This window comes from Micromonospora sagamiensis (assembly GCF_014680085.1).
GTDB classification, from domain to species: Bacteria; Actinomycetota; Actinomycetes; order Mycobacteriales; family Micromonosporaceae; genus Micromonospora; species Micromonospora inyonensis.
This window is the reverse complement of the sequence record NZ_AP023438.1, coordinates 864,433-1,095,118: the sequence shown is the minus strand read 5'-3', so window position 1 is coordinate 1,095,118 and position 230,686 is coordinate 864,433. Positions and strand designations below refer to the sequence as shown.

General features: G+C 73.3%; 202 protein-coding genes, 1 other RNA gene and 2 pseudogenes (2 of these 205 running past the window's edge). 119 read left to right on the top strand and 86 right to left on the bottom strand.

Annotation, left to right across the window (positions count from 1 at the left end; translation table 11 throughout):
- Together IGA62_RS04430 and IGA62_RS04425 are read left to right on the top strand one after the other, a co-directional pair.
- Positions 1 to 937 carry the end of a DEAD/DEAH box helicase gene (locus tag IGA62_RS04430; RefSeq protein ID WP_145816129.1) on the top strand. It extends 2,306 nt beyond the left edge of the window, so only the last 937 of its 3,243 coding nucleotides appear in the window; the start codon falls outside the window, past its left edge; it ends in the stop codon at positions 935 to 937.
- Positions 934 to 1,899 (top strand): SWIM zinc finger family protein, encoded by a 966-nt coding sequence (locus IGA62_RS04425; protein ID WP_145816130.1) that lies wholly within the window; start codon positions 934 to 936, stop codon positions 1,897 to 1,899. Before IGA62_RS04430 ends, IGA62_RS04425 begins: the two co-directional genes overlap by 4 nt.
- A gap of 28 nt (positions 1,900 to 1,927) precedes the next feature.
- On the opposite strand, the gene IGA62_RS04420 is transcribed toward IGA62_RS04425, so the two are convergent.
- Positions 1,928 to 2,185: a DUF3040 domain-containing protein gene (locus IGA62_RS04420; protein ID WP_145816131.1), complete on the bottom strand. Its 258-nt coding sequence runs from the start codon at positions 2,183 to 2,185 to the stop codon at positions 1,928 to 1,930.
- 491 nt (positions 2,186 to 2,676) lie between these two features.
- Between IGA62_RS04420 and IGA62_RS04415 the strand changes: the two genes are divergently transcribed.
- From IGA62_RS04415 to IGA62_RS04395, 5 genes are all read left to right on the top strand, one after another.
- Positions 2,677 to 4,803, top strand: a complete 2,127-nt coding sequence (locus IGA62_RS04415; RefSeq protein WP_145816132.1) for a DUF1800 domain-containing protein — start codon at positions 2,677 to 2,679, stop codon at positions 4,801 to 4,803.
- Positions 4,804 to 4,811: 8 nt separating this feature from the next.
- Positions 4,812 to 6,191, top strand: a complete 1,380-nt coding sequence (locus IGA62_RS04410) for a DUF1501 domain-containing protein (RefSeq protein WP_145816133.1) — start codon at positions 4,812 to 4,814, stop codon at positions 6,189 to 6,191.
- Positions 6,188 to 7,606: a ferredoxin reductase family protein gene (locus IGA62_RS04405; protein WP_145816134.1), complete on the top strand. Its 1,419-nt coding sequence runs from the start codon at positions 6,188 to 6,190 to the stop codon at positions 7,604 to 7,606. The genes IGA62_RS04410 and IGA62_RS04405 overlap by 4 nt, the downstream gene beginning before the upstream one ends.
- 12 nt (positions 7,607 to 7,618) lie before the next feature.
- Complete coding sequence (locus tag IGA62_RS04400) at positions 7,619 to 8,227, top strand: FMN-binding protein (protein ID WP_145816135.1); 609 nt, start codon at positions 7,619 to 7,621, stop codon at positions 8,225 to 8,227.
- 70 nt (positions 8,228 to 8,297) lie between these two features.
- Positions 8,298 to 9,017, top strand: a complete 720-nt coding sequence (locus tag IGA62_RS04395) for an FAD:protein FMN transferase (RefSeq protein ID WP_145821803.1) — start codon at positions 8,298 to 8,300, stop codon at positions 9,015 to 9,017.
- A gap of 397 nt (positions 9,018 to 9,414) precedes the next feature.
- Here the strand turns inward: IGA62_RS04395 and IGA62_RS04390 are convergent, their stop codons facing one another.
- Entirely contained in the window at positions 9,415 to 10,083 is a 669-nt protein-coding gene (locus IGA62_RS04390; RefSeq protein WP_091459634.1) for a bifunctional DNA primase/polymerase, read from the bottom strand.
- Between the two features lie 225 nt (positions 10,084 to 10,308).
- Here IGA62_RS04390 and IGA62_RS04385 point away from each other — a divergent pair, with 225 nt between their 5' ends.
- From IGA62_RS04385 to IGA62_RS04330, 12 genes are all read left to right on the top strand, one after another.
- Positions 10,309 to 11,538, top strand: coding sequence for a helix-turn-helix domain-containing protein (locus IGA62_RS04385; protein WP_145816136.1), 1,230 nt, complete (start codon positions 10,309 to 10,311; stop codon positions 11,536 to 11,538).
- The gene (locus IGA62_RS04380; protein WP_145816137.1) at positions 11,535 to 12,113 is read left to right on the top strand and encodes a flavoprotein; all 579 of its coding nucleotides are present in this window, start codon (positions 11,535 to 11,537) and stop codon (positions 12,111 to 12,113) included. Before IGA62_RS04385 ends, IGA62_RS04380 begins: the two co-directional genes overlap by 4 nt.
- Positions 12,114 to 12,293: 180 nt before the next feature.
- Positions 12,294 to 12,806, top strand: a complete 513-nt coding sequence (locus IGA62_RS30545; protein WP_198501200.1) for a M23 family metallopeptidase — start codon at positions 12,294 to 12,296, stop codon at positions 12,804 to 12,806.
- A 175-nt stretch (positions 12,807 to 12,981) separates the two neighbouring features.
- Complete coding sequence (locus IGA62_RS04370) at positions 12,982 to 13,968, top strand: Nif3-like dinuclear metal center hexameric protein (RefSeq protein WP_145816139.1); 987 nt, start codon at positions 12,982 to 12,984, stop codon at positions 13,966 to 13,968.
- Positions 13,965 to 14,702 carry a zinc ribbon domain-containing protein gene (locus tag IGA62_RS04365; protein WP_091459639.1) on the top strand — a complete coding sequence of 246 codons (738 nt, stop codon included), beginning with the start codon at positions 13,965 to 13,967 and terminating at the stop codon, positions 14,700 to 14,702. Before IGA62_RS04370 ends, IGA62_RS04365 begins: the two co-directional genes overlap by 4 nt.
- Positions 14,699 to 15,913: a bifunctional RNase H/acid phosphatase gene (locus IGA62_RS04360; RefSeq protein WP_145816140.1), complete on the top strand. Its 1,215-nt coding sequence runs from the start codon at positions 14,699 to 14,701 to the stop codon at positions 15,911 to 15,913. Before IGA62_RS04365 ends, IGA62_RS04360 begins: the two co-directional genes overlap by 4 nt.
- A gap of 228 nt (positions 15,914 to 16,141) precedes the next feature.
- Positions 16,142 to 16,402 carry a DUF3311 domain-containing protein gene (locus IGA62_RS04355; protein WP_145816141.1) on the top strand — a complete coding sequence of 87 codons (261 nt, stop codon included), beginning with the start codon at positions 16,142 to 16,144 and terminating at the stop codon, positions 16,400 to 16,402.
- Between the two features lie 58 nt (positions 16,403 to 16,460).
- Positions 16,461 to 18,116, top strand: coding sequence for a monocarboxylate uptake permease MctP (gene mctP, locus IGA62_RS04350; protein WP_145821804.1), 1,656 nt, complete (start codon positions 16,461 to 16,463; stop codon positions 18,114 to 18,116).
- A 142-nt stretch (positions 18,117 to 18,258) separates the two neighbouring features.
- Positions 18,259 to 19,710 (top strand): TIGR02710 family CRISPR-associated CARF protein, encoded by a 1,452-nt coding sequence (locus IGA62_RS04345; protein WP_145816142.1) that lies wholly within the window; start codon positions 18,259 to 18,261, stop codon positions 19,708 to 19,710.
- Positions 19,707 to 22,967 carry a DEAD/DEAH box helicase gene (locus IGA62_RS04340; protein ID WP_145816143.1) on the top strand — a complete coding sequence of 1,087 codons (3,261 nt, stop codon included), beginning with the start codon at positions 19,707 to 19,709 and terminating at the stop codon, positions 22,965 to 22,967. The genes IGA62_RS04345 and IGA62_RS04340 overlap by 4 nt, the downstream gene beginning before the upstream one ends.
- Positions 22,964 to 24,136 carry a hypothetical protein gene (locus IGA62_RS04335; RefSeq protein ID WP_145816144.1) on the top strand — a complete coding sequence of 391 codons (1,173 nt, stop codon included), beginning with the start codon at positions 22,964 to 22,966 and terminating at the stop codon, positions 24,134 to 24,136. Before IGA62_RS04340 ends, IGA62_RS04335 begins: the two co-directional genes overlap by 4 nt.
- Positions 24,129 to 25,631, top strand: coding sequence for a phospholipase D-like domain-containing protein (locus IGA62_RS04330; protein WP_145816145.1), 1,503 nt, complete (start codon positions 24,129 to 24,131; stop codon positions 25,629 to 25,631). The genes IGA62_RS04335 and IGA62_RS04330 overlap by 8 nt, the downstream gene beginning before the upstream one ends.
- A gap of 65 nt (positions 25,632 to 25,696) precedes the next feature.
- Here IGA62_RS04330 and IGA62_RS04325 read toward each other — a convergent pair whose 3' ends face one another.
- Positions 25,697 to 26,458: a sulfite exporter TauE/SafE family protein gene (locus tag IGA62_RS04325; protein WP_145816146.1), complete on the bottom strand. Its 762-nt coding sequence runs from the start codon at positions 26,456 to 26,458 to the stop codon at positions 25,697 to 25,699.
- A gap of 157 nt (positions 26,459 to 26,615) precedes the next feature.
- Between IGA62_RS04325 and IGA62_RS04320 the strand changes: the two genes are divergently transcribed.
- From IGA62_RS04320 to IGA62_RS04295, 6 genes are all read left to right on the top strand, one after another.
- Complete coding sequence (locus IGA62_RS04320) at positions 26,616 to 28,076, top strand: ArnT family glycosyltransferase (RefSeq protein WP_145816147.1); 1,461 nt, start codon at positions 26,616 to 26,618, stop codon at positions 28,074 to 28,076.
- A gap of 122 nt (positions 28,077 to 28,198) precedes the next feature.
- Positions 28,199 to 28,616: RNase P RNA component class A (gene rnpB / locus IGA62_RS04315), an RNA gene on the top strand.
- 250 nt (positions 28,617 to 28,866) lie between these two features.
- Entirely contained in the window at positions 28,867 to 29,082 is a 216-nt protein-coding gene (locus IGA62_RS04310) for a hypothetical protein (protein ID WP_232624872.1), read from the top strand.
- 223 nt (positions 29,083 to 29,305) lie between these two features.
- The gene (locus IGA62_RS04305; protein WP_145816149.1) at positions 29,306 to 30,196 is read left to right on the top strand and encodes a sulfotransferase domain-containing protein; all 891 of its coding nucleotides are present in this window, start codon (positions 29,306 to 29,308) and stop codon (positions 30,194 to 30,196) included.
- 129 nt (positions 30,197 to 30,325) lie between these two features.
- Positions 30,326 to 30,874: a nucleotidyltransferase family protein gene (locus IGA62_RS04300; RefSeq protein WP_232624871.1), complete on the top strand. Its 549-nt coding sequence runs from the start codon at positions 30,326 to 30,328 to the stop codon at positions 30,872 to 30,874.
- A gap of 117 nt (positions 30,875 to 30,991) precedes the next feature.
- Positions 30,992 to 31,522, top strand: coding sequence for a GNAT family N-acetyltransferase (locus IGA62_RS04295; RefSeq protein ID WP_145816151.1), 531 nt, complete (start codon positions 30,992 to 30,994; stop codon positions 31,520 to 31,522).
- A 104-nt stretch (positions 31,523 to 31,626) separates the two neighbouring features.
- On the opposite strand, the gene IGA62_RS04290 is transcribed toward IGA62_RS04295, so the two are convergent.
- Entirely contained in the window at positions 31,627 to 32,013 is a 387-nt protein-coding gene (locus tag IGA62_RS04290) for a tautomerase family protein (RefSeq protein ID WP_145816152.1), read from the bottom strand.
- Between the two features lie 114 nt (positions 32,014 to 32,127).
- On the opposite strand from IGA62_RS04290, the gene IGA62_RS04285 reads away from it, so the two are divergent.
- Entirely contained in the window at positions 32,128 to 32,553 is a 426-nt protein-coding gene (locus tag IGA62_RS04285; RefSeq protein WP_232625039.1) for a MarR family winged helix-turn-helix transcriptional regulator, read from the top strand.
- A 155-nt stretch (positions 32,554 to 32,708) separates the two neighbouring features.
- Here the strand turns inward: IGA62_RS04285 and IGA62_RS04280 are convergent, their stop codons facing one another.
- Complete coding sequence (locus IGA62_RS04280) at positions 32,709 to 33,143, bottom strand: VOC family protein (protein WP_145816154.1); 435 nt, start codon at positions 33,141 to 33,143, stop codon at positions 32,709 to 32,711.
- A 157-nt stretch (positions 33,144 to 33,300) separates the two neighbouring features.
- Between IGA62_RS04280 and IGA62_RS04275 the strand changes: the two are divergent.
- From IGA62_RS04275 to IGA62_RS04265, 3 genes and pseudogenes are all read left to right on the top strand, one after another.
- Positions 33,301 to 34,041 (top strand): annotated as a pseudogene (locus IGA62_RS04275) (class I SAM-dependent methyltransferase); the annotation flags it as partial.
- A 150-nt stretch (positions 34,042 to 34,191) separates the two neighbouring features.
- A complete protein-coding gene (locus IGA62_RS04270; RefSeq protein WP_145816156.1) occupies positions 34,192 to 34,650 on the top strand; it encodes a hypothetical protein in 459 nt (152 codons plus the stop codon).
- A gap of 149 nt (positions 34,651 to 34,799) precedes the next feature.
- Positions 34,800 to 35,273 (top strand): DUF6194 family protein, encoded by a 474-nt coding sequence (locus tag IGA62_RS04265; protein WP_145816157.1) that lies wholly within the window; start codon positions 34,800 to 34,802, stop codon positions 35,271 to 35,273.
- A gap of 24 nt (positions 35,274 to 35,297) precedes the next feature.
- Here the strand turns inward: IGA62_RS04265 and IGA62_RS04260 are convergent, their stop codons facing one another.
- From IGA62_RS04260 to IGA62_RS04250, 3 genes are read right to left on the bottom strand one after another with little or no spacing between them, the layout of a single operon-like run.
- On the bottom strand, positions 35,298 to 35,792 hold the full coding sequence (locus IGA62_RS04260; RefSeq protein ID WP_145816158.1) for an OsmC family protein: 495 nt from the start codon (positions 35,790 to 35,792) through the stop codon (positions 35,298 to 35,300).
- 37 nt (positions 35,793 to 35,829) lie between these two features.
- On the bottom strand, positions 35,830 to 36,315 hold the full coding sequence (locus IGA62_RS04255) for a roadblock/LC7 domain-containing protein (RefSeq protein ID WP_145816159.1): 486 nt from the start codon (positions 36,313 to 36,315) through the stop codon (positions 35,830 to 35,832).
- Positions 36,312 to 36,683: a hypothetical protein gene (locus IGA62_RS04250; protein ID WP_145816160.1), complete on the bottom strand. Its 372-nt coding sequence runs from the start codon at positions 36,681 to 36,683 to the stop codon at positions 36,312 to 36,314. The genes IGA62_RS04255 and IGA62_RS04250 overlap by 4 nt, the downstream gene beginning before the upstream one ends.
- 379 nt (positions 36,684 to 37,062) lie before the next feature.
- On the opposite strand from IGA62_RS04250, the gene IGA62_RS04245 reads away from it, so the two are divergent.
- The 4 genes from IGA62_RS04245 to npdG all read left to right on the top strand — a co-directional run bounded on the left by IGA62_RS04245 (position 37,063) and on the right by npdG (position 40,574).
- On the top strand, positions 37,063 to 37,263 hold the full coding sequence (locus IGA62_RS04245; protein ID WP_232624870.1) for a hypothetical protein: 201 nt from the start codon (positions 37,063 to 37,065) through the stop codon (positions 37,261 to 37,263).
- An 82-nt stretch (positions 37,264 to 37,345) separates the two neighbouring features.
- Positions 37,346 to 38,218, top strand: a complete 873-nt coding sequence (locus tag IGA62_RS04240) for a histone (protein ID WP_186499747.1) — start codon at positions 37,346 to 37,348, stop codon at positions 38,216 to 38,218.
- Between the two features lie 126 nt (positions 38,219 to 38,344).
- The gene (locus IGA62_RS04235; protein ID WP_145816162.1) at positions 38,345 to 39,769 is read left to right on the top strand and encodes an RNB domain-containing ribonuclease; all 1,425 of its coding nucleotides are present in this window, start codon (positions 38,345 to 38,347) and stop codon (positions 39,767 to 39,769) included.
- 106 nt (positions 39,770 to 39,875) lie between these two features.
- Positions 39,876 to 40,574, top strand: a complete 699-nt coding sequence (npdG, locus tag IGA62_RS04230) for an NADPH-dependent F420 reductase (protein ID WP_145816163.1) — start codon at positions 39,876 to 39,878, stop codon at positions 40,572 to 40,574.
- On the opposite strand, the gene IGA62_RS04225 is transcribed toward npdG, so the two are convergent.
- From IGA62_RS04225 to IGA62_RS04215, 3 genes are all read right to left on the bottom strand, one after another.
- Positions 40,561 to 41,088 (bottom strand): hypothetical protein, encoded by a 528-nt coding sequence (locus tag IGA62_RS04225; protein WP_145816164.1) that lies wholly within the window; start codon positions 41,086 to 41,088, stop codon positions 40,561 to 40,563. The two genes, npdG and IGA62_RS04225, sit on opposite strands and share 14 nt — an antisense overlap.
- A 102-nt stretch (positions 41,089 to 41,190) precedes the next feature.
- Positions 41,191 to 42,084 (bottom strand): 3-methyl-2-oxobutanoate hydroxymethyltransferase, encoded by an 894-nt coding sequence (gene panB, locus IGA62_RS04220; protein WP_145816165.1) that lies wholly within the window; start codon positions 42,082 to 42,084, stop codon positions 41,191 to 41,193.
- Between the two features lie 121 nt (positions 42,085 to 42,205).
- Entirely contained in the window at positions 42,206 to 43,969 is a 1,764-nt protein-coding gene (locus IGA62_RS04215; protein ID WP_145816166.1) for an NAD+ synthase, read from the bottom strand.
- A gap of 185 nt (positions 43,970 to 44,154) precedes the next feature.
- Between IGA62_RS04215 and glnA (IGA62_RS04210) the strand changes: the two genes are divergently transcribed.
- The 5 genes from glnA (IGA62_RS04210) (at position 44,155) to IGA62_RS04190 (ending at position 50,714) form a co-directional block, all read left to right on the top strand.
- Entirely contained in the window at positions 44,155 to 45,504 is a 1,350-nt protein-coding gene (glnA, locus tag IGA62_RS04210; RefSeq protein ID WP_145821805.1) for a type I glutamate--ammonia ligase, read from the top strand.
- A gap of 78 nt (positions 45,505 to 45,582) precedes the next feature.
- A complete protein-coding gene (locus IGA62_RS04205; RefSeq protein ID WP_145816167.1) occupies positions 45,583 to 46,008 on the top strand; it encodes a DUF350 domain-containing protein in 426 nt (141 codons plus the stop codon).
- A gap of 35 nt (positions 46,009 to 46,043) precedes the next feature.
- Positions 46,044 to 46,736: a helix-turn-helix transcriptional regulator gene (locus IGA62_RS04200; RefSeq protein ID WP_145816168.1), complete on the top strand. Its 693-nt coding sequence runs from the start codon at positions 46,044 to 46,046 to the stop codon at positions 46,734 to 46,736.
- 162 nt (positions 46,737 to 46,898) lie between these two features.
- Entirely contained in the window at positions 46,899 to 47,267 is a 369-nt protein-coding gene (locus tag IGA62_RS04195; RefSeq protein WP_145816169.1) for a VOC family protein, read from the top strand.
- Positions 47,268 to 47,408: 141 nt separating this feature from the next.
- The gene (locus IGA62_RS04190) at positions 47,409 to 50,714 is read left to right on the top strand and encodes an NACHT domain-containing protein (RefSeq protein WP_190289254.1); all 3,306 of its coding nucleotides are present in this window, start codon (positions 47,409 to 47,411) and stop codon (positions 50,712 to 50,714) included.
- A 36-nt stretch (positions 50,715 to 50,750) separates the two neighbouring features.
- On the opposite strand, the gene IGA62_RS04185 is transcribed toward IGA62_RS04190, so the two are convergent.
- Positions 50,751 to 51,191, bottom strand: coding sequence for a hypothetical protein (locus tag IGA62_RS04185; RefSeq protein WP_145821806.1), 441 nt, complete (start codon positions 51,189 to 51,191; stop codon positions 50,751 to 50,753).
- A 167-nt stretch (positions 51,192 to 51,358) separates the two neighbouring features.
- On the opposite strand from IGA62_RS04185, the gene IGA62_RS04180 reads away from it, so the two are divergent.
- Positions 51,359 to 52,246 (top strand): Vgb family protein, encoded by an 888-nt coding sequence (locus IGA62_RS04180; RefSeq protein ID WP_145816170.1) that lies wholly within the window; start codon positions 51,359 to 51,361, stop codon positions 52,244 to 52,246.
- Between the two features lie 51 nt (positions 52,247 to 52,297).
- Here the strand turns inward: IGA62_RS04180 and IGA62_RS04175 are convergent, their stop codons facing one another.
- The gene (locus IGA62_RS04175; RefSeq protein ID WP_145821807.1) at positions 52,298 to 53,173 is read right to left on the bottom strand and encodes a S66 peptidase family protein; all 876 of its coding nucleotides are present in this window, start codon (positions 53,171 to 53,173) and stop codon (positions 52,298 to 52,300) included.
- Positions 53,174 to 53,284: 111 nt separating this feature from the next.
- Between IGA62_RS04175 and IGA62_RS04170 the strand changes: the two genes are divergently transcribed.
- The 5 genes from IGA62_RS04170 (at position 53,285) to IGA62_RS04150 (ending at position 61,209) form a co-directional block, all read left to right on the top strand.
- Entirely contained in the window at positions 53,285 to 54,055 is a 771-nt protein-coding gene (locus IGA62_RS04170) for a type 1 glutamine amidotransferase (RefSeq protein ID WP_145816171.1), read from the top strand.
- Positions 54,056 to 54,060: 5 nt separating this feature from the next.
- On the top strand, positions 54,061 to 57,054 hold the full coding sequence (locus IGA62_RS04165) for a bifunctional [glutamine synthetase] adenylyltransferase/[glutamine synthetase]-adenylyl-L-tyrosine phosphorylase (protein WP_145816172.1): 2,994 nt from the start codon (positions 54,061 to 54,063) through the stop codon (positions 57,052 to 57,054).
- A gap of 202 nt (positions 57,055 to 57,256) precedes the next feature.
- Positions 57,257 to 58,810 (top strand): hypothetical protein, encoded by a 1,554-nt coding sequence (locus tag IGA62_RS04160; RefSeq protein WP_232625038.1) that lies wholly within the window; start codon positions 57,257 to 57,259, stop codon positions 58,808 to 58,810.
- Between the two features lies 1 nt (position 58,811).
- On the top strand, positions 58,812 to 60,368 hold the full coding sequence (gene mptB / locus IGA62_RS04155; RefSeq protein WP_145816173.1) for a polyprenol phosphomannose-dependent alpha 1,6 mannosyltransferase MptB: 1,557 nt from the start codon (positions 58,812 to 58,814) through the stop codon (positions 60,366 to 60,368).
- Between the two features lie 514 nt (positions 60,369 to 60,882).
- Positions 60,883 to 61,209 (top strand): hypothetical protein, encoded by a 327-nt coding sequence (locus IGA62_RS04150; RefSeq protein WP_186499749.1) that lies wholly within the window; start codon positions 60,883 to 60,885, stop codon positions 61,207 to 61,209.
- Between the two features lie 115 nt (positions 61,210 to 61,324).
- Here IGA62_RS04150 and IGA62_RS04145 read toward each other — a convergent pair whose 3' ends face one another.
- Positions 61,325 to 61,591, bottom strand: a complete 267-nt coding sequence (locus IGA62_RS04145) for a helix-turn-helix domain-containing protein (protein WP_145816174.1) — start codon at positions 61,589 to 61,591, stop codon at positions 61,325 to 61,327.
- 75 nt (positions 61,592 to 61,666) lie between these two features.
- Here IGA62_RS04145 and map point away from each other — a divergent pair, with 75 nt between their 5' ends.
- A complete protein-coding gene (gene map, locus IGA62_RS04140; RefSeq protein ID WP_145816175.1) occupies positions 61,667 to 62,485 on the top strand; it encodes a type I methionyl aminopeptidase in 819 nt (272 codons plus the stop codon).
- 118 nt (positions 62,486 to 62,603) lie between these two features.
- Here the strand turns inward: map and glnA (IGA62_RS04135) are convergent, their stop codons facing one another.
- Positions 62,604 to 64,028 (bottom strand): type I glutamate--ammonia ligase, encoded by a 1,425-nt coding sequence (gene glnA / locus IGA62_RS04135; protein WP_145816176.1) that lies wholly within the window; start codon positions 64,026 to 64,028, stop codon positions 62,604 to 62,606.
- A 342-nt stretch (positions 64,029 to 64,370) separates the two neighbouring features.
- On the opposite strand from glnA (IGA62_RS04135), the gene IGA62_RS04130 reads away from it, so the two are divergent.
- Positions 64,371 to 64,772, top strand: a complete 402-nt coding sequence (locus IGA62_RS04130; RefSeq protein WP_145816177.1) for an RDD family protein — start codon at positions 64,371 to 64,373, stop codon at positions 64,770 to 64,772.
- Here the strand turns inward: IGA62_RS04130 and IGA62_RS04125 are convergent.
- The 5 genes from IGA62_RS04125 to lipA all read right to left on the bottom strand — a co-directional run bounded on the left by IGA62_RS04125 (position 64,769) and on the right by lipA (position 70,076).
- Complete coding sequence (locus tag IGA62_RS04125) at positions 64,769 to 66,103, bottom strand: hypothetical protein (protein WP_145816178.1); 1,335 nt, start codon at positions 66,101 to 66,103, stop codon at positions 64,769 to 64,771. The genes IGA62_RS04130 and IGA62_RS04125 overlap by 4 nt on opposite strands.
- Positions 66,100 to 66,639 carry a SigE family RNA polymerase sigma factor gene (locus tag IGA62_RS04120; protein ID WP_145816179.1) on the bottom strand — a complete coding sequence of 180 codons (540 nt, stop codon included), beginning with the start codon at positions 66,637 to 66,639 and terminating at the stop codon, positions 66,100 to 66,102. Before IGA62_RS04120 ends, IGA62_RS04125 begins: the two co-directional genes overlap by 4 nt.
- A gap of 79 nt (positions 66,640 to 66,718) precedes the next feature.
- Positions 66,719 to 67,408 (bottom strand): DUF4191 domain-containing protein, encoded by a 690-nt coding sequence (locus tag IGA62_RS04115; protein WP_145816180.1) that lies wholly within the window; start codon positions 67,406 to 67,408, stop codon positions 66,719 to 66,721.
- Positions 67,409 to 67,465: 57 nt separating this feature from the next.
- Positions 67,466 to 68,941, bottom strand: coding sequence for an NAD(P)/FAD-dependent oxidoreductase (locus IGA62_RS04110; protein WP_145816181.1), 1,476 nt, complete (start codon positions 68,939 to 68,941; stop codon positions 67,466 to 67,468).
- 148 nt (positions 68,942 to 69,089) lie between these two features.
- Positions 69,090 to 70,076 carry a lipoyl synthase gene (gene lipA / locus IGA62_RS04105; protein WP_145816182.1) on the bottom strand — a complete coding sequence of 329 codons (987 nt, stop codon included), beginning with the start codon at positions 70,074 to 70,076 and terminating at the stop codon, positions 69,090 to 69,092.
- A 426-nt stretch (positions 70,077 to 70,502) separates the two neighbouring features.
- On the opposite strand from lipA, the gene aspS reads away from it, so the two are divergent.
- A complete protein-coding gene (gene aspS, locus IGA62_RS04100; protein WP_145816183.1) occupies positions 70,503 to 71,789 on the top strand; it encodes an aspartate--tRNA(Asn) ligase in 1,287 nt (428 codons plus the stop codon).
- A 250-nt stretch (positions 71,790 to 72,039) separates the two neighbouring features.
- Here the strand turns inward: aspS and lipB are convergent, their stop codons facing one another.
- A complete protein-coding gene (gene lipB / locus IGA62_RS04095) occupies positions 72,040 to 72,678 on the bottom strand; it encodes a lipoyl(octanoyl) transferase LipB (RefSeq protein WP_145816184.1) in 639 nt (212 codons plus the stop codon).
- 93 nt (positions 72,679 to 72,771) lie between these two features.
- Positions 72,772 to 74,595, bottom strand: coding sequence for a glycosyltransferase family protein (locus tag IGA62_RS04090; RefSeq protein WP_145816185.1), 1,824 nt, complete (start codon positions 74,593 to 74,595; stop codon positions 72,772 to 72,774).
- A 213-nt stretch (positions 74,596 to 74,808) separates the two neighbouring features.
- On the opposite strand from IGA62_RS04090, the gene IGA62_RS04085 reads away from it, so the two are divergent.
- Positions 74,809 to 76,008, top strand: a complete 1,200-nt coding sequence (locus IGA62_RS04085; RefSeq protein WP_145816186.1) for an extracellular catalytic domain type 1 short-chain-length polyhydroxyalkanoate depolymerase — start codon at positions 74,809 to 74,811, stop codon at positions 76,006 to 76,008.
- Between the two features lie 149 nt (positions 76,009 to 76,157).
- Here IGA62_RS04085 and IGA62_RS04080 read toward each other — a convergent pair whose 3' ends face one another.
- The 3 genes from IGA62_RS04080 to IGA62_RS04070 form a co-directional block, all read right to left on the bottom strand.
- Positions 76,158 to 77,075, bottom strand: coding sequence for a TIGR01777 family oxidoreductase (locus tag IGA62_RS04080; RefSeq protein ID WP_145816187.1), 918 nt, complete (start codon positions 77,073 to 77,075; stop codon positions 76,158 to 76,160).
- Positions 77,076 to 77,152: 77 nt separating this feature from the next.
- Positions 77,153 to 77,497, bottom strand: coding sequence for an antibiotic biosynthesis monooxygenase family protein (locus IGA62_RS04075; RefSeq protein ID WP_145816188.1), 345 nt, complete (start codon positions 77,495 to 77,497; stop codon positions 77,153 to 77,155).
- A gap of 12 nt (positions 77,498 to 77,509) precedes the next feature.
- Positions 77,510 to 77,650, bottom strand: a complete 141-nt coding sequence (locus tag IGA62_RS04070) for a hypothetical protein (RefSeq protein WP_186499750.1) — start codon at positions 77,648 to 77,650, stop codon at positions 77,510 to 77,512.
- Between the two features lie 350 nt (positions 77,651 to 78,000).
- Between IGA62_RS04070 and IGA62_RS04065 the strand changes: the two genes are divergently transcribed.
- Complete coding sequence (locus IGA62_RS04065) at positions 78,001 to 79,203, top strand: alpha/beta fold hydrolase (RefSeq protein ID WP_145816189.1); 1,203 nt, start codon at positions 78,001 to 78,003, stop codon at positions 79,201 to 79,203.
- Between the two features lie 33 nt (positions 79,204 to 79,236).
- On the opposite strand, the gene IGA62_RS04060 is transcribed toward IGA62_RS04065, so the two are convergent.
- The 3 genes from IGA62_RS04060 to lpdA all read right to left on the bottom strand — a co-directional run bounded on the left by IGA62_RS04060 (position 79,237) and on the right by lpdA (position 87,014).
- Positions 79,237 to 83,499: a Tc toxin subunit A-related protein gene (locus tag IGA62_RS04060; protein ID WP_145816190.1), complete on the bottom strand. Its 4,263-nt coding sequence runs from the start codon at positions 83,497 to 83,499 to the stop codon at positions 79,237 to 79,239.
- Between the two features lie 180 nt (positions 83,500 to 83,679).
- Positions 83,680 to 85,494 (bottom strand): 2-oxoglutarate dehydrogenase, E2 component, dihydrolipoamide succinyltransferase, encoded by a 1,815-nt coding sequence (gene sucB / locus IGA62_RS04055; protein ID WP_145816191.1) that lies wholly within the window; start codon positions 85,492 to 85,494, stop codon positions 83,680 to 83,682.
- Positions 85,495 to 85,568: 74 nt separating this feature from the next.
- Positions 85,569 to 87,014, bottom strand: coding sequence for a dihydrolipoyl dehydrogenase (gene lpdA / locus IGA62_RS04050; protein ID WP_186500208.1), 1,446 nt, complete (start codon positions 87,012 to 87,014; stop codon positions 85,569 to 85,571).
- 122 nt (positions 87,015 to 87,136) lie between these two features.
- Between lpdA and IGA62_RS04045 the strand changes: the two genes are divergently transcribed.
- Complete coding sequence (locus IGA62_RS04045) at positions 87,137 to 87,469, top strand: hypothetical protein (RefSeq protein WP_145816193.1); 333 nt, start codon at positions 87,137 to 87,139, stop codon at positions 87,467 to 87,469.
- Positions 87,470 to 87,578: 109 nt separating this feature from the next.
- Here the strand turns inward: IGA62_RS04045 and IGA62_RS04040 are convergent, their stop codons facing one another.
- Positions 87,579 to 89,150 carry a leucyl aminopeptidase gene (locus IGA62_RS04040; RefSeq protein WP_145816194.1) on the bottom strand — a complete coding sequence of 524 codons (1,572 nt, stop codon included), beginning with the start codon at positions 89,148 to 89,150 and terminating at the stop codon, positions 87,579 to 87,581.
- A 159-nt stretch (positions 89,151 to 89,309) separates the two neighbouring features.
- Between IGA62_RS04040 and gcvT the strand changes: the two genes are divergently transcribed.
- The gene (gcvT, locus tag IGA62_RS04035) at positions 89,310 to 90,440 is read left to right on the top strand and encodes a glycine cleavage system aminomethyltransferase GcvT (RefSeq protein WP_145816195.1); all 1,131 of its coding nucleotides are present in this window, start codon (positions 89,310 to 89,312) and stop codon (positions 90,438 to 90,440) included.
- A gap of 27 nt (positions 90,441 to 90,467) precedes the next feature.
- Here gcvT and IGA62_RS04030 read toward each other — a convergent pair whose 3' ends face one another.
- The 4 genes from IGA62_RS04030 to IGA62_RS04015 form a co-directional block, all read right to left on the bottom strand.
- A complete protein-coding gene (locus tag IGA62_RS04030) occupies positions 90,468 to 91,754 on the bottom strand; it encodes a DUF2314 domain-containing protein (protein WP_145821809.1) in 1,287 nt (428 codons plus the stop codon).
- A 64-nt stretch (positions 91,755 to 91,818) separates the two neighbouring features.
- The gene (cobS, locus tag IGA62_RS04025) at positions 91,819 to 92,592 is read right to left on the bottom strand and encodes an adenosylcobinamide-GDP ribazoletransferase (protein ID WP_145816196.1); all 774 of its coding nucleotides are present in this window, start codon (positions 92,590 to 92,592) and stop codon (positions 91,819 to 91,821) included.
- A gap of 68 nt (positions 92,593 to 92,660) precedes the next feature.
- Positions 92,661 to 94,559, bottom strand: coding sequence for a bifunctional adenosylcobinamide kinase/adenosylcobinamide-phosphate guanylyltransferase (locus tag IGA62_RS04020; protein WP_145816197.1), 1,899 nt, complete (start codon positions 94,557 to 94,559; stop codon positions 92,661 to 92,663).
- Between the two features lie 52 nt (positions 94,560 to 94,611).
- Entirely contained in the window at positions 94,612 to 96,456 is a 1,845-nt protein-coding gene (locus IGA62_RS04015) for an AMP-dependent synthetase/ligase (protein ID WP_145816198.1), read from the bottom strand.
- Positions 96,457 to 96,663: 207 nt separating this feature from the next.
- Here IGA62_RS04015 and IGA62_RS04010 point away from each other — a divergent pair, with 207 nt between their 5' ends.
- Entirely contained in the window at positions 96,664 to 96,864 is a 201-nt protein-coding gene (locus IGA62_RS04010) for a hypothetical protein (RefSeq protein WP_091459693.1), read from the top strand.
- Complete coding sequence (locus IGA62_RS04005) at positions 96,861 to 97,655, top strand: site-2 protease family protein (protein ID WP_145816199.1); 795 nt, start codon at positions 96,861 to 96,863, stop codon at positions 97,653 to 97,655. Before IGA62_RS04010 ends, IGA62_RS04005 begins: the two co-directional genes overlap by 4 nt.
- A 120-nt stretch (positions 97,656 to 97,775) precedes the next feature.
- Here the strand turns inward: IGA62_RS04005 and IGA62_RS04000 are convergent, their stop codons facing one another.
- Both IGA62_RS04000 and IGA62_RS29910 read right to left on the bottom strand, forming a co-directional pair.
- The gene (locus IGA62_RS04000) at positions 97,776 to 98,774 is read right to left on the bottom strand and encodes an aldo/keto reductase family protein (RefSeq protein ID WP_145816200.1); all 999 of its coding nucleotides are present in this window, start codon (positions 98,772 to 98,774) and stop codon (positions 97,776 to 97,778) included.
- A 61-nt stretch (positions 98,775 to 98,835) separates the two neighbouring features.
- Positions 98,836 to 103,488 (bottom strand): WG repeat-containing protein, encoded by a 4,653-nt coding sequence (locus IGA62_RS29910; protein WP_232624869.1) that lies wholly within the window; start codon positions 103,486 to 103,488, stop codon positions 98,836 to 98,838.
- A 162-nt stretch (positions 103,489 to 103,650) separates the two neighbouring features.
- Here IGA62_RS29910 and IGA62_RS03990 point away from each other — a divergent pair, with 162 nt between their 5' ends.
- Both IGA62_RS03990 and IGA62_RS03985 read left to right on the top strand, forming a co-directional pair.
- Positions 103,651 to 104,502, top strand: coding sequence for an ABC transporter permease (locus IGA62_RS03990; RefSeq protein ID WP_145816201.1), 852 nt, complete (start codon positions 103,651 to 103,653; stop codon positions 104,500 to 104,502).
- Positions 104,495 to 105,310 carry an ABC transporter permease gene (locus tag IGA62_RS03985; RefSeq protein ID WP_232624867.1) on the top strand — a complete coding sequence of 272 codons (816 nt, stop codon included), beginning with the start codon at positions 104,495 to 104,497 and terminating at the stop codon, positions 105,308 to 105,310. Before IGA62_RS03990 ends, IGA62_RS03985 begins: the two co-directional genes overlap by 8 nt.
- Here IGA62_RS03985 and IGA62_RS03980 read toward each other — a convergent pair.
- Entirely contained in the window at positions 105,307 to 106,110 is an 804-nt protein-coding gene (locus IGA62_RS03980) for an RNA-guided endonuclease InsQ/TnpB family protein (RefSeq protein ID WP_198501199.1), read from the bottom strand. The two genes, IGA62_RS03985 and IGA62_RS03980, sit on opposite strands and share 4 nt — an antisense overlap.
- 231 nt (positions 106,111 to 106,341) lie before the next feature.
- Here IGA62_RS03980 and tnpA point away from each other — a divergent pair, with 231 nt between their 5' ends.
- Complete coding sequence (gene tnpA, locus IGA62_RS03975) at positions 106,342 to 106,737, top strand: IS200/IS605 family transposase (RefSeq protein WP_145816202.1); 396 nt, start codon at positions 106,342 to 106,344, stop codon at positions 106,735 to 106,737.
- A 108-nt stretch (positions 106,738 to 106,845) separates the two neighbouring features.
- Complete coding sequence (locus tag IGA62_RS03970; protein WP_145816203.1) at positions 106,846 to 107,817, top strand: ABC transporter ATP-binding protein; 972 nt, start codon at positions 106,846 to 106,848, stop codon at positions 107,815 to 107,817.
- 92 nt (positions 107,818 to 107,909) lie between these two features.
- Here IGA62_RS03970 and IGA62_RS03965 read toward each other — a convergent pair whose 3' ends face one another.
- From IGA62_RS03965 to nadA, 3 genes are all read right to left on the bottom strand, one after another.
- Positions 107,910 to 108,548: a DUF3043 domain-containing protein gene (locus IGA62_RS03965; RefSeq protein WP_145816204.1), complete on the bottom strand. Its 639-nt coding sequence runs from the start codon at positions 108,546 to 108,548 to the stop codon at positions 107,910 to 107,912.
- 65 nt (positions 108,549 to 108,613) lie between these two features.
- A complete protein-coding gene (murA, locus tag IGA62_RS03960; protein ID WP_145816205.1) occupies positions 108,614 to 109,969 on the bottom strand; it encodes a UDP-N-acetylglucosamine 1-carboxyvinyltransferase in 1,356 nt (451 codons plus the stop codon).
- 213 nt (positions 109,970 to 110,182) lie between these two features.
- Entirely contained in the window at positions 110,183 to 111,358 is a 1,176-nt protein-coding gene (nadA, locus tag IGA62_RS03955; RefSeq protein WP_186499751.1) for a quinolinate synthase NadA, read from the bottom strand.
- A gap of 43 nt (positions 111,359 to 111,401) precedes the next feature.
- Between nadA and IGA62_RS03950 the strand changes: the two genes are divergently transcribed.
- The 3 genes from IGA62_RS03950 (at position 111,402) to IGA62_RS03940 (ending at position 114,332) form a co-directional block, all read left to right on the top strand.
- On the top strand, positions 111,402 to 112,562 hold the full coding sequence (locus tag IGA62_RS03950) for a glycerate kinase family protein (protein WP_186499752.1): 1,161 nt from the start codon (positions 111,402 to 111,404) through the stop codon (positions 112,560 to 112,562).
- A gap of 124 nt (positions 112,563 to 112,686) precedes the next feature.
- Positions 112,687 to 113,055, top strand: coding sequence for an iron-sulfur cluster insertion protein ErpA (erpA, locus tag IGA62_RS03945; RefSeq protein ID WP_145816206.1), 369 nt, complete (start codon positions 112,687 to 112,689; stop codon positions 113,053 to 113,055).
- Between the two features lie 299 nt (positions 113,056 to 113,354).
- A complete protein-coding gene (locus IGA62_RS03940) occupies positions 113,355 to 114,332 on the top strand; it encodes a carbohydrate kinase family protein (protein ID WP_145816207.1) in 978 nt (325 codons plus the stop codon).
- Between the two features lie 110 nt (positions 114,333 to 114,442).
- Here the strand turns inward: IGA62_RS03940 and IGA62_RS03935 are convergent, their stop codons facing one another.
- The 4 genes from IGA62_RS03935 to IGA62_RS03920 form a co-directional block, all read right to left on the bottom strand.
- Complete coding sequence (locus IGA62_RS03935) at positions 114,443 to 114,637, bottom strand: DUF397 domain-containing protein (RefSeq protein ID WP_145816208.1); 195 nt, start codon at positions 114,635 to 114,637, stop codon at positions 114,443 to 114,445.
- 14 nt (positions 114,638 to 114,651) lie between these two features.
- Positions 114,652 to 115,683, bottom strand: coding sequence for a helix-turn-helix domain-containing protein (locus IGA62_RS03930; protein ID WP_280526148.1), 1,032 nt, complete (start codon positions 115,681 to 115,683; stop codon positions 114,652 to 114,654).
- A 155-nt stretch (positions 115,684 to 115,838) separates the two neighbouring features.
- A complete protein-coding gene (locus tag IGA62_RS03925; protein WP_145821814.1) occupies positions 115,839 to 116,045 on the bottom strand; it encodes a sulfurtransferase TusA family protein in 207 nt (68 codons plus the stop codon).
- 83 nt (positions 116,046 to 116,128) lie between these two features.
- Positions 116,129 to 117,280, bottom strand: a complete 1,152-nt coding sequence (locus IGA62_RS03920; RefSeq protein ID WP_145816210.1) for a cysteine desulfurase family protein — start codon at positions 117,278 to 117,280, stop codon at positions 116,129 to 116,131.
- A 196-nt stretch (positions 117,281 to 117,476) separates the two neighbouring features.
- Here IGA62_RS03920 and ctaC point away from each other — a divergent pair, with 196 nt between their 5' ends.
- The gene (gene ctaC, locus IGA62_RS03915) at positions 117,477 to 118,451 is read left to right on the top strand and encodes an aa3-type cytochrome oxidase subunit II (protein ID WP_145816211.1); all 975 of its coding nucleotides are present in this window, start codon (positions 117,477 to 117,479) and stop codon (positions 118,449 to 118,451) included.
- 10 nt (positions 118,452 to 118,461) lie between these two features.
- The gene (locus tag IGA62_RS03910) at positions 118,462 to 118,887 is read left to right on the top strand and encodes a cytochrome c oxidase subunit 4 (protein ID WP_145816212.1); all 426 of its coding nucleotides are present in this window, start codon (positions 118,462 to 118,464) and stop codon (positions 118,885 to 118,887) included.
- Positions 118,888 to 119,004: 117 nt separating this feature from the next.
- Here the strand turns inward: IGA62_RS03910 and IGA62_RS03905 are convergent, their stop codons facing one another.
- From IGA62_RS03905 to IGA62_RS03890, 4 genes are all read right to left on the bottom strand, one after another.
- Positions 119,005 to 119,214: a hypothetical protein gene (locus tag IGA62_RS03905; protein WP_145816213.1), complete on the bottom strand. Its 210-nt coding sequence runs from the start codon at positions 119,212 to 119,214 to the stop codon at positions 119,005 to 119,007.
- A 274-nt stretch (positions 119,215 to 119,488) separates the two neighbouring features.
- Complete coding sequence (trpD, locus tag IGA62_RS03900) at positions 119,489 to 120,535, bottom strand: anthranilate phosphoribosyltransferase (RefSeq protein WP_145816214.1); 1,047 nt, start codon at positions 120,533 to 120,535, stop codon at positions 119,489 to 119,491.
- Positions 120,536 to 120,653: 118 nt separating this feature from the next.
- Positions 120,654 to 121,061, bottom strand: coding sequence for a response regulator (locus IGA62_RS03895; RefSeq protein WP_145816215.1), 408 nt, complete (start codon positions 121,059 to 121,061; stop codon positions 120,654 to 120,656).
- A gap of 95 nt (positions 121,062 to 121,156) precedes the next feature.
- A complete protein-coding gene (locus IGA62_RS03890; RefSeq protein ID WP_145821815.1) occupies positions 121,157 to 122,086 on the bottom strand; it encodes a cytochrome c oxidase assembly protein in 930 nt (309 codons plus the stop codon).
- A 129-nt stretch (positions 122,087 to 122,215) separates the two neighbouring features.
- On the opposite strand from IGA62_RS03890, the gene ctaE reads away from it, so the two are divergent.
- The 5 genes from ctaE (at position 122,216) to IGA62_RS03865 (ending at position 127,394) form a co-directional block, all read left to right on the top strand.
- Positions 122,216 to 122,815: an aa3-type cytochrome oxidase subunit III gene (gene ctaE, locus IGA62_RS03885; protein WP_091459740.1), complete on the top strand. Its 600-nt coding sequence runs from the start codon at positions 122,216 to 122,218 to the stop codon at positions 122,813 to 122,815.
- 60 nt (positions 122,816 to 122,875) lie between these two features.
- Positions 122,876 to 123,712, top strand: coding sequence for a cytochrome bc1 complex diheme cytochrome c subunit (qcrC, locus tag IGA62_RS03880; RefSeq protein ID WP_091459742.1), 837 nt, complete (start codon positions 122,876 to 122,878; stop codon positions 123,710 to 123,712).
- Positions 123,713 to 123,779: 67 nt separating this feature from the next.
- A complete protein-coding gene (gene qcrA, locus IGA62_RS03875) occupies positions 123,780 to 124,859 on the top strand; it encodes a cytochrome bc1 complex Rieske iron-sulfur subunit (protein ID WP_145816216.1) in 1,080 nt (359 codons plus the stop codon).
- On the top strand, positions 124,856 to 126,487 hold the full coding sequence (gene qcrB, locus IGA62_RS03870; RefSeq protein WP_091459747.1) for a cytochrome bc1 complex cytochrome b subunit: 1,632 nt from the start codon (positions 124,856 to 124,858) through the stop codon (positions 126,485 to 126,487). Before qcrA ends, qcrB begins: the two co-directional genes overlap by 4 nt.
- A 205-nt stretch (positions 126,488 to 126,692) precedes the next feature.
- The gene (locus IGA62_RS03865) at positions 126,693 to 127,394 is read left to right on the top strand and encodes a DUF4142 domain-containing protein (protein ID WP_145816217.1); all 702 of its coding nucleotides are present in this window, start codon (positions 126,693 to 126,695) and stop codon (positions 127,392 to 127,394) included.
- Between the two features lie 104 nt (positions 127,395 to 127,498).
- On the opposite strand, the gene IGA62_RS03860 is transcribed toward IGA62_RS03865, so the two are convergent.
- From IGA62_RS03860 to IGA62_RS03840, 5 genes are all read right to left on the bottom strand, one after another.
- On the bottom strand, positions 127,499 to 127,786 hold the full coding sequence (locus tag IGA62_RS03860) for an Lrp/AsnC family transcriptional regulator (protein WP_091459751.1): 288 nt from the start codon (positions 127,784 to 127,786) through the stop codon (positions 127,499 to 127,501).
- Between the two features lie 245 nt (positions 127,787 to 128,031).
- Positions 128,032 to 128,901 carry a nucleotidyltransferase family protein gene (locus IGA62_RS03855; protein WP_145821816.1) on the bottom strand — a complete coding sequence of 290 codons (870 nt, stop codon included), beginning with the start codon at positions 128,899 to 128,901 and terminating at the stop codon, positions 128,032 to 128,034.
- A 32-nt stretch (positions 128,902 to 128,933) separates the two neighbouring features.
- Positions 128,934 to 129,473, bottom strand: a complete 540-nt coding sequence (locus tag IGA62_RS03850; protein WP_145816218.1) for an NUDIX hydrolase — start codon at positions 129,471 to 129,473, stop codon at positions 128,934 to 128,936.
- Between the two features lie 55 nt (positions 129,474 to 129,528).
- Positions 129,529 to 131,313, bottom strand: coding sequence for a RelA/SpoT family protein (locus IGA62_RS03845; RefSeq protein WP_145821817.1), 1,785 nt, complete (start codon positions 131,311 to 131,313; stop codon positions 129,529 to 129,531).
- A 128-nt stretch (positions 131,314 to 131,441) separates the two neighbouring features.
- Positions 131,442 to 133,196: a DEDD exonuclease domain-containing protein gene (locus IGA62_RS03840; RefSeq protein ID WP_145816219.1), complete on the bottom strand. Its 1,755-nt coding sequence runs from the start codon at positions 133,194 to 133,196 to the stop codon at positions 131,442 to 131,444.
- Between the two features lie 127 nt (positions 133,197 to 133,323).
- Between IGA62_RS03840 and IGA62_RS03835 the strand changes: the two genes are divergently transcribed.
- The 6 genes from IGA62_RS03835 (at position 133,324) to IGA62_RS03810 (ending at position 139,011) form a co-directional block, all read left to right on the top strand.
- On the top strand, positions 133,324 to 134,763 hold the full coding sequence (locus IGA62_RS03835) for an NYN domain-containing protein (RefSeq protein ID WP_145816220.1): 1,440 nt from the start codon (positions 133,324 to 133,326) through the stop codon (positions 134,761 to 134,763).
- 127 nt (positions 134,764 to 134,890) lie between these two features.
- A complete protein-coding gene (locus IGA62_RS03830) occupies positions 134,891 to 135,127 on the top strand; it encodes a hypothetical protein (RefSeq protein WP_145816221.1) in 237 nt (78 codons plus the stop codon).
- 56 nt (positions 135,128 to 135,183) lie between these two features.
- Positions 135,184 to 135,723, top strand: a complete 540-nt coding sequence (locus tag IGA62_RS03825) for a VOC family protein (protein ID WP_145816222.1) — start codon at positions 135,184 to 135,186, stop codon at positions 135,721 to 135,723.
- Entirely contained in the window at positions 135,716 to 136,519 is an 804-nt protein-coding gene (locus IGA62_RS03820) for a MerR family transcriptional regulator (RefSeq protein WP_145816223.1), read from the top strand. The genes IGA62_RS03825 and IGA62_RS03820 overlap by 8 nt, the downstream gene beginning before the upstream one ends.
- 111 nt (positions 136,520 to 136,630) lie before the next feature.
- Entirely contained in the window at positions 136,631 to 137,890 is a 1,260-nt protein-coding gene (locus IGA62_RS03815) for a M48 family metallopeptidase (RefSeq protein WP_145816224.1), read from the top strand.
- On the top strand, positions 137,887 to 139,011 hold the full coding sequence (locus tag IGA62_RS03810) for a glycosyltransferase family 4 protein (protein WP_145816225.1): 1,125 nt from the start codon (positions 137,887 to 137,889) through the stop codon (positions 139,009 to 139,011). The genes IGA62_RS03815 and IGA62_RS03810 overlap by 4 nt, the downstream gene beginning before the upstream one ends.
- 15 nt (positions 139,012 to 139,026) lie before the next feature.
- Here the strand turns inward: IGA62_RS03810 and IGA62_RS03805 are convergent, their stop codons facing one another.
- The 5 genes from IGA62_RS03805 to IGA62_RS03785 form a co-directional block, all read right to left on the bottom strand.
- Positions 139,027 to 140,739 carry a putative bifunctional diguanylate cyclase/phosphodiesterase gene (locus tag IGA62_RS03805; protein ID WP_145821818.1) on the bottom strand — a complete coding sequence of 571 codons (1,713 nt, stop codon included), beginning with the start codon at positions 140,737 to 140,739 and terminating at the stop codon, positions 139,027 to 139,029.
- An 88-nt stretch (positions 140,740 to 140,827) separates the two neighbouring features.
- Complete coding sequence (locus IGA62_RS03800; protein ID WP_145821819.1) at positions 140,828 to 141,634, bottom strand: SAM-dependent methyltransferase; 807 nt, start codon at positions 141,632 to 141,634, stop codon at positions 140,828 to 140,830.
- A gap of 188 nt (positions 141,635 to 141,822) precedes the next feature.
- A complete protein-coding gene (locus IGA62_RS03795; RefSeq protein ID WP_088982832.1) occupies positions 141,823 to 142,491 on the bottom strand; it encodes a response regulator transcription factor in 669 nt (222 codons plus the stop codon).
- 7 nt (positions 142,492 to 142,498) lie between these two features.
- Positions 142,499 to 144,136 carry a sensor histidine kinase gene (locus IGA62_RS03790; RefSeq protein WP_377464421.1) on the bottom strand — a complete coding sequence of 546 codons (1,638 nt, stop codon included), beginning with the start codon at positions 144,134 to 144,136 and terminating at the stop codon, positions 142,499 to 142,501.
- Between the two features lie 77 nt (positions 144,137 to 144,213).
- Positions 144,214 to 146,025, bottom strand: coding sequence for an AMP-dependent synthetase/ligase (locus IGA62_RS03785; protein ID WP_145816226.1), 1,812 nt, complete (start codon positions 146,023 to 146,025; stop codon positions 144,214 to 144,216).
- 144 nt (positions 146,026 to 146,169) lie between these two features.
- Between IGA62_RS03785 and IGA62_RS03780 the strand changes: the two genes are divergently transcribed.
- The 6 genes from IGA62_RS03780 to IGA62_RS03755 all read left to right on the top strand — a co-directional run bounded on the left by IGA62_RS03780 (position 146,170) and on the right by IGA62_RS03755 (position 151,472).
- Complete coding sequence (locus IGA62_RS03780; RefSeq protein ID WP_145816227.1) at positions 146,170 to 146,625, top strand: SRPBCC family protein; 456 nt, start codon at positions 146,170 to 146,172, stop codon at positions 146,623 to 146,625.
- A 39-nt stretch (positions 146,626 to 146,664) separates the two neighbouring features.
- Positions 146,665 to 147,315 carry a hypothetical protein gene (locus IGA62_RS03775; protein WP_145816228.1) on the top strand — a complete coding sequence of 217 codons (651 nt, stop codon included), beginning with the start codon at positions 146,665 to 146,667 and terminating at the stop codon, positions 147,313 to 147,315.
- A 67-nt stretch (positions 147,316 to 147,382) separates the two neighbouring features.
- Positions 147,383 to 148,330 (top strand): ROK family glucokinase, encoded by a 948-nt coding sequence (locus IGA62_RS03770; RefSeq protein WP_091463353.1) that lies wholly within the window; start codon positions 147,383 to 147,385, stop codon positions 148,328 to 148,330.
- Positions 148,330 to 149,025, top strand: a complete 696-nt coding sequence (locus IGA62_RS03765; protein WP_145816229.1) for an endonuclease/exonuclease/phosphatase family protein — start codon at positions 148,330 to 148,332, stop codon at positions 149,023 to 149,025. The genes IGA62_RS03770 and IGA62_RS03765 overlap by 1 nt, the downstream gene beginning before the upstream one ends.
- Positions 149,026 to 149,123: 98 nt before the next feature.
- The gene (locus tag IGA62_RS03760; protein ID WP_145816230.1) at positions 149,124 to 150,533 is read left to right on the top strand and encodes a flavin-containing monooxygenase; all 1,410 of its coding nucleotides are present in this window, start codon (positions 149,124 to 149,126) and stop codon (positions 150,531 to 150,533) included.
- A gap of 108 nt (positions 150,534 to 150,641) precedes the next feature.
- Positions 150,642 to 151,472, top strand: coding sequence for an alpha/beta hydrolase (locus IGA62_RS03755; RefSeq protein WP_145816231.1), 831 nt, complete (start codon positions 150,642 to 150,644; stop codon positions 151,470 to 151,472).
- 18 nt (positions 151,473 to 151,490) lie between these two features.
- Here the strand turns inward: IGA62_RS03755 and IGA62_RS03750 are convergent, their stop codons facing one another.
- On the bottom strand, positions 151,491 to 152,906 hold the full coding sequence (locus IGA62_RS03750; protein ID WP_190289253.1) for an alpha,alpha-trehalose-phosphate synthase (UDP-forming): 1,416 nt from the start codon (positions 152,904 to 152,906) through the stop codon (positions 151,491 to 151,493).
- A 191-nt stretch (positions 152,907 to 153,097) separates the two neighbouring features.
- On the bottom strand, positions 153,098 to 153,931 hold the full coding sequence (locus IGA62_RS03745; RefSeq protein WP_145816232.1) for a DUF308 domain-containing protein: 834 nt from the start codon (positions 153,929 to 153,931) through the stop codon (positions 153,098 to 153,100).
- A 367-nt stretch (positions 153,932 to 154,298) separates the two neighbouring features.
- Here IGA62_RS03745 and IGA62_RS03740 point away from each other — a divergent pair, with 367 nt between their 5' ends.
- On the top strand, positions 154,299 to 154,991 hold the full coding sequence (locus IGA62_RS03740) for a lysophospholipid acyltransferase family protein (protein WP_145816233.1): 693 nt from the start codon (positions 154,299 to 154,301) through the stop codon (positions 154,989 to 154,991).
- Between the two features lie 30 nt (positions 154,992 to 155,021).
- Here the strand turns inward: IGA62_RS03740 and IGA62_RS03735 are convergent, their stop codons facing one another.
- Positions 155,022 to 158,765: an ATP-binding protein gene (locus IGA62_RS03735; RefSeq protein ID WP_232624866.1), complete on the bottom strand. Its 3,744-nt coding sequence runs from the start codon at positions 158,763 to 158,765 to the stop codon at positions 155,022 to 155,024.
- Between the two features lie 124 nt (positions 158,766 to 158,889).
- Between IGA62_RS03735 and IGA62_RS03730 the strand changes: the two genes are divergently transcribed.
- Positions 158,890 to 159,078, top strand: coding sequence for a hypothetical protein (locus IGA62_RS03730; protein WP_145816234.1), 189 nt, complete (start codon positions 158,890 to 158,892; stop codon positions 159,076 to 159,078).
- Positions 159,079 to 159,234: 156 nt separating this feature from the next.
- Here the strand turns inward: IGA62_RS03730 and IGA62_RS03725 are convergent, their stop codons facing one another.
- A complete protein-coding gene (locus IGA62_RS03725) occupies positions 159,235 to 159,927 on the bottom strand; it encodes a Crp/Fnr family transcriptional regulator (protein ID WP_091459794.1) in 693 nt (230 codons plus the stop codon).
- A 301-nt stretch (positions 159,928 to 160,228) separates the two neighbouring features.
- Between IGA62_RS03725 and IGA62_RS03720 the strand changes: the two genes are divergently transcribed.
- The 5 genes from IGA62_RS03720 (at position 160,229) to IGA62_RS03700 (ending at position 164,613) form a co-directional block, all read left to right on the top strand.
- Positions 160,229 to 160,726 (top strand): polyadenylate-specific 3'-exoribonuclease AS, encoded by a 498-nt coding sequence (locus IGA62_RS03720; protein WP_091459797.1) that lies wholly within the window; start codon positions 160,229 to 160,231, stop codon positions 160,724 to 160,726.
- Positions 160,727 to 160,926: 200 nt separating this feature from the next.
- Positions 160,927 to 161,430, top strand: a complete 504-nt coding sequence (locus IGA62_RS03715) for a pyridoxamine 5'-phosphate oxidase family protein (protein ID WP_145816235.1) — start codon at positions 160,927 to 160,929, stop codon at positions 161,428 to 161,430.
- Between the two features lie 182 nt (positions 161,431 to 161,612).
- Positions 161,613 to 162,641 (top strand): 6-phosphofructokinase, encoded by a 1,029-nt coding sequence (locus IGA62_RS03710; protein ID WP_145816236.1) that lies wholly within the window; start codon positions 161,613 to 161,615, stop codon positions 162,639 to 162,641.
- Positions 162,642 to 162,746: 105 nt separating this feature from the next.
- On the top strand, positions 162,747 to 163,565 hold the full coding sequence (proC, locus tag IGA62_RS03705; protein WP_145816237.1) for a pyrroline-5-carboxylate reductase: 819 nt from the start codon (positions 162,747 to 162,749) through the stop codon (positions 163,563 to 163,565).
- A gap of 610 nt (positions 163,566 to 164,175) precedes the next feature.
- On the top strand, positions 164,176 to 164,613 hold the full coding sequence (locus IGA62_RS03700; RefSeq protein WP_145816238.1) for a DoxX family protein: 438 nt from the start codon (positions 164,176 to 164,178) through the stop codon (positions 164,611 to 164,613).
- A 51-nt stretch (positions 164,614 to 164,664) separates the two neighbouring features.
- Here IGA62_RS03700 and IGA62_RS03695 read toward each other — a convergent pair whose 3' ends face one another.
- From IGA62_RS03695 to IGA62_RS03685, 3 genes are all read right to left on the bottom strand, one after another.
- Entirely contained in the window at positions 164,665 to 165,336 is a 672-nt protein-coding gene (locus tag IGA62_RS03695; RefSeq protein ID WP_145816239.1) for a hypothetical protein, read from the bottom strand.
- A complete protein-coding gene (locus tag IGA62_RS03690; protein ID WP_145816240.1) occupies positions 165,333 to 165,635 on the bottom strand; it encodes a hypothetical protein in 303 nt (100 codons plus the stop codon). Before IGA62_RS03690 ends, IGA62_RS03695 begins: the two co-directional genes overlap by 4 nt.
- A 229-nt stretch (positions 165,636 to 165,864) precedes the next feature.
- Positions 165,865 to 166,584 (bottom strand): exonuclease domain-containing protein, encoded by a 720-nt coding sequence (locus IGA62_RS03685; protein ID WP_186499754.1) that lies wholly within the window; start codon positions 166,582 to 166,584, stop codon positions 165,865 to 165,867.
- 596 nt (positions 166,585 to 167,180) lie between these two features.
- Here IGA62_RS03685 and IGA62_RS03680 point away from each other — a divergent pair.
- On the top strand, positions 167,181 to 167,984 hold the full coding sequence (locus tag IGA62_RS03680) for an SGNH/GDSL hydrolase family protein (protein ID WP_145816242.1): 804 nt from the start codon (positions 167,181 to 167,183) through the stop codon (positions 167,982 to 167,984).
- Between the two features lie 67 nt (positions 167,985 to 168,051).
- Here the strand turns inward: IGA62_RS03680 and IGA62_RS03675 are convergent, their stop codons facing one another.
- Both IGA62_RS03675 and IGA62_RS03670 read right to left on the bottom strand, forming a co-directional pair.
- Complete coding sequence (locus IGA62_RS03675; protein ID WP_145816243.1) at positions 168,052 to 168,486, bottom strand: MarR family winged helix-turn-helix transcriptional regulator; 435 nt, start codon at positions 168,484 to 168,486, stop codon at positions 168,052 to 168,054.
- Between the two features lie 104 nt (positions 168,487 to 168,590).
- Complete coding sequence (locus tag IGA62_RS03670; protein ID WP_145816244.1) at positions 168,591 to 169,085, bottom strand: glutathione peroxidase; 495 nt, start codon at positions 169,083 to 169,085, stop codon at positions 168,591 to 168,593.
- Between the two features lie 243 nt (positions 169,086 to 169,328).
- Here IGA62_RS03670 and IGA62_RS03665 point away from each other — a divergent pair, with 243 nt between their 5' ends.
- The 4 genes from IGA62_RS03665 to IGA62_RS03650 all read left to right on the top strand — a co-directional run bounded on the left by IGA62_RS03665 (position 169,329) and on the right by IGA62_RS03650 (position 174,632).
- Positions 169,329 to 170,936: a glycosyl hydrolase family 18 protein gene (locus IGA62_RS03665; protein WP_190289252.1), complete on the top strand. Its 1,608-nt coding sequence runs from the start codon at positions 169,329 to 169,331 to the stop codon at positions 170,934 to 170,936.
- Between the two features lie 481 nt (positions 170,937 to 171,417).
- Complete coding sequence (locus tag IGA62_RS03660) at positions 171,418 to 171,930, top strand: outer membrane protein assembly factor BamD (protein WP_145816245.1); 513 nt, start codon at positions 171,418 to 171,420, stop codon at positions 171,928 to 171,930.
- Positions 171,931 to 172,058: 128 nt separating this feature from the next.
- Positions 172,059 to 173,465, top strand: a complete 1,407-nt coding sequence (locus tag IGA62_RS03655) for a class II 3-deoxy-7-phosphoheptulonate synthase (RefSeq protein WP_091459825.1) — start codon at positions 172,059 to 172,061, stop codon at positions 173,463 to 173,465.
- Between the two features lie 147 nt (positions 173,466 to 173,612).
- A complete protein-coding gene (locus IGA62_RS03650) occupies positions 173,613 to 174,632 on the top strand; it encodes a threonine aldolase family protein (RefSeq protein ID WP_145821821.1) in 1,020 nt (339 codons plus the stop codon).
- Positions 174,633 to 174,789: 157 nt separating this feature from the next.
- Here IGA62_RS03650 and IGA62_RS03645 read toward each other — a convergent pair whose 3' ends face one another.
- Together IGA62_RS03645 and pknB are read right to left on the bottom strand one after the other, a co-directional pair.
- The gene (locus IGA62_RS03645; protein WP_145816246.1) at positions 174,790 to 175,656 is read right to left on the bottom strand and encodes a deoxyribonuclease IV; all 867 of its coding nucleotides are present in this window, start codon (positions 175,654 to 175,656) and stop codon (positions 174,790 to 174,792) included.
- A complete protein-coding gene (gene pknB, locus IGA62_RS03640; protein ID WP_145816247.1) occupies positions 175,657 to 177,663 on the bottom strand; it encodes a Stk1 family PASTA domain-containing Ser/Thr kinase in 2,007 nt (668 codons plus the stop codon).
- Positions 177,664 to 177,795: 132 nt separating this feature from the next.
- Here pknB and IGA62_RS03635 point away from each other — a divergent pair, with 132 nt between their 5' ends.
- The 3 genes from IGA62_RS03635 to IGA62_RS03625 are packed head-to-tail and all read left to right on the top strand — an operon-like array spanning position 177,796 to position 178,954.
- Positions 177,796 to 178,176 (top strand): Rv2175c family DNA-binding protein, encoded by a 381-nt coding sequence (locus tag IGA62_RS03635; protein WP_145816248.1) that lies wholly within the window; start codon positions 177,796 to 177,798, stop codon positions 178,174 to 178,176.
- 2 nt (positions 178,177 to 178,178) lie between these two features.
- The gene (locus IGA62_RS03630; protein ID WP_145816249.1) at positions 178,179 to 178,598 is read left to right on the top strand and encodes a lycopene cyclase domain-containing protein; all 420 of its coding nucleotides are present in this window, start codon (positions 178,179 to 178,181) and stop codon (positions 178,596 to 178,598) included.
- Positions 178,595 to 178,954 (top strand): lycopene cyclase domain-containing protein, encoded by a 360-nt coding sequence (locus IGA62_RS03625; protein ID WP_145816250.1) that lies wholly within the window; start codon positions 178,595 to 178,597, stop codon positions 178,952 to 178,954. The genes IGA62_RS03630 and IGA62_RS03625 overlap by 4 nt, the downstream gene beginning before the upstream one ends.
- A gap of 10 nt (positions 178,955 to 178,964) precedes the next feature.
- Here the strand turns inward: IGA62_RS03625 and IGA62_RS03620 are convergent, their stop codons facing one another.
- Together IGA62_RS03620 and IGA62_RS03615 are read right to left on the bottom strand one after the other, a co-directional pair.
- Entirely contained in the window at positions 178,965 to 180,047 is a 1,083-nt protein-coding gene (locus IGA62_RS03620; RefSeq protein WP_145816251.1) for a polyprenyl synthetase family protein, read from the bottom strand.
- Positions 180,044 to 181,417, bottom strand: coding sequence for a helix-turn-helix domain-containing protein (locus IGA62_RS03615; RefSeq protein ID WP_145816252.1), 1,374 nt, complete (start codon positions 181,415 to 181,417; stop codon positions 180,044 to 180,046). Before IGA62_RS03615 ends, IGA62_RS03620 begins: the two co-directional genes overlap by 4 nt.
- A 312-nt stretch (positions 181,418 to 181,729) precedes the next feature.
- Here IGA62_RS03615 and metF point away from each other — a divergent pair, with 312 nt between their 5' ends.
- Complete coding sequence (metF, locus tag IGA62_RS03610) at positions 181,730 to 182,647, top strand: methylenetetrahydrofolate reductase [NAD(P)H] (protein ID WP_145816253.1); 918 nt, start codon at positions 181,730 to 181,732, stop codon at positions 182,645 to 182,647.
- A gap of 80 nt (positions 182,648 to 182,727) precedes the next feature.
- Positions 182,728 to 183,441, top strand: a complete 714-nt coding sequence (locus IGA62_RS03605) for a CDP-alcohol phosphatidyltransferase family protein (RefSeq protein ID WP_145816254.1) — start codon at positions 182,728 to 182,730, stop codon at positions 183,439 to 183,441.
- A 191-nt stretch (positions 183,442 to 183,632) separates the two neighbouring features.
- On the opposite strand, the gene IGA62_RS03600 is transcribed toward IGA62_RS03605, so the two are convergent.
- The 7 genes from IGA62_RS03600 to IGA62_RS03570 form a co-directional block, all read right to left on the bottom strand.
- Positions 183,633 to 185,132 (bottom strand): phytoene desaturase family protein, encoded by a 1,500-nt coding sequence (locus tag IGA62_RS03600; RefSeq protein ID WP_145816255.1) that lies wholly within the window; start codon positions 185,130 to 185,132, stop codon positions 183,633 to 183,635.
- A 13-nt stretch (positions 185,133 to 185,145) separates the two neighbouring features.
- Positions 185,146 to 186,285: a glycosyltransferase gene (locus IGA62_RS03595; protein ID WP_145816256.1), complete on the bottom strand. Its 1,140-nt coding sequence runs from the start codon at positions 186,283 to 186,285 to the stop codon at positions 185,146 to 185,148.
- Positions 186,282 to 187,085, bottom strand: a complete 804-nt coding sequence (locus IGA62_RS03590; RefSeq protein ID WP_145821822.1) for a carotenoid biosynthesis protein — start codon at positions 187,083 to 187,085, stop codon at positions 186,282 to 186,284. The genes IGA62_RS03595 and IGA62_RS03590 overlap by 4 nt, the downstream gene beginning before the upstream one ends.
- 98 nt (positions 187,086 to 187,183) lie before the next feature.
- Positions 187,184 to 187,786, bottom strand: coding sequence for a GNAT family N-acetyltransferase (locus IGA62_RS03585; RefSeq protein ID WP_145816257.1), 603 nt, complete (start codon positions 187,784 to 187,786; stop codon positions 187,184 to 187,186).
- Complete coding sequence (locus IGA62_RS03580; RefSeq protein ID WP_190289292.1) at positions 187,783 to 188,514, bottom strand: monooxygenase; 732 nt, start codon at positions 188,512 to 188,514, stop codon at positions 187,783 to 187,785. Before IGA62_RS03580 ends, IGA62_RS03585 begins: the two co-directional genes overlap by 4 nt.
- 122 nt (positions 188,515 to 188,636) lie before the next feature.
- Positions 188,637 to 188,777: a hypothetical protein gene (locus tag IGA62_RS03575; protein WP_186499755.1), complete on the bottom strand. Its 141-nt coding sequence runs from the start codon at positions 188,775 to 188,777 to the stop codon at positions 188,637 to 188,639.
- A gap of 76 nt (positions 188,778 to 188,853) precedes the next feature.
- Positions 188,854 to 189,864, bottom strand: coding sequence for an EamA family transporter (locus IGA62_RS03570; RefSeq protein WP_198501198.1), 1,011 nt, complete (start codon positions 189,862 to 189,864; stop codon positions 188,854 to 188,856).
- A 459-nt stretch (positions 189,865 to 190,323) separates the two neighbouring features.
- Between IGA62_RS03570 and IGA62_RS03565 the strand changes: the two genes are divergently transcribed.
- From IGA62_RS03565 to gdhA, 5 genes are all read left to right on the top strand, one after another.
- Positions 190,324 to 190,773, top strand: coding sequence for an SAV_6107 family HEPN domain-containing protein (locus IGA62_RS03565; RefSeq protein ID WP_145816258.1), 450 nt, complete (start codon positions 190,324 to 190,326; stop codon positions 190,771 to 190,773).
- Positions 190,774 to 190,849: 76 nt separating this feature from the next.
- Complete coding sequence (locus IGA62_RS03560; protein WP_145816259.1) at positions 190,850 to 191,590, top strand: hypothetical protein; 741 nt, start codon at positions 190,850 to 190,852, stop codon at positions 191,588 to 191,590.
- Complete coding sequence (locus IGA62_RS03555; RefSeq protein ID WP_145816260.1) at positions 191,587 to 193,278, top strand: DNA polymerase Y family protein; 1,692 nt, start codon at positions 191,587 to 191,589, stop codon at positions 193,276 to 193,278. The genes IGA62_RS03560 and IGA62_RS03555 overlap by 4 nt, the downstream gene beginning before the upstream one ends.
- A gap of 15 nt (positions 193,279 to 193,293) precedes the next feature.
- On the top strand, positions 193,294 to 196,659 hold the full coding sequence (locus IGA62_RS03550; protein WP_145816261.1) for an error-prone DNA polymerase: 3,366 nt from the start codon (positions 193,294 to 193,296) through the stop codon (positions 196,657 to 196,659).
- 169 nt (positions 196,660 to 196,828) lie between these two features.
- Positions 196,829 to 198,172, top strand: coding sequence for an NADP-specific glutamate dehydrogenase (gene gdhA, locus IGA62_RS03545; protein ID WP_145816262.1), 1,344 nt, complete (start codon positions 196,829 to 196,831; stop codon positions 198,170 to 198,172).
- A gap of 36 nt (positions 198,173 to 198,208) precedes the next feature.
- On the opposite strand, the gene IGA62_RS03540 is transcribed toward gdhA, so the two are convergent.
- A complete protein-coding gene (locus IGA62_RS03540; protein WP_186499756.1) occupies positions 198,209 to 198,928 on the bottom strand; it encodes a sulfite exporter TauE/SafE family protein in 720 nt (239 codons plus the stop codon).
- Between the two features lie 172 nt (positions 198,929 to 199,100).
- On the opposite strand from IGA62_RS03540, the gene IGA62_RS03535 reads away from it, so the two are divergent.
- The 5 genes and pseudogenes from IGA62_RS03535 to IGA62_RS03515 all read left to right on the top strand — a co-directional run bounded on the left by IGA62_RS03535 (position 199,101) and on the right by IGA62_RS03515 (position 203,267).
- Entirely contained in the window at positions 199,101 to 199,280 is a 180-nt protein-coding gene (locus IGA62_RS03535; RefSeq protein ID WP_145816264.1) for a hypothetical protein, read from the top strand.
- Between the two features lie 174 nt (positions 199,281 to 199,454).
- A pseudogene (locus IGA62_RS03530) lies at positions 199,455 to 200,195 on the top strand (methyltransferase domain-containing protein); the annotation flags it as partial.
- 92 nt (positions 200,196 to 200,287) lie between these two features.
- The gene (locus tag IGA62_RS03525) at positions 200,288 to 201,463 is read left to right on the top strand and encodes an alkaline phosphatase family protein (protein ID WP_145821824.1); all 1,176 of its coding nucleotides are present in this window, start codon (positions 200,288 to 200,290) and stop codon (positions 201,461 to 201,463) included.
- Positions 201,464 to 201,493: 30 nt separating this feature from the next.
- Positions 201,494 to 202,753 (top strand): DNA polymerase IV, encoded by a 1,260-nt coding sequence (locus IGA62_RS03520; protein WP_145816266.1) that lies wholly within the window; start codon positions 201,494 to 201,496, stop codon positions 202,751 to 202,753.
- Positions 202,754 to 202,868: 115 nt separating this feature from the next.
- Positions 202,869 to 203,267, top strand: a complete 399-nt coding sequence (locus tag IGA62_RS03515; protein WP_091459879.1) for a DUF3040 domain-containing protein — start codon at positions 202,869 to 202,871, stop codon at positions 203,265 to 203,267.
- 266 nt (positions 203,268 to 203,533) lie between these two features.
- Here the strand turns inward: IGA62_RS03515 and IGA62_RS03510 are convergent, their stop codons facing one another.
- From IGA62_RS03510 to IGA62_RS03500, 3 genes are read right to left on the bottom strand one after another with little or no spacing between them, the layout of a single operon-like run.
- Complete coding sequence (locus IGA62_RS03510; protein ID WP_145816267.1) at positions 203,534 to 205,993, bottom strand: transglutaminase TgpA family protein; 2,460 nt, start codon at positions 205,991 to 205,993, stop codon at positions 203,534 to 203,536.
- 10 nt (positions 205,994 to 206,003) lie between these two features.
- Positions 206,004 to 207,302 carry a DUF58 domain-containing protein gene (locus IGA62_RS03505; protein ID WP_145821825.1) on the bottom strand — a complete coding sequence of 433 codons (1,299 nt, stop codon included), beginning with the start codon at positions 207,300 to 207,302 and terminating at the stop codon, positions 206,004 to 206,006.
- 2 nt (positions 207,303 to 207,304) lie between these two features.
- On the bottom strand, positions 207,305 to 208,357 hold the full coding sequence (locus IGA62_RS03500; RefSeq protein WP_145816268.1) for an AAA family ATPase: 1,053 nt from the start codon (positions 208,355 to 208,357) through the stop codon (positions 207,305 to 207,307).
- Between the two features lie 580 nt (positions 208,358 to 208,937).
- Here IGA62_RS03500 and leuS point away from each other — a divergent pair.
- Positions 208,938 to 211,772 carry a leucine--tRNA ligase gene (gene leuS, locus IGA62_RS03495; RefSeq protein WP_145816269.1) on the top strand — a complete coding sequence of 945 codons (2,835 nt, stop codon included), beginning with the start codon at positions 208,938 to 208,940 and terminating at the stop codon, positions 211,770 to 211,772.
- Positions 211,773 to 211,884: 112 nt separating this feature from the next.
- Here leuS and IGA62_RS03490 read toward each other — a convergent pair whose 3' ends face one another.
- Both IGA62_RS03490 and IGA62_RS03485 read right to left on the bottom strand, forming a co-directional pair.
- A complete protein-coding gene (locus tag IGA62_RS03490) occupies positions 211,885 to 212,829 on the bottom strand; it encodes an ABC transporter permease (protein ID WP_198501197.1) in 945 nt (314 codons plus the stop codon).
- On the bottom strand, positions 212,826 to 213,740 hold the full coding sequence (locus tag IGA62_RS03485; protein WP_186499758.1) for an ABC transporter ATP-binding protein: 915 nt from the start codon (positions 213,738 to 213,740) through the stop codon (positions 212,826 to 212,828). The genes IGA62_RS03490 and IGA62_RS03485 overlap by 4 nt, the downstream gene beginning before the upstream one ends.
- Before the next feature lie 133 nt (positions 213,741 to 213,873).
- On the opposite strand from IGA62_RS03485, the gene IGA62_RS03480 reads away from it, so the two are divergent.
- Both IGA62_RS03480 and IGA62_RS03475 read left to right on the top strand, forming a co-directional pair.
- The gene (locus tag IGA62_RS03480) at positions 213,874 to 215,055 is read left to right on the top strand and encodes a sensor histidine kinase (protein ID WP_145816270.1); all 1,182 of its coding nucleotides are present in this window, start codon (positions 213,874 to 213,876) and stop codon (positions 215,053 to 215,055) included.
- Positions 215,052 to 215,744, top strand: a complete 693-nt coding sequence (locus tag IGA62_RS03475) for a response regulator (RefSeq protein ID WP_232624865.1) — start codon at positions 215,052 to 215,054, stop codon at positions 215,742 to 215,744. The genes IGA62_RS03480 and IGA62_RS03475 overlap by 4 nt, the downstream gene beginning before the upstream one ends.
- On the opposite strand, the gene IGA62_RS03470 is transcribed toward IGA62_RS03475, so the two are convergent.
- Genes IGA62_RS03470 through IGA62_RS03460 form a run of 3 tightly spaced genes read right to left on the bottom strand, consistent with a single transcriptional unit; the run spans position 215,728 to position 218,379 of the window.
- Positions 215,728 to 216,480, bottom strand: a complete 753-nt coding sequence (locus tag IGA62_RS03470; RefSeq protein WP_377464425.1) for a TVP38/TMEM64 family protein — start codon at positions 216,478 to 216,480, stop codon at positions 215,728 to 215,730. The genes IGA62_RS03475 and IGA62_RS03470 overlap by 17 nt on opposite strands.
- Positions 216,423 to 217,142: a type 1 glutamine amidotransferase gene (locus tag IGA62_RS03465; protein ID WP_145816272.1), complete on the bottom strand. Its 720-nt coding sequence runs from the start codon at positions 217,140 to 217,142 to the stop codon at positions 216,423 to 216,425. Before IGA62_RS03465 ends, IGA62_RS03470 begins: the two co-directional genes overlap by 58 nt.
- Positions 217,132 to 218,379, bottom strand: a complete 1,248-nt coding sequence (locus tag IGA62_RS03460; protein WP_145821828.1) for a MurT ligase domain-containing protein — start codon at positions 218,377 to 218,379, stop codon at positions 217,132 to 217,134. Before IGA62_RS03460 ends, IGA62_RS03465 begins: the two co-directional genes overlap by 11 nt.
- 419 nt (positions 218,380 to 218,798) lie before the next feature.
- Here IGA62_RS03460 and mraZ point away from each other — a divergent pair, with 419 nt between their 5' ends.
- The 10 genes from mraZ to murC form a co-directional block, all read left to right on the top strand.
- Complete coding sequence (mraZ, locus tag IGA62_RS03455) at positions 218,799 to 219,230, top strand: division/cell wall cluster transcriptional repressor MraZ (protein ID WP_091459897.1); 432 nt, start codon at positions 218,799 to 218,801, stop codon at positions 219,228 to 219,230.
- Positions 219,231 to 219,437: 207 nt separating this feature from the next.
- Positions 219,438 to 220,550, top strand: coding sequence for a 16S rRNA (cytosine(1402)-N(4))-methyltransferase RsmH (gene rsmH, locus IGA62_RS03450; protein ID WP_145821830.1), 1,113 nt, complete (start codon positions 219,438 to 219,440; stop codon positions 220,548 to 220,550).
- Positions 220,547 to 221,155 carry a hypothetical protein gene (locus tag IGA62_RS03445; protein WP_145816274.1) on the top strand — a complete coding sequence of 203 codons (609 nt, stop codon included), beginning with the start codon at positions 220,547 to 220,549 and terminating at the stop codon, positions 221,153 to 221,155. The genes rsmH and IGA62_RS03445 overlap by 4 nt, the downstream gene beginning before the upstream one ends.
- A gap of 3 nt (positions 221,156 to 221,158) precedes the next feature.
- Positions 221,159 to 223,432, top strand: a complete 2,274-nt coding sequence (locus IGA62_RS03440) for a peptidoglycan D,D-transpeptidase FtsI family protein (RefSeq protein ID WP_145816275.1) — start codon at positions 221,159 to 221,161, stop codon at positions 223,430 to 223,432.
- 52 nt (positions 223,433 to 223,484) lie between these two features.
- Positions 223,485 to 225,056: a UDP-N-acetylmuramoyl-L-alanyl-D-glutamate--2,6-diaminopimelate ligase gene (locus IGA62_RS03435; RefSeq protein ID WP_145816276.1), complete on the top strand. Its 1,572-nt coding sequence runs from the start codon at positions 223,485 to 223,487 to the stop codon at positions 225,054 to 225,056.
- Positions 225,053 to 226,450: a UDP-N-acetylmuramoyl-tripeptide--D-alanyl-D-alanine ligase gene (locus IGA62_RS03430; protein WP_145816277.1), complete on the top strand. Its 1,398-nt coding sequence runs from the start codon at positions 225,053 to 225,055 to the stop codon at positions 226,448 to 226,450. Before IGA62_RS03435 ends, IGA62_RS03430 begins: the two co-directional genes overlap by 4 nt.
- The gene (gene mraY, locus IGA62_RS03425) at positions 226,447 to 227,571 is read left to right on the top strand and encodes a phospho-N-acetylmuramoyl-pentapeptide-transferase (protein WP_145816278.1); all 1,125 of its coding nucleotides are present in this window, start codon (positions 226,447 to 226,449) and stop codon (positions 227,569 to 227,571) included. Before IGA62_RS03430 ends, mraY begins: the two co-directional genes overlap by 4 nt.
- 250 nt (positions 227,572 to 227,821) lie before the next feature.
- Complete coding sequence (locus IGA62_RS03420) at positions 227,822 to 229,240, top strand: FtsW/RodA/SpoVE family cell cycle protein (protein WP_145821831.1); 1,419 nt, start codon at positions 227,822 to 227,824, stop codon at positions 229,238 to 229,240.
- Entirely contained in the window at positions 229,240 to 230,346 is a 1,107-nt protein-coding gene (murG, locus tag IGA62_RS03415; protein WP_145816279.1) for an undecaprenyldiphospho-muramoylpentapeptide beta-N-acetylglucosaminyltransferase, read from the top strand. Before IGA62_RS03420 ends, murG begins: the two co-directional genes overlap by 1 nt.
- 139 nt (positions 230,347 to 230,485) lie before the next feature.
- A protein-coding gene (gene murC / locus IGA62_RS03410) for a UDP-N-acetylmuramate--L-alanine ligase (protein ID WP_145816280.1) crosses the window boundary here: on the top strand, positions 230,486 to 230,686 show its beginning. Its footprint extends 1,380 nt past the window's final position; 201 of the gene's 1,581 nt are visible here — the first part of the coding sequence; the start codon lies at positions 230,486 to 230,488; its stop codon lies off the right edge, out of view.

Here is a 230,686-nt window from a genome sequence, read left to right as displayed (position 1 = left end):
CGACCTCTGGTCGATCATGCAGTTCGCCAACCCCGGCCTGCTCGGCCCGGCCGCCACCTTCCGCCGGCGCTACGCCGAGCCGATCGAGCGCCACGGCGACGAGGAGACCGCCGGCCGGCTGCGCCGGGTCACCGGACCGTTCGTGCTGCGGCGGCTCAAGACCGACTCGTCGATCATCTCGGACCTGCCGGAGAAGCTGGAGATGGAGGTGCTCTGCAACCTCACCGCCGAGCAGGCCGCGCTCTACCAGGCGGTGGTCGACGACATGCTGGCGAAGATCGAGTCCAGTGACGGCATCGAACGGCGCGGCCTGGTGCTGGCCACCATGACCAAGCTCAAGCAGGTCTGCAACCACCCGGCCCACCTGCTGCGCGACGGCTCGGCGCTGCCCGGCCGGTCGGGCAAGCTGGCCCGGCTGGAGGAGATCCTCGACGAGGTCCTCGCGGCGGGGGAGAAGGCGCTGCTGTTCAGCCAGTACGCCGAGTTCGGCGGCATGCTGCGCGGGCACCTGTCGGCCCGGTTCGGCCGGGAGGTGCTCTTCCTGCACGGCGGGGTCGGCAAGGCGGACCGGGACGAGATGGTCACCGGCTTCCAGTCCCCGGACGGCCCCGCGTTGTTCGTGCTCTCCCTCAAGGCCGGCGGCACCGGGCTCACCCTGACCGCCGCCAACCACGTGGTGCACGTGGACCGGTGGTGGAACCCGGCGGTGGAGGACCAGGCGACCGACCGGGCGTTCCGGATCGGGCAGCGCCGCCGCGTCCAGGTCCGCAAGTTCGTCTGCGCCGGCACCGTGGAGGAGAAGGTGGCTGCCATGATCACGGAGAAGCGTGGGCTGGCCGCCCGGGTCGTGGGCAGCGGCGAACAGTGGCTGACCGAACTGTCCACCGCCGACCTGCGCGACCTGTTCACCCTCGCCCCCCAGGCGGTGGTCGAGTGAGCCCCGCCGACCGGTTCGCCGACTACGGTCCGCCCCGCCGGGTCTCCGGTGGACTGCGCGCCCGCAGCAGCCGGGGCGCGATCGGACAGTCCTGGTGGTCCCGGCGGTTCCTGGAGGTGCTGGAGTCCTTCGCGCTGGGCACCCGGCTGACCCGGGGGCGCGCCTACGCCCGCGCCGGCCAGGTGCTCACCCTGGACGTCGCACCCGGCGCGGTCACCGCCGAGGTGCAGGGCTCCCGGCCGCGGCCGTACCAGGTCCGCATCGAGCTGGCCCGGTTTCCGGAACCGGTCTGGACGCGCCTGGAGGAGGCCCTGGCCGGGCAGGCGTTCTTCAGCGCCCGGCTGCTCGCCGGTGACCTTCCCGGGGAACTGGAGGAGCTCTTCGCCGCCGCCGGTGCGCCCCTGTTCCCGGCCGGTGTCGACGAGCTGGCCCAGCGCTGTTCCTGTCCCGACGTGGCGGTGCCCTGCAAGCACCTGGCGGCCACCTTCTACCTGCTGGCCGAGGCGTTCGACGCCGACCCGTTCCGGTTGCTGCACTGGCGCGGCCGGGGCCGCGACGAGCTGCTCGACCGGCTCCGCGCCCTACGGGGCGGGGCCCAGGGCCCGGCCACCACCGCGCCGGCCGGCACGTCGACGGGACCGGCCACCGGGCGGCCGGCCGCCACCTCCACGACCGGGTCGGCGGCACCCCGCGCGGCCGGTACGGCACGGGTGCTCGGCGACCTGCCCACCCCGGCCCTGGCCGACCAGGTGGACCGGTTCTGGCTGCCGCCGGTGCCCCTGCCCGACCGGCCGCCCACCCTGGTCACCGATGCGGAGCTGCTGCTGCGTCAACTCGGGCCGCCCGACAGCGACCTCGGCGGGCCGGGCCTGACCGAGCGGCTGCGCCGGGCGTACCGGCGTTTCGGTGCGACCGACCCCGGCCCGTCCGGTGCGGATGCTCCCGACGCCGACCGGGGGTGACGGCGGCCCCGGTGGTGCCGGCGGAACGTCACAGCCATCGCCGTCGGTAGCGCCACAACAGGGCGGAGTTGGCCAGGAGCACCACGGCGCAGATCGCACCGGCCACCCGGCCGGCGAGCACGGTCATCGCCGGCAGCGAGGCCCACAGCACGATCGTCAACAGCACCAGGTAGCGGCCCCGGTTCGCCCGCGCCCGTTGGTCCAGGCGGGCGAAGAACGCCGGGTCGCTCTCCCGGAGGTACCGGGTGATCTGCTCGAACCTGCGCTGATCCTCTTTGCTGAGCATGGCGGTGCCTTCCCCTCATGCGGTTCAGCGGTCCGGCGGCATACCCGCTGCGGTGGCGGCTCACGCCCCTCCTGCTGCTTCCTTTGCCAGGGGCGGGCCCGGACGGCGTGGGGCGTACCGACCCCGGGCGGCCCGGACCCGACGGATCGGGGCGCCTCAGCGTCGACTTAGTGGAACCTTAATTTTCACTGTGCCGCCGACCTGGGCGGTCCGCGCCCTGACCCGGGGAAACGTCGCGTTCGGGACGTCCGCGCCCGGGTCGGGCCTGCTCGGCACGGCTGCGACCGGACCGGCGGATATCCCACCCGCCCGAACCCTCCTGCAAGCCTGTCTTAAGTGGCCCTCGCGGCCGCGTTCGCGCACCTTGATGGCCCTCTACCGCTTGGTTACCTTGCCGTAGCAACCTCCTCCAGGCAGCAGCCGCCCAGCACCGTCGCACCGCAACCGACGCCGGTCCCGGGTGGCCATTCAGCAGAAAACAGGATTGGTACATGGCCGACCAGAACGTGCCACCACGCCGGCCGCGGGACGAGGGCCGCTGGGACGGACGACAGCACCCCACCCCGGACGCGTACCACGACCCGTACCCGGCCCCGCCGTACGCCCCGTCCGGTTCCGGGTCGACCGATCCGCACCACACGTACGCCGGACAACCGGGCGATCCCCGGGCGTCGTACGCCCCGTGGCCGGGCCAGGCGCAGCCGGCACCCGCCTCCTGGCCCGGTGCGGGTGCGTCGACCGCCCGCCGAGGGCCGCAGTGGATCGGCCCGGCCGGCCCCGGCGGACCGGGACCCGGTGGTGATCCCGGACTCCCCAACCTGGACGACGACGAGGCGGACGGTCGCCGTCGCAGCCGCCGCCGGGCCCTCGCCGCCCTCGGCGGGACCGCCGCGGTGGTCGCCGGTGGCGCCGCGCTGGCCATGACCCCGCAGGTACGCGGCCTCTTCGGTGACGACGCCCCGGCCGGCGACGCGACCGGCGCCAAGGTGACCGACGGCAACGTGAACCGCCCCAGCGGCCAGCAGCCGAGCACCGTGCGCACCTACACCGAGCAGAACGAGAGCTACATGGGCTCCCGGGCCGGTGCGGCGCTGAAGAAGAACACCCCGGCCGGGGGCCGTACGTTCGCCGGCCCGGCCGCCGCCTCCGCCGCCACCGAGGTCACCGTCAAGACGGTGCTGGCCAAGGACCCGGTCCGCCACCTCGCCACCCGGACCACCTTCGGCGCGACGCCCAAGGTGCTCGCCGACATCGAGCGGATGGGCATCGACGCCTGGCTGCGCTGGCAGCTCGACCCGGAGAAGATCGCCCCGACGAAGGCGGAGCTGAAGCTCAGCGAACTGCCCACCCTCCGGATGACCCCGAAGCAGCTCCGCGAGCAGCGCGAGCAGCTCAACGAGCGCGGCGCGCAGCCGGAGAAGGAGATGGTGGACGCCACCATCGCCCGGCAGATCTGGTCGGAGCGGCAGCTGTTCGAGGTGATGGTCGACTTCTGGAACGACTTCCTGCACGTCGCCGCCGACTTCGACGGGGGTGAGGTGTACCGGCACTCCTTCGACGTCGAGGTGGTCCGCAAGTACGCCCTGACCAGCTACCCGGAGATGCTGGTCGCCGCGAACAAGCACCCCGCGCTGCTGCTCTACCTCAACCAGAACGACTCCCGCGCCGACGCGGTCAACGAGAACCTCGCCCGGGAGAACCTGGAGCTGTACTCGGTCGGCGTCGACGGTGGCTACACCGAGTCCGACGTCCGGCAGGCGGCGATGCTCCAGACCGGACGCGGCGTCTCCGACGGGGAGTACGTCTTCCGCGAGGACCGGCACTACGTCGGCAAGGTCAAGATCCTCGGCTTCACCCACGCCAACAACTCCCGGGACCCGAAGAAGGCCGACGCGGCGATCGACGCGTACATCCGCTACCTCGCGCTGCACCCCTCCACCGCGCGGTACGTCGCGCAGAGCCTGGCCACCCGCTTCGTCTCGGACACCCCGCCGAAGACCCTCGTGGACCGGCTCGCCAAGACGTACACGGCGAACAAGGGCCTGATCAAGCCGGTGCTGATGACCCTGTTCAGCTCCTCGGAGTTCTGGGCGTCGGTGGGGCAGAAGGTCCGCCGTCCGATGGAGTACCTGATCGCCACGTACCGGGTGCTCGGCGTCTCGCCCGAGGAGTCCGCCGACTACAAGTCCGACGACAGCAAGCGCACCCCGTACGCCCGGGGACTGCGCCGGATCGCCGACAAGCTGCGGGAACTGGGCCACTACCCGATGGGCCAGCCCACCCCGGACGGGTACCCCGACGTCTACGTCGCCTGGACCTCGGCCGGCACGATGGTCAACGGCTGGAACGAGGTCGGTGACGTGATCCACGGCTACCGCCGGGAGTTCTCCTACGTGAAGCCGGAACGGCTGGTCGCGAAGCCGCCGACCACCGCCGGGGCGTACGTGGACGCGCTCGCCCAGCGCCTCGTGCACCAGAAGCTGACCGCCCGGGAGAAGGCACTCATCCTCGGCGTCGCCGGGGTGTCGGCCGGCACCAGGGTCGACGCGTCGTTCAACGGGGCTGTCACCGCCGTCGCGCGGGCGATCCTCGCGTCCCCCCAGCACCACCTCCGGTGAGGCACCCGATGGAGAAGACTGTGTACTCGTACCCCCTGCACCCCGAATGCCCGGACCTGCGGCGGCTGGCGGACGACCCGACCGAGGCGCTGCTGCGGGCGGAGGCCGACGTCGTGGCCGCCGAGAACGCCGCCGAGCGGGACCGCTACCTGCGGTTGGAGGCGGAGGAGGAGGCCCAGCAGGACGGCCGCGGGGTGACCCGGCGGACCTTCGTCGCCGGGGCCGCCGCCACCGCCACCGCGCTGGCCACCGCCCAGTTCGTCACCACCTCGGCGTCCTTCGCCGCGACCAAGACCGGCACCCTGATCCACGTCTTCCTCTACGGTGGACTGGACGGGCTGAGCCTGGTGGCCCCGGCCGAGGACCCGGTGCTCCGCAAGGCCCGCCCCGACCTGCTGCTCGCCGAGGACTCCCTCGCCCTGTCCCGTGGCTTCAAGCTCACCAGCGCGTTCAAGCCGCTGGAGAAGTGGCTGAGGGCCGGGCAGCTCGGCTTCGTCCCGGCCGTCTCCGACGAGCGGCTGTCGCGCAGCCACTTCCAGGCCGCGGACGCCTGCAACCTGGGCGGCCTGCCCGGCGAGACCGGCGGCCGGGGCTGGCTGGACAGCCTGGTCGACCACCTCGGCAAGGGCACCGCGTTCCGCAGCGTCGGCATCGGCAGCACCCTGCCCCGGTCGCTGGTCGGCAACAACGGCGCGCTCTCGCTGGGCAGCGTCGGCTCGCTGCGGCTCAACGGCGACGAGAAGTACCGGGCCGCCACCGAGAAGGCCATCAAGGGACTCTTCACCGGGATCAACCACCCGGTCGAGGAGGCCGTCCAGGACGGCCTCGGCGCGCTCGCCACCGCCCAGAAGCTCGCCGCGACGCCGTACCAGGCCGCCGAGGGGGTCGAGTACCAGGGCGTCGGCAACTCGTTCAAGCAGCTCGCCCAGCTCATCAAGGGTGGTGCGAACGTGCGCGTGGCCACCATCGGCATGGGCGGCTACGACACGCACGAGAACCAGGGCACCCGGGAGGGCGGTCAGCTCTGGCGTCGGCTCAACGAGCTGGCCGGGGCGATGGCCGCCTTCTTCACCGACCTCGGTGACCGGGCCGCCGACGTGACGGTCATGGTCTCCAGCGAGTTCGGCCGTCGGGTCGCCTCGAACAGCGGCGGCACCGACCACGGACACGGCGGGGTGGTGACCATCCTGTCCGGCCGTAAGCTCGCCGGCTCGCTGCTCGGCACCTGGCAGGGGCTCGACGACCTGGACAGCGGCGACGTGCCGGAGTACAACAACATGTTCAACGTCTACGGCTCGGTCGCGCAGGGCCGCTTCGGGCTGACCAACGCGGAGGTGGACAAGATCTTCCCCCGGATGAAGTACACCCCGATCAAGCTGTACGCGTGACGTATCCCCGTACGCACGCCGCCGGCCGTCGCGGCGGGACGATGTCCCGCTCCGGCGGCCGGTCGGCTGCGTCCGTACCACCGCGGGTGCCACCCCGGCGCGGGCCCGCCGGCCGCCGCGCGGTGCTCGCGGTGCTCTGGGCCGGGCTGGCCCTGGCCGTGCTGCCCTGGTGGTGGCAGACCCCGGACGACTCTCTGCGCACCACCACCGCCACGCTGACCGCCGCCGGGCGGATCACCGGTCTGGTCGCCGGATACCTGCTGCTGGTGCAGGTGCTGCTGATGAGCCGCCTGCCGGTGCTGGAACGTCACCTCGGCGGCGAGCAGATCGCCCGCTGGCACCGGGACATCGGGGTGACCCTGCTGACCGCGGTGCTCGCCCACGTGTCGCTGACCCTGACCGGCTACGCCCGGTTGCAGAAGCAGTCGGTGCTGGCCGAGGCCGGGGTGTTGCTGCGCGACTACGAGGACATGCTCGCCGCGTTCGCCGCCGCCGGCATCCTGGCCCTGCTCGGCTTCACCGGGATCCGGGCCGTCCGCACCGCCCTGCCCTACGAACTCTGGCACCACCTGCACCTGACCAGCTACCTGGTGCTGCTGCTCGGGTTCGGCCACCAGTTCGCCCACGGCCAGCAGCTCTTCCGCCCCGGGCCGGTCCGCACCGGCTGGATCGTGGCGTACGTGCTGGTGGCCGCCGCGCTGGCATGGGGCCGGGTGGTGGCGCCGCTGCGGTTCACCCTCCGGCACGACCTGCGGGTCGCCGACGTGGTCGCGGAGAACCCGGACACCGTCTCCATCTACCTGACCGGCCGCCGGCTGAACCTGCTCGACCTGCGCGGGGGGCAGTTCTTCCGGTGGCGTTTTCTGACCCCCGGCCGCTGGTGGCAGGCGCACCCGTTCTCCCCGTCGGCGGCCGGGAACGGCCGGTGGCTGCGCCTGACCGTCAAGGTGGTCGGTCGGCACACCGCCGGCCTGCGCGACCTGGCGCCGGGCACCCGGGTCTGGGCGGAGGGCCCCTCCGGCGTCTTCACCGCCGCGCACCGGACCCGGGACCGGGCCCTGCTGATCGCCGGTGGTAGCGGCATCACCCCGATCCGGGCGTTGCTGGAGGAACTGCCGCCGGGCGCGGCGCTGATCTACCGGGCCCGGACCCCGGCCGACGTACTGCTGCACCGCGAGCTGGACTGGCTCGCCGAGGCCCACGGCACCGACGTCTGGTACGTCATCGGCTCCCGCGACGACCCCGGTCCCCGGCGGATGATGAGCCCGCAGGGGCTGCGTCAGCTCGTGCCGGACCTCGCCGACCGGGACGTCTGGCTCTGCGGGCCGCCCGGCCTGGTCACCTCGACGGTGCGGGCGCTGCGCCGGGCCGGCGTGCCCCGCCGCCAGATCCACCTCGCCACGTTCGAGCTGTAGGAAGGTTCTCCCATGCGTCGCGCGTTCCTCGCCGTCACCGGCCTGGCCGCCGGCACGACCCTGCTGGTCGTGCTCAAGGGCGCGCCGGAGACCAGCCGGGTCGCCGAGATCGCCGCACCCGAACGTCCGCCGGTGGTCCCCGCGCCCGCCGGTCCGACGCCCACCGGCTCCGCGCCGGCCAGCCCCGGTCGGACCCCAGCGCCACGGGCCTCCACCGGCGCCGGGGCGTCGGACGAACCGTCCACGCCCGCGGCGGGCCGGAGCCCGCGCGCCCCGGGCAGCCGGACGACCAGCGCGGCGCCCACCCCGCGCCGGACCACCGCCCCGCCGTCGACGAGGCGTACGGTCAACGGTCCGGTGGTCGGCAACGAGTACGGCAACGTGCAGGTGCGGATCGTCCTCGCCGGTGACCGGATCGTCGACGTGGTCGCCCTGGAGCTGCCGGAGGAGACCGCCGAGTCCGACCGGCGCAGCTCGTCGGTGGACGACCGGTACAGCGGCGCCGACGGGGAGGTGGTGCGGCGGCAGGACGCCGACCTGGACACGGTCTCCGGGGCGACCGCGACCAGCGACGCGTACCAGCAGTCGTTGCAGGCCGCCATCGACGCCGCGCGGCGCTGAGATGGCCGCGTCCCGCACCGCCGCCGCCCCACCCGCGGTCCGTCCCGGCCTGCGCCGGGTCGAGCAGGTCATGGGTACGCCGATCAGCCTGGACCTCGCCGACGACCTGCCCCGGGCCACCCTCGACGACCTGGCCGACGAGGTGTTCGGCTGGTTGCGTGAGGTCGACGCCCGGTTCAGCACGTACCGGGCCGACAGCGAGGTGTCCCGCTTCGACCGGGGCGAGGTGCTGCTCTCCGAGGCGTCACCCGACCTGCGGCTGGTGCTGGAACGCTGCGCGGACCTCTGGGGGGCGACGGACGGCTGGTTCGACGCGTACGCCACCGGAGCCTTCGACCCGTCCGGCTACGTCAAGGGCTGGGCGGCGCAGGTCGCCTCGGACCGGCTGCTCGCCGCCGGGGCCGCCAACCACTGCCTGAACGCCGGTGGGGACGTCCGGGTACGCGGCCTCTCCCCGGCCGGCCGCCCCTGGCGGATCGGTATCCAGCATCCGTGGGACCGTACCGCCACCTTCCTCGTGCTGACCGGCACCGACCTGGCGGTCGCCACCTCCGGGGTCTACGAGCGGGGGCACCACGTGCTCGACCCGCGACGCGGTGAGCCGGCCCGGGGGCTGCGCTCGGTGACGGTGGTCGGCCCGGATCTCGGCGTGGCCGACGCCTACGCCACGGCGGCCGTCGCGATGGGTTCGGCCGGGGTGGGCTGGCTCGGTCGGCTGGCCGGGCACGAACACGCCGTGGTCACCGACACCGGACGGTGCCTGCGCTCACCGCGCCTGCCCGCCGCCTGACCGTCCCGTGCCGTGCCCGTTCCTGCGCCTGACCGTCCCGTGCCGTGCCCGTTCCCGTGGCTGACCGTTCCGTGCCCGCGCCCGCCGCCTGACCCTGCCGTGCCCGTCGCCGCCGGGGACCGTCGGACGGGACGCGCCGGACGGCTCGGGAGGCGGGTGGGCCTCAGCGGGGCGGGCGGCGGCTGCCGGCGGGACGGGTGCCGAACGGACGTGGGCGGCCGGGGCGGGAGCCGGCCGGTCTCGTGACGACCCGGCGGTACGCCCGCCGGTGCGGTGGTGGGTCGGCCCCCTCGGCTCGCCGGGCCGGATCGTCGATGGACATCGTTCCCCCGATCGGGGCGCGACCGCGCCCCCACCTGGACCAACGATGCGCCGCCCCGGCGGGACGTGGCGCGGGTCAGAAGCCGCGGCGGGGGAGAGGGAGCTGACCGGGGAGCAGGTCCGCGGTCAGGGCGATGCCGGTGGCCCGCAACGCGTCCACCATCACCTTCTGCACGAGGTAGGAGTCGGGCAGCCGCCAGCGGGCCTGTTCCGGGGCGAGGGCCCAGCGCACCGGTCCCTCCGGCAGCCGGGTCGGCGGGGCGGGGATCCACGAGCCGACCCCGTGCCGGACGACGTGGAAACAGTGGTCCAGTTCGGGCCGGAGCGGGTCGCCGGGGAGGACCAGGAACATCCACCGCCCGGTGGGGGTGACCGCGACCGGACCACGTGACCGGTCGGCGGGATGGTCGGAGATCGCGTCGAGCACGTGCTGGCCGAGGTACGAGGGCACCTCCAGCACGTCGAAGGCCCGTCCGGTGGGGAGCAGCACTCCGTGCGGACGGTTGTGCCACCAGGTCGCCACCCGGGCCGGATCGGTGCTGGCGGCGAGTTCCCAGTTCTCCAGGGCGGGGTGGCAGCCCACGGTCGGGCAGCCGGCCCGGCCACAGACGAAGCGGCTGCGGGCGAGGCAGGCGCCGGGGGTGACCTCCCAGCCGTGCATCGCGTACCGGACCGCGATCCGGCGCAGCCGCACCCGTTCCAGTGGCGACAGATGAACGACGCGCGGTCCGACGGTCCCCCACATGATGTGTGCTCCTCTCGGGTGTCACGTTCCGGTCACGTCGGGCGTCGAGCCCCGTCACTACCGTCACCGGTGCTCGTTGCGACAGGCGAATTGCAAGTTGCACGGAAGTTATGGGGTCCGGTCGGACGAGTGCCGCACAGACTGTGCGACCGGGACAAACCAGACCTGACGGATTGTCGCCTGTGGTGGAACTCCCGGAAGATGCCGGGCAGGAAGGGAGCGGAGATGGACGAGTTACCGATCGGGCGGCGGGTGGCCTACTGGCGTGGGCGACGCAAGATGTCGCAACAGGTGTTCGCCGATCGGTTGGGCAAGTCCAAGAGCTGGGTCGACAAGATCGAGCGCGGGGTCCGTCGGCTCGACAAGTTCTCCGTCCTCTACGAGATCGCCGACATCCTCGAGGTCGAGGTGCAACTGCTGGTCGGCAAGGACCCGGAGCGGCGCAGCGACGCGCTGAACTGCATCGACCAGGTCGAGGTCGACCAGATCCGGGCGGCCCTGGAGCGGTACGACGCGCTCAGTGCGTACTTCGACGCGGTGCCGTACCCGCCGATGCTCGGTGACATGCGCAAGGCGGTGACCCACGCCTGGCTCACCTACCAGTACGGCCGGTACGGCATGCTGACCCGGGCGCTGCCGAAGCTGCTGCGCGACGCGCAGGCCGCCGACGCCGCGTACGGCGGTGACGACCAGGGGCGCGAGGCGGCCCACCTGCTCGGGCAGATCTACCAGATCACCTCGTCGGTGCTGCGCAAGCTCGGCGAGTGCGAACTGGCCTGGCTCGCCGCCGACCGGGCGCTCGCGGTCTCCCAGCGCGCCGACGACCAGTTCCTCGCCGGCATCGCCACCACCCGGGTCGGCAACGCGTTGCTCGCCATGGGCCGGGCCCGCTCCGCGCTGGAGTTGAACGTACGCATCGCCAACCGGCTCGCCCCGGGCGGCGGCAACGAGGAGAGCCCGGAACGCCTCTCGGTCTACGGGATGCTGCTGCTCCAGGGAGCGATGGCGGCGGCCCGGAGCGGCGACTCGGCCACCGTGGAGGACCTGCTCGACGGCGCGCAGGAGGCCGCGAACCGGCTCGGCGGGGACCACAACCACTACTGGACCTGCTTCGGGCCGACCAACCTGAAGCTGCACCGGGCCGCCGCCGCCGTCGAGCTGGGTGACGGGGGACGGGCCGTGGAGACCCACCACACCATCGAGCTGCCGGCGTTCAACGCGCTGCTGCCGGAGCGGCGGGCCCACCACATGCTCGACATCGCCCGGGGCTTCGCCCAGATCGGCGATCTGGCCAGCGCCGGGGAGATGCTGCTGAAGGGTGACCGGCTCGCGCCGTCCGAGATCCGATGCCGTCCGATCGCCCACGAGGTGATGTCCGACATCCTGCGTCGCACACGGGGTGCGCCGTCTTCGCCGATCGCGGAGTTGGCTGAACACATGGGAGTCGGAATATGAACGCGGTCGTCCCCTCGGCGAACGACCGCCGCCCGGTGCTGTACGTGATCGTCTGTGGCTCGCCGCTGGCCGGCCGGGTCGGCCGGCTGGTCGAGCTGGCCCAGTCCGACGGCTGGGACGTCTGCCTGGTCACCACACCGGACGGAGCGAAGTTCGTCGACCCGGCGGCACTGGCCAGGTTGACCGGTCACCCGGTCCGTACCAACTACAAGAGCCCGGGCGACCCGGACGTCCTGCCAGCGGCGGACGCGATGGTGGTCTGTCCCGCCACCGTCAACACGGTCAACAAGTGGGCGGCCGGGATCACCGACACGCTCGCGCTCGGCCTGCTGGTGGAGGCGCAGGGACTCGGCGTGCCGATCGTGGCGGTGCCCTTCACCAACAACGCGATGGCGACCCATCCGGCCTTCCGGACGGCCCTGGACCGCCTACGGGAGTGGGGAGTCACGGTGCTCTTCGGCGACGACGTGTACCCCCTGCACGCACCCGGCACCGGTGAGCGCCACCTGCACACCTTCCCCTGGGAGCGGGCCCTGGGCGCGCTGCCCGCCCCGGCCTGCCCCACAGTCCGGTAGGCGTCGACCCCGGTCGCGCTAGGTAGCCCCTTCCTGGCTCAGCTGACATTGATCATTCTCGTGTCGCTTGCTTAGATGCCACGAGGGTTGTCGAACGACGGGGCTGAATCTCCGTCGGTTGCACAGGAGTGGGAGACCGTGAAGAGCGCATCGAAGGTTGTACGCAGGGTGGCCGCCGTGGTGAGCGCGGTGGTAACCGCCGCCGCGCTCACGCTCACCGGGGCCACGCCGGCCTCGGCCGCGAACTACTACTACGAACTGCCGTACCCCGCCGGCGAGTCGTACATGGTGACACAGGGGCCGGGGGGTTCGTTCTCGCACACCGACGCCTACAACCGGTACGCCTGGGACTTCGGTCTCCCGGCGAACTACGAGGTGTCGGCCTCGCAGGCCGGCACCATCGTCTACTCGGACTGGTCGCCGTACTGGCAGAACGGCATCGAGGTGATCATCCGGCACTCGAACGGCACGTGCACCCACTACGCGCACCTGAACCAGTCCTTCTACTGGCCGGGCGACTGGGTCCCGCAGGGCCGGATCGTGGGCTACTCGGGCAGCACCGGGGCGTCCACCGCACCGCACCTGCACTTCCAGGTGATCAACTGCAGCACCCGGGTGGGGATCTCGGCCGCCATCCAGGGCTGGGTCCCGTGGACCGGCACCTGGCCGGTCAGCGTCAACTACTACGCCTGATCCTCCTACCCGGGCCGGCCGGCCCGGGTGTGAGCAGGGGCCCCCTGTTACCGCTTTCTGTGTAGCAGGGGGCCCCTGCTCACACGGCGTCGGCGCGACCCGCCACGGCCCGGAAGCGACGTGTTGCGAGCCGGGTCGCGCCCAGCCCGGCCCGACGCCGGTAAGCTGGCCCGCCGTGAGCACAAGCGGATCCCCACCACCGACGGTCGCCGACGTGGTGGCCCTGCTGGAACGGCGCTACCCGCCGGCCTGGGCCGAGCAGTGGGACCGGGTGGGACTGGTGCTCGGTGAGCCCGCCGCCGTCGTCCGCCGGGTCGCCTGCGTGGTCGACGTGGTCCCGGAGACGGTCGCCGAGGCGCTCGCCGTCGGGGCGGACCTGATCGTCGCGCACCACCCGCTGCTGCTGCGCGGGGTCTCCTCGGTCGCGCCGACGACGTACAAGGGCCGGATCGTGCACCAGCTGATCCGCGCCGACGTGGCGCTCTACGTGGCGCACACCAACGCCGACGTGGCGAACCCGGGGGTCTCCGACGCGCTCGCCGCCCGGCTCGGCCTGACCGGGCTCCGCCCGCTGCACCCGCCCGCCCCGGGCAGCCCGGCGCACGGCGGGGGACGCGGCATCGGCCGGATCGGCGATCTGCCCCGTCCGATGACGCTCGCCGAACTGACCCGGCACGCCGCCACCGTGCTGCCGCCGACGACCTGGGGGGTGCGCGCCGCCGGGGACCCGGCCCGCGTGATCCGCACCGTCGCGGTCAGCGGCGGCGCGGGCGACGGGTTCCTCGCCGACGCGACCGCCGCCGGGGTGGACGCGTTCCTTACCGCCGACCTGCGCCACCACCCGGCCGGGGAACACCTGGCCGAGGGCGGTCCGGCGCTGCTGGACGCCGCGCACTGGGCCACCGAGCGCCCCTGGCTGGACGACCTGGCCGCGCACCTGCGGGCGGCGCTGGACGTCGAGACCTACGTGTCCGACCTGGACACCGACCCGTGGAGCGTGCACGCCGCGAGCCCGGTCCCGCCCACCGGGGCGGTGCCGGTGGCGACGCCGCAGGAGAACCACACCCCTGTCCCGGGCGCCACCGCGACCACCCGGGGCCGTACCGCACCCGACCAGGACGACCTCCACCCCGCCGTGGACGACAAGGAGCCCCGACCGTGAAGGCTGAACCGGCAGTCCAACGCCGCCTGCTCGACCTCCAGGCGATCGACACCGCCCTAGCCCAGCTCGCCCACCGTCGGCGCACCCTGCCCGAGCGCGCCGAACTGGAGGCCCTGGCCCGGGAGCTGTCCACCCTGGAGGACCAGCGGGTCCGCGCCCAGGTGGCGGTGGACGACCTCGACCGGGACATCGCCCGGCTGGAGAAGGACGTCGACCAGGTCCGTACCCGCAAGGGCCGTAACGAGGATCGGCTCGCCGCCGGCACCGGCCCGGCCCGGGAACTGGAGGCGCTCCAGCACGAGCTGACCTCGCTCAACCGGCGGCAGAGCGACCTGGAGGACGCCGAGCTGGAGCTGATGGAGCAGCGGGAGACCGCGCAGGCCGTCCTCGACGGGGTCGAGCAGCGCCTGGCGGAGGCGCGCGAGAAGCGCGCGGAGACCGAGCGGCGGCGCGACGAGAGCCTGGCCGAGATCGCCAAGGAGGAGGAGTTCCGGCGCTCCGCCCGGCAGCCGCTCGCTGCCGACCTGCCGGCCGAGCTGGTCACCCTCTACGACAAGATCCGCGAGTCGACCGGGCTGGGCGCGGCCCTGCTGCGCGGGGGCCGCTGCGGCGGCTGCCGCCTCGACCTCTCCGGAGCCGACCGGACCAGGATCGCCAAGGCCGCCCCGGACGAGGTGGTCCGCTGCGAGGAATGTCGTCGGATCATGGTCCGCACGAACGAATCCGGCCTGTGAGCCTGGCCGCGGTGGTCGTCGAGGCCGACGGGGGCTCCCGGGGCAACCCGGGCCCGGCCGGCTACGGCGCGGTGGTCCGCGACGCGACCACCGGTGAGGTGCTGACCGAACGCTCCGAGGCGATCGGCACCGCCACCAACAACGTGGCCGAGTACCGGGGCCTCATCGCCGGGCTGACCGCCGCCGCCGAGCTCGGCGCGACCCGGGTCGAGGCGCGGATGGACTCCAAGCTGGTCGTCGAGCAGATGTCCGGCCGTTGGCAGATCAAGAACCCGGGGTTGCGTCCGTTGGCCGCCGAGGCCGCCGTGCTGGTCCGCCGCTTCGCGGCGGTGACCTTCACCTGGATCCCCCGGGAACGCAACCGGCACGCCGACGCCCTGGCCAACGCCGCGATGGACGCCGCCGCCGGCCGGGCGCCGTCCGGTCCGACCGTCACGGCTCCCCGGATCGTCGAGCCGCCCCGCGAGGTGGCCGCCCCGGACTCGCCCGCCCGGGCCGCCGCGCGGGACGCCGCCGCCCGCGCCGGGGCGAAGGCCACCACGGGCACCGATCCGGCGACCGTACCCGCCTCGTGGGAGCCGCGCGGCACCAGCGAGGCGACCCGGCTGATCCTGGTCCGGCACGGTCAGACCGAGTGGACCGCGCAGCGCCGCTACTCCGGCCGGGGCGACGTGCCACTGTCGGAGCGGGGACGGGACCAGGCCCGGGCCACCGCCGTCCGGGTGGCCGCCCTCGCGCCGACCGTCGCGGCCGTGGTCAGCTCACCCCTGTCCCGCTGTACGGCCACCGCCCGACCGATCGCCGCCGCGCTCGGCAAGGTTCCGCTGCGCACCTCCGACGACCTGGTCGAGTGCGACTTCGGGGCCTGGGAGGGACGCACCTTCGCCGAGGTACGCCAGGAGTGGCCCGGAGAGCTGGACGCCTGGCTCGCTTCCACGGCGGTGGCCCCGCCGGACGGGGAGTCGTTCGCCGACGTCACCGTTCGGGTGCGCCGGGCGCTGGACGGGCTGCTCGCCGCGTACCCGGGGGAGACCGTGGTGGTGGTCTCGCACGTCTCCCCGATCAAGATCCTTCTTCGGGACGCGTTGGCTGCCGGGGACGCCTTCCTGCACCGGCTCTACCTCGACCCGGCCGGGGTGTCGGTGCTCGACGTCTGGGCCGACGGCGGGGTGGCCGTCCGCTCCGTCAACGACACCGCCCACCTCGGCTGAGCGGGTGATTGGCGGGGTGAGGTGGTAGCAGGGGTCCCCTGTTACCGCTTTTTGTCGAGCAGGGGTCCCCTGCAACCACCCGACCCGATGCGCGGTGGACGGGTGACGTGCCGCTCGGCGCAGCCGGGAGACCGCTGAGCGCAGTGTTCGGCGACAAAAGGTGACGGTAGTCACAGCATCGATAACCTCCGGGCCGTCTCTGCACTACGACCTCCCGGAGGTGCGCCCATGGCCGCGACCGACCCGGAGCCGCCGACCACGACCCGGCCGCCGACCACGGCACGTTCCCGGGCGAAGGACCACAGCCCCTGGAACTGGTTGCTCTTCGTCCCGATCGTGGTACCGCTGATCCCCGTGCTGTTCAACGGCGACTCGCCCCGGATTCTCGGGTTCCCGCGCTTCTACTGGCTCCAACTCACGTACATCCTGCTCGGCGTCGCCACCACCACGCTGGTTTACCAGACGACCAGGAAGCGGGGTGGCCGGTGAGCGCGAGGAGTGAGCCGGGCCGGCGAGCCCCGCAGTCGCGAACGAAGGTGGTGCCGTGATGTGGCGTGACCACCTCACCGAGATCATCGTGTTCTCGCTGCTGTTCCTGCTGGTCAGCGCGATGGGTTTCGTCGCGGCCCGGTGGCGGGCACCGAAGGACATGGCCCACCTGGACGAGTGGGGGCTGGGCGGGCGCAGCTTCGGCGGCTGGATCACCTGGTTCCTGGTCGGCGGTGACCTCTACACGGCGTACACCTTCGTCGCGGTGCCGGCGCTGATCTTCGGTGCCGGTGCGGCCGGGTTCTTCGCCGTGCCGTACACCATCGTCATCTATCCGATGGTGTTCCTGGTGCTGGTCCGGCTCTGGTCGGTGTCGCACCGGCACGGCTTCGTCACCCCGGCCGACTTCGTCCGCAGGCGCTTCGACTCACCGGTGCTGGCCCTGCTCGTCGCGATCACCGGGATCGTCGCCACCATGCCGTACATCGCGCTGCAACTGGTCGGCATCGAGGCGGTGCTCAAGACGATGGGCGTGAGCGGGGAGAGCGCGCTGGCCCGGCACCTGCCGATCATCGTGGCGTTCGCCATCCTCGCCGCCTACACCTACCAGTCCGGGCTGCGGGCACCCGCCCTGATCGCGTTCGTCAAGGACACCCTCATCTACATCGTCATTCTGGTGGCGGTGCTTTACCTGCCCTACAAGCTGGGCGGCTGGGGGGAGATCTTCGACGCGGCGGACGCGAAGTTCGCGGCCTCGGAGAACCCGAACGACGGCATCCTGCTGGGCGCCAACAACCAGCTCCAGTACGTCACCCTGGCGTTCGGCTCGGCACTGGCGCTGTTCCTCTACCCGCACAGCATCACCGGCGTGCTGGCCAGCCGGAACCGGGATGTGATCAAGCGGAACATGTCCGCGCTGCCCGCGTACAGTCTGCTGCTCGGGCTGATCGCGCTGCTGGGCTACATGGCCATCGCCGCCGGGGTGAAACCGCTGCCCGGCGCGAAGGAGGGCACGGTCGACAGCAACACCGTCGTGCCGGTCCTGTTCGACCAGGCGTTCCCGGACTGGTTCGCCGGTGTGGCGTACGCGGCCATCGGCATCGGTGCCCTGGTGCCGGCGGCGATCATGTCGATCGCGGCAGCCAACCTGTTCACCCGCAACATCTACAAGGAGTACCTGAAGCGGGACGCCACCCCGGCACAGGAGGCGCACGTCTCCAAGATCACTTCACTGGTGGTGAAGGTCGGCGCGGTCGCCTGCATCGTCTTCCTCGACCCGCAGTTCTCCATCGACCTGCAACTCATCGGCGGAGTGATCATCCTCCAGACACTGCCCGCCGTGGCGCTCGGCCTCTACACCCGCTGGTTCCACCGGGGCGCGCTGATCGCCGGCTGGGCCGCGGGCATGGGGCTCGGGATGTGGATGCTCTACCAGATCCCCAACGCGGCGACCGGTCGGAAGCACTTCGGCGGCTCGGCCTTCCCGCTGGCCGAGTTCGGCTTCGACACCAAGAAGACGATCTACGTCGGCATCGTGGCGGTACTGGTCAACCTGCTCGTCGCCGCCCTCGGCACGCTCCTGCTACGGGCCGCCAAGGTGGCCGAGGGCACCGACGGCACCACACCCGACGACTACTTCGCCGACGAGGGCGACCCCCGCGTCACCCCCGGCCCGACCGCCGACGCCGACGCCGCCCCGGAGCCCGTCGCCTGAGGTGCCTGCAGGGGCCCCCTCCTCATCAGAAAGCGGTAACAGGGGGCCCCTGCATCCACCTCCCACCCCGACCACCCGCGCGGCTGCGCCAGGTGGACGTTCGGTACTGGGCCGGGCACCCGGGGGTGGGTAGGGTGCCCCCATGGGCACGTCCTTTGTAGACCGCGTGGCGCAGATGTCCCGGATCCAACGCGGTGACGAGCGCTACGGCGAGGGCAGTGCCGCGCTCCAGGCCACCCGGTTCTATCTGGACCACCTCCTCGACGAGGCCGTCCGGCGGGCGCGCGCGGCGAGCGTGCTGCCGACCCGCCGGGTCGACCTGCTGATCAGTCTCTGCGGATTCGCCGCCACTCCCACCGTGCTGGCCTTCGAGCTGCTCCAGCCGCGTCGTCTGCTGGTGCTGCGTTCGAAGGACGCGGCGGAGAGCGTCAACCTGATCGGCGGGCACCTGGTGATGAGCGGCCGGCTCGACTTCGAGACCTTCCAGCACGAGACGGTCGACCCGAGTGACCCGCTCGACATGTACGCCAAGATCTCCAAGTGGCTCGGCGGGCGGGACGGCCGGGACGCGGTCATCGACATCACCGGTGGGCGGAAGGTGATGAGCGCGGCGGCGGCCCTGGCCGCCTGGCAGCTCAACCTCCGGTTGACGTACGTGGAGAACCGCTACGACCCGGTCACCCGCAGACCGCTGCCTGGCGAGGACCGCCTGATCACGCTGGACAACCCGACCACGCTCTTCGGTGACCAGGAGATGCAGCGGGCGTTGGAGACCTTCCGGTCCGGGGCGTACGAGGCGGCCCGGCAGCGCTACGCGGAGATCTGCGAGCGGGTGGCCGTGCCCGGGCGGGCGCGGCTGATGCGTTCCGTCGCCGAGCTCTACCGCACCTGGTGCGACCTGGACCTGCCCGCCCTGCCGGCGGCGGTGGCCGGGGTGCGCGACAGCCTGCCGGCCGTGCAGCGCGAGGTGTCACCGGCGTTGACCGGGACGTTGCACGCCCAGCTCGCCTTCGCCGAGCGGTTGGCCGCCGGCGAGCCGACCGCCTTCGTGGTCTGCTTCTACCTGCTGGGCCGGCACTACCAGCACGTGAGCCGGCACGACTTCGCCGCGCTGCTCTTCTACCGCACCATCGAGGCGTGCCTGACCAGCCGCCTGCGGGCGCGGTACCCCGGCTTCGACCCGGACAACTGCGACTACGGCCTGATCGACGCGCCCGACCGGTTGAGACGCCGCTACCAGGAACTCGGCCGGGCGTTGGGCAGCGGCCTGACCCAGGGGCCACCGGCGAAGCTGACGCTCTTCGCGGCGGCGCAGCTCCTGGTCGCCGAGGCGGACGACATGATGGCCGCCGCCGGCTTCACCGACGCGTCCGGGACGCCGGACCTGGGTCGGTTGCAGCGCCTCCAGGCCAGGACGAGGGCACGGAACAAGTCCGTCCTGGCGCACGGTACGGCCGCGATCTCCGCCTCGGACACCGACGACCTGCGCAAGGAGGCCGCCGAGCTGTTGACCGCGTACTGGGCCCGGCACGGCGACGGCGGTGACCTCGACAACCTCCTGGCCGAGCTGCGCTTCCTGCGAGTGGACCGGTGACGCTGGGGATCCCGTCGGAGTGGGTCGAGGAGCACAGCCGGACCAGCGACCCGGGGCTGTTCGACCCGGTCGGCCTGGAGCGCCACTCCGTCGTCCTGTCCTGGGCCGGGAACTTCCCCTGGGTGGGCACGGTCGACCGGGGCGACGTCGCCGCCGACCTGGCCGCCGGCCTCCGGGTGGAGGAGCGCGCCGGCCGGGACGGATCGAGGTACCACGTGATCTCCGGCTCCCGGTACCACGTCTTCGTGCAGGAGCGTCCGGGCCGTACGGAGGGCGAGCAGATCACGCTGGTCACCAACGTGAAGCCGGCCGGCGGGCTGAGCCGTTCGGTCACCGTACGGCCGGTGGAGGTGGTCTTCGCCCACGAGGACACCCGGACGCCCTGCTCGCCGGAGGGCCTGTTCCGGACGTACCGGGAGGCGCTTGCCGCAGCGCGACGGCGCCGGACCGCCGTCGACCGGGCCCGCAACGGTCTGCGGCAGGCGGTCGAGCAGCCCCGGTCGCACGCCGTCCTCCGGGCGCTGGCCCACCGTCGCTACCAGCCGCTGCGCCTGCTGCTGAAACTGCTGAGGCAACGCAGCGAGCTCGAGGAGAAGGTCGAGGGCGAGGGGACGGCCCGGGAGGTCGGTGACCACGGCGACAGCGCGGTCCTCTGGATCGACCTTCCGCACACCCGTGGCTTCCGGGAGGGCAGCGGGGTCGACGTCCGGGTCGCCGGCGCGGGTCCGGCGAAGCTACGGATCCAGAACGTCGAGGAACGGCAGCTCGCCGTCTCCGCGCCGTCGGGTGAGGTCCCGGCCGGCACACCCGTCCAGGTGCGTCAGGAGTCCCGCTTCGCCATGCGACGGCACGCCCGCGCGTTGCAGTCGTTCCTGGACGAGGACGTCGAGGGCGACTGGACGCACCTGGCCCAGCTGCTCTGCCAACCGGACGGGTTGCCGGTGGCGTCGGCACCGATGCTGTCGCGGTGGTTCGACGACGAGCTGGACACCGAGCAGCGGGCCGCCGTGGCCGGGGCCGTCGGGACGCCGCACACGTTCCTCATCCAGGGGCCACCGGGCACCGGCAAGACGAGGGTGATCACCGAGGTGGTCCGGCAGTGCGTCGCCCGGGGCGAGCGGGTCCTCCTGCTCGCGCCGATGCACGTCGCGGTCGACGAGGTGCTCCGCCGGGTGGGTGACCGGCCGGGAGTGCTCGCGATGCGGATCAGCTGGGACGCCGGCCGGGTGCGCGAGGACCTGCGCCGGTTCCTGCCCGAGCGGGTCGCCGACACGTACCTGCGCCGGGGCCGCCGGCCGGCCGCCTCCCGAGCGGCCCGGTGGCGGGCGGAGGCGGACGTGCTGCGCCGCCGGGCCGAGGCGGTCGGGGCGTACCTGACCGCCCGCAGGGGCCTGACCGGCGCCGAGGAGCGGCTGGCCGGGGCGGTGCGGCGGCACCGGGCGTGGCAGCAGGACATCACCGCCCGACTGGCCGACGCCGAGCAGAAGGTGGCCCGCGCCGACCGGAAGCTGGCCGGGATCGTCGCGGCCCTGCCGCAGGCCACCGCCGAGGTCGAGCGGCTGCGGACCGACGTCGACCGGATTCCGGTGCTGCTGGTGTTCTGGTACCGGCTGGTCGAGCTGTTCGGCGTCCACCACGCCCTGACCGGACTCCTGGCGGCGGCGGACGCGGCCGAGCGGGAACACCGGCGGCTGACCACCGGGCACCGGAAGTGGTCCGACAGGTCGACCCGGGCGCGGGCCGAGCTGGCGGGCCTGACGGGTGAGCGGGCCGGGGGCGAGCCGGCCCACCGGGCCGCCGTCGCCGAACACCGGGCCGCCCGGGAGAGCGCCGCCGCCGCGCTGACCGCCGCCACCGGCGCGCTGAGAACGGCGACCGAGTACGACCCGGAGCGCCTCGACGTCGCCGACCTGGAGCGACGGCACGCCGACCTGGTCGCCGGGGTGACCCGTTGCGAGCACCGCATCGCCCTGGAACGACGCTGGTTCGAACTCTCCGGGCTGACCGACGGCAGCGCCGACGGGCTGCTCGGGGAGTTCGGTGCCGAGGTGGTCCGCTCGGCGAACCTGGTCTGCTGCACCACCACCGGCCTGGGGCGCAGCCTCGACGACATCGACTTCGACACGCTCATCGTCGACGAGGCGAGCCGGGTCACCGACGGCGAGTTCCTGATCGGCGCGGTCCGGGCCCGTCGCTGGATCCTCGTCGGCGACGAGCACCAGCTGCCGCCCTACGTGGAATCCACCGACGAACACCACCTGCACGCCCTCGCCGTGCTCTCCGCCGTCGAGCGGAACGACCAACCGGACCTGGACGCGGCGGTGGGTCGTCTCGGCGACCTCTGGGTCGAGGACGAGGAACTGCACCAGTTCCGGACCGACAGCGTGCGACGCACCGCCGAACTGCTCCGCCGGCAGGGCACGTGGCGGGAGCACTACCGCGCCGACTTCCACGCGACGCGTCGACGCCTGCGCTCCGGCGGCGCGGACCCGGAGCGGACGCTGCTCACCGCGATGCGGGAACACCTGGTACGCAGCCTCTTCGAGCGGGCCGTCGGCCAGGTGCCACCGCAGCTGCGCCAGGCGCTGCGGACCCAACGCCGGATGATCGAGCCGATCGCCGAACTGGTCCGGGAACCGGTGTACGGCGGCGCGTACGTCACGCCCCGCCCGGCCGCCGTGACGCCGCTGCGGTACGGGCCGACCGGTACTCCGATCGTCTTCGCGGACACCTCCCCGTACGGGCAGCGGGCCCGGGACCGGCAGCAGGGCAACGGCTTCGTCAACGACCTCGAGGTGGAGACCGTGGTGAACATGTGCCGCTCCTGGGAGCAGCGGCTGCGCCGCTCCGGCGGTGAACCGGTCTCCACCAGCGTGCTGACCTTCTACCGCGCCCAGGCGGCAGCCGTCCGGGCCGCGCTCGGCGGCCCCCGCTACCCGGACTTCCGGCTGCTCCGGTTCCAGGTGGTCGACGCCATCGACAAGATCCAGGGGCAGGAGAGCGATCTGGTGTTCCTCTCCTTCGTCCGGACCCACCTGGGCCGGGGAACCCCGTCGTCCCGGTACGGCCGGTGGTTGCAGGACGTCCGCCGGCTCAACGTCGCGTGCACCCGGGCCCGACGCGGGCTGGTGCTGGTCGGCCACGCGCCCACCCTGCGCAGGCTCAACGGGGTGCCGCCGGCCGAGGCGTTCTACGCGAACCTGTTCGATCTGCTCGGCGGCGGCGCGGACGCCGAACTCGTCCGCAGCCCCCGGTGATCCGGTTCGAGGTGGCCGGGCACGCCGGCCGACGACGTCCCGGGGCGGGGCTGGAACTGCCCGAGGTGCTGCTGCCGCTGCGCTGGTGGCGTTCGGTGCCGCTGCTGCGGCGCACCGCCGTCGACATGACCCCGCTGGAGCGGTTCACGGCGGAACTCGCGCTCACCACCGGACGGGCGGACCCGGTCGAGTTCACCGAGATCACCGGCCTGCCCGGGACGCTCCTGCCGGCGGGCGCGCGCCGACTCGTCCAGTCCAACGCGCTGATCCCGGACGCCGACGGCTACGCGGTATGGCGGCCGATGGCCGAGCAACTCGTCGCCGAACGGGTGGTCCACGAGTACCGGACCGTCCGCTACGACCTCGTCCTGCTGCCCCGGACCGGTGACCTGCTCGCCTTGGACCCGAAGAACTCCTGGCTGGAGCAGGTGGAACAGGCGCGGGCCCGACCGGCCGGAAACGCCCCCGTCCCGGCGGAACTCCGCAACCGGGACCTCGCCGGGCTGCTCGAGGAGCGGCTGGCCGCCCGGACGGTCCACGGAGTCGGGCAGGACGTCCTCAGGCCGGCCGAGTCCGGCGACGGAACCACCCCGGTGGCGGTCGACGGTCTCTGCCCCGCGTACCGCTGTGCCGGCGCGCTGCGCCTGGACGGCGACCGCCCGGTGCCGGTGGTGTCCATCGTCGGGGAGCGTGGCGACCCGGTGGTGGCCGAACTGGACGGCGCGGACGGCCTCGCCCGGTACTGGACCGGGACCGTGGCCGACCTGACCGACCGGGACCTGCGGCTCCGCCTCTGGCGACAGGTGTCCGGCGCAGACCAGGGCCGGCTCCCGCACATCGAGCCGGTCGAGATCGGTCGATGGCGGTGCACGATCAGCGGCGCCGACGCCGCACTCCTCGCCGAGCGGGGCCGCAACCTGGCGCTTCCGCTGGCCGTCACGGCCACCGCGCCGGACCTGGTCGCCGAGCTGACTCTCGACCTCGCTCCCGGCGACAGCCGGGCGGAGAGCCTGGTCGCCCTCGACCGGTCACTCACCTCCGCCGCCGGGGGCGACGGCGACCCGGCGTCGCTGCCACGCACCCCGGCGGTCCGCGACCGGGCCTGGCGACTCGGCTTCCATCCGATGGTGTACGCCCTGCGGGAGGCGGAGGACTTCAGCTATGACTGAGCGCGACAGGGTCGACCTGGGCCGGGTCCGTACACCCTCGGGTTTCTTCCTGCCGGTGTCGGCGCCGGCCGAGCCCTTCGTCGCCGCCCCGCCCGCCGACGACCACTACCGGCACCACTTCACCTACCGGGGTTCCGCCGAGTCGATCCGGCAGGCGGCGGTCGACCTCATCCGGTCGGCCCGGCGGAAGATCTTCCTGGCCAGCTTCCGGATCGGGGACCGGCAGATCATCGACGCCCTGGTCGAGGCGGTACACCGGCTGCGTGGCGGGGTGTACGTGGTCACCTCGTGGAACGAGAGCACCCTGCGCCGAGGGCTGGCCGAACTCGACGACCTCGACGGCGACGACGTGGCCGTGCAGAAGAAGCAGTTCGACAGCCTCACCCGGCGCGGCATCGCGTTGCGCGGCCACGAGCAGTGCCACGCCAAGTTCCTCGTCGTCGACGACGAACGGGCCCTGGTCGGCAGCGCCAACCTGGAGACCAGCGCGCTGGCCGACCGGCCCGAGCGGGCGGCCACCGGGGAGAGCGGCGTGGTGCTCACCGACCCGGCCGAGGTGGGTCGGCTGGCCCGCTTCTTCACCCGGCTGTGGTTCGCCGGCTGCACCTGGGAGGTCACCCCCGGCACCGAGTACGCCCTGCGGCAGCGGGTCCCGGTCGACGCGCCGGTGACCGTCGCGTCGAGTACCGGGCCGCACGGGGTCGTCTGGACCGACGGCACCGAACACGGCATCCTCCACACCCTGCACGACGTGATCGGCCGGGCGCGTCACGAACTGCTGCTCGCCACGTTCGGGCTGGTCGGCGTCCGGGAACGACCGGAGATGCTGCTCGACCCGCTCCGCCGCGCGATGCGGGAACACGGCGTGGACGTCCGCCTGCTGGTGCGGGCCCGCAACAACATCCCCGACCACCGCCGCGACACCGCGGCACTCGCCGAGGCCGGCGTCCGCATCCACGCCGACGCGTACACCCACGCCAAGGCAGTGATCGCGGACGGCCGGCACGGTGCGTTGTTCTCGGCGAACCTGGACGCCTCGCACGGCCTCTACGACGGGGTGGAGGTCGGGGTACGACTCGACCACCGGCCGGTGCTCACCGAGGCCCGGCGGTACCTGCTGCACGCCATGGCGCACGCCGACCGGCGGTTCGAGCCGCAGCCCACCGGCCGGACCCTCGACGCCGGGCTGCGCGCCGCCTGGCAGACCCGGTGGCGGGGCGGTGGCCGGCTCACGGTGACCGCCTCCGACGCCGACTGGCGCACGCTGGTCGAAGCGGTCGAGTCCGGCCCGGTGCTCTGGACCGACGACGGCGTGCTGCGGCTGCACGCCGCCGACCGGGTCTTCACCCTGGCCGGCCCGGCCCGCCGGCTCAGCGTCACCCGCGCCGACGAACCGGCGCTGGACCGGATGGACCGCTGGTACGGCCAGTTCCGTTCCGAGGGCACCGCCAGCACCAGGCGAGGGATCTGCCCGGCGACCCTGGTCCGCGCCTGACCGGCCCCGCCGACCGGCCCGCCTCCGGGCCCGCCCGCGTGCACCGGCCGGCCCGCGCGCGCGGCTCAGCGGAGCGCGCGGTGGAGCAGGTAGCCGCCGATCACCGTGCCGAAGACCACGATCAGGGACTTCAGCACCACCGGTGGCAACCGGCGGACCAGCCGCGCGCCCGCGTACCCGCCGACCAGCGTCGCCGGGGCGACCACCGCCACCGCAGCCCAGTTCAGCGGCCCGAAGACGGCGAAGATCCCCACCGTGGTCAGCCCGACCACCGCCGAGATCAGGTTCTTCAACGCCGAGACCCGGGCCAGTGTCTCGTCCAGCACCAGGGCCAGCCCGGCGATCAGCATCACCCCGAGCGCGGCACCGAAGTAGCCCCCGTACACCGTGCCGAGCAGGACCATCGCCTGGAGCGTGACCACCCGGCGGCGCGCACCCAGGTCACGCGGATGGCCCACCAGCCGGCGCAGCGGATCCTGGAACGCCAGCACCGCCGTCGCCCCGAGCACCAGGAACGGTACGACCAGCTCGAACGCCCGGGCCGGCGTGTTCAGCAGCAGGAGCGCCCCGATCGTCGTACCGAGCACGGCGGTGGGCAGCAGCGCCGCCACCGTGCGCCGGGGCGGCAGGTCCCGCCAACTCCCCGCCACGCTCGCCAGGTAACCGGGGCACACGGCCACCGAGTTGCTCACGTTCGCCGCCACCGGCGGCAGGCCCACCGCGATCAACGCGGGGAAGGTGATCAGCGAACCCCCGCCGGCCACCGCGTTGACCGTGCCCGCGGCGAGACCGGCGACGAGCAGCAACGCGACGTCGTAGACATCCATGGCGAACCGAGGCTACCCAGGACGGCACGCGGGCGCACGCAGCAGCCCCACCGCCCACGTCCGGCGGCTGCGGGGCCTCGGGCGGGGAGGAGCCCGGGGAGGAGCGGCCGGTCGACGGGGCCGTGCTTGCGCGCCCGGGAAACGGGAAGAGCCGCACATGGCCCAGCCGCGACCACGGGAGACCCGCCGTGCCGCCGGTGCCATCCTGGCCTGCGCCGTTCTCGCCGCCCTGCTCCGGCTTCCCTTCGTCCGCACCGGGCTCTCCATGGACGAGGGCGGGTACGCCCACGTCGCCCGGGAATGGTCCCGGGGAGTGCCGCTGTACCGCGAGGCATGGCTCGACCGGCCGCAGGGACTGCTGCTGACGTACCGGTTGCTGCTCGGCCTCGACCACGACGGCGGTGCCATCCGGGTCGGCGCGGTGGCCGCCGGTGCGCTGATCACCGTGCTGGTCGGGTCGACCGGCTGGCTGCTCGCCGGCCGGCGTACCGGCACGATCGCGGCGGCGCTCTACGCGGTCGTGGGCGTGGCACCCCGGATCGAGGGCTTCACCCTCAACGGCGAACTGCTCGCCAGCGTCCCGGCCACCCTCGCGGTCACCGCCGCCCTGCTCTGGCGGCGGCACCGCACCCCGGCCTGGCTGGTCGTCGCCGGCATCGCCGCCGGGGGAGCGGTCACCATGAAACCCTCCGGGCTCGACGGCCTCACCGCCGCCCTGGCCGTCCTGGCGGTGACCACCGGGCGCCACCTGCGCGGGTACGCCGTCCTCCTGGCCGGGGCCGCCCTGCCGGTCGGGCTCTGCGCATGGCACGGCTGGACGGTCAGCGGCCCCCGGTACTGGCACGCGCTCGTCGGCTACCAGCTCGCCGCGCTCGGCGGCACGAGCACCGGCACCGACGACCGTGCGACCGCCCTGCTGCGCAGCCTCGGCACGGTCACCCCGGAACTCGCCGCCCTCGGCGTCGCGGCCGGCGTCGGCCTCTGGTCGGTACGCCGGCACCGGCCGGCCACCACCACCGTGGCCGCCTGGCTCGCCGGTGGCCTGGTCGGCGTCAACCTGGGCGGCTCGTACTGGCCGCACTACTGGGTCCAGCTCCTGCCCCCGCTGGCCGTGCTCGCCGCCGTCGCCGTCACCACCGTCGGCGCTCACCGCCCCGCCCTGCGTACCGTCGCCTTCGGGGCCGTCCTGCTGCCGCAGGTCGCCTGGCTGGCGGCGCTGGTCCCGGCCACCCCCGCGCAACGCCAGCGGGCCGTCCCGTACGCCGAGGCGGCCCGGCGCGACGCCCGGATCGCGGCGGCGATCCGCGCCGGCACCCGGCCCGAGGACGAGATCTTCGTGCTGGTCTCCCAGGCGGACATCTACTTCCTCGCCGGGCGGCGTACCGACTACCCGTACCTGTGGGGCAAACCGATCGAGAAGATCCCGGACGCGCTGCCCCGACTGCGGGCCATGCTCGACGGGCCGGACCGCCCCCGGGTGGTGGTGCTCAACCACGATCCGGCGCGGGTCGACCGCACCGGGCAGGTCGGACGGATCCTCGCCGAGCACTACCGACCCTGGCGGGAGGTCGACGGGGTGCCCCTGCTCCGCGCCGCCGAAGGCGGCCCGTCCCGCTGACGCGTGCCGTGGGCGCTGCCGGCCGGGTACGTTCCGCCCGTCCGGTCCGACCGGTTCGTACCCGGTGGAGCGGGCCGGCAATAGCCGGCGACGCCGCATCGTTAGGATGAGAGCGCGACGGACGAGTCGACCGGGCGGTCGCGTCGGCGGGCCGAGTGCCCGCCGCCGAGGAACGTCCGGACTCCACAGGGCAGGGTGGTTGTTAACGGCAACCCGGGGTGACCCGCGGGACAGTGCCACAGAAAACAGACCGCCGCGCCCATCGGGCGCGGTAAGGGTGAAACGGTGGGGTAAGAGCCCACCAGCATCCCGGGTGACCGGGATGGCTCGGTAAACCCCACCCGGAGCAAGGCCAAGAAGGGCCGCCGAACGCGAGGACGGCAGCCTGCGCAGACGCTTGAGGGCGGCCCGCCCGATGTCTGCGGGTAGGCCGCAGGAGCCTGCCGGCGACGGTAGGCCGAGATGGATGGCCGCCGCCGTCGCGGATCCCCCAGGGGTACGCGGCGCGCACAGAATCCGGCGTACAGGTCGACTCGTCCGTCGCCCACCAGCTCAGAGCCCTGATCAAGGCTCTGAGCTGGTTCTATTTCCGGGTGTCGATGGTCGTGCTCGGTCAACTTTGGTCGGCGTCTGACACCCTGACGACGCTCTGCCCCCTGAGACGCCCTGAGGGCGGGCTCAGTTGACCTTGCCTCGGAGCAGCCGGAAGCCCCGCCCTCGACGGTGGCCGGGGCGACGGCTTCCGTACCGGCCTCCGTGGTCCAATCCCCGGGTGGGGTGGGATGAGCGGGTGCCGGAGTTGCTGGCGCGCTTGGGGGAGCTGGGCCTCGTCGGGATCGTCAAGATTGACGGGGAGCGGGAGCATAAACCCTGGACGGTGGTGATCTCAGGCCAACGGCTCGGCGGGGCGTCGATCAGGTGCGACGGCAACAGCCTTGGCGATTGCCTGCGCAGTGCGGTCGTCTTGCTTCGTGAACGCTACCCGGACGAACTCGCCCTGGACTGATCTGCGTCCCGCGTCAGGGCGGTGTCCTGGCGGCTGTCGGTAGCTCACCGCCCCGGCGCCGTAGGCACCCGGGGCGGCTTGCCGCCGGCCGGGCTTGCCGCTCCGCACCGCGCGGAGCGCGGTGCCTTGATCGACGCGCCGCGGGGACCGTCACGATCTGTGACAGGGGCCGGTCCGGAAACGAAGAAGCGGACAGCTACATCGGTCCTCTAGGCTCGCTCGGATGACGACCCCGGTGCGGTATCGATCTTCGGAGGAAGACAGCAGCAGGTGGCTCGCTTTCCCGCTCCGGCGCGGCGACATCGTCATCAGCACCCGATCGAAGAGCGGCACCACCTGGATGCAGATGATCTGCGCGCTGCTGGTCTTCCAGACCGCCGACCTGCCGGCGCCGTTGGCGCAACTGTCCCCCTGGCTCGACTGGCTGACTGCTCCACAGCGGCAGGTGTGCGACCGTCTCGCCGCGCAGCAGCATCGGCGCTTCATCAAGACACACACGCCACTGGACGGGATACCGATCGAGCCCGACGTGTCGTACATCGTGGTGGCGCGGCACCCGCTGGACATGGCGGTGTCCTTGTACCACCAGAGCGACAACATCGACCGGGAACGAGTGCGCCAGCTCACCGGCGAACCGCAGTCCAGCATTGCACCGCCGGCGCGGCCTGACCTGCACTCCTGGTTGGTGCGGTGGACCGAACGCGATTGCGATCCGCAGGAGGCGTTGGACTCGCTGCCCGGTGTGCTCTGGCACCTGACTGATGCCTGGCGACGCCGGCGGGAGCCAAATGTGCTGCTGGTGCACTATGACGATCTCCTGGCCGACCTCGAAGGACAGATGCGGCGGATCGCCGCATGGCTAGGTATTGATGTGCCAGCCGAGCGGTGGGCGACGCTGGTGGAGGCCGCCACGTTCGCCGCGATGCGTGAGCGAGCCCAGGTCCTGGTGCCCGATGCCCTCGGCGTGCTGAAAGACCATCAAGCCTTCTTCCGGAAGGGCCGGTCGGGTGCTGGACAAGCGCTCCTGAGCACCGAGGAACTCAGCCGTTACCACCGGCGCGTGGCTGAGATGGCCCCAGCGGATCTGTTGGCCTGGCTGCACCGAGGACGTTAGTCCCTCTTCGCGTCACACATCAGCTGACGGATCACGACCCCGGCTTTCAGTCGGTCGTGTCACCGGAGATGCTAGCCCTGCCTCGCGAGCGGTGTGCACGTCCGCTGGTCTAGGGTCCCTGGGATGGTCATGAGCGCGCAGGACGTTGTGGGCGTCATCGAGTCTGACCCGGGAGCAATGAAAGTCCTTCGGGCTACGGCCGACCTTGGATTACCGGACTGGTGGATCGGTGCCGGCTTCGTACGCAATCGCGTGTGGGACGCGATCAGCAACCTCCCGGTCTCGCCGGAGCGCGACGTGGATGTCGCCTACTTCGACCCGGAGAAGCTGGACCCCCGCGAGGACGCCCGCGCCGAAGCCCGAGCCATGGCGGTCCTGCCCGGGGTGCCGTGGGAGATCCGTAATCAGGCACGGATGCATCTGCGCAATGGCGATGAGCCCTACACGTCCACCCTGGACGCGATGTCGCGCTGGCCCGAAACGGCAACGTGCGTCGCGGTCACTTTGCGGGGTGACGCTGTTCGCCTGGTGTCCTGCCATGGGCTGGCCGACCTTGTGGGAATGGTTGTTCGCCCCTCTCCAGCCTTCAACAACGCAGCGGGCCGCGCGAAGGTACAGCACCGCGTGGAGGTCAAGGGATGGCTGGACCGATGGGCCGGACTGCGGCTGGAAATCTAGCGCTCACGCCAAGCGAAGGGAGGGTAGCCCCGACAGGACGTCCTCTTTTCGGCTACAGACGCGTGCGAGGGAAATCGGCTCGGGGCGGGTTGCTCGGTGCTGGCTAGATTAGGTCGCATGCGCACCATCGCGAGCGACCGCCTCCTGCTGCGCCCCTGGTGTGATGAGGACGCCGACTTCCTTCTGGATCTCGAGTCGCGTTGGGAGGTCGTGCGATTCCTGGGCGCGCGGCCCAGGATCATGAACAACCGCGAGGATGCCCTCGCCTCGATCGCACGCCGATGCGCCGTCGACGATCCGATCCACGGGATCTGGGCCATCACCACGGCGGCGGACGGTCGGCTGGTGGGAAACCTCCTGCTCAAGCCGATTCCCCTGTCGGCCGGGGAACCGGCCGGCGGGCCGACCGATGTCGAGATCGGCTGGCACCTGCACCCGGACGCGTGGGGGCACGGCTACGCCACCGAAGCAGCGGCGGCGGTCCTGGACGACGCGTTCAGCCGGGGTCTGACGAGGGTCATCGCGGTCACGGACCCGGACAACCGTGCCTCCCAGGCCGTCTGCCGGCGGCTCGGCATGACGCACCTCGGCCGGACGACGAGGTACTACGACACGCCGAACGAACTCTTCGAGAAGCTGGCCAGCTGATCGGCATCTGTCCCACGTCAGATGGCGGAGCCGCGTCGCACATCAGGTGACGCGATCGAGTCCTGCTGGCTGCTCGTGGCCGGCTTCGGCACGTGACTGACCCGCTATGACGTGACGACAACTCCGCCGATTCCGGTACGCCCGGCCGGGGTGCCCACGAGATCGACCCGTAGGCCGGCGCGGGCGCGTTCCCCGAGGACGCCGACGATGGCGTCCGTGACCCCGGAAACGAGTCGGGCAACGATCTCGTCGGCGTCGGGTCGGCGGAACGCGGCTTCCTTGATGCCGAACGTGACGCTGGGTGAGGGTGCAGGTGCTGGCGTGCCGCCGATGCCCCATCGGTTGGGCGGTAGGCCGATCAACTGCACGACCGTGATGCTTCGGGCCCACTCGCCATAGACGGCGACGACCGCGTCGGTCAGGTTCTGGATCAGTGCGGTCTCGCGGCCGGCCAGGTCGCTCTCCAGCGCGTGGACGCTGAGGTGGGGCATACCATCCTCCATGCCGGTTTGGTCGCAAATCATCTTTGTAAACAAAGGTATTTCGGGGGTGGGTGGATGTCAAGGCGTGACGCCACGGACGACACGGTCCGGGAGTTGCTGCTGGTGATGCCAAGGCTGGTCGGCAGGGTCAAACGTCTGCCTCCGCCGGAACAGCTGAGGTCACTTGACCTGGCACCGAGGCACTTGTCGATGCTGTCCCTGCTCCTGCTGGACGGCCCGCTGACCGTCTCCCAACTGGCCGGGATGCTGGGTGTGGCCCCGACCACGGTGAGCCTGATCGTGAGCGACCTGAGCCGCAAAGGGATCCTGGTGCGCCGCGAGGACGACGCCGACCGTCGCCGCCGCATCGTCGACATCAGCCCGGAGAGCCGTCCCGCCATCGCCGAATGGCTGTCTCCGGGCGCCCAGGCATGGCGACGCGCCCTCGCGCCGCTGAGCCCGGCACAACAACGGACATTCGTCGATACCTTGCTCCGGTACGAGGCGGCCGTCTCGGGCCCAGCGCAGACTGCTCCGGGACGCGATTAGACCGTGCCAACAGTGCGGGCCCTCACCGGTGGGCGAGGGCCCGCACTGTTGGCAGGGGCGCGGTGGCCTGGCGCAGCGGTACCGGCCGATGGTCGACCTCGCGCGCGGGGTGCGGGCTGCGGCAGTGGGAGATCCTCGGGCTCGGCGGCGGCCACTCAGTCGAGGCAGAACTCGTTGCCCTCGACGTCCTGCATCACGAGGCACGACTCGTTCTCGTCATCGGCGAGCAGCAGCCGCACGCGGACCGCGCCGAGTGCGACGAGTCGTGCGCATTCGGCCTCGAGTACGGCCACGCGCTCCTCACCCACGAGCCCGGTCCCGACCCGCACGTCGAGATGCAGCCTGTTCTTGACGACCTTGCCTTCCGGAACGCGCTGGAAGAACAGTCGCGGGCCGACACCTGAGGGATCCATGCACGCGAAGGATGAACCCTGCCGCCCCGGCGGCAGCGTGCGATCGAAGTCGTCCCAGGTGGCGAAGCCCTGCGGTGGCGGCGGTACGACGTACCCCAGCACCTCGCACCAGAAACGAGCGACGCGCTCGGGTTCTGCGCAGTCGAAGGTGATCTGGACCTGCTTGACCGACGCCATTGGTCCACCATAGAAGCCGGGTCCTTCGTCGTCTCCACGGGTCCGCCCGCCGGGCGCTGTGGCGAGAGCCGGGGGACGCCAGGGCGAACAGGGCAGGGACACCAGGTCACCTGCGCGGTGCAGGGCTCACGACGGCCAGAGAGGCAGCGACATGTCCGGCGCGGAACTGTACGACAGCATCGGAGCCACGTACACCGTGACGCGGCGCACCGAGCCGCGCATCGCCGCAAGGACCTGGGCTGCGCTCGGCGATGCGCGGACGGTGTTGAACGTCGGAGCCGGCACCGGCTCCTACGAGCCCACCGACCGCTACGTCCTCGCGGTGGAACCGTCGGCGCTGATGCGTTCGCAGCGCCTACCAGGGGCAGCGCCGTGCCTGGTGGGCTCTGCCGAAAGCCTGCCGTTCGACGACCAGTCCTTCGACGCCGCGATGGCCTTTGCGACCGTCCATCACTGGCAGGACCCGATCGCGGGCCTGCGCGAGATGCGGCGCGTTGCCCGCCGCGTGGTGGTGTTCACGCACGACACGAGTGACGTCGGATGGCTTCGTCGGTTCTGGCTCACGCGTGACTACCTGCCTGAGGCCGCGGACCTCCTGGTCGACCGGCCTCCGCTGACCGAGCTGGCCGATGCGATCGGAGCCCGCACGGAGCCGGTGCCCGTTCCGTGGGACTGCGCTGACGGCTTCTTCGAGGCCTACTGGCGCCGACCCGAGGCATACCTGGACGAGAACGTCCGTCGCGGGATGTCCGTCTGGGCCAGAGTCGGGCCGGAGGCCGAGCAGCGGGCAGTGGACAGCCTTCGTGACGACCTCGCCTCGGGCCGGTGGGCAGAACGCAACCGGGAACTCGTCGATCTCGACGCCGCAGAGCTTGGCCTCCGTCTGCTTGTCGCCTGATCCCGCCCGCGACCGCCGGGCCAGGATCTACGAGGCTCGTCTGGCGGGCGCGGGGACGTGTTCGTGACGCCCGCAGAGATCGGGTATGCGACCGTAGGTGCGGATGAGCACATCGATGACGAGAACCGACCCGGACCATCGGATCCGGCGATGACCGGCGAGCCGTCGCGCCCCCGCCTGTCGGCCGGTGGGCGCGGGCCGCTGCGTCGACCGACCAGCATCGTCGCGAGCATGCTGCTGCTCGCGTCCTGGTGGGCGTACATGTTCGCGGTGAACGTCGTGCTGCTCGCCGAGGCGGGCGGCGCGGGGCAGTGGCTCGCCCTGGCCGGCTGCACGGTGGCGGTCGTCCTCGTCCTCCGTGGGCTCTGGCGCGGCGGACCGACCGCCTGGCGGGTGGTGCACCGGTTCGCCGCGCCGGTCGCGCTCGCGTTCCTGGGCGGGATCGGCGCGATGCTGGTCTTCGGTCCGCGTCTCGGCGCCCTGATCACGACCCCGGTCGCACCGGCCACCATCGCGGCGATGGCCGGTGGGCTGCTGGCGGTGCTGGCGCTGTTGGTCAGCGGGCTCCTGGTCCGCACCGCGCCGGCCCGTGCCTGGTGTCGTGGCTGACCATCGCCCGTGTCAGCCGCCGTGCCGCCAGTCGCGGGCGCCGGTAAGAAGTGTGCGGTCGGATCCCGGCGGTCACGACCTCCGGGGATCGCCGCTGACGGGCCGGAAACCGGTGCCGGCCCGGGCGGCCGTGCCGCGATACTGCGCTGATGACCGAAGAGGACATCGTCGAGTTCGTCACCAGCCTGCCGGGGGTCGACCTGCTCACGGCCAGCGCCGCCAACGGCGCCCCCGAGATGGCGTGGGGCGACCACTTCTTCTACTACGACCCGGACCGTGACCTGCCCGCCGATCGCCGGATGCCGTTCGCGACGATCGTCGGCCGGAACTACCCGGGCTTCGACACCGCCTCGGACCTGGACCGGGACGGAGTCTTCCGGGTGAACGTCGCCGTGGGCCGCCAGGTCTTCGAGGAGTTGTTCGGACACGCGCCGGCCGCGCACGGCGCGCACCACGACGAGTACGACCACGCGGCCCTCGACCGCTTCGTTCCCCACCCGCTGTACGCGACGCAGGGCTGGGCCTCGGTGCTGAACCCGGGGGAGGCGACCGCCGAACGTACCCGCGCCCTGCTGGCCGGGGCACACGCGCGCGCGGTGGCCCGGCACCGCCCGAAGACCTGAGTGGCGGGGCGACCCCGGGCACGGTCAGTCGACCTCGGGCGATCCCGCGGCGTCGTCGGCGGTCACCGTCGGCTCGTGGGTGACCGGAAAGTTGACCGAGCTGGCGATGAAGCAGCTGGCATGGGCGTCGTGGTGCAGGGCGGTCGCCTTCTCCACCATCGCCGCCGAGGCGACCCGGACGACCGGCCGGAGTACCACCGAGGTGAAGTGCCCTCCGTCGCCCTGCTGCGCCATGGTGCCGTGCGCCCGGTCGACGTACCCGGTGACGACCACGCCGTGCCGCGCGCAGAGTGCGAGGTACGACAGCATGTGGCACTGGGCGAGCGCGGCGACCAGCAACTGCTCCGGGTTCCACCGGGCCGGGTCGCCCCGGAACGCCGGATCGGAGCTGCCGGCGATGGCCGCCGGCCCCTCGGCGGTCACCTCGTGTTCCCGGCCGTACTCGCGGTAGCCGCTGGTGCCGGTGCCCCGGTTGCCGGTCCAGCTGACCACCGTCTCGTACTCGTGCAGCTTCGTCATACCGCGATCCTGCCGTCCCGGCCGACGCCCGGTGGGCTCAGGCGGTGCCGGCGGCCAGGAGAGCGGCGAGGCGCTCGGCCACGCCGGGGGCGTGCAGGTGCAGGCGTGCCACGTTGACCGTGTCCTCGCCGACCACGGCGAGCAGCGCCTGGCCGTTCACCGCGTAGACGCTCAGGTAGCCCGTGGCGTTGCGGACGGTGGACTGCCGGAACGGCCCCTGCCCGAGGCTGAGACCGACCTGCCGGCCGAGGCCGAAGGTGCTGGCGGCGAGCGCGGCCAGGTCGTCGGGGCTCGACCCGTCGGGCATGGTGTGGGTGATGAGCAGACCGTCGACCCCGCCCAGGACGCAACCGGTCACGCCCGGGATCTGGAGCCGCAGCTCGGCCAGTTCGGTGTCGATCGCCGCGTACGGCAGGGACCGGTTCCCGGCCAGCGACGGTGGGTGACGCTCCGGCGGCGGCGGGGTGCCGGCCTGCCGGACCCGCCGGGGAAGGGCCGTCTCACCCGGGACGAGCGCGCTCACAACTCCAGGTTCTCCTCGATGGTGCGCAGCTGGTGCCGGGCGAGGGCCAGGTTCGCGCGGCTCTTGCTCAGCATCAGGTAGAGGAAGAGACCCTTGCCGTGGCGACCGGTCAGCGGCCGGATCACGTGGTACTGCGTGCCGAGCGTGATGAGGATGTCCTCGATCTCGTCGTTGAGCTGGAGCATCTCGATGGTGCGCATCTTGGCGCGGACCACGTCGGTGTTGCCGGCGGCGGCGACCGTCAGGTCCAGTTCGGCGGTGCCCCCCGCGACGCCGAGCGTCATGCCGCTGGTGTAGTCCACCACCGCGACACCGATGGCCCCCTCGATCTGCATCGCGTTCTTCAGGGCGACGTCAAGGTTCGCCACGGACTTCCCCCAGTCAGCGGGACGGCGCTGCCGCCGGCAGGTACGGTGCCGGGAACGGTCGACCCCGGTCAGCGCAACGTCTTTTGGAACGTTGCAATTAGGGTTTCACATCGCCTGGGCCAGCGCACCTCGACAACGGCCCAACCGTTCGACCAGCCGGCCGGGAGTACCCCACTGACCAGGGACAACATGCCGTCCGGTGGATGGCTCCGGCTAGCGGCGTCTGTTAGGAGACCGTGGGGTGACCCGTTCGGGGCACCCCGTCGGCGTTCTTCGTCGATTCGGCCCCGGGCCGGCCGGAGCACGTCTACTGTGGATGACATCGGCGGCTACGCATGATCCGGTGGCGGCCGGTCGCGTCCGGGTGCACAGTGATCCCATGAGTGACAGCGGACGCGGAAGCTACTACTGGTGCCTGCGACACCACCGGGTCGAGACCGAGGCCGACAAGTGCCCGGCGAAGTTCGTGCTCGGTCCGTACCCTTCGACCGCCGACGCCCAGAGCGCCCTGGAGAGGGTGCAGGAGCGGAACGAGGCGTGGGAGGCCGAGGACGCCCGCTGGGCCGGGGAGGACAGATGAACGACGCGGGACACCCCGCGTCGAGGAACCCCGGGCTCCGGACGGAGCCCCGGGAGCGCATGTCCCCGAGGAGGGAGACGACATGGCCGACGCACGCAAGGCCACCACCCGCCCGGCCGCCACCCGTACCACCGCGAAGAAGACCGCCGCGGCGGAGCGGAACACCGGCGCCAGCAGGACCACCCCGGTCCGTAAGTCCACCACGGCGGCCCACCGGGGCCCGGCGGGCGGGGTGACGGCGACCAGTGCCACCACCGCCCGGCGGACCGGCCCGGTCGCCCGGCAGGCACCCACCGCGGGCACGACGAAGGCTGCCCCGGCCGCCCCGAAGACCACCACGACCGCGACGCGGGCCGCCGCGGGCGCGGCGAAGCGGACCACCACGACCGCGAAGCGGACCACGACGACGGCGAAGCGGACCGCCACGGGCGCGGCGAAGCGGACCGCCTCCGCCGCGGGCGACCGCACCGCCGAGACGGGCCGGAAGGCGACCACCGCGAAACGAACCGCCTCGACGACGGCGACGAAGGCTCCGGCAGCCGTCCGGAACACGACGGCCGCCCGGTCCGCCGCCGCGCAGACGACGGCAGCCGCCCGGAAGGCGACCACTGCGGCGCGGAAGACCGCCACGGCGACGCGCAAGGCGACGACGGCGACCCGTCCGGCGGTCCGGAAGGCGACCACGTCCACCGAGGCCCCGGTCCGCAAGAAGGCCACGTCCCGCCGGCCGGCGGGCACCGCGTCGGCGGCGGCGAAGCAGGCTCCGGCCCGGACCGCCGCCATCTCGGCCGCTGCCCGGCGGGAGGCCCGGACCAGCACGTCGACCGCCACCACGAAGCGGACCACCTCGGCCGGCAAGGCCGCCGGCCGGAAGGTGGTCGCGGGCCGTTCGACGGTCAAGCCCGCGACCCGCAGCGCCCCGGCCCGCGCCCGGAAGGCCAGCCCGGCCGACTGACCCGCGTCGGGGTTCCTCCGGCGCAACGGCGTACGCGCACCGGCACCGGCACCGGCCGCCGCGCCGGCCGGACCGCCGGCGATTCCTCCCGAGCGGAACCGCTGCCGCGCTGCCAGGATTGGTCCCGTGGTCATCCGACGCGTACTGGCACCCCGCATCGACTTCGGCGCGCTCCGGCGGGAACTGGGGCTGCCCGACCGGTTCCCACCCGAGGCGCAGCGGGAGGCGGACGAGGCGGCGGCGCGCCCCCTGCCGGCGTTCGCCGACCGGACCGACGTCCCACTGGTCACCCTCGACCCGGCCAGCTCCCGGGACCTGGACCAGGCGATGTGCCTGACCCGGCGACCGGGCGGCGGCTACCGGGTGCGGTACGCCATCGCCGACGTCGCCACCCACGTCCGCCCGGGTGGGGCGCTGGAGGCGGAGACCTGGCGGCGGGGGCAGACGGTCTACCTGCCCGACGGCAACGTACCGCTGCACCCGGAGACGCTCAGCGAGGGCGCGGCGAGCCTGCTGCCCGACGTCGACCGGGCGGCCGTGCTCTGGACCATCGACCTGGACGCCGACGCGGCCACCGTCGGCGTACACCTGGAACGGGCCCGGGTGCGTAGCCGCGCCAAGCTCGACTACCGGGGCGTGCAGGCCGACGCCGACGCCGGGCGGCTGGCCGAGCCGATCGCCCTCCTGCCCGAACTGGGTGCCCTGCTGACCGCGCGGGGGCTGCGACGCGGGGCGGTCAACCTGCCCCTGCCCGAGCAGGACGTCGAACCCGACGGCGACGGCTGGCGGCTGGTGCTGCGCGGGCCGGTGCCGATGGAGGACCACAACGCCCAGATCTCGCTGCTGACCGGGATGGCCGCCGCCGACCTCATGCTCGCCGGCCGGATCGGGCTGCTGCGGACGATGCCCGCCGCGAGACCGGAGGCGGTGGCCCGGCTGCGGGCCGCCGCCGCCCCGCTCGGCGTGGACTGGCCGGAGGGCATGTCCGTCGGCGAGGTGATCGCCCGGCTCGACCCGGCCCGGCCCCGGGCGGCGGCCTTCGTCGACCAGGCCGCCGAGCTGATGCGCGGGGCCGCGTACACGGCCTTCGACGCAGAGGTGCCGGCCGAGGCGGGACACGGCGGGGTGGCCGCCGCGTACGCGCACGTCACCGCGCCGTTGCGGCGTCTCGCCGACCGGTACGCCACCGAGGTCTGCCTCGCCCTCCACGAGGACCGGCCGGTGCCGGAGTGGGCGCGTGCGGCGCTGCCGCGACTGCCGGAGACGATGGCGACCACCGACCGGACCGCCTCGGCGGCCACCCGGGGCGCCATCGAACTGGCCGAGGCGGTGCTGCTCGCCGACCGGGTGGGGGAGACGTTCGAGGCGGCGGTGCTGGACGTGGACGCGCCCGCCACCCGGCCGGGCCGCCAGCCCGGCGGGACGGTGGCGTTGGACTCGCCGCCGGTGCGGGCCCGCTGCACCGGCGAGCTGCCGCTGGGGGAGCGGGTCACCGTCCGTCTGGTCACCGCCGATCCGACCACCCGCCGGGTGGCCTTCGCCCGCGCCTGACCGGGGCGGAGCGGCCCCCGGCGGACCGGGGTGGGGCGACCCGCTGCGGGGTTTCTCACCACCGGCGGCGCTGCCGTCCCGACGGGCCGTTTGCGAGGATGAGCGCATGGCATACGACGCGAGCGCGCTGCCCGACGTGTCCGGGCTGACCGTGGGCATCATCGGTGGCACCGGTGACCAGGGACGGGGGCTCGCCTACCGGTTCGCCCGGGCCGGGCAGACCGTGCTGATCGGCTCCCGGTCCGCCGAGCGCGCCGAGGAGGCCGCGCGGGAGATCGCGTCGCTGCCCGGGGTGGCCGCCGACGCCAGCGTCACCGGGGCCGGCAACGAGGAGGTGGCCCGACGCGGCGACGTCGTGATCGTGGCGGTGCCGTGGGACGGGCACGCCGCCACCGTCGCCGCCCTGGCCGAGCCGCTCGCCGGCAAGATCGTCGTCGACTGCGTGAATCCGCTCGGCTTCGACAAGCAGGGCCCGTACGCGCTGACCGTCGAGGAGGGCAGCGCCGTCCAGCAGGCCGCCGCCCTGCTGCCCGACTCCCGGGTGTGCGCCGCGTTCAACCACGTCAGCGCGCCCCTGCTGGCCGACCCGGAGATCGACCGGATTCAGCTCGACGTGCTCATCTGCACCGAGGACCGGGACGCCGCCGCGGTGGTCGCCGCGCTGGCCGCCCGGATCCCCGGCATGCGCGGCATCTACGCCGGCCGGCTGCGCAACGCGCACCAGATCGAGGCGTTCACCGCCAACCTGATCGCCATCAACAAGCGCTACAAGGCGCACGCCGGCATCCGGGTCACCGACCTGTGAGCCGGTGCCGCCGGTAGTCGGGCGGCAGCGGGCCGACGGAGAGGCCGTTCTCGTCGAGGGCGTTGAAGACGACCAGCACCGTGTCATCGAAGTCGAACCCGAGCGCCACGGTCCCGTTGGCCAGGTCGGCCGGGGCGCCGTGCCACTCCAGCAGCTCGACGTCGACCAGCGGCCGGCCGACCAGGCCGGCCAGCCCGGGTAGCGGCTCCGGACGCCAGGCGATCGGGGCGTCCTCCATGCCGAGCCACCGGACGTCGCGCGCCGGGTCGACGGTGTTCCAGGAGATCGCGATCTCGTCGAACTTCCAGTGGTTGACCTCGACCTGTTCACCGGCGAAGTCCAGCAGCACCGGGCAGTCGGCCCACCAGGAGTCGCCGGCCAGGTCCCAGGCCAGCCAGGCCCGGGTCAGCGTACGGCCGGTCAACCCGGCGAGCCGTGACCCGTGCGCGGTCGCCACGGCCGTCCGCCCGGTCAGCCACCGCGCCCGGTAGCCCGGGATCCCGAAGTCACCCACCCGCCGATTGTGGCCGCCGACCACCGTCACCGCGACGTCCGGTCGCCGGCTGACCGTTTCCGGCGGGTGTCGGGCCGGGCGGCACCCGGCCCGACAGCGGCCTCAGAACGTGTGCTCGGCGGCCGGGAACTCGCCGGCGCGGACCTCGTCGGCGAAGCGGCGCGTCGCGTCGGTCAGCGTGCCGGCCAGGTCGGCGTAGCGCTTGACGAAACGGGGGGCCCTACCGGTGCGCAGGCCGGCCATGTCCTGCCAGACCAGCACCTGAGCGTCGGTGTCCGGACCGGCGCCGATGCCGACGGTCGGGATGGTCAGCGCACCGGTCACCCGCTTGGCGACCTCACCGGGCACCATCTCCAGCACCACCGCGAAGGCTCCCGCCCCGGCCACCGCCTGCGCGTCGGCCAGCACCTCCTCGGCGGCCTCGCCGCGTCCCTGCACCCGGTACCCGCCGATGACGTGCTCCCGCTGCGGGGTGAAGCCGACGTGCGCCATCACCGGGATCCCCGCCCCGGTGATCGCCTCGATCTGCGGCGCGTAGCGCCGGCCGCCCTCCAGCTTCACCGCGTGGCAGCCGCCCTCCTTCATGAACCGCACCGCCGTGCGCAGTGCCTGCGTCGGCCCCTCCTCGTACGAGCCGAAGGGCAGGTCGGCCACGACCAGGGTGTGCCGGGTGGCCCGGACCACCGCCCGGACCAGGGACAGCATCTCCTCGACGGTCACCGGCAGCGTCGTCTCGTGCCCGAAGACGTTGTTCGCCGCCGAGTCGCCGACCAGCAGCACCGGAATGCCCGCCTGGTCGAAGATCGCGGCGGTGTACTGGTCGTACGCGGTCAGCATCGGCCACCGCTCGCCGCGCTCCTTGGCGGCGAGCAGGTCCCGGGTGCGTACCCGCCGGGTCGCCGGCCCGCCGTAGAGCGCCGTCACCTCGGCCGGCGGGTCCGCCGACGGGCCGCCGGTCGGCCCGGTGGGCGCGGCACCGCTCACTACATCGGACATGTCCGCTCCTCTCGCCTCGAGGCCGCCCTCGCGGTCCCCGGGTCACCCCGCATCGTCGCACCGCCCGAGGGCGGCCCGGCAGAGCGCAGTGGAGGAATTCACAGCCCGTGGGCGCCGTGCCTCAGCCGTGCTCGCGCCACCGGTTGGTGATCGGCAGCCGCCGATCCCGGCCGAACGCCTTCATGGAGATCTTCGTGCCCGGGGCGGACTGCCGGCGCTTGTACTCGGCGGTATCCACCATCCGCAGCACCCGGTCGATCACCGCCGCGTCGTGACCCGCCTCGACCAGCCCGTCCCGGCCCAGGTCGCCGTCGACGTAACCGATCAGGATCGGGTCGAGCACCGTGTAGTCGGGCAGGGTGTCGCTGTCGAGCTGGCCGGGGCTCAGCTCGGCGCTCGGCGGCTTGCCGATCGAGTTCTCCGGGATCGGCGGCGTCTCGCCCCGGCTGGCCGCGTCGGCGTTGCGCCACTTCGCCAGTCGCCAGACCAGCGTCTTCCAGACGTCCTTGACCGGGTTGTAGCCGCCGACCGAGTCGCCGTACAGGGTGGAGTAGCCGACCGCCAGCTCGCTCTTGTTGCCGGTGGTGAGGACGAGGTGCCCCTCCTGGTTCGACAGCGCCATCAGGATCACGCCCCGGACCCGGGCCTGGAGGTTCTCCACGCTCACGCCGGACAGCGACATGTTCGCCAGGAAGGTGTCCACCATCGGCTGGATCGGCTCGACGCGGTAGTCCAGCCCGGTCCGCTCGGCCAGCTCCGCGGCGTCGGAGCGGGAGTGTTCGGAGGAGTGCTGGCTGGGCAGCGAGACCCCGACCACCCGCTGCGGGCCGAGCGCGTCGACCGCGAGGGCCGCCACCACCGCCGAGTCGATGCCGCCGGAGAGGCCGAGCACCACCGAGGGGAACCGGTTCTTGTCGACGTAGTCGCGCAGCCCCAGCACCAGGGCCTGCCACACCTCGGCCTCGTCGGCGACCGGCTCGAAGATCCCCCCGGCGGCCGGCGGTCCGGCCGGTGCGGCCCCGGCCTCGCTGATCCGGGTGCGGCTGATCCGCATCCCGTCGGCCAGCTCGCCGGAATCCGGGGTGCCGGACTCCGGGGCGGCCGGCAGGTCCAGGTCGTGCACCATCAGGTGATCGACGAACTGCGGGGCGCGGGCGAGCAGCGTGCCGTCGGCGGCCACCACCATCGAGTCGCCCTCGAAGACCAGCTCGTCCTGGCCGCCGACCATGTTGACGTACGCGATGGCGGCTCCGGCCTCGACGGCCCGGCGGCCGACCAGCGGGAGTCGGATGTCGTCCTTGTTCAGCTCGTACGGCGAGCCGTTGATGGTGACCACCAGCCCCACCCCGGCCTGCCGGGCCACCGCGAACGGCCCACCGACCTGCCAGAGGTCCTCGCAGATGGTCAGCGCGACGTCCACGCCGTCGACCCGCACCACGGTCAGCGTGTCGCCGGGCACGAAGTAGCGGTCCTCGTCGAAGACGCCGTAGTTGGGCAGGTGGTGCTTGAAGTAGGTGGCCACCACGGTGCCGCCGTGCAGCACCGCCGCGGCGTTGCGCGCCCCCCGGCCCGGTTCGGCGTCGACGCTGACCTGCGGCGGCCCGTCGGCGTCCAGGTAGCCGACCACGACCGGCAGGTCACCGAGGCCGTCGGCGGCCAGGTCGGCGGCGAGGGAGTGCAGCGCCGACCGGGACGCGGCCACGAACGAGCGACGGAAGACCAGGTCCTCGACGGGGTAGCCGGTCAGCACCATCTCCGGGAAGGCGACCAGCCGGGCACCGGCGTCCGCCGCCCGGCGGGTCCACCGGCGGACCAGCTCGGCGTTGCCGGCCAGATCGCCGACCGTCGGGTTGACCTGGGCGAGAGCGAGGCGCAGGGTGGGCATGTCCTCATCTTGCCCCAGCCGGTCGGGGCCGGCGCGGCGGGCGGCCCCGCCCGGAGCCGGCGCGGGTCCGGCGCATGGCCGGGCGGCGGTCGCGTAACGTCGGCGTAACGAGGCCGGTGGAGACTGGTCGGTCAGGCCGTCCCGGGGTGTTCCGGCGGCGGGCGTGCGACGTGCGAGGGGTGGAAGTGGACCGTCAGCAGGAGTTCGTCCTCCGTACGCTGGAAGAGCGGGACATCCGGTTCGTCCGGTTGTGGTTCACCGACGTGCTCGGCACGCTCAAGAGCGTCTCCGTCGCACCCGCCGAACTGGAGGCCGCCTTCGAGGAGGGCATCGGGTTCGACGGCTCGGCGATCGAGGGCTTCGCCCGGGTCTTCGAGTCCGACATGGTGGCCATGCCCGACCCGACCACCTTCCAGGTCTTCCCCTTCGAGGGCGGGGTCAGCGGCGAGAGCGCCCGGATGTTCTGCGACATCCTCCTGCCCGACGGCAGCCCGTCCTGGGCCGACCCCCGGCACGTGCTGCGCCGGGCGCTGTCCCGGGCGGCGGACAAGGGCTTCACCTTCTACACCCACCCCGAGATCGAGTTCTTCCTGCTGGAGAATGGCCCGCAGGACGGTTCGGTGCCGCTCCCGGTGGACACCGGCGGCTACTTCGAGCACACCACCCACGCGGTGGCCCGGGACTTCCGCCGGCAGGCGGTGCTCGCCCTGGAGCGCATCGGCATCTCGGTCGAGTTCAGCCACCACGAGGTCGCCCCCGGCCAGCAGGAGATCGACCTGCGCTACGCCGACGCGCTGACCACCGCCGACAACATCATGACCTTCCGGCACGTGGTGAAGGAGGTCGCGCTCTCCACCGGCGTGCAGGCCAGCTTCATGCCGAAGCCCTTCACCGACCAGCCGGGCAGCGGCATGCACACCCACCTCTCGCTGTTCGAGGGGGAGCGCAACGCGTTCCACGACGCCGAAGACCCGATGAAGCTCTCCAAGGTGGCGAAGTCCTTCATCGCGGGCCTGCTGACGCACGCCCGGGAGTACACCGCGGTGACCAACCAGTGGGTCAACTCGTACAAGCGGCTCTTCCCGCTGGCGCTGCCGGACCGGATCACCGAGAGCCCGGCGTACGTCTGCTGGGGTCACCTCAACCGGTCCGCGCTGGTCCGCGTCCCCGCCTACGGCAAGCCGAACTCGGCCCGGGTGGAGGTGCGCTCGCTGGACTCGGCGGCCAACCCGTACCTCGCCTTCGCGGTCATGCTCGGCGCCGGGCTCAAGGGCATCGAGGAGGGCTACGAGCTGCCGCCGGGCGCCGAGGACGACGTCTGGTCGCTGTCCAGCGCCGAGCGCAAGGCGATGGGGTACGAGGCCCTGCCGGAGAACCTGGCCGAGGCGATCGACGTGATGTCCGGCTCCGAGCTGGTCGCCGAGGTGCTCGGTGAGCACGTCTTCGACTTCTTCCTCCGCAACAAGCGCGCCGAGTGGGAGCAGTACCGCCGCGAGGTCACCCCCTACGAGCGGCAACGCTACCTCTCCCTCTGACCTGGTTGCGGCCTGCCGCTATCGTGTGCCACCACGTGCCGGCATCCCCTGACCGGCACCCCCTGTGGGAGGCAGTCGGTGCTGGAGGACCTGCTCACCGGAGCGATGCAGAGCGTCGTCTACGGAATCGTCGGTGTCGTGCTGATGGCGGCCGGCTTCGGCCTGGTCGACGTGCTCACCCCCGGCAAGCTCCGGGATCTCATCTGGGTGCAGCGCAACGGCAACGCCGCGTTGCTGCTCGCCGCCAACCAGCTCGGCATCGCCGCGATCGTGTTCACCGCGATCTTCACCAGCTACGACGACTTCGCCAAGGGGCTCGCCTCGACGGCGGTCTTCGGGCTGGTCGGCCTGCTGATCATGGCGCTGGCGTTCTTCGCGCTCGACCTGCTCACCCCGGGCCGGCTGGGCGCGATCATCTGCGCCGACGAGCCGCACCCGGCGGCCCGGGTCAGCGCGGCCACCCACTTCGGGGCCGCGTTGATCGTCTGCGCCTGCATCGCCTGACCCGCCCTGTCGTACCCGGAGGCTAGCGTCCGGGCGTGAACCGGACGGACCGTCTCTACGCCCTGGTGGAGGAGCTGCGGGCGGTCTCGCCCCGGCCGCGCAGCGCACGCTGGCTCGCGCAGCGCTTCGAGGTCAGCGCGCGCACCATCGAGCGCGACATCGGCGCGTTGCAGCAGGCCGGCGTGCCGATCTGGGCCGAGCCGGGCCGCACCGGCGGGTATGTCGTCGACCGGGCGCACACGCTGCCACCGGTCAACCTCACCGCCGTCGAGGCGGTGGCGATGGCCGTCGCGTTGCACCGCCTCGGCGGCGGCCCGTTCGCCGAGGCGGGCGCTTCGGCGTTGCGCAAGCTGCTCGCGGTGCTGCCGCCGGCCGACGCCGCCGAGGCCCGCCGGCTGGCCGGGCGGGTGCACCTCGTCGGTGGTGGACCGGCCGAGCCCGTCCCGGCCGCCGTCGCCGGTGCGGTCATCGCCCGTCGGGTCCTGCGCATCGGGTACGCCGACCGGGCCGGCGTCGCCACCGAGCGGGTCGTCGAGCCGCTGGGCTTCCTCGGCAACCCCTGGCACTGGTACCTGCTGGCCTGGTGCCGACTGCGCGACGGCCCGCGGGCCTTCCGGACCGACCGGATCGTCACGGTGACCGCGCTGCCCGAGCCGGTCACCCGGGAGCTGCGTCCCGACGACCTGGATATCCCGCAGCAGGTGGTCCGCCAACTCTCCCTGGTCTGAATTCCCGTCCGCCTGGTCTGAATCCCCGCGGTTTCCCCGCCGGGCTCCGTCCGGTTCGCGAAACTGCGGGGGAAACACCGACAGGACGGTGTCGCAGTGCGGGTCGAGGCTGACCGTGGACAGCGCCGGTCGACCGGCCGGCGCGACGTACGGGAGGCAGACATGACCACGACCAACGTCGTGAACTGGTTCGAGATCGGCAGCGACCGCCCCGAGGAGGCGGAACGCTTCTACGGCGAGCTGTTCGGCTGGACCTTCGAGGAGCAGGGTGCGCCGGGCCGGTCGTACCGGGTGACCGAGGGCGGCACGGGTGACGGGATCGGCGGTGCGATCCGCGCGACCGACGGCACCCCGAACTACGCGATCTTCTACGTGCAGGTGGCCGACGTGGCCGACACCTGCCGGCGGGCCGAGGCGGCCGGCGGCCGGGTGCTGGTGCCGCTGACCACCACCCCGAGCGGGCTCACCTTCGCCAACCTGATCGACCCGACGGGAAACCACATCGGCGTCTTCACCCCGCCCGCCTCCTGACCCTCCGCCCCGGTCACCTGCGACCTTGGACAGTTGGCGTCGTGTGTGGACGGCAACTGTCCAAGGTCGCCCGGCCGGTGGACGACCGGGTGCGCGGGTCCGGCATGCTGACTCCGGGGAGTCGTGGGAGGGAAGCGGACCGTGCCGGACGAACTCAGTTACGCCGACGCCGTACGCCTGCTCGGAGGGGAGCGCAGCCGGTTCGTCGAGACGTTCGACCGGCTGGCCGGCTGGGCGCTGCTCGCCGGGGCGGTACCGGTGCCCGCTCTGCTGGGCATCTTCGACGCCAAGGGGGAGTTCGTCCGGCTCGGCCGGGACCTGCTGCGGCACCTCACCGAACAGCGCTCCGGGCTGTCCCGGTACGGCCGGACCGAACGGTTGGAGGCGGCGCACGCGGTCATCGCGGTCACCGCCTTCTTCGAGGTGCTGCACGAGGTCGACCTGCCGTTCGCCTTCGCCGACCTGGAGATCGGGAAGACCGAGCAACTCGCCGTCGCCGGCGGTGGGCCGGCCGACCCGAGGGCGGTCACCCGGAGCATGTTCGCGCTGCCCGCCCCGGTGCCCGGCCCGCACCTGCCCCCGGCCCGGCTCGGTGAGGCCCTCGACCGGTACTACCGCACCATCGCCGAGCAGCTCGCCGTGCACGTGACCGGGCTGGCCGCCTGGGAACGGCTCGACACCACCCGGCAGCGGGCGTTCCGGGAGGCGCTGGCGGCCGTCCCGCGCCTGGCCGTGCGCCGGTACCGGGACCTGAGCCTCGCGCTGGCGGTGGAGTTCCCCGAGGTGGCGTACTGGTCGGGGCGGCACGAGCACGAGGCCACCCGCCAGGAGGTGCACCGCGTCGCCCTCGGCCTCGCCGAGCTGCGTCGGGTGCTCACCGACGTCTCCACCGGACGACCGCCGCAGGGGTGGCCGGCCGCGCTGGCCCGCGCGTACACCGCGGCACTGGACCGGCCGATCGTCGAGGCGGGAGAGGTGCCGGCCGGGATGGAGGTGCCCACCCTCGGTGAGGCGTACGTCCCGCCGCTGTGCCGGGTCGCGGCCCTCGACGGGCAGGCCCGCCCCAGCGACGAGGTGTGGTGGCGGGGACAGCCGGTCCGGCACGACCTGCCCGACCTGCTCGCCTGGTACCTCACCTCGGCGATGGCCACCCGGGCGCCGCTGCTGGTGCTCGGCCAACCCGGCTCGGGCAAGTCCGTCCTCACCCGGGTCCTGGCGGCCCAGCTGCCGGCCGCCGACTTCCTGGTCGTCCGGGTGGTGCTCCGCGAGGTCCGCGTCGAGACGGACCTCCAGGAGCAGATCGAACAGAGCGTCCGGTACGCCACCGGGGAACGGCTGGACTGGCCGGCGCTGGTGCGCTCGGCCGGCGACGCGCTGCCCGTGGTGCTCCTCGACGGCTTCGACGAGCTGCTCCAGGCCACCGGGGTGACCCAGACCGACTACCTGCTGCGGGTCGCCGCGTTCCAGCGCCGGGAAGCCGACCAGGGACGACCGGTGGCGGTGCTGGTCACCAGCCGGACCAGCGTCGCCGACCGGGCCAAGCCCCCACCCGGGGCGGTGGCGTTGCGGCTCGAACCGTTCGACCGGGCCCGGGTGGGACGCTGGGTGCAGGTGTGGAACGCGGTCAACGTGCACCACTTCGCCCGGCTCGGGGTCCGACCGTTGGACCCGGAGGCGGTGCTGGCCCACCGGGAACTGGCCGAGCAGCCGCTGCTGCTGCTGATGCTCGCCCTGTACGCCGCCGCCGGCAACGACCTCGCCGCCGCCGGTGAGCTGCGCCGCAGCGAGCTGTACGAACGGCTGCTGCGCAGCTTCGCCCGCCGCGAGGTCGGCAAGCACCGCCCCGACCTGCCCGAACGGGAGCTGGCGCGGGCCGCCGAAGAGGAACTGCGACGGCTGGCGGTGGTCGCGTACGCGATGTTCAACCGGGGCGTCCAGTGGGTCACCGAGGAGGACCTCGAAACGGACCTCGCCGCCCTGCCCTTCCTCGCCGCACCGCCGGCCAGCCGGTCCGGCAACGACCTGCGGGTCCCGTTGCGTCCCGCCGGGATGCTGCTCGGGCGGTTCTTCTTCGTGCACCGCTCGCAGGCGAACCGGGACGACGACCGGCGTGCGACGTACGAGTTCCTGCACGCCACCTTCGGCGAGTTCCTGGTCGCCCGGACGGCCGCCCTGGTCCTCGGCGAGATGGCCGCCGTCGCCGCGGCGGTCAGCCTGCGCCGCGACGTGGACGACGACCCGCTGCACGCGCTGCTCTCCTCGGCCACCCTGACCGGCCGGGCCCCGGTGGTCACCTTCCTCACCGAGATCCTCCGGTCGTGGCCCGCCGAGCGACGTGACGACGCCGCCGAGGTGCTGCTCCGCCTCTTCCACGGCGTGCACGACGACCGGCCGCCCCGGCGTTTCGCGGCGTACCGGCCCCGGGCGCTGCCGGTCCCGGCCCGGCACGCCGCGTACAGCGCGAACCTGCTGGTGCTGCTGGTCTGCCTGGCCGGCGACGTCTCCGGTCGGCAGCTCTATCCCGGGGACGGGGACGTGCGGTCGTCGTGGACCCGGCAGGCGCTGCTCTGGCGCTCCCAGCTCACCGACGACGAGTACCGCGGCCTGGTCAACGCGGTCGCGCTGGACCGGCTCGGCGACGGTGGCCGCCGCGACGTCCGGCTCCGCCTCGCCGACGGGACCTGGCAGCCGCCGCCGGTCGACCCGGAGTGGACGTACGCCCCGGCGGAGCGTGTGGAGTCGGGGACGATCCACGTGCTGCCGAACCGGGGCGCGCCGGTGCTGCGGCGGACGGCGCACTTCGAGTGCGACCCGCAGGGCGACGCGGTGACGCACGCCCTGGAACCCCTGCTGACCCGCCTGCCGTCGGCGTTGGACTCGCTGGTGCCGTCGACGGGCCACCGGTCGGTGGCGCACCACCTGCTCGCGATGCTGCTGCTGCCCCTCCAGAGTGCCGACGCGGCCGGACGGGCCCGCGTGTACGGCGCGGTGGCGCGGATGATCGGGCACCTCGACCGGGAGCGGTCGCCCTTCGAGGAGTCGGATCTGGCGACCCTGCTCTTCGACCGGCTCGCCGTGGACCACGCGGTGCCGCCCGCGCTCGGCACGGAGCTGCTCGGCGGGATCCACGGGATGAGCCGCTGGGAGGTGCGGGCGCTCTCCGCGTACGTCCGGGCCACCCTGGCCGTCGTCGAGCGCGGCGCCGACGTGGACGACGGGCTGGCCGCCCAGATCGTGCACGCGGTGTCCGAACTCTCCGACCGGTCGGGCCGGGACGATCGGGACCTGGTCGGCCACGCCCTGGGCCGGCTCGCCGACCTCGGCCTGCTCGACGACGGCGTGCTGGCGGCGAGCACGGCGAACCGCCTGGTGGCGGTGCTGGCCCGGCACCGACCGGACCTGCTCCCGTCGCCGCGCCCCCCGAGCCCCGACGACCGGAACGGCTGACCGTCCCGGTCGTCGGAGGGCGGACGACGCCGGCGGTCACTTCCCGGCTTCACCGCCGAAGCGGTGCCAGCCGCCGCCGGGGAACACCCCGGCCTCGACCGCCGCGGTGATCGCGTCGGCCTGCGCCTGGGTGAGCTTGCCGTCCTTGACAGCCTGGGCCAGCCGCTCCTTCAGCGCGGCCTGCCGGTCGGCGGCGTCGCCACCACCGCGCCAGCCGCCCCGCTCCGGGCGGTCACCCTTGCGCTCCTCGCGCAGCTTCTCCAGGGCAGCGGTCACCTTGTCGGCCGGTACGTCCAGTTCCTCGGCGAGCGCCTCGGCGAAGGCGCTCTGCCGTGCGGTCCGGTCGGTGCTCTCGCTGGTGCTGGGACTGGGGCTGGCCGTCTCGCCGCTCCCGGCGAAGGCAACCGCCGGCGCGGCGATCCCCAGCCCGAGTGCGCCGGCCGCCACGAGCCCGGCGATCAGGTGCTTCCTGGCCATGGTTCCTCCTGCTGATCGGTGTGCCGTTGACCCGACGACGGTGCCCGCGACAACTGGGGGCCACCCGTGGTGAGCCTGTCATTCCGCTGGGAATCTCGGGCACAAATCAGATGCAAACCGGACGCCCAGTCGGAAAGATGACCTCCGGTCCGATTCAGGGAGGCAGGATGATCGAGGAGATCCGGGTCGCTGACCCGGGCGACGGGCCCTACGGCATCACCGTGGGCCCGGACGGGGCGCTCTGGTTCACCCTCGTCCACGCCGGCCGGATCGGTCGGCTGGCGGTGACCGGGGAGGGCGACCCCGCGCTCACCTCGTACCCGCTGGATTCGGCCGACTGCGGCCCGTCGGTGATCACCACCGGCCCGGACGGCGCGCTCTGGTTCACCCGCTCCCGCGACGACCGGATCGGCCGGATCACCGTTGCCGGGGAGGCCAGCGCGTTCCCGCTGCCGTCGGGCACCGCGCCGTTCGGCATCGCGGTCGGCCCGGACGACGCGCTCTGGTTCACCGGGATGAGCAGCGACACCATCGGCCGGCTCACCGTCGACGGGGAGCTGACCACGTTCCCGGTACCGGCGGCCGGCGGATTCCCGTCGATGATCACCGCTGGGCCGGACGGGGCGCTCTGGTTCACCCTGAACCGGGCCAACGCGATCGGCCGGATCGAGGTGGGCGGCGCGGTCGCCCTGCATCCGCTGCCCACCCCGGACGCCGCTCCGGTCGGTGTCACCCGCGGTGCCGACGCGCTCTGGTTCGTCGAGATCGGGGCCGGTCAGGTCGGCCGGATCACCCCGGACGGGACGGTCACCGAGTTCCCGCTGCCGGACCGTGCCGCCCGTCCGCACGCGATCGTCGCCGACCCGGCCGGCGGCTGCTGGCTCACCGAGTGGGCCGCCAACCGCCTCGCCCACGTCGACCCGGCCGGCCGGATCGAGGAGTACCCGCTCCCCACCCCCGACGCCGAACCCCACGGCCTCGCCGTCACGGGCGCCGGCACCGTCTGGGTCGCCCTGGAAACCGGCGCCCTGGCCCACCTGCGTCCCACCCGCTGACCCCGGGGCCCACGAGCACCGGAGCCCGCCGGCGGGAGAGCAGCCGCCGGGTCAGCGGACGGCGGGGGAGACGGTCAGCGTGCCGGCGTCGGTGTCGAGGGTGGCGGGGGTGCCCACCGGCACGGTGAGCTGACCGGGGCCGTGCCCGACGGGTAGGCCCCCCAGCACCGGGACGCCCAGGTCGCCGAGGCGGTCGAGCAGCACGTCGACGACGGTCGTCTCCCAGCCGTCGGCGCAGCCGGTGAACTGGCCGACCGCCACCCCGGCGACGCCGTCCAGCGCCCCGGCCCGGCGGAGCTGGGTGAGCATCCGGTCCACCTTGTACGGCGGCTCCTGCACGTCCTCGACCAGCAGGATCGCCCCGGTCAGGTCCGGCATGTCCCGGGTGCCGAGCGAGGCGACGATCAGGCAGAGGTTCCCGCCGAGCAGCGTCCCGGTGGCCCGTCCCGGCACGCGTACCGGAAAGGTCCCCTCGGCCGGGTCGGCGGCCACGGTGACCGGTTCGGTGGTGGTCAGCGCGGCGTGCAGCGACTCCGCCGAGCGCAGTGGGGTCCGTTCGTCCCGCCAGGCGGCACCCGGCCCGTGCACGCTGGCCAGCCGGGCGCCCCGCCAGAGCGCGAACTGGAGGGCGGTGATGTCGGAGAACCCGGCCACCACCTTCGGGTCCCGGCGTACGGCGGCCATGTCGACCGCGTCCACCACGCGCTGTGCGCCGTACCCGCCCCGGGTGCAGACGATCCCGCGCACGTCGGGGTCGGCGAACGCGGTGTTCAGGTCGGCGGCGCGCAGCTCGTCGGTGCCGGCCAGGTAGCCGTGTCGGGCGTAGGCGTTCGGGGCCGGCACCGGGCGCAGTCCCCAACCGGTGAGCAGTTCGACGCCCCGGGCGAGCCGCTCCGGCCGGATCGGCCCGGACGGTGACACCAGCATGACCGTGTCGCCGGGGCGCAGGGCGGGCGGACGGACCACGTCGTCGGGGGCACGGCTCACAGCGGCAGAGCCTATCCGGCCCGCCGAGGGCCACCGGATAGCCTCGACGTCGTGGCAACCGCGCTGGTGATCGAGAACGACCCGACCGACGACCCCCGACGCCTGGGGGAGTGGCTGACCGAGGCTGGGCTCACGCTGCGGGTCCTGCGCCCGTACGCCGGTGACGACCTCCCCGCCGACCTCGACGGGTACGCCGCCCTGGTGGTGCTCGGCGGCGAACAGCAGCCGTACCCGCAGCCGGACGGCACCCCCGGCGCGCCGTGGTTCCCGGCCCTGGAGGGGCTGCTGCGCAAGGCGGTGCGCCACCGGGTGCCCACCCTCGGGATCTGCCTCGGCGGTCAGCTCCTCGCCACCGCGCACGCCGGCGAGGTGGTGCGCAGCCCGTCCGGTCCCGAGGTCGGCCCGTGCGTCGTCGGCAAGCGGGACGCCGCCGAGACCGATCCCCTCTTCCGGTACGTGCCGCTGATCCCCGACGTGATCCAGTGGCACGTGGACGAGATCACCGAACTGCCCCGGGGCGCCACGCTGCTCGCCGCCTCCACCCGCTATCCGCACCAGGCGTTCCGCCTCGGCGACCGGGCCTGGGGCTTCCAGTTCCACATCGAGTGCGACACCGCCATGATCGCCACCTGGGCCACCGACTCCCGGCTCCTGGCCCGGCTCGGCTACGACCCGGACGTGGTGGTGGCCGCCTGCGACGCGGTGATGGCCGACATCGAGGAGGTCTGGCAGCCCTTCGCCGCCCGGTTCGCCGCGCTCGCCCTCGGCGAGCTGGACGACGACCGCACGCCCCGGCCCACCCTGCCCCTGCTCGGGCACTGAGCGGCATGACCAGATCCACCAGGACCAACCGCCTCGCCCGGTACGGGTTCGGGGTCGGCGACGACGGGGGCGTGCGCGCCGCCGACCTGCTCGGCCCGGACGGGCTCGGCCTGTGGCGGCCCGAGTCGCAGGAACCGGTCGACGAGCCGGCCGCCGAGCTGCTGACCGCGCTCTCCCGCGCCGCCGACCCGGACCTGGCCCTGCGCCAGCTGCACCGGATCGTCGAGGCGGAACGCCGCACCGCGCCCCGGGCCGACGAAGGCTCCGTCCTGTTGGCCGCGGTGCACGCCGACCCGGGGCTGCGCCGCCGGCTGGTCGCGGTGCTGGGCGCGTCCTCGGCGCTCGGCGACCACCTGGTGGCCAATCCGGAGCACTGGCGGGTGCTCGCCACCGCCCCGGACGGGCTCGCCCCCACCGCCGTCGGGCGGCTCGGCCCGCTCGGGGAGGGCAAGCCGATCCCGGCGCTGCGCGCGGCGTACCGGTTGGCGCTGCTGGGGATCGCGGCGGCCGACCTGACCGGCGGGCGCGCCCTGGAGCAGTCCATGGCGGCGCTCTCCGCGCTGGCCGACGCCACCCTGTCCGCCGCGTACGACATCGCGGTCGGTGAACTGCCCGAGGGCACGCCGGTGCCCCGGCTGGCCGTGGTGGCGATGGGCAAGTGCGGCGGCGGTGAACTGAACTACGTCTCCGACGTCGACGTGATCTTCGTGGCCGACGACGACGCCGACCTGGCCGTGGCCACCACCATCGCCACCCGGCTGATCCACGTCTGCGGGCTGGTCGCCTGGCCGGTGGACGCCGCGCTGCGTCCCGAGGGCAACCGGGGGCCGCTGGTCCGCACCCTCACCAGCCACCTCGCCTACTACCGCCGCTGGGCGCGCACCTGGGAGTTCCAGGCCCTGCTCAAGGCCCGTCCCGCCGCCGGTGACCTGGCTCTGGCGAGCGAGTGGATCGAGCAGCTCGCCCCGCTGCTGTGGCGGGCCGCCGAGCGCCCCGAGGCCGTCTCCGACGTCCGTTCGATGCGCCGGAAGATCATCGAGAACATCCCGCCGAAGGAGCTGGAGCGCGAGATCAAGCGCGGTCCGGGTGGCCTGCGTGACATCGAGTTCGCCGTGCAGCTGCTGCAACTGGTGCACGGCCGGGGCGACGAGTCGTTGCGTGAACCCGGCACCATCCCGGCGCTGCGCGCGCTGGTCGCCGGTGGCTACGTCGGCCGCGCCGACGGGGAGGGGCTGCTGCGCGGGTACCGCTTCCTGCGCGGCGTCGAGCACCGCCTCCAGCTCCAGGGTCTGCGCCGCACCCACACCGTGCCGGCCGAGCCGGCCGGGCTGCGCTGGCTCGCCGCCGCGCTCGGCTACACCGCCACACCGGGTCGCAGCGCCGTCGAGGCGTTCCGCGCCGACTGGGTCACCCACGCCACCGAGGTACGCCGGCTGCACGCCAAACTGCTCTACCGGCCACTGCTGGAGTCGGTGGCCCGGGTGCCCGCCGACGGGCTGCGGCTGACCCCCGAGGCCGCCCGGAACCGGCTGGAGATCCTCGGCTTCGCCGACCCGGCCGGGGCGCTGCGGCACCTCCAGGCCCTCACCGGCGGGGTGAGCCGTACCGCCGCCATCCAGCGCACCCTGCTGCCGGTGCTGCTCAGCGAGTTCGCCGACGCCCCGGAACCGGACCGGGGCCTGCTCAACTACCGGCAGGTGTCCGACAAACTCGGCAGCACCCCCTGGTACCTGCGCCTGCTGCGCGACGAGGGCCCGGTGGCCCGTCGGCTGGCCCGGGTGCTGTCGCTGTCCCGGTACGCCACCGACCTGCTCTCCCGGGAGCCGGAGGCGCTGCGGCTGCTGGCCGAGGAGAGCGAGCTGACCCCGCGCCCCCGCGAGGTGCTCTGCGAGGGGTTCACCGCGGCGGCGGCCCGGCACACCGACCCGGTGCAGGCCACCCGCGCGGTCCGCGCGCTGCGCCGCCGCGAGCTGGTCCGGCTCGCCTGTGCCGACGTGCTCAGCCGGGCCGGCTCACTCGCCCCACGGGCCGCCCGGGAGACCCCGCCGGACGTCAGCGCCGTCGGCGCGGCCCTGGCCGCGGTCACCGACGCCACCCTCACCGCCGCGCTGCGCACCGCCCGGGCCGCCCGCCCGGACGTGCCCGGCCTGAGGTTCGCGGTGATCGGCATGGGCCGCCTCGGCGGCTACGAGTCGAACTACCTCTCCGACGCCGACGTGCTCTTCGTCTACGACGCTCCACCGGAGGTCCAGGAGAGCGCCGCCAGCGCCGCCGCGCACGGCATCGCCGAGGAACTGCGGCGGCTGCTCGGCATGCCCGCCCCGGACCCGGCCCTCGGGGTGGACGCCGACCTGCGCCCGGAGGGCCGGCAGGGCCCGCTGGTGCGCAGCCTCGCCGCCTACGCCCAGTACTACGCCCGCTGGTCCAGGGTCTGGGAGGCGCAGGCCCTGCTGCGGGCCCGCTTCGTCTGCGGCGACGCCGACCTCGGCACCGAGTTCGAGGCGATGATCGAGCCGGTGCGCTACCCGGCCGACGGGCTCACCCGGGAACAGGTCGTCGAGATCCGACGGATCAAGGCCCGGGTGGAGACCGAACGCCTGCCCCGGGGCGCGGACCCGGCCACGCACACCAAACTCGGCCGGGGCGGGCTCGCCGACGTCGAGTGGGCGGTGCAACTGCTCCAGCTCCGGTATGCCGGTCGGCACCCGGAACTACGCGGCACGCGTACCCTCGGGGCGCTGGCCGCCGCCCGCGACGCCGGACTGGTCGACCCGGCCGACGCCGCCGCGATGGCCGCCGGCTGGACGACGGCCGCGCAGGTCCGCAACGCGCTGATGCTGGTCCGTGGCCGGGACGGCGACCAGCTCCCCCGGCACGGCGTGGAGCTGGCCGGGGTGGTCCAGCTGTTCGGGGCGGACGACCCGGGCGAGTTCCTCGACGAGTACCTGCGCACCGCCCGGCGCTGCCGTACCGCCATGGAACACGTCCTCGATGCCTGAGTCGGTGCCCCGCGCGGCGGCCCCAGCCGCTGCCCTCCGGTCCGCCGGCCCCGCCGCCGGCCCCGAGTCCGTCACCACCAGCGTCGGTGCCGCCGCCACCCGGCCGGTCGCCGGAGCGGCGTCCGGTCGGCGTCGGGGTGTCCCGCTGCTGGTCACCGGGGCGGCGCTGGTGCTGGCGGCGGCGTTCCTGCTCGCCCCGCCGATGGGCACCGACCTGGCCGCCCAGGTCGCCCGTGCCGACTTCGTCGACCGGCACGGCACCACCCCGGTCGACCTCGGCTGGTACGGCGGGGTCCACCAGTACGGCTACAGCCTGCTCACCGCCGGCCTGGGCGCCCTGCTCGGGGTACGGGTCGTCGGCGCGGTCGCCGCGGTGCTCTCCGCCGCCGCGCTGGGCTGGCTGTTCGTCCGGCACCGCGCCCGGCGACCGCTGCTGGCCGGGCTGCTCGGCGCGGTGGTGCTGGTCGGCAACCTGGCCAGCGGCCGGATCACCTTCGCCGTCGGGCTGGCCCTCGGGCTGGCCGCCCTGGTCGCGGTCTCCGCCGAGCGGCCGTCGCGCCCGCTGCGGCTCACCCTGGCCGCGCTGCTCGCCGCGTTCGCCACCTGGGCCAGCCCGGTCGCCGGACTCTTCACCGGTCTGGCCGGCGCGGCGCTGCTGCTGGCCAGCCTGCGACCGGGGACCGGTCCGAACGTCGACGGCCCGCACACCGCGGCGGGTAGGGGCCGGCCGCTGCCCGGCGGCTGGCGGTTCGACCGGCCGCTGGCGGAGAGCCTGACCCTCTGCGTCGCACCGGCGATCGCGCTCGCCCCGATGGCGGTGCTCTTCGGCAACGGCGGCACCCAGCCCTACACCGCCGAGTCGATGCGGATCAACGTGGCGCTGGCCGTGCTGGTCCTGTTCGTGCTGCCCCGGCGGCGCCGGGTGCTGCGCACCGGGGCCGCGCTGGCCGTGCTGCTGCTGGTCGCCGCCCACTACGTGCCCTCCCCGATCGGGTCGAACGCGCTGCGACTGCCGATGCTCTTCGCGCTGCCGGTGCTGGCCGGGTACGCGCCGCTGCCGGTCCGGTGGCTGGCCGCGCTGCTCGCCGCCGCCGTCTGGTGGCAGTCCCCGGTGATGACCTCCGACCTCGGCCGGGCCGGCTCGGCGGAGACGTCCGCCGCCTTCCACCGGCCGCTCGCCGACGAACTGGCCCGCCGCGCCCCGGTCGGGCGGGTCGAGGTGGTGCCGCTGCGCGACCACTGGGAGTCGGCGTACCTGCCGTCGACCGTGCCGCTGGCCCGGGGCTGGGAACGGCAGGTCGACACCGACCGCAACGGGCTCTTCTACCGCACCGGCCTGGACGCCGACACCTACGCCGACTGGCTGCGCCGCAACGCCGTGCAGTACGTCGCTCTCGCCCCGGACAGCGTGCCCGACCGCTGGGCCCGGGAGGAGGCCGCGCTGGTCGCCGGTGGCTTGCCGTACCTGCGCGAGGTGTGGCGCGACGACACCTGGCGGCTCTACGCGGTCGCCGACCCGACGCCGCTGGTGGCCGCCCCCGGTCGGCTGGTCGCCGCCGACCCGGGTCAGGTGCGGTTCACCGCCCCGGCGGACGCCGGTGACCTGCTGGTCCGCGTCCGGTGGTCCCGGTGGCTCAGCCTGGAGGGGCCGGGCGGCTGCCTCACCCGGGGCCCGGACGACTGGATCACCGTCCGGGTCGACCGTGCGGGGGAGTACCGGCTGACCAGTTCACTGCGCCCCCGGGGAGGATGCTGAGGTGACCCGGACGACCGAGGGCGCGTCATCCGCCGGTCACGGGACGGTCCCGGCCGGCGCGGCTCGGCTGCGGCTGGTCCGCTGGGGTGGGCTGGCCGGTGCGGTGCTGCTCGCCGTCGCCTCCTGGCTCGGCGGGGTCTTCCCCGAGTTCCGGCCCGGGGTCACCCCGCTGGGCATCTGGCGGGGCGAACACGGGCCGCTGCTGCTCACCGCCTGGCTGGTCGGCACCGCCGGGCTGGTCGTGGCGTGGTGGACGGCCCGGCACCACGTCCCGTCGACACGCTGGGCGTACCTCACCGCCGGGCTGTGGACACTGCCGCTGCTGGCCAGCGTGCCGACCGGCAGTCGCGACGTCTACTCGTACGCCTGCCAGGGCTGGGTGTACGCCTCCGGTGGTGACCCGTACGCCGGAGGGGTGGCCGCCGCCGGGTGCCCCTGGGTGGACGCGATCTCCCCGATCTGGCGGGACACCGCAGCCCCGTACGGCCCGGTCTTCGTGCTCCTCGCCGGGGCCGCCGCCGCGCTCGGCGGCTCATTGCTCGGCACCGTCGCGCTGCTGCGGGTGGTCGCCGTGCTCGGGGTGCTCCTCACCGCCGCCTGCCTGCCGGCGCTGGCCCGCGCCGCCGGGGTGCCCGCCCAGCGGGCCGTCTGGCTGGTGCTGGCCTGCCCGCTGGTCGGGGTGCACCTGGTCGCCGGGGCGCACAACGACGCGGTGATGGTCGGCCTGCTCCTCGCCGGTCTGCTGCTGGTGGTCCGCCACCCCGGGCAGCGCCCCCGGCTGCTGGCCGGCGGGGCGCTGCTCGGGCTGGCCGTGGCGGTGAAGGTCACCGCGCTGGTGGTGCTGCCCTTCGCGGCCCTGGCCGCGGTGGCGGGCATCGTCACCGTCCGGGCGCTGCTGCGCGACGGGCTCTGGGTGGTCGCCGGGGCGGTGGCCGCCCTGCTGGCCAGCTCGGCGGCCTCCGGGCTCGGGTTCGGCTGGATCGGCGGGCTGACCCGCAGCGGCGACTCCGAGCAGTGGACCTCACCGGCGACCGCCGTGGGGTTCACCGTCGACTACGCCGGCCGGCTGCTCGGCCGGGACCCGAACGCGGTGCCGGTCGTCCGGGCGGTCGCGGTCGTGCTGCTGGCGGTGCTGCTGGTCGCGCTCTGGTTCCGGGCCTGGCACGGGCTGCGCCGGCTCAGCGGCGTCCGGCAGCGGGTGGCCCGGCTGGCCGCCGCGCGGCCCCGCGCGGCGCTGACCGGGGCCGGGCTGGCGCTGGCCGCCACGGTCGCCCTCGCCCCGGTCTTCCACCCCTGGTACGCCGTCTGGCCGCTCGCGGTGCTGGCGGTGGCCGCCACCCGGACCACCTGGTTCCTGGTGCCCTGCGCGGTGGCGTCCTTCCTGACCCTCCCCGACGGCACCAACCTGGCCCGGTTCACCAAGGCCCCCGGTGCCCTCCTGATGACCGCCCTGGTGATCTGGCTCGGGGTGTCGGCCGTCCGCTCCGGTGGTAGCAGGGGCCCCCTGCGGTCGTCTGGTGATGAGCAGGGGTCCCCTGCTACCACCCGGCACCGGTGAGGGTGGTCGAGCCGGTGCCGGTCGACGCCACGGGGCGCGGCAGCTGCGCCCGCACCTTTGCGGAGCCGGAGGCCGTACTCACGATCGAGCCACGGGTGCCCGTCGCCGTGTCGTAGTCGCGGGCCACGGTCCCCGGATTGGCCGGCGCGCCTCTCCGCCGGGCGGTGCCAGGGTGGGGCGGCCGGCGGCTGCGCCGGGCCACGTCGCCGGACCACCCGCGAGGAGACGCATCCGTGACGCGGGGTGACCCCCGCCGCGCTCGCCGCCGACTGGACCGCCGCGCTTCTCGACCAGGTCGCGTCCTTCCAGGTGTCCTCCCGGTTCGCCGCCGAGACCGAGACCATCGCGCTGACCTGGCTGCGGGAGCTGTTCGGGCTGCCGGAGGCATTCGGCGGCGCGCTCGTCGCCAGCGCCACGTTCGCGAACCTGACCGGGCTGGCCGTCGCGACGCACTGGTGGGGGGAGCGGCACGACATCGCCGAACGCCGCGTACGGCCGGCAGGGGTACCGCGCGATGGTCGAGCGCCACCTCGATCTGGCGCAGCACCTGGCCCGACTGGTCGACGCGGCACCCCGGTTGGAACGGCTCGCCGAGGTGCCACTGAGCATCGTCTGCTTCCGCGCCCGCCCGGCCGGTGTGCCGGAGGAGAAGCTGGACGACCTCAACCGTCGGCTCGGTGCCGCACTGCTGGCCGACGGCCGGGTCTACGTCGGCACCACCGTCTACGGCGGCCGGGTGGCGCTGCGTCCGGCGATCGTCAACTGGCGGACCACCGAGGCGGACGTCGACCTGCTCGTCGACGTGGTGCACGACGTGCTCACCCGCGTGCTCGCCGAGTGAGTCGGGCCGGCGCACGCACCCGAGCCGGCAACACCCCCCGACGCGGTGAGGGCCGGCTCCGCGTGGTGCGGAGCCGGCCCTCACCGCTACGGCGGAGCGCGTGGGTGGCTGGTCGCTAGGACGCCTGGCGGATGGGCATGTCGGCCAGCCAGACGTCGGCCAGGTCGCTGAGGGGGACGTCGAGGGCCTGGCTGAGGCAGACCACGGTGCCGAACGCCGGTGCGGGAAGGCGGCCTGCCTCGATCTTGCGCAGCGTCTCGGGGGAGATGCCGGCTGTCAGGGCCACCTCGACGAGGCTGCGGCCGGCGCGCGCGACCCGGAGGGCGGCTCCGAGGCGCTGGCCCGCTGCGATCTGTTCGGGGGTGAGTGGTTGGCGAACCATGCCAGCAGGATAGCCCTCCGGAGCGTCCCCGACTGACGTGGTATAAAAATACCGCATACGGAGAGGGAGGCTGTCGTGATCGAGCTCAAGTCCGCTGAGGAGATCGGCCGGATGGCGGTGGCCGGCCAGTTCGTCGGCGAGCTGCTCGCCGAGCTGAGCGGTGTCGCCGCGGTCGGCGTCAACCTGCTGGACCTCGAACACCTCGCCCGCCGCCGGATCTCCGAACGCGGTGCCGAGTCCTGCTACTGGGACTACGCTCCTTCGTTCGGCCGGGGCCCGTTCCGCAACGTGCTGTGCCTGTCGGTCAACGACGCGGTGCTGCACGGCCTGCCGCACGACTATGTCCTGCGCGACGGTGACCTGCTCAGCATCGACATGGCGGTCGGCATCGACGGCTGGGTCGCCGACTCGGCGCTCTCCGTCGTCGTCGGCACCCCCGACCCGGCCGACCTGAGGCTGATCGAGGCCACCGAGGTCGCACTGGAGGCCGCCATCGCCGCCGCCCAGCCCGGAGGTCGCCTCGGCGACATCTCCGCCGCGATCGGCGAGGTCGCCCACTCCTACGGCTACGGCGTCAACGCCGAGTTCGGCGGGCACGGCATCGGCCGCACCATGCACGAGGCCCCGCACGTCTCCAACAACGGTCGCGCGCGCCGTGGCATGAAACTCGCCCCCGGCCTCACCATCGCCATCGAGCCCTGGTTCTGCCGCTCCACCGACAGGATCAGGTTCGACAACGACGGCTGGACGATCCGCTCCGCCGACGGCTCCCGCACCGCCCACTCCGAACACACGGTCGCCATCACGGATTCCGGCCCCCAGGTCCTGACCCGCCGCCCCACTCACGGCACCACCCCGGTCGATCCCACCAGGAAGCCCGCCACGGCCTCCTGACCCACGGCCCGCCTCGGGGCGTGGCCCAGGGCGTTCCGGGAGGGACCCTCCGCAGCTTCCCGGTAGAGCACGAAGAAGCCCCCGGGATCAGCTTCCCGGGGGCTTCCTCTACGAGCTTCTAGCAGTCGAAGTACATCGCGAACTCGTGCGGGGTCGGGCGCAGGCGCACCGGGTCGACCTCGTTGGCCCGCTTCCAGTCCACCCAGGTGGAGATCAGGTCCGGGGTGAAGACACCGCCGTCGAGCAGGTAGTCGTGGTCGGCCTCGAGCGCGTCGAGCACCTCGGGCAGTGAGCCCGGGACCTGCTTGACGTCGCCCCACTCCTCCGGCGGCAGGTCGTACAGGTCCTTGTCGATCGGCGCCGGCGGCTCGATCTTGCTCTTGATGCCGTCCAGACCGGCCATCATCATCGCCGAGAAGGCGAGGTAGACGTTGGCCGACGGGTCCGGCACGCGGAACTCGACCCGCTTGGCCTTCGGGTTGCTGCCGGTGACCGGGATCCGGGTGCAGGCGGAGCGGTTGCGCTGCGAGTAGACCAGGTTGACCGGCGCCTCGAAGCCCGGCACCAGCCGGCGGTACGAGTTGACCGTCGGGTTGGTGAAGGCCAGCAGCGACGGGGCGTGGTGCAGCAGACCGCCGATGTACCAGCGGGCCATGTCGGACAGGCCGGCGTAACCGGTCTCGTCGTAGAACAGCGGCTCGCCGTTGAGCCAGAGGCTCTGGTGGGTGTGCATGCCGGAGCCGTTGTCGCCGAAGAGCGGCTTGGGCATGAAGGTGGCGGTCTTGCCGTTGGCCCACGTCTCGTTCTTCACGATGTACTTGAAGAGCTGGAGCTGGTCGGCGGCGTGCAGCAGGGTGGAGAACCGGTAGTTGATCTCGGACTGACCGGCGGTGCCCACCTCGTGGTGCGAGCGCTCCACGGTGAAACCGGCGTCGACCAGCCGGCGCACGATGCTGTCGCGCAGGTCGGCGTAGTGGTCGACCGGCGGCACCGGGAAGTAGCCGCCCTTGTACGGGGTCTTGTAGCCGCGGTTGCCGCCCGGCTCCTCACGGCCGCTGTTCCACGCGCCCTCGATCGAGTCGATGTAGTAGAACGACTGGTGCGCGGAGGTCTCGTGGCGGATCGAGTCGAAGATGTAGAACTCCGCCTCGGCGCCGAAGTACGCGGTGTCGGCGATGCCGCTGGCCGCGAGGTACGCCTCGGCCTTCTTCGCCACGTTGCGCGGGTCCCGGGAGTACGCCTCACGGGTGAACGGGTCGTGGATGAAGAAGTTCAGCGCGATGGTCTTCTGCGCGCGGAAGGGATCGATGAAGGCGGTCGCGACGTCCGGGAGCAGGAGCATGTCCGACTCGTGGATCGCCTGGAAGCCCCGGATCGACGACCCGTCGAAGGCGAGGCCCTCGGTGAAGAAGGCGTCGTCCACGGACTCGACCGGCAGGTTGAAGTGCTGCATCACGCCGGGCAGGTCACAGAACCGTACGTCGACGAACTTCACGTCCTCGTTCTTGAGGTATCGCAGGAGTTCCTCGGGATTGGCGAACACACGTCCTCCTGGCACGTCCACGGTTGGCTGACTGCTTGGCGACGCTATGGCCGTGGGGTTGCTCGGCCATGTCCTTACTGTTTCTGCCGTGTTAAGACCCGCTCTGGCTGCTCTTTTGTGCCGGTGAAGGCGGGTGGGGCGCCCTGCGGAGGCGGGTGGGGCACGCCGTCGGGCCGTCCCCGGCCCCCGTTCGGACGATACCCGCCCGGGCCGGCCGGCACCGCCGATCGCCGCCCGGGGCGGTCTCACCCGGGGCCGGAAGCCCGGTCCGGACCGGGCTGATCCGGTGCCGGAAACCCCGGCGACCCGGCGGGGTACGCGTCCCGACTAGCCTTGGCGGCTGTGAGCCTGCCCCATCGCCCGGTGCCGCCCGCCACCGACCCCGACTTCACCGCGCCCAGCCTGGGCCGCCGATTCGGCGCGCTGGTGGTCGACTGGGTGCTCTGCCTGCTGGTGTCGAACTTCTTCGCCGACCCGCTGACCGATGGGTGGGCGCCGGTGCTGGTGCTGGTCGTCGAGTACGGCTTCTTCCTCGGCCTCTTCGCCCAGACCCCGGGCATGTACGTCACCCGGATCCGCTGCCTCTCCTGGGCCGACGGGGGCCGGATCGGCGTCGGCCGTGCGCTGCTGCGCGGTGTGCTGCTCGCCCTGGTCGTCCCCGCTCTGGTGATGGACGAGCACCGGCGCGGCGTACACGACCGGCTGGCCGGCTCGGTGATCGCCGCGGCCCCGCGGTCGACCTAGCCGAGCCGGACGGTGACCGTACCCACCCGGACCTGCGTCGTCCCGGCGGGCAGCAACGCCGCGTCCCGGCCGGCCGGTTGCCACTCGCCGCGCCCGTCGGACCAGCTCAGCGTGGCCCCCGGCTGCGCGACCAGCCACCCCCGCCCGTCCGGTAGGCGGACGACCACCGGCAGGTAGGCCGCCGGGTCCACCACCGGGCCCACCACCACCAACGGAGCCTTGCCGGGCCGGTGCAGGCGGACCAGGGTACGCACCGGATCGGTGCCCATCCGCAGGTCACCGGCGACGATAATCTCACCGGACGGGGCCCGGCCCACCGCGATCCAGTCCATCCCCAACCAGGGTGGGCTCTGCGGTTCGACGTCACCGACCGGCGCCTCCGCCAGCGCCCGGCGTCCCTCGGTGACGTCCGGCAGGCCGCCCGTCGTCTCGCTCCCTCCGAGCACGAGGTACGCCGGCCGGGCGGCCGGGTGGTCCGCGTCCGCCGGTCGGCGCCACCCCAGCCAGCCCCGCTCCGGGGCGGTGCCCGCCGGGTCGGTCAGGTTCCCGATGCCGAGGTACGCGCCGGCGCGCTGCCGGACCGCCACCGTCCAGCGGTCCCGTTGCGGTCCGATGGTGATCAGGGCGGCACCGTCGACGGGCGGCGGCACCGGTTGCCAGTCGTCGCGGGTCACCGCGTCGGCCGTGTACGTGCGGCCCATCGAGTACTCCACCTCGATCCCCACGTCGGGCACCACCAGCGTCGACCGTTCCCGCCCGGTCAGGAACGCCACACTCCGCCAACCGGTACGGTCACCGGAACCGTAGAAGTCGGCCCCCACCTTCTCCGGCCGGCCGTCCACGCCGGTGCCGACGAAGGTCACCAGCACCACCTGGCCCCCCTCGGCCAGCCGCATCCGCTGGGCGACCACCGCCGCCCGCCCGGACTGGGTCGTCCCGGCCCAGGTGACGTGGGCCGGACCGGCCGGCTTCCGGGTGACCCCCAGCCCGCGCAGCGGGGAGTCGTCCCGGGCACGTTCGTGCAGGTCGGTCACCGCACGCAGGTAGTCGCCGTGGCGGGCGAGGTCGCCCCGGGTGGGCCCCGCCAGCAGCCGTTCGCCGATGGCCGCCGCGAGCGTCGTCACCGTGGGCGGTCGGCTCGCGTACCCGGCGGCGGAGAGACCACCGGCCAGGAGTACGACCGCCACGGCCCCGGCCACCGTACGGTGCCGGCGCAGCCGGCGTTGCCCGGCGCGGCGGGCCCGGTCCAGCAGGTCGGCGGGGGGACGGACCGCCCCGGCGGTCAGCGCCAGGGCCTGCCGTACGGCGTCCCGGTCAGGGTCGTTCGTCATCGCGTACTCCTGATCGTCTGGGTGGAGGGGGAACCGGTGTCCGGCAGCGCGTCCCGCAGCTTGGCCAGCCCGCGTGCGGTGTGGCTCTTCACCGCGCCCACCGAGCAGCGCATGATGGCGGCGGTGTCGGCTTCGGAGAGGTCGTCGAGGTAGCGCAACACCACTGCGGCACGTTGCCGGGGCGGCAGCGACCGCAGCGCGGTGAGCACGGCCTGCCGGACCGTGACCTCCTCGGCGTGGTCGCCGACGACCGGCCCCGCCACGTCCGCGAGGGCCGCCTCCCGGCGCCGGCCGCGCCACCGCCAGCGGTCGATGGCCCGGTTGACCAGGATCCGCCGGGCGTACGCGTCCGGCGCCTGCCGGGCCCGCCGCCATCGGGCGTAGAGGCGCTCCAACACCTCCTGGAGCAGGTCCTCCGCGGCGTGCCGGTCGGTGGTCAGCAGGTACGCCGAGCGCAGCAGCGCGGGCGAGCGGGTACGGACGAACTCGTCGAACGAGTCCGTGTCAGCCGGGGTGACAGCGTCGAGGTCTTCCATCACCGGTAATGACGACGGCGCCCCGCCGAGGGTTTACCTCGTGGCGGGGCGCCGTCGGTGGATCGTGCCGGAAGCGGGCTCAGCGGCCCCGCATCTGGCGGAACTGGCCCTTGCTGGGCCGCATGTTCTTCGGGATGGCACCCTTCGGCAACTGCGGCCGGGCGGTGAGCGCCTTGAGCCGCTTGTCCAGGGCGTTGACGTCCTTGCCGCTGAGGTTGCGGGGCAGCCGCATCAGCGTCATGCGCAGCTTGCGGATCGGCAGTTCGCCCTCGTCGTTGCCGATCATGTAGTCGTACAGCGGAGCGCTGCCGATCACCTTGGACAGGCGTCGCTTCTCCTGGCCGAGCAGGCCGCGCACCCGCTGCGGGTGGCCCTCGGCGAGGAGGATCACCCCGGGCCGGCCGATGACCAGGTGCACCATGTCCATCTGCGTGGTGGAGCTGACCGCCGGGGTGACCCGCCAGTCACCACGCATGTTCTCCATGATCGAGGCCGCTGCGCCCGGCTGCCCCTCGGCGGAGTTCATCATCGCCCGGTTGGACCGCAGGTTGAGCACGATCAGCACGGCGAGCAGGGTGAACAGGATGCCCAGCGGCAGCCAGAGCCAGCCCCAGTTCAGCACCGCGACCACGGTCAGCGCGAGCGGGATCAGCACCGCGCCGGCGACCAGTGGGGCGAACCAGCGGTCCTGCTTGGCGGTGAAACTGAACACCATCCCGATCTGCTTCAGCCGCTGGCCGAACGAGACCTTCTCCTGGGGCTTTGCCATGGCGCAAAGTGTAGTGGTCGCCGCACGGGCCGATCACCACGGCCGGCAGCCCGCCGGTCAGCCGGCGGCGGGGCGGGGGAACACCGGTGCCGCCCGGCCGGTCCCGTGCTGGCCGGTGGCCTTCTCCTCGTGGTATTCCTCCTCGACGTTGACCGCCCAGATGTCGTGGCCGGCGTCGTCGAGGATGTTCTCCGCCGTGAGCATCGCGGTGAGCATCGAGTGGTCCTGGTTGTTGTAGCGGTGCATGCCGTTGCGTCCGACCGGGTGCACGTTCGGCACCGCCTCGGCCAGCCACCGGCGGATCGTGTCGACGGCCTGTTCGTACCCCTCGTCGTAGACCGGGTAGGCCTTCGGCATCCGGACCACGTACCCGGTCCGGACCGCGCCCGGCCGGACCAGGCCGAGCCGCTCCAGCTCGGCGGTGCCGAGCGCGACGAGATCCTCGTCGGTCGACGTCCACAGGTCGTCGCCGGCGTTGACGAAGTACTCCAGACCCAGGCAGGTCGTCCCGTCCTGCACCAGGTACGGCGACCAGGAGCCGAAGTTCTGGATCCGGCCGACCCGTACCCCCGGGGTGTGCACGTAGATCCAGTTGTCCGGGAAGCCGGCCTCGGCCGGCACCACCAGGGCCACGGTGAGGAAGTCCCGGTGGCGCAGCGCGTCGGCGGCCGCCCGCACCGGCTCCGGGGCGGGCGGATCCATCGCCCGGACCAGGTCCGAGATCGGCATGCTGGAGACGACGTGGTCGACCTCGATCCGGCGGTGGCCGTCCGGGTCGGCGACGGTCACCGCCACCGCGCGCCCGTCGGCCCGGTGCACGGTACGCGCCCAGGTGTTCATGGTGACCGTGCCGCCGGCCTTGGCGACCAGCTCGGCGCAGCGTTCCCACATCATCCCCGGTCCGTACTTCGGGTACTGGAACTCCTCGATCAGGCTGGTGATGTCCGTCTGGTTGCGTTTCGGCAGCAGCGCGTTGCGCACCGCCCCGGCCAGCGAGAGGTTCCTGATCCGCTGGGCCGCCCAGTCGGCCTGCAACTCGGTCGCCGGTATCCCCCAGACCTTCTCGGTGTAGGTCTTGAAGAACATCCGGTACAGCCGGGTGCCGAAGCGGGCGGAGACCCACCCCTCGAAGTGGCTCTGGTCCTTCGGCGGCCGGATCCGGGTCCAGACGTACGACCCGACGCAGCGCACCGCCTCGACGACCCCCAGGTTGCCGAGCGCGTTGCCGGCGCGCAACGGGTAGTCGAAGAGTCGGCCCCGGTAGTGGATCCGGCTCATCCGGGGCCGCAGCAGGAAGTCGCTGTCCGGCAGGACCTCGTGCCAGAACTCCTCGACCCGCGAGACCTTGGTGAAGAACCGGTGCCCGCCGATGTCGAACCGCCAGCCGTCGCGCTCCACGGTGCGACTGATGCCGCCCACCACGTCGTCGGCCTCGAAGACCTCGACCGGCGCGTTGCGTCGGGTCAGCTCGTAGGCGGCGGTGAGGCCGGCGGGACCGGCTCCGATGACGACGGTGTGCGGCGGCGTGGCCATGAGATAAATTCATCACCTTCGACGTGTGTGGGCAACCGTCAAATCGAAGGGTGGGACGGCGTGGCCGCGGGCGGGACGCGCGGAATCTAGCACGCCGTAGCGGAGAGTGTTCGGCCCGACACGGTGACGTGCCGGGCCGGGGCGGGGATCAGCCGACCGGACTGGCCGCGCGCGCGTCGAGGGCCTGCCGGTAGAGACGGCCGGCCCGGTACGACGAGCGCACCAGCGGCCCGCTCATCACCCCGGCGAACCCGATCTCCTCGGCCTCGGAGCGCAGCTCGACGAATTCCTCCGGCTTGACCCAGCGCTCGACCGGGTGGTGGCGCGGGGTGGGGCGCAGGTACTGCGTGATGGTGATCAGTTCGCAGCCCGCCTCGTGCAGGTCGCGCAGCGCCTGGGAAACCTCGGCGCGCTCCTCGCCCATGCCGAGGATCAGGTTGCTCTTGGTGACCAGACCGGCGGCGCGCGCCTGCCGGATCACGTCCAGGGAACGGTCGTAGCGGAACGCCGGCCGGATCCGCTTGAAGATCCGGGGTACCGTCTCGACGTTGTGCGCGAGCACCTCCGGCCCGGACCCGAAGACCTCGGCGAGCTGGTCGGGCACCGCGTTGAAGTCCGGGATCAGCAGCTCGACGCCGCAGCCGGCCTGGAGGGCGTGGATCTGCCGGACCGTCTCGGCGTAGAGCCACGCGCCGCCGTCGGGCAGGTCGTCCCGGGCGACGCCGGTGATGGTCGCGTAGCGCAGCCCCATCGTGGCCACCGACTCGGCGACCCGGCGCGGCTCGTCGGCGTCGAAGTCGGCCGGCTTGCCGGTGTCGATCTGGCAGAAGTCGCAGCGCCGGGTGCACTGGTCACCGCCGATGAGGAAGGTGGCCTCCCGGTCCTCCCAGCACTCGTAGATGTTGGGGCAGCCGGCCTCCTGGCAGACGGTGTGCAGCCCCTCCCGGGAGACCAGCCCGCGCAGGGACGTGTACTCCGGCCCCATCTTGGCCTTGACCTTGATCCACGGTGGCTTGCGTTCGATCGGCGTCTCCGCGTTGCGTGCCTCGATCCGCAGCAGGCGCCGCCCCTCCGGGGCGACGGTGGCGGAGCGCGGAGCCTGGGTGGTGGTCGGCGCGGACTGCTCGATGGTCACGCGATCGAGCCTACGCCCGCTGGCGCCTGTCGATGCACATCGGGCGACCGGCGTCACGCCCCCGGACACGTGAGGCCACTCACCCGGCTACCGCCGGGAAAACGCTGTCGGTGTCGACGGTGTGGCGGTAGCGTGCCCGACGAGTGACGACGGAGCCGAGTAGCGCGCCGACGACGTCAGTACAGAGAGCCGCCGAAGTGCTGCGAGGCGGTCTGGCGGCGGTGCGTGAAGACCCTCCCGAGCTGCGGGAAGAACGGCGGCGGGACGCCCCGCGCCCAGTAGACCCCGCCCGGCTGGCCCCGGTGAAAAGGCGACGAACGAGGCTCCCGCCCACGGCGGGGGCGAAGGTGTGGTGGCACCGCGAGGTTCCCGCTCGCCCACACCTCCCTGGGGATCGCGTTGCGATTGATCGAGGAGGTAACCAGCGTGCAACGCATCCTTTCCGCCCAACTTCCCGCCCACGTCGGCGCGACCGTCCGGATCGCCGGCTGGACCCACCGCCGCCGGCTGCTCAAGTCGGTGGCCTTCCTGATCGTCCGGGACGCCGCCGGGACGGCCCAGGTGGTGGTCACCGACCCGGCCGTGCGCGCGGCCGTCGAGGCGTTGGCCGAGGAGACCGTCGTCGAGGTGGTCGGCACGGTCACCGCCAACCCGACGGCCCCCGCCGGGGTCGAGCTGACCGACCCGACGGTACGACCACTCGGCCCGCCGGCCGTACCGCCGCCGTTCGACCTGTTCCGGCCGACCCTGAGCGCGACCCTGCCGACGCAGCTCGACCACGCCCCGGTGGCCCTACGCCACCCGCGTCGGTCGGCGGCGCTGCGCGTCGCGGCGGCGGCGGTCGCCGGCTTCCGGGCCACCCTGGACGCCCGGGGCTTCGTGGAGGTCCACACCCCGAAGATCGTCGGCTCGTCCACCGAGAGCGGGGCGAACGTCTTCGCCCTGGACTACTTCGGGCGGCCGGCCTACCTGGCCCAGTCGCCGCAGTTCTACAAGCAGCTCCTGGTCGGCGTCCTCGAACGCGTCTACGAGGTCGGGCCGGTGTTCCGCGCCGAGCCGCACGACACCGCCCGGCACCTGGCCCAGTACACCTCGCTCGACGCCGAGCTGGGCTTCGTCACCGACCACCGGGACGTCATGACCGTGCTCCGGGACACCCTCGCCGGGCTCCTCGACACCGTCGCCGACCGGGCCGGGCCGGCGTTGACGCTGCTCGACGCGGCCGTCCCACCGGTGCCGGCGGAGATCCCCGCCGTGCACTTCACCGAGGCGCTGGCCATCGCGGGCGCTCCGGCCGACGAGCCCGACCTCGCCCCGGCGCACGAACGGGCTCTGGGCGAGTGGGCCCGGCGTGAACACGGCTCCGACTTCCTCTTCGTCACCGGGTACCCGATGGCGAAACGCCCCTTCTACACCCACCCCGACCCGGCCCGCCCGGCCTACTCGAACGGGTTCGACCTGCTGTTCCGGGGCGTCGAGCTGGTCACCGGCGGGCAGCGGCTGCACCGGCACGCGGACTACCTGGCGGCGTTGGCCGAACGGGGCGAGCCGGTCGAGCCGTACGCGGACTACGTCGACGCGTTCCGACACGGCATGCCGCCGCACGGTGGCTTCGCCATCGGCCTGGAACGCCTGGTCGCCCGCCTCGTCGGTGCGGCCAACGTCCGCGAGGTGACCGCCTTCCCCCGCGACCTGCACCGGCTGACGCCGTAGCCCTCGCCCCGCACCGCCCCGGCCGCCCGCCACCGGGCCGGGGTGGTGCGGGGCGGGGTGAGGTGGAAGCAGGGGACCCCTGTTACCGGATTTTGGTGAGGAGGGGTCCCCTGCAACCACCCAAGCGCAGCGGAGCGCCGGTGCAGCGGCAACGCGGAGCGGCAGTGCGGCGACAGCACGAAGCGCCGGTGTAGCGGCAGCGCGACCTAGCGCTGCCGCTACACCGGCGCGAGCGGGAGGAGGGGTGGGTTCAGCCGAGCAGGGTGGGCAGGTGCCGCTCGACCACCGGAAGCGCGTCGGCCACGGTGACCGGGCGGCCCAGCTCGGCGCTGAGCGAGGTGACACCCGCGTCCCGGATGCCGCACGGCACGATCCGGTCGAAGTACGTCAGGTCGCAGTCGCAGTTGAGCGAGAAGCCGTGCTGGGTGACGCCCCGGGAGACCCGGATGCCGATGGCCGCGACCTTGCGGGCCGGACCCCGGTCGTCGGCCGGCACCCAGACCCCGCTGCGTCCGTCCACCCGGTCGGCGGCCAGCCCGAATTCGGCGCAGACGTCGATCAGCAGCTGCTCGGTCCGGCGTACGTAGGCGACCACGTCCACCGGGTCGGGCAGCCGCACGATCGGGTAGCCGACGAGCTGACCCGGCCCGTGCCAGGTGATCTTGCCGCCCCGGTCCACGTCGATCACCGGGGTGCCGTCCATCGGGCGGTCCCAGGGCTCGGTGCGCTTGCCGGCGGTGTAGACGCTCGGGTGCTCCAGCAGCAGCACGGTGTCGGGGCTCGCCCCGGCCACCACCGCCTCGTGCAGCCGGCGCTGCTCGTCCCAGGCAGCCTGGTAGTCGAGGGAACCCGCACGGACAGCGGTCAGGCCGGACGTCGTCGTGGTCACGTCGTCCAGCGTAGTACCGGCCGGACCCGCCGCCCCCGGTGAGCCGTCTCACCCGGCCCGCCACGGTCGGCCGGCGGGGCGTCCGGTTCGGGCTCAGGCCGGTGGGATCGTCCACAGCCAGACGTCGTGGACCCGCTGGGGAGGACCGAGCAGCTCGGTGGCCGCCCGGCGCAGCGACTCCTCGTCGAGGTCGTACTTCGCGCCGTGCACCCGGTCGGCGAGGACCACCGCCTCGACCCGCCAGCGCCGCAGGTCCTCCCGGACCAGCTCCCGGGTGCCCTCGGTGACGATCGGCACCCGTCCGGTCCGTCCGGCCTGGTCCATCAGCGAGTCGAAGGTACGCGGCACCGGCCCGATCCGACCCCGCCCGTCCGGTCCGCCGGGGCCGAGGAAGAAGCCGGCCGGCAGGGCGAACTCACCCTGCCGGTGGGACAGGGCGTACGCCTGCCAGCGCTGCCCGTCCGGGGTGACGTCCACCGTCAGCGGGATCGGGGTCAGCACCCCGCCGGGGGAGACGTGCTCGCGCCAGGTGCCGGTGGTGATGAACTCCGGGATCGGCTCCCGGGCGACGGTCAGCAGCGGGGTGGGCACCAGCGGCAGCAGCGCCACGGCGTACCCGACCGCCCAGGCCAGCCCGGTCGACCGGTGCCGGGGTGGATCGGTGCGCAGCCGGTCGACGGTGTACGCCAGCAGCAGCCCGATCACCGGGGCGACCACCAGCGCCAACCGGGCCGGCAGCGCGGCGTTGATCACCGGTAGTCGGCCCAGCCATTCGAAGGGCAGCGTGACGCCCGTCCGCTCGCCGTCGACGACGGCCTGCGGCCCCCAGGAGAGCACGGTGAACACCACGGCGGTCACCCCGAGCGCGAGGAGGGTGGCCCGGCGGGCGGCGACGGCGTGCCGCCAGAGGAAGCCGAAGCAGACCAGGGCGAGCAGCAGCAACGGGATGCCGAAGAACGAGTTCTCCTCGGTCGGGTTCGGGGCCAGCGAGGTGCCGAGACCGGCCTCGCCCGCCACCGACCGGCGCGGGTACGCCAGGTACGCCGCCATGTCCTCGGAGTGGACCACCGGGTCGAACCCGGTGCCGTGGAACCGCTGCGGCCCGGCGAAGTGCAGCCAGAGCGGGTACGCCAGGAGCACCCCGGCGACCACGGCGGTGACCGCGGTGCCGCGCAGGAAGTCCGGCAGCGCGGCCCGGACCGTGGCCCGGTTCGCGGGGTGCGCCGCCCAGACGGCGAGGAAGACGGCGAGGGCGAGCGCGGTGAAGAACAGCCCCTCGGCGGCGATCGAGAACGCGACCGCGACCAGCACCCCGAAGATCGCCCCGTTGCGCAGCCAGCGGCCCGGCTGACGGAGCGCGAACAGCCGCCAGACCAGCAGCGGCACCAGCCAGCCTGCGGTCCAGTTCAGGTGCGCGTTGGCGTGCGAGACCATGCCGGGGGAGAAGGCGATCACCAGTGCCCCGGCGCCGGCCGCGAGCCGGGTGCGCACCAGGTGTCGGGAGAGCAGCCAGTACCAGGCCAGCGCGGTCGCGGCCAGGTTGAGGGTGAGGATCACCAGGAACGTCGCGGGCGGGCCGATCAGGTACGTCAGCGGCGCGAACACCGCCGCGTACACGGTGATCGAGGTGTTGACCGCGAGGTTGACCCCGTCCGGGACGTTGAGCAGGTACGTGAAGAGCGGGTTGTCGCCGTGGGTGAGCGCGTGCGCGCCGAAGGCCAGCAGCCACTCGAAGAGAGCCTGGTCGCTGGAGTTGACGGTGATCGCCCGTCCGTTCGGGTCCCACCAGAGTCCGCTGGTCACCCAGACCGCCAGGACGAGCGCGACCAGCGCCATCACCAGGTCCGCCCGCCGGCTCCGGGTCGGTGCGGACGACGGTGCGGGTGGCCCGGTGACCAGGGACGGGGAAGTCGGCACGGAGCGGACGTTACCAACCGTCCGGGGACAGACCGGCCGGACACGGAACCTCCGGGAGCGCGGCGGTGGGCGGGGCGAGGGCGACCGGGGCGTCGCCACCTGTCCACACGTCGAGGATGGTGAATGTGTGAACGGCGGCCATGTCACGTCTTCGTCATCCCGGCGTAACGTCGCGGCAATTCTAGTGACTCAGTTCACAATTTGGAGGCCGCCGTGCGTCGACCCCCGTCCGTCCTCACCCGGTTGGCCACCGCGCTGGCCGGAGCCGTCCTCGCCGTCACGGCGGCCGCAGTGGTCGCCGCACCCGCGCAGGCCGCCAGCCTGACCCCGGTCACCGGTTTCGGTTCCAACCCCGGCAACCTCGCCATGTACGCCTACCGGCCGGACGGCCTGCCGGCCGGGGCCCCCGCCGTGGTGCTGCTGCACGGCTGCGCGCAGAACGCCACCGGCTACTTCACCAACTCCGGCTGGCGCAAGTACGCCGACCAGTGGCAGTTCGCGCTGATCCTGGCCGAGCAGAAGTCCGGCAACAACTCCAGCTCGTGCTTCAACTGGTTCGAGACCGGCGACACCACCCGGGGCCAGGGTGAGGCGCTGTCCATCAAGCAGATGGTCGACCACGCGAAGGCCAACTACGGCATCGCCGCGAACCGGGTGTACGTCAGCGGCCTCTCCGCCGGGGGCGCGATGACCGCCACCATGCTCGCCACGTACCCGGACGTCTTCGCCGGCGGCTCGATCGTCGCGGGTGTGCCGTACCGCTGCGCCACCAGCATGATCAACGCGTTCTCCTGCATGAACCCGGGTGTGAACAAGACCCCCGCCCAGTGGGGCGATCTGGTCCGTGCCGCCCACCCCGGCTACACCGGTGCCCGGCCGAAGGTGGCGATCTGGCACGGCACCGCCGACTACACCGTGGCCACGGCGAACGCCACCGAGTCCCGCGACCAGTGGACCAACGTGGCCGGTGTCTCGCAGACCCCCACCGGCACCACCACGCTGCCCGCCGGCACCACGCTGGAGACCTACGGCAACGACCGGGTACGTGTCTACCGGGTCTCCGGCATGGGGCACGGCACCCCGGTCGACCCGGGCAGCGGCGCCGACCAGTGCGGCACCGCGGCGGCGTACTTCCTGGACACCATCTGCTCGGCGTACCGGGACGCGCTCTGGTTCGGCCTCGACGGAGGTTCCAGCGGCCCGACCCCGACCGCCAGCCCCACGCCGTCTCCGACGGCCGCCCCCACCTGCGTGACCGCCAGCAACTACGCGCACGTCACCGCCGGTCGCGCCTACCAGTCCGGCGGGTACGCCTACGCGGTCGGCTCGCAGCAGCGGATGGGGCTGTACAACACCTTCACCAGCACCACCCTCAAGCAGACCGCCCCGAGCTACTGGGTGATCGGCTGCTGAGGTGGCTGAGGTGTTTGCAGGGGTCCCTTCCTACCGCTTTCTGTCGAGGAGGGGGCCCCTGCATCCACCTTCGGCGGCGCGGCACGCGCGAGCCGGGGAACGGGGCGGGGGAGCGGGGCGGGGGAGCGGCGGGGGGCGGAGGCGGACGGCTATTCGTGCAGCGCGGCGTGCAGGGCGCTCGGCAGGTCCGGGTGGCGGAAGGGGAAACCGGAACGGTAGGGGCGGCCGGCCCGGGTCAGGACCCCGGGCAGAACCCGGGCACTGGTCAACGCCTCCTGGGCGAAGCCGCCCAGTGCGATCTTCAACGCCACCGCCGGGATCGGCATGACCGCCGGCCGGTGCAGTTGCCGCGCCAGCTCCCGGGTGAACTCCGCGTTCCGGACCGGGTTCGGGCCGACGACGTTCACCGGGCCGGCCACGTCGACCCGGTCGAGCAGGTGGACCACCGCGTCGAGCCAGTCGACCATCGAGATCCACGGTATCCACTGCCGGCCGTTGCCCAGCTTTCCGCCGACGCCGAGCCGGAACGGGAGGAGCTGCGGCTTGAGCAGGCCGCCGTCGCGGTGCAGCGGCAGCCCGGTACGCAGCCGCACCACCCGTACCCCGGCGTCCTCGGCCGGGCGGGTCGCCGCCTCCCACACCCGGACGACGTCCGCGAGGAAGCCCTCACCCGCCGGGGCGTCCTCGTCCACGGCCCGGTCGCCCGTGTTGCCGTACCAGCCGACGGCCGAGCCGTTCAGCAGCACCTTCGGACGGTCCTCGGTGGGCAGGCCGGCCATTTTGATGGCGAGGGTGCTCGTGCTCTCCACCCGGCTCGACCGGATCAGCGCCCGGTACGCGTCGTTCCAGCGCTTGTCGCCGACCCCCGCGCCGGCCAGGTTGACCACCGCGTCGACCCCCGCCACCACGGTCGGGTCGAGCTGCGCGGTTCGGGGGTCCCACCGCACCTCGCCGGGGCCGCGTGGGGCACGGCGTACCAGCCGGGTGATCTCGTGCCCGTCGTCGGCGAGCCGGGCGGCCAGTCGGGTGCCCAGGAAGCCGGACGCACCGGCCATGAGGATCCGCATGCCCCATCTTCGCCCAGATCCGGTGTCGCCGGACGAGGGTGGGTGGCGAACGACCCACCCGGGTCGGCTCGTCCCGGTCAGGGCGCGCGGTGATGGGTGCTGCGGACCTCGTACAGCTTCGGGTCGCTCTGCTCGACGAGCGCGCCGATCTCGGCCAGGTGCGGGCGGGCCTCGGGCATCCGGAGCATCGCCTGGAAATGGGCCGCGCTGGCCCACTGCGCGTAGTTGACCACGCGGGTGCCGTCCTGGCTGGCGTGCACGTTGGCCGACCGGAATCCCGGCACCGTGGCGAAGAACGCCCGGGTGGTCCGGTCGAGGGTTTCGACCAGTTCGGCCTGCCGTTCGGGCGCCACGGTGAACACGTTGATCAACGTGACCAGGTCGGCGTCGGTGCTGATGACGGTGTGTGCGGTGGTCGACATCGTTCGTCCTCGTCAGCCGGAGGGGTCGGTCGGGAGGGGAAGACCCGGCAGGTCCGCCGTGCCGAGCTGCGGCACCTGCTCGGCCGGCACGCGGAACGTCCCACCGTCCTCGCCGGGGTGCACGATCGTCCCGTGGCCGCCCCGCGCCTCCATGCCCTCGGCGGTCTCCCTGCCGGGTGCACCGCGACGCCGCCGATCACCCTACCCGGGTGGTCACCCCCGCCACGGGCCCTCCGGCCCGGGACTCGACCCGTCCGCGAGCGTGGCTCGTGGTGGCTCCGACGGTCCGTCGGAGAACCCACCCCTGTGGACGGACGGGGTCGGTCCGGCAACCGTCTCCCACGACGATCGTGGTCACGGGTAGCGGGCCGGGAGGTCGGTTCCGACGCCGGTAGCCCGGTCGGGTGACGTGCCGTGGTCGGATTCGTGGGGTGGGAGCCGCCAGGCGATGCTGGACCTGCCGGGGCCTCCGTCTCCCGGTCGAGCGATGGACGGGGAGCAGCATGGGCATCATCACCGAGGACCGCACCGTTGCGCACAGGTCCACCGTCCCCGCGAACAGGGACACGGACGTGAACCTCTTCGTGCGGTGGCTCAGGCGCAACGACGTCGACAGCCTCCCCGCCGCGCGCCGCAGGCCCGTCCTCATGCTGCACGGCAGGAGCGTTCCAGGTCTCGTCTGGGCCGACCTGGACAGCAACTTCGGCAGTTACAGCTGGGCCAGGGAGTTGGCGAACGACGGCTTCGACGTGTTCGTCATGGACCTGCAGGGCATGGGTCGTTCGTCCCGCCCCGCGCAGATGGACCAGCCGTGCAACGTCAACCCTGCCCAGCAGCGCCTCATCGGTGTGTCGTGCGCACCGACGTATCGGAAGCAGCTGAACAACTCGCAGACCGACCAGGACGAGCTCGACGCGGTCGTCGAGTGGATCAGAAAAGAGCTCAGACTGCCGGCGGGCCAGCAGATCGCGCTGATCGGTTACTCGGCGGCCGCCTACGCGCTCGGGCCGTACGCGATGACGTATCCCAAAAAGGTGTCCAGCCTTCTTCTGGTCGCGCCGATCTTTCCGCTCCAGGGCAGATCGACCTACGACCCGCCGCTTCTCGAGGACGCGATCTCGGCTCCGGTCGGCCTGTACGGGTTCCCCATGCACATAGAGGACAAGACATTCTTCAAGGCCGGGTGGGACAGCCAGCTCGACACGGTCAACTGCCCGGATCAGCGGGACGATGCCAACAACGTGGTCGACGTGGTGTGGAACGCGATCATGGCCAACGACCCGCGCGGCAGCAGTTGGGGGCCGGGGGTGACGCGAGTCCGCAACGTGTACTGGTGGGGCTGGAACTCGAGCATCGTGTCCGCGGACCGCACCGACCTCGGTACGAGGGTGCCCCTGCTCATCATCTACGGAGCCCGCGACACGACAGCCAACAATCCGGCCTCCTTCTCGGGCCCGTTGTCCGTCCCCGATCTCTACTACGCCGTTCAGGGCCACCGCAAGCTCATGTATCGACTGGACTGTGCGGGCCACTTCGTCGTCTGGGAGCGTCAGCGCGAGCATCTGTACCGGCTGTCGAAGGAGTGGCTGAACTCGCCCGACCACAGCATCGACGGCAACAGCACCGGAACGTTCTCGGTGGACAAGAACGGCGAGGTCAAGCCCACCTCGATCGACCCGATGGGCGTGCTGTCCGAGCCACTGTAGGTGGGGGCTCACCTGCCGGTGGGATGGGTTCCGCTACTCGACGACGTCGTATTCCACCCACAGCAGTACGTCCCGCGCGGCGGCCAGCCGGTCGGCGTCGTTCCCTTTGTTGATCTCCAACTCGACGATCCGGGCGGGGGAGCCGCCGGTGGCCGCGTTGAGCGGCAGCGCGTTGGCGGGGTTCCCGTCGCTGAGCACCCCGGTGTTGGACATCGCGATGCCGTCCACGATCGGGAACGCCGTGGTGGTGGTGCCGACCCGGAGCCGGGCGTTGAACGTCCCGCCGTCGACGCCGGGCAGGATCACGGCGAGGTTGGTGACCCTGCCACCCTGCGGGAGCGGGAGCTTGTCGAGCGCGAAGCGCAGTTTTGTCGTCGGCGGCGGTGTCCGCAGACTCGCGAGCCCGTCGGTGTCGACCGAGAGCGCCGAGACGAACTGCGACCGCGAGGCGGGCGCGGGCGCCAGGGCGGTGTCGGTCCGCTTGGCGGCGTAGGACGCCCGCAGGTCGAAGGTGAAGAGTACGTCGGTGACGCGGCCGAGCCCCACGGGGTTCACGCCCGGGGGCAACTCGAGTGTCCAGGTCGTCGTGAACGCGGTGCCCTCGAACGGGAGCAGTTGCTCGCCGGGCAGGCCGTGCAACTCCAGGTCGCGCCGGACCCGGAACTCGCTGACCGGGTAGGCGTCGGCGAAGCGAAGCAGCGGGACCCGCTCGGCGGCAGGGGAGCGGCGGAGCAGCGAGAACCCCATGTTGGTGAGGATCCCGCGCGGCCGCTCCACCGTGCCCGGAGCCTCCACCAGGACCTCGACGGTGCGGATGCGGTGCGCGTACGTGCCGGGATGGCTGGCCAGGAGGTCGTCGTCGGTGAGGGTGAACGTGCACCGGCCGGTCTGCTTGAGCTGCCCGAATGCCAGCGGCAGGTCGCGCGCGAGGGAGTAGGTGCGGGTGAGCGGCAGGCTCAGCCGGGCAGACCCGAGGCGCACCGCCTCCAGCTCGGCGAGATCCAGGGACAGCCGGTCGACGCCGCCGACGTCGCGCATGCGCGGGTCGAAGTAGCCCAGCCGGATCACCCTGACCGGCGTCGCCAACTCGTAGGCGAGCGCCCGCTCGGCGAACCACGCGGCCTGGCCGGCAAGATCGAGGTAGCGGTGCAGCGAGCGCCGGGCGACGCCCGCCAGCGCGTCCCAGAAGTCGCGGTTGAGGTACCGCTCGTTCTGGTAGGTGATCAGGTCGCGAGCGTAGGCGAGATCGGTCGCGGCGATCTGGCCCTGGAGTCTCGCGATGGCCACCTGCCGTTCGTGCACCTGGACCGCGGCCTTGGCGGCGGGCAGCGTCTCGTTGGTCAGCGCTTTCAACTCGTTGTCGCGTTTGACGGCAGCCTCGGCCATGCCCTGCAACGTGTTGGTGCTGATCACGGCGAAGGCGGCGTACGCTCCGACGACGGCCAGACCGCCGGCGGTCCCGCTGCCCGCCCACGCCTCGCTGCCGACGGTCTTGACGACGCCCTTGAGGTCCTGGTCAGTGGTCAGTTCCAGATCCTTCGACGCCGACGAACCGTCCTTGGCGACGTCGACGATGGACATGACGCCGGACTTCATACCGCTCAGGTAGTCCTTGTACTGGTTGAAGATGGAGTTGGAGTCCGCGATCTCCTGCCTCTTCTTCTCGATCAACCTCTCGACGTCGGTGACCAACTTCTGGGCGACGACCACGCCTGCCTTCGCGATCTCGACCTGCTCGGTGGCGATCGCCACGGTCGCCTGGGCCTTGCGCTCGTGCGCCTTGGCGGCGAGCAGGTCGAGGTCGAGTTGCTCGACCCGGCTGAGGTAGGCGAGGTAGTCGTTCTGGGCCGACTTGGCGCCGGTCGCCCAGCGCTGGGCCGCACCGACGAGGGTCTGGTAGCGCAGCGTCGGCACGGTCTCGTCGTCGTAGCCGTAGAAGTTCAGCCCGGCCGACAGCTGTTGCAGCGCCAGCCGGGCCCGGTCGAGCTGGTTGCGCCGGCGCGGGTTCTGCGCCGGACCGAGCGTGGGGGAACCGAGGACGACCGGCCGGTAGGCCATGGTCCCCGGGTCCTCGCCGTGCAGGAACACGACCGCCTTGTAGAGCTCGCGGGCGCGCTCCAGACTCGCCCGGTCGTCGGTGCGGTAGAGCGTCTCGCCCCAGGCGAGCAGGGCGTCGGCCTGCGCCATGCGGGCGTACCGCTCCTCGAGCGGATGCAGGATCGACGGATCCGGCTTCGTCACGTCGAACCGGTTGCGCACCTGCGGCGTGAGCGGGAACGGACCGTCCAGGTGGCGGCCGTCGTCGTACATCACCCGCGCCGTGTAGGGACGGTCGCCCAGCGGGTCGTCCCACCGCAGCCGGCCGGCGACCACGCGCTTGGCCTCGTGGGTGTCGGGGTGCTGCACCATTCCGCCCGGGGTGCCCAGCATTCCGACGCCGACGTAGTACCCCGTCACCGTCGAGAGGACCTCGACGACGCCGGGGATGTCGCCCAGCCCCCAACGGATCAGCGCGCGCAGCATCGGCAGCAGGAATCGCTCCTGGTAGGTGCGCAGCCGGGTGGCGTGGTCCCGGGCGATCCGGAAGGACCCGACGTCGCGCCAGAGGTCGGTGGGCCGGCCCAGCTCGAAGAACCGCTCGAAGCCGTCCGGCAGGTACGGCTTACGCGTGCCGGTCAGTTCGACGATGGTGGTGACCTTGACGGCTCGGCGGCGGGCGAGGCTCGCCGGGCGCGAGGAGTTGCCGGCGCTGAACTCCGGCTCCCAGTCCTCACCGGCAGCCGGGTTGGGGCTGGCGTCCCGGAGCAGCTGCTCGGCCTCGTCGGCCAGGCGCACCGCCGTGGCGAACTGGCCCTTGTCGATCGCTTCGACGAGTTCGACGAGCTTCGCGTCGGCCGCGCCGTACCGCAGCAGGAACGTCGCCGACCGGCGCACCTCGCCGATCGAGCCGAAGAAGGGCGCGTACGGCTCGCTCGTGTGTGTGAAGGGGATCGTCTCGTGGTACTGAAGGAACTTCCTGCGGTTCTCGTCCAGCCACGGGCCCCGCGCCACGCCGTCGACCTGGGTGCGCAGGGCGAAGAGGTTCTCGGGGAAGAACGGCTGCTGGCGGCCGAGCCACTCGTCGAAACGCAGGAAGAACGGCGCCGAGCCGACCACGTCGGGCCACAGGATCGGCTTGCCCTCGACGCCGGGCAGTTGCGGCTCGATCACGTTCTCGGCTGGCTCGACCGGACCCTGCGCGGTGTCGCTCAGGACACGCGAGAGTGTGTGGACGTTGAGGAGCACCGGAGTGGAGACGGTGGTGTCGGGTTCGTGCAGCGGAAGTCGGTAGCGGTTGGCGAACTCCTCCACGTCCACCGGTGCCAGCGCCAGGAGCACGTCGAGGTGCGCGCGGTCGGTCAGGTTGCCCTGCGGCGGGATGCTCGCGACAGGCACGGCGAACCCGAACCCGTTCCCCGTCGGCGCGGTCAGGATCGCCGTGACGAGCGGGATCAGTAGCTTGTTGAGCGGCGTCTCGGTGCGATCGGCCGTGCGGAAGTCCTGGAAGAACCGTCGCTTCAGCTGCCGTTCGACAAGGTCCGGGAACGCCGTGGCGTCAGCCGTGACCCCGAGCTTCTGCTGGTGCGCGAAGAGCACGAACACGCCGTGCAGGTAGTCACGGTAGGACTGGTCGTCCGGCAGCGACCACGGGAACCAGTCCCAGAGGGGTCCGGGCCAGGTGAAGCGGTCCGGGTCGATCTTGTCGACGTCGACATGGGCGTCGAGGTCGGGGTGCGGGAGGTAGCCCACGGTGCCGTCCCGCAGCGCGTCGGGATTCACCACCCGTACGTCGGCCTGCTGGTCACCCCCACCGAGCTTGTCGAGCAGGTGGGCCCGCTCGCCAGGCGTCAGGAGGCGGACCATGCTGTCGGGGGCCGGACGGGTCAGGTCGTCGACCAGGTCGCCGGCGAGGACGCGGCGCGTGGCGACCAGGTGGTCGGCCAGCATCGCCAGGCGGCCCCGGTCGACATCGCCCCGTCCGCGGACGGCCAGCCGGATCGGCTCGTCGTGGAACAGGGCCTCCCGGGTGACCGGAGTCTCCTCGCCGTCCCGGTCGATCCGCACGGTCAACGGCTGCCGCCACAGGTTCTCGTCGATCTCCAGCCCGGCGATTCCCTCGCCGTCCGTCCGGGCCCTGGCGACGACCCGGTCGCCGGACACCGCCTCGACGCCGACGTCGGAGAGCAGCCGATCCGTCGTCTCGTGCCGGACCACGACGCGGATGGCCAGGCCCTCGGAAATCTGGCCGGTTTTCATCCGATAATCGTAGATAGGTAGCCGGTGGCGGTTTGCCGCATTCTGGTGACCTGGCGCGAACGTCGCGCCAGTCGGGCCGGTTGGTGGCTTGCCACGGCCGGTGTGGAGGATGGCGGCGTCCGGCACAGCGAAGGGGCGCCCCGGTGGTCGGGGCGCCCCTTCGTCGGCGTGCTCAGCGGGTCAGGACAGGCCCAGCTCCGCCTCGAAGTTGCCGGCCTCCAGGCGCTCCTTGATGGCGACCAGGAAGCGGGCCGCGTCGGCACCGTCGATCAGCCGGTGGTCGTAGGAGAGGGCCAGGTAGACCATCGACCGGACGGCGATCACCTCGCCCAGCTCCGGGTCGTTCACCACGACCGGGCGCTTGACGACCGCACCGGTGCCGAGCATCGCCGACTGCGGCGACGGCACGATCGGGGTGTCGAACAGGGCCCCCCGGCTGCCGGTGTTGGTGAGGGTGAAGGTCGCCCCGGCGATCTCGTCCGGGCTGATCTTGTTGGTCCGGGTGCGGTCGGCCAGGTCGGCGATCCGCTTGGCCAGCCCACCCAGGTTGAGGTCACCGGCGTCGTGCACGACCGGCACCATCAGGCCCCGCTCGGTGTCCACCGCGATGCCGAGGTTCTCGGACTTCGGGTAGGTGATCGTGCCGGCGTCGAGGTCCATGCTGGCGTTGACCACCGGGTACGTCTGGAGCGCCTCGACCGCCGCCAGCGCGAAGAACGGCAGGAAGGAGAGCTTCACGCCGTGCCGCGCCAGGAAGGCGTCCTTGGCCCGGGCCCGCAGCTTGGCGACCTTGGTGACGTCCACCTCGACCACCGTGGTGAGCTGCGCCATCTCGTGCAGCGACTCCTGCATCCGCTTGGCGATGACCGCGCGGATCCGGGGCATCTTCTCGGTGGTGCCCCGCTTGGCGCTCGGCTGGGCCTTCGGCTTGGCCGGGGCCGCCGCGGCCGGAGCCGGTGCGGCGGCGGGGGCCGGTGCGGCCTTGGCCGCCTTGGCCTTCTCCACCGCGTCCAGCACGTCCTGCTTGCGGATCCGGCCACCGACACCGGTGCCGCTGATCGAGGAGAGGTCGACGCCGTGCTCGCTGGCCAGCTTGCGGACCAGCGGGGTCACGTAACCGGCGGCCTCCTCGCCACCGCCCTGCGCCGGGGCGGCCGGCCGCTGCGGGGCGGCCGTCGGGGCGGCCGGCGTGGCCTGCTGCTCGGCCTTGGCGGGCTGCGCCGCCGTCTCGGCCTCGGCGGACGGCTCGTTGTAGGACAGGCCCGGGGTCGGCTCCTGGGCGGCCGGCTCGGGCTTCGGCTCCGGCTTGGCCTCGGCCTTCGGCTCCGGCTTGGCCTCGGGCTCGGGCTTCGGTTCCGGCTTGGCCTCGGCCGGGGCAGCACCGGCCGCGCCGACCACCGCCAGGGTGGCACCGACGGGGGCGGTCTCGTCCTCGGCGACCTTGATCTCGAGCAGGGTGCCGGCGACCGGCGACGGGATCTCGGTGTCGACCTTGTCGGTCGAGACCTCGAGCAGCGGCTCGTCGACCTCGACGCTGTCGCCGACCTGCTTGAGCCAGCGGGTGACCGTACCCTCGGTGACGCTCTCGCCCAGCGCCGGCAGGGTGACCGGGGTGCCCTCGCCCGACGGGGCCGGGGCAGCCTCGGCCTTCGGCTGCTCCGGCTCGGGGCCGGTGCCCTCGGCGGCGGCGGTCGGCTCGGCCTTCTCCGCCGGAGCCTCCTGCTCCTCCTGGGGAGCGCCGCCGCCGGTCTCCTCGCCCTCACCGGCGATGACGGCGAGCTCGCTGCCGACCTCGGCGGTCTCGTCCTCGCCCACCATGATCCGGCTCAGCACCCCCGCCGCGGGGGACGGGATCTCGGTGTCGACCTTGTCGGTCGAGACCTCGAGCAGCGGCTCGTCGACCTCGACCGTGTCGCCCTCCTGCTTGAGCCAGCGCGTGACGGTGCCCTCGGTGACGCTTTCGCCGAGCCGGGGCATGGTGACCGATACCGGCATCTTTCAAGACTCCTTCGTGGCCTGGGTACGGATCCTCGCCCGCTTGCCGCCGGACGCCGCGGATGTGGGTGTGGTCAGGCGTGCGCGTGCAGCGGCTTGCCCGCCAGGGCGAGGTGCGCCTCGCCGAGGGCCTCGTTCTGCGTCGGGTGGGCGTGCACGAGCTGCGCCACCTCGGCCGGGTAGGCCTCCCAGTTGTAGATGAGCTGCGCCTCGCCGATCAGCTCACCGACCCGGGCGCCGACCATGTGCACGCCGACCACCGGTCCGTCCTCGACCCGGACCAGCTTGACGAAGCCCGTGGTCTTGAGGATCTGGCTCTTGCCGTTGCCACCCAGGTTGTAGTTGTAGGTCTTGATCTTGTCCGCCCCGTACTGCTCCTTGGCCTTGGCCTCGGTGAGACCGACCGACGCCAGCTCCGGGTCGCAGTAGGTGACCCGGGGGATGCCCGCCTCGTCGATCACGGCGGGGTTCAGGCCGGCGATCTCCTCGGCGACGAAGATGCCCTGCTGGAAGCCGCGGTGCGCCAGCTGGAGACCGGGGACGATGTCGCCGACCGCGTAGACGTTCGGCACACCGGTGCGCAGCCGCTCGTCGGTCAGCACGTACCCGCGGTCGATCTTGACGCCCTGCTCCTCGTACCCGAGGTCGGCGGTGACCGGGCCGCGGCCGACGGCGACGAGCAGCAGCTCGGCCTCGACGGTCTCGCCGCCGGAGATGGTGACCTTGACGCCCTTCTCGGTCTTCTCGACCTTCTCGAAGGGCTTGCCGACCTTGAAGTTGATCTTCCGCTTGCGGAACGCCCGCTCCAGCGCCTTCGACGACTCCTCGTCCTCGGCGGCGACCAGCCGGGGCAGCGCCTCGATGATCGTCACGTCCACCCCGAAGGACTTCCAGACGCTGGCGAACTCGACGCCGATCACGCCGCCGCCGAGCACGATCGCCGACGCGGGCACCCGGTCCAGGGTCAGCGCGTGGTCACTGGTGATCACCCGCTCGCCGTCGACCTCCAGGCCGGGCAGGCTGCGGGCGTACGAGCCGGTGGCCAGCACGACGTTACGGCCGGTGTAGCGCTTGCCGTCGACCTCGACGACGTTCGGCCCGACCAGGCGGCCGGCCCCCGACACGAAGGTGATGTTCTTCGAGCTGCCGACCAGGCCCTGGAGGCCCTTGTACAGGCGGGCGATGACGCCGTCCTTGTACGAGTTGACCCCGGCCATGTCGATGCCGACCAGCTCGGCCTTGACGCCGAACTGCTCCGACTCGCGGGTGTTGTCGGCGATCTCGGCCGCGTGCAGCAGGGCCTTGGTCGGGATGCAGCCGTTGTGCAGGCAGGTCCCGCCGAGCTTGCCCTTCTCGATCAGTGCGACCTTGAGGTCCAGCTGGGCGGCGCGCAGCGCCGCCGCATAGCCGCCACTGCCTCCTCCGAGGATGACAACGTCGAAGGTCGCGTCGTTCGGCTCGCTCACACTCAACTCCCAGGTCGCGTCGCTGCTACGAGGGTCATGCCAGGAAAAGGGCATACTCGCCTCGGTCATCTTGTCACCTGCCCTCGCAGCGCGCGTAGTCAGGTGCTCAACGACACGTCGAGGACACGTACGCTTGGCGGAAGGTGTCTCGAGACGGCGGGTGGAGGGGATGGCCGGTGGCGCTGTTCCGGCGACGACGCAAGCCCAGCGGTGACACGGGTCCGGGACGCGCGGCCAGCCGCGCCGATCTTGAGCACCTGGAGAACTTCGTCCGGACCAGGCGTGGGGTCGAGGCGTTCATCGAACCCCGGACCACCGTCACCGAGACCACGGTGATGCTGATCGCCGACGACGGGGAGTGGACCCGCCGCCGTATCGACTCGCCGGAGAACGCCCGCCGCTTCGCCCACCGGCTCGCCATCCCCATCTACGACGTGCGCCTGGTCGGCTACCCGCAACGGATGCGCGACTTCAACGAGCGACGCAAGCGCCGCCCCGAGCGGTACTGAGGTACCGCCCGCACCCTCGGCTCCCGTCGGTGGGCGTCTGCGCGGCCCGGGTGTGTGCAGGGGACCCCTGCTACCCGAAAAGCGGTAACAGGGGTCCCCTCCTACCACCTCAGCCCTCGGCGGCGATGTCCTCGACGAGCTGCACCAGGGTCCGGACCGGCACGCCGGTGCCGCCCTTGGTCCAGTATCCGGTCGGCTCGCCCGAGTGGTAGCTCGGACCGGCGATGTCGATGTGCGCCCAGGCCACGTCGTCGGAGACGAACTCGCGCAGGAACGTGCCGCCCTGGAGCATGTGCCCGGCCCGGTCCATCCCGGCGTTGACCTGGGAGATGTCGGCGACATCGGAGTCCATGCCCTTGCGCACGTCGTCCGGCAGCGGCATCGGCCAGGCCGGCTCGCCGACCGCGTCGCCGACCGCCTTCACCCGCTCGCAGAGCTCCGGCGTCCCCATCACCCCGGCGACCCGCTTGCCGAGGGAGATCACCTGCCCGCCGGTCAGGGTGGAGGTCTCGACGAGGTAGTCGCAGCCGTCCGCGCAGGCCCGCGCCATCGCGTCGGCCAGGACCATCCGCCCCTCGGCGTCGGTGTTGAGCACCTCGACCCGCTTGCCGTTGAACATGGTGATGACGTCGCCCGGCCGGTACGCCGTACCCGACGGCATGTTCTCCGCCATCGGGACGTAGGCGCTCACCGCCACCGACGGCTTCAGCGCCGCGACGGCCAGCATGGTCGCCGCGACCGCCGCCGCGCCGGCCATGTCGGACTTCATCTCCCACATGCCCTGGGACGGCTTGATGGAGATGCCGCCGGTGTCGAAGGTGATGCCCTTGCCGACCAGCGCCACCCGCTTGCCGGTCGCCCCGCCCTCCGGGGTGTACGTGATCTTGACCAGCCGCGGCGGGGCCTCCGAGCCCTGCCCGACGGCGATGATGCCGCCGTAGCCCCCCTCGGCCAGGGCCGCCTCGTCGAGCACCTCGACGGTCAGGCCGGCGGCCCGGGCGGCCTCGGCCACCGTGTCGGCGAAGGCCGGCGGGCGCTTGTCGTTGGGGGCGGTGTTGACCCAGTCCCGGCTGAGCCGCACCGCGCCGGCCACCGTGGCCGCCCGGGCGATCTCCGCCTGTGCGGTGGCGTCCCCGGCGTCCGGCACCGCCACCAGCACCTCCGCCACCGGCTCCCGCCGGGCCGGCTGCGGCTTGGTCTTGTAGCCGGCGAACCGGTACCCGCCCAGCAGCGCGCCCTCGGCGACCGCGCGCAGCGCCGCCGGGGCGTCCGCGTCGTCCGGCAGCGGCAGGCTCAGCGCCACCCGGCCGGCGCCGACCAGTGCCCGCACCGCCGACCCGGCGGCCCGGCGCAGCGTCTCCGGCGCCGGGGCGGCGCCGGTCGGCTCCGCGCCCAGCCCGACCGCGGCGACGATCGGTGCGGTGATCGTGCCCAGCGTGGCGAGCTTGATCACCTCGCCGGGAGCGCCGGTCGCGCCGAGCAGCGCCAGCGTCTCGGTCAGCTTGCCGTCGAAGGCGGCGGCGATGCTCTCCGCGCCGCTGCCGAGGAGCAGGGAACCGACAGGGCCGCTGGTGGCGTCCTGCTCACCGGTCTGACTGTGCACGCCGATCACGATGGCGTCGACGGCAAGCTCGGCGGGGTCGGTGTCGACCAGGCTCAGGGTGGTGCTGGGCGATGTCACTGAAGCTACTCCGGGCGGGCCGGGCCGGTCGCGGGTTGCGTCCGGCGGTGATGGTCTTCGGGGGCAACCTACCCGCCGGGGGACAGGGTTGTCCCGCCCGTGGATACGGCGGGTCCCGCCGATGCTAACCAGCGGTGCGGTCCCCGGTAAGTTGCCACCATGACCGACGTGACCTCCGACGCGACCGCGACCCGGTCGCGTCGTTCCCCGCTGCACGAGCGGCACACCGCCGCAGGCGCGAAGTTCGCTCCCTTCGGGGGCTGGGAGATGCCCCTGGAGTACGCCGGCGGCGGTGTGCTCAAGGAGCACACCGCGGTCCGGGAGGCCGTCGGTGTCTTCGACGTGTCCCACCTCGGCAAGGTGCGGGTGACGGGACCGGGCGCGGCCGGGTTCGTCAACTCCTGCCTCAGCAACGACCTGGGCCGGATCGGCCCCGGACGGGCGCAGTACACCCTCTGCTGCGACGACGCGACCGGCGGGGTGGTCGACGACATCATCGCCTACCTGCACGACGACGGGCACGTCTTCCTCATCCCGAACGCCGCCAACACCGCCGAGGTGACGCGCCGGCTGCGCGCCGCCGCGCCGTCGTCGGTCACCGTCACCGACGAGCACGAGGCGTACGCCGTGCTGGCCGTGCAGGGGCCGCGCTCGGCCGCGCTGCTGGACGCCCTCGGCCTGCCCACCGGGCACGACTACATGAGCTTCTCCACCGCCACCCTGGACGGGGTGGAACTGACCGTCTGCCGCACCGGCTACACCGGCGAACTCGGCTACGAGCTGGTGGTGCCCGCCGCGCACGCGGTTGCCGTCTGGGACGCCCTGCACGCCGCCGGGGCCGAGTTCGGGCTGCGGGCCTGCGGCCTGGCCGCCCGGGACACGCTGCGCACCGAGATGGGGTACCCGCTGCACGGGCAGGACCTGTCGCTGGAGATCACCCCGGTGCAGGCGCGCTGCGGCTGGGCGGTCGGCTGGGACAAGCCGGCCTTCTGGGGGCGGGACGCGCTGCGCGCCGAGAAGGCCGCCGGCCCCCGGCGTACCCTGCGTGGCCTGGTGGCGGTCGACCGGGCGATCCCCCGTCCCGGCATGGTCGTGCGGGTCGGTGACGCCGAGGTCGGCACGGTCACCAGCGGCACCTTCTCGCCCACCCGCAAGCAGGGTGTCGCCCTGGCCCTGCTCGACACGGCGGTCGGCCTGGCCGACGGCGACGAGGTGGAGGTCGACGTCCGGGGGCGCCGCGCCCGCATGCGCGTCACCCGGCCCCCCTTCGTCGACCCCTCCGTCAGGTGAACCGGCCCGGCGACCACCCTCCGCGGGTCAGCGGGGGTGGTCGCCGGAGTCGAGGACGGCCTGGGTCCAGCCGCCCTCGATGACCCCGGTGGGGCCGAGCAGGGCCCAGTCCACGACGTCCGTCGCCTCCACCACGACCGGGGTGCCGATGCGGACCTCCGGGTCGATCGTGGCGTCGCTGGCGCTGGTGCCGCTGATCCGCTCCGGGGTGTCCCAGGACGTCACCGCCGCCCAGACGAACTCCGGGCCGTCGTCGCCGGGCAGGCCGTACTTGACCACGAGCTGAGCCTCGGCCGGCAGCGCCCCGGCCCGGTATCGGGCCCGGACGTCCGGCAGCGCGGCGCGGGCGGTGGCCACCGCCTTCGACATGGCGTCGCCCCGGCGGGCGTACCGCACGTCCGGTTGAATGCCGGAGAAGAGCGTGGCGCACGCCGAGGCGAAGTACCGCCCGGGGGCCCCGGGATGCCCGGCCGGCGGGTGCAGGCTGAGGAACGAGTCCGCCTCCGGGTCCGTCGCCGGGTCCAGCTCCAGTCGGAGCAGCACCGGCGCGGTCGCCCCGTGCTGCTCCGGGTTGCCGTACGCCACCGCGATGTCGTGCCCGGTGACCGTGGTGAGCACCGGCAGCTGGACGAATGCCGGCACCTCCTCGCCGGCCAGCCCGTCGGTCCAGGTCCGCAGCAGCCGACTGGCCACCCCGGTCAGCACCGCCCCCCAGGCCCGGGTCAGGTGGTCCGGGACGCCCTGGGTCTGCAACTCCAGCAGCCCGAACCGGCGCAGCCCCTTGGTGGTGAACCAGAGCCCGTCGGCGTCCGAGGAGTACGGCACCAGCACCCAGTCGACCAGGCGCACCCGGCCCTGGGCGTCGGGGAGCGAACGCAGCGCGGTCGCCGGGTCGAGGAACTGCAACCCGAACACGTCCACCACGTCCCCGTCGACGGTCTCGGCGACGGCGGCGGCCACCGCCCGGGCCGCCCACTCGTGCGCCGGCGGCCATCCCGGCCGGTACTCGGCCCGGACCACCACCACGTGCGTCGCCTCGGCCAACCGCCCCAACTGCTCGCGGGTCGCCCCGAACGCGGTCAGCAGGTCCGGCGGGAGCGCGGGGAACTCGTCGATCGGCCGGGTGTCCACGCTCATCAGCGGACTCGCCAGCATCTGCCGGGCCAGCCCGTACGCCGGCTCGGCCAGCCGTCCGGCCAGCGCTGTCACCGCCGTCCGTGGGCTCACCCTCGGCAGCCCGCGCATCGGCACCAGATAGGTCGCGGTCAGTGTCTCCGGGACCGGAACGGGCAGGAAGTCGTCCGTGATGAGCAATTCGTCCCCCATCGCCGCGCCGGTGCTGTCGGGGGAGAACGCTACCCGGCATGGTGAGCCGTTCTCAGCCGGACAGCACGACTCCCAGGTAGACCAGGGTCGTGGCGACCTCGACGCTCGCGCCGAGCACGTCGCCGGTGATCCCGCCGAGGCGGCGTACCAGATGGCGCAGGAGCGCAAGGACGGCGGCGAGCGCGACGGCGACGGCGAGCGGCCCCTGCCACGGGCGGCCCGGAACCGCTGCGAGCGCCGGCAGCGCGACGGCGACCGCCCCGGCGGCCACCGCGACCGGCCCGACCGTGCCGGCCACCAGCGCGCCGAGCCCTTCCGGACGGGCCGCCGGGACCCCGCGCCGACAGGCGACGGTCACCCCGAGCCGGCCGGCGGCCGTCGCGGTGACCACCGCCGCGAGGGCCGCCGGCCACGACCGGGCGGCCAGCTCCGCGAGCACCGCGCTCTGCACCAGGAGGACGAGCACCAGCGCGGCCACCCCGAACGGCCCCACGTCCGGCTTCTTCATGATCTCCAACGCGGCGGGCCCCCGCCGGTACGACCCGAGCGCGTCGACCGTGTCGGCCAGCCCGTCCAGGTGCAGGCCCCGGGTGAGCAGCGCGCCGCAGCCGACCGTCACCACGGCGGCGACCAGGGGAGGGGCCACGACGGACAGGCCGAGCAGCACCCCGCCCAGGACCACCCCGAGCGCCGCCCCGACCAGCGGCGCGACGGCCATCGCCGTGCCGGCGGTGGCCCGGTCCAGCCGGCCGGGACGCACCGGCGCGGTGGTGAACGTGGTGACCGCCAGCCGCAGGCCGGCACCGAGCCGGGACTCAGCCGGCACGGCGGACCGCGGCGGCGACCCGGAGCGGACGGCTCGGGCGCGATGAGCAGCAGGGCGTGGTCGGTGGCTCAGCCGGCATGCCGGCCGGGAACGTACGCCCGCTCCTCGTCGTCCGAGCCGGTGGTGGCCGGTCCGGGGCCGGCCGGCTCCGGTTCGACGAACTCGGATGCCTCCTCGTCGTCGGCCGGCTCGCCGGTGGGGTCGGCGTCGTCGTCGCGGGCGGGGAGCGCGGCGGCCAGCGCCAGCACCGAGCGCAGCAGCGGCAGCGCGGCCAGGGCGTTCGCCCCCTCACCGAGGTCGAGCCGCAGGTCGAGCAGGGGAACCAGACCGAGCACGTCGGCGGCGAGCCGGACGGCCGGGTGCCCGCCGTGGTCGGGCAGCAGGCACCAGTGCCGCGCCTGCCCGGCCAGGTCCCGGCTGACCATGCCGGCCGCCAGGCCCACCGGGCCGTCCAGCAGCACCGGCAGGCGTCGGGCGGTCGCGCCGAGCAGGATCCCGGTGGCCACCGCGATGTCACCGCCGCCCAGCTCGGCCAGGACCGCCTTCGCCTCGCGGGACGAGCGGCGGGTCCGGTGCAGGGCGTCGCGGACCGTCGCGCAGCGGGTCATCCACGCGGTGTCGTCGACCGTGCCGTCGCGCACCACCCGGCCGAGCACGGCCGGCGGTTCCGCGCCGGCCGTCGCGGCCAGCACCGCCGCCGCCGCGGCCTCCGTGCCGGCGCCGCACGCGGCCAGCACCAGCAGGTGTACGCCCGCGTCGGCGGCCTCCTCGGCGAGCCGCCACCCGTGCCGCAGTGCCGACTCGACCGCCTCGGCGGTCAGCGCCGGCCCGTTCTCGATCGGCGCGGCGGTGGGCGCGTCCACCACCTGGAGGGTCGCGCCGTTCTCGGCGGCGAGGCGGGCCAGCACCCCGACGCCGGTGCGGGCCTGCGCGGCCCGTCGGGCCGACTCGCCAGCGGGCGTTCCGGCGGAGACCCCGCCCTGGTGGTCGCCGTGCAGCAGCAGCACCCGGACCGACCCCCACGGCTGCGGGTTCGGCGTGCCCTGGGTGGCGGCGGCGAAGCCGACCACCCGCTCCAGCACCCCCAGCCCCGCCCCCGGCAGGTCCCGGGCGGCGAGGCGGTCCACGGCCTGCGGGCCGGCGTACTCGTCCGGCAGGGGCAGCTCCATGCCGTTCTGGATGACCAGGCCGGTGGCGATCATCGGCAGTGCCATGGTCGGCGCGGCCCAGGCCGTCCCGTCCGCCGGCTCCGCGGTGGGCGGGACGAGCGGGGTGAGCACGTCGGGCAGGTCGGGTTCCGCCGCCGGGGCGCCGGTGTCCGGGCCGGTGGCGGCCTCCGACGGCCCGGCCTGCGCCGGGACGCTCGCCCGGGGCGCGTCCCGCGAGATCGTGCCGGCCGTGGACGTGGTGGTCGGTGGGGTGCCGGCCTTCAGCCAGCAGGGCTGGCCGGCGACCACCAGCGCCACCGCGTCGCAGGCGTCGGCGACGGCCCGGTTGGCCGACCCGAGCGCGTCGGTGAAGGCCCGCCCGAGCGGGGTGGTCGGCACCAGCGACAGCCCCACCTCGGGGCTCACCAGCACCAGCCGCGCCGGGCAGGACCGGACCGCGTCGGCCAGTTCGGCGATGGTGGCCGTGTCGTCGGCCGGCTGGTGGACGGGGTCGAGCAGCACGGTCACCCAGCCACCGAGGTCGTCCACGAGCAGCGTCTCGTGCGGCTGCGCGGAGGCGAGCACGTCGGCCAGCCGGCGCGGGTCGTCGCCGGTCTCCTCGGTGGTCCAGGTCTCCGGGCGTCGGCTGCGGTGCGCCTCCAGGCGGGCCGCCCACTCCGCGTCGTCGGGATCAGCGCCGGCTGCGGTCGCCACATAGCGGACCATGGCCGCGTCGGCCACCAACGACTCGGCGAACTCGGACTTCCCGGACCGGGTACCGCCGAGCACCAGGACCGTGTTGCACCCGTCTACGGACATGCCCGTACCTTAGGCCACCGTTCGCGTTTCGACCCCGCAGGTGCGACGTACCTCAGCGGTCGGGGTAGAGGGCGGCCACGTCGGCGGCATACCGCTCGCGTACCACGTCCCGCCGGATCTTGGAGGTGGGGGTGAGCTCCCCGGCGGCCTCGGTGAGATCGCGGGGCAGGACCCGGAAGGTCTTCACCGCCTCCGCGTGGGAGACGGACCGGTTGGCCCGGTCGACCGCGGTCTGGATCTCCCTGCGCAGCGCGGGGTCCTCGCGCAGCTCGGCCACCGTGGCACCCGTCCGCCCGCGCGCGTCCCGCCACCGGGAGAACTCCTGCGGGTCGACGGTGATCAGCGCGGCCACGTACGGTCGCCCGTCGCCGACCAGCATGCACTGGCTGACCAGGGGGTGCGCGCGGACGCGGGCCTCGATCGGCGCGGGTGCCACGTTCTTGCCGGACGCGGTGACCATGATCTCCTTCTTCCGCCCGGTGATCCGCAGGTAGCCGTCGGCGTCGAGGCTGCCGAGATCACCGGTGCGCAGCCACCCGTCGGCGGTGAACGTCTCCCGGGTCGCCTCCGGGTTGTTCCAGTACCCCCGGAACACCACGTCGCCCTGGACGAGGACCTCACCGTCACCGGCGATCGCCAGCCGGACGCCGGGCAGGGGCTGGCCGACCGTGCCGATCCGCAGCGCCGACGGGCGGTTCACCGTCAGCGCGGGGGAGGTCTCGGTCAGCCCGTACCCCTCCAGCAGGAGGATCCCGGCTCCCCGGAAGAAGTGCGCCATCCCCTCGCTCAGCGGCGCGCCGCCGACGAATGCCAGCCGGCACCGGCCCCCCAGCACCCGTCGCACCCGCCGGTACGCGACCAGGTCGCAGAGCCGGTGCGCCAGGCGCAGCGCCGTCCCCGGGCCGGCGGCGGTGTCCAGGCGGCGGCTGTACGCCACCGCGACCCGGTACGCGGCCTCGGTCGCCCACCCCCGGACCGTGGCCCGCCGCCCGTCGCCGGCCCGCTGCCGGACCCGGTCGTGCAGCTTCTCGAACACCCTCGGCACCGCCAGCACGAACGTCGGACGGAACCGCTGGAGCTGGTCGACCACCCCGGTCGGGTCGGCGACGTGCACCAGCGTCGTGCGGGCCCGCACCGCACCGAGCTGGACCAGCCGGGCGAACGCGTGCGCCAGGGGCAGGAACAGCACCGTGGACGCCTCCGGGCGGAACAGCTCCGGCAGGACGGCGGTCGCGTTGCCGACGTCGAGCAGGATGTTGCGGTGCGTCAGCACGCAGCCCTTGGGCCGGCCGGTGGTGCCGCTGGTGTAGATGATCGTCGCGACGTCGTCGCCGCCCACCGCGCACCGCCGGGCGGTCACGGTCTCCGGGTCGACGGCGTGCCCCCGCTCGACCAGGTCCACCAGGGCGCCGGCGTCGATCTGCCAGACCCGTCGCAGCGCCGGCAGGTCGGATCGCATCCCGGCCAGTGTCCGGGCATGACCGGGGGTCTCCACCACGCACGCCACGGCTCCCGCGTCGGCGAGGATCCAGGCCACCTGGTCCGGGCTCGACGTCTCGTACACCGGCACCGGCACTGCGCCGATCGACCAGAGGGCGTAGTCGACCAGGGTCCACTCGTACCGGGTCCGGCTCATCAGTCCCACCCGGTCCCCGGCCGCCACCCCGACCGCCACGAACCCCCGCGCCAGGGCGGTCACCTCGTCGCGGAACTGCCGGCAGGTCACCGGCGCGGCGTCGCCGTTCACCCGCTGCGCCGACGGCCAGGCCCGGTGGTCCGGGTCCGGGCGGAGGAACTGCACCGCCTCCGGGTCCCGGCGGGCGTTCTCCCACACCATGCCGGCCAGCCCGCCGACCCCGACGCCGCTGACCACCGGCGCCACCGCCACGTCCCGCACCACCGCACCTCCAGTCCGCACCGACGGCCCCGGGCGAGCATGGCGCGGCCGACGGCGGTGGCGGCGGGGAACCCGCAAACCGCCGCGCCGCGCGGCGCGGGGTGCTAGGCGCCGGGCGGGACGGCCGTCCATGTCCCGGAGCCGGTACGCCGACTAGGCTGGCAACGGCCGTCCCGGGCGGGACGCATCAGCGAGGGGAGACACGGCATGCCGTGGAGCTGGCGGTACGAGGGCGCGAACGGCGAGTCGGTGGACGGGCCCACCGAGACGTTCAGCAGCCAGGCGGACGCCGAGTCCTGGATCGGGCAGACCTGGCGGCAGCTCGCCTCGTCCGGTGTCACCGCGGTCGACCTGGTCGAGGACGACCGGGTCGAGTACCGGATGAGCCTCGCGCCCGCGGCCGAGTGACCGGGTACGACCGCCCGGAGGGCGAGGCGCTGGTGCTCGGCGTGCCCCGGGCGGCGTTCCGGCCCAGTCCGGTCTTCCTCGCCCTGGTCGCGCTCTTCGTCACCAGTGCCGTGCTCACCTGGCACCGGGTCGGCAACGTCCGGTTGGACGTGTTCCTGTTCGTCGTCTCCGGCTGGCTGGTCTCGCTCTGCCTGCACGAGTACGCCCACGCGGTCGTGGCCTTCCGGGCCGGTGACCGGAGCGTGGCGCACCGGGGCTACCTGACCCTCAACCCGTTGAAGTACAGCCACCCCCTGCTGTCGATCGTGCTGCCGGTGGTGGTGGTGCTGCTCGGCGGCATCGGTTTGCCCGGCGGCGCGGTCTGGGTGGACCGGCACCGGATCCCCGGCCGGCTGCGGCACACCCTGGTCAGCCTCGCCGGTCCGGCCACCAACGTACTGTTCGCCCTGGTGCTGATCCTGGCACTGCGGCTGACCGGCCCCGCCCCGCTGGAGTTCCTGGCGGCCCTGGCGCTGCTGGCGTTCCTCCAGGTCACCGCGAGCGCACTCAACCTGCTCCCGGTGCCGGGGCTGGACGGCGGCAACATGCTCCAGCCGTGGCTCAACCCCCAGTGGCGACGGATGTACGACCTGTTCGCGCCGTACGGGTTCATCCTGCTCTTCGCCCTGCTGTGGAACCCGCGGATCGCCGGGTGGTTCTTCGGCGCGGTCTTCGCCGTCGGCGACGTCCTCGGCCTGCCCGCGCCGCTCTACGCGCACGGGCTCGACCTGATCCGGTTCTGGGAGTCCTGACCCGGCCGGTTCCGCCCGCTCGCGGCCGTCACCGGCCGCCGGTCCGCGACCCACGCGCCCCAGGGCCGGTCCGGGGCCGTGTCGGTACCACGACGACGGGCCCCGGACCGGTCCGGCGGGTCAGGGCCGCCGGGCCGGGCTCTCCGTCTTGCCCGGGTCCCGCTCGGTGATCGGGCCGACGATCTCGTCGATGGCCTTGAGCAGGTCCGCGTCGAGCTTCACGCCACTGGCCTTGACGTTGTCGTGCACCTGCTCCGGGCGGGAGGCGCCGACGATCGCGGACGAGACGTTGGGGTTCTGGAGCACCCAGGCGATCGCGAGCTGGGCCATGCTCAGCCCGGCCTGCTCGGCGAGCGGCCTGAGCCGCTGCACGGCGGTGAGCACCTCGTCGGTGAGGAACTTCGCCACGAACGCCGCGCCGGACTTCTCGTCGGTGGCCCGGGAACCGGCCGGCGGCGGCTGCCCCGGCAGGTACTTGCCGGAGAGGACGCCCTGCGCCATCGGCGACCAGACGATCTGACCGACGCCCAGCTCCTCGCTGGTGGGGATCACCTCGGCCTCGATGACCCGCCACAGCATGGAGTACTGCGGCTGGTTGGAGACCAGGGGGATGCGCAGCTCACGGGCGAGCTGGTGGGCCTCGCGGATCTGCGACGCCTTCCACTCCGAGACCCCGATGTAGTGCGCCTTGCCGGAGTGGACGATGTCGGCGAACGCCTCCATCGTCTCCTCCAGCGGGGTGCTGTAGTCGTACCGGTGGGCCTGGTAGAGGTCCACGTAGTCGGTGCCCAGCCGGCGCAGCGAGCCGTTGATCGACTCCATGATGTGCTTGCGGGACAACCCCCGGTCGTTGCGTCCCGGCCCGGTCGGCCAGAAGACCTTGGTGAAGATCTCCAGCCCCTCCCGGCGCTCGCCGTGCAGCGCCCGCCCGAGGACCTCCTCGGCACGCGTGGCGGCGTAGACGTCGGCGGTGTCGAAGGTGGTGATGCCGACGTCGAGCGCGGCCCGGACGCAGGCCAGCGCGGCCTCCTCCTCGACCTGCGACCCGTGGGTGATCCAGTTGCCGTACGAGATTTCGCTGACCATCAGGCCCGAACGGCCCAGGTGACGGAATTTCATGCCCCGACCCTAGCCCGGATCCGGCCCCGCCAGGCGGGCCGACCCGGCGCGCCGGGTCCGGTCAGAGCAGCGGTTCGGTGTCCGCCAGCAGGTGGTCGATGTCCGCCGTCAGGCGGTCCCGGCTGCCGTGTGCCGGCTCGATCAGCGGCTCGCCCCGCCGGTCCAGCGCGCCCCACCGGCCGGCCGCGTCCCGCACCAGGAAGGCGACCGGGTGGACGACCACCGCGGTGTGCTCCGGTGCGACGACCGTCCGGCCGGACCGGTCCAGCACCCCGCGCCGGCCGCCCAGATCCACCACGGCCAGCCCCTCGTCGGTGAAGCCGTCGACGTACCGCCCGTCGGCGAGCGGGGTGGTGAAGCCGTCGTACCTCGGCGGCACGACCATCCGCCCGGACCGGTCGACCGCGCCCCAGGCGCCGTCGACCCGGACCGCCGCGACCCCGCGCCGGAACGGCCGCACGTCGTCGAAGCGCGACGGGACGACCACCCGGTCGGCGGTGTCGACCGCCTGCCAGCCGCTGGAGCCGTCCCGGGACACCCAGGCCAGGCCGTCGGAGAAGGAGCGGACGGCGAGGTAGGACGGGTCGATCAGGGTCGTCCCGGTGTCGTCGATCAGCTCCCAGCCGTCGACGTCCGGACGGCGTACCCAGGCGACCCCCTCGCGGAACGGCTGCACCTCGGCGTACCCGGCGGCGACGACCAGCTCGCCCTCGACGTCGGCGTACCCCCAGAGCTGCCGCTCCTCGTCCAGGGTCGGCACCGGCGGCCGGTGCGTGCGGAGGATCTCCTCGCGGGCCCGGGGCAGCGGCCCGAAACCCTCCGCGGCGGCCTTCGCGAGGACCGCGTCCAGCGCCACCCCGGTGCGCGCGATCAGCTCACGATCCTCGCCCCGACGCAGGTCCAGCGCCCGCTCGAAGTGCTGGCAGGCCTCGACGTGCCGGCCCTGCTCGTAGCAGGAGCGGGCGAGGTGCTCGTGCAGGGTGGCCCGGAGGCGGTCGGGCAGCTCCGGGGAGTTCGCCTCGGTGAGAAGGCGGTCGGCCTCGGCATACTCGCCCCGCCACTGGAGCACCCGGGCCAGCCGGGCCCGCACCAGCGCGGTGCGCCGCAGTTCGCCGGTGGCTTCCGCGTGGGTCAGCGCGAGCCGGCCGTCGTCGAGCGCGTCGTCGAGGTCACCCAACAGCCGGTTGGCCACCGCCCGGAGGCTGAGCAGCCGGGCGCGTGACCGGTCGTCGGCGACGTGGTCCAGCTTCTCGGTCAGGCCGTGCCGGGCCTCCCGGAGGGCGTCCGGCGCGTCCACCACCTCCCGCAGCGTCTCCGGGTGGAGCCGCCAGCGGCGTCCGGCCAGCCACTTCTCCGGATCGGACCGGGACGGGCTCGTCCACCCCGGTGCCGGGCCGTCGCCGCCCCACACCCGTCCCGGGGACGGCGTGAACAGGGACTGGCCGGACGGCGCGGAGACCGGTCGGTGCGGCGGTCCGGAGACGGGTCGCGCGGGCGGTGCCGAGTCAGGTTGCGCGGTCGGTGCCGAGATGGGTCGCCCCGGTGCCGGGGAGACGGGTCGTGCCGGTGGCGCGGAAACCGGCTGGGGACCGGGCACCGGGCCCCGCCCGTCCGGCTCGGGCACCGACGGGGACGTGGGGCGCACCGGCTGCTTCGGACGGAACCAGGCGTCGGCCCCCTGCAACTCGGCCGCGACCGGAGGTGCCGACGGCGACGTGTCCGGCCGCGACGGGTCCGACGGGGGCGGGGCAGCCGACGTCGGCACCGGACCGCCGGACGGTGGAACCGGGTGGGACGGCGTGACCGCCGGAGCACTCCAGCCGGTGGGCGCCTGCGCCACTCCGACCGGCCGATCCTCGACGGCCTGGTCCGTCGCCCGGTCGCCGGACACCGGCATCCCGGGGGACGAGACCGGGACTGCCGTCGCGGTCGCCGGAGGCGGAGAGTCCTCCGTGGACGCCTCGGGTTCCGCTTCGTCCGGTGTCGACGCGTCGGCAGCGGCCTCTGGCTGCGGCTCCGGGGTCGCCTCCTCGGTGGGCGCCGACGTCGCCGCCCCGGAAGACTCCACTGGCACCGCTGCCGCCTCGTCGAGGTCTCCGGTCGGCTCGGTACCGGTCACCGGTTGGTCGGGGTGAACCGGTGGGGCCGACACGGGCGCGTCACCCGCCGGTGGGGCCGACACGGGTGCGTCGTCCGCCGGTGGGGCCGACACGGGTGCGTCGTCCGTCGGTGGGGCGGGAGCCGGCCCGGCGGAGTCCGGCACGACCGGATCCGAAGGGTCGGAGATCAGCGTGGGCGGAGCCGGAGGGGCGGACACCGGCGCGACCGGTGGCACGGGCCCGACGCCGTCAGCCGCGTAGGCGACCGGTGCGGCCGCGCCGGCCGGCTCCGGCGCAGCAGGGGCGACCGCGCCATCGTCCGGCGTGCCGGTCGGGTCGACGTGGCCGTGGCCGGCGGCCTGACGCGGTCCGTCCGACGGCTCACGGTCAGCGATCTGGCGGGGCTGGGCTGAAACGCCGTCCGGCCCTCGTTCGTGGCCGAGGCTCCGGGTGAACTCGTGTCCGGTGTCGCCGCCGTCGTCCGGTCCGGCGTCGGGAACGTCCCGGATGGCTCCGTCGGTGTCACCGTCCGGCGTCGCCAGCCCGGCGGTCCCGACGGGCTCGGGTCGATCCGGCTCGGGTCGGGTGTCGACGGTGTCGGTCGTCGGCTCCACCACCGCCGTTTCCGGCATCGGCTCGTCGGTGGCGGTGGCCGGACCCGGCGTGCCGGGGCGGTCGTCCGTCGCCTCCGCGGTGTCGTCCTCCGGGCGGGCGTCGTCCGGCGGCACGCCGGAGCCGGTGCGCTCGGAAACGTCGGCGTCGGCCCGGCCGTCCGGTGCGTCGACTCCGCCGTCCGGTGCGTCGGCGTCGACCCGGCCGTCCGGTGCGTCCACGTCGACCCGGCCGTCCGGTGCGTCGGTGGTCTGGTCGGTCGGCGTCCCGGGGACGACGTCCCCGGTGTCCGGCGCGGGGCGGTCATGACCGGGCACCGCCTCGGCGTGGCTGGTGCCCTCCGCCACCGACGTCGGACGGGCCGGCTCCGGCTCGTGGTGGTCGTCCTCCGGCGCCGGGCCGGTGGCGCGTCCGGCGCCAGGGGAGGGCAGGAACTCCAGGCGGAGCCCACCGAGGGGCGGAGCGGCGGCCGGCGGGAACGGGGGTCCACCGTGGACCGGTACGGCGGCGGCGGACCCCGCCACCGGTGGCGGGGCCTCGTCGGAGACCGGGGAGGGCGCCGGCGGCACGGTCGGCGTGGTGGCGGGTGGTGCCACCGGTGGCGAGGTGACCGGGCGCAGATCCTCCGCCGTCAGGCGGTCCTCGTCGGGCACGCGCTTCTCGTCCTGAGCCGCCGACCGGGCCGAGACGATGCGCGCGGTGTCCTCGACCTCCGGGGACCACTCCCGGTGTGTCGGGGTCGGCTCCGCCGGCCGGGTGCCCCACCCTCGGGACCCGGTGTCGTCCGGAGCGATCCACGGCCGTGACGCGTCCTCCGGGGCGGTCCGGGACGGCGGGTGGGCGGCCTCCGGCGCGCTCCACGGGCGGGCGTCCTCCGGCACGTCTCCCGGTCGGGTGTGCCCGGGGGCGTCCTGCGGCTGCGACCGGGCGGCTTCGGGAACGCCCGGCCGTCCCGGGTACGACCACGCCTGGGTGGTCTCGTCGTCCCCCCGGGGCCAGTCCGGGGTACGGGGTGCGGGTTCGGGTCGACCGGCCGACCACGGTGGACGCGCCGACGGTTCGTCCCGGCCGGCGGGCTGTCGCGGGTAGGCCCGCGTGTCGTCCCGGGACCACTGCGGACGGGCGTGACCGTCCTCCGGGGAGCGTTGCTGGTGGGCGCGGCTCCCGTCCCGTTCACCGGACCATCGCCGGTCCGGTCCGCTGGCCGGACGGTCGGGCCATGCGGAGGTGGTGCCCGCCGGCGGTTCGGGCGGGTCGACCGACGGTCGGAAGGCCCCCCGCTCCGGGGCGCGGCGTGCGTTCCCGCCGTCCCGGTGGCCGTCCGCCCCGCCGTCCGGACGGTCGTACCCGGGCACGAGGTGGTCGGACGCGTCGTGCCGGCGCGCGCCGTACGGGGGATGTTCTCCGGGCTCCGGCAGCCAACCCGGCTCGTGGCGGGGCGCGGGGGAGACCGGTGGGTGTGGCCGGACGTCGCGGGCCGACGTCGCCCACCCGTCGGGACCGTGGTGCGGGCGGTCGCCGTGCCAGCCGACGGTGCGGTCCGGTTCCCGGGGCCGCTCGCGGTCGACCGTCCAGCCGGGTGACTGGTGCCGGACGTCGGCACGGGGCGGGTCGGCCGGCGGGTCGGTCCGCCACCCCCTGTTCGCGGGCGGCTCCGCCGGGTGGCGCTCCGGCGGCGGTGGCCATCCGGCGGGCGGCCGGGCGTACGGGTCGTCGACCCGGTGCTCGTCCCGCCGGCCGTGCCAGCCCTGCCCGTCGGGATCGCCGTGATCGTCCCAGAGCGGCGGGCGCCGGTACCGGCCGTCCTGGTCGAGCGGCACCAGCGGGACGACCTCGGCCCGGCCGGTGGCGGTGCCCCGGTTCCGGTCGCCGCGGAACGGGACCTGCTGGATGCCGATGTCACCGGGGTAGCGCTGCCCCGGGAACTGGGGGTGCCACTCCCTGGTCGGCTCGACCATCCAGGAGGGTTCGGCCGGGTCGCGCCAGCGGTCGTATCCGCTCATCCGGTGACCTTCCGCCCGCCCGCGCGCCGCGCCCGGGGAGCCGGATCGCGTCGGTCGCTCACGGCGGTGTCACCTCGTCGGAAATTGTCGCGCTGGCAGCCCGGGCGTGTCGGTAGAGTCGCCCGGTCCGGCACTGCGTGGCTGCGGAAGGAGGGTAACGGCGTGGGCTCCGTCACCGCCACTGTGGGACCGGCCCGGCACTCAAACGTTATCCTATGGTTTCGGACATTTGCTGCGATAGTCGGATCAGGCTTTCGGCGCTACTCCACCTATCGACAGGCCGCGGTGGCCGGCGCGGTCACCAACACCGTCTTCGGCTTCCTCCGCTGCTACCTTCTGCTCGCCGTGGCCCGGCAGGCCGGCTCGGTCGCCGGTTACGACCCGGCCCGGCTCGCCACCTTCGTCTGGATGGGGCAGGGGCTGCTCACCGTGGTCCTGCTCTGGGGCTGGACCGAACTGGCCGACCGGATCCGCACCGGTGACGTGGTCAGCGACCTGCTCCGCCCGGTCGATCCGGTGACCAGTCACCTCGCCGCCGACCTGGGCCGCGCCGGGTACGCGGTGCTGGCCCGCCTGCTGCCCCCGGTGCTGGTCGGCCCGCTCTTCTTCGACGTCTACCTGCCGACCCGCTGGTCCACCGCGTTGCTGTTCCCGCTGTCGGTGCTACTGGCCGTGGTGGTCTGCTTCGGCTGCCGGTACCTGGTCAACAGCACCGCCTACTGGTTGCAGGACGTCCGGGGCGCGATGATCCTCTGGACCCTCGGCTCGGGTCTGCTGGCCGGGCTCTACTTCCCGCTGCGCTTCCTGCCGGAGGGGCTCCACCAGACGTTGTGGATCGTCACCCCGTTCCCGAGTCTCTTCCAGACCCCGCTCGACGTGCTGGTCGAGGTCGACCCGCCGCTGACCGCGTCCGCCCTGGTGGGGATACAGGTGGTCTGGGCGGTGCTGATCCTGGCGGCCTGCTGGCTGGTGCAGCGCCGAGCCGAGCGCCGGCTGGTGGTGCAGGGTGGCTGACCCGGCCGGGACGACGCTGCGCGCGTACCGGGCGCTGCTCGGCGCGCAGGCGAGGTCACAGACCGCGTACCGGGTGTCGTTCACCGTGGACCTGCTCGGTAACGTCGGGGCGACCGTCTTCGACGTGCTCACCGTCTTCGTCCTCTTCGGCGTGACCCGGGAACTGGGTGGCTTCACCCTGCGCGAGACCTTCGTGATGGTCGCCCTCTCCGCCTGCTCCTTCGCCACCGCCGACCTGCTGGTCGGCAACATCGAACGGCTGCCCGGGTACGTGCGCACCGGCCTGTTCGACACGGTGCTGCTGCGTCCGCTCGGCGCGCTGCCGCAACTGCTGCTGATGGACCTGCCGCTGCGCAAGGTCTCCCGGGTGCTCTTCGGGCTGACCGTGCTGGTGGTGGCGGTCGGCACGGCCGGGATCGAGTGGACCCCGGCCCGGGCGGTGCTGGTGGTCCTCGCCCCGCTGGCCGGGGTGGTCTTCTTCGGGTCGATCTTCGTGGCCACCGCGACCGTGTCGTTCTACTGGGTCGAGTCGGGGCAGCTGGCCAACTCGGTCACGTACGGCGGGCGGGACTTCACCTCGTACCCGATCACGGTCTTCGGCGGCTGGTTCCGCGCGGTCTTCGCGTACGGTCTCGGCTTCGCCTTCGTGAGTTACCACCCGGCGCTGGTGCTGCTCGGCCGGGACGACCCGCTCGGCCTGCCGGCCTGGGTGGGCTGGGCCTCGCCGGGCGTCGCGGTGGTCGCCGCCGCGATCGCCGCCACGGCCTGGCGGACCGGCGTCCGACACTACCGGAGTACGGGGTCTTAACGATCCCCACGGATACATCCGGGGGATTTCCCTCCCGGGCCGGGCTCGGGATTCCCAGCTCGGACAGCACCTGATCCACCGTCGCGGAAGGAGGCGATCAGATGTCTCACGTCGTCAGCGCTGGCACGGCGGCGTTCAGCCGTGGCGAGGATCGTCCTCGCGGCGTTTCGGTCGCGGCATGCGGTGTGTCCGCATGCCGCGCACTCGAAGATGCGTACGCCCAGTCCGAGGCGGAGATTGGCTCTCTCACCGCACGCGGAGCAGGTCATCGTGGTGTAGGCGGGCGGCACCAGCACCACCTTCCGGCCCGCCCGCGTACCACGCTCGACAAGTTCTCGCTTGCAGGCGCCGATCGCTCGCTGGGCCTTGGCCAGCTCTGCGGCGCACCGCTTGCGGTGCCCGAGGTGCGGCAGGTCGAACACGGGATTCGTGGTGGTGGCGGTGGTCTTGACGCCCCAGTCCACGCCGATACCGGGCAGGTCCGCTTTGGGCGTCTCGGCTTGGTCGCGACGCACGACGAACGAGGCGTACCAGTGGCCGAGGCTGTCGCGGTAGACGCGTACGCTTGTCGGGTCCGAGGGCAGGTCGCGAGACCAGACGACCGGGACGGTGACCTTGCCGGGCAGGCACAACCGCCCGTCGGTGATCCGGAAGCCACGGGTGGTGTACTCCAGACTCGGCAGGGCGTCCTTCTTGCGTTTGGCCTTCGGACGGCCTCGGCCCTTGACCTTGAAAGAGTGGTTCAGCGGCGGTCGCGTACGTGCGCAACGTCTGCTGCTGGGCGACCTGCGAACCGTCACGCAGCCAGGCGTTTCGGCCACGGGCCTCGGTCAGCAGCTTCGACAGCTTCCCGAACGTCGGTTTGCGGCCGGTCCGCTGCTGGTGGATGGCCTCGTTCCACAGCCACCGGCACCGGCCCCACTCGGCCAGCAGTGCGCCCTCAGCCTGGCGGCCGGGCCGCAGGCGGTAGGTGTAACGCACCGTCTCGGACACACCGGGTACTACACAGCACGAGGCTATATAGTCCCGGCGTGGATGAGGTCAGGTCGAACAACAACGTCGTGTACCGCTGTCACTACCACGTCGTCTGGTGTCCGAAATACCGCCGCAAGGTCATCGACGGCGAGGTGGACGACCGACTCAAAGAGATCATCCGAGAGGTGTGCGCCGAGCGGAACGCCCCGATCGAGGCGATCGAGACGATGGCCGACCAGGTGCACCTGCGCGTGGTCGTCGACCCGCAGTACGGCATCCACCGCCTGGTCAAACAGATCAAAGGCCGCTCGTCACGGCTGCTCCGCCAGGAATTCCCGCACCTCAAGTCCCGCATGCCAACCCTGTGGACGAACTCCTACTTCGTCGCCACAACCGGCGGCGCGACCCAGGAAGCGGTCAACAGGTATGTCGAAAACCAGCGCAACGTCTGACCAGACGCCCACCCGCCTTCGCGGCGGATGGGCCACCTCTGGCCCGCTCCGCAGGGGTTCCGTTTCCTCCCCACGGCTAAACCCGAGGGTTTCCACGGAAGGCACGTCATGAGCGGAACCGTCATCGAGGCGCGCGCGCTGCGCAAGGAGTTCACCGTACGGGTCCGGGCCGGGCGGCTGCGTCGGCACAAGCGGGTCGTCACCGCCGTCGACGGCGTGGACCTGCGGGTGGAACGGGGCGAGATGCTCGGCTACATCGGCCCGAACGGGGCCGGCAAGTCCACCACGCTGAAGATGCTCACCGGTGTGCTCACCCCCACCGCAGGTGAGGTGCGCGTCTGCGGTCTGGAGCCGGTCGCCCGGCGGACCCGGCTGGCGCTGGGCATCGGCGTGGTGTTCGGGCAGCGGTCCCAGCTCTGGTGGGATCTGCCCCTGCGTGACTCGTTCGACCTGCTGCGGCACGTCTACCGGGTGCCGACCGCCGCGCACGCCGCCCGGCTGCGTCGTTGCCGGGACCTGCTCGACCTGGACGCCTTCCTGGACACCCCGGTCCGCCAGCTCTCGCTCGGCCAGCGGATGCGCGGGGAGCTGACCGCCGCCCTGCTGCACGGTCCGCAGGTGCTCTTCCTCGACGAGCCGACCATCGGGCTGGACGTGGTGAGCAGGCAGGCCGTCCGGGGTTTCCTCGCCGAGCTGGGCCGCGCCGGGGACACCACCCTGGTGCTGACCACGCACGACCTGGCCGACATCGAGCGGCTCTGCCAGCGTCTCGTGGTGATCGACCACGGCCGGGTGGTGCACGACGGTTCGATCGCCGCCCTGCACAGCCGGTACGGCTCCCGCCGGCTGGTGGTCGCCGAACTGGACGTCGCTCTGCCCGAGCCGCCGACGCTGCCCGGCGCGCCGTTGCAGCGGGTGGAGGCGGACGGGCACCGGCTGGTCTTCGCGCTGGAGTCGGCGGGCGTGGCCGAGGTGGTCGCCGGGCTGGCCGGGCTCGCCACGCTCCGCGACATCTCGATCGTCGAGCCGGACATCGAGGACGTCGTGACCCGCCTCTACCGCACCGGACAGCCGGTCTGAGCGGGGTGCGCGGGCGCGTTTGGTGGTTGCAGGGGTCCCCTGTTACCGCATTTTGGTGAGGAGGGGACCCCTGCAACCACCTGGGAAGGACGTCAGACCGGATCGCCGAGGTTGACCCGGGGAGCCGGGGCGCGCATCTTGCGGAACGTGATCGAGCGCATGATCGCGTAGAGGTAGAGCGAGCCCATCCGCTCGCCGCTGTTCGGGAAGCGCTCGCGGACCAGCTTCTTGATCTTGCGGCTGATCAGGATCGAGTCGATCACCACACCGATCGCCAGCGCCGCCCAGAGCAGGTTCGACACCAGGCGCACGGTCGGCGGCATCGCCGCCGACGAGCCGATCAGCACGACCAGCGCGCCGCCGAAGAACCAGGTGCCGACGGTACGCCGGGAGTCGACGACGTTACGGGCCAGCACCCGCTCCGGTCCCCGGTCCCGTGGGCCGCCCTCGCGGCGGAACTCCGCCGCCGCTTCGGCCCGCAGTCGGCGACGCCGCTCCTTGGCCTCCTCCTTGCTCAACGGCTTGGTGACGACGGCGACCCGGCGGTTGGCCGTGGGGCGCTTCGGCGTCTCGCGTCCCTTCGCCGGGGTGTAGCCCCGGGATCGGGTGGACGCGGACGTCTCGTCCGCCGTCACCTCGGTGACGGCCTCGTCGGCGACGGCGGCGGATTTGCGGCGAAACAGCGAGGGCACGTGGTGAAGGGTAGCCAACCGTCGGCGGCCGGTGCACATCACGGTGCACCGGCCGCCGGTCGGGTGAGGCAGGTTACGTCCGCGTGGGACGGTACGGCGCGGTGTCAGGGGCGTTCGACGTGCGCGCCGAGGTCGGCGAGCTTCGCCTCGAAGTCCTCGTAGCCCCGGTTGATCAGGTCGACGCCGTACACCCGGGAGGTGCCCTCGGCGGCGAGCGCGGCGATCAGGTGGCTGAACCCGGCCCGCAGGTCCGGGATGACCAGGTCGGCGGCGTGCAGCTTGCTCGGCCCGGCGATCACCGCCGAGTGCTTGAAGTTGCGCCGGCCGAAACGGCACGGGGTGCCGCCCAGGCAGTCCCGGTACACCTGGATGTTGGCACCCATCGCGTTGAGCGCCTCGGTGTAGCCGAGCCGCTGCTCGTAGACCGTCTCGTGGACGATCGACAGGCCCCGGGCCTGGGTCAGCGCGACGACCAGCGGCTGCTGCCAGTCGGTCATGAAACCGGGGTGCACGTCGGTCTCCAGCGCGGTGGCGTGCAGCTCGCCGCCCGGGTGCCAGAACCGGATGCCGCCCTCCTGACCGAGGTCACCCAACCGGGGCGGACGGGTGTCGGTCACCTCGTACTCGCCGCCGACCGAGCGGAACACGTTCAGGAAGGTCATCATGTCGGCCTGCTGCGCGCCGAGCACCTCGACGTGACCCCGGGTGGCCAGCGCCGCTGCCGCCCAGCTCGCCGCCTCGATCCGGTCCGGGATCGGCCGGTGGGTGTAGCCGTGCAGTTTCGGCACGCCCTGGATCTCGATCACCCGGTCGGTGTGCACCTTGATGATCGCGCCCATCTTCTGGAGGACGCAGATCAGGTCGATGATCTCCGGCTCCACCGCCGCGTTGCGCAGCTCGGTGACGCCCTCGGCCATCACCGCGGTCAGCAGCACCTGCTCGGTCGCGCCCACGCTCGGGTACGGCAGCGCGAACTTGGTGCCGTGCAGCCCGTTCGGCGCGGACAGGTGCAGCCCCTCCGGGGTCTTGTCGACCGTCGCGCCGAACTCGCGCAGCGCCTGGAGGTGGAAGTCGATCGGCCGGGGGCCGATGTGGCAGCCGCCCAGGTCGGGGATGAACGCGTGACCGAGGCGGTGCAGCAGCGGGCCGCAGAACAGGATCGGGATCCGGCTCGACCCGGCGTGCACGTTGATCTGGTCGGTGCTCGCGCTCTCCACGTTCGCCGGGTCGAAGACCAGCTCGCCATCCTCCTGGCCGTCGCTGACCTTCACACCGTGCAGGCCGAGCAGGCCCCGGACCACCTCGACGTCCCGGATCTTCGGTACGTCGAAGAGTCGGCTCGGGCTGTCGCCGAGCAGGGCGGCGACCATCGCCTTGGAGACCAGGTTCTTCGCGCCGCGCACGCGGATCCGCCCTTCCAGCGGAGTTCCTCCATGTACGACCAGGACGTCGTTGGTCAACGCAACCTCCAGCGCGTCGGTGCTGCCGTGTGGGGTGATTGAGGGGCCGGCGACTCGTCGCTACCCGGACTGCGGCCGGTGGTAAACGGCTCGCTCAGTCGTCGCTCGGGCAGCATAGCCCTCGGTGACGAGAATGACTCGGGCAGACCGCATCGCATGCCGTGAAAGGGTGACGGGGGTACGTTTCCGCACCCCACACGTCACCGGCGGTCGTCAGGCCCCGGGGAGGGCCAGCATCTGGTCCAGTGCCACCCGGGCGTGGTGGGCGGTGTCCGCATCGACGGTGATCTGGTTGACCACCCGGCCGGCGACCAGCTCCTCCAGCGCCCACACCAGGTGCGGCAGGTCGATGCGGTTCATCGTCGAGCAGTAGCAGACCGCCTTGTCGAGGAACATGATCTGCTTGTCCGGGTGGGCCAGCGCGAGCCGGCGGACCAGGTTCAGTTCGGTGCCGACCGCCCAGGCCGAGCCGGCCGGGGCCGCCTCGATGGTCTTGATGATGTACTCGGTGGAGCCCACCTGGTCGGCGGCGGTGACCACCTCGTGCCGGCACTCCGGGTGGACCAGCACGTTGACCCCCGGCACCCGCTCACGTACGTCGTTGACGCTGTCCAGGGTGAACCGGCCGTGCACCGAGCAGTGCCCCCGCCACAGGATCATCCGCGCGTCCCGCAGCTGCTCCGGGGTGAGCCCGCCGTTCGGCTTGTGCGGGTCGTAGAGGACGCAGTCGTCCAGCGAGAAGCCCATCTCCAGCACGGCCGTGTTGCGGCCGAGGTGCTGGTCGGGCAGGAAGAGCACCTTCGAGCCCTGCTGGTACGCCCAGTCCAGGGCCCGCTTGGCGTTCGACGAGGTGCACACCACCCCGCCGTTGCGGCCGACGAAGCCCTTGATGTCCGCCGAGGAGTTCATGTACGTCACCGGGACGGTGTCGGCGGCGACGCCCAGCTCGGTCAGTACGTCCCAGGCGGTCTCCACCTGCGAGAGCACCGCCATGTCGGCCATCGAGCAGCCGGCGGCCAGGTCGGGCAGGATCACCTTCTGCGCGTCCGAGGTGAGGATGTCGGCGCTCTCGGCCATGAAGTGCACACCGCAGAAGACGATGTATTCGGCGTCCGGGCGGGCCGCCGCCTCGCGGGCCAGCTTGAACGAGTCGCCGGTGACGTCGGCGAACTGGATCACCTCGTCGCGCTGGTAGTGGTGACCCAGCACGAAGACCCGGTCGCCCAGCTCCGCCTTGGCTGCCGCCGCGCGGGCCACCAGGTCGGGGTCGCTCGGTGCCGGCAGGTCACCCGGACACTCCACGCCACGCTCGGTGGCGGGATCGCTGCCCCGGCCGAGAAGGAGCAGCGCCGTCGCGGTGTTGGAGGGTTCCACCCAGGTCGAAGTCACGCCCCCATGGTCCCACAGCGTGGCCACGGCGCAGCCTCGACGGATGTGGGCTGCCACACTGCTGGGCATGCGTGTGCTGCTCTGTCCGGACAAGTTCGCCGGCACCCTCCCGGCGCAGGAGGTGGCCCACGCGGTGGCCGCCGGCTGGCGCGAGGTCGCCGAAGGTGACGAACTCCTCATCCGTCCCCTCGCCGACGGTGGGCCCGGTTTCGTCGCGGTCCTCGCCGACGCGCTCGGCGGCCGGCGGGTGCCCGTACCGACGGTCGACCCGCTGGGCCGCCCGACGGCGGGGGAGATCCTGCTCACCGACGACGGGACCGCGTACCTCGAGAGCGCCCAGGCGTGCGGTCTGCACCTGCTCGCCGCCGCCGAGCGCGATCCGAAGACCACCACGTCGTACGGGCTGGGGCTGCTGGTCACCGCCGCGGTGGAGCACGGCGCGCGGACCGTGGTGATCGGGCTGGGCGGCTCCGGCACCAACGACGCCGGCGCCGGGATGTTCGCCGCGCTGGGCGCGACCCCGCTCGACGACACCGGCCGCGCCCTGCCGTACGGCGGGGCGGCGCTGGCCGCCGTGGCCGGCCTGGACGGGACGCCCCGACTGCGCGACGCCACCCTGGTCGCCGCCACCGACGTGGACAACCCGCTGCTCGGGCTGCACGGGGCGAGCAACGTCTACGGTCCGCAGAAGGGCGCCACCCGCGAGGACGTGCTGCTGCTCGACGCGGCGTTGGAGCGGTTCGCGGGCGTACTGGAGAAGGACCTGCCGGGGTGCCCGGCGGGGCTCGGCGCGCTGCCCGGCGGCGGCGCGGCCGGCGGACTCGGCGCGGCGGTCCTCGCCCTCGGCGGCCGGTGCGAGTCCGGCATCGGGCTGGTCACCGGGGCGATCGGCCTGGACGCCGCGCTCGACGCGGTGGACCTGGTGATCACCGGGGAGGGCTCGTTCGACCACCAGTCGCTGCGCGGCAAGGTGGTCGCCGGGGTGGCCGGCGCGGCCCGGGACCGGGGCGTGCCCTGCGTGGTGGTGGCCGGTCGGGTCAGCACCGGCCGGCGCGAGGCCGCCTCGGCCGGGGTGACCGACACGTACAGCCTGGTGGAACACTTCGGTGGGGAGGAGCATGGTGGGGTCGAGGCGGCCATGAGTCGCCCGGCCGAGGGACTGCGGGCGCTGGGTGCCCGGCTGGCCCGGCAGTGGAGCCGCTGACCCGCCGACCGGGCCGTCCCGCCCCGGGGCGGCCTACAATCAGACCTGGACCACAGTGGGAATCACTGGACCGGCGAGGACGTTGGCCAGGAGAGACCACACCGACGCGCAGGGAGAATTCCACGTGACCACGCCAGCGCAGACCGACTCGACCGAGGCCAAGGCCCCCACGACCGTCGTCCTCACCGACGTCGCGGCGCAGAAGGTCAAGGCCCTGATCGAGCAGGAGGACCGCGACGACCTTCGGCTCCGGGTCGCGGTGCAGCCGGGCGGCTGCTCCGGCCTGCGGTACCAGCTCTTCTTCGACGAGCGTTCCCTCGACGGGGACATCGTCAGTGACTTCGGTGGTGTCGAGGTCGTCGTCGACCGGATGAGCGCCCCCTACCTGACCGGCGCCACCATCGACTTCGCCGACCGGATCGACGCCCAGGGCTTCACCATCGACAACCCGAACGCGGGCAGCTCCTGCGCCTGCGGCGACTCGTTCAGCTGAGTCCCACCCGGGCCCGACGGCGGGGCCGCCCCTCACCGGGGGCGGCCCCGCCGTTTCTCGTACCGCCCGTCATCCGCTGCGCCCCGCCCCCTTTTGGTGGTAGCAGGGGCCCCTTGCAGATGATTTCCGTACTGCAGGGGACCCCTCCTACCACCCGGGCCGACACCCCTCCACCCCCGTGCTGTCGCCCGTGCTCTCGAGCGCCGCTCGAAGGGCCATGTCCCGACCGGCCGGCCGGTGCGAAGATGGCCGGGCCGGTAGGCTGACCGGCGCTCTGCTCCCCGACCGCGAGGGTTGACATGAAGATCGCCGTGACCGGCTCGATCGCGACCGACCACCTGATGAGCTTCCCCGGGCGGTTCGCCGACCAGCTCATCGCCGACCAGTTGGACAAGGTCTCGCTGTCCTTCCTCATCGACGACCTCATCGTCCGGCGCGGCGGCGTGGCCGCGAACATCGCCTTCGGGATGGCCCAGCTCGGATTGACCCCGGTGCTGGTCGGCGCGGTCGGCGCCGACTTCGCCGACTACCGCTCCTGGCTGGAGCGGCACGGGGTCGACTGCGACTCGGTGCACGTCAGCGAGGTCGCGCACACCGCCCGGTTCGTCTGCACCACCGACACCGACATGTGCCAGATCGCCTCCTTCTACGCCGGGGCGATGAGCGAGGCCCGCAACATCGAGCTGGCCCCGGTCGCGAAGCGGGTCGGCCGTCTCGACCTGGTGCTGGTCGGAGCCAACGACCCCGAGGCGATGCTGCGCCACTCGGCCGAGTGCCGGGAGCGGGGCTACCACTTCGCCGCCGACCCGTCCCAGCAGCTCGCCCGGATGGAGGGCAGCGACGTCGCCGGCCTGATCGACGGCGCCACCTACCTGCTCACCAACGAGTACGAGAAGTCGCTGCTGCAGAGCAAGGCCGGCCTGACCGACGCCCAGCTGCTCGACCGGGTGACCATCCGGGTCACCACGCTCGGCAAGGGCGGCGTGGAAATCGAGGGGCGGGACGTTCCGCGCATCCACGTACCGGCCGTTCGGGACGTCCCTGAGATCGACCCGACCGGGGTCGGCGACGGCTTCCGGGGTGGATTCTTCGCCGGACTCTCCTGGGGTCTGACCCTGGAGCGGGCCGCCCAGGTCGGCTGCCTCTCGGCGGCGCTGGTGCTGGAGAACCACGGGGCGCAGGAGTACGAGATCCGCCGGGACGCCTTCGTCAAGCGTCTCGCCGAGGCGTACGGCGACGCCGTCGCCGACGAGGTCCGCCCCCACCTGCTCGGCTGACCGCCTCCGCACCCCTCCGGGCAGCCGTCGGGCGCCGGTGGCCGTCCGGAGGGGTGCGGTGTCGACCGCTGGCTGGTGCCGGCGGTCGACTCAGGGCCGGTGGTCGACTTTCAGGGCCGGCGGGGCGGGGCGGCCACGAAGGCGGTCCAGCGGGCCGCGCTGAAGGTCAGGACCGGACCGGACGGGTCCTTGCTGTCACGGACCGCGACCGCGTCGGGCAGCACCGCGCACTCCACACAGTCACCGTTGTTGGCGCTCCGGCTGCTGGTGAACCAGCGGGCTCGGGACAGGTCGGGGGTGGTCATGTCGGCCTCCGTAACTATCGGGCGCCGGCCAGCTCCGTGATCAACGCGCGCGACTCGGCGGGGGAGAGGGCGACCTGGCGCAGGTTGTCGGCCACCATGCTATAGGTCCGCACCCCGTCCGGGTCCTGCACGTACATCGCCCCGTCGAGCACCTCGGTGTAGGCGATCGGCCGGACGTGCGCGAAGTCCAGCAGGACGAACTTGCCCAGGGGCGTTGCCGCGTGCGGCCCGTCCTCGGGGCGGAGCACCTGGACCGTGACGTGGGGCAGCTCGGACATCGCGGCGAGGTGGCGGAGCTGGGACCGGCGGGTCTCCTCGCCGTTGACGCGCAACCGCAGCGCCGCCTCGCCGATCACCGCGTGCAGCGTCAACGGCTCCTCGCCGGTGAGCCGCCGTGCGCGGGTCTGCCGGAACGAGACGAAGCGTTCGGCGTGGTCCGGCCGGACGAAGCCGGTGCCCAGGGTGAGCGCCTGCGCGTACTCCTCGGTCTGCAACAGCCCCGGCACCACCATCGACTCGAAGACGAACGCGGTGTCGGCCAGTCCTTCGAGGCCGACGTAGGTGCGGAACCAGTCCGGGACGACGTTCGCCCAGGGTGCCCACCATGTCCTCGCGTCGGCCTGGCCCACCAGCGAGGTGAGCCGGTCGATCGCCTGCTGGCCGGCCCCGCAGGCCCGCAGGATCGTCGCCACGTCCTCCGGGAACTGCTGGTAGCGCCCGCTTTCCATGTGCCCGAGCTTGGGCTTGCCGATGCCGGTGACGGCCGCCAGCTCGCTGAGTGACATCGGCGCCTCCCGTCGATAGCGGGACAGCTCGGCGCCGATCAACCAGCGCAGCGCGGACGGGTCGTTACGGGGCCGTGTTCGCTTGGGGCATGGCGTTCCCGGACGGGGTCCTGCTCTGTGGCGACCAGCGGACGTACGCCGGCCGGTTCCGAGCGCCGACAGCGCCGTACGGATCTTCAGCCGCGCCGGACGGCGGTTACGGCTGGTCTGGATCGACGAGTCGGCCCACCCGACGGACGTGACAGAGCAGATCTTGGACACATAGCGACCAAATGGAACGGTAACTGTCCAAGATCGCGCGAGTGGGGAGCGCGGCCGGTCCGCCGAGCACAGCCGGGGCCGCCGAGTGGGGAGCGCGGCGGCTCCGCCGCGTGGGAGGTGTGGCGGGGCGCTGGCTGAGGGCCGGGCGGAGCGGCTCAGCGGGTGCGGCGGACGTCGTAGCCGGGGCCCTCGACGGCGGCCAGGAACTCCTGCCCGCGCATCCGGCACCAGGCCGGGATGTCCACCGCCGCCGCCGGGTCGTCGGCGAGCACCCGCAGCACCGCGCCGACCGGCAGGTCCGGCAGGCGGCGGGCGAGCGCGATGACCGGTAGTGGGCAGCGCTGCCCGAGACAGTCCAGCACCTCGTCCGGCCCAGCCGTCGCGCCCTGTTCCGGCCCGGCGGCCGTTACTCGTTGCGGGTCGGCCCCGGCGGGCTGTGCGGGGGTCACAGCCCCACCACGCCGGCCTCGGCGCGCAGGTCGGCGACGATCCCCGGCAGCTCGGCCAGGAATCGTTCGACGTCCGCCTCGGTGGTCTCCCGGTGCAGGCTGATCCGGACGTTGCCGTGGGAGAGCACCCCCATCGCCTCCAGCACGTGCGACGGGCGCAACGTCGACGCGGTGCACGACGACCCGGAGGAGACCGCGAAGCCCCGCCGGTCCAGCGCGTGCAGCAGTGCCTCGCCGTCGACGTAGAGGCAGGAGAAGGTCACCAGATGGGGGAGCCGGTCCACCGGATCGCCCACCACCTCGACGTCCGGCACCTCGACCGCGACCCGGGCCCGGATCCGTTCCACCAGCGGTGCCAGCCGGGCGGCCTCGGCCGCCGCGTCGGCCGCCGCCGCGCGCAGGCTCGCCGCCGCCGCGACCACCGCCGGCAGGTTCAACGGCCCGGGGGTACGCCCCGCCTCGGCCTCGTCGGCCGGCCAGGGCGACTCCCAGCGGGTGCCCTTGCGGACCACCAGCAGCCCCACGCCGGACGGTCCGCCCCACTTGTGCGCGCTGGCGGTCAGCACCGACCAGCCGGCGGGCACCGGTGCCCGGCCGACCACCTGGGCCGCGTCGACGTGCAGCGGCACCCCCGCCCCGGCGCAGACGGCGGCGGCCTCGGCGACCGGCTGCACGGTGCCCACCTCGTGGCTGGCCGCGATCAGGCTGGCCCAGGCCACACCGGGGGCGCGTACCGCCGCCGCCCAGCCGTCGAGGTCGAGCCGGCCAAGCCGGTCCACCGGCACCGGCACCGCCGCGCCGCCGGCCGCCACGTGCCGTTCGGCGGCGTGCAGCACGGCGGAGTGTTCGATCGCCGAGTGCACCAGCACCGGTCCGACCCGCCGGCGGGCGGCCAACCCGCCCAGCACCGCGCCGTGGGCGGCGGTGGTGCCGTTGGCGGTGAAGGAGAGCTCGTCGGGGCGTACCCCGAGGGTTTCGGCGGCGGCGGCCCGCGCCGCGTCGAGGAGCTGGCGGGCCCGGCGGGCCTGGGTGTAGAGCCGGCCGGGGTCGGCCCAGCCGTCGGCCAGGGCGGCGCCCAGCGCCTGTCTGGCTACCGGGTGCAACGGGGCGGCGGTGGCCGCGTCCAGGTAGACCGAAGCAGCGCTCACGGGTGCCAACGTAGCGCGTGGGAGCCGTTCGGGATCCCTCGACCGGGGCGGACACGCGACCCCAGGGCGGTCCGGTCCGTCATGGTCGAGTAATCTGCGACCGTCGGTGACGCCTTTGCCGGCGGTGCTGTCACTCCGCCGGCCGGGCCGGCGGAACCGGGCCAGACACCGCGGCGCGCTAGGGAGGCAGGACCAGGTGGTCGCAAGGAGTTCGGAGGTACGGCCGACGGCCGTACGGCACAGCACTTCCCCGGGAGCCGGTGGGCGCCGGGGACGGGGTGCCGGGCGGCTCGCCGGTCTCGGTCTCGGCGCAGGGGCGACGCTGGTCCTGCTGACGGGGTGCGACGTCGGTGCGGCGTTCGACGGGTTCGGCTGGCCGCAGGGCGGCATCTCGGCCGAGTCCCGGCGGATGTACGACCTCTGGATCGCGTCCTGCATCGCGGCGCTCGCGGTCGGCGTCTTCGTCTGGGGCCTGATCTTCTGGTGCATCATCCGGTACCGCAAGCGCGGTAACGAGCTGCCCGTGCAGACGCGGTTCAACATGCCGATGGAGTTCCTCTACACCATCGCGCCGATCCTCATCGTCTCGGTGCTCTTCTACTACACCGCGGTCGTCCAGACCGACGTGGAGAAGCGCACGCCGAACCCGGACGTGGTCGTCGAGATCGTCGCGTTCAAGTGGAACTGGCAGTTCAACTACCGCGACGGCCTGGGTAAGGACGCCAACACCGTCGCCTCGGTCCTCGGCACCAGCGAGGTCATCCCGGTCCTGGTGCTGCCGACCAACCGGTCCATCCGGTTCGAGGAGACCAGCAAGGACGTCATCCACTCCTTCTGGGTGCCGGAGCTGCTCTTCAAGCGGGACGTCTTCCCCGGCAAGATCCGCAACGAGTTCGAGATCTCCGAGCTGGTGACCGAGGGCGCGTACGTGGGCCGCTGCGCCGAGCTGTGCGGCAGCTACCACGCCTTCATGAACTTCGAGCTGCGCGTGGTGTCCCCCGAGGAGTACGACCGGTTCCTCGCCGCGAAGCGGGACGGCCGGTCGACGCAGGAGGCGCTCCAGTCCATCGGCGAGGAGCCGTACGCGACGACCACCCAGCCGTTCGAGACCCGGCGTACCGAGAGCAACTTCAACAACGCGGCCGGTACGCCGGCCGGCGTGGGACGCTGAGGGGGCGGGCATGAGGACCGAGTGGAAGATCTTCTCCGTCATCGCGGTGTTCCTGCTCGCCGTCGGCGTCCTCTACGGCGCCTGGACGGCCGGTGACTCCGGTCAGGTCGAGTGGGTCGGCACCGTCGCCCTGCTGCTGTCGTTCGCGCTCTGCGCGATGTGCGGCGGGTTCTTCTGGTTCGTCGCCCGCCGGATCGACCTGCGTCCGGAGGACCGCGCCGACGGTGAGATCGCCGACGGCGCCGGCGAGATCGGCTTCTTCAGCCCCGGCAGCTACTGGCCGTTCGGCCTGGCGCTCGCCGCCGCCATCGCCGGCTTCGGCCTCGTGATCTGGCAGTACTGGCTGATCGCCCTGGGCCTGGTGGCGGTCGTCCTGACCGCTTCGGGCCTGCTCTTCGAGTACTACACCGGCACCCGGCGTACCGCCGAGCACTGACCGGCGTCGTCCGACCACGACGAAGGCCGCCTCCCCGAGCGGGAGGCGGCCTTCGTCGTGCGGTGTTCGGGCCGGCGGGACGATCCTCGCGGGACGGGGCGCGCCGGGTGTGCCCGGTCAGGCGGCCCGACGGTATCCGTTGCGTGAAGCGGGACGGCGGTCGGCCAGCCGGGCGGCACCGAACCGGAAGGTGGCGATGAGCACCGCCGCGCCGCAGCCGGTGCAGGTCAGCTCGGGGCAGTCCGCTTCGTGCCCGTCCTCGCAGGGCGGGACCTCGAACAGCTGGACGCCCTGGCAGCTGTCGCAGTACAGCTCGCGCTCCGACACGGGCGTCTCCTTTCTGTGCGGGCTGCCGGCGGGTGGGGCCGCCGGTCGACCCGGACGGCGTGTGCCGGGCACCTGGCCCGCCTGGCACGGCAGCGGCGGAAAACTACTCGGCTGTAGTTTGGCACGCGGGTCCGACAACCCCGCCGGTGGCCGACCGGCAACCCGGTGCGGTGACCGACCGGCAAACCGGTCCGGGGCCGGCGGACAACCCCGCCGGGTGACTGGCCGACGGGCCTCCTGGCGGCCGGGACGCGGGACGGGTCCGTTCCACCGCTCAGACCGAGCGGGCCACTTCGATCCAGCGGTCGAGGGCCCGCGCCGCCGCGCCGGAGTCGATCGACTCGGCGGCCCGGTCCAGCCCGCCCCGGACGGCGGTCAGCAGGTCGCCGTCGAGCGGCCCCTGGGTGGCGAGCGCGGCGGCGGCGTTGACCAGTACCGCGTCGCGCACCGGACCCCGCTCGCCGGCGAGCAGTCGCCGTACGACACCGGCGTTGTACGCGGCGTCAGCGCCCCGGAGATCCGCCAGGGTGGCCCGGGGTACCCCGAGGTCGGTCGCGTCGACCAGCGCCTCTCTCACGGTGCCCTGCTGGGCCACCCAGAAGCGGGTGGGGGCGGCGGTGCTGAACTCGTCCAGCCCGTCCTCGCCGCGCATCACCAGGACCGAGTCGCCCCGGGCCGCGAAGACGGCGGCCATCACCGGCGCCATCCGTGGGTCGAAACAGCCGACCGCGCCGGCCCGTGGCCGGGCCGGGTTGGTCAGCGGGCCGAGGAAGTTGAAGAAGGTGGGCACGCCGATCTCGCGGCGCACCGGGCCGGCGTGCCGCATGCCCGGGTGGAAACGGGCGGCGAAGCAGAACCCGATGCCGGCCTCGGTGACGCAGCGGGCGACTCCCGCCGGGTCGAGATCCAGCGGGACGCCGAGGAACTCCAGCACGTCGGCCGTGCCGCAGGAGGAGGAGGCGGCCCGGTTGCCGTGCTTGACCACCCGGACCCCGGCCCCGGCCACCACCAGCGCCGCCATGGTGGAGATGTTGACCGTGTGGGCGAGGTCGCCGCCGGTACCGACCACGTCCAGCGCGGTGGCCCGGACCTCTTCCGGCAGCTCGACCGGGACCGCGTTGCCGAGCATCGCCTCGACCAGACCGGCCAGCTCGGTCGCAGTCTCGCCCTTGGCCCGCAGACCGACGGCGAGGGCGGCGATCTGGATCGGTGTGGCGGAACCCGTCATGATCTCGCCCATCGCCCACGCGGTGTCGGCGGTGGAGAGCTCCTCGCCGCGCAGCAGCGAGGCGAGCAGGTGCGGCCAGGTCCGATCGCCCATGGTGGGCCTCCCGATCAGGCGTGGGATGCGGGTGACGGCACCGGCGTCGACGGTGACGGACCGGGCCGGACGGTCCGGCCCCGGGCGGGCCCGGACCGTGGGGACGCGGACGTCCGGGTCAGGCGGCGCGGTCGGCGCCGGCGTGCCGACGCAGCAGTTCGGCGACCGTGGCGCCGGTGGTCACCGGGTCCAGCGGGTGCACCAGGGTGGCGTCGACCTCGGCGTACGCCGCCAGCCAGCGATCGGCGGCCCGGGCGATCACCACGCAGGTCGGGGGAGCGTCGGTGCGGTCGTCCTTGATCTGGCGGGCGATGCCGATGCCCCCGGCCGGGGTCGCCTCGCCGTCGAGCAGCATCAGGTCGATCTCGTAGTCGTCGACCAGCCGGATGCACTCGCCGTAACTGGCCGCCTCGGTGAACTCGACGTGCAGGTCGGCGGCGGGACGGGTGCCCACCGCGAGCCGCATCCGGTCACGCACCTGCGGGTCGTCGCTGTAGAGCAGGACGGTGTAAAGACGATCGCTCATCGCTGGCTTGGCTCCCACGTCGTAGCTGCCCGCTGATCGTACCGGTCGGGCCGGGTCGGTCGGCGTCGGTGCCCACGGCGGCCCGACGGCCCCGGTCAGGCCGGGGTGCCGGCGGCGCGTTCCCGGGCCTCCTGGCGGTCCAGGTCGCGGTCGATCCGACGGGCCTCCCGCTCGGACTGGCGGACCCACTGCACCACCAGTACCGCGAGCATGGTGATGCTGACGAACTCGCCGCCGGCCCAGAGGATGCCCCCGGCCACGACCTGGTCGTCCCAGGGGTCGGCCCAGCTGAGGTTCAGCGACGGGTACCAGTCGCCGCCGAAGAGCGTGCTGCTCTGCATGATGGTGAGCCCGAGGACCGTGTGGAACGGCACCGAGAGCAGCATCAGCAGCGCCCGGCCCGGGTACGGCCAGCGGTTCGGGATCGGGTCGAGGCCGAGCAGCGGCCAGAAGAACACGCAGCCGGTCATGATGAAGTGCGCGTGCACCACCTCGTGCGCCCAGACGTGTTCCAGGGTGTACCGGTAGAGGTCGGTGAAGTAGAGCACGAACGGGTTGACCACGAAGATCGTGAAGGCGACCAGCGGGAAGGTGTAGATCCGGGCGACCCGGCTGTGCACCACCGCCAGCAGCCGGGCGCGGGGACCCTTCGGCAGGGTGCGCAGCGCGAGGGTGAGCGGCGCGCCGAGCGCGAGGAAGATCGGCGCGATCATGGAGAGCACCATGTGCTGGACCATGTGCACCGACAGCAACGCGGTGTCGTACGCGTGCAGTCCGGTCACGGTGACCGAGGCGATGCCGCCCAGTCCCGGTCCGAGGAAGAAGACCGTCCGGGCGACCGGCCACCGGTCGCCGCGCAGCCGCAGCCGGTGCACCCCGTAGAGGTAGAGGCCGGCGGCCAGGACCAGGCCGACCGCCAGCCAGGAGTCGAGCCGGGTCTCGGTGAAGACCCGGGTGATCTCGAACGGCGGCGGCGCCTCGGCGGCGAGCACGGGTTCCGCTCCGGCGGCCGGGGCGGCGGTCATGATCGGATCGAGGTACCACACGTTTTTCAGGCTAGGCCAGGCGAACCGGACGCCCTCCGTCGGCCCGCCGGAACGACCGTTATGCCACCCCGATGCTCGCCGAACCTGATCGGGCGCAATAATGACCGCGTGACTGCGGCCCCAGCCATTGACAAGAGCAGGATCCATTCCCTGACCCGACCCAACATGGTCAGTGTCGGGACGATCGTCTGGCTCTCCAGCGAGCTCATGTTCTTCGCGGCGCTGTTCGCGATGTACTTCTCCATCCGCGCGGCGGCGCCGGAGCAGTGGGAGAAGCACACCGAGGCACTCAACGTCCCGTACGCGACGACCTTCACGCTGATCCTGGTGGCGTCCTCGGTGACCTGCCAGCTCGGCGTGTTCGCCGCGGAGAAGGGCGACGTGCACGCGCTCCGGCGTTGGTTCACGCTCACCTTCGTGATGGGCCTGATCTTCGTCCTCGGCCAGCTCAACGAGTACCGCGAGCTGGTCCACGAGGGCATCAAGATCAACTCGGACGGGTACGGGTCGATGTTCTACCTGACCACCGGGTTCCACGGCCTGCACGTGACCGGCGGTCTGGTGGCCTTCATCATCTTCATGATCCGCACCACCATGGGTCGGTTCACCCCGGCCCAGGCCACGTCGGCGATCGTCGTGTCGTACTACTGGCACTTCGTCGACGTCGTGTGGATCGGGCTATACGCCATGATCTACTGGCTCCAGTGATCTTGGCGCCGCGGCGCCGCTCCGTCCCCGACAAGGTCCAACCGGTTAAGGACACAGGTCATGACTTCTGACAACGACCGCCGACGCGGCCTGCTCGCGCGGCTGCGCCGCCAGCGGTCCGTGGCACCCAGCAGGGGCCGCCGCCGGCTGGGTGCCGCGGTCCGGCTGATCGCCGCGCTCATGCTGGCCGGCGGTGCCTACACCGTCTTCGCCCCGGGTGCCCAGGCGCAGGACAACCCGCCGCTCACCGGTGCCGCCGCCGAGGGCAAGGCGCTGTTCGACGTGAGCTGCGTGACCTGCCACGGCCGGAACGCGCAGGGCGTCGAGGGGCGCGGGCCGAGCCTGATCGGCGTCGGCGCGGCCTCGGTCGAGTTCCAGGTCGGCACGGGCCGGATGCCGATGGCTCGGCAGGAGGCGCAGGCGGAGCGAAAGACCCCGGTCTTCACCGACGAGGAGGTCCGCCAGCTCGCCCAGTACATCCAGGAGCTCGGTGGCGGCCCGGTGGTTCCCGAGGGTGACCTCCGCACGGACGCCAACCTCGCCACCGGTGGTGAGCTGTTCCGGATCAACTGCTCCCAGTGCCACGCCTTCGGTGGTGGTGGCGGCGCGCTCTCCTCCGGCAAGTACGCGCCCAGCCTCCGGCCCGCCAGCGACCGGCAGATCTACGCCGCCATGCTCAGCGGCCCGCAGAACATGCCGGTGTTCGGCGACAACCAGATCACCCCGGACCAGAAGGCGGACATCATCGCCTACATCCAGGAGACCCTGAAGAACGACCAGGACCCCGGTGGGTTCAACCTGGGTCGGTACGGCCCCTCGACCGAGGGACTGGCCATCTTCCTGGTCGGCATCGTCGCGCTCGTCTTCGCTAGCCTGTGGATTGCGGGCAAGTCGTGACCGAGCGAATCGTTCGATTCAGCGCCGTGGTGCCCGCGCTCGGCACCGCCCGTAGCGAGGTGACGGCATGAGCACGCACACCGAGAAGCCGGCCCGGGAGCCGATCGACCTGGACGACCCCGAGCTGACCCGGTTCGACGTCGTCCAGGAGGGCCTGCGCCGGGACGACATCGAGATCGTCCACTACGAGCCGCAGTTCGTCCCGGGCAGCAAGGCGGAGCGCCGCACCACCCGGCTGGTCGCCTCGTTCTTCCTGCTCACCGGGCTCGCCGCGACCGCCTTCCTGGTCGTCTACATCTGGTGGCCGTGGCAGTACGAGCCGGGCAACGGTGGGGACAAGCTCTACACCCCGCTGCTCGGCCTGACCCTGGGCGTGGCCCTGCTCGGCATCGGCTTCGGCATCCTCACCTGGGGCAAGAAGCTGCTGCCCAAGGAGGTCGCCATCCAGGACCGGCACGAGGGCGAGGTCGACCAGGAGGGTCGCAAGATCACCGGGCAGACCATGCTCTACGTCGCCGACGAACTGGGCGTGAAGCGTCGTCCGCTGCTGGGGATCTCGCTGCTGGCCGGTCTCGCGCCGGTCGGCGCGGTCGCCGCCGCGCCGCTGATCGGCGGTCTGATCAAGCAGCCGCACGAGAACAACCAGATGTTCACCACCGGCTTCCACCCCGGCGAGGGTGGCGAGCGGATCCGCCTGGTCCGTGAGGACGGCCGACCGGTCCGCCCGGCCGACATCAGCGCCGGTGGCCAGATCACCGTCTTCCCGGGCATCGAGCACGGCGTGAGCAACAAGCACGCCGACTCGGTGACCCTCCTGATCCACCTGCGGGAGTCCGACGCCATCGAGGCGCGTCAGTCCAACGAGCGGGTCGGCCACGGCGGCTACATGTGGGGCAACTACGCGGCCTACTCCAAGATCTGCACGCACGCGGGCTGCCCGGCCAGCCTCTACGAGCAGCAGACCAACCGGCTGCTCTGCCCCTGCCACCAGTCGCAGTTCCTGATCACCGACAACGCCCGGCCCATCTTCGGCCCGGCCAGCCGGCGCCTGCCGCAGCTGCCGATCGAGGTGGACGACGAGGGCTTCTTCGTGGCAAAGTCCGACTACACCGAGACCGTCGGGCCCGACTTCTGGGAGCGGCCATGAAGCGCCGAAAGTTTGACATGGCAGCGGTGCCTGGCAAGGCCGCTGCCGGGGTGGACGACCGCTTCGGCGTGTCGACCCCGCTGCGCCGGGTGCTCAACAAGGTCTTCCCGGACCACTGGTCGTTCCTGCTGGGCGAGATCGCGCTCTTCTCGTTCATCGTCCTGCTGCTGACCGGTGTCTTCCTGACCTTCTTCTTCGAGCCCGCGCTCACCGAGGTCATCTACAACGGCAGTTACGCGCCGCTGCGCGGCACGCCGATGTCGGCCGCGTACGCCTCCAGCCTGGACATCTCGTTCGACGTCCGGGGCGGCCTGATCATGCGGCAGATGCACCACTGGGCCGCGCTGTTGTTCATGGCCGCGATCGTCGTGCACATGCTCCGGGTCTTCTTCACCGGCGCGTTCCGCAAGCCGCGTGAGACGAACTGGATCATCGGCTCGCTGCTCTTCTGGGTCGGCTTCCTGGCCGGCTTCACCGGCTACTCGCTGCCGGACGACGGTCTCTCCGGCACCGGCCTGCGGATCGCCTCGGGGATCATGCTCTCCATTCCGGTGGTCGGCTCCTGGGTCACGTCGTCGATCTTCGGCGGTGAGTTCCCCGGCGAGATCATCATCAGCCGGTTCTACATCGCCCACGTGCTGCTCATCCCGGGTCTGCTGGTCGCGCTGATCAGCGCGCACGTCGGGCTGGTCTTCAAGCAGAAGCACACCCAGTGGCCCGGTCCCGGCCGGACCAACGACAACGTGGTCGGCGAACGGATGTTCCCGCGCTACGTGCTCAAGCAGGGCGGCTTCTTCATGGTCGTCTTCGGTGTCATCGCGCTGATGGGCGGCCTGTTCCAGATCAACCCGATCTGGCTGTTCGGTCCGTACGAGGCGTGGGTGGTGTCGGCGGCGAGTCAGCCCGACTGGTACGTCATGTTCCTCGACGGCTCGACCCGACTGATGCCCGCCTGGGAGATCAACATCCCGATCGGCGACGGCTACGTCATCCCGCCGCTGTTCTGGCCGACGGTGGTGCTGCCCGGCATCCTGGTGGGTCTGTCGACGCTCTACCCGTTCGTCGAGGCCCGCCAGCTCAAGGACTACCGGGCGCACAACCTGCTCCAGCGTCCGCGGGACGTGCCGCACCGCACCGCTCTCGGTGCCATGGCCGTCGCCTTCTACCTGGTCCTGACGCTCTCCGGCGCCAACGACGTGATCGCGGACAAGTTCCAGATCAGCCTGAACGCGATGACCTGGGCCGGCCGGATCGGCCTGCTGGTCCTGCCGCCGCTGGCCTACTACGTGACGTACCGGATCTGCCTCGGTCTCCAGCAGCACGACCGCGAGGTCCTCGCCCACGGCGTGGAGACCGGCATCATCCGGCGGTTGCCGGACGGCCGGTTCGAGGAGGTCCACCAGCCGCTCAGCGCGGCCGACGGCCACGCCGACGGCCACGGCGAGCTGGAGTACGTCGGCTGGGTGGTGCCGAAGAAGATGAACCGGCTCGGTGCCCTGGGCCCGGCCATCCGGGGCTTCTTCTACCCGATCGAGAAGCCGGTCGAGGCGCCGGTCTCGCCGGGACACCCGCCCGTGGAGCCCCGCCCGGAGCGGCAGGAGATCGGCAGCGGCCCGAGCCGCCACTGATCGCCCGAACCACCGCAGCACCCGTGGCGCCCGCCGGAATTCCGGCGGGCGCCACGCCCGTTCCGGCTCCCATCTCCCGCCCGACTCCCCGCCCGTTCCGGCTCCCGTTTCCCGCCCGGCTCCCTGCCCGCCGTCCGTCGCGGCACCGGGGGTTAAACCCGGTCAGCCGGGTATCCGTGCGGTCCAACGACAACGGGGAGGGAACATGTTGGGTATCAAACGGCTCGGGGTGCTGGCCGCCCTGATCCTGGTCGGGCTGGCACCCGCCGCCGCGGCCCAGGCGGCGCAGCCGTCGACGCAGGACCGGCAGTACCTGCAGGCGGTCCACCAGGTGAACCTGGCCGAGATCGTCACCGGCGAACTGGCCCAGCAGAAGGGGCAGAACCAGCGCGTCAAGGACCTGGGTGCCCGCTTCGTCACCGACCACACCCAGTTCGACCAGACCGTGCAGGACACGGCGAAGCAGCTCGGCGTCGAGCTGCCGGCCGAGCCGACCGCGGACCAGCAGGCCGTGGTGGACCAGCTGAACAACGTCAACGGTGCCGAGTTCGACCGGCAGTGGGTGACCGCCGAGCTGGCCGGGCACGTCCAGGCCATCCAGGCCACCCAGACCGAGATCTCGCAGGGCACCGAGCAGACCGTGGTGCAGCTGGCCCAGGACGCCCTGCCGGTGCTCCAGGCGCACTACGACGAGCTGGTGTCCCTGGCGGAGGAGTTGGGCGTGCCGGTTCCGCAGGCCAGTGCCAGCGGTACCCCGGGTCCGGGCACCAGTGGTACGCCCGCGCCGGCTCCGTCGGTGACCACGCCGTCCGCCCCGGGCGGTACGGCCACCACGCCCGCCCCGGGTGGCACCACCGGTCCGGGTCAGGGTGGCGTCACCGAGACGCCGGCCCCGACGGGTAGCTGATCAACTGCACGAGCGCCGGTCCACCTCCGGGTGGGCCGGCGTACGTGTGTCTCCGGGACCGGTGCCCGCCGCGCTCCGGTGGGTCCGTGGCGCGTGCTTCGGGCTCAGTCGGCGTTGGCCAGCCCGATCGCGAACGCCTCCTCCAGGTCGTGCTGCGAGTACGCCCGGAAGGCGATGTGCGACTCGGTGTTGAGCACGCCGGGAACCTTGGAGATGCGGCCGGCGATCACCTGGGCGATCTGCTCGAACTCGCGTACCCGGACCATGGCGATGAGGTCCACGTGACCGGCCACCGAGTAGACCTCGCTGACCCCGGGCAGGGCGGCGAGCGCCTCGGCCACCTCGGGGATCGCGTCGGTGGCACAGTCGATCAGCACGATGGCGGTGATCACGGGGAACTTCTCCGTTCGTCGACGTCACGCCCATGCTAGTGGCTGCCGGGTTCCCGGACTCCGCCCGGCGCCCCGCCGCCCCGCAGTGCGCACCGGGGGCGCTGGGTGGTAGCAGGGGACCCCTGCACGACAAAAAGCGGTAACAAGGGACCCCTGCTTCCACTCGAGCACCCCGGCCGGCTGCTTCCACTCGAGCGCCCCGGCCGGCTGCTACCGCCGTTCGGGCGACTCGGCACGGAGAGCGGTCAGTGGGCGGCGGTGACGGTGAGGTCGTCGTTGGCCCGGATCACGCCGTGCAGCCGCTCGTCGGGGCGGACCGTCGATCCGGGCCAGACCACCGAGCGGGTCACCGTGCCGGCGACCACCGCGCCCGCGCCGACCACCGACCGCGTGCAGTGGCCGGTCACCGTGGCGGCCGGGTCGACCAGGTTGCCGTCCCCGGCGGCGTGCAGGTTCGCGGTCAGGTAGTCGCCGGGAGTGCCCGTGTCGTAGAAGGTGCCGGCGAACGGCACGACCTCCAGCGCCCCGGCCGCCTCGGCCGGCCGCCAGACGGCCCGGACCAGGTCATCGAAGGTCGGGGGCAGGTCGCGGACCCGCCGCCAGGGCAGCAGGGAGAAGCCGACGAACCGGTGACCGTCGAAGGTGCCCGGCTCACGCGGGTCGGCGGCCGGCTGGCCGAGCAGCCGGACCGTCTCGCCGTCCCAGCCGTCGAGCAGGGCGGCGATGTCCGGCCCGGGTGCGGTGTCCGGGGTGGCCAGGTAGGCGTCGGCGTTGCCGACCAGCACCCCCCGGCCGTCGATCCAGTCCCGCAGGTTGCCGATCCCACCGGCCGTACCAAGTGGGTCGCCCGGCTCGACCGAGAGGTGTGCGCGGGCGCCGACCCGGGCGACCACCTGCTCGCCCAGGTAACAGGCGTTCACCGCGACCGTGTCCGGGCCGGTCAGTCCGAGGCCGGCGACCCGGGCCAGGGCCCGGTCCAGCAGCGGGACGTTGCCCACCGGGCAGAGCGCCTTCGGCACCCGTTCGGTCAACGGTCGCAGCCGGGTGCCCTCCCCGGCGGCGAGGACCACCGCGCAGACCTCCCCGGCGGGACGGGGGCGGTGCTGACCTGCCAGGTGCGTGCCGGGTAGCGGCGGACGGGGCGTGGTCACGAAGTGGGCCGCCCGTCCGGCGGGGCCTGCCCGGCCAGCGGTCCGATGCCGTAGTACCCGAGCAACCGGGCGGTGGCCCGGCTCAGCCGGGGCAGGTCGTCCAGCGGGTGCCAGGCGGCCTCGAAGACCTCCGCGCCGTCGACCACCAGTTCGGTCCGCGACGCCGGTACCTCCGCCTCGAAGACCACGTCCACCCAACCCAGGGCGTGCACCACGGCGTTCGGTACGGCGGGGCGCAGCTGGTCGGGGGAGAGCCGGATCCCGGACTCCTCGGCCAGCTCGCGGGCCGCGCCCACCACCGGGGCCTCACCCCGGCGCAGCAGCCCGGCGGGGAGGGTCCAGCTGTGGCCGGGAGGCTGGCGCAGCAGCAGGAGGCGACCCGCGCCGTCCGCCTCGGTGTCCCGGACCAGGGTGACCGCGCCGACGATGTACTTCGGCACGGCCAGCCGGACCAGCCGGCGGCGCAGGGACACCGGCAGACGGTAGAAGGTCCGGTAGACGACGGCCCGAGCGACCGCACGGGAGCGGGGGATCATGACTCCAGGCTAGTGGCCGGAGCGGACCGACCGGGCCACCGGGGGAGCAGAAACCCTACTGTCGGTGGTCGACCAGGTCGATGAGCTGGGTGACCACGGTGTCCGGGTCGAGCACCCGGTCGAAGACGGCGACCAGCATCGTCTCCAGGTCGGGGTAGCCCAGTTCCTCGGAGAGGCGTAGCAGCGGCAGGTCGCTGGCCAGGCCCCGGTCGTGCTTGCGCAACGCCAGCCCGATGGTGGCCCGGCCCAGGCGGACCTTGTCGGCGATCGAGATGCCCGGTTCGGTGTGCTCGGCGAACCATCGGTTGATCTGCATCTGGGCGTGTGGCGACTTGACGAAGTCCAGCCACTCGCGGCGGGGACCCCGGGGGGCGGCCAGCGCGTCGAAGGCGTTGTCGTCGGTCTCGGTGAAGATCTCCACCACGTCGCCCTCCTCGAGTTCGGACGAGAGCGGCGCGAGTCGACCATTGATCTTGGCGGCGAGACATCGGTCGCCCCGCTCGGTGCCCAGCTCGTACGCCAGGTCGACCGGGGTGGCCCCGGCCGGCAGCACCACCTGTCGCCCCTCGGCGAAGACCTGGATCTGGGCTTCGGCGAGGTCGCAACGCAGCGTGTGGAGGAACTGGTTGGGGTCGGGGGCGTCCTGCTCCCAGTCCAGCACCCGACGTAGCCAGTCCAGTTGCCGCGCCCGCACCGCCGTTCCGTCGGTGCGGGGGAAGCGGAAGTCGGCGGCGACACCGTACTCGGCCAGGCGGTGCATCTCCTCGGTGCGGATCAGCACCTCGACCGTGCGGTCCTGTGGGCCGCACACGGTGGTGTGCAGCGACCGGTAGAGGTTGTTCTTCGGGGAGGCGATGAAGTCCTTGAACCGGCCCGGTACCGGCCGCCAGAGGCCGTGCACCGCGCCGAGCGCCGCGTAGCAGTCGGTTGCCGGGCCGTCCACCACGATCGCGATCCGGGGCAGGTCGAACGGGACGGTGTGGCCACGGGCCACGGTGTCCTTCCAGATCGAGTAGAGGTGGCGCGGGCGGGGGGCGACCGCGGCGTCCACCTTGCTGCGGCGCAGCGCCACCCGGGTCCGGGCGACCACCTCGCGCAGGTAGGCGTCCCAGCCCGGCCGGTCGTGCACGTGGCGTTGGATCCGGGTGTACTCCTCGGGCTGAAGGTGCAGCAGCACCACGTCGTCCAGCTCCCGTTTGAGGGCCTGGATGCCCAGCCGGTCGCAGAGCGGCACCAGCACGTCGAGGGTCTTGGTGGCGATCCGGTTGCGCGACGCCGCCGAGCGGACGCCGAGGGTGCGCATGTTGTGCAGCCGGTCGGCCAACTTGATGATCAGCACCCGGACGTCCTTGCCGGCCGCGATGATCATCTTGCGGGTGGTCTCCGCCTCGGCGGCCTTGCCGTAGAACGCCTTGTCGAACTTCGTCACCCCGTCGACCAGGTGGGCCACCTCGGGACCGAAGTCCTCGGCGAGCGCCTGGAGCGTGTAGCGGGTGTCCTCCACGGTGTCGTGCAGCAGCGCGGCGACCAGCGTGGTGGTGTCCATGCCGAGGTCGGCGCAGATCTCCGCGACCGCCAGCGGGTGGGTGATGTACGGCTCGCCACTCTTGCGGAACTGGCCGCGGTGCATGTTCTCCGCGATCGAGTACGCCTTGCGCAGCACCGCCGTGTCCGCGCCGGGGTGGATGCCACGGTGCGCCCGGACCAGCGGGTTGACCGGATCGTTGTCGGTGGTCGGCCAGGAGAGCAGGGATCGCAGTCGGCGGGCCAGCGGCAGTTCGCCGGCGGATGTGGGAAGGGCGCCCCCCAGGGCGGCGCCGTGTCCGGCGTCGACGTCCACCTGGGACACCTCCTCACCCCGGCCCCACGGTCACCTCATCCGATAACCGGGAGCAGGCCCACGAAACGGGCAGGACTGCACTTCTCTAACAGCCTATGTGAGGTGACGTCATCCGATCGGTCAGTTGCTCATGGGCGTTCGGTCGAGAGTTGGGTCGACGCCGCCTGGTCCGCCTTCGCCAGCAGGGCCCGGAACCGAGCCGCCCCGGCCACCGGAGACGACCAACCGGCGGATGTCTCCACCAGCCTGGTCCCCGGTCGCTCCAACCAGGACAGGATGCGCTCGGTCTCCTCGGCGGTGGCGGCGGGGACCGGCCCGTGCCCGGGTGGCACCGTCTCCGCGGTGGCCCGGATCAGCTGCAACGTCGGTCGCGGGTGGACGCCGGGCGGGGAGACCCCGGCTCCGGCGAGTCGGCCGTGCCGCACCAGGGCCAGCTCCCAGCCGCCGCCGGGCGCGGGGTGGGCGGCGGCCAGTTCGGCGATCCGGGTCAGCCCGGCCAACCGCTGCATCCGTACGGTCGCCCGGAGCACTGCCGCGAGCCGCGAGCGGACCACGGCTGCCTCCTCGTACCGCTGCGCCCCGGCGAGCGCCTCGATCCGGGCCAACAGCGCGTCCACCACCGGCTGAGGGTCGGCGGCGGTGGCGGTGCGGAACGGCGCCGCCGCGCGGTGGTCGTACTCCTCGGGGGTGATCCGGTGCTCGCAGGGCGCCGGGCAGCGACCCAGCTCGGCCAGCGCGCAGGCCGGAGTCACCACGCGCAGCGAGAGGCGGTGGGTGCACTGGCGTAGCGGCAGCGCGTCGTGGAAGGCCGCCGCCGCCAGTTCCGCGGACCGGCGGGAGCCGAACGGCCCGAGGTACGCCTCGTCGGCCGGGCCGATCTCCCGGACCACCGACAGACGCGGGTACGGCCCGCCGGTGAGCTTGAGCCACAGCATCCGCTCCGGGAACTTCGACCGCCGGTTGTACGGCGGGGCGTGTGCGGCGATCAGCCGCAGCTCGCGCACCTCGGCCTCCAGGGAGTGCGCGCACTCGATCGCCTCGACCCGTTCGGCGGCGCCGAGCATCTCCGACATCCGGGCCCGCTTCTCCGCGGCGGTGAAGTAGCTGCGCACCCGGGTCGCGATGTCGCCGGAGGTGCCGACGTAGAGGGGACGGTCGTCGGCGGCCCGGAAGATGTAGACCCCGGGGGCCTTGGGCAGCCCGTCGGCGAGGTAGCGCTTGCGTCGCTGGGTGGGGGTGACCGCCCGGGCGAACTCGATCGCCTCGCCCAGGGTGTGCACCCGGTGCCCGCCGAGCCGGCCGATCAGCCCGTGCAGCACGTCCACCGTCGCCCGGGCGTCGTCCAGCGCCCGGTGGGTGGGCTGGGTGGCGGTGCGGAAGTACGCGGCCAGCGTGCCCAGCTTCCGGTTGGGCACCTCGTCGCGGGTCAGCACCCGCCGGGCGAGCGCGGCCGTGTCGAGCACCCGGGGGTTGGGCCAGCGGTAGCCGTGCCTGGCGCAGGCGGCCTTGAGGAACCCGACGTCGTACGGGGCGTTGTGGGCCACCAGCACCGCGTCGGCGAGGAACTCCAGGAAGGTCGGCAGCACCGTCTCGATCGGGGGTGCCGGCAGCAGCATCGCCTCGGTGATGCCGGTGAGCACGGTGATGAACGCCGGGATCGGCTGACCGGGGTTCACCAGGGTGCCGAGCACGCCCAGTTCCTCGCCGCCGCGTACCTTCACCGCGCCGATCTCGGTGATCCCGCCGCCGTCCGGCGCGCCGCCGGTGGTCTCCAGGTCGACCACGACGAAGGTCACCGCGTGCAGGGGGAGCGCGGGATCCACCCCGTCGCCGGCCGGGTCCAGCCCGGCCAGCGTCTCCTGCACGTATTCCCCTGCGGTCACGGGCGGCACGCTAACGCCCCGGTGCGACACTCCCGCAACACGTGCCCCAGGCGTTACCACGCGACTAGGATGAGAGATCGGCTCACTCACCGGGCGGTGGGCCCGGTCGCGGTGGGAGACTTGCCACATGCCCCTCACCGAGCCGTACGACGACCCCACCCCCGACGCGGGGACGGTCGCCACGGGGCTCGACGCCACCGCTGGTGGCGAGCACGAGGCTGCACCGGAGGCGGCGCCCGCGCCGGAGGCGGGGCCCCCGGAACCCGAGCCGGTGCTGCCCGAGCCGGTCCGGCAGCGGATCGTCACGCTCACCGCGGCGGTGCTGCCCGGCCTGCCCGTCGACGAGGTACCCGTGCCGCTGCGCCGGGTGGCCAAGTTCGCCCCCAACCGGCGCGCCCGGCTCGGCGCACCGGCCATCGCCGCCCAGCTCACCGCCGATCCGCTGTTCCGCCAGCGGGTCACCGCCCGGGTGCTGGCCGACGCCGGTGACCTCGGTGCCGCCGTCGTCGAGGGGACGGCCCCGGCCGCCGCCGACCCGGTCGAGGTGGCCGCGCTGGCGTATCTCGCCCGGCCGGTGGGCTGGCGCGACCTGGTCGACGCCAGCGGTGCGGCGGTGCGTGCCGAGGCGGACAGCGCGGTCGTCGCCGAGCTGGTCCGCGAGGCCGAACAGCGGGCCACCCGGGCCGAGCACGACCGGGCCGTGGCGCGGGTGGAGGCGGAGAAGCTCCGCGACGAGCTGGCCCGGGTCCGCGACGAGCTGGGGCAGCTCCGGGAGGAACACCGGGTGCTGGCCCGTACGTTGCGGGAGACCCAGACCCGGGAACGCCGGGCCAACGAACTGCTCGCCACCGAACGCGGCCGGGCCGCCCGGGCCGCCGGGGACGCCGACGCCGAGCTGCGCCGGGTCCGGAACCGGCTGGCCGAGGTGGAGGCCGCCGCCGGGGTCGCCCGGGCCAGCGCCAAGGAGGCCCGCTCGGTCGACGACGCGAAGCTCTGGCTGCTGCTGGAGACGATCGGCCAGGCGGCCGTCGGTCTGCGCCGGGAACTGGCTCTCGACCCGGTGGACCGGCTGCCCGCCGACTTCGTCGCCGATGCCTTCGCCGACCAGCCGACCACCGCCCCGGCCAACCCGTCCGCCCGTGCCCGGGACACCGACGACCCGGCCCGGCTGGACCAGCTGCTCGCCCTGCCCAAGGCGCACCTGGTGGTGGACGGCTACAACGTCACCAAGCGCGGCTTCGGCGAGATGTCCCTGGAACAGCAGCGCAAGCGCCTGATCACCGGTCTGGGCGGGATCGCCGCCCAGACCGGGGACGAGGTCACCGTGGTCTTCGACGGCGCGGAGCGGATGCACGGGCTGCCGCCGACACCGCGCGGGGTGCGGGTGCTCTTCTCCCGCAAGGGCGAGACCGCCGACGAGTTGATCCGCCGGCTGGTCCGGGCCGAGCCGCCGGGGCGTCCGGTGGTGGTGGTCTCCTCCGACCGGGAGGTCGCCGACGGCGTCCGCCGGCACGGCGCGTACCCCCTCGGCGCGGACGCGCTGCTGCGCCGACTGGCCCGCTCCTGAGCGACGCGGCCCGGAACTGTCATACCCCCGGCGTAGCGTCACGGTGACCGACGGTGTCCGGGTCGCGTGTGGCCGTCCGGCCGCGTGGTGGCCCGGGTGCCGCACCGCATCGCTTCAGGAGGAAGCCATGCTCATCGACTGCGCCAGGTGCGAGATCCGGGGTCGCGGCTGTGCCGACTGCCTGGTCACCGTGCTGTTCGATACACCCGACGAGGTCACCGGGCTCGGTGCCGCCGAGCAGCACGCGATCGAGGTCCTCGCCTGGGCCGGCTTCGAGGTGGAGATCCTCCCCGGGGCCGCCCCGGCCGGCAGCGGTCGAGCCGGAGCCGGGCGGCCACCGGCCCGCCCGTCCCGCGCCGCCTGACGCCCGCCACGACACGCGCTTGACCCTCACGGTGCGTCAGGCCGCAGGGTGGGCGCATGAGCAACTACTACGACGCCTTCGAGGCGAGTCCCGTGCCCGCTCCCGGCCCGGACGCGGTCGCGCCGGAACCGTTCCGGGGCATCTACGGCATGCCCGCGTTCGCGACGATCCCCACCGGCGACCTGGCGGCGTCGGTGGACTTCTGGATCCGTGGGCTCGGCTTCTTCGAGCTGTTCGCCATCCCCGGACAGCTCGTGCACCTGCGCCGGTGGGCGTTCCAGGACGTCCTGCTCATCTCGGCGGCGACGGACGTGCCGGCGCGGGCACCGGCGATGACCATCAGCTTCGCGTGCGTACTTCACCAGATCGATCCCCTGGTCGAGGCCTGCCGTGCGGTGCGCCCGGACTCGGTCGTCGGCGTGCGGGACACGCCCTGGAACACCCGCGACCTGGAGGTGGTCACCCCGGAGAACGCGCGGATCATCCTCACCGCGGCGAAGCCCTTCGATCCCGCGAGTCAGGAGGCGCGGAACCTCGAGGCCATCGGGATCACCCCGCCGGGCGTCAGACGCGGCGACAATGGGGAGCATGCCTGAGGTCACCGACGCCGACGGCCTGACCGTCGGGCAGGTCTCGGCGCGGCTGGGCGTGACGGTCCGCGCGCTGCACCACTGGGACGACGTCGGCCTGGCCCGCCCGTCGCTGCGCACGACGGGCGGGTACCGGCTCTACACCGCCGGTGACCTGGAACGCCTGCACCGCATCGTCGTCTACCGGGAGATCGGCCTCGGCCTCGACCGGATCCGGGCCATCCTGAACGACCCGACCGAGGACGTGCCCGCCGCGTTGCGCGCGCAGCGCGCCCAGGTCGCCGAACGGATCGACCGCCTCCGGCAGCTCGACGCCGGGCTGGACCGCATGATCGCCGCCCACGAACGCGGCCTGCTGCTCGACGCCGAGGAACAGACCACCATCTTCGGCCCGACGTGGAACCCGGACTGGCCCGCCCAGGCCCGCCGACGCTACGGGGACACGACGCAGTGGCAGCAGTACGCCGAACGCTCCGCCTCCCGCGGTCCGCAGCAGTGGCAGGCCGTCGCCGACACCGTCGCCGCCCTCGACCGTGCCCTCGCCGACGCCGTGGCCGCCGGGGTGGAGCCGGGCAGCCCGGAGGCGAACCGACTCGTCGAGCGGCACCGTACGGTGTTCGCCTCGTACTTCCCGCTGACTCGGCAGATGCAGGTCTGCCTCGGCCGCACGTACGAGGCAGACCCGGGGTTCGCTGCCCACTACGACGGCATCCACCCCGGCCTCGCCACCTGGCTGCGGCGCAGCATCGACGCCAGCGCCCGCGCCCACGGCATCGACCCGGACACCGCCACCTGGCAGTAGGGCGCGGGTCGGGAGGCCGGCCGGCCGCGTGACCGGGTACACCTAGGATGGGCGGCACCGAGGAGGGGGAGACGGCATGGTTCGGGTACGCGGCCTCGGCGGGGCGCGCCGGTGAGCCCGCGTGGCTGGGCGGTGCTCACCCTCGCCGTCCTGGTCACCGCCGGCCTGCTCACCGTGGCGCTGCTCGTCCCGGGAAGTCGTCCGCCCGCGCCCCGCGCCGACCAGCTCGCCGCCCTGCGGGAGCTGCCCGTCGAGCAGGTGGAGCGGGCCCGTGAGTTCCGCGCCGCGCTGCGCCCCGGCAGCTGGGCCGCGCTGGCCGTGGGGTTGCTGGTGGCGCTCCTGCTCGGGCTCACCCCGCTGGGCGCGCGCCTGGTCGAACTGGCCGGGCGTCCCTTCGGCGGGCACTGGACCGCCCAGGCGCTGGCCGGCGGGCTCGCCGTGGTGCTCCTCGCCGACCTGGTCACCCTTCCGTTCGCCGCCTGGCGGCAGGCGGTCCTCACCCGGTACGGGATGAGCACCAACGGCTGGGGCGGCTGGACGGTCGACCTGCTCAAGTCGTACGCGCTCAGCGCGGTCGTCGGGGCGGTCGCGCTGCTCGGCTTCTACACCGTGCTCCGGCTCGCCCCGCGCTGGTGGTGGGCGTTCGGGGCGGCGGGCGCGGCCGGGCTGGTGCTCCTCCTCTCCTTCGTGCTGCCGGTGCTGGTCGAACCGGTCTTCAACCGGTTCACCCCGATGGAACCCGGCCCGCTGCGGACCGAGGTGATGGCGCTGGCCGCCCGGGACGGCGTGCCGGTCCGTGACGTACTGGTCGCCGACGCCTCCCGCCGCACCCGCGCGGTCAACGCCTACGTCTCCGGCTTCGGCCCGACGCGCCGGATCGTCGTCTACGACACCCTGCTGCGGGAGGCGACGCCGCAGGAGGTGACGAGCGTGGTCGCCCACGAACTGGCCCACGCGAAGCACCGGGACGTGCTGGTCGGCACGGTGACCGGCGCGCTCGGCGCGGCGGCGGCGGTGATCGCCCTCTACCTGCTCGGCTCGTGGGGCGGGCTGTTGCGCCTGGCCGGGGTCGACTCGATCCGTGACCCCCGGGCGTTCGGCCTGCTGGTCGCCCTGGTCGCGCTGGTCGGGGTGGTGAGCACACCGGTCCAGGCGATGCTGTCCCGCCGGGTGGAGGCCCGGGCCGACGCGCACGCGATGGCGCTCACCGGCGACCCGGCGACGTTCGAGGCGATGCAGCGGCGGCTGGCCGGGGCGAACCTCGCCGACCCCGACCCGCCCCGCTGGGAGTACCTCTACTCGGCGTCGCACCCGTCCACCGTGGAGCGGATGGCCGCCGCCCGCGCACACGCCAGGGAGACCGGCCGATGAGCCGTACGCTGCTGATCACGAACGACTTCCCGCCCCGCCCCGGGGGCATCCAGTCCTTCGTCCACAACCTGGCGCTGCACCAGCCCGCCGGATCGGTGGTGGTCTACGCATCGACCTGGCCCGACGCCGAGAAGTTCGATGCCGACCAGCCGTTCGAGGTCGTCCGGGAGCGCACCCGCGTGCTGCTGCCCACGCCGCTGGTCGCCCGCCGCGCCGCCGCGCTGGCCCGGCGGTACGACTGCGACACCGTCTGGTTCGGGGCGGCGGCCCCGCTCGGGCTGCTCGCCCCGGGGCTGCGTCGCCGGGCCGGGATCGGCCGGGTGGTGGCGTTGACCCACGGGCACGAGGTCGGCTGGGCGGCGCTGCCGGTCGCCCGGACGGCCCTGCGGCGCATCGGCCGGGGCGCGGACGTCGTCACCTACCTCGGCGACTACACCCGGGTACGCCTCGAACGGGTCCTGCACGGGCTCACCGACCTGCGGCGGCTGGCGCCGGGGGTGGACGTGGAGGCGTACCACCCGGACGTGGACGGGGAGGCGGTCCGGGCCCGGCTGGGGTTGACCGACCGGCCGGTGGTGGTCTGCGTCTCCCGACTGGTGGCGCGCAAGGGACAGGACACCCTCATCCGGGCCCTGCCCCGGATCCGTCGCCGGGTGCCCGACGCCGCGCTGCTGGTGGTCGGGGGCGGACCGTACCGGGGGACCCTGGAGAAGCTCGCCCGCCAGACCGGGGTGGAGCGGGACGTGGTCTTCACCGGCACCGTGCCCGCCGCCGAGTTGCCGGCCCACTACGCCGCCGGTGACGTGTACGCGATGCCCTGCCGTACCCGCAACCGGGGGCTGGACGTGGAGGGCCTGGGCATCGTCTATCTGGAGGCGTCCGCCACCGGCCTGCCCGTGGTGGCCGGGGACTCCGGCGGCGCGCCGGACGCCGTCCGGGAGGGCGAGACCGGGTACGTCGTACCCGGCCGGGACGTGGCGCAGCTCGCCGACCGGGTGGCGACCCTGCTCGCCGACCGGGACCTGGCCCGTCAGCTCGGTGCGGCGGGGCGGGCCTGGGTGGAGCGGGAGTGGCGCTGGGAGACCCAGGCCGAGCGGCTGGCCGCCCTCCTCGCCGGCTGACCCCGCCGGGGTCGCCTAGCGGGGTGCGGCGATGACGGTGGGCGCGACCTGCCGTTCGCGGTGCAGCAGGTCGAGGATCTGCCCGGCCGGACCGGGCCGGCCGAAGTGCCAGCCCTGGGCCGCGTCGCACCCGATCGCCCGCAGCCGCTCGGCCTGCGCGGCCGTCTCCACCCCCTCGGCGGTGACGGTGAGGTCCAGCGCGTGCGCCAGCGCCACCAGCGAGGCGAGGATCCGCTCGTCGGTGTGGCTGGCCGGGTCGACCGGGGTGTCCCGTAACCCGGCGACGAAGTTCCCGGCGATCTTCAGCTCGGTCACCGGCAGGTCGCGCAGGTACGCCAGGTTGGAGTAGCCGGTGCCGAAGTCGTCGATGGCGATCCGGACGCCGGCGTCGGCGAGCGTCCGCAGCGCGTGCACCGGTTCCCCGGTGGTGCTCATCATGGCGCTCTCGGTGATCTCCAACTGGAGTCGTTCCGGTGGCAGGCCGGTGTCCTCCAGCAGGTCGCGCACCTGCCGTACCAGGCCCGGACCGTGCACCTGGCGGACCGCCAGGTTGACGCTGACGAACGGCGCGCGCGGCCGGCCGCCCGGCGGCCATCCCTCCGCCTCCCGGGCCGCGTCGGCGAGCACCCAGCCGCCGAGCGGGACGATCAGGCCGGTCTCCTCGGCCAGCCCGATGAAGCGGTCCGGCCGCAGTTCGCCCAGCTCGGGGTGATGCCACCGGACGAGCGCCTCGGCCCCGACCACGGTGCCGTCGTGCAGCGAGGTCAGGGGCTGGTAGTCCAGGTAGAACTCGCCCCGCTCCAGCGCGGTCGGGATGGCGGCGGAGAGCGCGTACCGGGCCAGCTCCTGACGGTTGCGGTCGACGTCGAAGAGTTCCCAGCGACCCCCGCCGGCTCCCTTCGCCCAGTGCAGGGTGCTGTCGGCGGCCCGCATCAGGTCGCTCGGGGTGGTGCCGGCCACCGGACGCTCGACGATGCCGATACTGGCCGAGATGGTCAGCTCGTGTCCGTCCACCAGGGCGGGGCGGTTGATCCCGTGCAGCGCCGCCTCGGCGACCCGGACCACGTCCTCGGTGCCGGTGGTCCGCTCGACGAGGATCACGAACTCGTCACCACCGAGCCGGGCCACCAGGTGGTCACCGACCGCCTCGCGCAGTCGCCGGCCCACCGAGACCAGCAGCGAGTCGCCGACCTGGTGGCCGAGCGTGTCGTTGACGACCTTGAAACGGTCCAGGTCGAGGAAGCAGAGCCCGACCCGCTGGCCGTCGCGCCCCGGCCGGCTGATCGCCGTCGCCAGGCGCTCGGTGAACAAGGTGCGGTTCGGCAGGCCGGTCAGCGGGTCGTGGGTCGCCTGGTGCCGGAACCGCGCCTCGCTCTCCCGGAGCGCCCGCTCGGCCTCTGCCCGGGCCACCATGGCGGCCCGGCGAAGCGACTCCTGGGCGTCGAGCGTCCGGTCCCGCAGGGCGCGGGCGTACCCGGTGGCGACGGTCGCCAGCAGCCGGGCCAGCCGGTCCTCGGCGTCGTCGGCGACCAGCCCGAGGTCGTGCAGCAGCCGGAGCTGGATGACCTCGATGGTCCGACCGAGCCCCTCGGCCGAGGCGATGTGCGCGGTCACCAGGTCGATCCCCACCTGGTGACCGACGCGAGGGTCGAAGGGTTCGGCGCGCAGCGCGGCGGCGAGCCGGTCGGTGAGCCGCTGGAGGAAGACCTCCAGCTGTTCCTGCGTCATCGGCAGGTAGCTCGTGCCGGAGACCGCCCTGGCCCAGGCGCGGGCGAAGGAACCGGGACACGGGTGGGATCCCGCCTCCGGTGTCGGCTCACCCACCGAGCCGCCCCACCCCGCCCAGGAAGCCCGACCGGGCGGCGTCCTCGGCGTGCTCGGGGAACTCCGGCCGCCACGCCGGCACCCACACCAGGCCCGGTTCGACCAGCTCGAACCCGTCGAAGAACCCGGTCAGCTCGGCGCGGTCGCGGAGGATGAGCGGGTTGTCGGTGTTGCGGTAGACCCGCTCCGCGTCGGCCCGGGCGTCGCCGTACTGGCCGATGTCACTGGCCTGGGAGAGGACCAGGTAGCTGCCCGGGACGAGGGCGTCCCGGAGGGTACGCAGGATCTCCGCCGGCCGGTCGTCGTCCGCGACGAAGTGCAGCACGGCGACGATCATCAGGGCGACCGGCTCGGAGAGGTCGAGCAGGGCGTGCAGGTCGGGATGGTCCAGGATCCGCTCCGGTCGGCGCAGGTCCTCCTGGAACACGACGGCCCGGTCGTTGCGGGCGAGGATCTCCCGGCTGTGGGCGACCGCCACCGGGTCGACGTCGACGTAGACCACCCGGGAGTCCGCCGCGACCCGCTGGGCGACCTCGTGCACGTTGCCGACGGTCGGGATGCCCGACCCGATGTCGAGGAACTGCCGTACGCCCGACTCGGCCAGGAAGTGCACAGCCCGCCGCAGGAACGCCCGGTTGGCCTGGGCCATCAGCGGAGCCTCCGGGACGGCGGCCATCATCGCCCCGGCGGCGGCCCGGTCGGCGGCGAAGTTGTGTGACCCGCCGAGGTAGTAGTCGTACATACGGGCCACGCTGGGGCGTTCGACGTCGATGGTGTCGGGTGCCCAGTCCGGCCGCATTGCCATACCCCTTTTGACACGTACACGACAACGGTCGCCCCCGTGGGCCACCCGGGTATTCTGCCCGTTCACCGCCCGAGTGACCAGACTGCGGCAAATCGGGTTCATGTTCGCCGCGCCGGAAAGTCACCGGGAGGCCCGCGTCCACCACCTCGGGCGGACGTGGACCTCCCGGTCGACGAGTGGCCTCAGAACTTGGGCGCGTCCGGAGCCTCCAGCAGACCCAGCCGCAGGGCGGTCATCAGGGCCTGGGCGCGGTTGGCGGCACCGAGCTTCTCGTAGAGCTTCGAGATGTGCGTCTTCGCCGTGGACTCGCTGACGAAGAGCTGCTTGGCGATGCCGGCGACGCTCATCCCGTCGGCCAGGAGCCGGAGCACCTGACCCTCCCGGGGCGAGAGCTGCGGACCGGACGGGGCGAGCCGGCGCTTCATCGCCTCGGCGAGGTCGGCGGCGGTGAAGGCACTGGGGGAGGAGGCGGCGTGCCGGGCGGCGGCCACCACCTCGTCGGCCGGCGCGGTCTTCGGCACGAACGCGCTCGCCCCGGCCTCCAGGGCCCCGAAGAGCTGGTCGTCACCGGCGTACATGGTGAGCACCACGATGCCCATCGTCGCGCTGGACTTGCGCAGTGCCCGGGTCGCCTCCAGACCACTCCCGTCGGGCAGGCGCAGATCCATGATCACCACGTCGGGCTGGAGCGCACCGGCCTGCCGGACCCCCTCGGCGGCGGTGGCGGCCTCACCGACGACCTCGAACTGCCGGTCCCGCTCGAAGGCGTGCCGCAGGCCCTTGCGGATCAGGTCATGATCGTCCACAAGGAGGACCTTGGTACGGGTGGCCGGAATCGGACTGGTGGTCATCCTCGGGTTACTCCCCTTCTCCTGCGGTCGCGCTACCGCGCACGTTATCGCGTCGGGGCGAGGTGCCGAGAACCACCGCCACCGTCGTGCCACTGGGCTGGCGCGGCCGGATCTCCAACCGGCCCCGGATACGTTCCGCCCTCTCCGCCATGATCGCAAGGCCGTACCGCCCGTCCGGGCGCTGGTCGGCCATTCCCTGACCGTCATCCGACACTTCGATCTGCGCGTACGGAGGATCCACCTCACAGGTGACCCAGAGGTTGGTCGCTCCGGCGTGCTTACGGGCGTTGGTCACCGCCTCCTGGGCGATGCGCAACAGTTCGGCCTCGGTGGCGGCGGGCAGCCGGGCGGTCGACTCGTCCAGCGAGAGGTGCACCCGCAGCCCGCCGGAGGCACCGACGGTACGGGCGTACTCGGCGATCGCCGCGGCCAGCCCGCCGTGCCGGTCCACCTCGCTGCGCAGCTCGAACAGGCTCAGCCGCAGCTCCTGGATCACCCGGGTCACCTCACCGCGCAGCGTGCGCAGGCTCTCGGCGGTCTCCTCGGCGTCGTCGTGCACGGTGGCCAGGGCGTTGTCGATGCCGTAGCCGACCATCACCAGTTCCTGGGCGACCCCGTCGTGGATCTCCCGGGCGAGACGTTGCCGTTCCTCGTTGGTGGCCAGCGAGCGCACCTCGTCGAAGAGCAGCGCCGCCTCCAGCCGCAGCGCCGCCGGGCGGGTCAGCGCGGTCACCCGGTCCACCACCGGGGCCGGGTACGCCTGCGCCACGTCCGCCTCCAGGGCCACCAGCCCGACCGTCCGGACCCCGGCGACCAGCGGCACGATCAACGCGGAGACGTCCCCGCCCCGGTGCGACCGGGACTGCGACCGGTTGGCGGTCTGTGGCTGCTGGCTGGCCCAGGCGTCGGCGATCGCCGAGTCGGCGTCGAGCGTGGTCTCCCAGTCCACCCGCTCCACGCCCACCTGGGCGAGCACCACCAGCCGGCCACCGCCGCTGGCGGAGAGCACCGCGGCCCGGTCGGCTCGGGTCATCGTGCGCAGCTCCTCCAGCAGGTGCTCGGAGATGCCCCCCGGGTCCAGGGTGGCGCCGGGGAGCTGCCGGGCGACGCTGCGCAGCTGGGTCAGCAGCCGGGTCGCCTCGGCGTACGGCTGGGGCTGGGGTTTGACCTGGGTGCGGACGGCCATCACCCGGTGCAGGGTGCTGGCCGCGTAGAGCCCGAGCCCGGCCAGGATCAGCCACTGCGCGCAGACCACCAGATAGCCGAGCTGGCCGAGTTGACGTTCCCCGCCGACCTCGGTCAGCGCCCCGCTGACCACCAGCGTGGCCGCGGTGACCCCGAGCAGTGCCGCACCCTCGCGGAACTGGCGGCGCAGCGCGGTCACGGTGACCGGTACGGCCAGGTAGGGCAGCACCGCCGAGGCGCCGAGCCCGCCGATCGGACCGTTGACGGTGTCGGCCGCGGCGACCTGACTGGCGGCCAGCCCCAGCACGACCACCTCGGCGGCGCGGCTGAGCAGGCCGAGCCGCCGGTCGCCCGGGGCGAGCAGGGCCGGCACACCGGCCAGGGCGAGCAGGGCGATCCACCAGAGCTGGTCGACCTCCCGGGTACGGACCAGGGTGAGGACGGCGACCAGCGCGAGCATGACCACGCGGGCGGTGACGGCCAGCGGGTGCGGCTGGAGCCGGGTGGCTGTGGAGGCGGACACGTGACGGATCGTAGTCAGCGGGCGTAGATGTCGGCGATGTCGGCCGCGTACGTCTCGTGCACGACGTTGCGCTTCACCTTCAGCGACGGGGTCAGCTCCCCGGTGGCCTCGCTGAAGTCGCGCGGAAGGATCCGGAACACCTTGATCGCCTCGGCCTTCGACACGGTCTGGTTGGCCGCGTCGACCGCGCCCTGGATCTCGGCGCGCAGCGCCTCGTGCCCCCGTAGTTCGTCGACGGTCGCGGTGGCCGGCAGGCCGGCCGCCTCGCGCCACTTCGGCAGCGCCTCCTCGTCGAGGGTGACCAGCGCGGCGATGAACGGTTGCCGGTCGCCGACCACCACGCACTGGCTGACCAGTGGATGCGCGCGCACCTGGTCCTCCAGGACGGCGGGGGCGACGTTCTTGCCGCCGGCGGTCACGATGATCTCCTTCTTGCGACCGGTGATGGTGAGGTACCCGTCGGCGTCGAGCCGGCCCAGGTCGCCGCTGCGGAACCAGCCGTCGACGAGCACCTCGGCGGTCGCCGCCTCGTTGCGCCAGTACCCCTGGAACACCAGGTCACCGGCGATGAGGATCTCGCCGTCGTCGGCGATGCGGACGGTGACCCCGGGCAGCGGTCGTCCGACCGAGCCGATCCGGGTGGCGTCGGGCAGGTTGGCGGCGGCGGCCGGGGAGGTCTCGGTGAGGCCGTAGCCCTCGAGGATCGTCACCCCGATGCCCCGGAAGAAGTGCCCGAGGCGGGCGCCGAGCGGAGCGCCGCCGGAGATGGCGTCCCGGCAGCGCCCGCCGAGCGCGGCGCGCAGCTTCCGGTAGACCAGCCGGTCGAAGAGCGCGTGCTGCACCCGCAGCCGCAGCCCGGGCCCGCCGGGGCGGTCCTGTGCCTCGCTCCAGGCGATCGCCACCGCCTCGGCCCGGTCGAAGATGCCGCCCTTCCCCTCGGCCTGGGCCTTCTGCCGGGCCCCGTTGTAGACCTTCTCGAAGACGCGGGGCACCGAGAGCACGAAGGTCGGGCGGAACTCCTGCAACTCCGCGACCAGGTTGGTGGTGTCGGCGCAGTGCGCCATGGTGGCCCGGGCGTGCACCATGCCGATCTGGACGAGCCGGGCGAAGGCGTGCGCCAGGGGGAGGAAGAGCAGGGTCGACGCGCCGGCGTTGAACAGGTTCGGCAGCACCGGCACCGCGTTGGCGATGTCGGCGTACATGTTGCGGTGGGTGAGCACGCAGCCCTTGGGCCGGCCGGTGGTGCCGCTGGTGTAGATGATGGTGGCGACGTCGTCGGCGCGGACCTCCTTGCGGAGCCGTTCGATCTCCCGGGGGTCGACCGGCGCGCCCAGGGTGACCAGCTCGTCCACCGCGCCGAGGTCGATCTGCCAGACCCGGTCCAGCTCGGGGAGCCGGTCGGCGACCCCGGCGACCAGGGTGGCGTGCGCGGTGGTCTCCACCACGCAGGCGACCGCGCCGGAGTCGGCCAGGATCCAGGCGGCCTGCTCGGGGCTGGAGGTCTCGTAGATCGGCACGGTCACCGCGCCGGCCGCCCAGATGGCGTAGTCCAGCAGGGTCCACTCGTACCGGGTGCGGCTCATCAGCCCGACCCGGGAGCCCCGGGTGATGCCGGCCGCGACCAGGCCCCGGGCCACCGCGACCACCTCGTCGCGGAACTGCCGGCAGGTGACGTCCGTCCAGGCCCGGCCCGTCCCGTCGGCGGTCGGCACCTGGCGCGCGAACTGCACCGCGTCCGGTGCGGCGTCGGCGTTCGCCCAGACCGGATCGGTGAGGTTGGCCGCGTCGCCGACGGTGACGACCGGCGGAACGGAGAACTCGCGCACCTGCACTCCTCGTGCTCGCAACGGTGGGGCCGGCGCAGATGGACGGCCTCGTCGAAACCTACCCGCATCCCCCGGTCACCCGGTGGACCGGGTTCGCGGGGGTGGACCGGGGCGGGATCGGGCCCGGCCGGGTAGCCTCCCCCCATGGCGGACTCCTCCACCCAGTCGATCACCATCGACGCGCCCCCGGACCGGGTGGTCGCCGTCATCTGCGACTTCGCCCGCTACCCCGAGTGGACCGAGGCGGTGCGCCGGGCCGAGGTGGTCGAGGAGTACGAGGACGGTTACGCCAGCCAGGTCCGGTTCACCATCGACGCCCAGGTGATGGCCGACGAGTACGTGCTGGCCTACGAGTACGCCGAGGACCTCTCCCGGATCGAGTGGCACCTGGTGGCCCCGTCCCGGATGCAGCGCGCCCAGCGTGGCTCGTACGACGTGGTCGGCAACCCCGACGGCACCTCCACGGTGACCTACACCCTGGAGGTGGAGCTCTCGGTGGGCATGCTCGGGATGTTCCGGCGCAAGGCCGAGAAAATGATCATGGACACGGCGTTGAAGCAGTTGAAGCACCGGGTAGAAGCACCCGGTGCGACCCGCTGATCCGACCGGCGCGGTGTCGCCGGGGTAGAGGAGCCGAACATGGGAGGCACCGATCCGGGTTCGGCCCGGGAAGAGGCGGAGCGGTTGGTCGCCACCGTGCTGGCCACCGCGCGCCTGGCGGCGGCCGGCTCGTCGACCGGGTCGTGGGGTCCGCTCGGTGGGATGCTCGCCGGTGTCCTCGGTCACAGTGGGCGAGCCGGGGCCGGTGGCGCCCCGGGCGGTGCCGCCGGGGCCGGCGCTCCGCACGGCTTCGCCACCGGTGGGGCCGAATGCGACGTCTGCCCGGTCTGTCGCGCGATGCGTGCCCTGCGCGACCCCAGTCCCGAGTTCGCCGAGCGCCTGGCCACCGGCGCGGGTGACCTGGCCGCCGGTGTCGCGAGCCTGCTCCGGGCGTTCGCCCCCGAGCCGCCGGCGACCACCACCCCCGAGCCGGGCCCGGCCGCCGATGATCAGGTGTGGCGCGAGGCCACCCGTACCGGGCATGATTCCCAACCGGCGCCCGCGCGGGACGTCTGGTCCGCCGCGACCCGCGCGGAGGACGAGGCGAGCCCGTCCGTCGCCGAACCGCCCGTCGACGCCGCCGGGCCGGCCGGGGTCGACCCGGCGTCAGCCCCGGCCGGGCGTCCCGTGGTGCCCGCGTCGCGCGCACCCGATGGTGTGGACGGGGCTCCACCAGGCGACGGGGCCTGACCCACGACATCCCGCCACCGGCCACCGGCCGGTGGTCCGGGCAGCACAGCAGAGGGGAGTGGCGGCGGTGACGCTGACCATCGGAGTCGACGTCGGTGGCACCAAGGTGGCCGGCGGTGTGGTCGACGACACCGGCCGGGTACTGGTGCAGACCCGACGGGACACCCCCGCCGAGGACGTGGGCAAGACCCGGGACGTCATCATCGAGGTGGTCACCGAGCTGGCCGCCGGACGCCAGATCACGGGCGTGGGCATCGGCGCGGCCGGCTGGATCGACGCCACCCGGTCCACCGTGCTGTTCGCCCCGAACCTGGCCTGGCGGGACGAGCCGCTGCGGGCGTACGTCAGCGCCGCGGTCGGCCTGCCGGTGATCGTGGAGAACGACGCCAACGTGGCCGCCTGGGCGGAGTTCCGCTACGGCGCCGCCCGCCACGCCGAGGACTCGATGGTCATGTTCACCATCGGCACCGGCGTCGGAGGCGGCATCGTGCTCGGCGGTGAGCTGGTCCGGGGTGCCCACGGCATCGCCGCCGAACTGGGGCACATGCTCACCGTGCCGGACGGCCACCAGTGCGGCTGCGGCCGGCTCGGCTGCATCGAGCAGTACGCCAGCGGCAACGCGCTGGTCCGCTTCGCCCGGGCCGGTGCGCGGCAGGAGCCGCAGCGCGCCGCCGCACTGCTCACCCTGGCCGGCGGGGACGCCGAGTCGATCACCGGTCCGATGGTCACCGCCGCCGCGCAGGGGGGCGACCCGGTCTCCTCCGAGGCGTTCGCCCAGATCGGGCGCTGGCTGGGTACCAGCCTCGCCGACATGGCCCAGATCCTCGACCCGCAGGTGCTGGTCGTCGGTGGCGGCGTGATCGAGGCCGGTGACCTGCTGCTCGGGCCGACCCGGCGGTCGTTCGCCGATGCGCTCGCCCAGCGGAGCCGTCTCCCGGTGGCCGAGGTGCGTCCCGCCGAACTGGGTAACACCGCCGGCGTCATCGGCGCCGCCGACCTGGCCCGGCGGATCTGATGGGGGGCGTGCCGTTACGGGTGGTGTCGTACAACATCCACACCCAGCGGGACGACACGGCCGCGCTGGCGGAGGTGGTCCGGGCCGCCCGCCCGGACGTGGTGATCGTGCAGGAGGGGCCGCGCCGGTTCCGCTGGCGACGTAAGTGCGCCGCCCTGGCCGAGTCGTTCGGCCTGGTGGTGGGTGCCGGTGGGCTGCCGGCACTGGGCAACCTGCTGCTGACCAGTCTGCGGGTACGCGTGCACGCCACCAGTTGCCAGCGGTTCCCGCTCACCCCCGACCGGCACCTGCGCGGCGCGGCGTTCGCCGAGTGCGCGGTCGGCGGGGCCCGCTTCGTGGTGGCCGGCACCCACCTGTCGACCGATCCGGCGGAACGCCCGGCCCAGGCGGTCCTGTTCCGCGAGGAGGTCGACGCGGCGCGGTGGCCGGTGCTGGTCGGGGCGGATCTCAACGAGGGGCCGGGCGGCGCCGCCTGGCGGACGATCGCCGACGGGTTGACCGACGCGGCCGTCGCCGCCGACCGGGCCGACCGGCTCACCTACTCCTGCGCGGAGCCGCGCCGCCGGATCGACGCGCTCTTCGTCGATCCCCGGATCACGGTGGTCGACTACGACGTGGTCGACACCCCGCAGACCCGCCGTGCCAGTGACCACTTCCCCGTCCTGGTGGACCTGCTGCTGCCGGTCACCGACTGACCGGTTCACCGGCCAGGGCTGGACAAACACTCTCCGAAGTGGAGAGGATTCGGCGGCGACCCGGCACGCTTACGCGTTCCCCCAAGGAGAGATACCCGGTGTCCACCCCCACCGAGCACGGCGGTCCCGACGACCCCTCGGCCACCCTCGCCCTCACCTCCGACGGTCGTCCGGTCTCCGACCGCGGCGACACGGTCTGTGTGATCGGCGCCGGGGCCAGCGGCCTCACCACGGTGAAGAACCTGAAGGAGCACGGCTTCGGCGTCGACTGCTACGAGCGGGAGACCGGCGTCGGCGGCGCGTGGAACTGGCGGCACGACCGCAGTCCGGTCTACGCGAGCACCCACCTGATCTCGTCGCGGCCGTTCACCCAGTTCCCCGACTTCCCGATGCCCGACTCGTGGCCGGACTACCCCCACCACAGTCAGCTGCTGGCGTACTTCGAGCGGTACGCCGACCACTTCGACCTGCGCCAGCACATCTGGTTCGGTACCGAGGTGGTCCGGGTCGAGCCGGTCGCCGGGGACCGCTGGGACGTGACCACCCGCAGCACCGGCGGGTACGGCCCGGAGCGCACCTCCCGGTACGCCGCCGTCGTCGTCGCCAACGGCCACAACTGGTCGCCGAAGCTGCCGGAGTACGAGGGGCTGGCCGAGTTCCGGGGCGAGACGATGCACGCCTCGGCGTACAAGGACCCGGCCCAGCTGCGGGGCAAGCGGGTGTTGGTGGTGGGCGCCGGCAACACCGGTTGCGACATCGCGGTGGAGGCCGCCCAGCAGGCCGCCACCTGTTGGCACTCCACCCGGCGCGGCTACTGGTACGCGCCGAAGTACGTCCTCGGTCGCCCCGCCGACCAGGTCAACGATCTGCTGCTCGCGCTGCGGGTGCCCCTGCGCGTGCGGCAGTGGCTCTACCACCGGACGTTGCGGCTGACCGTCGGTGACCTGACCCGCTTCGGGCTGCCCCGGCCCGACCACCGGGTCTACGAGACCCATCCCATCGCCAACAGCCAGCTGGTCTACTACGTCGGCCACGGCCGGATCACCCCCACGCCGGACGTCCGGCGCTTCCACCCGTACGCGGTGGAACTGGCCGACGGCCGCCAGATCGATCCGGACCTGGTCGTCTTCGCCACCGGCTACCTGCCCCGTTTCGAGTTCCTCGACGCGCGGATCCTCGGCGACGAGGCCGGCGTCGGACGACCCACGCTCCACCTGAACGCCTTCCCCCGGAACCACCCGACGCTCGCCGTCGTCGGGCTGGTCCAGCCGGACTCGGGGCTCTTCCCGATCTCGCACTGGCAGGCGGTGCTCGTCGCCCGACTGCTGCTGCTGCGCCAGTACCGCCCGGAGCGGGCGGAGGCGTTCGCCGCGGCGGTCGCCGCCGGGGCCGGGAAGCGCTACTCCGGCCGGGTCGAGGACAGCAGCCGGCACTGGTTCGAGGTGGGACACGTCGACTACCTGCGCGCCGTCCAGCGCGCCCTGGCCACGTTGGAGACAGTCCGGTGAGCGCGAGGAGTGAGCTTGCGAGCCCCGCAGTCGTGAACGAAGGGTGGGTTCGGTGAGCGCGAGGAGTGAGCTTGCGAGCCCCGCAGTCGTGAACGGAAGGTGGTCCCGATGAGTGGGGAGCGGCTGCGGATCGTCCGGGGTCGGGAGTGGGCCCGGCCGGTGCGCCCCGCCCGCCGGGAGGTGCTCAGCGCGCTGCCCGAGCCGGAGCAGGGGCGGCCGCCGCTGCTCTTCGTCCCGGGTTTCGGTCACGGGGCGTGGGCGTTCGCCGAGCACTGGCTGGAGCACGCCGCCTCCCGGGGCTTCCCGGCGTACGCGGTGAGCCTGCGCGGGCACGGAGGCAGCGAACCGGCGCCGGAGGCGTCGCTGCGGGCGTACGCCCACGACGTCGTCCAGGTGGCGGCGGAGCTGCCGCGCCAGGCGGTGCTGGTGGGGCACGGCGCGGGGGCGCTGGTGGTGGCGCACGCGCTGGCCCGCTACCCGGCGCGGGCCGGGGTGCTGGTCGCACCGGTCTTCGGTGGCTGGGGCACGCTCGGCGCGGCGCTGCGCCGCAACCCGGTCGGCACGCTCCCCGCCGTCTGGGGTGGCCGGCTGCGGCTCAACCAGCGGCAGTTGTTCAGCCCGGAGCTGCCGGAGACCGTCGCCCGGACCCACCTGGCCCGGCTGGGCCGGGCCGGTCGACGTGCGCAGTGGCGGCTGCTCTTCCCCGGAGCGCTCGAACCGGCGGTGGGCCGCCCGCCGGTGCTGGTGCTCGGCAGCCCGGACGACCGGGTGGTCCCGGCGGCGGCGCTGACCCGTACCGCCCGCCGGTACGGCTCGGCCCCGCTGCTCTTCCCCGGTATGGGGCACGACCTGATGCTGGACGCGCGGTGGCGGGAGCCGATCGACGCGATCCTCGACTGGCTGGTGAAGGACCCGACCCACGCCGTCGTGCCGGTGTGAGGGGCGCCGCCCGTCCGCTCAGTCGGTGGTCAACTCGTGCGGCACGGAGCCGGTCCCGTCCAGTGTGCTGAGGTAGGAGCGGACCCAGGACCGGATGTCGTACCGGTGCAGGTGCGCACGCATCGCGCGCATCCGGGCGGCCGCGTCCGCCGGGTCGGCCTGCAACGCCGCCAGCAGCCCCTGCTTGAGCCCCTCCAGGTCGTGCGGGTTGACCAGGTACGCCTCGGGCATCTCCGCCGCCGCTCCGGCGAACTCGCTGAGCAGCAACGCGCCGGAGTCGTCCACCCGGGCGGCGACGTACTCCTTGGCGACCAGGTTCATCCCGTCCCGCAGCGGGGTCACCGCCATCACGTCCGCCATCCGGTAGAGGGCGGCCAGCTCGGCCCGGTCGAAGGGCTGGGTGAGGTAGTGGATCGCCGGCTCGCCGACCCGGCCGAACTCGCCGTTGATCCGCCCGACCTCGCGTTCGACCCGGTCCCGGAGGATCTGGTACTGCCCGACCCGCTCCCGGCTGGGCACGGCGACCTGCACCATGACCGTGTCCCGGACCTTGACGTGCCCGCTGGCGATCAACTCGCTGTACGCCTTGAGCCGGTGCTCGATGCCCTTGGTGTAGTCCATCCGGTCGACGCTGAGGATCACGTGTTCCGGGTCGCCGAGATCCTTGCGGAGCTGGTCGGCCCGGGCCACCACGTCCGGCCGGGTGGCCAGCGCCGCCATCTCGGCGGTGTCGATGGAGACCGGGAAGGCGCCCACCCGCACCGTGCGGCCGTCCACCTCGATCTGCCGGTCGGTGGCGGGCACGCCGAAGACCTTCGCGACCAGTTGCGCGAAGTTGTGCGCGGCCTGCGCGCGCTGGAAACCGACCAGGTCCGCGCCGAGCATCCCGCGCAGCAGTTCGGCCCGGCGGGGGAGTTGCATGAACAGCTCGGGCGGCGGGAACGGCACGTGCAGGAAGAACCCGATCCGCAGGTCGGGGCGGAGTTCGCGGAGCAGCGCGGGCACCAGTTGCAGGTGGTAGTCCTGCACCCAGGCCACGCCGCCCGGCTCGGCCACCTCGGCGGCGGCCTCGGCGAACCGCCGGTTGACCCGCTGGTACGCCTCCCACCAGCGCCGGTGGTGCTCGGGCTGCTCGACCGCGTCGTGGTAGAGCGGCCAGAGGGTGGCGTTCGCGAAGCCCTCGTAGTGGTCCCGGAAGTCCTCCGGGGTGAGGGGGACGGTGTGCAGCCGGACGCCGTCCACGTCGGGCAGGGCGGGCGCCGGACCGGTGCCGCCGGCCCAGCCGATCCAGGTCGCGGGGGTGTGTTTCAGCAGCGGGTGCAGGGCGCTCACCAGGCCGCCGGGGCTGCGGCGCCACTCGCATGCACCATCGGGCGCCACGCTGTCGTCGATGGGAAGGCGGTTGGCCATCACCACGAGGGAACTCTGTCGCATCTCGGTCGTTCCGATCTGCCGAGGGGTCGACCGCCCGCGTGGGGAGGAACCGGGCAGTCAGCGAGGGGACGTGACGTTACAACCGTATTCCTACTGACCGTAAGTTACACCGCTGTTACTTCCCGCGGCCGGGTGCCGGATGTCCCGCCATCCGGACAGCCGGGGCGGAACCGGGTCAGGGACCGAACCGATCAGACGACCGCGCCGTCGTCCGGGTCGTGGTCCTCCGAGTCGCCGGGACGCAGTCGCCAGATCAACGTGACGAAGCCGGCGAGGATACCGGTGAAGCCGAGCAGGGTCACCACCGCGCGGTCCACCGGCAGGACCGACGGGAAGAGGAAGAGCACGAACCCGACCACGACGGCCAGCACGCCGGCCACGGCGTACTTGGAGACCGGGGGGAGCGGCGGGGGCGGCGGCGGGGTGTAGCCCTCGTCGTCCGGACCGTCGGGCAGGTCCGCGCCGAAGGTGTCCAGGCCGTCGAGCAGGGAGGGCTCGTCGGGCCGTCGCCGTCCGACCGAGACGCCGGAGATGTCGGTGGCGGACGGGAGCGGGCGGACACCGGTGACGGTCGGGCCGGTGCCCTCCTCGGTACGACCGAGCGCGCCGCCCGGTCTCTCCGGGGTGTCGTCCAGCTCCTCGGCGGCCGGCCAGGGCGAGGGACCGGGCGTCGGGGCGCGGTGGAAACCGGCCACGATCCGGGCCCACTCGGCCTCCACGTCGGGCTCGCCGGGGCGGGTCTGCCCGCTGACGCCCTCGTCGCTGAGCTGGGTGAGGTAGTCCCGGGCGGTGGTCAGGTGGGAGCGGTCGACGTAGAGCCGGTCCACCGGGCGGGCGGGCACGGTGGTCGTCCGGGTCACCGGGTTCAGGTCGGCCGAGGGTTGCAGGTAGGCGGCGATGCCGCCCGCGGCGAGCACGTCGAGCAGGTGCTCACCGACACGTGGATCCACGTCGCCCGCGACGGCGTATTCGCTCGCGTCGAGCCCGTTGTCCCGCCGTCCCCGGCGTGCCCCACCCGCTGACACCGGCGTCCTCCTCCTCGCGCCTGACGGCGCAGGTCCTCCGGCGCCCCCGCCCGCACGCCGTGTCCTGAATCGTGACACGTCCGCCCCCGGTTCCGGGAGTGCGTTGTGGCGCGTTGCCGAAAGTCAACGACACCGCCGCAGGTCGCGGCCATGGAATTTTGTCTGTTTGTGCGGGACGTGCGAGCATGCGGCGGGCCGGGAAACCCGGTGTGACCTACCTGTCCCCGAAGGTTGTGGGGCGCGCGTTGTGGGCCCTGGCTTCCGGTTCGTAGGCTCAGGGCCGACAGTTCGTGGCCCCTCGGTCGACGCCCGGCGTTCACGTCGGACGCCCGGCGTGCCGCCACGGACCCCTTCGGGAAGGACACCGGTGCTGTACTGGCTGATGAAGTACGTCATCCTCGGTCCCTGGCTGAGGCTGATCTTCCGACCTCACGTCGAGGGCTTCGCGCACCTGCCCGCCACCGGGCCGGTGATCCTGGCCAGCAACCACCTCTCCTTCTCGGACTCGATCTTCCTGCCGTTGATCGTCCCCCGGAAGGTGACCTTCGTCGCCAAGGCCGAGTACTTCACCGGCAAGGGGATCAAGGGTTGGCTGACCCGGCTCTTCTTCGTCGGCACCGGCACCCTGCCGATCGACCGCTCCGGCGGCCGGGCCGCGCAGGCGGCGCTGGACGCGCAGCTCGCGATACTCCGGGCCGGCGGCGTCGCCGGCATCTACCCGGAGGGCACCCGCTCGCCGGACGGTCGGCTCTACCGGGGCAAGACCGGCGTGGCGCGGCTGGCCCTGGAGAGCGGCGCCCCGGTGGTGCCGGTGGTCATGCTCAACCTGGACGAGATCCAGCCCCCGGGCAAGCTCCTGCCCAAGGTCGCCCAGGTGAAGATCCGCTTCGGCGCCCCGCTCGACTTCTCCCGGTACGCCGGCCTGGCCGGTGACCGCTTCGTCGAGCGCGCGGTCACCGACGAGATCATGTACGAGCTGATGGAACTCTCCGGCCGCGAGTACGTCGACATCTACGCCCAGAAGATCAAGAACCAGCAGCCGACCCCCGTCCCCGCCTGACCCACCCCGTCCCGCAGGGGGCGGGTGGGGTCAGCAGGCGAGGGTGGGGGAGGAGTAGGTGGGGCGGGCCGGGTCGCCGAGGCGGAGCAGGCCGGGCGCGCGGTTGCGCAGCGCGAACGCGCGCACCTCACCCAGGACGGTGACCGCACCCGCCGGGTCGCCCGCCCGCTCCAGCTCCTTCGCGGCGAGGGCGAGGGCCAGCATCCGGTCGGTCACCGCCGGGATCCGCCCGTACAGCTCGGCGGCGGCACCGTAGAGCTGGCCGGCCCGACCGTGGTCGCCGTCGGTCGCGGCCAGCGCCGCGGTCACGGTCTGCCGCGCGGCGTCGGTCCACGGCGTCCGGTGCGGAGCGCGGTCCAGCATCCCGCGCACCCGCACGGCCGTGTCCCGTCCGCAGAGCACCGCCGCGTACGCCGCCGCCGCGATCCACTCACCGCTGAGCAGCGCCGGCACGGCCGACCACGAGTCGTCCAGCTCCGCCAGCAGTTCCCCGGCCTCGCCGGTGCGTCCCTGCAACGCCCGGCAGAGCGCGCTGATGCCGAGCGTGGTCCAGTGCAGCCGCCGGAATCCGCTGCGCCGGGCGGTGTCCAGCGCGTCGCTGACGTCGTCGGCCGGCCGGGGTGCCTGGGGGTCGACCGCGGTCAGCACCGGCCCCGGTCCGCCCGGCCGGCCGCCCCGCTCGCCCGCCCCGGACCCGCCCCGTTCGCCGGGCACCGGCTCGTCCCGGAGGATCCGCAGGCAGGCGCGCAGCCCGCGGACCTGCATGTCCCACCGGCCGGTCGGGGTGTCCACGAAGGCGTCCGCGGCGGCCAGCAGCGCCTTGAACTCGCCCTCGAAGTACGCCCGCATCGCCTCGCCGGAGTACCCGGTGGTCAGCCCGGGGGAGCCGGACAGCTCCACCGCCTCGGTGAGCAGCTCGTTGGAGCGGACCCAGTCGCCCTCCTCGCAGACCACGTAGGCGAGGTTCTGCATCGCCCGGGGCAGGGCGAGCAGCCGCTGCGCCCGCGCGGTCTCGAACGCCGCGTGCAGCTCGTCCACCCCGGTCCGGTCACCGGCCTGGTAGCGGGCCGTGGCGGCGGTGATCTGGGCGTCCACCCGGGCCTCCACCAGCCCGAGGCGCTCGGCGATCCCGGCGGCGGTGCTGGCCGCCGCCACCGCCTCCGCGCTCTCGTTGTTGAGCATGTGCAGCCGCCCCAGCTCGGCGTAGGCGTCCGCCTTCTGCTCGGTGTCGGGCAGCCCCTCGAACAGCTGGACCGCCCGGGCCAGCCGGCCCAGCGCGGTGTCCCGGTCGGCGCGGATCCACGCCGCGCGACCGAGCAGCGTCCACGCCCGGGCGGCACAGCCGACGTCGCCGTGCGTGAAGAGCCGCTCGGCCAGGTCGGTGAGGGTCTCGGTGCCGCCGGCGTCGAGGAACGCCGCGCCGTCGCGGAAGAACGAGATCTCCGCGCCGAGCAGCTCCAACTGGAGCCGGTCCACCGGGTCGGCGCCGTCGGCCAGGCCGAGCGCCCGGGCCGTGTGGTGCGCCGCCGCGTCCAGGGCGTGCAGGGTGTACGCGCGCCGCGCCGCCCGGTGCAGCGCCTCGCGCGCCGCCGCGGCGTACCGGACGGTGTCCAGCCCGAGGGTACGGGCGATCTCGTGCGCCGCCCAGCGGTGGTTGGCCAGCACCTCGGCCAGGTCGGTGTCCCGCCCCCGGGCCAGCGCGTCGATCCAGTCGGCGGTCCGCTCGTGCCGGGCGACCCGCTCGGTGCGGGGCAGCCGCTGGTAGCAGACGTCCCGGACCAGGATGTGCCGGAACTGGTACTCGGCCTGCCCGGCCATGGTGGAGGCGGGCAGCTCGACGACGAAGTCCCGCTGCCCCAGCCGGCGCAACGCCCGCTCCACCGCCTCGACCGGCTGCCCGAGCGCGGCGGCGACCGCACCGGGCCAGAACTGGCTGCCGACCACCGAGGCGGCCAGCAGCACCGCCCGGTCGGCCGGGTCGAGCAGGTCGACCCGGTTGGCGATCACCGCGTGCACGTTGTCCGGGATCGGTAGCCCGTCCCGCTTCTTCAACAGCCAGCCCCGCCCGGACTGGCGCAGGAAGCCCTGCTCGATCAGCATCCGCACGTACTCGTGCGCGTAGAGCGGGTTGCCGTCGGCGACCTCGACCAGCGGGTTGATCAGGTCGGGGGAGAAGGCGGACTGGCCGAACAGGTGCGCGTACAGCGAGGTGATCCCGCTCGGGCGCAGCGGCGGCAGGGTGATGGTCAGCGACCCGGCGATGGTGCCCGCCCAGGTGGGGTCCCGGGTGATCAGCTCGGGCCGGGCGGTGCCGAGCACCAGCAGCGGCACGTCCCGCGCGGAGGCCCCGAGCAGCTCGACCAGGCGCAGCATCTTCTCGTCGGCCCAGTGCAGGTCCTCGAAGACCAGCACGGTGGGCCGGCGGGCGGCCAGGGCCAGCAGGAACCGTCGCCACGCGGACTGGGTCTCCTCGGCCGGCAGCGTCGGCCCCGGCAGGCCGACCAGCGGGCGCAGCGCGTCCACCAGCCGGTCCGCCTCGCCCGGCCCGACCAGGTCGGCCACCGCGGCCCGCAGGCGGGGCGCGGCGGCCGTGGCCGGGTCGGTGTCGAGGATGCCGGCCTCGGACTTGACGATGTCCGCCAGCGCGGCGAACGTGACGTTCTCGCCGAACGGCGGGCACCGACCGGTACGCCAGGTCAGCGACGCGTCCGCGCCGGCCCGGGTGTGCCGGTACAGTTCCCGGACCAGTCGGCTCTTGCCGATCCCGGCGCGGCCGAACACCGTCACCAGCTGCGGCATCCGCTCCCGGGTCGCCCGGTCCAGCGCGTTGACCAGCAGGCCCAGTTCGTGTTCCCGGTCGATCAGGGGAGTGGCGTCGGGTTCCCGGTCCGGCGCCCGCCGCTGGGCCGCGCCGAGGGCCAGCCACACCTCGGTCGGCGACGAGCGCCCCTTGAGGGTGACCGCCGGCTGCTGCTCGTAGCGGATCGCACCCCGGGTGAGCCCGTACGTCGTACCGCAGACCAGCACGCCGCCGGGCGGGGCGACCGACTGCATGCGCGAGGCGGTGTTGACCACGTCCCCGGCCACGATGGCCTGACCGCCGTGGTGTGCGGCGGCCACGTCCACCAGCGCCTCGCCGGTGGCCACCCCGACCCGGAAGCGGAGTCCGTCGGCCCCCACCGGAGCGAAGCGGGCCAGCACCCGTTGCAGCTCCAACCCGGCCCGGACGCAGCGCAGCGCGTCGGTCTCGGTCGCGACCGGCGCACCGAAGAGCGCCATCACCGCATCCCCGATGTACTTCTCCACCACCCCGCCGTACTGGCCGATCACCCGGCGGGCGGCGGAGAAGAAGCCGGTCTGCAACCCCCGGACCAGTTCCGGATCGGACTGTTCGACGTACGGGGTGAAGTCGATCAGGTCGACGAAGAGGACGCTGACCCGGCGGCGGTCCTCCTGCCCCGGGGTGGTCGGGGCGGAGCCGCCGACCCGGACCGTCGGGTGCGCCTCGCGGTTCGACCGGGCCCGGCCGCAGCCGGTGCAGAAGGCCGCGTCCGAGGCGAGCGGCCGGTCGCAGTGCTCGCAGGTGAGGGCCAGTTCCGCACCGCAGCCACCGCAGAAGCGGTCGTCGGGTGCAGTGCGTCGGCCGCACTGGACACAGTGGGCGGCGATGCCAACCTCCCGGGACGATCCGAGCCGAGTGAGCCGGCCGGGCGCGTCACGCCGGCGCGGCGGTGACCGAAAGTGGCCGGTCGACGGCCCACCGGGACCGTCCACTGTTCAGTATCGCGGTTACGAGCTGCTGTCGGGTACCCGCCTGTTGGCTTACGGACAGTGTCTTTGTCGCGAGGAACGGCTACATTCAGTCAGCCCAGATTCGAACACACAGGGGGAGAATTCCATGGTGTACGTCCGGCTGAACACCGAGTGGACCGACGGCGACGGCGTGAACCACGCCGCGGGGGAGACCGTCGACGTGGACGCCGCGACCCTGGCCGAACTCCAGGCCGCCGGTGTCGTCACCGAGGTCCCGAAGTCGGGCGGCGGTGACACCACCGACTGGGTCGGGCCGACCAGCACGAAGCCCTGACCGACGCACCGCGTCCGGTGTCCCGCGTGCCACCCGGTGCGCGGGACACCGTCGTGTCCGCCCCCGGTGGCCCGGCGGCAACCGCCGCCCGGGACCGTACGGGGGCGACCGTCCCGGGACCGCGCGGGGGCCACGCCCGGGACCGTACGGGGCCGGTCAGCGGTCGGCCATGCCCGCCCGGCGGCGGAGCGCCGCCACGTCGGTCACCACGATCCGGCGGCCCTCGGTCCGCAGCCAACCCCGACTGGCGAACGAGCCGATCGCCTGGTTGACGCTCTGCCGGGAGCCGCCGGCCATCTCCGCCAGCTGGGACTGGTTCAGCTCGATCGTGATCATCGGAGCCTGGCTCTCGCCGGCCAGCCGGACCAGCGTCTTGGCCACCCGGCCGGGCAGGTCGAGGAAGACGTGATCGGCGTTCTGCTCGGTCAGCCGGCGGATCAGGGCACCCAGTGAGCGCATCACCGCGTCCAGGATGCGCGGGTTGGAGTGCACCAGCTCCATGAAGGCCGGTCGGGACAGCGCCAGGGCGCTGCAGTCCTCGATCGCCTCGGCGGACGCCGAGCGGGTCGAGGCGTCGAGCAGGGACACCTCGCCGAGCACGTCCGGTGGTCGGATCACCGACAGCACGGCCCGCTCCCCGGTCGGGGCGGTTCGGAACACCGCGACCGCGCCCCGGCGGAGCACGATCAAAGACTCGCCGGGGTCGTTCTCCACGAAGAGCAGCTGCCCCTTGCGGTAGGTGCGCGGTACCGCCGCCGCGATCACCCGCTGACGGACCTCCGGCTCCAGGCCGGCGAACATCTCGACTCCCGTGAGCGCGTCACCCGGCTCCGGCAGGCGCATTTCCACGGCCCAACCCCTCCCCGGTCAAGGACCACAACTCGCAGCCGGGTGAACCTGACAGCCCCCGGGTGGAGGTGAACTGACACCGGTTCGGCGTCCGGTAGCGGTACACATCAGATCATGACGTCCATGTCGCTTGCTGTACACCCCTGAAATCACTTCCGTGACAATCCTGAGCTGCGGCGGATGGCATGGTGAGGGGGCCGGTCCGGCGTCGGGCGGCGACCGCACGGGGGCGCGGTGGACCGGGGGGTGGACGCCGCCCCCGCCGGTCGGGCCGCCACCGGGGTACGCGAGGATGACCGGGATGGTCTACCGCTATTTCTACGACTGTGAGTTCATCGAGGACGGCCGCACCATCGACCTCGTGTCGATCGGCGTCGTCGACGAGTTCGGCCGCGAGTTCTACGCGGTCTCCACCGAGTTCGACGACACCCGCGCGGTGCCCTGGGTGCGTCGCAACGTGCTCGACAAGCTGCCCTCGCCCGCCGACCGGGCGTGGCGGTCCCGGGAGCGCATCCGGGCGGACCTGCTCGACTTCCTGGTCGAACCGGTCCGTGGCCGGCCGGACGAGCAGATCGAACTCTGGGCGTGGTACGCCGCGTACGACCACGTGGCGCTCGCCCAGCTCTGGGGCTCGATGATCACCCTGCCCCGGGAGATCCCCCGGTTCACCAAGGAGCTCCGTCAGCTCTGGGACGACCGGGGTCGTCCGTCGCTGCCGGCGGCCGAGGCGGCCCGGCACGACGCGCTGGTCGACGCCCGGCACAACCTCGCCCGGTGGCGGGCGATGACCGGCGACTGAGTCGACCGCACCGGCGACCGGCGCGCCCCGGTGACCAGCGGTGACGCGGTCGTCACGTGTCGGGCGGAGCATCGCCGACCGTCCCGGCGTCGGGTCGGTCGTACCAGGTTTGGGCGGTTCCGTCCCGGGCACCGGTTCGTCGAGCCGGCGCGGGGCGGAGCACCCCGGTCCGCGCGGAACCGACGCGAGGGAGTGTCGCCATGGGTTCTGAGCCGACGACGGACGCCGAGGCCCGGCAGCGGATCACCGAACTGGTCCGCGCCGCACGCGTCTGCATGCTCACCACGATCGCCGTCGACGGCCGGCAGGTCAGTCGTCCGATGGTGCTGCAGGAGACGGAGTTCGACGGTGACCTGTGGTTCCTCACCCGGGCGGACTCGGCCAAGGTCCGGCAGATCCGGGTCAATCCGGAGGTCAACGCGGCCTTCGGCGACCAGCGGGGACAGACCTGGCTCTCCGTCTCCGGCACCGCCCGGGAGGAGAGCGACCGGGCCGACGTCGAGCGGCTCTGGCACCCGGCGCTGCGGGTGTGGTTCCCGGACGGCCCGGACACGCCCGGACTGACGCTGATCAAGGTGCACGCCAGTTCGGCCGAGTACTGGGACTCGCCGAGCAGCACGGTGGTCAACCTGCTCGGTGCGGCCCGGGCGGCGGTGACCGGCCGGGCGCCCCGGCCCGGCGGCAACCGCACGGTCAGTTACTGAGCCGTGAACAGCCGGGGGCAGCAGGTGGACACCTTCCGGGGCGCGCTGTCGGCGCAGGACCGCGGCGACTACAGTGCGCTCTGACGGCCCGCCCCGGGCCGGCAACGGCGCCGATGGTCGGATCTGACCCATATCCTGGGGCTTTGTTGGGCTAACCGAAGCTCCAGGAGGATGAGCAGATCATGCGTATCGGCGTGCTCACCGGCGGTGGCGACTGCCCCGGTCTCAATGCGGTGATCCGGGCGGTGGTCCGCAAGGGCGTCGCCACGTACGGCCACGAGTTCGTGGGCTTCCGGGACGGCTGGAAGGGCCCGCTGGAGGGCCTGTCCCGCCCGCTGGGCATCGCGGAGGTCCGCGGCATCCTGCCCCGGGGCGGCACCATCCTCGGCTCGTCCCGCACCAACCCGTTCAAGATCGAGAACGGCGTCGAGCGGATCAAGGAGAACCTCGCCGCGCAGGGCGTCGACGCCCTGATCGCGATCGGCGGCGAGGACACCCTCGGCGTCGCCACCAAGCTGCACGAGCTGGACGTCAAGGTCGTCGGCGTGCCGAAGACCATCGACAACGACCTCGGCGCCACCGACTACACCTTCGGCTTCGACACGGCCGTCAACATCGCCATGGAGGCGATCGACCGGCTGCACACCACCGCCGAGAGCCACCACCGGACGCTGGTCGTCGAGGTGATGGGGCGGCACGCCGGCTGGATCGCCCTGCACGCCGGCCTCGCCGGTGGTGCGAACGTGATCCTCCTGCCGGAGCGGCAGTTCGACGTGGAGCAGGTCGCCGGTTACGTCGAGAAGCGTTTCCAGCACCAGTACGCCCCGATCGTCGTCGTCGCCGAGGGCGCGCAGCCGCTCGACGGCCAGATGGTCCTGCACAACCAGGAGCTGGACGCCTTCGGTCACGTCCGGCTGGGTGGCATCGGCCAGTGGCTCGCCGAGCAGCTCGAGGCGAAGACCGGCAAGGAGGCCCGCACCGTCGTGCTCGGCCACATCCAGCGCGGCGGGACGCCGACCGCCTTCGACCGGGTGCTCGCCACCCGGCTCGGCCTCCAGGCGATCGACGCCGTGCACGAGGGCGACTGGGGCAAGATGGTCGCGATGCGCAGCACCGACATCGTCCGGGTCCCGCTCGCCGAGGCCACCCGCGAGCTGAAGACCGTGCCGCTGGAGCGGTACGCCGAGGCCGAGGTCTTCTTCGGCAGCTGACCGGGTGGGCGGCGGGCGTTCCGGCGTCCGCCGCCCCGCGCGCCCCGGGCCGCCGAAACCGACGGCGCGGGGTCGGCGTGGGCGACACGAAAGGGGTACGGCGGGATGTCGACTGGGGTGCACACGGTCGCTGTGATCGGCGCGGGCAAGATCGGCGAGCTGATGCTCTCCGGGCTGCTGCGCTCGGGCTGGCCGGCCGACCGGCTGCTGGCCACCGCGCGTCGCCCGGAACGCGCCGAGGAGATCGCCACCCGGTACGGCGTCCGCGTGGTCGACAACCTGACCGCGGTGCGGGACGCCGAGGTGCTCGCGATCTCGGTCAAGCCGCAGGACGCGGGGGTGCTGCTCGACGAGATCGGCCCCCGGGTCCCCGACGGGAAGCTCGTCATCTCGCTCTGCGCCGGCCTGCCCACCGGCTTCTTCAGCCGGCGGTTGCCCGCCGGCACCCCGGTCGTCCGGGTCATGACGAACACCCCGGCCCTGGTCGACCAGGCGATGACCGCCATCTCGGCCGGCGCGCACGCCACCGGGGAACACCTCGCCCTGGCCGAGGAGATGTTCAAGCCGCTGGGGGCGACGATCCGGGTGCCCGAGTCGCAGCAGGACGCGGTGACCGCCCTCTCCGGCTCCGGCCCGGCCTACTTCTACCTGCTGGTCGAGGCGATGATCGACGCCGGCATCCTGCTCGGCCTGCCCCGCCAGGTGGCCCACGAACTGATCGTGCAGACCGCCATCGGGTCGGCGGTGATGCTGCGCGACTCCGGCGAACACCCGGTGAAGCTCCGCGAGGCGGTCACCTCGCCGGCCGGCACCACCATCTCCGCCGTGCGTGAGCTGGAGAAGCACGGCGTACGCGCGGCGCTGCTCGCCGCACTCGAGGCGGCCCGCGACCGGGCCCGGGAACTGGCCGCGCAGGCCACCTGACCACCGCTCGACCCAGGAGCCGGCTGGCGCGGATCCCGCCGGCCCTGACCGTCCACCGTGTCCGCCTGACTCTCCACTGTGGCTGACACCGGATTGCGCGCTGCCGGCCGGGTTGGTGCTGGCGTCGAGAATGTCCACTCTCGCCCGTGCCTGCGCGTGGGGCGACAATCCCCCAATCCGACAAGTCGGGGCGGCCCGTCCCCAGATCGGGCAGGTACCCGCTGCCCGGAGGCGGAGAGCCGCGTGCGTCGGCCGCTGGCCGGCGGCGAACCTTTTCCGAAGTCGTGGGTGCGGCCAGTGAACCGATCGTCACCCTCCATCGTAGACATCGGTGCGGGAGGATCCGGTCGGTGGCGGAATGCCATGCCCCACCTACGGTTCGGGACCTCCCGCCACTGGCCGGGCATCTATTGACTTAACAGCATCAATGGCGCATAAAGGATGTAGCGGATTTTTGCTGAGTCAACATTCGACTCTTTCGACAGTGCCGGGCCGCAGCCGGGTGTCACCCGAGGCGCTGGCGGAGGAGGCGGAAAGGTCCGTAGGTGCCACGAGAGCCGGCACCGGTCAGTGCAACGCCTATGGGTATGTATCGACGAAAGGGATGCTTGTGGCTGCCAACCGTCTCACCGAGCCGGTGTACAACCTGTTCCGAATAGTCATCGGACTGCTGTTCACGTCGCACGGGCTGTCTACGGTCTTCGGCATGTTCGAGGGCTACATGGGCACCGGGGAGGCCATCCCGGTCGGCCTCTGGCCGGACTGGTACGGCTCGCTGATCCAGGTCATCACGGGCCCGCTCGTCCTGATCGGGCTCTTCACCCGACCGGCCGCCGTGCTCGCCTCCGGATCGATGGCCTACGCCTACTTCATGGTGCACCAGCCGACGGGGCTGCTGCCGATGAACAACCGGGGCGAACCCGCCGTGCTGTTCTGCTGGGGATTCCTGCTCATCGCGGTCCTCGGCCCGGGCCGCTGGGCCCTGGACCACCTGCTGAGCCGGCGCAAGGGCGGGGCGCGCGAGAAGGAGATGGCCACCGCCGCCTGACCACGGAGCCGACCGGGGTGGCCCGCTCTGGCCAGGCCACCCCGGTCGGCGTCAGTCCGCTCGCGAGGGACGTGGGTTGCGTCGCCTGGACCTCGGCGGACGCTGCGGGTGCCCGTCACCCCGCTGACTGGTCGACGCGGTGCCGGAGTCCGCCGGCGGACGGTGGTTCGGCTTCCGTTCCACGGCCTTCGCCCCGCAGGCGCTGCAGAACCAGCTGTGCCGCCAACGGTCCCGGTCCCGCCGGTACCGGGCGGTGCTCTTCTCCAGCCGTTGCCGGTCGGCCTCGCGTGCGGCCCGGAACCGGAGGTAGCTGCGGACGGCCCAGATGGCCAGACCCACGCTCGCCGCGATCGCCACGATGCCGATGATGTCGCCCACCTGGCCGAGGATGGTCGAGACCAGCAACGCCGCCAGCAGGAGCCCGAAGCCGCGCAGGTACGACCGGAACGGAAACCCGTGGTGCCGCTCGTACGGCCGTCGGGGCGGCGCCACCCGCAACGCGAGGTAGTTGAGGACCATGGTCCCCCGGTCGACCCGCCGGGTGTTCTCCTCCCAGACGATGCTGGTCTGCCGCATCGGCGCGGCGTTGCAGCGGGGACACCGCTTACCGCTCCGGCCGTCGGCGATGTGGTTGACCACCATGATCGCCTCGGCGTTGTACTGCAGGTCGACCTGTTGACCGGTCTGATCGAAGATCAGGTCGTAGCCGTCCGGATCGCTCACTGGAAGCCCTGCACCACGGCGGTGATGCTGGTCATGACGGCGGCCACCGGAGCGGCCACCTCCGCCGCCCGCCGCAACATCGTGACCGCCCGGCCCTGGTCACCGCCGGCCGAGGCTGCCCGCGCCTGCTCCAGACAGTCGACCACCGGCACCAGCTCGTCCGCATTCTCGGCCCGACCGACCTGCGCGATCAGCTCGTCGATCTTCTCGACCAGATGGCGACTGCCCTCGTTGACGTGGACGGTCTCGCCGTTGACCTGATACTGGACCGTCTGGTGCTGCTGGTGGAACGTCGCCACGAACGTCTCCAAAGGTGTGCCGTGTGCCGGGAGGGGAAGATTACCAACGGCCTGCCATCCCGTCGGCCAATAGCCGACACCAACCTCTGCGACCCACCTGCGACGAACGCCGGCCCCGACCCGCCCGGCCGAGCGTCCGCCAGCGGCTCGAACGCGAATCTTGGACAGTTTCCGCTCAGGGTGGGACGGCAACCGTCCACGATCGACGCGGGGAAGAGGCGGGCGGGGGTCAGTGGTCGCGGTCCTGCGTCTCCAGTGGCCAGTCGAGGCCCACCGTTCGGTGCTGGCCGGTGCGGTCGAAGTATCGCTGGAGGTCACGGCCCTGTTCGGCGTACCAGTGGATCTGGGCCCGGTGGAGGTCGGGCAGCGACATCCGGGCGATCCGCTCGTGCCGGGCGGCGATGGACCGGGCCAGGTCGACGGCGGCCCGGGCGTCACTGGCCGCCTCGTGGGCCGTGCCCGGCTCGACCTCGTAGTAGGGGCAGAGGTCGCCGAGCTGCCGTCCGCCGGACCAGTACCGTTCCACCTCCCGGTGCAGCACGGACGGGTCGACGATGACGGCCCGGTCCCAGGCGATCGACGGCAGGCCGTGCCGGGCGAGTTCGCTGTGCAGGGCCGTCACGTCGTAGGGGGCGCAGAACGCGACCAGCGGCGTCGTGTCGGCGACCAGCTTTGCCACGGCGGTGCCGATCTCGGCCAGCGCCTCGTGGGCCGGTCGGCCGTTCGCCCGGACCATGTCGTCGGTGATGCCGTGCAGGGCGGTGGCGTCCGGCGGGATCGGCACGCCGGGATCGATGAGCCAGGTGTCCTGGGTGCCGTCGGCGTAGGTGAGGGCCGCCGACACGATCCGGGTCCGCATCGGCTGGGGCACGGTCGCCTCCAGGTCGAAGCCGACCAGCGGCAGGTCGTGCCAGCCGGTATGGGTGCCCCGGGGCGGCGCGGTCCGCACCGGAGCGCACCCGGGGTGGTACGTGCTCCAGCGGGTACCGACCCTGATTGCCTGGCCGGCTCCGGCCTCGACCCACGTGCGGCACGCGCCGCAGCTTCCGCCGAACTTGTTGATCACGTTCTGTTCTCTCCTGGGGCAGGCGACGTGGAGCCACCCGGGCTGGCGCGTACGGCGAACCGGTTGGTGGCCGGCCGAAGCCGGGGTGGTGGCGCGACCGACGCCGGTAATGGACCTATGTGGACAGACCACAATAGCCACCTGGTGCCGCTCGGCGATGCGGCGCTCGGTCGGCTCGCCCCGATCGTCGGTCCTCCGATGTGGGGGCCGTCGCCACTCTCTCGACCTCGGGTTGCCTCCGGTGGAACTACTCGCCCGGGTCGGTGAACTGGCCGACGGGATGGCCGCCGCGTCTGCTGGCCGATCCGCACCGGGTGGGGGCGCCCCGGACCGGGGTGGCGAACCCTGACGACGATCTTCGACTAGGGGTCCGAATCTGAAAAATATCGACGGCTACCCCTATCTGGTCTTCCGGGCGGGGCTATTAAGTGATATCTATCTCTTGCTGATCTTTCTCCTAGCCCCCGGGAGTGTGCGACGTGCGGAAATCCCGCCTGGTAACCCTCGCCCTGAGCCTGACAGCGGCTCTCGGCGCCACCATCGTGACGGCCGTTCCCGCCCAGGCGGCGGCCACCGACCGCTACGTCGCCCTCGGCGACTCGTACGCCTCCGGCGTCGGCGCCGGCAGCTACACGACCGAGAGTGGCAGCTGTAAGCGCAGCAACAACGCCTACCCCGCGCTGTACGCCACCAACGTGAAGCCGGCCTCCTACCGCTCGGTCGCCTGCTCGGGTGCCACCACCACGAGCGTCATCAACACCCAGCTCTCGGCACTGACCTCGACCACCACCCTGGTGAGCGTCCAGGTCGGCGGCAACGACGTCGGCTTCGCCAACATCATGACCTCCTGCGTGCTCTACGGCACGACGCAGTGCGTGGCCGCGGTGGACGCCGCCATGGTCAAGGCGCGCAACGACCTGCCCCGCCTGCTGGACAACGTCTACAACGGCATCAAGACGCGGTCCCCCTCGGCCCGGGTCGTGGTCGTCGGCTACCCGGTCTTCTACCAGCTGAACACCCCGTGCGTCGGGCTCAGCGACACCGCGCGGGCGAAGATCAACGAGGGCATCAACCTGGTGGACGACATCATCCGTAGCCGGGCCGGCGCGCACGGCTTCCGCTTTGCCGACGTGCGCAGCGCCTTCGTCGGCCACCAGCTGTGCAGCTACAACGAGAAGTGGCTGCACGCGTTGAACATCCTCGACATCGGGGTCTCCTACCACCCGACGGCGGCCGGCCAGTCGGGCGGCAACTACCCGGTCTTCCGCTCCATCGCGGGCTGACCGGACCGTTCACCGCACCGGGCCCGCCGCGTACCGACGCGGCGGGCCCGGTCGCGTCTGTACGCGGCTACCGGTGTTCCGTGCCGGCCGTCGACCGGGCCGACTCCAGGTTGTCGGCCATCACCGCGAGCACCCGTACCGTCTCCACGTACTGCTCGGTGGTGAGGCCGCGCATCAGCAGGTCGCGGGCCGCCTCGACCCGGGCGGCCACCTGCGTGTGGGCGGTCCGGCCCTCCGTGGTCAGGGTGAGCCGGCCGTCGTCTCCCCGGGCCACCCAGCCCCGTGCGGTCAGATCGTCCACGGTGCCGCCGCCGTCCGCGCCGAACGGGGCCAGGGCCTCCGTCAACTGGGCGGGCGTCCGTGCCTCCTCGTGCAGCAGGTGCAGGGTCTGCCAGTGCCGCCGGCCGAGCCGCTCCTCGGCGAGGGCGGCCTCGAACTGCGCCTCGATCAGGTTGTGCAGGTGGCGTAGCCAGTAGCCGATGGGCCGGCTGGTCGGTTTCATGGCACTCCCGGGTCGTCGATGTGCGGGACGGTGGTCGCCTCCGCAGTGTGGACGGACGTGCCATCGACCCGGTCGAGGCGAGGTGTAGGGGCGGGTGCCCCGGCTCAGGTCGTGGCCGGCAGGACCCGCTGGATCGCCGCGTGCAACTCCGGGGCGTCCGGCTCGACCGTGGGCGCGAACCGCGCGGCCACCGTGCCGTCCGGCGCGACGAGGAACTTCTCGAAGTTCCAGCGGACGTCTCCGGTGTGTCCGTCGGCGTCGGTGGCCTGGGTGAGCAGCGCGTACAGCGGGTGTCGGCCGGGCCCGTTCACCTCGACCTTCTCGGTCAACGGGAAGCTCACCCCGTAGGAGATCCGGCAGAACTCGCCGATCTCGTCGGCCGTGCCGGGCTCCTGCCCGGCGAACTGGTTGCACGGCACCCCGAGCACCACCAGCCCGCGCCCGGCGTAGGCGTCGTACAACTTCTGCAGGCCGGCGTACTGCGGTGTGAGGCCGCACTGGGAGGCCACGTTCACCACCAGGAGCGCGCGCCCCCGGTGGTCGGAGAGGTTGGCCGGACCGCCGGCGAGGGCGTTGATCCCGATGTCGAAGACGCTCATGCCGGCGAGGTTACCGCCGCGTAGCCGTACGCCGGCAGACGCCGGGCCGACCGGGAGGGTGAACACCGGGTGGCCGCGGCCCGACGCCCCGTCCACGACCGGTCGCGGACCGGGTTCATCCCGCTGACCGGCGGAGATCCGGTACGGAAATCGATACACGTACATCTTGACGAACTCATGACGGCGTGAGTAGCGTCTCAACCACCTTCTGGAAAGTTTCCTAACTGTTTAGGGAGACGCCGCATGAGAAGATCACTCCGCCGTGCCCTCTGGGCCAGCGCCGTGGTCGCCGTGACCGTTGCCGCGGTTCCGATGACCTCGGCCTTCGGCGCCGGCAGCGTGACCACCACCTTCACGAAGGTGCAGGACTGGGGCACCGGTCACGAGACGCGGGTGACCATCACCAACGGTTCGGACGCCCCGGTCAGCACCTGGCGCATCGAGTTCGACCTCCCCTCGGGCACCAGCATCAGCAGCTCGTGGGACGCCGACGTCACCCGCAGCGGCGACCACTACGTCGCGGTCAAGAAGAGCTGGGCCGGTGGCATCGCGCCGGGCGGCGCGTTCAGCTGGGGCTACAACGGCACCGGGGCGTACCGGGCCCCGCTGAACTGCACCGTCAACGGAGCGCCCTGCGGTGGTGGCACCACGCCCCCGACCACCACTCCGCCCACCACGGCCCCGCCGACCACCCCGCCCCCGACGACCCCGCCCCCCACCACGCCGCCGCCGACCGGGGACAAGAAGGTCGTCGGCTACTTCGCCCAGTGGGGCGTCTACGCCCGGAACTACCACGTCAAGAACATCCACACCAGCGGCTCGGCCGCCAAGATGACGCACATCATGTACGCCTTCGGCAACACCACCGGGGGCCGGTGCACGATCGGTGACAGCTACGCCGACTACGAGAAGGCGTACACCGCGGCCGACAGCGTGGACGGTGTGGCGGACACCTGGGACCAGCCGCTGCGCGGCAGCTTCAACCAGCTCCGCAAGCTGAAGAAGATGTACCCGCACCTGAAGGTGATCTGGTCCTTCGGCGGGTGGACCTGGTCCGGCGGCTTCACCCAGGCCGCGCAGAACCCGGCCGCCTTCGCCGAGAGCTGCTACAACCTGGTCGAGGACCCGCGCTGGGCGGACGTCTTCGACGGCATCGACATCGACTGGGAGTACCCGAACGCCTGCGGCCTCACCTGCGACGCCAGCGGCCCGAACGCGTACAAGAACGTGATCTCCGCGCTGCGGTCGAAGTTCGGCTCCTCGGCACTGGTCACCAGCGCGATCACCGCCGACGGCAGCAACGGCGGCAAGATCGACGCCACCGACTACGCCGGCGCGGCGTCGAACCTCAACTGGTTCATGGTGATGACCTACGACTACTTCGGCGCGTTCAACGCCCAGGGCCCGACCGCCCCGCACTCGCCGCTGTACTCGTACACCGGCATCCCGCAGCAGGGCTTCAACTCCGACGCGGCGATCCAGAAGCTCAAGAGCAAGGGCATCCCGTCGAACAAGCTGCTGCTCGGCATCGGCTTCTACGGCCGGGGTTGGACGGGCGTCACCCAGACGACCCCGGGCGGCACCGCCACCGGTCCCGCCCCGGGCACCTACGAGCAGGGCATCGAGGACTACAAGGTGCTCAAGAACAGCTGCCCGGCGACCAGCACCATCGCCGGCACGGCGTACGCCAAGTGCGGCAGCAACTGGTGGAGCTACGACACCCCGGCCACCATCGGCGGCAAGATGACGTACGCGAAGAACCAGGGCCTCGGCGGCGCGTTCTTCTGGGAACTCTCCGGCGACACCAGCAACGGTGAACTGGTCGGCGCCATCAAGGGCGGCCTCGGCTGACCCGATCGCACCACCCGTCGGGGGTGGGGAGCGGCCCGTCCGCTCCCCACCCCCGACGTCGTCCGTTCACCTGCCCGCCGTGTCGCCCGCCCGCCGCGTCGGTGCCTGCCGTGTCGTCCGCCCGCCGCGTCGGGTGCCTGCCATATCGGGTGCCCGCCGCGTCGGGTGCCTGCAGGGGCCCCCTGCTCGACAAAAAGCGGTAACAGGGGACCCCTGCTACCACGAGGAGGGCAACAGGCCGCGAACGGGCGACGGCGGCGGTGGCGGCTATGGCGGTTACGGCGGCTTTGGCGGTTATAGCGGCGACGGTGGTTATGGCGGCGACGGTGGGGGCGCTGCGTCGTTGGTCCATCAGACGCTCCGGCCGACGGCGGTCGGAGGTGGCCGGACGTCCGCGCCGGTGGTGACGTCCCCATGCAGAAGGGTCGATGTGACAGACTCGCGGCTCGGTCGGCTCGACGTGACGTGTGAGGGGGCTCCGATGGCGGTGAAACGGGGGACCGTGTCCCTGGCGGTTGTGCTGGCCGCGCTGACGTTCGCCCTGCCTGGGTGCGGGATCGGGGACGACGAGCCGGCCGAGGAGCCGGACCGGGCCCCCGCCGAGGAGGCCGCCACCCGGTCCCGGGAGCGGGTGCAGGCGTACCTCGACGCGATGGTCGCCAAGGACGTCGCCGCCGGGCGCAGCCAGTTCTGCGCCACCGCACACGCGGCCTTCGACGCCGCTGCGACCAGCCCGAACGGCGACTTCGCCGCGCACTTCACCGTCCCGGAGGCGACCGTCACCGACGTTCGGCCCGGATCGCGTGGGCAGGAGGTGAGCACCTCCGTGACGGTCTCGGTCGGCGGACGGTCGACTACCCGCGCGCTGCTGTTCACGGTGACCCGCAGTGGCGCCGACTGGTGCATCGCCGAGGAGGCCCCGGGCGACCCGTCCGCCCCGGGCAGCCCGTCGGAGGGCGCCTCCCCGGCCCCCACCCCGACCGCGGCGCCCTGACCGGCGGAGTCCCACCGGACGACGCCCCCACCTCGACCCGGTGGACGCGTCGTCCGGTGGCCTCCCAACCATCGGAACCCGCCCCCTCGGCGGGGACCGGTCGCCGTCGTCGCCGTAGGCTTTCGGGCATGCGCCATGAGTGGCATCAGCTGAGCTATCCCGCCGTCGGCGGCCCCGGACTCCAGACCAGCCGCCCGACCGCGGACTCCGCCGAGGACGCCGCGCTCGGCCTGGACCACTGGCGGAGCCTTCCCCGCGCCCAGACCCCGCCGTGGCCCGACCCGGCCGCAGTGGCCGAGGTCTGCACGGTGCTCGACACCGTCCCCTCGGTCGTCGCCCCGTACGAGGTCGACCAGTTGCGTCACCGGCTGGCGCTGGTGTGCGAGGGGCAGGCATTCCTGCTCCAGGGGGGCGACTGCGCGGAGACCTTCGCGGACAACACCGAGAGTCACCTGCTCGCCAACGCCCGCACCCTGCTCCAGATGGCGATCGTGCTGACCTACGGCGCGTCCCTGCCGGTGGTCAAGGTCGCCCGGGCCGCCGGGCAGTACACCAAGCCCCGGTCCCTGCCCACCGACGCGCGTGGCCTCCCGGCCTACCGCGGCGACATGATCAACTCGCTGGAGGCGACGCCGGAGGCCCGGGTCGCCGACCCGCAGCGCATGATCCGGGCGTACGCGAACTCCGCCGCGGCGATGAACATGCTCCGGGCGTACCTGGCCGGCGGGCTGGCCGACCTGCACGCCGTGCACGACTGGAACAAGGGCTTCGTCAGGAACTCCCCGGCCGGCGAGCGCTACGAGGCGATCGCCCGGGAGATCGACCGGGCTCTGGCCTTCATCCGGGCCTGCGGCATGACCGACGAGGAGGCGCTGCGCACCGTCACGCTCTACTGCTCCCACGAGGCCCTCGCCCTGGAGTACGACCGGGCGCTGACCCGGGTCTCCGACAGCCGGGCCTACGGGCTCTCCGGGCACTTCCTCTGGATCGGCGAGCGGACCCGGCAGATCGACGGCGCGCACGTCGACTTCATCTCCCGGATCGCCAACCCGATCGGCGTGAAGCTCGGCCCCACGACCAGCCCCGACGAGGCGCTCGAACTCTGCGAGAAGCTCAACCCGGAGAACGTCCCCGGCCGGCTCACCCTGATCAGCCGGATGGGCAACCACAAGGTCCGGGACGCGCTGCCGCCGATCGTCGCGAAGGTCGCCGCCGCCGGGGCGAAGGTGGTCTGGCAGTGCGACCCGATGCACGGCAACACGCACGAGTCCTCCAACGGCTACAAGACCCGGCACTTCGACCGGATCGTCGACGAGGTGCTCGGCTACTTCGAGGTGCACCGCAACCTGGGCACCCACCCCGGTGGGCTGCACGTCGAGCTGACCGGTGAGGACGTCACCGAGTGCCTCGGCGGCGCGCAGAACATCGCCGACCTCGACCTGCCCGGCCGGTACGAGACCGCCTGCGACCCTCGGCTGAACACCCAGCAGTCGCTGGAGTTGGCCTTCCTGGTGGCGGAGATGCTCCGTGGCTGACGTGAGGAGTGAGCTTGCGAGCCCCGCAGTCGGCAGCGGAAGGGGGCACGGTGGCTGACGTGAGGAGTGAGCTTGCGAGCCCCGCAGTCGGTAGCCGAAGGGAGCACCGTGGCTGAGCACCGGGCGACGGGCGCGAGCGGGGACACGATCGTCGACCTGCGTTCGGACACCGTCACCCGGCCCACTGCCGGGATGCGGGAGGCGATGGCCACCGCCGAGGTCGGCGACGACGTCTACGGCGAGGACCCGACCGTCAACGCGCTGGAGGCCGAGGTCGCCGCGCTCTTCGGGCACGAGGCGGCGCTCCTCGCCCCCACCGGGTCGATGGCCAACCAGATCGCCCTGCAACTGGTGGTGCCCCCGGCCCACGAGCTGCTCTGCGACGCCGACGCGCACGTGGTCACGTACGAGATCGGCGCGGCGGCGGCGTACGGCGGTATCTCGTCGCGGACCTGGCCGGCGGTCGGTGGGGACGTCGCCCCGGACGTGGTCGCCGCGATGGTCCGCCCGGACGGCTACTGGGCGGTGCCCACCCGGGCGATCGCCGTGGAGCAGACCCACAACCGGGGCGGCGGTGGGGTGATCCCGCTGACCACCCTGCACGCGCTGCGTCGGATCGCCGACGACGCCGGGGTGGCCCTGCACTGCGACGGCGCCCGGATCTGGCACGCGCACGTGGCCGAGGGGGTGCCCCTGGCGGAGTACGGCGCGCTCTTCGACACCCTGTCGGTCTGCCTCTCCAAGGGGCTCGGCGCGCCGGTCGGCTCGCTGGTCATCGGCAGCGCGGAGCACATCGAGCGGGCCCGCTACGTCCGCAAGCGGCTGGGCGGCGGCATGCGGCAGGCCGGCGTCCTCGCCGCCGCCGGGCGGTACGCGCTGGCCCACCACGTGTCCCGGTTGGCGGAGGACCACGCGAAGGCCGCCCGACTGGCCGAGGCAATCGCTCCGTTCGGGCTGCTCGCCACCACGGTCCGCACCAACATCGTGCCGCTGGACCTGACCAAGGCGTCGCTGGACGCGCACGCGCTGGCTGCCGCCGCCCGCGCCGAGGGGGTGCTGGTGTCGGTGCTCGGGCCGCGTACCGCCCGTCTGGTCACCCACCTGGACGTCGACGACGCCGGCATCGACCGGGCGGTCGCCGTGCTGACCCGGATCCTGTCCCGCTGACCGGGGCGCGCCGCCCGGCCCCGGCCTGCCCAGTGCGAGCGGGTGGGTCGTGAACTGCCACGCGACGGACGACTCGTGGCCGGCTGCGGTGGAATGGGGCCGGCGTGTCGTGTAGTTGAGCTGTCAGAACTCGGGGGGCGAGAAGAGGGCTGGACGGTCAGGGACGCAGGCGGCGGAGGGTGGCGATGTCGGCGGCGTGGCCGACGTGCTTCTCGGTGGGGGTCTCCACGACCACCGGGACGCCGGCGGTGGCCGGATGGGCCATCAGCTCGGCGAACGCCGGCTCGCCGATGGTGCCCTTGCCGATGTTCTCGTGCCGGTCCCGGGTCGAGCCGCAGAGGTCCTTCGAGTCGTTGGCGTGCACCAACCGCAGCCGGTCCGTCCCGATGGTCGCCACCAGGGTGTCCAGGGTCGCGCTCATTCCGCCCTCGGCAGCCAGGTCGTGCCCGGCCGCCCAGGCGTGACAGGTGTCGAAGCAGACCCCGAGCCAGGGGTGCCGGTCCACCGCGTCCAGGTACGGCCCGAGCTGCTCCACCCGCGACGCCAGCGACCGGCCGCCCCCGGCGCTCGGCTCGACCAGCAGCATCGGCCCGCCGGCCGCCGCGGCGGCGTCCAGCAGCGGCAGCAGGGACTCGCGTACCTGCCGCATCGCGGCCGCGTCGTGGGCGGGGTCCACCGAACTGCCGGCGTGGAACACCACCCCCCGCGCGCCGATCGCCCCGCCGCGCCGCAGCGCGTGGTCCAGGGTCTCCATCGAACGGGCCACCGTGGCCGGGGTGGGGGAGCCGAGGTTGACCAGCAGCGACGCGTGGATGAAGACCGGGATGTCCCGGGCCGCGCAGCCGTCGCGGAAGAGGGCGTCCTGGACCGGGTCACCGGGTGGCAGCGCCCAGCCCCGCGAGTTGGAGACGTAGACCTGCACCACCTCGGAGCCGGTGGCGTCGGCGTACGGCAGGGCCGCCTTCGCCAGCCCCCCGGAGGTGGGGGTGTGCGACCCGACGGGCCGGTCGGCGCAGGAGGCCATCTAGAAGCACCCGATGGTGACCGGGGTGCCCGGGGCGACCTGGGAGTTCTCGCCCGGGTTCTGGAAGCGGACCACGCCGTTGGGGTTGAACTGCACCACCACCGGGAAGCCCTGGCTCTCCAGCACCTGCTTGCCCTGCGGGCAGGGCATGTCCACCACCCGGGGTACGACCACCGGGGCCGGCCCCTTGCTGACCTCCAGCTTGACCTCGGCGCCCTTCTCCACGCTGGAGCCGTCCGCGGGCGACTGGCCGATCACCTCGTCCTTCGGCCGGTCCGAGTCACGGTAGGTCTCCACCGGCACCAGGCCGAGCTGCTGGAGCGCCCCGCGGGCGTCGGTGACACTCTTGCCGACCAGGTTCGGGACGGTGATCGGGGCGCGTCCCCGGCTCAGCACCACGGTGACCTTGGTGCCCACGTTCACCTCGGTGCCCGGCTTCGGGTTGGTGTCCAGCACCACCCCGGCCGGCAGGTTGTCGTCGTACTGGGCCTTGCCCTTGACCACCTCCAGACCCAGGTGGCGAAGGTCCGCCTCGGCGAGTTCGTACTCCTTGCCCACCACGTCCGGCACCGGGAGATGATCCGGCCCGAGGGAGAGGGTCAGGGTGATCGTGCCGCCCCTGATGATGCGGTCGGCCGACGCCGGATCCTGCGCCAGGACGCTGTCGCGGGGCACCTTCGCGTCGTACCTCGGCTTGGCGTAGGTGAGGGACAGCCCGGCGCGGGACGCCTGCGACTCCGCCTGGGCCTTGGTCAGGCTGACCAGCTCGGGAGTGGTCGTGTACCGCCCGAAGCCGAACCACCAGCCGGCGCCGGTGAGGAGCAGTGCGACCACCACCACGGCGGCGATCAACGGCAGCCGGCCCGGCGGGGCCGCCGCCAGCTGTCGGCGCAGCCGGGCCCACGGGTTGTCCCCCTGGGGTGCGGCCCGCCGCCGGTGCGGTCGGTCCGCCGCGCCGGTGTTCCGCGACCGGCGGCCGGTCTTCGTCTCGGGCAGCCGGGCCCAGGCGGGACGCTCGGTGGGCCGGATCGGCGCGACGGCCATGGTGGGCTGGGCGACGGCGGGGACGACGTCGTCGGTGATCCGGCGCAGCACGGCGGTGTGCGCGTTGCTGCCGAGGTCCTCCCGGGCCATCTGCACCTCGGCCAGGAACGCCCCGGCGTCCGTCGGACGGGCTCCCGGCTCGCGGCGGGTGGCCCGGGTGACCAGTTCGTCGAGCACCTTCGGTAGCCCCGGCACCAGGGTGGACGGGGCTGGTACGTCCCGGTCCACGTGCTGCCAGGCGACGTCGACCGGGCGGTCACCGTCGTACGGCACCCGACCGGTGAGCATCTCGAACAGCACGACACCCGCCGAGTAGACGTCGGTCCGCGGGTCCGCGTGTCCGTCGGTGACCAGCTCCGGCGCGACGTACGCGACGGTCGCCATCAGCTGGTTGCCCTGCTCCTCGCTCCCGCTCGCCTCGACCGCGCGGGCCAGGCCGAAGTCGGCCACCTTCACCACGCTGTCGACCAGGTTCGCCGCGCCGCCGGTGGGGGCCTCGGCGACCAGCACGTTCTCCGGTTTCACGTCCCGGTGCACCAGACCGGCCCGGTGTGCCGCGCCGATCGCGGCGAGCATCTGCTCGGTGATGGCCAGCGCCTCGTCCGGGTTGAGCCGGCGACGCTCGGCCAGCACGTCCCGCAGGGTCCGGCCCCGGACGTACTCCATCACCAGGTAGGGCAGGCCCTGGTGGGTGCCCTGGTCGTACACGGCGACCACGTTGGGGTGGGTGAGCCGGGCGATGGTCTTGGCCTCGTCGGTGAACCGCTCGACGAAGCCCGCCAGGGGGGACCGGGGATCCGGCGCCTGGGTGGGGTGAATGATCTTGACAGCGACCGTGCGCTCGAGACGTTCGTCCGTGGCGGTGTACACGGTCGCCATGCCGCCTCGGGCCACGCGACCGCGAATGCGGTAGCGCCCCTCGATCAGCGAGCCCAGCAACGTGTCGGCGACCTGTGTGTCCATCGGGGGGCAGTCTATGTCTCCAGGAGGCGGCGGCAGAACAGGATGCCACAGTGCTGCCGGATCGTCACCTCGGTGCACCCGTCGGGGCGATCCCGTTGGCCGGTGGACGGCACGACGTGGCAGGGTGATCGGGTGAGTGAATCCGTACCCGCCGACCGGGCCGTTCCGGGCCCCGGTCCCGCCGCCGACGACGCCTGGCTGAACCTGCCCGACGTCGCCGAACGCCTCGACGTGTCGATCAGCAAGGTCCACCAGATGATCCGCGACCGGGAACTGGTCGCGGTCCGCCGGGACGGCATCCGGAAGATCCCCGTCGACCTGGTCGCCAACCAGACCGTGCTCAAGCACCTGCCGGGTGTGCTCAACCTGCTCGCCGACGCCGGCTACGACGACGACGCCGCGCTGCGCTGGCTGTACGAGCCGGACGACACCCTGCCGGGCACCCCCGCCGTGGCCCTCGGCGGTGACCTGGCCCGCGAGGTCAAACGCCGGGCCCAGGCGCTCGGGTTCTGACCGTGCGGCAGTTCGTCTACCTCGGGGTGCTGGCCGGCTGCCTGCTCTGCGCGCTCTGGCTGGAGCCGGTGTTCCGGGTCAACGTGCTGCGCCGCTGGCGTCGGCTGCTGCTGACCCTGGTGCCGGTGGTGCTGGTCTTCGCGCTCTGGGACCTCGCGGCGATCGCCGCCGGGCACTGGACCTTCGACCCGGAGCAGACCACCGGAGTGCTCCTCCCCGGCGACCTGCCCCTGGACGAACTGCTCTTCTTCGTCGTCGTACCGGTCTGCGCGATCCTCGGCTTCGAGGCGGTACGCGCGGTCAACCGTTGGCCGGCGGGGGACGAACCCGCCGGCCCGCCGGTCGGACCGGCCGCGGCGTCGCCGGACGGCGCGCGGTCGCCGTCCGGCCCGGTGACGCCGGGGACGGGGGACCGGGCATGACGTACACCGTCGCCGCCCTGCTCGGCGCGGCCGGCGCGGCCGTGATCGACCTGTACGTGCTGCGGACCCGGCTGCTGCTGCGGCCGGTCTTCTGGGCCACCTACCCGATCATCGTGTTCTTCCAGCTCGTCTCCAACGGCATCCTGACCGGCCGGAACATCGTCCGGTACGACCCCGGGGCGATCATCGGCGTCCGGCTGGCGTACGCGCCGGTGGAGGACCTGGTCTTCGGCTTCGCGCTGGTGCTGCTGACCCTGTCGGTGTGGATCTGGCTCGGCCGCCGGGGCGTGCAGCGCACCCCGACCGCCGGCGAGGGCAGCCGCCTGCTCCGCCTCCTGGGTCGCCCCCGTCCCTGACCGGGGAGGGTCAGTCGGCGCGACGGGTGGCGGCGATGGCGAGGTCGACCAGGGCCTGCCGGGCCTCGGTCTCCAGGTCGACGGTGGCGAGCGCGGCCAGCGCGGTGTCGGTGAGGGCGGCGATCCGCTCCTCGGTGCGCGCCAGTGCCCCGCTGGCCGTGATCACCTCGCGGAGGCGTGCCACCCCGGCCCCGTCCAGTCCGGGATCGCCCAGGTGCCGGTCGATCAGCGCCCGTCCCGCGTCGTCGGTCCCCGCCACGGCCGCCGCCACCAGGTACGTCCGCTTTCCCTCGCGCAGGTCGTCGCCGGCCGGCTTGCCGGTCTGCGCCGGATCGCCGAACACCCCGAGCACGTCGTCGCGGAGCTGGAACGCCTCGCCCAGCGGCAGCCCGTACGCCGAGTAGGTCGCCTCGACCTCGGCGGTCGCCCCGGCCAGCGCGGCACCGAGCAGCAGCGGCCGTTCGACGGTGTACTTGGCCGACTTGTAGCGGGCCACCTTCCCGGCCCGCTCCAGTGAGGTGTCCCCGGTGGCCTGGGTCAGCACGTCCAGGTACTGCCCGACGGTGACCTCGGTGCGCATCTCGTCGAAGACCGGCCGGGCCCGGGCCAGGGTCCGCGCGTCGAGCCCGGCGCTGTGCAGCATCTCGTCGGACCACACCAGGCAGAGGTCGCCGAGGAGGATCGCGGCGGCGTCGCCGAAGCCCTCCGCGTCCCCGGTCCACCCGGAGGCGCGGTGCCGGGAGGCGAACCGTCGGTGTACGGCCGGCTCGCCCCGCCGGGTGTCCGACCGGTCCATCAGGTCGTCGTGGATCAGCGCGCTGGCCTGCACGAACTCCAGCGCGGCGAGGGTGGCGACCACCTGGTCGGAATCCACCCCTCCGGCGCCCCGGTAGCCCCAGTAGCCGAACGCCGGCCGCAGCCGCTTGCCGCCCCGCAGCACGAACGCCTCGACCGCCTCGGCGACCGGCACCAGCGCCTCGTCGACCCCGGTCAGCCAACCCCGCTGGGTGGTCAGGAATCCGGTCAGGGCCTTGTCGACGCGCTGTCGCAGGCCGGCACGGTCGACAGGGGATACGGGAGCTGCGTGGGTCACGTCACGACGCTAGCCGGTCGCCGTCGACGACCGCGCACCACCGGGGGTGTGACGCGCCGGGGAAGGTACGGACGGGCAGCCGTGACCAGCGCGGCATGCCGGCGTACGGCCGGTTCGGCCCGGTACGCGGCGAGCCGGCGCCCCACCTCGGTGAGGTGACCGGCCGCCCGGGCGGATCCGGCCCGGACGGTGGCGAGCAGGGCCTCTCCGGCCACCGCGCAGGCCTGCTCGACCTCGCCGAGATCGAGGTAGACGCGGGCCAACCAGCCCCCGTAGATCGCCGTGGCGCGCGGCTGTCCGGAGCGGCAGCCGGCGCGCAGGAGCGGTTCGGCGCGCAGCGGTCGGCCCAGCACGGCCAGCGTCCGGCCGGTCATCGCGGCCAGTTCCGCCGGGTCGAGCCAGTAGAGCCAGGGCGGCTCCCGGCGCGGGTCGTGCCGGTCGGCGGCGCGCCGGGCGACGGTGAGCGCCTGCCCGGCCGTGGCGTGCCGGCCGTCGAGCGCGGCGGCCACCGCCGTCCGGTGCGACAGCACCGCCCGCAGCCCGGCCGGGGCGCCCGGACCGGCCCCGGTGTACGCGACGCGGGCCAGCAGCAGCGCGCCGGGCGGGTCACCGATCCCGGCGAGCAGGTGGCTCGCCGAGCCGAGCACGTGCCCGGCCAGCGCCCGGTCACCGGCCGCCGCGGCGGCCCGCAACCCCAGTCGGTACGCGGCCAGCCCACCGGCCGGGTCACCGGCGTCGGCGGCGAGCCACCCGGCGAGCTGCGCCGCCTCGCCCAGCACCGGCAGCAGTCGGCGCCGCCCGGACGGGCCGGCCAGCCGGACCGCGCGGGCCACCCACCGCAACCGGGACGCGCTCAGCCCGGCCAGGTCCGTGCCGCCGGACAGATCGTCGAGCCGGCGCAGCCGGTCCAGCCAGCCGGCCGGGTCGTCCCACGACCGGGCGGGCTGGTCCCGTGAGCCCGTCGGATCGTCCCACGACCAGGTTGGGTCGCCCCGCGAGCCCGTCAGGCCGGGTGGCGGCAACGACCCCTCCGGGTCGGCCAGCCACCGCTGGGCCAGGGCCAGCAGCGCCCGTCGCTCCCGGGACCCGTCGGTCACCGGGTACGCGTCGGTGCGGCGGCTCGCCACTGCGGCCTCGGACAGCCGTACCCGGGGGACCGCCAGCACGACGGCGAGCCAGCCGAGCCAGAACTCCCCGGGCACGCGCACCTGCCGTTCCCAGCGGGAGACCTCGTGCCGGCTGAGCGTGGCGACTCCGGCGGCGGCGCAGAGCCGGGCGGCGAGCTGGGCCTGGCTCCAGCCCCGGGCCAGCCGGAGCCGGGCGAGCAGGGGCCCGAACAGCTCCGGGCCGGGCGACGGGGGCGGGATCATGGGGCCTCCGGGAGGTCGGCGCGGCGGCCCCGGCGGCCGGGTGGCCCGGACCGGTGCGCCGTCGATTCAGACTGTGGACCCCCGCACGGCTGGCGACCGACCCCCATCGGCTCACCGTGCTGCCCCACTGCCTACCCGAGGGGTACGACGAATCCGCCGCGGCGGGACCGCCGCCACCCATCCGACGGCCGCCACCCATCCGACGGCCGCCACCCAGGGTCCGGCGTGCCTCGACCGGGGGTCCGGCGTGCCTCGACCGGACCGCCCATCGGGGGGCCGCCCGCAGATGCCCCCGCCCGGTAGAGTCATGGAGTGGCGCTCGGTCTTCCCTCGGTCCTTCCCAGCTCCCAGCCGTCGATCGGGGAACTGATCCGCGACTGTCAGCCGACCTTCTCGTTCGAGTTCTTCCCGCCCAAGACCCCGGCCGGCGAAACCCTGCTCTGGCAGGCGATCCGCGAGCTGGAGTCGCTGCGTCCCTCGTTCGTCTCGATCACCTACGGCGCCGGCGGCTCGACGCGGGACACCACCGTGGCGGTCACCGAACGGATCGCCACCGAGACCACCCTGCTGCCGATGGCGCACCTCACCGCCGTCAACCACTCCGTCGCCGAACTGCGGCACGTGATCGGGCGACTGGCCGGGGTGGGCGTGCGCAACGTGCTGGCGGTCCGGGGCGACCCGCCCGGAGACCCCACCGGGGAGTGGGTCCCGCACCCCGAGGGGGTGCACTACGCCGAGGACCTGGTGCGGCTGATCCGTGACTCCGGTGACTTCAGCGTCGGGGTCGCCGCCTTCCCGTACCGCCACCCCCGCTCGCCGGACGTCGCCTCCGACACCGACTACTTCGTCCGCAAGTGCCGGGCGGGAGCCGACTTCGCGATCACCCAGATGTTCTTCGACGCCGACGACTACCTCCGCCTGCGTGACCGGGTGGCCGCCGCCGGCTGCGACACCCCGATCCTGCCCGGGGTGATGCCGGTGACCCAGCTCGCCACCATCGCCCGTTCCGAGCAGCTCTCCGGGGCACCCTTCCCGCCCGCGCTCGCCGAACGGTTCGCCAAGGTCGGCGACGACCCGGAGGCGGTCCGTCGGCTCGGCATCGAGCAGGCCAGTGAGATGTGCCGGCGGCTGCTCGACGAGGGCGTGCCGGGCATCCACTTCATCACCCTGAACCGCTCCACCGCCACCCGGGAGGTCTGGCGGAACCTCCAGGTCGGCGCGCGGGTGTGAGCGGCACCGGGTGTCCCGGCGCGGACCACGACCGGGTACCGCCGACCGCGACACCCGACGAGCCCTCCTACGGTTGATCCGTGGTGGGCACTCCGCTGAGATGGGACGACTACGCGACCGCCTGGGCCCGGTTGCACGGGGGCTTCGATCCCCGGACGGCCGCCCCGGTGGTCCGCGGCTGGCTGCGTTTCGCGTACCACGTCGGCTACCTGCTGGGCCGGTTGCGGGTCACCCCGACGGCGGTCACCGCCGCCGGGGTGCTGCTCTGCTTCTGCGTGCCGCTGTTCGCCGTACGCCCCTCCGACGGCCCGTTCCTGGCCGCGCTCTTCGTCCTGCTCGCCTCGGTGGCCGACAGCGTGGACGGCGCGGTGGCGGTGGTGACCGGTCGTAACACCCGCCTCGGCTACGTCTACGACTCGCTGGCCGACCGGCTCGGTGAGGTCGCCTGGTTGCTGGCGTTCTGGCTGATGGGGGCGCCGGGAGCACTGGTGGTGGCCGGAGGCGCGCTCTCCTGGCTGCACGAGTACGTACGCGCCCGCGCCGTCGCCGCCGGCATGCGCGAGATCGGCGCGGTGACGGTGGGGGAGCGGCCGACCCGGGTCAGTGTCGCGCTGGTCGGGCTGCTGGTGGCCGGGCTGACCGGGCTGGTCCGGCCCGAGTTGGCCGCCGGCACGATCACCCTGGCGACGGCCGTCTGGGTGCTGCTCGCCGGTTTCGGGCTGGGGCAGCTCCTCTCCGCCGTCCGTCGCGCCCTGCTCGCCGCCGACGCCCCCGGTCCGGCCCACGTCCGCTGACGCCGCCCTGTCTGGCACCGGTGCCGGTGCCGGTGCCGGTGGTAGGGGTGGTGGGTGGTTGGGGTGGCGTGGCGTGGTGTGTCGTGGCGTGGTTGCAGGGGGCCCTTCCTCGACAAAAAGCGGTAGCAGGGGACCCCTGCTACCACCGGGCAGGGGTGGCCGCCCTACCACCGGGCAGGGGTGGCGGTGAGTCAGGCCGGGCCGATCCGGTCGGCGACGATGCGGGCGGAGAGGGTCACCATGGGCAGGCCGCCGCCCGGGTGGGTGGAGCCGCCGACCAGGTGCACGCCGTACGCCGGGGCGCGGTTGGCCGGACGCAGCAGCCCGCCGGCAGTGCCGTAGATCGCGCCGCCCGGCGCGCCGGTGGCGCTGCCCAGGTCGGCGGGGGTACGGATCTCGCGGAACAGCAACCGGTCCCGCACGTCGATGCCCCGCTCGGCGAGCACGTCCAGGATCCGGTCCGCGTACGCCTCGGCGAGCCCCGGGCGACGCCAGTCGACGGCGGACGTGGCGGTGCCGTGCCGGGCCGCGTTGACCAGCACGAACCACGCCTCGTGGTCGGCGGGGCGGACCACCGCGTCGTCGGCCACGGTGACGAAGACCGTCGGGTCGACCGCGGGCCGGGCGCGGACACCCCGCCCCGGGTCGCCGAAGACCGCGTCGAACTCGGCGTCGTAGTCGCGGGGGAAGAACACGTTGTGGTGTGCCAGGCCGGTCGGCCCGCGTACCCCGAGCAGCAGCACGAACCCGGCGAGGCTGCGGTCGGCGAGCCCGGCGAGCCGGCCGGGGCTGGGCAGCAGGTCCCGGTAGACGGTCAGCGCGTCGACGTTGGCCACCACCACGTCGGCGGGGACCGGTGCGGCGATGCCGCGCAGGCGTACCCCGTGGACCCGCCCGCCGGCCGCGTCGATCCGGGTGACCGCGGTGCCGGTCTGCACGACCACGCCGAGGTCCAGGCAGCGCGACAGCAGCGCGTCGGCGAGCGTGCCCAGCCCGCCGCGCAGGTACCAGCCGCCGAAGGCCAGCTCGGCGTAGGGGACGGCGACCAGCGCGGCCGGGGCGCGACGCGGGTCCGCGCCGGTGTAGGTGGCGTACCGGTCGAGCAGCATCCGCATCCGGGGGTCGCTCAGGTGGCGGCGGCCCAGCCCGCGCAGGGTCCGGCCGGGTGCGATCGCGGCCAGGTCGCCGAGCCGCCAGGCCAGCGCGGCCAGGTCCCGGGGGGAGTCGACCGGCCGGCGCAGGACGTGCTGCCAGGACGTCTCCCAGACCCGGCCGGCGCGGCGCCACAGCCCCCGCCAGTCGGCCGCCGACCGCTCCCCGAACGCCGCGCCGATCCGCTCGGTGAACTCCACCGGGTCGGCGCAGGAGTCCAGGGTCGTGCCCCCGCCGGGGGTCGTGCCGTCCGGGAAGACGTGCCGCACGATCGGGTCCAACGGGACGAGGTCCAGGTACTCGTCGAGCTTCGCCCCGGTCGCCTCGAACAACTCGGTGAAGACCTCGGGGAGGGTGAGCAGACTCGGGCCGGTGTCGAAGTGGAACGACCCGGCGGGTGTGTCGTGCGTGTACCGGCCGAGCTTCCCGCCGACCGTGTCGGCCTGCTCGAAGACGGTTACCTCGTGTCCCGCGGCGGCCAGCCGGGCGGCGGTGGCGAGCCCACCCACCCCGGCACCGACGACCACAACCCGAGCCATGTGTCGCGCCCTCCTAGCCGACCGGGCGACCGCGCCAGGAGAGGCGGCGTCGCTTCCGCAGATGGTACGACCGGATGGTCAGCCAACCGAGGACCACGACCGATACGGGGTGGGCGAGCGCGTCGGGCCACCACCGGCCCCCGGTCGCCCGGGCGCTGACCACCCGACCCGCGACACCGAGCAGGTAGCCGGTCCCCGCCAGCGTGGCGACCGTCGGCGCGCCGACCAGCAGTGCGGCCCCGACCAGCAGCGGTGGCGCCACGTAGAGCAGGCCGAGCAGGGCCACCACGGCCGCCGCCGCGCCCGGGTGACCGAACGAGGCCCAGAGCGACTTGGTGTAGCCGTCGCGCAGCTGCGGCCAGGTGTCGTACATCCGGCAGTCGGCCAGCCGGGAGCCGTCGGCCAGGGCGATCCGGCCGCCGGCCCGCTTGACCGCGCGGGCCAGCTCGATGTCCTCCAGCACCCGGTCCCGGACGGCCGCGTGCCCGCCGGCGGCGCGGTAGCCGGCCCGGTCCACCACCAGGAACTGCCCGCCCGCCGCCGCCAGCGAGGGCCGGGCCGAGCGTTCCATCGCGCGTAGCGGCAGGAAGGTCAGCCACAGCCACTGCAACAGCGGCTGGACCAGCCGGTCGCCCACCGTCGTCACCAGGATCCTCGGGTACGGCGACAGCAGCGTCACCCGCGCGGCGCGTAGCTCGGCGACGGCCGCCGCCACCGCGTCCGGGGCGAGGACGACGTCGGCGTCGACGAAGACCAGCGCGGTGGCTGCCGGGTCGGCCCGCTGCGCGAGCTGGTGGCAGGCGTGCGGCTTGCCCAGCCAGCCCGGTGGCGGGGGCACCCCGGCCAGCAGGGTGACCCGGGGGTCGCCGTCGACCACGGCGCGCACCACCTCGGCGGTGCCGTCGGTCGAGCCGTCGTCAAGTACCACGATCCGCATCTCCGGTACACCCCGCTGGGCGAGCAGCGCCCGCAGGCACGGGGTGACCCGGGCGGCCTCGTCGCGCAGCGGCAGCAGCACCGCCACCGGTTCGTCGACCTCGGCGGGCCGGTCGGCCGGTCGGCGCAGCCAGCGGGTGGCGTTGACCAGGGTGTGCCCGGTCAGCGCGGCGAGCACGGCCAGCGGGACCAGCACGGCGACGACCGGACCGGTCATGCGGTGGCGTCCACCCGCCGCTGGCCGGACCCGTTCCCCGTGCCGGCCGGTGGACGCCGCCGGTGGCCCCGGGCGAGCGTCACCGCCAGTGGCACCGCCGCGACCGCCATGCCGGCCGCGCCCCAGAGCGCCGAGGCGGGCAGCCCGAGGAAGACCGCGTGGGCCAGCACGCTGGAGAAGTACGTCCACAGGTACAGCGCGTACATCGGGTGGTCCGCAGGGCCGGTCCGGTCGGCCGATGCTCCGGCCAGCGGGCGCAGCAGCGTCATCATCAGCACCCCGAACAGCAGCCAGCCGAGGTAGTTGCTGACCGGGACGCCGGGCAGTCCGGGCAGCGCCGGGGTGGCGTCCCGCCAGCGCCAGTACCCCTCGGCGACCATCTGCGGGTCGAGGAAGAGGTCCCAGGTGGCCAGGCCGACGGCGGCCAGCGCGACCCGCCGTACGCCGGGGCGGACCAGCCGGACCGCGGCGAGCCACGCCGGCCAGGCCATCCAGGTCCAGGCCAGCGGGATGATCAGGGGCACCCCGGCGAGCTTCGGGCCGAGTTGACCGGAGTAGTCGTAGCTGCCGAACGGGAAACCGGTGGCCACGCCGAGCGCCTCGATGGCGAACCCGCCGCCGGTGGCGACCGCGACCAGCGCCGCCGCCGTCCGGGGCCCCCGGGTGAGCAGCGCGTGGCCGACCGAGAGGAGGTAGCCGAGCACGACCGTGGCCACGGTCAACGCCGCCCGGGTGCCCCCGCCGGTCAGCGGGTAGCCGATCTGGGCGAGGACGAGGACGCCGAGCAGTACCCAGCTCAGCCGGGGTGGCCGGGCGTCCCCGTCGACGCCCCGTCCGGGCCGGGGTCCGTCGGCGGACCGGTCGCCGCCGGCCACGGCGGATGCGGCCCGGTCACCGCTCACGACGGGTACGGGCCGGAGACGGCCGGCCCGGCGGACGCCGTGGGGCCGGAGGGCGCCGGCGGCGGCAGCGGGAGGGTCCGGCCGAGCACGCCGAACGCGCGTTCGTCGCCGGGGAAGTGGAAGTTCCGCAGGACGTCGACGAAGCCGAACCGGCGGTAGAGCCGCCAGGCACGGGAGCGTTCCTCGTCGGCCTCCGGGGTGGACAGCAGCGTGGTGCTCCCCTCGGCCATGGTCAGCAGCACCCGCAGCTGCCCCGCGCCGAGGCCGTGCCCCTGCGCCGAAGGCCGGACGTGCAGCTCGACGACCTCGAAGCAGTGGGTCAGCCAGATCCCGCGCCGGGTCGGGTCCAGCGCCCGACTGACCTGGTCGTGCCACCACTGCCCGGGTGTGCCGAGGTAGCCGTACCCGAAGCCGGCCAGGTGGCCCTCGCTGGTGAGGCTGGCCACCGCGCGGAAGCCCGGCCGGCGGACGTGGGTGGCGATGTAGCCGCGCCGGGACTCCAGCAGGTCCGGCCGGTACCCCATCGCCTCGCCGTAGACGGCGACCACGTCGTCCAGCCGCCGGACGAGATCGTCCGGGGTCCACCGCACCAACCTCATGCGTGCCCGCCCTCCACCGTCTCCGTGTCGTCGTCACCGGTCCAGCCCAGCACCGCCCGGTCACCGGTCACGGCACGCACCTCGAACCGGGCGAACAGTTCCTCCGCGTACCAGCCCTCGGTGGGGGTGCGGGCGATCGCGGCCCGGTGCTCCGGGTGACGGTACGCGAACTCGACCAGGCTCGCCGGATCACGCCACAGGCTGACCGTGCCCTGCCAGCCCAGCGGGGCCTCGCCGACGCCGAACCGGGCGAGCAGGCCGGGCGCGTGGTGCAGCGCGGCGGCCACCGGGGGGACGGCCCGCCAGAAGGTGAGCGCCCGCCGGGGGCGCAGCCGGGCGCGGGTCAGCGCCAGCACCGGCCCGGTCACCCGCCCGGTCACCCGCCCGCCGGCCGGATCGCCGAACGGCCGTCGGCGGGACCACTCACCCCGGCTGGCCACCGGACGTAGGTCGAGCCGGACGGTCGCGCGGGCGAGCCGGGCCCAGGAGCGGCCGACCGGGGAGTCGTCGAAGCCGGCCGCCGCCTCGGCCGACGTCCAGACGGTCAGCGCGGCCCAGCGGGTCGGGTCGACGTCGCCGGGGCCGAACCCGGTGCCCGTTCCGGTGCCGAGCAGCTTGGCGAAGCGCACCCCGTCGGTGGCGCGCAGCCAGCGCGGGCCGAACGCCATCCGGGGCAGCACCCGGGGCAGGTCGCTCCGACCCACCCGCCAGACGTGCAGGGTGACCAGCCCGCCGACGGGCTCCGGGCCGGAGGACGACCCCGTGGGCTGGCCTGAGGAGCCGGAGGGCGGCCCGCTCGCGCCATCCCGGCCGGGGCGCTCGCTCACGCCACCCCGGCCGGGGCGCTCGCTCACGCCACCCCGGCCGGGATGCCGGCGGTCATCCGCGGCAGGGCGGGATGCCCGAGTGGGGCGAGCCCGCCGGAACCGTCGCGCGCCGTCGTGGCGTCGCGCGCGTCCTGCACCGCCCGCACGGTGGGGTGTGGCTGCATGCTGGCCATTCTCCCCGGTACGCCGCCGCCCGTCGCGCCGGCCACGCCAGGCCGGGGGTGAGGGTTCCGTCCGCGCTCAGGTGCGGCGCCCGGGTTCGGCCGGACCGGTGGTGACCACGGCGACCACGTCCGGCGGGCCGGGCCGGTCGGTCTCCGCCGACGGGGGCGTCCGGCCCGGGGCGACCCGGGCCGTCTCGGCCAGCGCGACCCCGACCAGCACCAGCAGGCCCCCGCCGAGCTGGGCGGCGTTGAGTGCCTCGGTCGCGCCGAGGGTCACCCAGGCGACCGCCGAGGCGATCACCGGCTCGACCATCCCGACGATCCCGACGCTGGTCGCCGGGAGGTGTCGCATCGCCCCGGCCACCAGCAGGTACGGCACCACCGAGCCGAGCACGACCACGTACCCGAGCAGCAGCACGACCGGGACGCCCCGGCTGGTGCCGGCCAGCGGGGTCCAGTCGCCGACGCCGGTGACCGCCCGGGTGAGCAGGCCGGCCACGGCGGCCGCGCCGAACGCCCAGGTGCAGAGCGAGACCGTGTCCCGTCCCTCGACGCCCCGCGCACCGAGCACGTAGTAGAAGGCGAGGAAGAACGCGGCTCCGAGACCGGCCAGCACCCCGAGGCCGTCGAGCGTGAACTCACCCCAGATCTCCGCCACGCAGGCCAGCCCGACCAGGCTCAGCGCCAGGCCGGCCCAGAGCCGGGGTCGGACCGGGTGCCGCTGCCCGAACCGGGCCCAGAGGGCGACCAGCAGCGGGGCGGAGTACTCGAAGAGCAGCCCGATGCCGACCGGCAGTCGGGAGATGGCGACGAAGTAGAGCATCGGCACCAGGAAGAAGCCGGTCAGTCCGTACCCGACCAGCAGCGGGACCTGCCCGGCGGTGACCCGTAGCCGCCGGATGCCGGGGCGGAGCAGCGCGCTCAGCGCCAGCAGGACGGTGAACGCGCCGGCCGCGCGGAGCAGGGTGAGCTGCGGTGCGTCGATGCCGGTGCGGAGCACCAGCTTGGAGACGGTGCCGTTGACGGCGAAGAGGACGCCCGAGCAGAGCACCATGACGACGCCGAGGGCGGGACGGGGTGTGCGCACGCTGCGAGGCTACCGAGGTCGGAGGGGGTGCCCGCAGGCGAGATCCGGCGAGGTCGCGTCGTGTCACACGTTGCGTTTTCCCCGGCGGCAGGGTGTACTGTCAGCAGTGGTTAGAACGGGTGTTCGATTGAGTCGGGCACCGGTTCCCACTACCCGGGAGGGGTGTTTCGCGGCGCTGCTCCCGGGACGGTGCGGTGCCGCGCGGACCGCACCGGGCACCGGGCAGTCGCGAGCCCGGTCCCGTCAAGGCAGGATCGTCGCCCGCCGCCCACGACCCCCGGGCGGCGGGCGACGAACCCGCCGGTCAAGCCGGCCGGGTGTGGTGTGGGGAAGCGTCCACACCCGGCCGGCCGTACCAGGTGCGTCTTCCTCCGCACCGCCCCAGACCCGGGCCACGCCGCCGGACGGATCCGCCTCCGCCGGTGGCGTGGTCGCCTCGGCGACGCGGAGGAGACAGTCATGCCGTCCAACCCGGCTCCGGCACCCACGGTGCCCGCGCACGTGCTGCCGCACCGCACCCCGGCCCAACTTCTCGCCGTGGCCCGTCGCGGGCTGGTCGAGGCCGCCCAGACCCGCCCCGACGGTCTGCGCTACGCCGCCGCCCACCTGGCGGCGCTGCGTGCGGCGGCGGCCCTGCTGGCCGCCCGCGCCCGTCCCGCACCCGCCCGGCGCAACCGGATCACCAGTGTCTGGGTCCTGCTCGTCGGGGTCGCCCCCGAGCTGGCCGAGTGGGCCACCTTCTTCGCCGCCGGTGCCGGCAAGCGGGCCGCCGCCGAGGCCGGCATCCCCCGGGTGGTGACCGCCCGCGAGGCCGACGACCTGCTCCGCGCCGCCGAACAGTTCGTCATGGTGGTGGAGACGGCGCTCGGTGTGACGCACCAGCCGGCCCTCGACGGGCTCGCCGCCTGACCCGTGCCGCCCGGTCCGGCCCGGGTGGCCTCGCACAGCACTGATCTCCAGATACGACACGACGGGGGGCTTGTCCATGGCGGGCCGGATGGTGCTCGGTTCCGCCGCGCTGGCCGGTCTGGTCCGACCGGCGAGCGCGCCCGACCCGGCGGACGCCCAGCGGGTGCTGCCGGTCCTGCCCGAACTCACCGGGCTGCTGCCCAACCGGGGCCTGCGTCGGGGCAGCACGGTCTCGGTCGCCACCGGCCAGCCCCGGCGCAGCGGTGGGACGTCCCTGATGCTGGCGCTGCTCGCCGAGGCGTCCCGGGCCGGCTCCTGGTGCGCTGTGGTCGGGGTGCCGGCCTTCGGCGCGGTGGCGGCGGCCGAGGCCGGTATCGCCCTGGACCGGCTTGCCCTGGTGCCCCATCCCGGTCCGGAGTGGGCCACCGTCGTCGCCGCCCTGATCGACGGGGTCGACGTCGTGGTCACCGCGGTCCCCGCCTCGGTCTCCGCCTCGGTCGCCGGTCGGCTGGCCGCCCGGGCCCGGCAGCGCGGCAGCGTCCTCGTCCCGTACGGCCGGTGGACGGGGGCCGACGTCACGTTGCAGGTGGTCCGGGGTGTCTGGGAGGGGATCGGACCGGGGCGGGGTCGACTCCGCAGGCGGGAGGTGACCGTCTCCGCGCGGGGCCGGGGCGCGGCGGCCCGGCCGAAGGAGATCACCGTCTGGCTTCCCGGCGACGGCCGTACCCGGATCGTTCCCCGACCCACGACCACCCTCCCGGCCGCACCCGCCGTGGTGTCCCGCCGGGGCCCGTTGACCCTGGTCGGGTCGGCGTGACCCGTGCGGTCCGGACCCTGCTGCTCTGGTGCCCGGACTGGCCGGTGATCGCCGCCGAGATCGTCGAGGGGGTCCCCGCCACCGGTGCGGTCGCCGTCCTGCACGCCAACCGGGTGGTCGCCTGCTCGGAACGCGCCCGCGCCGACGGGATCCGGCGCGGTCTGCGGAAGCGGGAGGCGCAGGGCCGCTGCCCCGGGCTGACCGTGGTCGAGTACGACCCGTCGCGGGACACCCGCGCGTTCGAGCCGGTGGTCGCCGCCGTCGAGGAACTGGTCGCCGGGGTGGAGGTGGTCCGGCCCGGGGCCTGTGCGGTGGCCGTCCGGGGGCCGGCCCGGTATCTCGGCGGTGAGGAGACGGCGGCCGAGCGGATCATCGAACACGTCGCCCAGACGTGCGGGGTGGAGAGCCAGGTCGGCATCGCCGACGGGGTCTTCGCCGCCGGGCTCGCCGCCCGTACCGGGCAGGTCGTGCCACCCGGCGACACACCGGGGTTCCTGACCGTCCTGCCGGTCGAGGCGCTCGGTCGTCCGGCTCTGGCCGACCTGCTGCGCCGGCTCGGCATCCGGACGTTGGGTGACTTCGCCGCGCTGCCCGCCGGGGACGTGCTGGCCCGGTTCGGCTTCGACGCGGCGCTGGCCCACCATCTCGCCGCCGGGCGGGACCACCGTCCGCTCGCCGTCCGGGTGCCCCCGGCCGACCTGACCGTCGGCGCCGACTACGACGAGCCGCTCGACCGGGTGGACGCCGCCGCGTTCGCCGCCCGGGCACTGGCCGAGCGGCTGCACGACCGGCTGACCGCGCGCGGCCTGGCCTGCACCCGGCTCGGGGTCGAGGCGGTCACCGCGCACGGCCAGGAACTGCACCGGGTCTGGCGGCACGACGGCCTGCTCACCGCCGGGGCCATCGCCGACCGGCTCCGCTGGCAACTCGACGGCTGGCTCTCCGGCGGCGCCGGCCGTCCGGGCCGTCCGACCGCCGGGATCATCCGGCTACGACTCGTTCCGGACGGGGTGCTCGCCCAGGTCGGGTTGCAGCCCGGCCTGTGGGGTGCCACCGGTGCGGAACGCGAGCGGGCGCACCGCGCGTTGAGCCGGGTGCAGGGCCTGCTCGGCCCGGAGTCGGTGGTGACCGCGGTGCTCGGTGGCGGGCGTTCCCCGGCCGACCAGGTCCGCCTGGTGCCGTGGGGCGACGAACGCCTTCCCGCGCGCCCCGGCGAACCGGGCTGGCCCGCCGCCGGCCCGACGGGCTCCGACCGGCCGGTGGAGCCCGTCCCGGCGGACCGGGCGGCTCCGGTGCGCGGCACCGGCGGCCGGGTGGGGCGGCGGTCGGGCCCGGGTGCCCGGACGACGCGTCCGGAACTGCCGCCGTGGCCGGGGCGACTGCCGCCGCCCGCGCCGGCCGTGGTGCTGCCCGCCCCGCTCGCCGCGACCGTGCACGACGCCACCGGCGAGCCGGTCGGGGTCAGCGCCCGGCTCCAGCTCACCGCCGCGCCGGCCCGGGTGGCCGTCGGCTCCGCCGGACCGGTGGAGATCGTCGGCTGGGCCGGACCGTGGCCGGTCGACGAACGGTGGTGGGCCCCGGCCGAGGCCCGGCGTGCGGCCCGCTTCCAACTCCTCCTCGCCGACGGTGCCGCCCTCCTGCTGGCGGTCGAGGCCGGCCAGTGGCTGGTGGAGGCGATCTATGACTGAGCGCAGGTGGGGCCGGTGAGCTTCCACAACCCGAAGCTGCCCTGGTCGGAGCTGGAGCGGGTGCTCTCCGGGCGGCCTGGCGGCGACGGCCGCCCCGGGGAGCGGCACCTGCACGTGGTGGACCCCCTCGCCGTCGACGGCGACGGCGGGGACGCCCCCTCCTGGACCCGGAAGCGCCCGCACTACGAGGCACCCGAGATGCCCCGCTCCGACGGCGAGGTGCCCTACGCGGAACTGCACGCGCACACCAACTTCAGCTTCCTCGACGGGGCCAGCCACCCGGAGGAACTGGCCGAGGAGGCCGCCCGGCTCGGGCTCACCGCGCTCGCCGTCACCGACCACGACGGCTTCTACGGGGTGGTCCGCTTCGCCGAGGCGGCCCGTGCCCTGCGGCTGCCCACCGTCGTCGGCGCGGAACTCTCCCTCGGCCTGCCCGGCCCGCAGAACGGTGAACCGGACCCGCTCGGTGCGCACCTGCTGCTGCTCGCGCACGGCCCCGAGGGGTACGCGCGACTCGCCGCCACCATCTCCCGGGCCCAGCTGCGCGGCGGCGAGAAGGGCCGCCCGGACTACGGCGAGCTGGAGGAGGTCGCCGCCGAGCTGCGCGACCACGTGCTGGTGCTCACCGGCTGCCGCAAGGGGCACGTGCCGGCGGCCCTGCTCACCTCCGGGGTCGACGCCGCCGCCCGGGAGCTGGACCGGCTGGCCGCCCTGTTCGGTCCGGAGACCGTCGCGGTGGAGCTGACCGACCACGGCCACCCGGTCGACGCCGACCGCAACGACGCCCTCGCCGAGCTGGCCACCGTCGCCGGCCTGCCCACGGTCGCCACCAACAACGTGCACTACGCGACGCCGGGTCGACGGCGGCTGGCCACCGCGCTCGCCGCCGTACGGGCCCGGCGCAGCCTGGACGAGATCGACGGCTGGCTCCCCGCCGCCGGCACCGCGCACCTGCGCAGCGGCGCCGAGATGGCCGCCCGGTTCGCCGCCTACCCGGGCGCGGTGGCCCGAGCCGCCGAGTTCGGCCGGGAACTCGCCTTCGACCTCCAGCTGGTCGCGCCGAAGCTGCCGGCGTACCCGGTGCCGACCGGGCACACCGAGATGAGCTGGCTGCGCCACCTCACCGAGCAGGGCGCGCGGGAACGCTACGGGCCGCGCGCGGCACACCCCGAGGCGTACGCGCAGCTCGACCACGAGCTGGGCATGATCGAGGCGCTGGGTTTCCCCGGCTACTTCCTGGTGGTCTACGACATCGTCACGTTCTGCCGCGAACAGGACATCTACTGCCAGGGGCGGGGCTCGGCGGCGAACTCGGCGGTCTGCTACGCGCTGCGGATCACCAACGTGGACGCCGTCCGGCACCGGTTGCTCTTCGAACGCTTCCTCGTCCCCGAGCGCGACGGTCCGCCCGACATCGACGTGGACATCGAGTCCGACCGCCGGGAGGAGGTCATCCAGCACGTCTACGCCCGCTACGGCCGGGAGCACACCGCCCAGGTCGCCAACGTCATCTCGTACCGGCCCCGGTCGGCGGTGCGGGACGTGGCGAAGGCGTTCGGGTTCTCGCCCGGCCAGCAGGACGCCTGGAGCAAACAGATCGACCGCTGGGGGTCGGTCGCCTCGGTCGACGCCGTGGGCATCCCCGAGCAGGTGGTGGCGTACGCGAACGAACTCCAGACCTTCCCGAGGCACCTCGGCATCCACTCCGGCGGCATGGTGATCTGCGACCGGCCGGTGATCGAGGTCTGCCCGGTGGAGTGGGGGCGGATGCCCGGCCGCAGCGTCCTCCAGTGGGACAAGGACGACTGCGCCGCCGTCGGGCTGGTCAAGTTCGACCTGCTCGGCCTCGGCATGCTCTCCGCGCTGCACTACGGGTACGACATGATCGGGATGAGCCTGGACCTGGGCGACATGTCGCTGGACGACCCCGAGGTCTACGACATGCTCTGCCGGGCCGACTCGGTCGGCGTCTTCCAGGTGGAGAGCCGCGCCCAGATGGCCACCCTGCCGAGGCTGAAACCGCGCTGCTTCTACGACCTGGTGGTCGAGGTGGCGCTGATCCGTCCCGGCCCGATCCAGGGCGGCTCGGTGCACCCGTACATCCGGCGCAAGAACGGCGTGGAACCGGTGACCTACCCGCACCCGCTGATGCGCAACGCGCTGGAGAAGACCCTCGGCGTGCCGCTGTTCCAGGAGCAGCTGATGCAGCTCGCCATCGACCTGGCCGGCTTCGACGCGGCCGGGGCCGACCAGCTGCGCCGGGCGATGGGGGCGAAACGCTCGGCGGAGCGGATGGCCCGGATCGCCGAGCGGCTCCATGCCGGGATGGCCGAGCGGGGCATCACCGGCGAGCTGGCCGACGACGTCTACCGCAAGCTCTCCGCCTTCGCCAGCTACGGCTTCCCGGAGAGTCACGCGATGAGCTTCGCCTACCTGGTGTACGCCAGCTCCTGGCTCAAGCGCTACCACCCCGGCCCGTTCCTGGCCGCGCTGCTGAACGCCCAGCCGATGGGCTTCTACTCGCCGCAGACCCTGGTCGAGGACGCCCGCCGGCACGGCGTCGAGGTACGCCGCCCGGATGTCAACGCCAGCGGCGCGAAGGCGACCCTGGAGTCCGCCCCGGACACCCGGTGGGGGAGTGGCCCGGGGGAGCCGCCGCACGCCTGGGGACTGGGCGGGCCAGCGGTCCGGCTGGGACTGTCGAGTGTGCGTACCCTCGGCGACGGGGTGGCCGAGCGGATCGAGGCCGAACGGGCGGCGCACGGGCCGTACCGGGACATGTCGGACCTGGCCCGGCGGGTCGGTCTCACCGCCGCCCACCTGGAGGCCCTGGCCACCGCGGACGCCTTCGCCTGCTTCGGGCTGAGCCGGCGGGAGGCGCTCTGGGCGGCCGGCGCGGCGGCCCAGGAGCGGCCTGACCGGCTGCCCGGCACGGTGACCGGCGTGACCGCCCCCACCCTGCCCGGGATGGACGCGGTGGACCGCCTGGTCGCCGACGTCTGGGCGACCGGCCTCTCCCCGGAGAGCCACCCGGCCCGGTTCCTGCGGGACCGGCTGGACGCGCTCGGCGCGGTGCCGATCGCCCGGCTCGGTCGGATCGAGCCGGGCCGACGGATCCGGGTCGGCGGCATCGTCACCCACCGGCAGCGTCCCGCGACGGCCGGCGGGGTGACCTTCCTGAACCTGGAGGACGAGACCGGCATGCTCAACGTGACCTGCTCACCGGGGCTCTGGCAGCGCTACCGGCGGGTGGCGAAGACGAGCAACGCCCTGGTGGTCCGGGGCATCCTGCACCGGCACGAGGGGGTCACCAGCCTCACCGCCGACCGCCTCGACGCGATCGACGCCCCGGTCACCCCGTCCTCCCGCGACTTCCGTTGAACCGGGGTCGGGCCGACCACCACCTGTGAGTGGACCATCTCACGGCAGCGCCGTCGCGGCCGGTGGATGTCGTAGGGTCGGAGACCGGGGTGCCCCTCGTCGTCACGACCCGTCGACGGCAGTTGTCTCGACGGGTGGCGAATCAGTCGCGTACCCCTGGAGGACCCTGGTGACTTCACGAGACAAGATCCAGCAGATCTTCACCGACGTGGTACGGCGTAATCCTGGTGAGGCGGAGTTCCACCAGGCGGTGCACGAGGTGCTCGACAGCGTCGCCCCCGCCCTGGTCAAGCATCCCGAGTACGCCGAGGCGAAGATCATCGAGCGGATCTGCGAGCCGGAACGGCAGATCATCTTCCGGGTGCCGTGGGAGGACGATCGCGGCGAGGTGCACATCAACCGCGGTTTCCGGGTGGAGTTCAACAGCGCGCTCGGCCCCTACAAGGGTGGCCTGCGCTTCCACCAGTCGGTGTACCTGGGCATCGTGAAGTTCCTCGGCTTCGAGCAGGTGTTCAAGAACGCGCTGACCGGTATGCCGATCGGGGGCGGCAAGGGCGGCTCGGACTTCGACCCGAAGGGCCGCTCGGACCGGGAGGTGATGCGCTTCTGCCAGTCGTTCATGACCGAGTTGTACCGGCACATCGGCGAGTACACCGACATGCCCGCCGGTGACATCGGCGTCGGCGGTCGGGAGATCGGTTACCTCTTCGGCCAGTACAAGCGGATCACCAACCGGTACGAGTCCGGAGTCCTGACCGGGAAGGGGCTGACCTACGGCGGCGCCCAGGTACGCCGGGAAGCGACCGGCTACGGCGCGGTGTTCTTCGCCGACGAGATGCTGCGCGCCGTGGGGGACAGCTTCGACGGTAAACGGGTGGTGGTGTCCGGGTCGGGCAACGTGGCGATCTACGCGATAGAGAAGGTGCACCAGCTCGGCGGGACCGTCGTCGCCTGTTCGGACTCCTCCGGCTACGTCCGGGACGACAAGGGGATCGACGTCGAACTGCTCAAGGAGCTCAAGGAGGTCCGGCGTGCCCGGATCGACGCGTACCTGACGCACCGCCCGCACGCCTCCTTCGTCGCGGACCGCACCGTGTGGGAGGTGCCGTGCCAGGTGGCCGTGCCGTGCGCGACGCAGAACGAGATCGCCGCGTCCGACGCCGCCGCCCTCATCAAGGGTGGCTGCGCCATCGTCGTGGAGGGCGCGAACATGCCCACCAGCCCGGAGGCGATCCGCGCCTTCGCTGCGGCCGGTGTCCGGTTCGCCCCGGGCAAGGCGGCCAACGCCGGCGGTGTCGCCGCCAGCGCGCTGGAGATGCAGCAGAACGCCAGCCGTGACTCGTGGACGTTCGCCTACTCCGAACAGCGCCTGCGGGAGATCATGCGGGACATCCACGCCCGCTGCCACGCCACCGCCGAGGAGTACGGCATGCCCGGCAACTACGCCGCCGGTGCGAACATCGACGGCTTCCGCCGGGTCGCCGAGGCGATGCTCGCCCACGGCCTCATCTGAACCCGGCGCGGCCCCGGGCCCACGCCCGGGTCCGGATCAGGCGGCGACGGCGGCGAGGGCCGCGCCCGCGCTGCCGAGCAGTCCGACCAGGACGATCCGGCGGAACACCAGCGGCGGGATCCGGTCGAACAGCAGGTTCCCCAGCCACCAGCCGAGCGGGACGGCCGGCAGCGCCGCCAGGCTCAGCCGCAGCACCTCGGCGTCGATCCGGCCGGCCAGGGCGAACCCGGCCAGCCCGATCAGCCCCGCCCCGGAGAAGACCGCCGCCAGGGTGGCCCGGAAGGTGCGCGGGTCGTACCCGAGGGAGTGGAAGGCGGCGACCAGCGGTGGCCCGTTCGTGCCGGTGGCGGCGGTGAGCACCCCTACCAGGACACCGACCGCGCCGATGCCGACCGGTCCGGTGCGGACCCGCGCGCCCGACCAGACCAGCGCGACGCATCCGAGCACGACGACCGCGATCAGCGCGCTGAGCAGCCGTTCCGGGAAGGTCACCAGAACCAGCAGTCCGAGCGGTACGCCGAGCAGGGCGGCGGCGGTCAGCGCCCCGGTCACCCGCCAGCGCACGTACCGGCGCTCCCGGACGGCGGCTACCACGGTCAACCCGATGTCGGTCAGCGCGGTCACCACCACCGCGGTACGCGGATCGATGACCGTGGCCAGCAGCGGCACGGTCACCAGGGCGAACCCGAAGCCGCTCACCGACTGGGCGAAGGCACCGAGCAGCACGATGCCGAAGGCGGCGATCGACAGGAGCACCCGCAGAGCGTGACGCATCGACCCACGACGAGCAACGGGCACCACTGGAGGACCGGTCCAGCGGGGAAGAACACACCCCGGGGCTGTTTCGGTGCCGACCCGGTGGAGAACTACCCGACTGGTCTTTGTGATCATGCTGAAGCAACCGTTTCGTCTACCAACAGGGGGATCAATGACGATTCGCCAGTCGGCCCAGGCTGTGGCCAACACCCGCCGGACCCGCCTCGGCGCGGGCTGGGTGCCCAGCCACCACGCCGAACCGCGCGAGTACCCGGTCACCGCCGGCCCGGTCGCCAACGACCGGCGGGCCCAGGTCGTCGAGGACGAGACCGGGGCGACGGAGTCCTGCTGATCCACCCGCCCGGGTGGTAGCAGGGGTCCCCTGCTCACGTTTTCTGTCGAGCAGGGGACCCCTGCACACGCCGCAGGGGCGGGGGAGCACACGCCGCATGGGCGGGGGACCACACACCGTGAGGCAGCGGAGGGGGCCCTGCGCACGCCTCACCGCAGCACTAGGCTCGATCGGGTGGAGCAGACACGAGGCCGGTTCACCGGGCCGCCGCTGACCCCCCGTACCGCCGTCATCTGGTCGGTGCTCCGGGCCGAACTGGACCGCCGCGGCGACGAGGAACTGACCGTGCTCGACGTCGGCGGTGGCACCGGCGGCTTCGCCGTGCCGCTGGCCCACGCCGGGCACCGGGTGACCGTGGTCGACGCCAGCCCGGACGCGCTCGCCGCGCTGACCCGCCGGGCCGCCGAGGCCGGCGTCGGCGATCGGGTGCGGGCGGTGCAGGGCGACGGGGACGCGCTCGCCGACCTGGTCGAGCCGGCCAGCGTCGACCTGGTGCTCTGCCACGCCGTACTCGAGGTGGTGGACGACCCGACGCCGGTGGTGACCGCCCTGGCCACCGCGCTGCGTCCCGGCGGCGCGGCGAGTGTGCTGGTCGCCGGGCGGGCCGCCGCGGTGCTCGGCCGGGCGATGAACGGCCACCTCACCGCCGCGGCGACCCTCGCCGCCGATCCGTGCGGCAGCGCCGGCCCCCGGGACACCCTGCGCCGACGCTACGACGCCGACTCCGCCGCCGCGCTGCTGCGCGCCGCCGGGCTCACCGTCGAGGAGATCCACGGGGTACGCGTCCTGGCCGACCTGCTCCCGGCGGCGGTCGCGGACGGCCAGCCGGCCGCCCTGCTGGAGCTGGAACGGGCCCTGGCGGCGCAGCCGCCCTACCGGGACCTCGCCGCCCAGTTGCACCTCTTCGCCCGCCGACCGGTGACCCCGTCCGACCGAGCGACGCGGTCCGACCGGGTGACCTCGTCCGACCGGGTGACGCCGTGCGACCGACCCGTCCGGCCCGGGGCATGACCGCGACGCCGAGTCCGGACCCGACCGGACCGCTGGACCCGGTCGCCCCCCGGTACGGTGCCGGCAGCCTCGCCGACGTGCTGCCCAGCGCATTGGCCGTGCTCGGTGTGCCCGGCAGCCCCGACCCGCTGGGTCTCACCGCCGACCTCGACGGGATCCGTCGGGTGGCCGTGCTGCTCGTCGACGGCCTCGGCTGGTACCAGATCCCCACCGCGCGCCCGTACGCCCCGACCCTGTTCGGGTTCTACTCCCTGCTCGGCCGGCGGCTCACCGCCGGTTTCCCGTCGACCACGCCGACCAGCCTGGTGAGTCTGGGCACCGGGGTGGCACCCGGCGCGCACGGGGTGCTCGGCTTCCGGGTCCGGGTGCCGGAGACCGACCGGCTGCTCAGCCACATCGAGTGGGGCCGCGAACCGGAGCCGCGACACTGGCAGCCGGTCCCCACCCAGCTCGAACGGGCCCGCGCGGCCGGGGTGACGGTGACCGTCGTCAGCCGTCCCGAGTACGACGGCAGCGGCCTGACCGTGGCCGCGAACCGGGGCGGAGACTACCGGGGTGCGGCCGGCGCGGACGCGCTCGCCACCGAGATGCTGGCCGCGCTCGCCGCCGGGGACGGGCCCACCCTGGTCTCCGGTTACCACCCGGACCTGGACCGGCAGGGCCACCTGCACGGGGTGGATTCGCCACCCTGGCGGGTCGCCGCCGCCGAGGTCGACCGGCTGCTGGTCCGTCTGGTGGACGGCCTGCCCGGCGACGCCGCGCTGCTGGTCACCGCCGACCACGGCCAGCTGAACGTCCCCCAGGACCACCGGGTCGACCTGGACGCCGACCCCCGGCTGCGGGCCGGCGTGCGGGTGGTGGCCGGCGAGCCGAGGGTCCGTTACCTGCACGTGGCACCCGGCGCGGTCGCCGACGTGGTGGACACCTGGTCGGCGGTGCTCGGCGACGCGGCCCGGGTGCTGACCCGCGACGAGGCGGTGGCGACCGGCTGGTTCGGGCCGGTGCCGGAGTCGCACCTCCAGCGGATCGGCGACGTGGTGGCGGTCTGCCGGGACACCTGGGCGATCGTGGCGACCCGGTCGGAGCAGCCGATCGAGTCACGGCTGATCGGCTACCACGGCGCGGACACCGCCACCGAGATGACCATCCCGTTGCTGGTGGTCCGGGGCTGAGGTGTCGTACCCGCCGGTTAGCCTGCGGGGATGGGGCGTAGTCAGTCGTTGCCGCGCGGCGGTGATCCGCGTTTCGGCCCGGACGCCGACGACACCGACTGCCCGATCCTGCACGTCGACATGGACGCCTTCTTCGCGTCGGTGGAGGTCCGCAGCCGTCCCGAGCTGCGCGGGCGGCCGGTGGTGGTCGGCGGCGTCGGCCCGCACGGGGTGGTCAGCTCCGCCAGCTACCCCGCCCGGCGGTACGGCGTCCGCAGCGCGATGCCCACCGCGCGGGCCCGGTCCCTCTGCCCGCACGCGGTCTTCCTCCCGCCGGACTTCCCGGCCTACTCGGCGGCCTCCCGGGCGGTGATGCGGATCTTCCGGGACGTCACCCCGCTGGTCGAGCCGCTCTCCCTGGACGAGGCGTTCCTCGACGTGGCCGGCGCGCGACGCCTTTTCGGTCGTCCCGCCGAGATCGCCCGGCTGATCCGCGCCCGGGTCGCCGAGGAGCAGGGTCTGACCTGCTCGGTGGGGGTGGCGCCGACGAAGTTCGTGGCCAAGCTGGGCTCCACGCGGGCCAAGCCGGACGGGATGCTCGTCGTCCCCGCCGCCCGGGTGCTGGAGTTCCTCCACCCGCTGCCGGTGGACGCGCTCTGGGGCGTCGGCGAGCGCTCCGCCGCGACGCTGCGCCGCCTCGGCCTGGCCACCATCGGCGACCTCGCCGAGGCCCCGGCGGGCATGCTTCGCCGGGCGGTGGGGGAGGCCGCCGCGGCGCACCTGCGCGAGCTGGCGCATGGGCGGGACCCCCGCCGGGTCAGCCCCGAGCAGGTGGAGAAGTCGATCGGGGCGGAGGTCACGTTCGACACCGACGTCGACGATCCCGAGCGGATCCGGCTGGCACTGCTCGCCCTCGCCGAGAAGGCGGGTGGCCGGCTGCGCCGGGCCGGCCAGGTGGGGCGGACGGTGGCCCTCAAGGTCCGACTGGCCGACTTCACCCTGGTGAGCCGTTCGCGCACCCTGGGCGTGCCGACCGACGTCACCCGGGAGATCTTCGACACGGTATGGGCGCTGTACACCGCTCTCGACCCGGGGCAACTCGTCCGGTTGGTGGGCGTACGGGTCGAGGGGCTCAGTGCCGCCGAGGCCACCCCGCGGCAGCTCGCCCTGGGTGCTCCCGAGCACGGGTGGCGGGAGGCGGAGGCGGCGGCGGACGCCGCGGCTGCCCGTTTCGGGCGGTCCGTCATAGGTCCGGCCAGTCTTCTGGAGGGCCGTGATAGGCGCCAACGGGAAAAACCATCCCAGCCATAGGTCGTCCCGCTTTCCGACGCGCGAGGGCCCTCGTAGACTTGCGGGTAAGCAGCCGGTCGGCTGCCACGGTCTGTCGGTCCGAACGGGCCGACCAACGTGACCGGGGAGGAGTGCCGTGCCGCTCTCGGAGCACGAGCAGCGGCTGTTCGAGCAGATCGAGCGGTCGCTTGCCGAGGACCCCAAATTCGCCTCGGCCGTGCGCGCCAGCGACCCGCGTTTCCACACGCGGCGTCGCCTGCTCGTCGCTGCCGGCGTGATCATCATTGGCCTGGCCCTCGTGGTCTACGGCGCGGTGATCAAGACCCCGCCGCTCGCGGTGGCGGGTTTCGTCGTGATGCTGGCGTCAGCGGCGTTCGCGGTGCAGTCGCACCGCCGGGCGCAGTCGCCCGACCTGCACGTGGTCGGGGGCACCACCAGTCGGCGGCGTCCCCGGGCGGGGCGTGCCGGTCGCCGGTCGTCGCTCCTGGACCGGCTGGAGGACCGATGGCGGCAGCGTCCGGAGGGACACCGCTGACCACCGACTGACGAGGGTGGGGCCAACCGCCCCGCTCCCGCGTCGTACCACCGTGCCCAGGGCCGGCGTCAGCACCGTGCCGGGCCCCTGGGCTTCCCGTCGGTGGCGAACGCGAGATCCGCCGTGCCCGGCGCCACCTGCTCCCGTGGCCTGGCCCTGGCGGCTCCACCGGCCACCGCCTGCTGAACGCGGGGCGGGTCTGACATCCGACACCGACGCCCGGCCGGCCCACCGTGGGCCGACCGGGCGTCGATGTCGTTCTGCGGTCAGCGGGCCGCTCGGCCCGCCAGGAGCCGCCGGGGGCTCCACCGCAGCAGTCGGGTCCGGGCCCGTCCGGTCGCCGTCACCAGCCGGGACGAGGTGTCGGTGACCGCCGTGCGCCAGCGCAGCAGCACCGACGGCGGCAGGACCGCCGCGACGAGCCGGGTACGCCGGTCCGCCTGGACGCCGAGCGCGTGGCGGACCGTCCCGAGCGCCGGGTGCAGCTCACCGTCCACCAGCGGGTCGCGAGCGTAGCGCGCCCGCTCCTCGGCCCGGCCGAGAAGGCGGACCGCCGTGGCGGCCGGCTCGTCCTTGGCGAGGGACTCCCGGACCAGCCGGTCGGCGGTGGCCCGGGGGGTCTCCGTCCGGTCCACCCGGACCCGGTAGTCGACCAGGGTGTCGAGCAGCTCGTCCCAGGCGGCGTGCGCGCGGGCCCGGGCACTGTCGGCGTCCGCCTCGACCACCACCAGCGGACCGGCCCCGCTGGCCTCGCCGGCCGGCGTGGCGACCGGCGAGGCGGCCGGCGCGGCCCCGCGTCGGCGGCGCAGCGTCACCCGGCGCAACGCCGGCACGGCCAGCAGCACCAGAAGCGCCACGGCGGCGGCCACCCACCACGGCCAGACCGGTGCCTGCTCCGTCGGGGCGCCCGTGGTCGGAACGACCCCCTCGTCGACGTTCCGGTTGGCCTCCTCCGGTCCGGCCGGTCCGGCCGACGGGTCGGTCTCGCCCGGCGCGGCCGTGGCACCGGTCGACGGGGTGACCGGGTCGGGCGCGTCGGTGTCCGGCGCCCAGTCCGAGCGGGCGTTGCCCGGCACCCCGTACGCCGGAGTGGCGTCGAACGGCACCCAGCCGATGCCCTCGAAGTAGACCTCGGTCCAGGCGTGCAGGTTCCGGTTGGTCAGGACGTAGGTGTCCCCGTCCCGGCTGCTGCCGTTGGTGAACCCGAACGCCACCCGGGCCGGGATGCCGGCCGCCCGCACCAGCCAGGCCATCGCGGCGGCGTACTGCTGGCAGAAGCCGGCCTTGTTGGTGAGGAAGTCGACGATGTCCCGACCGCTGGTGCCTCCCTCGGTGCTCAGCGAGTAGCGGAACCCGTTGCGGGCGGAGAAGTGGTCGTAGATGGCCCGGACCCGGTCGTAGTCGGTCTGGCGTCCCGCGATCAGATCCTCGACCAGCGCGTCGACCTCGCCGGCCGGCGGCGTGTCGGTGAACCGCTGCACCATCGCGTCCGACGGGGACAGCGACGGGGCCCCGCGCAGCAGCTCCGGGGTGTAGCGGGAACGGATGTAGTCGAACTCGTAGCGCTTGCCCCGGGAGTTCTCCCGGTTGGAGAAGACGATCTGGAGGTTCGGGTCGTACAGCCAGTTGCCGTTCAGCCCGTCCGTGCGGACCGGTGCGGCGTAGACCGGCATCAGCGGCATGTTGAGGTCGCGGGTGGTCTCGACGGTGGCCCGGTACCGGTCCTGCCGCACCCCGCTCACCCCGCTGGTGGGGTCGGGCAGGGCACGGGTGACCGCCCGGCCGGACGGGTTACGCACCCGAAAACCGTCCGGTCGCAGGTCGTCGGCGACCCCGAAACGCAGGTAGAACGGGTTGGGCTCGTTGGTGGTGACCTTGACCAGGTCGGCCACCTCGGACTGGTTGAGCTGGCCGCTGAGCGCGGCGAACAGGTCCACCCGGCCGGGGCTGCCCCCGACCCCGGCCCGCCCGTCGCCGTCGCCCGTGCCGGACTGGAGCCGGTCCAGCAGTCCGCCGGTCATCCCGGGCACCGCCAGCGGCGCGAGGACGGCCAGCACCACCCCCACCACGGCCAGCCGACGGCCGGCACTGGCCAGCGGGGATGCTTCCCAGACGTCGACGTCCCGGCCGTCACCGGTGAACCGGCGGCCGAACCGGCGGACCCGGTCGATGTTGTCGCTGACCAGCAGCCAGAGGTAGCCGGCCGCGCCGATCACGAAGGGCACCGGCGGGACGCTCTCGACGTAGACCGCGACCGGCACCGAGTAGATGGCGAGCATCGGCAGACCGGCCAGGGCGGGCCGGCGTAGACCCACCGCGAGCAGGTCGACCACCACGGCCACCCCGCCCACCCCGAGCACGGTGATGAAGAGCAGCGGGTCGGTGTCGGGGACCTTCACCCCGTACGAGCGCATGTCCTGCACCGAGCCGCCGACCAGCTCGCCGAAGTGGGCGAAGGTGCCCGGCGTGGGCAGCACGGCGGCCAGTTCGCTGCCGCTGGGGAACATCCAGGTCAGTGCGATCAGCAGCCCGGCCGCCATGCCGAGCGCCTGACCCCACAGCGGTGCCCGGACCAGCCGCAGCAGCGCGGCGACCCCGGCGACCACCGCCACCGCGATGGCCGACTGCACCAGCCACGTCCAGCGTTGGAAGATCGCCGACAACGGCGCGGCGGCGAGCAGCGTCGCGGCCGCCGCCACCAGGCCGAGCCCACGGTTCGCGATCACTCGTCCCCCCTCACTTCACGCCACCGGCCACCGTCTCGGCCAGCGCGGCGCGCATCGCGAACCCCTGCGAGCCGCGGGCCGCCTGCGGCCAGAGCACCGGAAGCTGGCTGCCGTGTTCCACCCCGATCACCCGCCACCCGCTCTGCAACAGGGCGAGCGCGGCGGCACCGTGGGCCTGCTGGGCCTCGGCACGGGCCCGCTCCGGCAGGTTGAGCCAACCGGCGCTGTCCAGCAGGAAGGCCACACAGGTGGCGCCGTTGCCCCGCAACGCGGCCAGCAGGTGGGCCTCGGCGGTGCTGAGCGAGCCGAGCAGGGCGATGATCAGCCCGCCGTCGGCGCGCTGCCGGACCCGCTCGACCAGCGTGGTCAGCTCGCCCCGCTGCTCCAGCCGGACCTCGGCGAGGTGGTCGAGGAGCACCCCGTCACCGGCGGCCTCCGTCGCGTCCACGTCCGCTCCGGAGCCGGTCACCAGGCGCAGCTTGTAGCCGGCCTGGCGCAGGTGCACGGCGATGCTCGCGGCGGCCGAGACGGCCCACTCGAAGCTCGCCGTCGGCCCGTCGCCGCGGTGCCCGTACGCGCGGGTGTCCAGCACCACCGTCGCCCGGCTCTCCCACGGCTGTTCCTCCCGGCGCACCATCAGCTCCCCGGTGCGGGCGGTCGACTTCCAGTGCACCCGGCGCAGGTCGTCGCCCATCCGGTACTCGCGGGTCGCGGCGTCGTCCTCGCCGTGCACCGCCACCGAGCGGGCCCGGCTGTCGCCGCTGCCGGCGTACTCTCCGGGGAGCCGGATCGACGGCAGCGGCGTGACCTGCGGGATCACCGTGAGCCGGTCGGTGCTCGGGAAGGCCCGGCTCAGCTCGCAGAGGCCGAACGGGTCGGTCATCCGCACGCCGAGCGGGCCCACCTCGTACCGGCCGCGCACGTCGGCGCGGACGGTGTACGCCACCGAGCTGGCCTGGAACGCGCCGAGCCGTTCCAGCACCACCCGGGGACGGCTGCCCAGCGCGTACGGCAGCCGGTCCTCGAGCAGCAGCGTCCCGGTGGGCAGGCGGGACATGTTCTGCAACCGCAGCACCACCCGGGAGCTGGCCCCGACCGGCGCCCGGTGCGGGTCCATCGACCGGACGCAGGCGAGCTTGTAGCGGCTGCGCCCGACGTACGCGGCGGCGAGCAGCGGCAGCACGGCCAGCAGCACCGCGACCCGGAGCAGGTCCCGCTCCCCGAGCAGCAGTGCCGAGATCGCGGCGGCCACGGCGGCGGCCAGGAAGGACCGGCCGCGGGTGGTGAGTCCGCGCAGCCCGTCGCGCACGGTCACCGCCTCCGCGGCTCGTACGCCGAGCGACCGTTCCCGCTGGTCGGCCGGGTGTCGTACGGGGAGCGCTTGCGGTCCTGCGGAACGGTGAGCCGGTGCACCAGGTCGGAGACGATCGCGTCGGTGGTGCGCCGGGCGAGCTGCGCGTCGGCGGTCGGGATGATCCGGTGCGCCAGCACCGGGACCGCCAACGCCTGGAGGTCGTCGGGGAGGACGTAGTCGCGCCCCTCCAGCGCGGCGACCGCGCGGGCGGTGCGCAGCAGTTGCAGGGTGGCCCGGGGGGACGCGCCCAGCCGCAGCTCGGGGGCCTCGCGGGTGGCGGTGACCAGGTCGATGGCGTACTGCTTCACCGCGTCGGCGACGTGCACCTCGCGGACCGTGGCGATGAGCTGCCGGACGATCGCCGCGTCGGAAACCGGCCGCAGGTCGTCCAGCGGGTCGACCGCGCCGTGCCCGTCGAGCATGGCCAGCTCGGCCTCGGGGCCGGGGTAGCCCATGGCGATCCGCGCGGTGAACCGGTCGCGCTGCGCCTCGGGGAGCGGGTACGTCCCCTCCATCTCGATCGGGTTCTGCGTCGCGATCACCATGAACGGGGTCTGGAGCTGGTAGGTGACGCCGTCGACGGTGACCTGCCGCTCCTCCATGCACTCCAGCAGCGCCGACTGGGTCTTCGGCGAGGCCCGGTTGATCTCGTCGCCGACGACCAGGTTGGCGAAGACCGCACCGGGGCGGAACTCGAAGTCGTGGGTCTCCTGGTTGTAGACGCTGACCCCGGTGACGTCGCTGGGGAGCAGGTCGGGGGTGAACTGGATACGGCGTACGGTGCAGTCGATGGACCGGGCCATCGCCTTGGCGAGCTTGGTCTTGCCGACCCCGGGAACATCCTCGATGAGCAGGTGACCCTCGGCGAGCAGCACCGCGAGCGCGAGCCGCACGGTGGCTGTCTTACCCTCGATGACCTGCTCGATATTGGCGACGATGGCTTCACTGGCGGCGCGGAACTCGTCGTGCGGCAGGACGCCGCCCACCTCGTCCCAGGTCTGTTGTGTCAACGGGCCTCCCTCTCGTCGCCTGGACGGCAGCTCTGTATAGAGCACCTGGACCCGCCGTGGGGTTCGCGCGTCGAGCCTCTATTGCCGCAGGAATCACTGATAACTCAGGCTAACCATGTTTCCCGCCCGCGCCGAACGCCGCAGGTAGACGGTCGGTTACACACCGAATAACCGTCTGACGGGGGAATTGCGCCGCTGGTGGCGGCGGTGGCGTGGCGGATTCTGCCGGTGGTCGCCGACGGGCCGGGCCACCACCGCCGTCCCGTCGGGTGGAAGCCTGCGGCACGCTCCGGGCGGCGGCGGGTACACTCCCGTTCATGGCCGGTTTCCAGCTGCTCCTTACCGGGCCGTGCTGATGCGCTGAACGCGCGACAGCACGGCGACCCCTCCTGCGCGAGGGGCTTTTTTGTGCCCCGAGCAGACCACGGCGAACCGACACCTGACCTCCGTCCCGCGACGGAGCGTCACCAGCACGACGCCCCCGTCACGGGGCACGACAGGCACCGACGCCCCGCGACGGGGCGTCACCAGCACGGCCGAGGCTCGGCCCCGGCGGCCACGAGCGAAGCGAGGACACGCGATGACTGAGGCAGCCGCGAGCGACATCCCCCCGTTCCGGTACACCGCGGCGCTGGCCGGTGAGATCGAACAGCGCTGGCAGGACACCTGGGAGCGGGAGGGGACGTTCCGCGCCCCGAACCCGAGCGGCCCGCTGGCCGACCCCGGGCACCCCCGGTCCGGCGCGGAGAAGCTCTACGTGCTGGACATGTTCCCCTACCCGTCCGGCGCGGGCCTGCACGTCGGACACCCGCTGGGCTACATCGGCACCGACTGCTACGCCCGCTACCAGCGGATGGCCGGGCGCAACGTGCTGCACGCGATGGGCTTCGACGCGTTCGGCCTGCCCGCCGAGCAGTACGCGGTGCAGACCGGCACGCACCCGCGCACCACCACCGAGGCGAACATCGAGCGGTACCGGGCGCAGCTGCGCCGGCTGGGCCTGGCCCATGACGACCGGCGCTCGGTGGCCACCACCGACACCGGGTTCTACCGCTGGACCCAGTGGATCTTCCTGCAGGTCTTCAACTCCTGGTACGACACGGCCGCCCGGAAGGCCCGCCCGATCGACGAGCTGGTTGCCGAGTTCGTCGCCGGGACCCGGCCCACCCCGGACGGCCGCCCCTGGGCCGAGCTGACCGCCGCCGAGCAGCGGAAGGTCGTCGACGACCACCGGCTGGCGTACGTCTCCCAGGCCCCGGTCAACTGGTGCCCGGGGCTGGGCACCGTACTGGCCAACGAGGAGGTCACCGCCGACGGGCGCTCGGATCGGGGCAACTTCCCGGTCTTCAAGCGCAACCTGAAGCAGTGGATGATGCGGATCACCGCGTACGCCGACCGGCTGGTCGACGACCTGGACGCGATGGACTGGCCGGAGCCGGTCAAGCTGATGCAGCGCAACTGGATCGGCCGCTCCACCGGCGCGAACATCGACTTCGCCACCCCGGCCGCCCCGGTGCGGGTCTTCACCACCCGTCCGGACACCGTCTTCGGCGCCACCTACATGGTGCTGGCCCCCGAGCACGAGCTGGTCGACGCGCTGGTGCCGGCTGCCTGGCCGGAGGGGACGAAGGACGTGTGGACCGCAGGACACGCCAGCCCGCGCGCGGCGGTCGAGGCGTACCGGAAGGCGGCGGCGGCCCGCACCGACACCGAGCGGCAGGCCGAGACGAAGGAGAAGACCGGCGTCTTCGTCGGCGCGTACGCCACCAACCCGGTGACCGGCGGGCAGATCCCGATCTTCATCGCCGACTACGTGCTGGCCGGCTACGGCACCGGCGCGATCATGGCGGTGCCGGCGCAGGACGAGCGGGACTGGGACTTCGCCGAGGCGTTCGACCTGCCGATCGTCCGGACCGTGCAGCCGCCGGAGGGCTTCGACGGCCACGCGTACACCGGGGACGGGCCGGCGGTCAACAGCGCCGCGCCCGACCGCGGCCTGGACCTGAACGGGCTGGGGGTGGCCGAGGCCAAGGCCCGGGTCGTCGAGTGGCTGGAGGCCAACGGACACGGCACCGGGGCGGTCACCTACCGGCTGCGCGACTGGCTGTTCAGCCGGCAGCGTTACTGGGGCGAGCCCTTCCCGATCGTCTACGACGCCACCGGTGCCGCCGTCGCGCTGCCCGAGTCGATGCTGCCGGTCGAGCTGCCCGAGGTGGACGACTTCTCCCCGAAGACGTTCGCACCGGACGACGCCGCCTCGAACCCGGAGACCCCGCTGTCGCGGCGCCGCGACTGGGTCGAGGTGGAGCTGGACCTGGGGGACGGCCCGCAGCGGTACACCCGGGAGACCAACGTGATGCCGCAGTGGGCCGGCTCCTGCTGGTACGAGCTGCGCTACCTGGACCCGACCAACTCCGAGCGGTTCGTCGACGCGGAGAACGAGCGGTACTGGATGGGACCGCGCGGCGAGGGTGACTGCGGGGGCACCGACCTGTACGTCGGCGGCGCCGAGCACGCCGTGCTGCACCTGCTGTACGCCCGGTTCTGGCACAAGGTGCTGTACGACCTGGGCCACGTGTCGTCGTTCGAGCCGTTCCGCAGGCTGTTCAACCAGGGCATGATCCAGGCGTACGCCTACACCGACGCCCGGGGCGTGTACGTGCCCGCCGAGGAGGTCGTCGAGGTCGACGGCCGGTACGTCCACGGCGAGGAGAAGGTGCGCCGGGAGTACGGCAAGATGGGCAAGTCGCTGAAGAACGTGGTCACCCCGGACGAGATGTGCGCGGCGTACGGCGCGGACACCTTCCGGGTGTACGAGATGTCGATGGGCCCGCTGGAGGTCTCCCGCCCCTGGGAGACCCGGGCGGTGGTCGGCTCGTACCGCTTCCTGCAACGGGTCTGGCGGACGGTGGTCGACGAGTCCACCGGCGCGCTGCGGATCACCGACGACCCGGCCGACGAGGCCACCCGCCGGCTGCTGCACAAGGTGATCGACGGGGTCCGCGCCGACATGGAGGGGATCCGGTTCAACACCGCGATCGCCAAGCTGATCGAGCTGACCAACGGGCTGACCCGGCTGACCGCCACGCCACGCGAGGTGGCCGAGCCGCTGGTGCTGATGCTGGCCCCGTTCGCCCCGCACGTCGCCGAGGAGCTGTGGCAGCGGCTGGGCCACACCGGCTCGCTGGCGTACGCCGACTTCCCGACCGCCGACCCGGCCCTGCTGGTCTCCGAGACGGTCACCTACCCGGTGCAGGTCAACGGCAAGGTCCGGGGCCGGGTCGAGGTGCCCGCCGACGCGTCCGAGGACGCGGTGCGGGCGGCAGCTCTGGAGGTGGTCGCCGCCTCGCTGGCCGGCAAGGAGCCCCGCAAGGTCATCGTCGTCAAGGGCCGGATGGTGTCGGTGGTCGCCTGACCCGGCGGTTGGGCTGGTTTTGTTGGGTGGATGCAGGGGCCCCTTGTTACCGCTTTTTGCGGAGCAGGGGGCCCCTGCATCCACCCGACCCGCCCGGCGTGGCCGGGATGGATCAGGGTTCGCGGCGTCGGACGACCACCACGGTGACCAGGGCGGCCAGCAGCGCCCAGCCGGCGTAGGTGGCCCACGCGCCGCCGACCGTGGCCCGGTGGGCGACGTCCGCCCAGGGCGGCGGGTCGCCCTGTTCGAGCAGGCGCTGCCACGCGGGCACCGGCATCGCGTGCCGGATCAGGGCGGTCAACCGCCTGTCGTCGTCGATCGCGGTCGGCAGCAGGAGCAGGACCGTCGCGGCGGTGACGATCGCGGGCGCGGTGTGACGGACCAGCGCGCCGAGCCCGGTGCCGACGAGGGTGCAGAGTGGGACCAGCAGCGCGGACGCGCCGATCGCCCGCAGTGCGCCCGGCTCACCGACCGAGATGCCACCCCGGCCGGACAGGATCGCCTGGGAGACCGCGAAGGCGATCGCCGAGCCGAGCATCCCCAGAACCGTGGTGGCGGCGGTCAGCACGACGAGCTTCGCGGCGGCCACGGATCCCCGGGCGGGCACCGCCGCGAAGGTCGTCCGGAACAGCCCGGAGGCGTACTCGCCGCCCACCGCGACCGCGCCGACACTGCTGGCGGCGAGCACCACGAACAACTGCGCCTGCTGGGGGAACGCGTCCCACAGGGGGTTCAGCAGGTCCCGGCGGTCGGCTGGCCAGTCCGCCCACTGGCGGCGCGTGTCGAGGCTGGCGTAGACGGCGAACCCGACCGTGGCGAGGAGGATCAGCCCGAGGGCGCCCCAGGTCGAGCGGAGCGACCAGAGTTTGACCCACTCGGCGGCGACCAGGTCCCGGAAACGAGCCGGTGCGGTCGCCGGGGCCGGGCGTCGGGCGGCGCGGTCGTGACCACGGGCGGCATCCACGCCACCCTGGCCGGCATCGCCGTCCCGGTGGGCAGGGTCGGTCCTCGGGCCACCTCCGGGGTCGGTCCTCGGGCCACCTCGGGGGTCGGTCATCGGGTCACCGCCCCGGTGCGGTGCTCCACGCTGCTCGCGGTCAGTTCCATGAAGGCCTGTTCCAGCGAGGGGGTACGGGTCACCAGCTGGTGCACCGGGATCCGGTGGGCGGCGGCGAGGTCACCGACCCGCTCCGCGTCCAGGCCGGTCACCGTGACCGTCCCGTCGCCGTCCGCCCGCACCGCACCACCCTCGGCGATCAGCAGAGCGGTGAGCGTGGTCTCCTGCGGGGTACGGACGGTCACACCGGCCTGCCCGCTCGCGGCGGCGAACTCGGCGAGGCTCTGGTCGGCGAGCAGCCGTCCCCGGCCGACGACGACGAGCCGGTCGACGCAGTGCTCCATCTCGCTCATCAGGTGACTGGAGACGAAGACCGTCCGGCCCTCGGCGGCCAGCCGCCGGAACAGGCCGCGTACCCAGCGCACGCCCTCCGGGTCCAGGCCGTTGAACGGTTCGTCGAACAGCACCACCGGCGGGTCTCCGAGCAGCGCGGCGGCGATCCCCAGCCGTTGTCGCATGCCGAGCGAGAATCCGGCGACGCGCCGCCGGGCCACCCCGGCGAGGCCCACCTCGCGCAGCGTCGCGTCGACCCGCGAGCGCGGAATGCCGTTGCTGCGGGCCAGGGCCCAGAGGTGGGCCTCGGCGCTGCGTCCGCCCTGGAGGTCGGCGGCGTCGAGGAGCGCGCCGACGTGGCGCAGCCCACGTGGCCGGTCCCGGAACCGGACCCCGTCCACCGTGACGCTGCCGCTGGTCGGCGCGGTGAGACCGAGGATCATGCGCAGCGTGGTGGACTTTCCGGCCCCGTTGGGGCCGAGGAATCCGGTCACGTGACCGGGGCGCACGGTGAGGGTGAGGTCGTGGACAGCCGTCGTGCGGCCGTACCGTCTGGTCAGTGCGGTCATTCGGATCACGTGGTCCAGGCTGTCGGGCCGTCCCCGCCCGGTCGTCGTGCCGGCGGCCACATCCGAACCCCGGCGGTACGCCCCGAGGCGTACGCCCACGGGCCGATGTCGCGTCGGCCCCCACCTGGCTACCGTGTGCGGCATGCCAGCCGCCCAGCCGCCGCGCCGTGTTCCGTCCGTCCGGTCGACGGCGCTGCCCTGGATCGGCGTCGCCGCGCAGCCCGTCGCCGTGCTCTACGCCCCGGTGGCGGAGGCCGGCGGCGACGGGTTCGGGTTCGGCGGGTGGTGGATTCCGCTGCGCTACCTGCTGCCGGCCCTGGTGGTCGCCCTGCCCGCGGGTCTGCTGCCGCGCCGCCCCCTGGTGGCCCTCGGGCTGATGCTCGCCGGCGCGACGCTGGTCACCGCGACGGTCAACTCCGCCGAGGACAGCTACCTCGCCGACATCTGGTACCTGCAGTTCCTCGTGGTGGACGTGACGGTGGGGGTGGTCGCCGCGAGCCGCTCCCGCCGGCTCGCCCTGCCGGCCACCGCGCTGGTGCTCGTGGTGCAGGTCGTCGCGGCCTTCGTCAACCCCGGCGGGGATCCGGTGAACCGGGCCGTCCTCTCGGTCCTGGCGGTCGCCACCGCCGCGACGGTGGGCAGTTCGGTGCGGGCCCGGCGCCGTTACGCCGCCGCGCTGCGGTCGCACGCCGCGGCCGAGGCGGTCACCGCCGAGCGGCTGCGCATCGCCCGGGAGCTGCACGACATGGTCGCCCACAGCATCGGGGTCATCGCCATCCAGGCCGGCGTGGGTGCCCGGGTCATCGACACCCAGCCGGCACAGGCGCGGGCCGCGCTGCGGACCATCGAGGCCACCAGCCGGGACACCCTCGCCGGGCTGCGGCGTACGCTCGGCGCGCTGCGCCGCCCGGAGTCCGGGCCGTCGCTGGACCCGACGCCCGGCCTGGACGACCTGCACCGCCTGGTCGCCGCCGGGGCGGACGCCGGGATCCGGGTCGACCTGTGCCGGGTCGGGCGGGTCGGACCCGTCCCGGACGACATCGGCCTCGCGGTGTTCCGCATCGTGCAGGAGGCGATCACCAACGTGGTACGGCATGCCGGCACCGCCACCTGCCGGGTGGTGGTCGGGCATCACCCCGACGAACTGGAGGTCGAGGTGATGGACGACGGCCGGGGCGGTCCGGTCGGCGGCGAGGGGCACGGCATCGTCGGCATGCGGGAGCGCGTCGCGCTGCTGGGCGGCCAGTTCACCGCGGCCCCCCGTCCCGAGGGCGGCTTCCGGGTCGCCGTACGGCTGCCCCTGCCGGCGCCGGTGACGCGGTGACCGGCCCGGGGGAGGCCGTCCGCGCCACGGCCGGTCGGATCCGGGTGCTGCTCGTCGACGACCAGCCGCTGGTCCGCGCCGGCCTGCGGGTACTCATCACGGACGCGCCCGACATCGAGGTCGTCGGTGAGGCGGGCACCGGTGCGGACGCCGTCCGGCTGGCCGGTGACGTGCGGCCCGACGTGGTGCTGATGGATCTGCGGATGCCCGGGATGGACGGCATCCGGGCCACCGGGGCGATCACCGCGCAGGGCGGGCCGAGCCGGATCCTCGTCCTCACCACCTTCGACGACGACGACCACGTGCACGCCGCGCTGCGGGCCGGCGCGAGCGGTTTCCTGGTCAAGGACATGGCCCTCGACGACATTCTCACCGCGATCCGGGTGGTGGCCGCCGGGGACGCCCTGCTCGCGCCGGGTGTCACCCGCCGGCTGGTCGCCGAGTTCGCCCGCCGCGCGGCACCGGCGGCCCGTCCGCGTCCCCTCGACGGGGTGACCGGGCGGGAACGGGAGGTGCTGACGCTGGTCGGCCGGGGCCTGTCCAACAGCGAGATCGCCGACGAGTTGACGATCAGCGTCGCCACCGCGAAGGCGCACGTCGGACGCCTGCTCACCAAGCTCGGCGCGCGGGACCGCGTGCACCTGGTCATCGCCGCCTACGACGCCGGACTGGTCACGCCGGCGGGCTGACCTGCCCGCCGGCACGACGGCGGCGTTCCGCCCGCCACCAGGTGTGGCCGAGCACGACGGTGGCGACCAGGCCGAGCCCGGCGGGGGCGACGGTCAGCCAGTTCACCTCGTCGGGGGTGCTGACCGCCGCGCCGAGCGCCGCGTAGCCGAAGGCGGTGGGTGCCGAGGCGAGCACGCTACCGACCAGGAACGGCAGCAGCCGCGCGCCGGTGGTGCCGTAGCCGTAGCTGACCAGTCCGAACCCGGAGATGGGCAGCAGCCGTACGGTCATCACGCCGAGCACGCTCTGCCGGGCGAACCAGCGGTCCAGCCGGGCGAGCCGGCCCCGGATCCGTTCGGCGACGAACTCCCGACCGAGGAGCCGGCCGACCGCGAACCCGAGCGCCGCCGCGAGCAGCGCGGCACCGAGGGCGTACACGGCCCCCTCGAGCGCGCCGAAGAGCACCCCCGAGGCCAGCGTGACGAAGGTGCGGGGCACCAGGGCGACCAGCAGCACCGCGCCGCCGACGATGGCGGCCACCGGGGCGGCGGCGCCCAGCCGGTCGGCGTGCGCCGGCAGGTCGGCCAGCTCCGGCCGGGGCACCAGCACCAGCAGCAGCGCGAAGCACCCCAGCAGGAGCAGCAGGGACGCGAACCGGACGGCCGACCGCTGCGCGAGCAGCCGCCGGACCGCCGGGATCACGGCCGGGCGGCGGCCACCGCGGCCCGGCGTTCGGCGCGCAGCCGCTCGGGCCAGGTGTCGTCGAGCGGGGGGAGCTGGTGCGCCCCGGTGGCCCACTTCAGCAGCAGGTCGGCCAGGGCCGGGTTGCGGGCCAGCGCCGGACCGTGGGAGTAGGTGCCGAGCAGCTTGCCCCGCCAGGCCCCCTCGGTCTGGCCGTCGTTGCCCACGCCGGCGGTGACCCGGGCCAGCGGCGCGACCCCCGCCCCCAGGTGGGTACGTCCGCCGTGGTTCTCGAAGCCGCTCAGCGGGGGCAGGCCCAGCCGGGGGTCGACGTCCCCGGCGAGCTCGCCGACCGCCCGGGACGGACCCCGGTCCGACTGGAGGTCGAGCAGGCCAAGCCCCTGGCAGCGGGTGCCCTTGGCGAAGAACGAGGTGCCGAGCAGCTGGTAGCCGGCGCAGACACCGAAGACGACCGAACCCTGGGCGACCGCGCGGTGCAGCCCGCCGTCGGCGAGCAGCCGCTGCGCGCCCAGCGCCTGCGGGCCGTCCTCGCCACCGCCGATCAGGTAGATGTCGGCGGCGGTGGGCAGCCGCTGGTCGGAGCGGACCTCCAGCACCTCGACCGGCATCCCGCGCTGCTGCGCCCGACGGGCCAGGATCAGCACGTTGCCCCGGTCGCCGTAGGTGGAGAGCAGGTCGGGGTAGATCCAGACGATGCGCAGGCTCTCAGTTGACACGGTCCAACTCCGCTCGGATGTCCTGGAACGCGGTGTAATTGGCGATGACCTCCAGCCGGCCCGCAGGGACGCTGCGGACCGCCTCGTCGAACGAGCGGACGTGCTGGAACGGTACGTCGTTGACGTCGAGACGGACGGCCAGGTCGTAGGCCCGGTCACCGGTGATCAGCACCTGCCGGCCGCGCAGCGGGCCGAAGTCGACGTCGAACAGCCAGGAGGTGTCCAGGCCGTCGGGGTCACGGGCGTTGATGGAGAGCAGTGTCGGGGCGTGGTCGGCCATGTCGAAGGCCTCCAGCCAGCTCGCCGGGTTCTTCGCCAGCAGCAGCCGGATGTTGCGACCGTCCCGGTCGACCTGTGCGTACCGGCCGGCGACCGAGGTGACCCCGGAGAGCCGGGAGACCGCGTCGACCGGGCGGACGCCGAACTCGGCGGCGACGGCGAGCGCGGTGGCCGCGTTGCCGAGGTTGACCCGTCCGGGCAGCTGGAGGACGACCTTGTGCCACGCGCCGGTCGGGTCGACGACGCCGTCGTCCTCGACGACCCAGTGCGGCTGGGGTCGGCGCAGCGGGCAGCCGGAGCACCACCACTGCTCGCCGGAGCGCTGGATGGACGAACCGCACTCGGGGCAGACCCAGGAGTCGTCGTGCCACCGCTGGCCGGCGCTGAACCAGACCACCGTGGGTGGGGTGATCCGGTGGTCGTGGCTGGCCGGTGGGGTGGCCGCCCAGACCACCATCGGGTCGTCGGCGTTGGCCACCACGTGCAGCTCCGGGTGGCGGACCAGCGCGGCCCGCCAGAGCTGCGCCATCATGGCGACCTCCTTGGCCCGGTCGAGCTGGTCGCGGGAGAGGTTGAGCAGGGCCACCACGTGCGGCTCGGTGGCCTCCATCACCTGGGCCAGGTAGTGCTCGTCGACCTCGAGCACCGCGTACGGGGTGCTGCCGGCCTTGGCCAGCGCGGAGGTGTGCCCGGTGGGCATGTTCGCCCCGAACGAGTTGGTGGCGACGGTGCCGAGCACGCCGACCGCGGCGGCGGTGAGCCGTGTGGTGGTGGTCTTGCCGTTGGTGCCGGAGACCAGGGCGATGGCCCGCCCCGCCGAGAGGTGGGCCAGCAGGTCCGGGTCGATCTTCAGGCCGATCCAGCCACCGATCACCGAGCCGTCCCCGCGGCCCGCGGCCCGCGACAGTGCCGCGGCAGTGCGCGACACGGAGCTGGCCACCTTTGCCCGCAGGGGCATCTTCGCGTCCGTCACCCGAGCGAGGTTACCGGACCGGTCACTCCGTCAGATCGCCGCCGACGGCGAACCGTTCGGGCGGGTGTCCCCACCCGCCGGGGCGGCCGGGTGGCCGGGCGGACGCGCGGGGCCCGCCGGCCGGAGGCGGCCCGCGCGCCGGCCGGGTGGATCTTGGTCCACCGGATGGAGTCGATCAATGTCGGAAAACGGACGCCGGTGGCGGGGCGTTTCCGCCACCCACTTCGCTCCACCCCTTCTGACGTGCAGTTTTGTCTTCCGGCGCGACGCGCCGAAGGGTCGTTTCCGGTTGCAGGTGGAGGGAAGTGGAGTAGAGTGGAGCCCAATGGTGAGGCCGGGAGGGCCCACCGGCCCGGGGGGTCAGCGGCGCCGCGAACGCCGTCGAAGGGCGAGGGGGTAGGGCCGTGTTTCTCGGCACCCACACTCCGCGCCTGGACGACAAAGGCCGGTTGATCCTTCCGGCGAGGTTCCGGGACGGACTGGCGGGGGGTGTCGTGATCACCAAGGGGCGAGAACGTTACCTCTGTGTCTTCCCGACGCCGGAGTTCCAGCGCATCGCCGACCAGTTGCGTCAGCAACCGATGACGAACAGGGCCATGCGGGCGTACAGCCGGATCTTCTTCGCCAGCGCGCACGACGAGGTTCCCGACAAGCAGGGGCGGATCACCATCCCGGCCCACCTGCGGGCCTACGCCGACCTGGACCGCGACCTGGCGGTGGTCGGCGAGTACTCCCGCGTGGAGATCTGGGACCGGGCCGCCTGGGAAACCTACAGCGCGGTCGGCGAGGAGGACTTCTCCGACATACCGGAGGGGGTGCTGCCCGGCGGTCTGTAGGGCGTGACGGCGCCCGACGTACTGCGAGATCTCCAGCCGCTTCGCGTTCCTGGCACCCCTTCCCCGGTGCCAGGGGCACGATCCGGTCTCCTCGAGCCGCGGTCGGGGAGCGGGCGGGAGCGGATGGGGATCTGGCGGTACGACGGGGCGTCGGAGCGGCGACACAGACAACACGAGAGAGAAGGTCCGGAACCAGTGGGGGTCGACATGGGGGAGCTACGCGGCACGCACGTGCCGGTACTGCTCGAGCGGTGTCTCGAGCTACTGGCCCCCGCGCTGGACCGGTCCGGGGCGACGGTCCACGTCGACGCCACGCTGGGTCTGGGCGGACACGCCGAGGCGGTGCTCGAGGCACATCCCCGGACCACCCTGATCGGGCTGGACCGGGACACCGAGGCACTGGCGCACTCCCGGGCCCGGCTGGCCCGCTTCGCCGACCGGATCCATCTCGTGCACGCCGTCTACGACGAACTGCCCGAGGTGCTCGACCGGCTGGGTGTCCCGGCCGTCGACGGGATCCTCTTCGATCTCGGGGTCTCCTCGCTGCAACTGGACGAACCCGACCGCGGGTTCGCCTACGCGCGGGACGCTCCGTTGGACATGCGGATGGACCAGACCCGGGGGACGACCGCGGAGGAGGTGGTCAACACCTACTCCCATCCGGACCTGGCCCGCGTCCTGCGGACCTACGGCGAGGAGCGCTTCGCCGGTCGGATCGCCTCGGCGATTCTCCGGGAACGGGAGCGGGGGCGGATCACCTCGACGGCCCGGCTGGCGGAACTGGTCGAGGCGGCCATTCCGGCGCCGGCGCGACGAACGGGCGGTCACCCGGCAAAGAGAACGTTTCAGGCTTTACGGATCGAGGTAAACAGAGAACTGGCAGCGCTGGAGACGGCGCTGCCGGCCGCGCTCGACACGCTGACCGTGGGTGGCCGCATGGTGGTCCTGTCCTACCAGTCACTGGAGGACCGGCTCACCAAGGCGGCGCTCGCCGAGCGGACCCGACGTCAGGGTCCGGTCGACCTCCCGGTCGAACTGCCCGGCACCGGCCCGACGTTCCGGCTGCTCAGCCGGGGCGCCGAGCTGGCCGGGGAGGCGGAGGTCACGGCGAACCCACGGGCCGCCTCGGTGCGGCTGCGTGCCGCGGAGCGGATCGATCCCGACGCGGAACGCCCACGCGGTGCCGAACGCGAACGGTACCGCCGGCGGGCCAGGGCGATGCACCAGGGGGTGGGGTTGACCACGGGTTCCACAGTGGACCTGCGGGAAGCCCCGGACGACGGCACGACGACGGACGACGAAAAGGGGGAGGGATCATGAACGTCAACAAGCGCGACCGCCGGGACCTTCCCGGCGCGGGGCAGCGTACACCGCGGTCGGGGGGCCGGACCGTGGCGGCGCGGACCGCGTCGGTGGGAACCGGCGCAACCGGATCGGACCGGGCCCGGCGGCAGGGTGAGACTCGCGCCCGGGGGGCGCGCGAGTTCCCGACCCAGGGCAGTGCCGCGCTGCGGCCGGCGGAGCGGAGCGCCGGCACCGCGCGGCCGACCGCGCCGCGACTGCGGGTCGCCCCGCCGCCGCCGGTCTCCGTGCCGCGGGCGCCCTTCGTGGGCCTGGTCCTGGTCCTGGTGGTCGGCGGGGTGCTCGGCATCCTGCTGGTCAACACCAAGATCAACGAAAACGCCTTCCGGCTGGAGAAGCTCCAGCAGCAGCAGGCCAAACTCGACGTCGACGAGCAGCAGCTGAAGAAGCAGATCGCCGAGCACGAGGCACCGGGCAACCTGACCGCCGAGGCCCGCAAGCTGGGGCTGGTCGAGTCGGACGAGCCGGCCTTCATCCAGCTGCCGGACGGCCGGATGATCGGTGTGCCCCGCCCGGCGGGCGGCCAGCCGGCCATCACGAGCCAGCAGGGCGCGGGAGACTGACCCGTGGCCCCGAGACCAGAGGAACCGCGCCGGGACGCCACAGGCTCCCGGCGCGGTTCGTCACGTGCCGCGGGCAACCGGGGTGGCGAGCCGCGTGAGCCGGGCGTCGGCGGGATCTCCGACGCGCGCTCGTACACGCCTCGGGGCCGTACCGTCCGGGAGAGCCGCGACGAGCGCGCCGGGTTCGCGCGGGGGACCGGTCGGGAGGACCGCGCCGCCCGCGAGTCCGGGCTGCCGGGCCGCAGCGAGCGTGAGGAACGCACCGCCGCCGCCCGCCGTACCACCGGAACCGACCAGCGCCGCAACCCGCGCGGCGGGCGCTCCGCCGACCCGTTCCGCCCGGCCCTCCAGGTGCTCGACGGAGGGCGGACCGGGGCCGGGCGCACCGGCCGCCGGGCCGCGCCGGCCACCCGTACCACCGTGATCCGCACCGTCGACCCGGCTGGCACCCCGGGGAGCGAGGAACCCCCGCCGCCGCGTCGTCGTACCCCACGACCGGCGTCCGCCGCGCGACGGCCCGTGCGCAAGCCGCGCCGTGCGCCGCTGCTCGCCGACTCACGCCGCCGGCTACGGCTCGGCACCGTCCTCACCCTCGCCATGTTCGCGGTCATCGGCATCCGCCTGGTCGCGCTCCAGGCCGTGGAGGCCCCCGCGTACGCCGGGGGTGGCGTCGCCGACCGGCTGCGTACGGTGGACCTGCCGGCCCCGCGCGGGGCGATCTACGACCGCGACGGCAAGCCGCTGGCGCACAGCGTCGAGGCCCGGTACGTCTTCGCCGACCCGACCCGCGTCAAGGACATCCCGGCCACCGCCCGGGCGCTCTCCCCGCTGCTCGGCATCCCCGCCTCGGAACTAACCGAGCGGATGGCCCCGCGCACCCGTGAGGACGGCCGCGAGTCGCAGTTCGAGTACCTCGCCCGGGGCGTCGACATCGCCACCGCCCGGAAGATCATGGCGTTGGAGCTGCCCGGCATCGGCGCGCACCGCGACGAGCGCCGCGAGGTGCCCGGCGGTGACCTGGCGGCGAACCTGATCGGCTTCACCAGTCCGGACATGGTCGGGCTGGAGGGTCTGGAGGCCCGCTACGACGACCTGCTCGACGGCGAGGACGGCAAGCGGGTCTTCGAGATCGGCAAGGGCGACCTGAACGCGCCGATCCCCGGCGGCTACCGCGAGACCACCGAGGCGCAGCCGGGCAGCTCGCTCACCCTCACCACCGACCGGGACCTCCAGTACCGCACGCAGGAGATCCTCAGCGACCGGATGGCCAAGGTCAGCGGCAGCACCGGCGCGGCGATCGTCATCGAGATCCCGTCCGGTGAGATCCTCGCCCAGGCCAGCCATCCCACGTACAACGCCGCCGCTCCGGACAAGAGCAAGCCCACCGACCGGGAGGACGCGGCCACCAGCTTCGTGGTCGACCCCGGCTCGGTGCACAAGGCGATCACCTTCGGTGCGGCGCTCCAGGAGGGCGTGATCACGCCCGACACCGCCTTCCCGGTGGAGAACTCCATCCTCAAGGGCGACACCTGGTTCTCCGACACGCACAAGGCGCACGGACAGCGGATGAGCCTGCCGGGGATGATGGCCTACTCCTCCAACGTCGGCACCATCAAGATCGCCGATCAGCTCGGCAAGGAGAAGCTCTACGAATACCAGCGGCGCTTCGGGCTGGGCCAGCGGACCGAGGTGGGCATGCCCGGCGAGGCGCCCGGCCGGCTGCTGCCGCCGTCGGAGTGGAGCGACTCGTCGTACGGGTCGGTGCCGATCGGACACAGCGTGGACGCCACCCCGTTGCAGATGGCCGCCGTCTACGCGACGATCGCCAACAACGGCACCTGGGTCCAGCCGCGCCTGGTCAAGGAGACCATCGACCCGAACGGCAAGCGCACCCCGACGAAGCCGCCGGCCACCCGGAAGGTGCTCAGCCCGGAGAACGCCGCCGCCCTGCGCAGCATCCTGGAGGCGGTGACCACCGTCGAGGACGCCACCGGCCTGACGGCCGCGATCCCGGGCTACCGGGTCGCCGGCAAGACCGGCACCGGTTGGCGGTTGGTCGACGGGAAGAAGCAGCCCGGCGAGGTCGCCTCGTTCATCGGGATGGCCCCGGCGGAGAACCCGCGCTACGTGATCGCCGTCTTCGCGCACACCCCGGGTGGGGGCGGCGGCGCGATCGCCGGCCCGGCCTTCCGCGACATGATGGGCTTCACCCTGCGCCACTACAAGGTGCCCCCGACCGGCGAGAAGCGACCGGAGTTCACGGTCTATCCGCGCTGACCAGGCACACCGGGACATCATCGGTGAGTGGGGGCGAACCGCCGGGGCGGCTGTGCGGTCCCTGCCGACCGACCGGGTAGGGTCTGACGCCGTGCCCGGCAATCCACGCCCCCGTACCGTGATCGGAATCCGGCTCGGCGAACTCGCCGCGCGACTCGGTGTCGCGCCGCCGGCGCAGGCCGCGGACGTGTCGGTGACCGGGGTGACCCACGCCAGCCAGGAGGTCCGCCCCGGCGACCTGTACGCCGCGCTGCCCGGCGCACGCCGGCACGGCGCGGAGTTCGCCGCCGGTGCGGCGGCGGCCGGGGCGGTGGCCGCGCTGACCGACGAGGCCGGCCGGGCGGCGGTGGCCGCCGCCGGGCTGCCGGCGCTGGTCGTCGCCGACCCGCGCGAGGCGCTCGGCTCGCTCGCCTCCGCCGTCTACGGCGACCCGACCGAGGGGCTCACCGTCATCGGGGTGACCGGCACCGCCGGCAAGACCTCCACCGCCTACCTGGTCGAGTCCGGGCTGCGCGCCGCCGGGCACACCACCGGCCTGATCGGCACCGTGGAGACCCGCCTCGGCGACCTGGTGGTGGAGAGCGTGCGGACCACCCCGGAGGCCACCGACCTGCACGCCATGCTCGCCGCCGCCCGGGAACGCGGGGTGAGCGCGGTGGTCATGGAGGTCTCCAGCCACGCGCTGGCCATGGGGCGGGTCGGCGGCGTCCGATTCGCCGTCGGCGGATACACCAACTTCGGCTCCGACCACCTGGACTTCCACGCCGACACCGCCGACTACTTCGCGGCCAAGGCCCGGCTCTTCGACGGCCGTTGCGCGGCCGAGGTGCTCAACCTCGACGACCCGGCGTTGCGACCGCTGTTCCGGCCGGCCACGGTCAGCTACTCGGCGGCCGGTGACCCGTCCGCCACCTGGTGGGCCTCGGACGTCGACGACGCCGGCTACGCCCAGCGGTTCACCGCGCACGGCCCGGACGGGCTGACCCTCTCCGCCGGGGTGGCGCTGCCCGGCCGGCACAACGTGGCCAACGCCCTGCTCGCCATCGCCAGCCTGGTGGCGGTCGGGGTGGACCCGCGTACCGCCGCGGCGGGGGTGGCCGAGTGCCCGGGCGTGCCGGGGCGGCTGGAGCTGGTGCGGGCGCCCGGCCCGGTGAAGGGCGTGGTCGACTACGCGCACAAGCCGGACGCGATCGTCGCCGCCCTGACCGCGCTGCGCGAGCTGACCACCGGCGGTGGCCGGTTGATCTGCGTCATCGGGGCCGGCGGGGACCGGGACCGGGGCAAGCGCCCGGTGATGGGGGCGGCCGCCGCCCGGGGAGCCGACGTGGTCCTGGTGACCGACGACAACCCGCGTACCGAGGACCCGGCGGCGATCCGGGCCGAGGTCCGGGCCGGTGCCGAGACGACCGCCGGCAGGGTGGCGACCGTCCTCGACGTGGCCGGCCGGCGCGCCGCCATCGACGAGGCGGTCCGGATGGCCGGGCCGGGGGACGTGGTGGCCGTACTCGGCAAGGGCCACGAACGCGGTCAGGAGGTCGGCGGCGAGGTGCTGCCGTTCGACGACCGGACGGAACTGGCGGACGCGCTGCGCGCCCGCTTCGGCGACCGGGTGGAGCAGTCGTGATCACACTGACCCTGGCCGAGCTGGCCGCCGCCGTCGACGGGCGGCTGGTCGGCGCCGACCCGACCGCCACGGTGACCGGCGCGGTCGAGTTCGACTCCCGCAAGGTCCGCCCCGGCGGGCTCTTCGTCGCCTTCGACGGGGAGAAGGTCGACGGGCACGACTACGCGGCCCGCGCGGTGGCCGACGGCGCGGTCGCCGTCCTCGGCACCCGGGAGGTGCCCGGCGTGCCGATGGTGCTGGTCGCCGACGCGCTCGCCGCGCTGGGCCGGCTCGCCCGCGCCGTGGTGGACCGGCTGCCGGAACTGACCGTCATCGGCATCACCGGCTCCTCCGGCAAGACCACCACCAAGGACCTGATCGCCCAGCTCACCGCCCGGCTCGGCCCGACGGTGGCCCCGCCCGGGTCGTTCAACAACGAGCTGGGACACCCGTACACGGCGTTGCAGGCGGGGCCGGACACCCGGTTCCTGGTGCTGGAGAAGGGCGCCCGCGGGGTGGGGCACGTCCGCTACCTCTGCGACGTGGTGCCACCCCGGATCTCGGTGGTGCTCAACGTGGGGGTGGCGCACATCGGGGAGTTCGGCTCCCGGGAGACGATCGCCATGGCCAAGGGGGAACTGGTCGAGGCACTGCCGGTCGACGGGCTCGCCGTGCTCAACGCCGACGACCCGCTGGTCGCCGCGATGGCCACCCGCACCCGGGGCCGGGTGGTCCGCTACGGCGAGGCGGTCGACGCCGACGTGCGCGCCACCGACGTGACGCTGGACGACCGGGGACGCCCCTCGTACACGCTGGTCACGCCGGAGGGCGCCGTACCGGTGCGGCTCGGTCTGACCGGCCACCACCAGGTCTCCAACTCGCTGGCCGCCGCGGCGGTGGCCCGGGAACTGGGCATGCCCCTGGCCGACCTGGCCGAGGCGCTCGGTGGGCTGGGGCTGGTCTCGACCCGGCGGATGGACGTCTTCGACCGTCCCGACGGGGTGACGGTGATCGACGACTCGTACAACGCCAACCCGGCGTCGATGGCGGTCGCGCTGCGCGCGCTGGCCGGCATGCGGCGGAACGGGCGGACGATCGCGGTGCTCGGCTACATGGCCGAACTGGGCCCGTTCGAGGTCGACGGGCACCGGGAGGTCGGCCGGCTCGCGGCCGAACTGGGTGTCGACCGGCTGCTCGTGGTGGACGCGGCGGCGGCACCGATCCAAGCAGGCGCGACAGCGGTAGGAAACTGGGGAGGAGAATCGGTGCTGCTCACCGATCAGGCAGCGGCCGTCGAGGTGCTGCGCAGTGAGCTACGGCCAGGGGACGTGGTCCTGGTCAAGGGCTCCCGGTACCGCACCTGGGAGGTGGCCGACGCGCTGCGCGTCGGCACCGGGGGTGAGGACGCTCAATGAGGGCCGTCATCGTGGCCATCGGGGTGGCCTTCCTCATCTCGCTGCTCACCACCCCGATCGCGATCAAGGTGTTCACCCGGCTCAAGGCCGGCCAGCCGATCCGATCCATCGGGCTCGCCAGCAACCAGGGCAAGAAGGGCACGCCCACGATGGGCGGGGTGGTGTTCATCATCGCCACGGTCATCGCGTATGTCGCCGGGCACCTCGCCCTGACCACCCTGCCGGACCAGCAGATCGCCCAGGTCGAACCGACCATCACCGCGCTGGTGCTGCTGGGGCTGATGGTCTTCTCCGGCGCGGTCGGCTTCATCGACGACTTCGTCAAGGTCCGCAAGCGCAACAGCGGCGGCATCAGCGCACGGGCAAAGCTGATCGGCCAGATCCTGGTGGGCGCGGTCTTCGGGGTGGTGGCGCTCTACTTCCCCAGCAGCATGACCGACGCGAGCGGCGCGGTCACCAACGTCGAGACCGTCGGCAGCACCACCCTGAGCTTCATCCGGGACATCCCGGCGCTGGACATCGGCAAGATCGCCTCCGTGGTCATCTTCATCTTCGTGGTGATGGCGGCGACCAACGGCGTCAACCTCACCGACGGTCTGGACGGTCTCGCCACCGGCGCGTCGGTGATGGTGCTCGCCGCGTACGCGCTGATCGCGTTCTGGCAGTACCGGCACTGGTGCGCCGACCCGAACTACACCGAGGACTACTGCTACACCGTCCGGGACCCGCTGGAGATCGCGCTGATCGCGGGCGCGGCGGCCGGCGCCTGTGTCGGCTTCCTCTGGTGGAACACCTCACCGGCCCGGATCTTCATGGGTGACACCGGCGCGCTCGGCCTGGGCGGGCTGATCGCCGGCATGGCGATGTCCACCCGTACCGTGCTGCTGCTGCCGATCATCGGTGGGCTGTTCGTGATCATCACCATGTCGGTGGTCATCCAGATCATCTCCTTCAAGACCACCGGCAAGCGGGTGTTCCGGATGTCCCCGCTCCAGCACCACTTCGAGTTGGCCGGCTGGAGCGAGGTCAACATCGTGGTCCGCTTCTGGATCATCGCCGGGATCGGGGTGGCCATCGCGCTCGGCCTCTTCTACAGCGAGTTCCTCGCCAACGTCAGCTGACCGCTCGTTTGGTGACTGCAGGGGCCCCTTGCTACGCGAAATGCGGTAGCCGGGGGCCCCTGCAACCACCTGGGGCGGCAAACCGACACGCCGAGAGTCGGGGGTTCCGCGCGAAGCGGGTGACGGCAGCGGCGATGATGGGCGGGTGGGGGAGGACCGAGGAAACGGCAGGACAGTCGACGGGCAGCCGCGGGGAGCCGGCGCGGGGCGTACCGCCGACCCGCCCGCACCGCCGCGCGGCCTGGACGCCATGGGCGGGCTGGCGGCGTTGCGCGGCCTGCTCGCCCGGCCGCTGGCGTCCTACTACCTGCTGATCTCCAGCGCCGGTCTGCTGCTGGTCATCGGGCTGACCATGGTCTTCTCCGCGACTAGCGTGAAGGCGTACGCCGAGGAGGGCAACGCCTTCGCCGCGCTCACCAAGCAGGCGATCTTCGCGGTGATCGGCATCGTCGCCTTCTGGGCCTGCCAGCGGCTGCCGGCGCGCACCTTCCGGGTGCTCGGCGGGCCGGTGCTCGGGTTGTCGGTGGTGCTGCTGTTGCTGCTCAACCTCCTGCTGGCCTACGGGTCGCTGTTCGACACCGCCCCGAAGATCGGGCCGCTCGAGGCGAACCTGCTCTGGCTCTACCTTGGTCCGATCCAGTTGCAACCCTCCGAACTGGCCAAGTTCGGAATGGTGCTCTGGGGAGCCGACGTGATCGCCCGCAAGGGCGCCAAGCTGGGCTGGTGGAAGGAGCTGGCCACCCCGCTCTTCCCGGTCGTCGGCCTGCTCTTCGTGCTGGTCGGCTACAACGACCTGGGCACCATGCTCTGTCTGCTGGCGCTGGTGATCGGCCTGCTCTGGGCGGCCGGGGTCCGCAAGCGGGTCTTCGCCGTGCTGTCGGTGCTCGGGCTGGCCGGGGTGGCCCTGCTGGTGGCGGTGGCCTCGCTCGGCGCCGGCTCCGGCGAGAAGGGCGCGGAGAACTACCGCCTGGCCCGGCTCACCTACTTCATCAACCGGCCTCCCCCGGACGAGTGCGGCGACCCGTGCTACCAGGCCGACCAGGCCCGGTACGCCATCGACCTCGGCGGCTGGTTCGGCACCGGGCTCGGTCAGAGCCGGACCAAGTGGGACTGGCTGCCCGCCGCCGGCAACGACTTCATCTTCGCGGTCATCGCCGAGGAACTCGGGGTGGTCGGCTGCGTCGTGGTGCTGGTGCTGTTCGCGGTGCTCGCGTACACCGGGCTGCGGATCGCCCGCCGGGTCGAGGATCCGTTCCGGCGGCTCGCCGCCGCCGCCGTCACCACCTGGCTGGTCAGCCAGGCCGTGATCAACATCGGCGGCGTGGTGGGGCTGCTGCCGATCACCGGTCTGCCGCTGCCGTTCATCTCCGACGGCGGCAGCGCCCTGGTGGTCACCCTCGCCGCGGTCGGGATGCTCGCCTCGTTCGCCCGAGCCGAGCCGGACGCCGCACGGGCCCTGCACGCCCGTCCGCCCGCCCGATGGGTCCGACTAGTGTGGGCCCCGTTGCCGCCGCTTCCCGGCCGGCGTCGTCGACCGGCGACGCCCCCGGCCGACCGTGGGTCCGTACCCCGGGCGCGAGCGCGGCGGGAGGACGACGACGAGACCGCGCCGCGTGGCGCCCGGGGCGCCCGGGCCCGCGCCGGGTCGGCCAGTGAGAGGAGACGCTGATGGGTCCGCTGCGTTCGGTGGTGCTCTGCGGAGGGGGCACCGGGGGACACATCTACCCCCTGCTCGCCTTCGCCGACTGCCTCCGCCGGCACGACCCGAACGTCCGGATCACCTGCCTGGGCACACCGAAGGGCCTGGAGAACGAGCTGATCCCACCGCACGGCTACGACCTGCGCACGATTCCCGCCTACCAGCTGCCGCGCTCGGTCAACATGAACCTGGTCCGTACCCCCGGTCGGATGTGGACCGCGGCCCGCGCCGCCGGCAAGGTGATCGACGAGGTGCGCGCCGACGTGGTCGTCGGCTTCGGCGGGTACGTCTCGGTGCCCGGCTACCTCGCCGCCTGGCGGCGGGACCTGCCGATCGTCATCCACGAGGTCAACGTGCCGCCGGGGGTGGCCAACCGGCTCGGCATGAAGTTCACCCGGCACGTGGCGGTGGGCTTCCCGCACCAGCCGCAGCAGGCCGAGGCGCTGCGGGACGCCCGCGTGGTCGGGGTGCCGCTGCGGCGCGGCATCGCCGGGCTGGACCGGGTCGCGTACCGCAACGCCGCCCGGGCCCGCTTCGGGCTCCGCCCCGACCTGCCGGTGCTCTTCGTCGCCGGTGGCTCGCAGGGCGCCCGCTCGATCAACCTGGCCGTCTCCGGGGCGGCGAAGGAACTGGCCCGGTACGGCCTGCAGGTGCTGCACGTGATCGGTGCCCGCAACGAGCCGGTGCCGGTCCCCACCGACCTGCCGGTGCCGTACGTCACCCTGCCCTACCTGTCCGAGATGGAACTGGGCTACGCCGCCGCCGACCTGATGCTCGGCCGGGGCGGGGCGATGACCTGCGCCGAGGTGGCCGCGATCGGTCTGCCCACCATCTACGTGCCGTACCCGCACAGCAACCAGGAGCAGAAGCGCAACGCGCTGCCCGTGGTCGAGGCCGGCGGCGGGCTGCTGGTGGACGACGCCGAACTCACCCCGGACTGGATCGAGCGGACGGTCATCCCGCTGATCCGCGACCCGCATCGCCTCGCCGCGATGGGTGCCGCCGCCGCCGACTACGGCCGGCGCGACGGCGACGAGGCGCTGCTCCGATTCGTCCACGAGGCGGTGGCCCGGTGAGCCGGCCGAACCCGACCGGCCCGGTGAGCCGACCGAACCCGACCGGCCCGGCGAGCCGGGCGGTTGCGACCGGCCCGGTGCGCAGGGCGACCACGAACGGCCCGGTGAGCCGGGCGACCGCGACGGGAAGGTACCTCTCATGAACACCGCGCAGTTCTCCCCGGCCGGCACACTGACCGCCGAGGACCTGGGCACCATCCACCTGATCGGGGTGGGCGGGGTCGGCATGAGTGGCCTGGCCCGGCTCTTCCTCACCCGGGGCATCCGCACCACCGGCAGCGAGCTGCGGGAGTGGCCGTCGCTGGCCGGCCTGCGCGCGCTGGGTGGCACCATCCACATG

Coding starts and splice junctions, on each gene's coding strand:
- IGA62_RS03625 (WP_145816250.1), top strand. CDS start 178,595: ATGACGTACACCGTCGCCGCCCTGCTCGGCGCGGCCGGCGCGGCCGTG.
- IGA62_RS04415 (WP_145816132.1), top strand. CDS start 2,677: ATGGCCGACCAGAACGTGCCACCACGCCGGCCGCGGGACGAGGGCCGC.
- IGA62_RS04290 (WP_145816152.1), bottom strand. CDS start 32,013: ATGCCCCACCTCAGCGTCCACGCGCTGGAGAGCGACCTGGCCGGCCGC.
- IGA62_RS29910 (WP_232624869.1), bottom strand. CDS start 103,488: ATGAGCGGATACGACCGCTGGCGCGACCCGGCCGAACCCTCCTGGATG.
- qcrB (WP_091459747.1), top strand. CDS start 124,856: ATGAAGCGCCGAAAGTTTGACATGGCAGCGGTGCCTGGCAAGGCCGCT.
- IGA62_RS04075 (WP_145816188.1), bottom strand. CDS start 77,497: ATGTCGACCACCGCACACACCGTCATCAGCACCGACGCCGACCTGGTC.
- lpdA (WP_186500208.1), bottom strand. CDS start 87,014: ATGCCCTTTTCCTGGCATGACCCTCGTAGCAGCGACGCGACCTGGGAG.
- IGA62_RS03525 (WP_145821824.1), top strand. CDS start 200,288: ATGACCGCGACGCCGAGTCCGGACCCGACCGGACCGCTGGACCCGGTC.
- mctP (WP_145821804.1), top strand. CDS start 16,461: ATGTGGCGTGACCACCTCACCGAGATCATCGTGTTCTCGCTGCTGTTC.
- IGA62_RS04065 (WP_145816189.1), top strand. CDS start 78,001: ATGGGCATCATCACCGAGGACCGCACCGTTGCGCACAGGTCCACCGTC.
- IGA62_RS03750 (WP_190289253.1), bottom strand. CDS start 152,906: ATGCGACAGAGTTCCCTCGTGGTGATGGCCAACCGCCTTCCCATCGAC.
- leuS (WP_145816269.1), top strand. CDS start 208,938: ATGACTGAGGCAGCCGCGAGCGACATCCCCCCGTTCCGGTACACCGCG.
- IGA62_RS04125 (WP_145816178.1), bottom strand. CDS start 66,103: ATGACGAACGACCCTGACCGGGACGCCGTACGGCAGGCCCTGGCGCTG.
- IGA62_RS04000 (WP_145816200.1), bottom strand. CDS start 98,774: ATGAAATTCCGTCACCTGGGCCGTTCGGGCCTGATGGTCAGCGAAATC.
- IGA62_RS03655 (WP_091459825.1), top strand. CDS start 172,059: ATGCGCCATGAGTGGCATCAGCTGAGCTATCCCGCCGTCGGCGGCCCC.
- IGA62_RS03970 (WP_145816203.1), top strand. CDS start 106,846: ATGAGCGGAACCGTCATCGAGGCGCGCGCGCTGCGCAAGGAGTTCACC.
- IGA62_RS03820 (WP_145816223.1), top strand. CDS start 135,716: ATGCCTGAGGTCACCGACGCCGACGGCCTGACCGTCGGGCAGGTCTCG.
- IGA62_RS03520 (WP_145816266.1), top strand. CDS start 201,494: ATGGGGCGTAGTCAGTCGTTGCCGCGCGGCGGTGATCCGCGTTTCGGC.
- IGA62_RS03560 (WP_145816259.1), top strand. CDS start 190,850: ATGGCGGGCCGGATGGTGCTCGGTTCCGCCGCGCTGGCCGGTCTGGTC.
- IGA62_RS04305 (WP_145816149.1), top strand. CDS start 29,306: ATGACGACCCCGGTGCGGTATCGATCTTCGGAGGAAGACAGCAGCAGG.
- npdG (WP_145816163.1), top strand. CDS start 39,876: ATGGCATACGACGCGAGCGCGCTGCCCGACGTGTCCGGGCTGACCGTG.
- IGA62_RS03810 (WP_145816225.1), top strand. CDS start 137,887: ATGAGCCGTACGCTGCTGATCACGAACGACTTCCCGCCCCGCCCCGGG.
- IGA62_RS03420 (WP_145821831.1), top strand. CDS start 227,822: ATGGGCGGGCTGGCGGCGTTGCGCGGCCTGCTCGCCCGGCCGCTGGCG.
- IGA62_RS03600 (WP_145816255.1), bottom strand. CDS start 185,132: ATGGCTCGGGTTGTGGTCGTCGGTGCCGGGGTGGGTGGGCTCGCCACC.
- IGA62_RS04150 (WP_186499749.1), top strand. CDS start 60,883: ATGGTCGAGCGCCACCTCGATCTGGCGCAGCACCTGGCCCGACTGGTC.
- IGA62_RS04395 (WP_145821803.1), top strand. CDS start 8,298: ATGGGTACGCCGATCAGCCTGGACCTCGCCGACGACCTGCCCCGGGCC.
- IGA62_RS03795 (WP_088982832.1), bottom strand. CDS start 142,491: ATGACCACCAGTCCGATTCCGGCCACCCGTACCAAGGTCCTCCTTGTG.
- IGA62_RS03585 (WP_145816257.1), bottom strand. CDS start 187,786: ATGAGGTTGGTGCGGTGGACCCCGGACGATCTCGTCCGGCGGCTGGAC.
- IGA62_RS04380 (WP_145816137.1), top strand. CDS start 11,535: ATGAACGCGGTCGTCCCCTCGGCGAACGACCGCCGCCCGGTGCTGTAC.
- IGA62_RS03710 (WP_145816236.1), top strand. CDS start 161,613: ATGCGTATCGGCGTGCTCACCGGCGGTGGCGACTGCCCCGGTCTCAAT.
- mraY (WP_145816278.1), top strand. CDS start 226,447: ATGAGGGCCGTCATCGTGGCCATCGGGGTGGCCTTCCTCATCTCGCTG.
- IGA62_RS03490 (WP_198501197.1), bottom strand. CDS start 212,829: ATGACCGACCCCCGAGGTGGCCCGAGGACCGACCCCGGAGGTGGCCCG.
- IGA62_RS03835 (WP_145816220.1), top strand. CDS start 133,324: ATGCCCCTCACCGAGCCGTACGACGACCCCACCCCCGACGCGGGGACG.
- IGA62_RS04385 (WP_145816136.1), top strand. CDS start 10,309: ATGGACGAGTTACCGATCGGGCGGCGGGTGGCCTACTGGCGTGGGCGA.
- qcrA (WP_145816216.1), top strand. CDS start 123,780: ATGAGCACGCACACCGAGAAGCCGGCCCGGGAGCCGATCGACCTGGAC.
- IGA62_RS04215 (WP_145816166.1), bottom strand. CDS start 43,969: ATGCCCACCCTGCGCCTCGCTCTCGCCCAGGTCAACCCGACGGTCGGC.
- IGA62_RS03965 (WP_145816204.1), bottom strand. CDS start 108,548: ATGTGCACCGGCCGCCGACGGTTGGCTACCCTTCACCACGTGCCCTCG.
- IGA62_RS04070 (WP_186499750.1), bottom strand. CDS start 77,650: ATGGAGGCGCGGGGCGGCCACGGGACGATCGTGCACCCCGGCGAGGAC.
- IGA62_RS04325 (WP_145816146.1), bottom strand. CDS start 26,458: ATGGATGTCTACGACGTCGCGTTGCTGCTCGTCGCCGGTCTCGCCGCG.
- sucB (WP_145816191.1), bottom strand. CDS start 85,494: ATGCCGGTATCGGTCACCATGCCCCGGCTCGGCGAAAGCGTCACCGAG.
- IGA62_RS03805 (WP_145821818.1), bottom strand. CDS start 140,739: ATGACGCAGGAACAGCTGGAGGTCTTCCTCCAGCGGCTCACCGACCGG.
- IGA62_RS04300 (WP_232624871.1), top strand. CDS start 30,326: ATGAGCGCGCAGGACGTTGTGGGCGTCATCGAGTCTGACCCGGGAGCA.
- IGA62_RS03480 (WP_145816270.1), top strand. CDS start 213,874: ATGCCAGCCGCCCAGCCGCCGCGCCGTGTTCCGTCCGTCCGGTCGACG.
- IGA62_RS03825 (WP_145816222.1), top strand. CDS start 135,184: ATGAGCAACTACTACGACGCCTTCGAGGCGAGTCCCGTGCCCGCTCCC.
- IGA62_RS03890 (WP_145821815.1), bottom strand. CDS start 122,086: ATGACCGCCGCCCCGGCCGCCGGAGCGGAACCCGTGCTCGCCGCCGAG.
- IGA62_RS03895 (WP_145816215.1), bottom strand. CDS start 121,061: ATGAGCGATCGTCTTTACACCGTCCTGCTCTACAGCGACGACCCGCAG.
- IGA62_RS04240 (WP_186499747.1), top strand. CDS start 37,346: ATGGCCGACGCACGCAAGGCCACCACCCGCCCGGCCGCCACCCGTACC.
- trpD (WP_145816214.1), bottom strand. CDS start 120,535: ATGGGCGATCGGACCTGGCCGCACCTGCTCGCCTCGCTGCTGCGCGGC.
- IGA62_RS04145 (WP_145816174.1), bottom strand. CDS start 61,591: ATGGTTCGCCAACCACTCACCCCCGAACAGATCGCAGCGGGCCAGCGC.
- IGA62_RS03675 (WP_145816243.1), bottom strand. CDS start 168,486: ATGAAACCGACCAGCCGGCCCATCGGCTACTGGCTACGCCACCTGCAC.
- IGA62_RS04175 (WP_145821807.1), bottom strand. CDS start 53,173: ATGCTGGTGTCACCGTCCGGGCCGATCCGGCCGGAGCGGCTCGCCCGG.
- IGA62_RS03940 (WP_145816207.1), top strand. CDS start 113,355: ATGAAGATCGCCGTGACCGGCTCGATCGCGACCGACCACCTGATGAGC.
- IGA62_RS03720 (WP_091459797.1), top strand. CDS start 160,229: ATGGTCTACCGCTATTTCTACGACTGTGAGTTCATCGAGGACGGCCGC.
- IGA62_RS03865 (WP_145816217.1), top strand. CDS start 126,693: ATGTTGGGTATCAAACGGCTCGGGGTGCTGGCCGCCCTGATCCTGGTC.
- IGA62_RS03935 (WP_145816208.1), bottom strand. CDS start 114,637: ATGACCACCCCCGACCTGTCCCGAGCCCGCTGGTTCACCAGCAGCCGG.
- IGA62_RS03850 (WP_145816218.1), bottom strand. CDS start 129,473: ATGATCCCCCGCTCCCGTGCGGTCGCTCGGGCCGTCGTCTACCGGACC.
- IGA62_RS03645 (WP_145816246.1), bottom strand. CDS start 175,656: ATGGCCTCCTGCGCCGACCGGCCCGTCGGGTCGCACACCCCCACCTCC.
- IGA62_RS03730 (WP_145816234.1), top strand. CDS start 158,890: ATGGTGTACGTCCGGCTGAACACCGAGTGGACCGACGGCGACGGCGTG.
- panB (WP_145816165.1), bottom strand. CDS start 42,084: ATGTCCGATGTAGTGAGCGGTGCCGCGCCCACCGGGCCGACCGGCGGC.
- IGA62_RS03950 (WP_186499752.1), top strand. CDS start 111,402: ATGTGGGCTGCCACACTGCTGGGCATGCGTGTGCTGCTCTGTCCGGAC.
- IGA62_RS04355 (WP_145816141.1), top strand. CDS start 16,142: ATGGCCGCGACCGACCCGGAGCCGCCGACCACGACCCGGCCGCCGACC.
- IGA62_RS04115 (WP_145816180.1), bottom strand. CDS start 67,408: ATGGCAAAGCCCCAGGAGAAGGTCTCGTTCGGCCAGCGGCTGAAGCAG.
- IGA62_RS03535 (WP_145816264.1), top strand. CDS start 199,101: ATGACGATTCGCCAGTCGGCCCAGGCTGTGGCCAACACCCGCCGGACC.
- IGA62_RS04180 (WP_145816170.1), top strand. CDS start 51,359: ATGATCGAGGAGATCCGGGTCGCTGACCCGGGCGACGGGCCCTACGGC.
- IGA62_RS04280 (WP_145816154.1), bottom strand. CDS start 33,143: ATGGCGTCGGTCAAGCAGGTCCAGATCACCTTCGACTGCGCAGAACCC.
- rsmH (WP_145821830.1), top strand. CDS start 219,438: ATGGGGGAGCTACGCGGCACGCACGTGCCGGTACTGCTCGAGCGGTGT.
- IGA62_RS04185 (WP_145821806.1), bottom strand. CDS start 51,191: ATGGCCAGGAAGCACCTGATCGCCGGGCTCGTGGCGGCCGGCGCACTC.
- IGA62_RS04245 (WP_232624870.1), top strand. CDS start 37,063: ATGAGTGACAGCGGACGCGGAAGCTACTACTGGTGCCTGCGACACCAC.
- IGA62_RS04260 (WP_145816158.1), bottom strand. CDS start 35,792: ATGACGAAGCTGCACGAGTACGAGACGGTGGTCAGCTGGACCGGCAAC.
- IGA62_RS04020 (WP_145816197.1), bottom strand. CDS start 94,559: ATGTCCGTAGACGGGTGCAACACGGTCCTGGTGCTCGGCGGTACCCGG.
- IGA62_RS04010 (WP_091459693.1), top strand. CDS start 96,664: ATGCCGTGGAGCTGGCGGTACGAGGGCGCGAACGGCGAGTCGGTGGAC.
- IGA62_RS04165 (WP_145816172.1), top strand. CDS start 54,061: ATGACCAGATCCACCAGGACCAACCGCCTCGCCCGGTACGGGTTCGGG.
- murG (WP_145816279.1), top strand. CDS start 229,240: ATGGGTCCGCTGCGTTCGGTGGTGCTCTGCGGAGGGGGCACCGGGGGA.
- IGA62_RS03445 (WP_145816274.1), top strand. CDS start 220,547: ATGAACGTCAACAAGCGCGACCGCCGGGACCTTCCCGGCGCGGGGCAG.
- IGA62_RS03460 (WP_145821828.1), bottom strand. CDS start 218,379: ATGCCCCTGCGGGCAAAGGTGGCCAGCTCCGTGTCGCGCACTGCCGCG.
- IGA62_RS04400 (WP_145816135.1), top strand. CDS start 7,619: ATGCGTCGCGCGTTCCTCGCCGTCACCGGCCTGGCCGCCGGCACGACC.
- IGA62_RS04345 (WP_145816142.1), top strand. CDS start 18,259: ATGGGCACGTCCTTTGTAGACCGCGTGGCGCAGATGTCCCGGATCCAA.
- IGA62_RS03665 (WP_190289252.1), top strand. CDS start 169,329: ATGAGAAGATCACTCCGCCGTGCCCTCTGGGCCAGCGCCGTGGTCGCC.
- IGA62_RS03775 (WP_145816228.1), top strand. CDS start 146,665: ATGGGAGGCACCGATCCGGGTTCGGCCCGGGAAGAGGCGGAGCGGTTG.
- IGA62_RS04120 (WP_145816179.1), bottom strand. CDS start 66,639: ATGGAAGACCTCGACGCTGTCACCCCGGCTGACACGGACTCGTTCGAC.
- IGA62_RS03765 (WP_145816229.1), top strand. CDS start 148,330: ATGGGGGGCGTGCCGTTACGGGTGGTGTCGTACAACATCCACACCCAG.
- IGA62_RS04060 (WP_145816190.1), bottom strand. CDS start 83,499: ATGAAAACCGGCCAGATTTCCGAGGGCCTGGCCATCCGCGTCGTGGTC.
- IGA62_RS03755 (WP_145816231.1), top strand. CDS start 150,642: ATGAGTGGGGAGCGGCTGCGGATCGTCCGGGGTCGGGAGTGGGCCCGG.
- IGA62_RS04195 (WP_145816169.1), top strand. CDS start 46,899: ATGACCACGACCAACGTCGTGAACTGGTTCGAGATCGGCAGCGACCGC.
- pknB (WP_145816247.1), bottom strand. CDS start 177,663: ATGGACACACAGGTCGCCGACACGTTGCTGGGCTCGCTGATCGAGGGG.
- IGA62_RS04160 (WP_232625038.1), top strand. CDS start 57,257: ATGGGCACCGACCTGGCCGCCCAGGTCGCCCGTGCCGACTTCGTCGAC.
- IGA62_RS03565 (WP_145816258.1), top strand. CDS start 190,324: ATGCCGTCCAACCCGGCTCCGGCACCCACGGTGCCCGCGCACGTGCTG.
- qcrC (WP_091459742.1), top strand. CDS start 122,876: ATGACTTCTGACAACGACCGCCGACGCGGCCTGCTCGCGCGGCTGCGC.
- IGA62_RS04390 (WP_091459634.1), bottom strand. CDS start 10,083: ATGTGGGGGACCGTCGGACCGCGCGTCGTTCATCTGTCGCCACTGGAA.
- IGA62_RS03660 (WP_145816245.1), top strand. CDS start 171,418: ATGGCGGTGAAACGGGGGACCGTGTCCCTGGCGGTTGTGCTGGCCGCG.
- IGA62_RS04410 (WP_145816133.1), top strand. CDS start 4,812: ATGGAGAAGACTGTGTACTCGTACCCCCTGCACCCCGAATGCCCGGAC.
- IGA62_RS03800 (WP_145821819.1), bottom strand. CDS start 141,634: ATGCGGCCGGACTGGGCACCCGACACCATCGACGTCGAACGCCCCAGC.
- IGA62_RS04110 (WP_145816181.1), bottom strand. CDS start 68,941: ATGGCCACGCCGCCGCACACCGTCGTCATCGGAGCCGGTCCCGCCGGC.
- IGA62_RS03615 (WP_145816252.1), bottom strand. CDS start 181,417: ATGATCCCGCCCCCGTCGCCCGGCCCGGAGCTGTTCGGGCCCCTGCTC.
- IGA62_RS03670 (WP_145816244.1), bottom strand. CDS start 169,085: ATGAGCGTCTTCGACATCGGGATCAACGCCCTCGCCGGCGGTCCGGCC.
- IGA62_RS04420 (WP_145816131.1), bottom strand. CDS start 2,185: ATGCTCAGCAAAGAGGATCAGCGCAGGTTCGAGCAGATCACCCGGTAC.
- gcvT (WP_145816195.1), top strand. CDS start 89,310: ATGACCGACGTGACCTCCGACGCGACCGCGACCCGGTCGCGTCGTTCC.
- IGA62_RS04080 (WP_145816187.1), bottom strand. CDS start 77,075: ATGCGGATCCTCATGGCCGGTGCGTCCGGCTTCCTGGGCACCCGACTG.
- IGA62_RS04330 (WP_145816145.1), top strand. CDS start 24,129: ATGACTGAGCGCGACAGGGTCGACCTGGGCCGGGTCCGTACACCCTCG.
- IGA62_RS04320 (WP_145816147.1), top strand. CDS start 26,616: ATGGCCCAGCCGCGACCACGGGAGACCCGCCGTGCCGCCGGTGCCATC.
- IGA62_RS04295 (WP_145816151.1), top strand. CDS start 30,992: ATGCGCACCATCGCGAGCGACCGCCTCCTGCTGCGCCCCTGGTGTGAT.
- IGA62_RS03715 (WP_145816235.1), top strand. CDS start 160,927: ATGGGTTCTGAGCCGACGACGGACGCCGAGGCCCGGCAGCGGATCACC.
- proC (WP_145816237.1), top strand. CDS start 162,747: ATGTCGACTGGGGTGCACACGGTCGCTGTGATCGGCGCGGGCAAGATC.
- IGA62_RS03595 (WP_145816256.1), bottom strand. CDS start 186,285: ATGACCGGTCCGGTCGTCGCCGTGCTGGTCCCGCTGGCCGTGCTCGCC.
- IGA62_RS03830 (WP_145816221.1), top strand. CDS start 134,891: ATGCTCATCGACTGCGCCAGGTGCGAGATCCGGGGTCGCGGCTGTGCC.
- IGA62_RS04265 (WP_145816157.1), top strand. CDS start 34,800: ATGACCGAAGAGGACATCGTCGAGTTCGTCACCAGCCTGCCGGGGGTC.
- IGA62_RS04270 (WP_145816156.1), top strand. CDS start 34,192: ATGACCGGCGAGCCGTCGCGCCCCCGCCTGTCGGCCGGTGGGCGCGGG.
- IGA62_RS03790 (WP_377464421.1), bottom strand. CDS start 144,136: ATGCTCGCGCTGGTCGCCGTCCTCACCCTGGTCCGTACCCGGGAGGTC.
- IGA62_RS03910 (WP_145816212.1), top strand. CDS start 118,462: ATGAGGACCGAGTGGAAGATCTTCTCCGTCATCGCGGTGTTCCTGCTC.
- IGA62_RS03780 (WP_145816227.1), top strand. CDS start 146,170: ATGGCGGACTCCTCCACCCAGTCGATCACCATCGACGCGCCCCCGGAC.
- IGA62_RS03575 (WP_186499755.1), bottom strand. CDS start 188,777: ATGCAGCCACACCCCACCGTGCGGGCGGTGCAGGACGCGCGCGACGCC.